Origin of the sequence: Labedella gwakjiensis (assembly GCF_003014675.1) — a bacterium.
In the GTDB taxonomy this organism is placed as follows: domain Bacteria; phylum Actinomycetota; class Actinomycetes; order Actinomycetales; family Microbacteriaceae; genus Labedella; species Labedella gwakjiensis.
This window is the reverse complement of the sequence record NZ_PYAU01000001.1, coordinates 963,335-1,190,071: the sequence shown is the minus strand read 5'-3', so window position 1 is coordinate 1,190,071 and position 226,737 is coordinate 963,335. Positions and strand designations below refer to the sequence as shown.

Genomic DNA, 226,737 nt, shown 5'->3' with positions numbered 1-226,737 from the left:
AGGCCGGCGTCGACAGCGTGACCCTCTTCGCGAAGTGCCACCACGGGCGGCTCTACTTCGGAACGGACGACGGCTCGGCGACCGACACCGGTCGGCCCGAGCGACACCCGGGACTCGCGGGCGACCTCGATCTGCTCGCCCGCCAGGTCGACGCCCTCCACGCGGTGGGCATCCGCGCGCCCATCTACCTGAGCGTGCAGTGCGACGAGTACGCCGCCGACCTGCACCCCGACTGGATCGTCGTGGACGAGAACGCCCGCCAGGTGAAGTGGGGCGGATCCGCCTTCGTCGCCGGCTGGCAGATCCTCGACATGTCGAGCCCGTACCAGGACTTCCTCGCCGAGCAGGTGCAGGCCGTGATAGACCGGTTCGCCCCGCTCGACGGCCTCTTCCTCGACATGTGCTGGGACCAGCCGAGCTCCTCCGTGTGGGCGAAGGCCGGCATGGCGGCCGCCGGTCTCGACCCCGCCTCGGCGGACGACCGCGACGCGTACGCGCGCCGCGTCGCCCACGGGTACATGGCGCGGTTCCGCGACCTCGTCGAACCGCACCTCGCCGACGACGTCGACTCCGGCGTGTGGTTCAACAGCCGGCCCAAGACGGCGCTCGCCGAGGAATCCGACTTCGTCCGTCACATCGAGATCGAGGCGCTGCCGTCCGGCGGGTGGGGCTACAGCTACTTCCCGTACGTGTCGCGGTTCGTCCGTCCGCTCGACAAGCCCACGCTGAGCCACACCGGCCGGTTCTACAAGAGCTGGGGCGACAACGGCGGGCTGAAGCCGCACGCGGCGCTCCTCTACGAGTGCTCGCAGATCCTCGCGCAGGGCATGACGAGCGGCGTCGGTGATCTGCTGCACCCGTCGGGAGCGCTCAACCCCGTGACCTACGACCTCATCGGTTCCGTCTACCGCCACATCGAGGCGTGCGAGCCCTTCGTGCGCGGCGCGAAGCCCCGGGCCGACGTGGCCGTCGTGGTCGATCCCGCCCTCGGCGATGCTCCCGGCGCGTCCGGCTTCGGGGTGGTGCGCGCGCTGCAGCAGCTGCGTCAGCAGTTCGTCCTCGTGCCGCCCACGGCGGACCTCTCGGGGCACGCACTCGTGGTGATCCCGGAGTCGACGCCGATCGACGCCGAGCTCGCCGGGGCGCTGCGGGAGCGGATCGCCGCGGGAGGCGCAGTGTTCGTGAGCCGCGGCGCGCGTTCCGGCTCCGCGGGGCTCGAGCACCTCGACCTGCCCGGGATGTCGATCGAGGGCGACTCGCCGTTCAGCCACGTCTTCCTGCGACCGGCCGACGGCGTCCCCGGCGTGCACGGATTCGATCACGTGCAGTACGAGCCCACCCTCCGTCTGCGTGTGAGCGGTCAGGCGGAGTCGCTCGTCGACGTGGTGGAGCCGCTGTTCGAGCGCGAGTGGAACCGCTTCAGCGGCCACGAGTACACGCCGCCGCGGATGGACGCGTCGGAGTGGTCGGCCCTCGCGGTGACCGGGAGCGTCGCCGTGTCGTCGACCGCGGCCTTCGAGTCGTTCGGCGCCCACGGCGCTCCGGCGTACCGCGACCTCGTGCGCGCCGTTCTCGAGCGGCTCGTGCCGCGTCCCCTCGTGCGCGCCGGTGGGCCCGTGCACCTCGAGACCACCGTCGTGCAGACCGACGAGGCCGTCGTGGTCCACCTGCTGAGCTTCGTGGCCGCTCGGGTCGCCACCGCCACTGCCGCCCACGGTCCGGGGCAGCTCGGTCTCGACGTGGTGGAGGACGCCTTCCCGCTCGTGGACGTGCCGGTGTCGGTCCGTCTCGACGCGGAACCCGTGTCTGTGACCCTCGAGCCCGAGGGGCGCGAGCTCCCCGTCGAGTGGGCCGACGGCTACGCGACCGTCCGGGTCTCGACGGTCGACGGGCACGCGATGGTGGTGGCGCGCACCCGCTGAGGGGCTCATCTACCCGCGGGTTCCGCCGTCGGCTCAAGCTCCTAGCGTGCAGAGCCGCACAGGCATAACATCAGCGGCAAGCGCTCGGCGGTGACGGCCCGAACCGTCTCCGCGGCCCCACCGCCAGGTGATCTCCGTCCTTACAGGGCTGGGCCGAGGTCCGACCCCGAGCTGGCCCCGCCCCGCTGGGGTGGGGCCAGCTCCGCTGTCGCATCGGGGGAAGGCCGAACGGGCGAGTGGTTCTGGCCATCGCGTCGGACCCACCCCGAGTCCATCGCAACTCCCGGAAGGGGAGGGGCGGCTACTGACCGGTGCCGAGTTTCGGGGCGACAGTTCCTCGAGTGCGCTGTTCGTACTCTGTGATCGTCGCAGCGCGGGGAAGGATCAGCCAGAGTGCGAGGTAGACGATACCGATCAGTCCCCCAGTGAGGAGCATGAGAAAGACGCCGATCGTGCGGACCCAGTCGAGGCGGAGGTGACCGCGCGTGGCTATGCCGACGCAGATGCCGCCGAACCACTTCCCCTCGTCGATCCGGGACCAGAACCGGCGGCCGGGCGCGCTCTCGATCTGAGCGGAGTGATCCGGGTCGGGCTCGACGCTGCCCAGAGTACGGATGACCTCGGTCATCTGATGACCGTCGATCGTCTTCTCGGGTGAGCCGAGCAACTCGTGCAGCCGATCACCGAGTGAGGCTTCCACGTCACGGATGGTCTCGTCGGCATCGGGAGTGGTGGCGAGTTGTTTGCGGGACGAGGCCAGGTAGTCGACGAGCAGGCTGTGGGCCTCCGCGGTGAGGGGGAAGGTTCCGGCGTGGCCGCTGAGCCGCATGTGCTGGGTGTCCGACATATCAGTCTCCTACGTTCGTGAGGGTGTGAGTGAGGCTGGTCCAGTACTCACGAAACCGCGCGAGCTGCGTGTGCCCCTCGGCCGTGAGAGCGAGGTACTTCCTCGGCGGCCCGGACGTCGACTCTTGCCATTCGTGTTCGATCAGACCGTCTCGACGGAGTCTGTTGAGGAGTGGGTAGAGCGTTCCTTCGAGGACGGGAAAGTCGCAGGCGCGCAGAGCGTCGACGATTTCGGCGGCGTACCGGCGATGCTGTTCGATACTCGCGAGTACGAGCGGTTCGAGCATCCCCCGCCGGAGGGCGGCAAGCTTGGCATCTTCGGTCACGAAGCTACTGTTGCACGTTACAGTACCTGTTCACAAGTCAGACTCCCGGGGCGGGCTGGTGCCCGCGAGGATTCCCGTCAGCGCACGATGGCGGCGGCGGCGGACTCCCTCATCGCGGGGAAGGCGAGCAGCACCATGTCGACGAGGCGGTCGAGCGGACGGGTGAGCGGGTCGGTCGCGGGAAGGCCGAATTCGAGCTCGTAGTCGTCGATGACCTCGCCCACCTCGGCGTCGCTCATCTGCTCGTGGTTGATCGTGATCCCGATCACCTGTGTGTCGGCGAACGCTTCGATGAGCGCGATCTCGCTCGCGACGGTGGGCATCGGGACCATCGGGAAGTCGCCGAGCACGCGGCGCTTCGGAGCGTGCTGCACGATGACGCCGGCCGGTCGGCTGCCGCGCAGGATGTGGGCCGACGTGATGTAGGCGGGGTGGCTGAGGGCGCCCTGGCCCTCGACGATGATGACGTCGGGGTCCTCGCCCTCGAAGGCGGCGACGACCTGGTTCTCGACCTCGCCAGAGCAGAACTGGGGCACGAGGGCGTCGAGCGCGACGCCGTACTTCCCGCCCTGGATGATCGTGGTCTGACCGGTGCCCACGAGGACGGCTCGGATCCCCTGCGCGTTCAGGGCGTCGACGAGCAGGGTCGCGGTCGTGCGCTTGCCGATGGCGCCGTCGGTGCCGAGGATCGCGATCCGCGGGCACGTCACGTCGAAGATCCGGCCGGAGAAGAGGTGCAGGTCCTTCTTGTCCTTCGGACGCCGCACGTCTGTGATCGTCACGCCGGAGCGGAGCGCTGCGGCCACGAACTCGGCGTCGTCGTTGAGGAACTCGTGGAGGCCGTTGATGACGTGCATGCCGCGGGCGATGCCGTCGAGCAGCACCACGCGCTGCACCTCGGAGAGGAGCCCGTCGGCCGGGGCGACGCCGCAGATGAGGTAGTCGGGAACGCGCCCGGCGCTCGCGACCGACTCGTCGAGGCTCGCGAGCACGGGGATGCCGTTGGCGGTCCCGTCGAGGAAGAGCCCGGCGTCGACACCCGCGTGACCGCTGTCGATGACGCTCAGGATCTCGTACTTCTCCGAGTGACGGACGAGACCGTTCGCGGTCTTGCCGTCCTGCTCGCCGAACTGGCCCTCGCAGTAGACGACGGCGGTGGTGCCGAGGGGTAGGCCGGGGAGTTCGGACGTGGAGAGGGGCAGGGACGGGACGGACGGGGGCACGGTGGCATTCCTCTGATAGGTCAGAGGAGGCGACGGGATCGTGGCTGGGCCGGGTGGCACAACAGCGGGCGAGACGTCTTCCCTGAAACCGGCGACTGCCGGCGCTCGAACCATAGCAGCCGCATCTGACCGGCGGCCGGTGCGTCGCCCGCAGTAGCGTAGGAGCACTCTCGCGAAAGGTGTACTCGTGCCGGCCACCCAGTTCGACGTCGCCCAGCGCGCTGGGGTGTCCCAGCGCACGGTGTCGAACGTCGTCAACGGGGTGGCCTCTGTCGGTCCCGCCGTCCGTGAGCGGGTGCTGGACGCGATCCGTGAACTCGACTACCGACCGAGTCTCGCGGCACGCGGGCTTCGTGTCGGCCGGTCGGGACTGCTCCAGCTGATCGTTCCGGAGCTCGACGTGCCCTACTTCGCCGAGCTGGCGCGACACGTGGTCGCCTCCGCGGAGGAACGCGGGTACGCACTCCTCGTGCGCCAGACGCTCGGAAGCCCTGATCGGGAGAGGCTCACCCTCGACGACTCGGCCGGCGAGTACGTGGAGGGAACCATCCTCAGTGCCGTCGGCCCGGTCGACGAACTCCTGGCCGGTCGCGCCGCGAGGACGCCCGTCGTCCTGATCGGCGAGAGCACGGGGAGGGGCCTCGTCGATCACATCGGTATCGACGACGAGGCGGCGGCCTTCGCTGCGACGCAGCATCTCCTCGCCACCGGCCGCCGACGCGTCGCGTTCGTCGGAGCGGACCCCGCCTCTTCGCTGCGCATGGCCGCCCTCCGACGCGCGGGATACGGCCGCGCGCTCGAGGCCGCTGGCCTCGTCGTCGACGAGCGCCTCGTCATCCGGACCGCGTCGTACCACCGGCGGGACGGAGCCGAGGCGATGGCGGGGCTCCTCGACCTCGACGATCCGCCGGACGCCGTCTTCGCCGCGACGGATCTGCTCGCCCTCGGGGTACTGCATGAAGCGAACCGCCGAGGTCTGGCGGTGCCCGACCGACTGGCCGTCATGGGGTTCGACGGCCTGGAGGAGGGGGCGTATTCGTCGCCGACCCTCTCCACCGTGGCGCCGGACAAGCCGGCGATCGCTCGAGCGAGCGTCGCCGCGCTGCTCGACCGGCTCGGTGCTCTCGAGGAGGGTGGCGTGCCGCGACCGCCCGTCGACGTCCCGGTGCCATTCACCCTGGCGCTGAGGGGATCGACCGCCCGCTGAGCGTGCCGCGGCGTCTGCCCGAGGAGCGAACAGGGGTCTGTACTACGTAGCATTTCGCGTGGTACCGTGCGGGCGACGCCTCTCGGACGGCCGTCTCGCATCGCAGTCGGTGTCGTTCGGACAGCTCACGCACGAGCGCCGGGCGCCTTCCACCTCGGAGAAGGGAACGCGAATCATCATGGACACGACCAGGCGGAGCAACGGTGCCCGCCTCGGCCTCCACGTCATCCTCGTGACGTTGCTGGCTGCACTCGCCCTCGTGGCCGGGCCATCGCCCGCCCAGGCCGTCACCCCGGCCACCTGCGACATCGCCGCCACCGGCGGCACCCCGTGCGTGGCCGCGTACAGTTCCGTGCGCGCCCTCTACGGCTCGTACAACGGGCCGCTCTACCAGGTCTCGCGACAGTCGGACGGGTCGACGTTCGACGTCTCGACGCTCACGACCGGCGGCTACGCCAACGCCGCGGGGCAGGACACGTTCTGCGCCGGGACCGTCTGTCTCGTGACGATCATCTACGACCAGTCGCCGAAGGACAACGACCTCACCATCGCACCCGTCGGGCTCGCGGGCTCAGGCAACTTCGGCGTGCGCGCCGACGCCCTGCCCGTCGTCGCCGAGGGGCACAACGTGTACGGACTGCTCTTCGACGCCGGCACCGGCTACCGCAAGCTCGTCGGCAACGACGTGCCGACCGGTGCGCAGCCGGAGTCGATCTACGCGGTGCTGAGCGGCACATACATCACGCAGGTCGACCGCTGCTGCTTCGGCTTCGGCAACGCCGAGACGGTCCCGGACAACACCGGCAGTGCGCACATGGACTCGCTGAACATCTCGACCGTCTGCACGGCCCCGCCCTGCAGCGGCGTCGGGCCGTGGTGGCAGGCCGATCTCGAGAACGGCACCTTCATGAGCGGGGGCGCGAGCAACCCGTCCAACATCGGCATGGGCTGGAACAAGCCCTTCGTGACCGGTGTGCTCCGCAACGACGGGACGACGAACTTCGCGCTCGACGGCGGTGATGCCAGGGCGCCGGCGCTCACCTCCCTCTACTCAGGCGCGCTCCCGCCCGGCTATGCGCCGATGAAGAAGGAGGGCGGCATCGTCCTCGGCATCGGAGGGGACAACAGCAATGCGGCCTCCGGAGCGTTCTTCGAGGGCGCGATGACCACGGGTACGATGTCGAACGCCACGGTCGCGAGCGTGCAGAGCAACATCGACGCCGTCAACTACACCGGAACGACCGGCGGTGGGACGGGAGTTCCCGTCGCCTACCCAGCGGGAGGCCAGTGCCTCGACGTCGCGGGGAGCGACACCGGTGGCAACGGCTCGGCCGTGACGATCGCCGCCTGCACGCACGACGCCGTCGATCAGCGATGGACGACGACCAACGGCCTCGTCACGGGGCCGCTGAAGTCGCTCAACCGCTGCATGGACGTCGCGGGCGGTGGAACGGCCTCCGGCACACTCGTGCAGTTGTACGACTGCAACGGCAATGCCGCTCAGGTCTGGACGCAGCAGACGAACGGAACGCTCCTCAACCCGTCGTCCGGCAAGTGCCTCACGAGCCCGGGTGGCAGCGTGGTGAGCGGAACCCAGCTGGTGATCGACACGTGCAGCGGGGCCGCCTCCCAGCGGTTCTGGGTGGCCTACCCGCACCGGCCGATCAACGCGCCCGGTGGGAAGTGCCTCGACGTGGCCGGTGCCAACAACGGCACGACCGGCACCGACGTCGTCATCGGTCAGTGCAAGCGCGAGGAGGCTGACCAGTACTGGCGGCAGAACGCCGACCAGACGATCACCTCCCTGGGTCTCTGCCTCGACATCGACGGCAACGCGACGGCGTCCGGTACGCAGGTCTCCCTGTGGACGTGCGGGTCCGTGGGCGGGCAGAAGTGGGTGCAGCAGGACAACGGCTCGCTGCTCAATCCGCAGTCCGGGCGGTGCCTGACCGCGCCGTCGACGGCGAACGGGACGGTGCTCGAGATCCGAGACTGCACGGGGGCGGCGAACCAGAGGTTCCCCGCGATCGGCGGCCAGGCGTACAACTCCGGCGGTCACCCCGTGAATGCGCCCGGTGGGAAGTGCGTCGACGTCGTCGGCGACGACCAGTACGGCAACTGGTTCGGTGTGAACGTGCAGCTGTGGGACTGCCTCCCGAGTGCGGCCGACCAGCACTGGATCTACAAGGCGGACGACCAGACGCTCCGCACGCTCACCCGGTGCCTCGACATCAAGGGCAACGTGACGACGGCCGGCGCCGACGTCCACCTGTTCAACTGCAACGGAGTGGGTGGACAGAAATGGGTCCAGCAGCCGGACGGCACGCTCAAGAACCCGCAGTCGGGGCTCTGCCTGACGGCCACGGGTGGGGCGACGGCGAACGGGACGATCCTCGAGATCCAACCGTGCACGGGAGCGGCGTCGCAGAAGTTCGCCGTGACGCCCTCCGTCGCGCTCAGCCCCGGCACGCGCGTGTCGCTCCAGGCGACGACGTCGTGCTGCACGTCGAGCTACGCCCGTCACGCCTTCGGCAACGGTCTGCTGTCGGGGGTCTCCGCGGGGAGCTCGAGCGGGGACAAGTCCGACGCGACGTGGATCGTGCGGCCCGGCCTGTCGAACCCGTCGTGCGTGTCGTTCGAGTCCTCGAACTTCGCCAACGGGTATCTCCGACAGTCCAGCTCGCAGATCCGGCAGCAGACGAACGACGGGACGGCCGGTTTCGCGACCGACGCCACGTTCTGTCCGATGCCGGGCAAGAGCGGACAGGGTGTCTCCCTGCAGTGGGTCGGCAACTCCGCACTGTTCCTCCGCCACTACAACGGGACCCTCTATCTCGCCAGTAACGGCGGGACGAACGCGTGGGACGCCGCGGCGACGTGGGCGACCGACGTGAGCTGGGCACCCGTCTCGCCCTGGGTGTCCTGAAGCGAGGAACGGCTGGGCCGGTCGAGGACCCTGAGGGGGCTCGACCGGCCCAGCCGTCGTCGTGTCCGGTGCACGAGCGGCAGCCGGAGGCGATGCCCTCGCCCTTTCGCGATCAGGTGGTCGCCGCGTCGCCCGTCACGATGCGGCGGATCTGCTCTATCGGCGCCTTCGGCGAGCGGTCTGCGCGCAGCAGCCCGTTGGTCTCCTGACCGGTGTCGGTGAGCTGGGTGTAGCAGAAGCCGGAAAGCAGGGGAGACGCCGACACCGCCCCCACGATTCCCGACACGCGTTCGGCGAAGTCGACGGCGTCGGTGGCCGAGCTGTAGCCCCACGCGCCGTCGACCTCCTCGTCGATGTAGCTGACCCCTCCGAACTCCGTCAGCATGACCGGTTCGCCCCGATCCTCCTGGCCGACGGAGATGCGGCGACCCGCGGGACCCATGTCGGCGAGCATCGCGTGGAACGCCTCGATCGAGCCATACCGGGAGGCGAGCACGACCGGGTCGGCTTCGTAGTCGTGGACCGTCCAGATGTCGGAGTCGGTGTGCTCCCATCCGTCGTTCGAGATGACCGGCCGGGTCGTGTCGAGGCTGCGGGTGAGTTCGACGATGCCCCGGCTGAACGCCTGCTGCCGCGGGTCGTGCGCGATGTGCTGGACCCCCCAGCTCTCGTTGAGCGGCACCCAGGCGACGATCGAGGGATGGGATCGGTCCCGCTCCACGATCTCGGTCCACTCGGACACCAGGGCGGCGACCGCGCGGGGCGAGAACTCGTAGGCGCCGGCCGTCTCCCCCCAGATCATGAGTCCCAGGCGGTCCGCCCAGTGGAGGAAACGGGGATCCTCGGCCTTCTGGTGCACACGTGCCGCGTTGAACCCCAGCTCGATGATGAGTTCGACCTCGCGGCGGAGGGCCGCAGCGTCGGGAGCGGCGAGGTGGGATTCCGGCCAGTAGTTCTGGGCGAGGACGGAGCGGAGGAAGACGGGGCGGTCGTTGAGAAGGAAGCGGCGGGAGGCCGTCCCGACCGATCGCAGGCCGAGGTAGCTCGAGACCGCGTCGAGCGGTTCCGTCCCGCCGTCGACCGTCACGGTCGCGTCGATGAGGCGCGGGTGCTCGGGGCTCCACAGGAGTTCCTCGTGCTGCTGTCCGTTGCGCTGACGGGCGAGGTGCAGGCTGATCGACGTAGTGGTGTCGAGCAGCCGCACACGCATGTCGGCCAGGTGGAGGTCGTCGAGGGCGAGCGAGACGGTCGCCCAGAGATCGCCGACCGGACGTCTGGCGAGGGCCAGGTCGAGGTCGACCCGGCCGGAGGGCAGGTCGTACTCCCAGGAGAGGGCCTCGACGCGGTCGGCGGGGACGCCCTCGAGCCAGACCGGCTGCCAGATGCCCGTCGTGCGGTGGTACCAGATGACGTGGGGATCCTCGCGCCAGTCCTGCTTGCCGCGGGGGACGGCCACGTCGTGCGGGTCGTCGACCGCGCGCACGACCACGACGTTGTCGCCCTCCGATGTCAGGACGTCCGTGACGTCGAACGAGAAGGGTGTCTGGCCGCCCACGTGCCGGCCCACGTGCGCGCCGTTGACCCACACATCGGCCGTGCGGTCGACCGCCGCGAAGTGGAGAAGCGCCCGACCCGAGCCGGAGTACCCGGCGGCCGAGAGGTCGGACTGGTCGAATCGGCGTCGGTACCAGGCGACCAGGTGGAACCCCTTGTCGTCGATCCCGGACGCCGGTGACTCCGGCGGATACGGCACGACGATCGTGCGGTCGAACTCCACGGAGTCGGGGAATGCCGCGGGGTCGTCGCCGAAGGCGAAGTCCCAGTCGCCGTCGAGGCTCTGCCAGGAGGATCGCAGGAGCTGGGGGCGCGGGTGGGTGCCGTCCTGCCGCGATGCAGGGGGAGGGGGCGTGGTCATGTGCTCGCTCGCTTCACGATCTCGAAGGGGATGGTCATCTCGATGTCTCGGTTCTCCGCGTCGGAGGCCTCGTTCAGGAGGAGGTCGAGCGCGCAGCGCGCGATCGCGTCCGTGTCGGGAGAGACGGTGCTGAGGGCCGGCGAGCTGAAGCGGGCCTCCTCGATGTCGTCGAATCCCATGACGGCAACGTCGTCGGGGATGCGCAGCCCGCGTTCCGTGAACTCGTGCATCGCGCCCAGGGCGAGGAGGTCGTTGAAGGCGAAGACCGCGTCGAACTCCGCGCCGGCGTCCAGGAGGGAGGACGCGGCTGCGGCGCCGTCGGCCCGCACGAACTGGTCGACCGTACAGACGAGGGACTCGTCGAGGGGGATGCCGGCGGCGTCGAGGGCGGCCTTGTACCCCTCGAGGCGCAGATCGGCGGTCTCGGTGGCCTGTCCCGTCTGCGCGCCGATCGCGGCGATCCGCCGACGCCCGGAGGCGATCAGATGCGCGGTCGCGGCCTGCGCGGCCGCGATGGAGTCCACCGCGACGTGGGGGAAGGGGCTGACCCCGATGTGCTCGCCGAGCAGCACGATGGGCGTCGTGTCGAGGCGGTCCGACAGGTCCTCGGCGGTGAGCGCGAGCGCGCTCAGGATGAGGCCGTCCATGACGGGGATGCCGACCCCGTTGCTGATGCGGCGTTCGGCCTCCGCCTGGCCGTTGGTCTGATTGACGAGCACCGTGATGGATCGAGCCTCCGCTGCGCGCACCAGTGCGGATGCGAGCTCCGCGAAGTACGGCTGCGCGAGGTCGGGCAGGGCCACAGCGATCATCCCGCTCCGCCCGCTTCGGAGCTGACGAGCCGCGGCGTTGGGCCGGTAACCGAGTTCCTTGATGGCGCTGCGGACACGGGCTTTGAGCTCCTCGGTCACCCAGCCGGTGTCGTTGACGACGTTGGAGACGGTCTTCGCGGAGACGCCGACGTGCTCGCCGACGTCCTTCAGGGTGATGCGGCTCATCAGCGACCTCTCTCCGCGGCGGATCCTGTTCTTCAACGATTACCATGCCAGACCCGTTCTCTCTTGTCCAACGATTACCGGCCGTGTATAACTGGTTCCTACGCACGTCTGTTCAACGTTGAATAGAACTATCGAAGGAGATGTCATGCGGAAGCACCACGGCAGCGCCCGGACCGGATCGTCCCGGCGCCGGCCGAGCCTCATCGCCGCGGCCGTCGTCGCCACGGCGGCGACTCTCGCCGTCAGCGGTTGCGCCGGCCAGGGCGCGCAGCAGAACACGGAGAACGACCCGAACGCCAAGGTGACGCTGTCGTTCTGGAACGGATTCACCGGCCCGGACGGCCCCGCGCTGCAGCAGGTCGTCGACGACTTCAACGCCTCGCAGGACCGCATCACGGTCGAGACGAACATCATGCCGTGGGACACCCTCTACTCGAAGGTGCTCACCGCCGCCGCGGGGAACGACGGCCCCGACATCGTCGCGATGTCCGCCGGCCGCATCCCGCAGTACGCCGACGAGGGACTCTTCCAGCCCCTCGACGACTACTACGAGAACGCCGACTTCGATTCGGACGCCCTCGCCCAGGCCGCCGTCGACGCCTCCGTCTTCGACGGCCAGAACTACGGCGTCCCCGTCAACATCGCGACGATGCTCATGTACTACAACAAGGACCTCTTCACGAAGGCCGGCCTCGACCCCGAGAAGCCGCCGACCACGTGGGACGAGTTCGCGGCGATGGTGCCGAAGCTCACCGTCGACGACAACGGCGACGGCAAGCCGGAGCAGTACGCCATCGCCCTCGCCGACCACGAGACGGTCCCCATGTTCCAGCCCTTCCTCTGGAACGCCGGCGGCGGACTCGTCTCCGAGGACGGCACGACGTCGGAGCTCGCCTCGGACGGATCGCTCGAGGCGCTCAACTTCTGGGTCGACCTCGTCAAGGATCAGAAGGCCTCGCCGATCGGGCTCGCGGGCGCCGACGCCGACAAGCTGTTCACCACCGGCAAGGCGGCGATCGAGATCGTCGGACCGTGGATGACGACGGGCTTCGAGGACGCCGGTCTCGACTTCGGTCTCGCACCCGCCTTCGCCGGACCGTCCGACGACGTGAGTCTGGCCGACGTCGTGTCCATGTCGGTGCCGGCATCGGCCGACGAGACCACCAAGCAGGCGGCATACGAGTTCTTCGCCTACTGGAACTCCGAGGAGGGCCAGAAGACGTGGGCGGAGGGGTCCGGCTTCCCGCCGACGCGTTCCGACGTCTCGTCGCAGGTCACCTCGAATCCCTACCCCGCGATCTTCGGCGACCCGTCGGTCATCGACAACTCGCGGACCCTCATGCCCGGGATCGCCGCGGGAACGACCATCAACGACACGATCTTCTACCCGACGCTGCAGAAGGCGCTCAACGGTGAGGGCACGGTCGACGAGCTCTTCACCGCCGCATCGGAGCAGGTCCAGGCGGAGCTCGACAAGTAACACGGTCGAAGAAGACCACGGGTGTGGGGTGGAGGCGCCGCGAGGTGCCGCCACCCCACACCCTGGAGGAGAAGGATTGATGACGATTCTGGACGAGGCGCCGCCGGCCACCGGGCGTGAACGCCCCGTACCGCCGACGCGGCGGAGCTTGAAGCCCTCCAAACGGCGGTCGGTCACGGCATGGCTGTTCCTGGCTCCGTCCCTCGCGGTCCTCGCCGCGTTCATGGTCTACCCCATGATCCAAGCGGCGTACCTGTCGATGACGGACTACAACCTCATCCGCGCCGCGGAATGGGTGGGTCTCGACAACTACGTCGAGCTCTTCCAGGACGCCTCGTTCTGGAACGCGTTCTGGAACACGGTGCTCTACGCCGTCGTCGTGACACCCATCACGGTGGTGCTCGCCCTCGCCCTCGCGATATTCCTCGACCGGCAGTTCGTGGGGCGGGCGTTCGTGCGCACCGCCATCTTCCTGCCGTTCATCGTGTCGCTCGGCATCATCGCGATCGCCTGGGCGTTCCTCATGGACCCGAACATCGGTCTCGTGACCTACTGGCTCTCCCAGGTGGGAGTGGTCTCCTCCCAGGGCATCCTGAGCGACCCGAACTGGGCCATGCCGGCCGTGATGTTCGTAGGCGTGTGGAAGAACGTGGGCTTCTACATGGTCATCTACCTCGCGGGACTGCAGTCCATCCCGCAAGAACTGCGCGAGGCGGCACGTCTCGACGGCGCCGGTGCCTGGCAGCGCTTCCGCCACGTCACCCTGCCGCTGCTGTCGAACCAGACGATGCTCGTGTCCGTCATGGCCCTCATCGCGACGCTGCAGGCCTTCGATCAGATCTACGTGATGACGCACGGCGGCCCGTACTTCAAGACGGAGACACTCGTCATGCTGATCTACCGCGAAGGCTTCCAGGAGCTGCGGTTCGGCTACGGCGCCGCGATCTCGTGGGTGCTCCTGCTCTTCGTCTTCCTGCTCTCCATGATCCAGTACGGCTTCTTCCAGCGTCGACAGGTGAGGTTCTGATGGCTACGACGATCGAGAAGATCCCCGTGACGATCCACCGGGACCGTCCGCCGCGACGTCGTGGCCCGTCCTACATGAGCACCAAGAGCATCTGGACGTGGGTGACCGCCATCGCCGGCATCGTCATCGCGCTCGGCATGCTCCTGCCGATCATCTGGATGGTCTTCACGGCCTTCAAGCCCGAATCGGACATCGTGAGCTTCCCGCCCACGCTCTGGCCGCGGGAGCTGACGATCGAGCACTTCGTCAACGTCTGGGACCGCATCCCCTTCGCGCGCCTCTACGTCAACACGATCGTCTTCGCGGGATCGGTCACGATCATCTCGCTCTTCCTCGACTCGATGGCGGCGTATGCGCTCGCGCGTATCGACTTCCGCGGTCGGGGGTTCGTGCTCGTGCTCATCCTGCTGCTGCTCATGCTGCCGTTCCAGGTGACGCTCATCCCGCTGTACGACTTCCTCAACAGCCTCGGGCTCACGAACACCCTGCCCGGCATGATCATCCCGCGCATGACCAACGCGTTCGGCATCTTCTTCCTCCGGCAGTTCTTCCTCTCACTGCCGAAGGACCTGGAGGAGGCGGCGCGTGTCGACGGGGCCAGCGAGTGGCGCATCTACTGGGGCGTCATCATGCCCCTCGCGCGGCCCGCCCTGCTCACACTCGGGTTGTTCCACTTCCAGTACAACTGGAACGACCTGCTGTGGCCGCTCATCATGTCGTCAGACGTCGCCTCCGCGACCCTCCCGGCCGGTTTGTCGCTCTTCATGGGACAGCACGTCGTGGAGTACGGCCTGCTGATGGCGGGATCGCTGCTCGCGCTCCTCCCCGTCATCGTCTTCTTCCTCCTGATCCAGCGCAGCTTCGTCGCGGGGATCGCCACCACCGGGCTCAAGTGACCCGCAACAGTAAGGACAGCAAGGACATCGTGTCGACGCACAACTGGATGACCGACGGCCGCCTCCACATCGGAGTGGGGATCGAGGACACCTTCGTCCCGCAGGAGCGGATGGGGGCGAGGGGCATCGACGAGTACGAGCTCACCCAGCACTACATGCACTGGCGAGAGGACCTCTCGCTCGCGGCGGAGGCCGGAGCCGAGTACCTGCGGTGGGGCATCCCGTGGTACCTCGTGGAGCCGAGGCCCGGAGAGTTCGACTGGCGGTGGATCGACGAGGTCGCGGAGCACACGCGCTCCCTCGGGCTGCGGGTGGTCGTGGACCTCATGCACTACGGCACGCCGCTGTGGCTCGACAACCAGTTCCTCAACACCGACTACCCCGAGAGGGTCGCGGCCTACGGTCGTGCGGTCGCCGAGCGGTACCGCGGCGTGTGGGACGACTTCACGCCGCTCAACGAGCCCGCGATCAATGCGGAGTACTGCGGCGAGCGCGGGATCTGGCCGCCCTACCTCTCCGGCCAGGACGGCTGGGTGAAGATCATGGTCGCACTCGCGCGGGGCATGGTGCGGACGCAGCAGGAGATCCTCGCGGTCAACCCGGACGCTCGCATCGTCTCGGTCGACGCGGGCTTCCGCTGGGAGGGCGACGGGACGCCGCTGCCACTCGACCTCATGGAGGAGCGACGGTTCCTCTCGCTCGATCTCACGATGGGCCGGGTGGGAGACGACCACGCACTGCACCCCTATCTCACCGGGCACGGCGTCACCGAGGAGCAGCTGGCCTGGTTCCGTGACAACCCCGTGTTCCCCGACGTCATCGGCGTGAACTACTACCCGGGTTTCACGACGGTGCGTTACGTCGACGGCAAGACCGAGCCCGTCGAGGCGGGGGTCGTGGGGCTGCGCGATCTGCTGCAACTGCACGTCGACCGATACGGGTTGCCGGTCGCGGTCACCGAGACCTCACGCGGAGGCGACGTGCCGTCGCGGGTGCAGTGGCTCGAGGAATCGATCGCCGAGATCGAGTCGCTGCGCGACGGAGGCATGGACATCGTCGGCTACACGTGGTTCCCCTTCATGACCCTCGTGGACTGGCTGTACCGTCACGACCTGAAGCCGGCGGACGAGTGGTTCATCCACATGGGTCTCGTCGACCTGGAGCGCGAACCCGACCGCAACCTCGCACGCCGGAAGACGCCGGCCTTCGCTCGCTTCCAGGAGGTGGTCGCCGCCCTCGGCGACGACACCGGCGACGGCGCCTGATCGGAGTCCACAGGGCCTGAGGTGATCGCCCGGGAAGGTCCCGGTCAGACTTCGGTACTGGCGCGGACGATGATCTCGTACGGCACCGTCACGGCTCGCGGCGGGGCCGTACGGGCAGACATGCGGTCCTCGAGCAGGCGCAGCGCCTCCTCGGCGAAGGCGCGGCGGTCGAGGCGCACGGTGGTGAGCGCCGGGGAGGCGTAGGCGGAGAGCTCCACGTCGTCGAAGCCCGTGACGAGCACGTCCTCGGGCACGCGCACGCCTCGCGCGTGGAGGGCGTGGAGCACCCCGATGGCCAGGGAGTCGGTGAAGGCGACGACGGCGTCGAAGCGCACTCCGCGTCCGATGAGCTCGTCCACGGCTGCCGCCCCGGCGGCCGTGGTCCACGGGAAGGGGTCGATCTCGAGGGCCTGGTCCCGGACGATGCCGGCCTCGGCGAGTCCGTCGAGGTGACCGGCGAGCCTCACACGGCTCGTCGCCGTCGCGACCTCGGCCCGCTCGGTGTCGCCGCCCACCACGGCGATTCGCCGTGCGCCCCGAGCGATCAGGTGACGAGCGATGTCGCGGGATGCTCGCCGGCTGTCGATGAGGACGCGGTCCGTGAGCTGCTGTTCGACCTCGCCGATGAGCACGACGGGAGGCAGGTGCTCGGTGTGCTCGACGACGCTGTCCTCGAGCCGGATCGGGTTGAGGATGAGCCCGTCGATGAGGTGGGCCCGCGCCCGGGAGAGCAGCTCCTCCTCGCGACCCGGTTCGGCGGCCGTCTCCTCCACCTGCACGGCGAAGCCGCGTTCGTGGGCGACCTCCACGATGTGGTGCAGGAGGTCGGCGGAGAACGGGGTGGCGAGGTCGGGCAGGGCGACGGCGATCGTGCCCGAGCGGCCGTTGCGCAGACCCCGGGCGCTGAGGTTGGGGACGAAGCGCAGCTCCGCCATCGCGGCCTGGACCCGCTCGACGGTCTCCGGTCGGACGAACACGGTGCCGGTGACGACGTTCGAGACGGTCTTCGGCGACACGCCCGCGAGGGCGGCGACGTCCTTCATCGTCGCCCGCGCCATTCCTGCCATGTGCTCAGGATAGGGGAGAGGGTGCCCGTACTTGCTCAGCGTCGAGCCGTGTGGAGTCAGAGCTTCGGAGCCGGAAAGTCCGCCCATTCGTCGGGCGCCTGCTCGTCGCCATCGGGCGCGAGATCGTCCGAAATGATCGTTCGAATGTACTGATCGAGATACGGGAGTGAGAACTCGACATATCCATGTCCGGCCTTCTGGACGTAGCCCGAGTCGATGAGCCTGTTCTTGTACACCTGAACGTATTGAGCAGAGACACCCATGTTCTGGACGATGTTCTCCATCTTCGCTCGGCCATTGTCCAGCGCCATCGTCATCGCCTTCACGAACTCCTTGTCGACATCGGACAGGTCGAGGTACACCTTGCTGATCACTCGACTGTTGATGGCTCGAATCGCTCGTTCGAATGCCACCTCGGCATCGCTCATCTCTATCGTTGGTTCGCTCGGGCGAGCACGCCATGCGTAGTCTCCGACGAGTTGGATGAGGTACGGGTATCCCTGTGAGATCTGGGCCAGCCGCCGCAGTGCATCGTCGGTGATCGAGCGTCCACCGATACGTATGGTTTCCTTGAGCACCCTCATGGTCTGCTCCGGGTCAAGCCGACGGAAGTCGACGTCACGAGAGCGTCGGAGGAACGTCGTGTGCTCCTGCTTGAGCAGTTCGTCGAGATTCACCTTGATCCCGGCGAACACGATCATGATGTTCGCCCCGTCTGAAAGGGCATGTGAGACCTGAAGCGCGAACTTCGACAGTTCGCGAAGTCGGACTTTTCCCGACGAGACCTCGTCGATGGTGATGAGAATCCCTCGCTGATCGACGGCGTTCGACAACGCCACCAGATCATGACGCAGCTGCGGCTTCACCTCGCGCTGGCGGCTCTCGTACTCCCAAGCCGCATTGAATTGCCAGATACCGAGGGACGTGAGATGCGCCTTGGCGCCGGAGTCGAGAGTGTTGATCAGCTGAGGGATTGTGGTCTCCATGACGCGTTCCATCAGGCCGCTGCTCGCATCATCGCTGATGACGAGCCAGCCCTTTTCCGCAGCGGCATCTTTGAGAAGCGTCAGCATGGAGGTCTTGCCCGCACCCCTCAGACCTGCCACCAGCACGGAGTGGTTCTCACCGAAATCCATCGTCGTGAAGACGTCAGTCAGCTCTTCGATGTCCTTCTCATGCCCGCCGAAGACGAGCGGCTGTTTGCCGTAGCCTGGATTGAACGGGCTGTTGTAGTGTTCCTGCGCTGTATTCGTCATGAGCACCTCGTCAAAATCGTATTTATTTTATTTACTTTAGCTCGATCACGAGTCATCCGCTCCGGTGTTAGCGTTGATGGTGCGGCCTCGAAGCCGACCGCACGGGCGGTCAGGTGAGTCTGTCGGGGTGCCGCAGCCGCCGAATCACAGGAGCTTCTTCGTGCCACTCAACGTCATCCATGTCGGCCTCGGTGGTTGGGGAGGCAACTGGGCGCAGATCGCCATCCCGAGGGTGCCGGACGTCGAGGTCGTCGGCGTCGTCGACATCGATGCGGACACGCGCACGAGTGTCCTGAAGGCGATCAAGCGTCCGGAGCTGCCGGGCTTCGCGTCACTCGGCGAGGCGCTCGCCGTCGTCGACGCCGACGCCGTCGTCATCACGGCGCCGGCGGTGACCCACGTTCCGCTCGCCCTCGAGGCGCTCGACGCCGGGAAGCATGTGCTCGTCGAGAAGCCCTTCGCCAACACCGCGGAGGAGGCCGCCGTCGCGGTCCGACGTGCGGCGGAGAAGAACCTCGTGATGCAGGTCAGCCAGAACTACCGCTTCTACCCGGCGCCGCGCGCGGTGCAGCGGCTGCTGGCGGCCGGCGAACTCGGCGAGCTCTCCGCGATCAACATCGACTTCCGCCAGTGGGACAACGACGCCGCCTACGCGGCGAATCGGCACTACAAGTTCCCGCACCCGCTCATCAACGACATGGCGATCCACCACTTCGACCTTCTCCGCAAGGTGACCGGTCAGGAGGCGGTGAGCGTCTACGCGAAGGTGGGCGACCCGTCCTTCAGCAAGTTCGACGAAGAGGCCTCCGCCGTCATCGTCATCGAGCTGGAATCGGGCCTCGTGGTGAGCTACCGCGGCAGCTGGGTGAGCCGTGGCACGCCCACGGCGTGGGCCGGCGAATGGGCCATCGACGGTGAGAAGGGCCAGATCGAGTTCACGAGCCGGCTCGGGGACAACCCCGCCGGCGACCGGGTGTCGCTCCGTCGTCCCGAGGGGAAGCCCGTCGCGGTCGACCTCGAGGACATGCCGCTCTGGGGGCGGTCCGCCGGCCTGCAGCACTTCGCGCAGGCGATCGCCGCGGGCACCGTGCCGGAGACCGCCGGAGCCGGCAACCTCGGGAGCCTCGCCCTCATGGAGGCGGCGGCGCGCTCGGCGGCGTCCGGTCGCACGGAGAGCGTCGTCATCCCGATGGTCTGATCGGCTGCCGACCGCTCCGGAAGGGGCTACGTCTTCAGTCGGCGGTGATGCGCGCGAGCACCGTGGTGGGGGAGACGGGGTCGCCGGGTGACGGGGCGTCGTCCGTGAGACGGACGGTCCCGGCGACGGGAGCGACGACGGTCGTCTCCATCTTCATCGCCTCGACGACGGCGATCGTGTCGCCCTGGTCCACGGCCGCGCCGTCCTCGACGGCCCAGCGCACGAGGGTGCCGGCCATCGGCGCGAGGACGTCTCCGTCCTGAGAGGCGGCGGCCCCCGTCGCCCCCGGAGCGAAGGCGGACGCCGTGCCGACGCCGCTCGCGAACGACCCGGCCAGGGCCGCGGGGAGTCGCAGCCCGAGCCGTCGCCCGTCTACTTCGATCCACGACGACACCACGTCGGGTTCGGCAGGTTCCTCCGCGAGAGACTGCGGGGGCGTGCGGTCGGCGAACGTCGTCTCGATCCACTGCGTGTGCACGGCGAAGCCGTCTTCCGCGGTGAAGTCGGCGTCGTCGAGCACGGCGCGGTGGAACGGCAGCACGCTCGCGACGCCTTCGATGCGGAACTCCGCGAGGGCGCGTCGCGCGCGAGCGAGGGCCGCGTCGCGATCCACTCCGATGACGATGAGCTTCGCCATCATCGAGTCGAAGCGTCCGGACACCTCGGAACCGGATTCCACTCCCGTGTCGAGGCGGACGCCGGGACCGGTGGGCGGCGCAAAGGTCGTGATGGTGCCGGGTGTGGGCAGGAATCCGCGCGCCGGGTCCTCGGCGTTGATGCGGAACTCGATCGAGTGCCCGCGCACGGACGGGGTCTCCGTGATGGACAGCGGGAGCCCCGCGGCGATCCGCAGCTGCTCGCCCACGATGTCGACGCCCGTGGTCTCCTCCGTCACGGGGTGCTCCACCTGCAGGCGCGTGTTCACCTCGAGGAACGAGAGGAGGCCGTCGGCGCCGAGGAGGAACTCGACGGTCGCGGCGCCGCGGTAGTCGGCGGCTGCGCAGATGTCGCGAGCGGACGAGAGCACGCGGTCGCGCTGCTCGTCCGTCAGGAACGGGGCCGGTGCCTCCTCCACGAGCTTCTGGCTGCGGCGCTGGAGCGAGCAGTCGCGCGTGCCGAGCGCGACGACGTTGCCGTGATCGTCCGCGAGCACCTGAGCCTCCACGTGGCGGGGGCGTTCGAGGTAGCGCTCGATGAAGCACTCGCCCCGGCCGAACGCCGCGACGGCCTCGCGGCCGGCGGCCTCGAAGAGCTCGGCCACCTCGTCGAGGCGCCGCGCCACGCGCATCCCGCGTCCGCCGCCGCCGAACGCGGCCTTGATCGCGATGGGGAGGCCGTGCTCCTCCGCGAAGGCGATGGCCTCGGCGGCGCTCGCGACGGGATCGGTCGTGCCGGCGATGAGCGGTGCGCCCACGGACTCCGCGAGCTTGCGGGCCGAGATCTTGTCGCCGAGAAGCTCGATGCTCTCGGGGCTCGGGCCCACCCACGTGAGTCCGGCATCGCGCACGGCTCGGGCGAAGTCGGCGCTCTCGCTGAGGAAGCCGTAGCCGGGGTGCACGAGGGTGGCGCCGGACGCGCGCGCCGCCTCGATGATCTTGTCCGCGTCGAGGTAGGTCTCCGCGCCGGTGACGCCGCCGAGCCCGTGGGCCTCGTCGGCGAGGCGCACATGCAGCGCGTCGGCGTCTCCGTCGGCGTAGACCGCGACGGACGTGTAGCCGTGGTCGGCGCAGGCGCGGGCGATGCGCACGGCGATCTCGCCCCGGTTCGCGATGAGGACCTTGCGGGGGGCGTGAGCGGTCATCGGGGGTCCCTTGGTTCGGTGTCGGGGAAGGTGGCGTCGCCGATCTCGGCGAACGGAGAGCGGACGCGGAAGCGCACACGAGAGCCCACGGGCAGCTGGCCGGCGAGCGCGACCTGCTCGGCCACGACGGCTCCGATCACGGGGTAGCCGCCGGTGAGCGGGTGGTCGGCGAGGAAGAGGACCGGCTGCCCGTTGGGTGGGATCTGCAGGGCGCCCGCGACGCAGCCTTCGCTCGGGAGCTCGTCCGTGCGTTTGCGCTCGACCGGGTCGCCGGCGAGGCGCACGCCGACGCGATTCGACTGGGGCGTGACATCCCACGTCTGACCCGTGAGGGCGTCGACGGCGTCGGCGCTCAGCCAGTCGGTGCGCGGACCGAGCACGATGTCGAGCACCGTCTCCTCGCCTGCGCGGGGCAGTGGTCGATCCGGCGCGGTCTCTGTCGTGACGATGGAGCCGGCGGACGCGGGCCGCACGCCGAGGACACGGCCGGCGGCGATCGGGTCAGGGCCGACACCCGAGAGCGCGTCGGTCGCGAGGCTGCCGAGCACGGGGTCCTCCGCGAAGCCGCCGCGCACAGCGAGGTAGGAGCGCACGCCCTCCGTCGCCATCCCGAGGCGGAGCTCGTCGCCGTCGTCGAGCGCGATCGGGGAGTGGAACGCGGCGGGACGGCGCTCGCCGCCCGAGCGGACGACGGTGAGAGGGACGGCTGCGCCCGCGACGGCGACGACCTGGGCGCCGTGCGCCCGCACCTGCAGTCCGCCGACCACGACCTCGAGTGCGGCCGCCGCGGCGTCGTTCCCGACGATCCGATTCGCCGCGCGGAGCGAGACGGGATCGAGCGCCCCCGACGCCGACACCCCCATGCTCGTGAACCCCGTGCGGCCGAGGTCCTGGAACACCGTCTGCAACCCGGAGTTCACCACCTCGAGTCCGCGTACCTCCCTCTCCGCGTCACGGTGAGCGCTGGGCGTCGCCTGTTCGCGACGCTCGGCGCTCGATGTGACGATCTCGGTGACGTCGCTCGCGCGCGACGCGTCCACGAGGTCGAAGCGGACGCGGTCGCCCGGTTCGAGGAACGCGGGGCGTTCGCGTCCGAGGTCCCACATGGGCAGGTCGGTCGTGCCGATGAGCTGCCAGCCGCCCGGGCTCTCCCGCGGATACACGCCGCTGTAGGTGCCGGCGAGAGCCACGGACCCGGCGGGGATGCGGGTGCGCGGCGACGATCGGCGGGGAACGTCGAGCAGCGGGTCGCCGCCCGTGAGGTAGGCGAACCCGGGCGCGAAGCCCACGAACGCCACGGTGTACTCCGACTCCGTGTGCCGACGGACGATTTCGGCGGGCGAGACGCCGAGCAGCTCGGCGACCTCCGCGAGATCCTCCCCGTCGTACCGCACGGGGACGCGTCGCAGCGGGGCGTCGCCCGCACGGACGGCGTCGAGCGGTCGCGTCCGCACCTCGTCGGCGATCCGCGCGGCCGACACGGCGCTCGGGCGGAAGATGATGAGGAGAGTGCGGGCGCCCGGCACCACGTCGACGATCCCGTCGATCGGCTCGGCCTCGAGCGACGCCGCGAGGGCGAGCGTCTCGTCGAGGTCGGCGAGTTCGACGAGGACCGCGTCGTCGCGGACCGGGAGCACGCGGACGGTCACGAGGGGACGACGCTCCCCGTCGCCGACGCCCGTCCGTCGCCGCTGAGCCCGCTCCCGCCGAGGGTGGGAGCGAACGACTCGATCCCGATCCCGGCCTCCGTGAGCGCCTCGCGCACGCGCGCCGCCATCTCGGTCGCACCGGGGCTGTCTCCGTGCACGCACAGCGAGTCGGCGCGCACGGAGACGACGCTGCCGTCGATCGCGGTGACGGTGCCCTCGGTCACGAGTGTCACCATGCGGCGGGCGATGTCGTCCGCGTCGTGCAGCACCGAGCCCGGCTCGCGCCGGGACACGAGCGTGCCCTCGGGCGTGTAGGCGCGATCGGCGAAGGCCTCGGTGGCCGTCGGCAGACCCCGCGCCTCCGCCTCGCGCAGCACGACGCTGCCCGGCAGGCCGAGGAGCACGAGCCGTGCGTCGACGGCGGCCACGGCCTCGACGACGTCCCGCGCCTGCCGCTCGTCGTGCGCGATCATGTTGTAGAGCGCACCATGCGGCTTCACGTACGTGACCTCGCCGCCCTCCGCTCGTGTGATCGCCTGCAGCGCCCCGATCTGGTAGATCACGTCGGCCACGAGGTCGGCGCTCGCCACATCCATGTTCCGCCGTCCGAAGCCCGCCAGATCGCGGTAACCCACGTGCGCGCCGATGGTCACGCCCGACGCGACCGCGCCGCGCACCGTCTCGCGGATGCCCACGGGGTCGCCCGCGTGGAAGCCGCAGGCGATGTTCGCGCTCGACACGATCTCGAGCATGCGGGCGTCGTCGCCGAGCGACCAGCGCCCGAAGCCTTCGCCGAGGTCGCTGTTGAGGTCGACGGTCATGGTGTCCTCCGTTGTCCTGTCGTGCTTCGGTGGTGCGGGTGGCGGGGATCAGCCCGTGATGAGGGCGAAGATCGGGCCGACCGCGTTCACGGCCATGTACCACGTGACCGCCGCGGCGAGCGTCCCGATGATCAGGAGCCACTTCGGGTAACGGTACCCACCGAGCACCTTCGGTCGGAACCAGCCGATGTACATGAAGAGGGTGAGGCCGATCGGCAGGATGAGGCCGTTGAGTCCGCCGACGAAGACGAGCAGCGTGGCCGGCGCCGTGCCGAGCGCCAGGTACACGGCGAGCGAGACGACGATGAAGCCGACGGTCCAGTAGTCGGCCACGCGGCCGACGATCTTCTTCGAGAACACGGGGAGGAACGACACCGAGGTGTACGCGGCGCCGATGACGCTCGTGATCGCGGCGATCCAGAAGATCGCGCCGAAGATGCGCAGCCCGGCCTCGCCGGCCGCGGACTCGAAGGCCTGAGCGCCGGGGTTTCCGGTGGTGTCGAGGACCACGCCGCTCGCCACGACGCCGAGGATCGCGAGGAAGAGGACGTAGCGCATCACGCCGGTCACGAGGATGCCGCTGAGGGCCGCGCGGTTGACCTCCTTGATGTTCTCGACGCCGGCCGTGCCGCTGTCGAGGAGCTTGTGAGCGCCGGCGTAGGTGATGTAGCCGCCGACCGTGCCGCCCACGATCGTGGTGATGGTGGCGAAGTTGATCTCGTCGGGCCACACGGTCTGGCGGATCGCGTCGCCCATGGGCGGCTGCGAGATCACGGCGACGATCACGGTGAGGACGATCATCACGATGCCGGCGATCACGACCACGCGATCGACGACGACACCCGCGCGCTTCACGAGGAAGATCGCGATGCCGATCGCCGCGCTGATGATGCCGCCGATCTTCGGGTCGATGCCGAAGAGCGTGTTGAGTCCGAGGCCGGCGCCGGCGATGTTCCCGATGTTGAAAACGAGCCCGCCGAGAACGATGAGGACGGCGAGCACGTAGCCGCTGCCGACGAGCGCCTCGTTAGCGAGCACGCTCGCGCGCTTGCCCGTCACCGTGACCATGCGCCAGATGTTGAGCTGCACGGCGAGGTCGATGAGCACCGACGCGAGGATTCCGAACGCGAACGCCGCACCGAGCTGGGCCGTGAAGGTGGCGGTCTGCGTGATGAAGCCGGGGCCGATGGCTGACGTGGCCATGAGGAAGAGGGCTCCGAGGAGGGAGCGGCGGCGCGACTTCGCGAAGGCCTTGAGGTCCTCGGGCGTCGCCGCGGCCGGTGTGGTCGATTCGGTCATTGTCCAGATCCTGTTCGAAGAGATGGTGCCGATGGTGGCCGAAGACGGAACGGGGCAATGCCGGCCGGGGGTGCGACCCAGACTAGAACTGTCGAACACGTGAAGGGAAGTTGTTGAACGATCTTTCGTGTAAAGAGTTCGTTACGTCGATGTTTCGTTCCTCGATCCCGTGGGGGTGGTGCCGGGTAGGCTCCGAGCATGACTCAGCGCCCCGCGGCATCCCGCGCCGTCGTGCCCCCCTCGTCCGACGACGAGGTCCTCGATCGCGCCGAGACGGTGGCGGCGGGCATCCGCGCGGCGATCATCTCGGGCGAGTACACGCCCGGTTCGCGCCTCTCCGAGGCGGCTCTCGTCGAGGACTTCGGTGTCTCGCGGAACACGCTGCGCGAGGCGCTCCGCATGCTGACGCAGGAGGGGCTGCTCGTGCGGAGGCCGCACGCCGGCGTGATCGTGGCGGTGCCGTCGCTCGCCTCGATCATCGACATCTATCGGGTGCGCCGCATGATCGAGGTGCAGGCGCTGCGGTCCGCGCCGTCTCGTCACCCGGCCGGACGCGCCCTCTCCGCCGCGGTCGATTCGGCGCTCGCCGCGCGCGAAGCGGGTGACTGGGCCACGGTGGGCACCGCGAACATGGAGTTTCACCGTGCGATCGTGTCCCTCGCCGACAGTGCGCGGCTCGACCGCGTCTACGCGAACGTCTCAGCGGAGCTGCGGCTCGCCTTCGGTCTCGTCGACGACCCCGAGTACCTGCACGCGCCGTACGTGGACCGCAACGTGAGCGTGCTGCGCTCCTACACGGATGGCCGTTCGGACGAGGCGGCCGACGATCTCGACGCGTACCTCGTCCAGTCGGAGCGCACCCTCCTCGCGGCCTACGCCCGCCGCGACCGCGACGCCCACTGACCGGGGCAGGTCAGGGTCCGTCGAGCGCTGGTCACCCGCACCGGCCGGGCGACGGTCCTTCGGGTCGTCGAGGGTGCTGCGACGGCCGTCCTTCATCAACCGGCGCACGTTTGGTCAACCGGCAGGTCGTGGTCGGGAACCGCGCTTAGGCTGGCGCGCGGAGGTGCACATGTCGGCACGGAAAAAGTACTCGCGCAGGAACCGATCGATCTCGAGCGGGTCGCGCACGCGACGCACGATCGGGCGGATCGTCCTCGGTTCGTTCCTCGCCTTCGCGGGGATCAGCCACCTGACCTTCGCTCGCGACGAGTTCACGGCCCAGGTCCCGGACTTCGTGCCGCTCAGCGAGGACACGACGGTGCTCGCATCCGGTGTCGTGGAGATCACACTCGGGAGCGCGCTCCTTCTCGCGAAGAAGAAGCGGACGCTCGTGGGCTGGGCCGTCGCGGCCTTCTTCGTGGCGATCTTCCCCGGCAACATCTCGCAGTTCGTCAACAAGGTCGACGCGTTCGGTCTCACGTCCGACACGGCCCGCGGCATCCGCCTGATCTTCCAGCCGGTCCTCGTGCTGTGGGCCCTCTGGTCCACGGGCGCCTGGCACGCCTTCCGCACCCGCCGCTGACCCCGCCCCACACCGCACCGCACCCCCCCCCGCGCCCGCAAGATGCAGCTTTTGAGCGCACATCCTGCGGTACACCGGGGGATATGCGCTCAAAAGCTGCACGTGGGTGGGGTGGGGGGCGTGAGGGACGGTGGGGTGTGGGGTGCGGGGGTGTGGGTCAAGCGGTGATCGGCGGGATGGCGGTCCAGGAGGCGCGTTCCTCAGCCGTGGGCGACGCGGGGATGCGGCCGGCGCCGTCCGGCTTCGGGATCGCCGCGAGCAGCGACCGCGTGTACGGGTGCTGCGGGGCCGCCCACATCGCCGCCGTGTCGCCCGACTCCATCACGCGACCCGCGTACATCACGAGGGTGCGGTCGGCGATGCGCTGCACCACGGCGAGGTCGTGGGAGATGAAGAGCATCCCGGCGCCGAGCTCCGCGACGAGGTCGCGCATGAGTCCTGCGACGCTCGACTGCGTGGACGCGTCGAGCGCCGAGATGGGCTCGTCCGCCACGAGCAGATGCGGCCGCGCGGCGAGCGCGCGCGCGATCGCGATGCGCTGCTTCTGGCCTCCCGAGAACTGGTGGGGGAAGCGCGACACCCACGAGGCGTCGAGGCCGACGCGCTCGAACCATTCCTCTGGTCGCGAGCCCTCGAGACCGCGGGCGCGCGCGGCGGCGATCCCGTCCGACACCTGGTCACCCACGCGACGCCGCGGGTTGAGCGACGTCGACGGGTCCTGGAACACCATCTGGATCGCCGTGAGGGAGCGCTCGCGGCGACGCATGCCGAGCGGGGAGACCGCCCCGCCGTCGAAGCGGATCTCGCCCTCGGCCGGCTTGTCGATCCCGGCGACGGCGCGCGCGACGCTCGACTTGCCGCTGCCGCTCTCGCCCACGAGGGCGACGGTCTCGCCCGCCGCGATGCGCAGCGAGACTCCGTCCACGGCGACGACGGGCGGCGAACCCGGGTAGCGGACGACGATGTCGCGCGCGTCCAACACGATCCGCTCACTCATGCGTCGTCCCCCTCGGTGCGCGTCTCCGCGTCGGTGCGGGCCTCCGGCTCGATCCGCGATCCCGGCAGTGCCGCGAGCAGCCCGCGCGTGTAGTCGTGCTGCGGGGACGCGAACAGCGTCGCACGGTCGGCGGCCTCCACGATGCGTCCGTCGCGCATCACGGCGACCTCGTCGGCGACGGCGCTCATGACGCCGAGATCGTGGGTCACGAGCAGCACGGCGAGCTCGCGCTCGGTCGCGAGCTCGCGCAGCAGCTGGAGGATGCCGGCCTGCACGGTCACGTCGAGTGCGGTGGTCGGCTCATCGGCGAGCAGCACGTCGGGGTCGCACGCGAGGGCGATCGCGATCGAGATGCGCTGGCGCTGACCGCCGGAGAACTGGTGGGGGTAGCGGCCCAGCGCATCGGAGGCGCCCGGGACGGCGACGCGTTCGAGCATCTCCACGGCACGCGCCCGGGCATCCGCGCGGTTCAGCCCGAGGTGCGTGCGCATGTGATCGGTGAGCTGGTGGCCGACGGTGAGCTGCGGGTGGAGGGCCGACGACGGGTCCTGGAACACCATCGCGATGCGGCGCCCACGGATGCGGTTGAGCTCGCGCCGGCGCTTCCCGAGGATCTCCGTGTCACCGAGCCGGATGGACCCGCCGGTACGCGCCTGGCGCGGAAGCAACCCGAGGACCGCGAGCGACGTGAGGGTCTTGCCCGAACCCGATTCGCCCGCGAGGCCCTGGATGCGGCCGGGGTGGAGCTCGAGCGAGACGCCCTTCACGAGGGGACGCCCGATGTCGACGGTGAGATCGTCGATCGAGAGGATGGCCGTCATGCCGCCGCTCCCGTCGCCGAGGCCGCGCGGTCTGCCTGGTTCTCGCGAGCGACCTCCGCCGTGGGGTCGAGCACGTCGCGCAAGGCGTCGCCGAGGAAGTTGAACGCCGCGACGACCGTGAGGATCGCGAGTCCCGGGAAGACGCCGAGCCACCACGCGTCGAAGTTCTGGATCGCCGAGGAGATCATCGAGCCCCACTCCGCGGTCGGCGGCTGGGCGCCGAGGCCGAGGAACGACAGGCCCGAGAGCAGGAGGATCGCGGCGCCGATGTCGAGCGTCGCGAGCACGAGCATCGGTCCGACGATGTTCGGGAGGATGTCGACGAGCAGGCTCTTGATCGGGGAGCGCCCGAGCAGCCGTCCCGCGATCACGTAGTTCTGGCCGCGCAGTCCGAGCACGAGGCTGCGGGTGACGCGCGCGTACTGCGGCCACGAGACGACGATCGCGGCGATGACCGCGTTGAAGAGCGACGGGCCGAGCGACGCGGCGATGACCATCGCGAGGATCACGGTGGGGAACGCCATGACGAGGTCGGTGAGGCGCATGAGCGTCTCGTCGACCCATTTCCCGACGTAGCCGGCGACCGCGCCCATGATCGTCCCGATCACCATGGCGGCGACCACGAGCATGAGCGCCAGCGGGATGGTGACCGTCGCTCCCGTCATGAGGCGCGAGAAGATGTCTCGTCCGTTGCCGTCGGTTCCGAGGAGAGTGTCGATCCCCGGCTCCTGGAGTCGGGGGAGGTTCTGCGCGAGTGGGTCGAACGGCACCCACCAGGAGGCCGTGAACGCCACGACGATCCACGCGAGCGCGATGACGGCGCCGATGATGCCGAGGGGCGAGCGCCACGCGCGCGGCCAGCGCAGCCGCGTGCGCCATCCGCCCGCGGCGAGAGCGTCGCCGGGACGCTGTGCAGGGAGCCGCGCGCTCATGCGAGCCTCACCCGCGGGTCGAGCACACCGTAGAGGAGGTCGACGACGAAGTTGATGACGAGGTAGATGACGCCCACCACGAGGCCGACGCCCATGATGCCGGGCAGGTCGAGGTTCCGCGCTGAGTTGTAGGCGTAGGTGCCGAGGCCCGGCCAGGAGAAGACGGATTCGACGAGGACCGTTCCGGAGAGGAGCGCACCGAACGCGACGCCGACGATCGTGAGGATCGGCAGCGAGGCGCCGCGGAGCACGTAGTCGAGCACGACGCGGAGTCCGCTGAGACCTTTCGCGCGGGCCGCGCGCACGTAGTCGCTCGCGAGCACCTCGAGCACCGAGGTGCGGATGAAGCGCGTGAGGAGACCGATCGTCACGAGCGAGAGCACCATGACGGGCAGGGCGAGGTGGGCCGCGGCATCCACGAATCCCACGCCGTCGCCGTTCAGGAGGTAGTCGATCGTGTACATGCCCGTGACGGGCGGCGGCGGTGTGATCGACGCCGAGATGCGGCCGGAGCCGGGGGCGATGCGCAGCTGCAGGAAGAAGAGGTAGAAGCTCACGAGGGCGAGCCAGAACGTCGGGACGCTGAGACCGACGAGGGTGACGACGCGCACCACCTGGTCGGCGACGAGTCCGCGGCGGTACGCGGCGAGGGTTCCGAGCACGATGCTCACCGCGAGGCTCACGATGATCGCCGCGAGTGCGATCTCGACGGTCGCGGGCACCGCGGACGAGAGGTCGGCGGTGACGGCGCGACCCGTGACGAGCGACGTGCCGAGGTCGCCGCGCAGGAGATTCCCCATGTAGACCACGTACTGCACGAAGAAGGGCTGGTCGAGACCCTGCGCCTTGATGAAGGCCTCGCGGGTCTCCGGGTTCTGCGCCGCGCCCTCACCGAGAGCAGCGGAGACCGGGTCGCCCGGCACGAGGTTCGTCAGCGTGAACGTGACGATCGTCACGCCGATGAGCAGCAGAACGGAGGTGCCCGCCCGTCGGAGGAGGTACCGGGCGAGGGGGGACCTCGCCCTCGCCCGGAGTCGTGGTGTCGTGGTGGTCACGCGATCAGCCGGCTGGCGTGATCTCGGCGATGTCGACGTCCCACACCGAGTTGTAGACCGCGCCGGTCACGGAGTCGGCGGTGGCGATGTTGCGGCCGGGGACGATGAGCGGCACGAAGGGGCCCTCCTCCTGCATCGCCTCGGCGAAGGCGGTGAAGTCGGCGGTGCGCTCGTCGACATCCGTCGCGCTCGCGGCGGAGGCGGCGAGGTCGGCGATCTCCGGGTTCGCGGCGGCGTCCCAGCCGGCGCGCAGGCCGACCTTCAGTCCGGGAGCGAACGGGAGGAAGTTCGCGGAGTCCGCGTAGTCCGGTCCCCAGAACCAGAGGCCGAAGCCCTCGGTGCCGTTCACGTAGGCGTCGAGTTCGGTGGCGAACGGTGCGGGCGCGAGTTCGACGTTCAGGCCGATCTCCGCGAGCTGCGACTGGATGCGCTCCGCGAGCGGGGTGAACTCGACGCCGCCGACGGGGTAGTCGTTCGGGAACTGCAGGCGGAGTGTCTGGCCGTCGTAGCCGGAGGCCTCGAGGGCCGCCTTCGCGCGGTCGAGGTCCTGCGTGACGCCCTCGCCGAGCGCGCCCTCGAAGCCCGTGGGGATGACGCCCGTCGCCTGGGTGGCGCCGGCGCCGGCGAGCTCGAGGAGTGCGTCGTAGTCGAGGCCGTAACGCACGGCCTCGGCGATGTCGACGTTCGCGAGGTCACCCGCGACGTCGGCCGACTGGTTGAGCAGGAGGAAGATCGTCTGACCGGAGGGAACGGAGTCGACGGTGAAGCCGTCGTCGAGGCCCTCGACCTGGTCGCCGTTGAGGTCCATCGCGACCATCGTGTCGCCGCCTTGGAGGTTGATGAGCTGCGTGGCGCTCTCGGTCACGTTGCGGATGACGACGCGGTCGTATGCGGGCTCCTCGTCGCCCGTGTACTCCGGGTTCTTCGTGAGGACGACCTGCGACGTGAGGTCGAGCGTGTCGAGCACGAAGGGGCCGGAGCCGGCGGACTCGCCGTCGAGGAAGGACTGCGCGGAGTCGGAGCCGTCGGTGGTGCCGCCGTTCTCTTCCACCACGTCGGCGTTCACGATGCCGAGGGCGGGGTTCGCGAGGATCGCGGGGAGCTGCAGGATCGGCGTCTCGCTCGTGATGGTGACGGTGCTGTCGTCCGTCTTCTCGATCGTGAGGCCGGCGAGCAGGAAGTTCGGCTTGGCGTCGACCATGCCCTGGATGCGCTGGAGCGAGAAGACCACGTCGTCGGCGGTGATCTCGCTGCCGTCGGAGAACGTGCGGCCGTCCTCGAGCGTGAAGGTGAACTCGGTCGCGTCGTCGTTCTGCTCCCACGAGGCAAGTCCGGGGACGGGCGTCGTGACGTCGGAGCCCTCGAAGTCGACGAGTGTCTCGTAGAGCGCCTTCGCGACCATGTTGCCCGTGGGGTCGTAGGTGTGGCCCGGGTCGGTCGTCTCGATCGAGAACGCCGTGTCGATGACGAGGGACCCGCCGCTCGAGGGGCCGTCGTCGGTGTTCGCGGAGTTGCCTCCGGAGCAGCCGGCGAGGGCGAAGAGGGCGGCGGTGCCGAGGGCGATGGGGGCGAGGCGGCGCGGAGCGATCATGGGGACTCCAGGGGGGGGCGAGAGAGGACGAATCGGGAATTTGCGTCTTGAGTGCTGTGGACGACCGTGATCAGATTGGCACGGACGGCGACGATCTGTCCAGCCATCCCAGACGCCCTCAGCACACAGCCGTGTCGATCCTCCGATCGGAGAACAGAATGTCCATCAAACCCTCGGATAGCGGAGCCTCGACTGGACGAAGTGCCGCTCTCGACGACGTGAGCTACAAGATTCTCACCGTGCTGCGTGATAACGGTCGCATCTCGATCGCTGCGCTCGCGGATCAGGTGGGCATCTCGCGGGCCAGCGCGTACAGCCGCGTCGAGGCGCTCGTGCGCGACGGCGTGATCACGGGGTTCTCCGCGCGGGTGGATCCGGCGAAGGCCGGCCTGTCGATCTGCGCGCTCGTCTTCGTGACGGTGCTGCCGCAGTCGTGGGTCTCGTTCCGCGAGAAGGTCGTGGAGATGCCCGACGTGGAGTACTGCGTCATCACGACGGGCGAGCACGACGCGATGGTGCTCATCCGCGCCACCGACGTGGGTGGCGTGCACGCGTTCGCGACCGGGGTGATCGCGATGCTGCCGGAGGTGCGCACGGTCGTGAGCGTCGTCGTGCTCGACGAGTTCGTGCGGAAGCCGTTCGTGCTGCCGACGGACATCCCCGAGCGCCCGGAGACGGCCCGGCTCGGCATGACGCGCTGGACACCGGCCGCCGAGGGCAGGGACGCGATGGCCGCCCGGCCCTGATCTGCGGTCGGTCGAGCCGACCCGCCCGCACTCAGGCCGCGGGCACCTCGACGCAGATGCTGAGCTGCGGGGCCCCGTGCATCTCGTAGTGCTCGACGAGGCGGAGCAGCCCGTCGTCGGTGAGTTCGATCTCGCTCTCCCCGTCGCCCGTCACGACGGTGCCGTCCGACGCGAGCACGTGCACGAAGGAGACCCAGATCGTGTCGTCCGTGCGGGTGCCGACGAAGCGGCCGATCGTCACCGTGTCGCCCGTGTAGTCGCCCCAGATCATGCCGTCGGCCTCGAAGTAGCGGAAGACGCTCGGGGCGTCAGGGTCGACGGCCGATGTGGTCGACGAGACCATGGCGAAGGTGCGGTCGTGGAGGGAGGGGAGCTGCGAAGTCACCCGCCGATCCTGCCAGACCGGACGTGATCCGTGTGGGGACGTCCCGCGGCAAGCGCCCCGAACCCTCGCACCACCCCACGACGTCGAGCGTTTGCGCCGATACGCGGCGGTGTACCGCACGGTATCGGCGCAAACGCTCGACGTGGGTGAGGGGCCGAGGTTACTTCTGGAGGAAGTCGAGGACGACGCGGTTGAACTCGTCCGCGTGGCTCACGTTGATGCCGTGGGGGCCTCCCGCGATCACGTGGAGCTCGGAACCGGCGATCGCGGCGTGCGTGCGCGCGCCCGATCCCTCGAACGGCACCGTTCCGTCGGCGTCGCCGTGGATGACGAGCGTCGGCACGGTGACCTTCGGCAGGTCCTCGCGGAAGTCGGTGGTCGCGAACGCCGTCATGCATGCGAGGGCCGCGACCTTCGACGACTGCAGCGCGAGCGCGAGCGCCTCCTGGCGCTGCTCCTCGGTGACGACGAGCTTCCCGTTGGCGGAGAAGAAGTCCGTCGTGAACCCGTCGTAGAACTTCTCCTGGTCGGCGGTGAGGCCGGCCGTCATCTGCGCCGCCTGGCCAGCCTCGAGGGGGCCGTCGGGGTTGTCGCCCGTCTTCATGAGGTACGGCGGCACCGCTGCAGCGAAGACGACGCTGTGGATGCGGTCCGTGCCGTATTTCGAGAAGTAGCGGGCCACCTCGCCGCCGCCCATCGAGAAGCCGACGAGCGTCACGTCGCGGAGGTCGAGCTCCTCGAGGAGGGTGTGGAGGTCCTCGGTGAGGGTGTCGTAGGTGTAGCCGGTGAGCGGCTTGTCGCTACGGCCGAAGCCGCGGCGGTCGTAAGTGACCACGCGGTAGCCGGCCGAGGAGAAGGCGGGCACCTGCTCCGACCAGGAGGCGCCCGAGAGGGGCCAGCCGTGGATGAGGACGACGGGGCGTCCGTTGCCGCCGGTGTCGTCGACGTGGAGGTTCGTGTCCTTGAAGAGGCCGTGGTGTGCGGTGATCTCGGTCATCGTTCGTTCCTTTCCGCGCCGACGGTCGCAGCGCGTCCTGAGGGGGTTCGCTCACCGTCTCGAGGCGGTTTGTGAGAACGGGCCCCCTTGACACCCCGCCCCGTGATCGACATGGAGTGGTGACGCATTGCGGCACATCTCCGGGTCTGGTGGACTGGTGAGACGACGGAGGGATCCGCACATGCGCAGTTCGTCGCCCGATCCGGGCAACCCGTGGCCTCACGACATGCAGATCGGCATCGACCAGCCGTTCGACCTCGTGGCTCTGTTGTACGCGCGGCACGTGCGCGGCCTCCACGTCGACGACCTCCCCCCGATCGATCCGGTGCCGGATGCCCCGGTCGACCCGGTCGACGACGGCGAGCGGAGCGACGTCGAACGACGGTGGCGACGGGACTGGGCGCGGGCGTGGGAGCGGTTCGCGCCGCCCTCGACCGTGGTCCGCGAGCCCGACGACGAGACGGCGCGCGCGCTCGCCGAGTTGACCGACGAGGAGCTGTGGGAGTGGGCGTCCGGCGCATCGGAGCCGTGGGTGCGCGACGGCGACTCCGCCGATTTCGGTGCATGGCGGTCGAGCCAGAGGAAGGATCACCGCCTGCCGCTCGCCGAGCACCCGGAGCGCGTGTGCCTCGACGCCCTCGTCCCCGCCTGGCGATCAGGCCTTCGCACCATCGTCGAGCTGCCGCTCCGTGGCTTCTTCGCCGACCGGGTCGGTTCGACACACCTGGTGGTCTCCCACGCAACGCGGCACGACCCGGCCCTCTATCGACGCGCCCTCCGCGCCGCGCCCTGACATCGGACGCGGCGCCCATCGGCTCAGGCGGTGGGGGAGGAGAAGCGCAGCGCGATCGTGCGGGTCTCCGGACGGAGGTACTCCGTCGGCCACACGTCGGGCCCGCACGCACGCGTGCCCAGGCCGTGCTGCGCCGCATCGATCGTGAGATACGTCGCCACCGGGGTCGGCAGCTCGTGCGGGTGCTCGGCCGCGTCCACCTCGTGCGGCGTGTGACGCCGCACGGTGAAGCCCGGTAGGCGACCGGCGGAGTCGGCCTGCGCATCGACCCGCAGCCACGGGCCGGTCGCGTCGCCGAGGTCGAGGGAGCGCAGCTCGGAGCGGTGGCCGCTCTCCTGAGGGCGGGCGTACGGAACAACGAGGTCGTCGACGGCCGCGGAGAAGCGCCCCACCCGGGCGGCGCGGAGGCTGTCCGGGTAGTTCTCGAACGGCCCGGTGCCGAACCAGCCGGCCTCGGTCACGTCGAGCGGCAGGGCGAAACGGATGCCGATGCGCGGCCACAGCCCCGTCCACCCCGTGGACGGGGTGATCCGCACGCGCAGGAGCGCGTCGGCCCCGTCGAGCGTCCACTCGGACTGCTGCCACACGCTCGCCACGCCCTCCGGCGCGGCCCACCGCTCGAGCACGCGCACGCCGCGAAGCGCGCCGTCGTCTCCGAGGCGGTGCTCGATGCTCTCGAGGCGCGGCCGCAGCAGGTCGAGTCGCGCCGCGCGCCACTGCTCCTCCGATGACGGAGCCCACGTGCCGAGACCCAGGTTCGTGCGCGGATCAGCGAGGTCGAGGGTTCCTCCCATCGGGCCGCGGTCGTTGTCCGTGACAGCGCGGAAGAGCTCGAGGCGCGGTCCGGTCACGTCGTGACCGAGCAGCGAGCGCAGGGACCCGGCAGCGGAGAAGACAGCGGCCGCGTCGGCGCCGTCGGCTTCGGAAGCGGCAGAGACCGGCACCGTTCCCTTGACCCAGCCGTCGGCATCCCGCGCCGTCAGTCGGCCGGTCGCACCACGCCGCTGCCGCACCTCGCGCGCCCGTACCCACTCGGCCGGGGTCGCCGGGTCGTCGAGCGGAGCGAACGGACGCGGGGGGTCCACCGGGACGATCTCCTCCACGAGGAACTGCCCGCGCGACACGACGTGCCCGGCTGAGGCCCACGCGGCGGCGTCGATGAGCACGGCCTCGATCGTGAGCCACACCTCGGCCTCTCCGATCGAGGCGACGAGGGAGGGGGCCGGCAGCACGACGCTCTCGCCGGCCGGCACGACGTCGCCGCCGCGCTCCGCCGGCTGCAGCACGCCTGTCGACAATTCGACGCCGTCGCGCTCGAGCCGCCACACGAAATCGACGTCGCGCGTGTCGGCGGCGAAGCGCAGGTTCGTGACCTCGATCGAGCCGTCGGCGAGTCGCGTGAAGCGGATCGGCTGCTCGACGGCCGCGAACTCGGCGAGGCCCGGCGACGGGGTGTCGTCGCTCAGCACGAGTCCGTCCATCACGAAGTTGCCGTCGTGCACCTCCTCGCCGAAGTCGCCGCCGTAGGCGAAGAACTCGGTGCCGTCGGCTGTGCGGGTACGCAGGCCGTGGTCGCGCCACTCCCACACGAAGCCGCCGTGGAGACGCGGGTGCAGCTCCGAGAGTGCGCGGTACCGGTCGATGAGGGCCGGCCCGTTGCCCATCGCGTGCACGTACTCGCACAGGAGGAACGGCTTCGAGCGCTGCCGCTGCGACTCCGACGTGGTGCAGCCGAGCAGGAGCGCGTTCGAGTCGTCGCGACCGATCGCCTCGGTCTCGGCGAGCGACGGGTACATCCGCGAGTACACGTCCGTGTACTGCCCGGTGTAGTCGCCCTCGTAGTGGACGGGGCGGGACGGGTCGCGATCGTGCACCCAGTCGGCCATCGCGGCGAGGTTCGCGCCGGTGCCCGACTCGTTGCCGAGCGACCAGATGATGACGCTCGGGTGGTTCTTGTCGCGCTCCACGGTGCGGCGGATGCGGTCGAGGTACGCGTCGCGCCAGCGCGGGTCGTCACTCGGGTTGTCCTCCCAGCCGCGGCCGTCGAAGCCGGGGGTGAGGTCCTGGCTGACGACACCACCGAGCTCGAGGCCGGGGATCACGCGGCCGCCGCGCTCGAAGCCGTGGGTCTCGAGGTCGCACTCGTCGATCACCCAGAAGCCCAGCTCGTCGGCGAGGTCGAGCACGCGCGGGTGCGGCGGGTAGTGACTCGTGCGGATGGCGTTCACATTGTGCTGCTTCATGAGCGCCATGTCGGCGCGCGCGTGCTCCTCGTCGAACACGCGGCCGCGGTCTGGATGGGTCTCGTGCCGGTTCACGCCGGAGAACCGCACCTGTCGCCCGTTCACGAGCAGGCGGTCGCCCACGATGCGCACGGTGCGGAATCCGACACGGAGACTGCGCGTCTCGGCGGCGGACGAGACCGTCGCCTCGTAGAGGTACGGCTGGTCGGGAGACCACGGCTGAACGGGACCGGCGTCGATAGGAAGCACGTCGGCCCGGGTCGCCCACGTCGTCTCGACGCCGAGTTCGGGGATCCGCACGGTCACGGGGAAGGCGGAGTCCGACGCAACGAGGTCGAGCGTGAGACAACCGGCGCCCGTGTGCTCGTCGAGGTCGGCGAGCACGCCGACGTCGTCGATGCCGCCGGCTGGGCGGGCGAGCAGGGTGACGTCGCGGAAGATCCCGGGGAGCCACCACTGGTCCTGGTCCTCGAGGTAGCTCGCGGCCGACCACTGGTGCACACGCACGGCGACGACGTTCTCGCCGGGGACGAGGGCCTCGGTCACGTCGAACTCCTGCACGAGTCGGCTCCCGGTCGCCGTCCCGACGTCGTGCCCGTTCATCCACACGCGGTAGGCGGACTCGACGCCGTCGAAGCGCAGCAGCACACGATCCGCCGTGCCGATGTCGGCGGGCAGCTCGAAGCGTCGCCTGTAGTCGCCCGTGGGGTTCGCGTCGGGGACGTGCGGCGGCTCGATCGGGAACGGGTACTGGACGTTCGTGTAAATGGGGGAGCCGTATGCTCCGTCGCCTTCGAGCACCCAGTGCGCGGGAACCGCGATCTCGTCCCAGGAGGAGTCGTCGAGGTCCACGGCGCCGAGGCCGTCCACCGTCTCGCCCGCGGGAAGCACGTCGGTGCCACCGAGGGTCCCCGGCGCGGCGGGGAGGAGGCGGAAGCGCCACCGTCCCGCGAGAGGGAACTCAGGGGCGTCCGACGCGAGGTGCGCGCGCGGCGCGGTGCGGGCTCCCGACCCCGGCGCGAACGAGGTGAGGTACCCCCGGTCGATCGTGTTGTTGGTCGAGTCGGGGGTGCGGTGAGGGGAGGTCACGCCTTGACGGATCCTTCTGTGAGGCCGCCGCGCCAGAACCGTTGCAGAACGACCATGGCGATGGCGAGCGGGATGATGGACAGCAGAACGCCGCCCGTCGTGAGCTCGTAGAACTCGGGGAGCCGGTCCACCTGACTGCGCCAGTTGTTGAGGCCCAGGGTGATGGGGAACAGATCCGAATCCGAGAGCATCACGAGCGGGAGGAAGTAGTTGTTCCAGATTCCCACGAGTTGGAAGAGGAACACCGTCACGAGCGCGGGTGTCATGATCCGCAGGCCGAGCGTGTGGAAGATTCGCAGCTCGCCTGCGCCGTCGATGCGTCCGGCCTCGATGAGCGACGTGTCGACCGTGGCGTTCGCGTAGATGCGGCAGAGGAACAGTCCGAACGGGGATACGAGGGACGGGAGCAGCACGCTCCAGTACGTGTTCGCGATGCCGAGCTGGCTGAACAGCAGGAACAGCGGGAGCGCCGTGGCCGTGCCGGGAACGAGCACGCCGCCGAGCACGAGCCCGAAGATCGTGTCGCGGCCCCGGAACGAGTATTTCGCGAGGGCGTAGCCACCCGCCGCCGCGAAGTACGTCGCGAGCAGCGCACCGACGCCGGCGTAGAGCACGGAGTTCGCGAACCAGCGCAGGAAGACGCCGCCGTCGTACGTGAGCACGGCCGAGAGGTTGTCCCACAGCGCGAAGGTGGGGGCGAACCAGAAGCCGTTCGTGGCGAACAGGTCCTCCGTGGTCTTCGTCGCCGCCACGATCACCCAGTACGCGGGCACGAGGAAGTAGACGGCGACCACGGCGAGGATCGCGGTCACGAGGATCGTCTTCGCGGGCGAGCGCCCGGCCGAGCGGTCGGGACCGCCGCGCTTCCCCGCGCGACGGGCCGCGCGGGCGGACTGGTCGGCGGTGGTGACGGAACGCGTGTCGGTGCCGGACGGTGTGCGCGTGGTCGCGGTCATGACGACCTCCGGTTCGTGAAGCGCAGGAAGAGGAACGAGAGGAGGAACGCCACGACGGCGATGAGCACCGATTGCGCGGCGGCCACGTTGTAGTCGTTGTAGGCGAAAGCGGTCGTGTACGCGCTGAGGTTCGGCGTGTACTGCGAGTCGATCGCGGGGGCCACGGTCTGCAGCACTTGCGGCTCGGCGAACAGCTGCAGCGTGCCGATGATCGAGAACACGGTCGTGAGCACGAGCGCCGGCCGGATGAGGGGGAGCTGGATGCTCCGTGCTACGCGCCACGAGCTCGCGCCGTCGACCTTCGCCGCCTCGTAGAGCTCGGTGGGGATCGACTTCAACTGGGCGATGATGATCATCATGTTGTAGCCCGTGTAGGTCCACGTCACGATGTTCGCGATCGACCACAGCACGGTCGACGGTCCGAGGAAGTCGAGCTGCAGGCCGACGGCTCCGGCCACGTCGACGATGGGGCTGAGTCCCGGGACGTAGAGGAACGACCAGAGGATCGTCGCGATCACGCCGGGGATCCCGTACGGCAGGAAGTACGCGGCGCGGAAGAAGCCGGGCCATCGCGCCGAGGCCGACTCGAGGAGGAGCGCGAGGATCGTGCACAGCACGATCATCACGGGCACCTGCACGATGCCGAAGAGCAGCATGCGGCCGATCGAGGCGACGAAGTTCCCATCGTCGAGCGCTTGCGCGTAGTTCTGGAACCACGCGAACTCGGTGGTCACGCCGCCCTCGCCGAAGAGGCCCGAGCGCGTCACGCGCGTGAAGCTCGAGCCGATCGCCACGATGATCGGCAGGATGAAGGTGAGGACGAACAGCGCGAGGAACGGGGTGATGAGGATCCACGGCGCCCGTCCGCCCGCTCGTGACCCGGCGCCCGTGCGGTGTCGCCGAGCGGACGCGGGTGCCCCGGCCGTCGTGATGTTCCTGGTGGCGGTCACGAGTCGGCCTTCCGGATGGTGAGGCCCTTGTCGCGGAAGGCCTGGATGATCTGCGACTCGGCCGTCGCGACCGAGTCGACGAGGCTGACGCCCGCCGCCTTGCGGCGGAACCCGTCCGAGAGGATGTTGAACGACTGCTGCGTGATGGGCCACCACGACCAGTCGGGGTTCTGCTCGAGCGTCGCCGGCTCGAAGACTTCCGTGTTGTACGCCTGGCCGCCGAAGAAGTCACTCCCGGCGCCTTCGCGGACCGAGCCGATCTCGCCCTTCGCCGGTGACCAGCCGATGCCGCTGTTCTTGATGAGGGCGTCGATGCCCTCGGGCGATGTGGTCATCCAGACGGCGAAATCGAGAGCCTCCTTCGGGTGCTTCGAGTTCGCGAGGATCGCAGCGGTCGACCCACCGAGGAAGCTCGAGCCGAAGCTGTCGGGCAGGTCTGCCCAGCGCTGCATCGGCGCGACGCGCCACTTCCCCTCGCCGCCGCTGATGCCCTCGATGAGGGCGTCGCCCCAGCTCGCGCTCGTGCACGCGCCGATCCCGCCCTTCGCCGCGGCCGCGAACCAGCCGGGGGAGTAGGGCGTCGACGCGGTGTCGACGAGGTCGTCGTCGATCGCGGCGTCGAAGAAGCGCGCGACCTCGAGGGTGGCGTCGTCGGTCATGTCGATGACCCAGCCGTCCTCCTCCGCCGTGAGCCAGGAGGCGCCCGCCTGCGTCGCGTAGGCGGTGAACACGGACGCGTCGGAGACCGGGAAGCTCTCGAGGTACACGCCGCCGGCGGAACGGAGCTCTCGGGCGATGTCCGCCCACTCGTCCCACGTCGCGGGCGGTTCGGCACCCACCGAGTCGAGGATCTCCGGCTGGTAGTAGAAGCCCATCGGGCCGGAGTCCTGGGGGATCGCGTAGACGCTGTCGGTGAAGGTCACCTGGTTCCAGAGCGTCTCGTCGTAGAGGTCCTTGTACTGGTCGGCCCCGTAGCGGGACAGGTCGACGAGGCCGTTGACGAGCAGGAACTCCGGGACGGTCCGCATCTCGACCTGCGCGATGTCGGGGCCGCTGCCCGCCGCGAGCGCCGAGTACATCTTCTGGTAGCCGCCGGAGTTGCCCCCGGGGATCCAGACCACGTCCACCTGGACGTTCGGGTTCTTCGCGTTCCAGATGTCCGCGACCTTCTGCAGGTCCTTGAGCCAGGCCCAGTAGGTGATGCGGATCTTCTCGCCGGCGGATGCCGCGCCGATGGTGGGCGCGGAGTTGACGGAGGTGGTGCCCGGAGTGGCGCAACCGGCGAGGACCGCGGCCGCTCCGGCGCCGAGCCCGAGGCTCAGCGCTTGGCGTCGAGTGAACTGTCTCATCTGCCTCTTCACTTCATCGTGGTGGCGTGACGGACGCTGGTCCGCCGGAGTACGCTCACGCTAACACGGAAATCGAGTGGTCACTCGAAATTCGTCTGCGCTACGCTGGCGGCCTGACCGGCGGGGACGACGAGGGGCGCCCAGGCCGGAACGACCGCCACGGAACCCGAACCGAGAGGCTGGTGACGCCCATGAGTGCACCCGATGACGGCGCCCTGCGCGTGGCGGAGCCGCCCGCCGAGGCGCCCGCGGACCCGCCCGCCGAGGTGCCCGCGGTTCGTCGTCGCCGCGGCCCGTATGCCAAGTCGGCGGAGCGCCGCCGCGCGATCGTCGCGGCGGCGTTCGACGTGTTCGCGACCCGCGGGTTCCGAGCCGCCTCTCTCCGCGAGGTCGCGGAACGGGTGGGGATGAGCCAGACGACCCTGCTCCATCACTTCCCGTCGAAGGAGGAGCTGTTCCTCGCCGTCATCGCGAGCCGGGATGCGGTCGAACCCGTGCTCGCCCCTGACGCACTCCGGGGGCTCGCGGCGGAGGATCCACGGATCCCGGCCGTGCGCTTCGCGGACCTCATCACGACGCAGGCATCGTTCAACGAGGGGGTCCCCGGCGTCATCCAGCTGTATGCGGTGCTCGTGGGGGAAGGGGTCACGGACGATCATCCGGGGCGCGACTACTTCGCGGAGCGATTCGCGCGCATGCGGGCGGGCTACGTCGTGGACCTCGAGCGCTTGCGCGACCTGGGTCTGCTCCGCGACGGCGTGGACCCGGCGATCGCCGCCGCGACGATCATCGCGTTGTGGGACGGCATCCAGTTGCAGTGGTTGTACGACGCGGACGCCGTCGACATGGCTGCGGCCCTCCGCGACTACCTCGCCCTCATCCTCCCCCTCCCCGCCTGACCCCCCTCCCCACACCCCCCAAGACCCCAAAAAGATCGCGATACAGCCCGAAATTTGGGGCTGTATCGCGATCTTTTTGGGGTGGGGGAGGGGTCAGGAGGGCTCTGGGCGCTTCTGCTTCGCGGGCCAGGCCGGTTCGTTCTCGCCGTTCCACACCGAGATGATGCCCCACGCCACCGCGGCGATCGGCACCGACAGCACCGCGCCGACGATGCCGCCGAGGATCGTTCCGGCGGTCAGCGCCACCAGGATGACGAGCGGGTGCAGCTTGAGCGAGCGGCCCATGAGGATCGGCTGCAGGAAGTTGCCCTCCAGCTGGTTCACCGCGATCACGGCCACGAGCACCCAGACGGCGGTGATCGGGTCGTTCGCCACGAGGGCCACGAGCACCGCGAGCGCTCCGGCGAGCGTCGCACCCACGAGGGGGATGAACGCGAGAACGAACACCATCACGGCGAGCGGGAGCGCGAGCGGCACACCCAGGAAGAAGAGCACGAGGCCGATGCCGATCGCGTCGACCGCCGCGACGGCCGCGGTGCCGCGCACGTACCCGCCGAGCGTCGTGACGGACTTGTCGCCGATGCGACGAGCGCGCTCGTACTGCTCGCCCGTGAACGGCCGCAGCAGGAACTCCCAGATCTTCGGTCCGTCCTTCAGGAAGAAGAACAGCAGCACGATCATGAGGAACAGGCCCACGAAGAAGTTGCTCGCGGCCCCCACGCCGGCGAGCGCTCCGCTGCCGAACTGGCTGCTCGTGAGGAAGTCGACCGCGCTGTCGCGGAAGCCCGTGATCTGCTCCTCGCTGATGGAGAACGGCAGCGTGAGGATGTAGTCGTGCAGCTTGTCGATGCCCTCGGCCGCGGAGTCGATGAGCTCGTCGAGCTGGTTCCGCACGGCCGTGACGATGAGCCAGCCCACGCCGCCCAGCACGATGACGATGCCGATGAGCGCGATCCACGTGGCGAGGATCGAGGGGATCTTCTTCCGCATCGCGTGCATCACCGGGTGGAACGCCGCCGCGAGGATGAGGGCGATCGCGACGGGGATGAACACGAGCGAGAGCTGTGTGATCGCGAAGACGATGCCGATCACGACGATGAGGATCGCGATGATCTGCACGCACCGCGTCGCGAGCTTGCCGAAGCCGTCGCTCCAGAGCGTCGCCGGAGGTTTCGTGACGCTCGGTGGCGCATCGTCCCTCGTCACCTGAGTGTCTTTACTGTTGAACAACCCCATGCGCGCGCTCCTCGATCGGTGTCCGTCCAGCAAACAGGACGATCGACCGGGACGCCACCACCCCCGCCGCGAGCGGCGGGCTGATACAGGGCAGGGCGTGTCAGCGTGAGTCGCTCTGGAACCTCCGGATCACCTCGCGCAGCGACGGAACGGTCTCGACGGGGTCACGCCCGGCGGCGATGTCGTCGAACACGGCCTGCAGTCCGGGCGCGGGGTCACCGGCTTGCGCGTCGGTCTCCTGGAAGCCCATCGTCCAGGCGGGGAACATGCGCTCATCGATCGTCTCCTCGAGGAGGACGGCGATGTCGGAGTGGCGCGGGTCGGCGGCGATCCGGGTCATCCGCTCGCGGAGTTCCGCCTCGGGGCCTTCGATGGCCTGGAGGAAGTAGCCGTCGCGGTAGATGAGCATGCCGGAGAGGGCGAGCCTGCGGTTGTTCCGGCGGCTGCGCAGGAGCACGTCGACGAGGTGCGCTTCCTCGAACGCCTCGGTGGCCTTGCTCGAGTAAACGATCGACAGCATCGATCTCCTCCGGTCGGGTCGGTGGCCCTCATCCTCGGACAGCTTCGCACCCGCGCGGGTACGGGCGAACCCCTTGCGTCGGGTCGCCGTGCGGGTCAGGCCGGCGTCTATTAAGGGCTTGTTACATTTCCCGCCGTGTTGAAGAATCGTCGATGGTTCATCATATGATGACAATCCGATCTACATAGTAATAATCAACTGACGGGGAGGGGCCGCCCATGGCTGTCGAATCGCACGACGGGCGCTTCAGGGACGCGGTGGTCGCCGCGACCCCGACGATCCACGAGATCGTCGACGCGATCACCGCGCACGCCGAGCTCGCCCACGAGGAGACCGAGAGCGCCGGCCATCTGACCGCCCGTCTCCGCGACGCGGGTTACACCGTCAGCGAGGGGATCGTCGGCATGCCCACGGCCTTCCGGGCCGAGCTCCAGCTCGGGTCGCCCGGCACGACGGTCGGCCTCATCGCGGTGTACGACGCGCCCGCCTCGAAGAACGATGCCGGTGCGGTCGAACCCGTCCACTCATGCGGACACGGTCCGCAGGCCGGTGGCGTGATCGGCGCGGCCCTCGCGCTCGCCGCCGTCCGCGAGCAGCTCACCGGCACCGTCGTGATCGTGGGCTGCCCGGCCGACGAGATCCACTCGCCCCGAACGCGCGAGCTCGGCAGCGGCAAGGCGCTCGCCGCCGATCGCGGCGTCTTCGACGACATCGACGTGGTCCTCTACCCGCACCCCGAGTTCATCGACACCGTGTGGCCCGCCTCCCTCTGGATGCGCCGGGAGACCGCGACGGTCGTCGGCATCCGCACCCTGCGCCGCGACGTCGTCTCGACCCCGCTCGCCGCCCTCGCCGCCGTCTCGGGGATCTCCGAGGCCATGGACCCGGCCACGCTCATCATCGAGTCCGTCTCGATGGACGGCGACGTGGAGGAGTCGGCCGGCATGACCTTCACGGCTGAGTTCCTCGTGTTCGCCTGGACCGAGGACGAGCTCGAGTCCCGTGTCGCGGAACTCCACGACCGCCTCGGACCCGCGACCTGGACGAGCTCGGCAGCCATCCTGCCGGTGCGCCCCGACGCCGCCGTAACCGCCGTCGTGGGCGACGCCTTCACGGCGGCCGGACGCACCTTCATCGCCGACCCGCCGCCACTCGGCTTCGCCACCGACTTCGGCAACGTCTCACAGGTCGCCCGCGCGGCGATCGTGGGGGTCGGCCGCGGCGACGGCTGGCGGTACCACACGCCGCAGGGAGCGGAGGAGTTCGCGGGCCCGGCCGGCAAGGACTGCGCCGTGACGACCGCGGAGGTCCTCGGGCTCTCGGTCATCCGACTCGGCGCGGGCGCCGCCGGCTAGGACCGGCGCCGGAACACACAGGACGACAGCACGCCATGCACAGAACAGATGGGATCACCACATGACCGACAGCCGACGACGTGCCGAGATCTCCGGCGGGGGTTTCGCCGGATTGACCGTGGCCACGGCCCTCGCCCAGATGGGCTGGAGCGTGCGGGTGCACGAGCGTGCGCGCGAGCTGCGCGCCGAGGGCGCCGGCATCGTGCTCTGGAACAACAGCCTCCAGGTGCTCGATCGCATCGGCGCCGGACCCGATCTCGCCTCGCGCTCGATGACCCCGCCGGCGTATGAGACGCGGATGAACAACGTCATCCAGTCGCAGGAGACGCTCGAGGGCGTGCGCTGGCGCACCATGACGCGGCCCCACCTCCACGCGAGCCTGCTCACGGCGGCGCGCGAGTCGGGCGTCGAGGTCATCGCCGGATCGGAGGTGGTCGGCGCCACCGCCGACGGCACGGTCACGTTCGCCTCGGGGGAGACGGCCGAGGCCGACCTCGTGGTCGGTGCGGACGGCGTCGGCTCGGCCGTGCGCGATTCGCTCGGGATCCCCCTCAAGCGCGAGCGGTCGGGCGACGGCATCACGCGCTTCCTCGTCCCTCGCCGCAAGGCCGAGCTGCAGGCGCTCGAACCGGACACCGAGTGGGACAACGTCATCGACTTCTGGAACCTCGACCCCCGCGTGCTCCGCATCCTCTACACGCCGGCGAACGACGAGGAGCTCTACATCGCGCTCATGTCGCCGTCCGCCGACGCCGATGGTTCGCGCGTGCCGATCGACCTCGAGCTGTGGACGTCCGTGTTCCCGCAGCTCGCCCCCGTCCTCGAGGACGCCGCCCGCATCCCCGGCCGCTACTACGGCTACCAGACCACGCGCCTCGACCGCTGGACGGAGGGCAAGGTCGCGCTCATCGGCGACTCCGCCCACGCGATGTGTCCCGCGCTCGCGCAGGGTGCCGGCACCGCGATGCAGAACGCGTGGACCCTCGCCGCCGCGGCCACAGCCGCGACCGACGACATGCCGGAAGCCCTCCGTGAGTGGGAGCGCCTCGAGCGCCCCATCACCGACCTCGCCCAGGACCGCTCGCAGTGGTACGCCGACACCCGCGAGATGGCGAAGGGCAACCAGTTCGTCGGCGACAGCATCCGCACGGCCCTCTACAACCCGACCGACCCCCAGCGACACGAGGTGACGACCCCATGACCATCGATTCGATCTACGCCGTCCGCGCCTGGCACTCCTTCGTCCAGGAGACCGTGCACGAGCTCGGTCCGGCCCCCGAGCAGCCCCTCGTGAAGGCGGCCGTCGCGGTCGTGTTCCGCAACCCGTTCGCCGGGCGCTGGGTGGAGGACCTCTCGCCCCTCACCGACGCGAGCGAGGGCCTCGGGCGCGAGCTCGGCGAACGCGCCGTCGCCCTGCTCGGCGGTCGTCCCGTGGAGAGCTACGGCAAGGGCGGCCTCGTCGGAGTCAACGGCGAGCAGGAGCACATCGTGGCCTGCGTCACGACCGTGTTCGGCAACGCCCTCCGTGCAGCCGTCGGCGGTGGAGAGGCCTGGATCTCCTCCGCCACGAAGGTCGCAGGCACGGGGACCTCGATCGATGTGCCGCTCGCGTACAAGGATGAGGTCTACGTGCGGTCGCACTACGACGCGATCACGATCACGCTCCCGGACGCCCCGCGCCCGGACGAGATCGTCGTCATCGCTGCCGTGGCCACCGGCGGCCGGGTGAACGCCCGCGTCGGCGGTATGACCGTGGCCGACGTGACCGGCGCCTGACCCGCCGACCGCTCGCACACCCGACAGATAAGAGGAGTCCCGTGACCTACTCGCACAACCCGTACTTCGAAGACCAGTCCATCGCCAGCATCCTCGCGGACGTCGCGCGGGCGCACCGGATCCTCGAGCTGGAGGGCCACGGCGACATGTCGATGGGCCACCTCTCGTTCCGGGACCCGTTCGGCCGCGGCCTCTGGCTGAAGCGCGGCAACCTCGCGCTCAGCGAGGTGGAGGGCGACGACTTCATCCTCATCGACTTCGACGGTGCCGTTCTCGAGGGCACCGGCCTGCGCCACCTCGAGTGGCCGCTGCACGCCGAGATCATGAAGGCGCGCCCCGACGTCAACTTCGTCGGTCACTCGCACGCCCACTACTCGACGGTGCTCGGCGCATCGGACGAGACCCTCAAGCCGTACAACAACCACGGCGTGTGGTTCGCGTACGAGGGTGTTCCGCGCTTCGCCGAGACGAGCCACATCATCACGACCGTGCCGCTCGGTGTCTCGGCCGCGCAGGCGCTCGGCGACGCGCAGGCGCTCCTCCTCGCCAACCACGGCGTCGCCTTCGTCGGCAGCACCGTGGCCGAGGTGACGCTCACGGGCATCTTCCTCGAGAAGGCCGCGCGCTTCCAGGTCGACCTCAAGGCATCGGGCTTCTCGCCCCTCGAGCCGGACGCCGAGGAGACGAAGGAGAAGTTCGACCGCATCTACCCGGCGAAGGCCCAGCACAACTTCTGGACCTTCTTCAACCGCCGCCTCGATCGGGTGGAGGCCGCGTTCGGCCTCGGCATCTCGCCGATCGCCCTCCCGCCGGGCATCTGACCCGTCCCGCCAGACCACTCCACCAGTCCCCACCCGCGAAAGAGAGCCACGTCATGAGCAGTCTCCCCACGATCGCCACCGTCATCGGTTCGGGCACCATGGGCCCGGGCATCGCCGCCACCCTCGCCCGCGCCGGCGCCACCGTGCGCCTGTACGACATCTCCGCCGACGCCATCACGCGCGCCGAGGCTGCGTACGACATGGTGCGCGGCGTCCTCGAGGCCGTCGACTCCCCGTCGGCCCCCGGCGGATCCGTCACGTTCGGCACCGACCTCGACGCGGCGCTCGCCGACACCGAGCTCATCATCGAGGCCGTCCCCGAGAAGCTCGAGCTCAAGCGCTCGGTTCTCGCCGACCTCGAGGCGCGCATCGGCGACGACGTCATCATCGCCACGAACACGTCCGGCATCCCCATCAGCACGATGGCGGAGTCGATGACGGTGCCCGCGCGCCTCATCGGCATGCACTGGTCGAACCCGCCGCACCTCATCCCCATGATCGAGGTGATCCCCGGCAACGCGACCGCTCCGGAGCACGTCGACCGGCTCATCGAGATCGTGAAGGCGTTCAACTACGTGCCCGTTCTCGAGAAGGAGATCCCCGGCTTCGTGGAGAACCGCGTGCTCTACGCGATCCTCCGCGAGTGCATGGCGCTCCTCGAAGAGGGCATCGTCACGCCAGAGGGCCTCGACGCGTGCGTGAAATGGGGCATCGGCTACAAGCTCTCCGTCGTCGGCCCTACGCGCCTGCTCGACATGGCCGGCCTCGACATCTACCAGGCGGTCTCGAGCTACCTCAACAAGGACCTCGACAACAGCACGGACACCCCGGAGTTCATCAAGGACAAGATCGCCGCCGGCCAGCTCGGCTTCAAGTCGAACGGCGGAATGTACGAGTACGGCGAGGGCGACGTGGACGCCAAGCGCAAGGAGATCATCACGGGCCTCATCGCCGCGCGGAAGACGCTGGCCTCGATCCCGAACGTCTGATGGCCCTGACGCCCTCCGTCGTCGACATCGGCGACGGCCTCTCCCGCACCCGGGGCGCCGGCATAGAGCTGGCGTTCCGGGTGCGGGGGGCCGGCCCGGCCGTCGTGCTCCTGCACGGCACGTCGGCGAACCACGCCGTGTGGGAGCCGGTCGGCGACCTGCTCGCCGACCGGGCGACCGTCATCGCGCTCGACCAGCGCGGTCACGGCCGCAGCGACAAGCCGGATCACGGCTACGCGGGTGACGACTTCGTGACCGACGTCGTCACCGTCCTCGACGCCCTCGGCATCGAGCACGCCCTCGTGGCCGGTCACTCGCTCGGCGGGCGGAACGCGTGGCTCGCGGCGGCGCTGCATCCCGACCGCGTCTCGGGAGCCGTCGTCGTGGACTACACGCCGTACGTCGAGGCGGACGTGCTCGACGAGCTCGCGGTGCGCGTGGCCGGCGGGTTCCGTGAGTTCGCGGATGTCGCCGAGATCGAGGCGTACCTCGCCGCCCGCTACCCGAAGATCCTGCCGGGGGCCGTCTCGCGCCGGGCCCGCTGGGGCTACCAGCCCACGGCCGACGGGGGCTGGGCACCCCTCGCCTCTCCGTCCGCGATGGCACAGCTCATCGACGGCTTCCGCACGCCGTTCGACGAGGAGTTTCGCTCCGTTCCCACCGCCATGACGCACCTCCGCGGCAGCGCGAGTGCGATCGTGAGCGAGGCCGCGTGGGAACGTGCAGCACAGGATCGCCCCGAGGACCGGTGGGTCGACGTGCCCGCGGCCGACCATTACATTCCCGAAGAGAACCCCGACATCGTTGCCGCCGAGATCGCTCGCGCTCTCGGCATCTGACCGAAAGGAACCACACCCATGCCCCTCTTCGCCGACCTCGCCATCTCGAGCGCCGACATCCAGAACCTCGAGCGCATCCCGGAGAACTTCAGCGCCGACGGAGGCAACGACACGCCCTCCGTCTCGTTCTCGGGCGCCCCCGAGGGCACCGTCGAGCTCGCGGTCATCGTGCACGACCCCGACGCCCCGCTGCCCAACGGCTTCACGCACTGGGTGGTCTACGGCGTCGCGCCCGACGCCACGACCCTCGACCTCGAGGCGGACGGCGTGCGCGTGGGGCCGAACACCCTCGGCGAGTCGAGCTGGTTCGGCCCGCAGCCGCCGGCCGGCCACGGCGAGCACCACTACTACTTCTGGGTCTACGCGCTGCAGACGAAGGTGGAGGGCGAGCCGTCCCGCGAGGGTTTCCTCACGACCTACGCCGGCAACATCGCCGAGCAGGCGCGTTTCATCGGCACCTTCAGCCGTCCCTGACGGTCCGCCCCACCCCCGCGACGTGCGGGCTATCGTCTCCTCGAACGGGGTTCGAGGGCGGAAGTCCGCACGTCGACGCGGTCCGGCGACCAATGGTCGCGGGCCGAACGACATCCCGTAGAGCGGAGTTTCAGTCGTCTGCGTTCACGAGCACGTCGGCGAGCGGATCGACCTTCGGTTCAACCTGGCGAATATCAGCGCACCTCAACTTCGTGAAGGTAGTGTCATCGCCATATCCAAGGAGGGTCGATGACGCAGCCCATCTACGCCATGAGTGCTCAGGACGTCGCTCGCGCCCAGCGCGTGCAAGCAAAGCGCGTGGCTGGTGCCGCCGATTGGGCGGAGAGCTGGGACATTCGGGTTACGAGCCTCTCCAGCGACGAGCCGATCGCTGAAGACGCTTTCTCCTCCCTCGAGTTCGTCGACCGGATCACGCTCGGCGCACACCTCGACGGTCTTCTCGCACGAGTCGGACTGCGTCTGGCAGGAACGACAGACGCCGAAGCTGCGCGGCCTCTGGACGACGATACCCACGTCTTCTTGGTTGAGCCGACCCCCTCCTAACGCCCCGCACTGGGGGCCTCAGGTGGCCGTACCTCGGGTTTAGGCTGCGAGCACCCGGCCTTCTTCGGCCTGGCCGAGAGGGGAAGCAATGAAGCACGGAATTCGCACCTGGGGCGCTGGGGTAGCCGTATTGGGAGCACTGATTGTCGGGAGCGCTGCCACGCCAGCTATCGCCGACGAAGTGCCTATCGGCGAGTACGTCAAGGTTGAACTGACCAGCATCCCTCTGACGAAAGCAAACGCGATCGCGAATGGCTACGAGGTTCGCAAAAACTCCGCCGGCACAGAATTCATCGTCGCACCGGGCACACCAGATGGCGACTTCTCTCACGCCGTCGCCCTTCCCAAGAAGGGGACCGTTGGGACGAACAACACGGCGCATGGCACCTGCGGCGACTCCTGGGTGTACTTCAACAGCACAACTCAGATCCGCACCGGCTACACGATCTTCTCGAACAAGGGCCAGCCAGTGAGCCAGACCTGGAACGTTGCCGTCACGTCACCGTGGGACGCGGAGAGCTACTCGTTCACGGGACTTGCCACCTGGGGAAGTCAGACGTGGAAGGCCACCCGCAATATCAGCGTCGAGGCCGCTTTGGGAGCGTTCAAAAACGCGGTGGCTGGTGGGAGCGTCCTGACAACCTCCACCCTGTGCTCATCGGGCAGCCCAACAGCCAGCATCCGAAACCAGTAGCCGCGCGAGGAATAAGGCGGAAAAGCGAAACGCTCTTCTCCCTTCGGGGGACATCGTCACGTGAACTCCGTCGGATACCCATTTCCTTCGCCGTCGCTCACGTCATTCTTCATCCTCGGCAATGCCAGGCGACTCGTCCGCATTTCGTCGATACGAACGGCAACTTGAGTTTAAGTATCAATTATGAGGCAATCTAGAATTATGTCTCACAATTGATACGCTTTACTTGTGCGCATCGAAGAAGTAGTCGGGGCCGTCCGCGAGGCGGCGCCGCTCAGCGTGTCATCGGTCGCCCAGCGCTCGGGCGTCAGCCGGCCCACGCTCTACCGTCTGCTCAACGGTGCCGTTCCGCGCACAGACGATCTCCGCGAACTGGCCATCGCCGCCGGGTTCGACATCGATGCGAGCCTCGTTCCCCTGAGTGACCCGCTTGCCGCCGCCGCGGCTCGCACGATCCTGGGTGATCGATCGGTCGACGAGTGGGCCGAGACCTCGGCCGAGTGGCGCGACCGCCTTGAGCGTTTCGCCGCCGGGACCGCTGGCGTCGACCGAGAGGTCGCGATCATCGATGAGGCGGGCCGCGCATCGTCGCCGACGCACCGACCGGACGCCGTCCACCTCCGTGGCGATCACCGGCGAGTGGATCGCCTTGTTTCGGCTGGCCGGTCATCGCAGGGGCGTTGGGCTTTATCAGGGTGGGCGGCGCTCGACGCGCTCGGCATCGAGGTCGACGCTCCGACGATCCTCTGGGTGGAGGACGCCCGGAAGATCGCCCAGCTCCTCGGTGACAGCTTCCGCCCGGGGCGCGTGGAGCGGTGCGACCTCATAGTCGTGCCGGCGCATCCGTCGGTTTTCGCCGGGGGAGGGGCCATCGAGGACGTGGAGCTCGTCTCGCCTCTTCAGGCTCACATCGACGCAGCCGGTCTCGGCGACGACGCACGAGACCAGGCGCTCGCTCACCTCGGGCGGACGCGATGACGGAGACGAATGGGTGGGGCGACGGCCTCAATGCATATGTGAGACGGCCCGGCCGCCCGGAGGGCAGCCGTCCGCTCGCGGACAAGACACCCGAGGTTCCGGCTCGGTCCACGGCGGGAGCCGAGTCGTTCGCCGCGACCGGCATCCGCTGGGACGCGTCGAGGATCGATTTCGAGCGCATAGCGATGTCGTCGACGTCCCGCGCGCGGTTCCGGTTCGAGAAGTCGCTCCCGGATCTCGTGTGGAACGCAGCTGCTCTCGAGGGGAACACGTTCACGCTGCCGGAGGTCCGCACGCTCCTCGATGGCGTCACCGTCGGTGGCCGCAGGATCGAGGAGGAGAAACAAGTCCTCGCGCTCGTGGACGGCTACTCCCGACTCGACGACCTCGTGGGAGCCGGCCGGTTCGCCCTCACGAAGGCGGTGTCGGACGACCTGCACGGACGGGTCGCCACGCACGAGGCGATCGAGTCCGGTGCGTTCCGGGGCGAGGGGCCGACGGGCGGCGGTGGAAACGTGCTCCTGGCAAGCGGCGGCATCGTCGCCGGGGTCCCGCAAGAGGAGCTGCAGGCCCGCTTCACCGACACCGTCGACTTCCTCGACACGCTCGACGACGCACGGGAACGGGCGCTCGCCTACTTCGCTGCGGCCACGCGCGCGCAGTTCTATTTCGACGGCAACAAGCGCACAGCGCGACTCATGATGTCCGGAATCCTCATGGCCGACGGGTACGAGGTGGTCAACATCCCGTTCGCCCGCCAGTTCGAGTTCAACAAGGCCCTCGACGTCCTGTTCACGGACGACGACGCGACGTCGCTCATGGGGTTCATCGCGGACTGCGCGATCGATGAAAGGCCATAGAGCGTCGGCCGTCCGGCACTAGGCCGGTGATGCACCGCTCAGCATGGCGCTTCGCGTAGCCCAGTCCCGACGTTCTCCGGGCCGCAACTCAGTCAATTAGTCGCAATTCGACATGGCGAATCAGCCTGGCGTATCTGTCTGATCTGGCGCGCTGGGCGTGTTCGTTCCCTGTTCTGGGTCAGCCGGAGTGCGAGAGACAGCGGCCGAGGGATCGGTCTCGGTTTCCTCCTGATACTGAAGGCGTTCCAGTTGGCCGAGGGCTCGAATCGCGTCCCGAAACTCTTCGAATCGCGGGACAGCAGGGTGACTTCGGTCGTCAAGCTCGTAGCGGCGCCGGATTGATGTCAGTGCGAGGCGGGTGTCGTCGGCGCGTGAGTCTTGTGGCGTGGCGAGCTCGAGTTGGCGAAGGAGTCGGCCCGCGTCGTACTTCCGCATACCGGAGGGGTGGTCGGTGAGGAACGAATGGATGTGCCGGGCGAGTTGGTCACTCGATCGCTCATTTGTTTCCCTGTCCGAAGCGTCCTCCAGTAGGCGAGCGAGATCACCCAGCAGGAGGGCGAATCGGCGGCGGATCTCATCTGCGGCTTCGACATTGGGGGTCAGCTCTAGCAACTTCACCACTTCTCTGGCGAACCCTGCCTTCTCCAAATGCTCGTCGGGGAACGTGTCATTCACGCAGGCCCCCAGGGCAGCCCACATGTTGTTGTGTTCCTGGGCGGAAGCAAGGATGGAGTCGGCGGAGAAGCTAGCGCCAGCTATCTCGGTGAGGTCGGTGAACCGAGCGATGTGATTTAGTGCCGCTCGGCGTGCAATGGGCACAGGGATGAGGTCTTCAATTTCAATCGGGGTGGTTCCCCAATCGGTTTGCAGGCTGTGCCCGTCGGCCCAGGTATCGATTCTGACGATGAAGTCGTCGTCGAGTATGCGTTGTCTCCGTGTGTCAGCACCTCGGCGAAGGACGCGTTCAGCGCGGTGGCCAGCGTCATCACCGTCTAATAGAGCGACGCATGCGGGTTTAACTGTGTCTCGGCCCCGAGCGAGATAGACCATGTAAGGGACCCCGTCCGCGCCACCGCTTCCGACAATTGTGACTTGGTTCAGGTCCATCACTGACGTGGTGGATTCTTCAACGTGAGCAATATGGGCGGAGAGCCCAGCGAGTATGACCTGGTCGCCAGCGCCTTCAACGAAGAGGTTCTGACCTCCGATGAAGGCGGTCTCGGAAATGTAGGCGCCCAGTGAGGAGCGGAGGGGCTCATACCGATTGTTTGCAGCATCCTTGACTACGCGGGTGCCGTCCTCGTCCACACCCTTATCAAGTACCCGTATCCGCTGGGGTGCGTTCTTGTCGATGAGGAAGGGTGAATGCGTGACGTACACGACCTGTCCCCCGAGGCTGCCATCTTCGGGGCGCGCGTAGTCGTGGAGGATGCGGAGAAGATCCTGCTGTCCGACGCTCGAGAGGTAGGCGTCGGGTTCATCCAACAAGAGAATTTCACGGCCGTTCCCGGCAAGGCGGTGTGCGATGAGCTGAACAAAATAGCTTAGGAAGAAACGTAGGCCCTGGCTTCGTTCCTTAAACGAATAGGTAGATGTGGTCCGATCTTGGATGGTCAGCGCGATTTCATGTTCACGAGCTTCTACGAGGAGATCGAACTGCTTATCCTGAGTCCACCAACGCTGGATGTTCAGATTCTCCTTTATTGCGGCGTTCATGCGACCGACTAGCCCTTCCACCCAGCCTTCCTTGCCCTCTGCGAGCCCACGATGTAGTTCCTGGAACGCGGAGGGGGCGATCCTCGCGGCGTCTAGAAGGAGTTTGCGAGCGAGGTTGAACTCGGCCTCCTCATCAGCGCTCGCACCCTTAACTGGCCTGGATTGGCTGAGTAACTTGACGAGGAGCGTGCCGAGCGAACTTTCGGATCGGTCGGACGTCTCGAGTTCCTCAAGAAGTTCGCTCCGCTGGGGCCGTCGAAGCGTAGGACGGGTCATTCCCGCAAGGCGGCGGATGGACACGCTGTCGGGAATTGCGAGATCTGTTTCCATGACGAATACGCCTGGAAGTCGCAACTGCAGCACTTTCAGTTCCTCGGCGGTGATCGGGACACGCTCGCCATCAACGACGAGGAACGGGGTTTCTGCACCTGGGCGAAACAGCGCGAATTGGCTCGCGTTCTTTAGAGCAGGAAGATTGACGCGTTCCTCCTCGGGCTCGAGTTCAAACCATGCGCCAAACTCTGGGTGCCGCAATTGCTCAAGCTGTACCGAGTATTGCGCGGAGTACCGGCAAAAATCGGCTCGATCGATTGGCGTGACGCCGAGCGCTGCCTTGATTGCACCGAGCAGATGACTCTTGCCTGACTCATTTGCACCAACCACTGCGGTGATGTCCCCGTCGATCGGAACTCGTACGAACGGGAACCAAGGGCCATCTTGATCCTCCCAAGCCTCGCGCTTGGCCTTCGGATGCGCTTTCAGTTCGAAGTCAAAGTTGAACGACTTATAGAACCGGATATCGACACGGGTTAGCTTCATTGACGGGACTCCCAGCACGAATCGGACGTGTTACGGAGGCTAGACCAGTCTGCCTGCGTCGCGCATAGATCCTCTGTTAACTGTTCCTCGAATGAGCGCTACTCTCCCCCCATGGACGTTGGTTGGAAGTGGAAAAGTACCCGGCATTGGGTAAAGCCAGCAAGCGCTCGGGACGTCATGAACTTCATAGGCTCGATCGGCGTTTATAGCACTGGTCAGCGCTTTGCTTGGCGGGGGATGAGTAGCGCCGATTACAGTGTCAGCTCTTCATTGCAGCGCATAGCTGGTCCAACTGAGGATGATGTTCGGCGGGCCGAGCTTGAGATACTTCGTGAAGCACGAGAATGGGGCCTCGGAGTGCATGCCACTGGACGTGTCGACGACCTACAGTTGTTGTCCGATCTGCAGCATTTCGGCGTCCCAACACGTCTCATCGACGTAACCAGTAACCCAATGACGGCACTTTGGTTTGCGTGTCAGCCGTCGGTCGAAGGTACGGCCAAGAGCGGGTTGCTTCTGGCCCTAAACGTCACGAATTGGGATCGGCTCTCAACTGTCACTTCAGTAGCGACCTGGGGGACCGTGTCGGATCCGCAGTCGGCGCGGCTCAAACAAACTCTCCTGCAAGGGACCCCATTCATCCTGGAGTCAGCTGCGCCAAACGCTCGACTTCGGGCTCAAGAGGGGTTCTTTGTTGCAGGTGCGGTTCCTCCAGTGCAGGACAAAGCCCTTGGCTCAGGCATTACCCTGATTTCCCCCACGCCGTTCGACTCAATACGTGTGACATGGAAGCGCATCGATCAAGAGCAGCTGGAGCGACGACTAGCTGAACCTCGCGGTGCCGGGGCGCCCGCAGCCCTGCCTTTCGTCGCGATTCTGATCAACGCGCAGCTAAAGGTCAAGCTCAGGAAGTACCTCGAGGGAACGTACAACCGCTCCGCGCGCGTCCTCTTTCCGGACTACGAGGGATACCGGCAGTACGGAGAGAACTTCCGGGGGTAAGGAAAACGGAGTCGGAACATGGCTAAGAAGTGGTCAGCGGTTGCTTCCCTGACCCCCGCGTGCAGGCTTTTTCAACGATCGGGAGCTGCAGTCGTGCGGCAGCGGGCGCTCAAGTCGGGTGAGATGCACTTAGGGCTCCTGGTAGGAGCGGGCTCATCAGTAGGACGCCGCCGCCGAGAACGACTCCGCGATCGCGAGCACCGAGGCGTGCACCGGGCCGGCCGTGATCGACGGGATCACGGACGCGTCAACGACGTGGAGCCCGTCGACGCCGCGGAAGCGCAGGTCGGGGGTCACTGGGGCGTCGTCCGTGTGGCCCATCCGCAGGGTGCCGACGGGGTGGTGGTGCGTGATCGCGGCTCGCGCGATGAAGGCGTCGGCCTCCTCCGGCGTCGAGACCGAGGGGCCGGGCAGGACCTCCGAGTCGCGCCAGCGGGCGAGCTCGTCCGATCGGCCGACCATGCGCGCGTGCTCGAGGGCGAGGCGGAACATCTCGCGGTCGTGCTCGGTGTCGAGGTAGTTGGGGTCGATGATCGGCTCGTCTCCGATGTCCGGCCCGGAGATGCGGAGTGAGCCGCGGCTCGTCGGGTTCGTGACGCCGAAGAGGAGCGTGTAGCCAGCGCCCGGCGCGACGTGCGCGGCCTCCGCCGTGAACGACTCGGACGCACTCGGGCCGACGACGCAGCCCACCACGATGTCCGCCGCTCCGCTCGTGCGCTCCCAGCCGTCCTTCGACAGGTACGTCATCGACTCCGACAGCTGCAGTCGGCTCGGCGGAACGGGGATGCGAGAGGAGTAGAGGTTGCCGGCGCCGAGCAGGTGGTCGTGGAGGTTGCGGCCCACCTCGGGCGACTCGAGCACCGTCTCGACTCCGGCGGCGCCGAGCACCTCCGGGTCGCCGATGCCCGAACGCATGAGAAGAAGGGGATCGCCGATCGACCCTCCGCAGAGGATCACGGTGTCGGCCTCGATGATCTCGTCGCGGCCGTCGCGCGTGACGGCCGCACCGGTGACCCGGCCGCGCGACACGATCAGCCGGTGCACGGTCACCCCGGTGAGCAGCGTGAGGTTCGGGCGGCCCAGCACCGGGTCGAGGTAGACGTCGGACACGGTCACGCGCTCACCGTCGCGGGTGGTCAGCGAGTTGGGGGTGGCGCCGAGCATCTCCCCGCCGTTGTGGTCGGGGATCCGTTGCACGCCGAGCGCCTCCCACGCCGCGAGGTAGTCGAGCACGAGCGGGCTCGACAGATCCGGGCCCGGAAGCAGCACGGGGAGGGGACCGGAATCGCCGTGCACGTCGCTCGCTCCGCCGGAGAACGACTCCGAACGGATGAAGGAGGGGAGGAGAGAATCCCACGACCAGCGCTCGTCACCCGTCGCCTCCACCCAGCGGGCGAAGTCGGCGCGGCAGCCACGCATGTGAGCCATCGCGTGCACGAGGCTCGAGCCGCCCGGACCGCGGCCGCGAGCCCAGTCGAGCGAGCGCCCGGCGAGTCCCTTCTGCGGCGTCGTCCGATACGCCCAGTCGTAGGAGCGTCCGTGGATGAACGGCCACAGCTCGGGCCGCCGCATCTCCGGATCCGTCACGCGCTCGCCGGATTCGAGCACGGTCACCGTGCGGGACGGGTCGGCGCTCAGGCGGTTCGCGACGACGCTCCCCGCCGACCCCGCCCCGATGATGAGGACGTCGGAGGCCATGGCCGGGCTCAGTTGCGGGTGTGGCCGGCGTCGACCACGAGGGTCTGGCCGGTGACCCAGCCAGCCTTCTCGGAGGCGAGGAACGCGACGGCGGGGGCGACGTCCTGGGGGAGACCACGGCGGTCGAAGGCCTGCATGGGCACGACGTAGTCGAAGCCGGACTCGTGCGGGCCGCCGAGAACGCCCTCGCTCGCGATGATGCCGGGGGCCACGGCGTTGATCGTGATGCCGAGGGGGCCGAGCTCGCCGGCGAGGCCGCGGACGAGACCGATCGACGCGCCCTTCGTGGCGACGTAGTGCGCGCAGTTCGGCGTTCCGGCCACGAAGGTGTTCGAGGCGATGTTGACGATGCGGCCGTAGCCGGCCTTCCCCATGATGGGTGTGACGGCGTGGGTCATGAGGTAGATGCCGTCGAGGTTCACGGACATGACGCGCCGCCACTCCTCGAACGAGATGTCCGCCCAGGGGGTGAGCGGCACGAGGGCCGCGTTGTTCACGAGCACGTCGATCCGCCCGAACTCCTCCACGACCTCGGCGACCACTGCGGCGACGCGCGCCGGGTCGCTCACGTCGAGCACCTTCGCGACGCCGCCGTTGCGCGCGGCCACTGCCTCGGCGCCCTCCTGGTTCACGTCGGCCACGACGACGAGCAGGCCGTCGGAGGCGAGCTCGTCGGCGATCGCGGCGCCGATGCCCTGGGCCGCGCCGGTGATGAGGGCGACGCGCTGGTCGGTGTGGGGCATGTCTTTCGGTCCTCTGTTCTCGGGTGACGTTCTCGGGTGGTGACGTGCTGGGGCGATGCGGTGTCGGGCGGAGCGCTGGGTGGGCGGAGGCTACTGCCCGCCGTAGAAGTCGGGCGCGAGCTTCCACTGCTCGAAGGACGCGAGCTCGTGCGACGGGTAGATGTCGGCGTTCTTCGTGCGGGCGAGGTAGTTGAGGCGGCGGATCGCCTGCACCGACTTCGCGGGGTCGAGGTGGAAGCCGGCGATCCACTCCTTCTCGAGGGTCGTGCGCGTATACGCGGCGTCGCCGCAGAACAGCATGTTCCGCTCGTTCTCGAGCTCCACGAGCAGCGAGTAGTGGCCGATCGTGTGGCCGGGGGTCTCGAAGAGCCACACACCCGGCACGATCTCGAAGTCGCCCGAGATGGGGCGGTAGGTGGTGTCCTTGTGGTCGAAGGACAGGTCCGAGTAGCCGAGCCGCTCGAACGGCTCCGGCACCTTCGCGTGCCGCAGCTCCTCCACGTGCACGAGCGTCTCCGCCTTCGTGAGGTGCTTGTTGCCGCCGACGTGGTCGAAGTGGAAGTGGGAGTTCACGACGATGTCGACGTCGTCGGGCGTGAAGCCGCACGCCGCGAGCTGCGCGGGGATCGTCTGCTCGGGCGTCTGCATCGGCAGCTCGAACGGGAGCACGGCGTTGACGTGGTCGAGGTCGAACCCGGTGTCGAAGAGGATGAGGGCGTCGGGGTGCTCGATGAGCACGCTGTAGACGGGGAAGCGCACGGGATTGCCCGCGTTGATGTGCCAGTGCACGTCCGACTCGTCGATCACGAGCGTGCCGCCGTCGAGGAGGTACACCTTCGGGTCTGTCATGTGCTTCCCGCTTCCCGCGAATTATCATCCGTCGTTAATTGGGGATCACGTTATGAGAAGACTCCGAAGGCTGTCAAGGAATCGCCCGCGAGTTAACGGCGCGGTAACAACACGGGGTCAGCGGTCGGCGGTGATGCCGGGGAAATCCTCGAAGTGAGGCATGCCCGTGTAGAACGCCCAGCGGTAGCAGTGGTCGATCATCGGCTCGGCGGCGAAGTCGCCGACGCACGTCGCGTCCTGGTACCGGTCGCCGCTGTCGTCGACGTAGTGGGCGCGGCAGAGCACGCGCCATGTCGTGTCGTTCACGGTCTCGTCGTCGATGAGATGCTCTGAGGGGAGCCAGCACTCGGTGCTCGTGATGGCGTCCGGATCCACGTTCGACGTGGGGCCGGCCACCTCGGCCAATCGCGACAGCGCCGCCGCGTCCTCGGCGGAGAGGCTCGCGGTGGGCGTCGCGGTGTCCGTCACGGGCGCGCCGGGTTCCGAGGCGCAGGACGAGAGCAGCGTCGCCACCGCGGCGACGAGCAGAAAGCGGGTGATGCGGGCCGGGCGGGTCATGGGCGCAACCTCCTGAGGACAGCGTCGACCGTGAGTGTTACCGACGTGTAACAACTGAATTTCATGCTTGGCAACCGGTACTTATTCTCATATCGTAGCGCTACCCCTGCACAATGTAAGACGATTTCTCGCTTGCAGCACTCGAGTCCCAGGGGCCCATCACCCTGAGAGGAAGATCTCGGCAATGAACAGATTCACCGGCGGCCCCCGCCGCGGTACAGCGTCACGCGTGCTCGTTCTCACCGTTGCGAGCGGCCTCGTCGTGGCTCTCAGCGCCTGCTCCTCGGGTCGCGGGGGCGGCTCCGACGACACCGACGCCTCGTCGTCCGGCACGGAGGTCACGCAGTTCGCCCTCGTCGCCCCCGAGAACGAATCGGACTACGGCTACAACCAGGCGGGCATCGAGGCCGCGAACGCCGCGGCTGAGGAGCTCGGCATCGACGTGACCGTCGTGCCCGACGCGGGCTACGACAACATCGAGACCGTCCTCAACCAGGTCGCCGACGGCGGAGCCCAGTTCATCGTGGCCCACGCGTCCGGCTACAACGTCGGCGCCGCTGCGGCTGCGGCCGCCAAGAACGTGCCCATCCTCATCCAGGACGCCGGTGAGGAGGAGAACGTGCCAGACCAGATCGCGGCCGTGAAGCCGGAAGGTCAGGAGGGCGGCTACCTCGCGGGCGTCGCCGCCGCCATGGCGACGACCTCCAAGAAGGTCGGCATCGTGGTCTCGGCCGACAACGCCAACTGGTTCGCGATGTCCTCCGGCTTCGCCGAGGGTGTCTACAGCGTCGACCCCACCATCCAGGTGCTCTACACCTCCGTGGGACCGGCCGCATACGCGGACGCCGCCGGCGGCAAGGTCGCGACGGAGCAGATCATCGCGTCGGGCGCCGACGTCGTGTTCGGCATGGGCGACGGCGCGACCCTCGGTTACCTGCAGGCCATCGAGGCCTCTGAGGGCGTCATGTACATCGCCGACATCGGCGACGTGACCCCGGGCCTCAGCGACCCGAGCAAGCTACTCACCTCCGTGCGCTGGAACTATGAGCCCGCCTACGTGCAGGCGATCAAGGACGTGGAGGCCGGCACCTTCGGCGACACCACGTACGCGGTCGACGTGGAGAACGGCGGAATGTACCTTCAGGAGACGGACCAGCTGACCTCCGAGATCACCGAAGCGGTCGACGCGGCAGCGGCGAGCATCTCCGACGGCTCCATCACGCCGACGATCGCGACATCGGCCGACGAGGTCGCCGCCGTCATCGCCGCCAAGGGTGAGTGACGGTCGAGTAGCGGGGGAGTAACCCCCATACCGGTCGGTGCCGGGGCCCGCCCGCCTCGGCACCGACCACCCCTCCATCCGCCCCTCCCCAGGCAAGGAGCACCCGTGACGGCAACGGCCACGACCGACGTCATCTCTCTGCGCGGCATCACGAAGGCGTTCCCCGGCGTCATCGCCAACGACGACATCTCCCTCGACATCGTGCCGGGGCAAGTGCACTGCCTCCTCGGCGAGAACGGGGCCGGCAAGTCCACGCTCATCAGCATCCTCGCCGGGATGCAGCAGCCCGACTCCGGCACCATCGCGATCGGCGGCTCGGTCGTCGACATCACGTCGCCAAAGATCGCCGTGGACCACGGCATCGGCGTCGTCCACCAGCACTCCACCCTCGTACCCGCGTTCACGGTGCTCGAGAACCTCATGCTCGGCGAGACCGGCGTGATGCTCGACACCAAGCGGGCCACGGAGCGTCTCGACGAGCTCGCCGACCTCCTCGGCGTACGCATCGACCCGCATGCCCTCACCGGCGACCTCGGGCTCGGCCAGCAGCAGCAGGTCGAGATCGCGAAGGCGATGTGGAAGGGCAGCCGGCTCCTCGTGCTCGACGAGCCCACCTCCATGCTCACGCCGCAAGCGATCGAGAACCTCGGCGAGAGCATCGAGCGCGTCACGGCGCAGGGCCTCGCCGTCGTGCTCATCACCCACAAGCTCCGCGAGGCGTATGCAATGGGCGACTGCGTCACCATCCTGCGCGGCGGTCGCAACGTGGGACACATCTCCACCGAGGAGCTCTCCACCTACAGCGAGCAGCAGGCGCAGGACGCGATCCTCGCCGCGATGTTCGGCGAGGACCTCGCCGCGGTCGGGGACGAAGCGGGCGAGATCGCCGGCGCCACCGAGGCCAGCAGGGAGACGGAGGCGATCGACTTCGCGAGCCGTCCCGTGCGCCTCGAGCTCCGCGGGGCGTCCAGCCGCGGCCTCGGCCGCGACGTCGAGGTCGAGGACGTCTCCCTCGTCCTCCGGGAGGGCGAGATCCTCGGGATCGCCGGCATCGACGGACACGGGCAGAGCGCCCTCTCGGAACTCGTCGCGGGCCAGCGCTCCGCCGTGTCCGGCTCCGTCGTCTTCGATGGCGACGACATCACGCGCTCGGGGGTGCGCGGCCGACAGCGACTCGGCATCCGGTACGTCACGGACGACCGCCTCCACGAGGGCACCGTCGGATCGATGTCCGTGGCCCTCAACCTCGTCATCAAGCGCATCGGCGAGCGGCCGTTCTGGAAGTCCGGACGCATCCAGCCGAAAGCGGTCGAGGCAGAGGCGGATCGCCTCATCGAGGAGTACGGCATCCGCACGCCCTCGCCCCAGACCCGTGCCGGAACGCTCTCCGGCGGCAACATCCAGAAGATCCTCCTCGCGCGCGAGCTCGAGAACGGAGCCCGACTCGTGGTGGTGAACAAGCCCACCTACGGACTCGACCTCAAGACCGTGCACCTCGTGCGCGAGATCCTCAAGGACTTCGCCGCCGCCGGCGGCTCCGTCCTCCTCCTCTCCACCGACCTCGACGAACTCATCGAGCTCTCGCACCGCATCCAGGTGATCTCCCGCGGACGCCTCGTGGGCGACATCGTCAACGACGGCGCCGGAACGGCGGAGAAGGTGGGCCAGTACATGACCGGCGCGATCGAAGGCACGGACCGATGACCACCGAGACCACCACGGCCGCGCGCCTCGCCCAGGGGTTCGTGCGCTCCGTCGTCCCCGTCCTCCTCGCCCTCGTCGTGGCGGGGCTCATCATGCTCGCGATGGGCGCGAGCCCTCTCGACTTCTTCGCCGGCGTCTGGAAGTACGGCATCACGGGGAGCAACTGGCAGCGCAGCCTCGCGCTCATGGCCCCGCTGCTCATCGTCGCGATCGGCATCATCGTGGCCTTCCGCGGCCAGCTGTGGAACCTGGGCTACAACGGCCAGTACCTGCTCGGCGCGGTCGTCGCGTCGGGCCTCGGTCCGATCCTCTTCGCGTCGATGCCCGCGGCGCTTGCGACCGTGATCATCTTCCTCGTCGCCATCCTGACCGGCGCGGTCTGGTCGCTCGTGCCCGCGATCCTCAAGGCGCGCTACGGCACGAACGAGATCATCACCTCCCTCGTCATGTCGTTCATCGCGGTCGGCGTCGTGAACCTCCTCATCAAGGGCGTCTTCAAGGACCCGAACGTGACGACGCCGCAGACCACCGTGATCGGCGACACCGAGTTGCTGCCCTACATCCCGGGCACGCAGATCCACATCGGCTTCCTCATCGCCATCGCCCTCGCGTTCCTCGGGCAGTACGTCCTCAGCCGAACGTCCTTCGGTCTCCGGATCGACATCTTCGGCGCGAGCCCGCAGGCCGCACGCCACGTGGGCCTCAACTCCACGTGGATGGTCGTGCTCCTCTTCGCCTTGTCGAGCGGACTCATCGCGCTCGCCGGCTCGATCGACATCCTGGGACAGTTCACGTACCAGCGCGCCGACTGGGACCCCCGGTACGGAGACGCGGTCATGCCTCTCGTGTTCCTCGCGCGGTTCCGCCCCGTCGCGGCCATCCCGTTCGTCGCGTTCTACGCCGTACTCGCCACGGGCGGCACGCTCGCCTCCCAGCAGGCGGGCCTCAACGTGGACTTCCTCCTCGTGATCGTCGGACTCATCCTGCTCTTCATGACCATCACCGAGTTCATCGGCGAGCGCCGGCGGCTCGGGCAGAGCTACCTGCCAGCGGGCCTCCGCCGCACCATCGTCCAACCGTTCGCCCGCACATCGGAGAGGACGTCGGCATGAGCGAGATGCTGTCAGCCACTTTCATCACGGTCTTCATCGCCACGGTGATCGCGCAGGCGATGCCGCTCATGCTCGCGGCCGTCGGCGAGACGATCGGCGAGCAGGCCGGCGTGCTCAACCTCGGCATCGAGGGCGTCATGCTCATCGGCGCGTACACGGGGTTCGTCGTCACCCTCGTGACGGGGAACTTCTGGATCGGGATGATCGCCGGCATGATCGGCGGCGTCGTGGCCAACGGGGCGATGCTCGTGCTCAACGTGTGGCTCGGACTGAACCAGATCGTCATCGGTCTCGCCGTCACGCTCATCGGCGAGGGCGTCACGACCGTGCTGTACCTGCAGAACTACACGTCGTCGCCCTCGAGCCTCGGCAGCCAGCCACGGCTCGTCATCCCCGGGCTCTCGGACATCCCGATCGTCGGGCAGTCGATCTTCCAGCAGTCGGGCATCTTCTGGGTGTGCGTCGTGCTCCTGCTCGCCCTGGCGTTCGCGCTCGCGCGCACAAACTGGGGCCTCTCCACGCGGTCCGCCGGGCAGAAGCCGTCGTCGCTCGACGCGGCGGGCGGCAGCGTGGTCCGCACGCGGTCGGCTGCCGTCGTGCTGAGCGGGGCGCTCGTCGGCCTCGGCGGCGCCTACCTCGCCCTCCTCACGACGGCGACGTTCAGTCCGCACGTCACGAACGGCCTCGGCTTCATCGCCATCGTGATCACGATGCTCTCGCGTGGTCGGATCCTCGTGGTCATGATCACGTCGCTCGTCTACGGTCTCGCCGTGGCCGTCGGGCCGGCGCTCCAAGTGATCGGGTACACCGTGCCGGCCGACCTCATCAAGATGCTGCCGTTCATCATCGTCATCATCATGCTCATCGTGTTCGCCCGCAGTTCCGTGGTCCCTCCGGCCCTCGGAACCCCCTACACGCGCGGAGCCCGGTGACGGTCCGGGGTTTGTGGTGCGCCGGTACAATCGAGCGGAGCCGATGATGAAAGCCAACGACGAGACCGCCGCGCAGGAGTCCGAGCCCCAGGCCACCGAGCCCGTGGCCGCAGAACCGCAGCGCACGAAGGGCGTCGACAGTGCGCGCCGGGCTCTCCAGATCCTCCTCGAGTTCAGCGAGAGCACACCGGAGCTCACGGTCGACAACGTTCTCGAGAAGCACGACATCTCCGTGCCGAGCGCGTACCGCTACATCTCACTCCTGCGTGAGCTCGACCTCATCGAGGAGCGCGAGAAGGGGCGGTTCGTCCTCTCCCCGCAGATCCTGCGGCTCGCCCGTGCGGCCGAGACGGCGATCGACTTCCGCTCCCAGGTGCAGCCGATCCTCAACCGGATGGCCGCGGAGACCGGCGAGACGGCCCTCTATCTGCGCCGTGTGAACGACTCGGCCGTGTGCCTCGCGATCGCCGAGTCGGATCACCCCATCTCCATCTCCTTCCAGCCGGGCAACCTCATGCCCCTGTACGGCGGCGCGGCGGCGAAGCTCCTCCTCAGCGAGCTGACCCCCGCCAAGCTCACGCAGTACTTCAACCGGCTCGGCCCGGCGCTCTCGAAGAAGGAGAAGGGCAAGCTCGAGTCCGACCTCGAGCCGCTGCGCGCCACGGGCTACGCGGAGAGTGCCGGAGAGGTCGACCGCGGCGTGTGGGCGAGCGCCGCCATCGTGCACAGCAACGGCATCTCGGCCGGTGCGCTCACGATCGTCGCTCCCGACTACCGGCTCACGCCCGAGCACAAGACGCAGATCGCCGACGCCGTGCGGGCCGGAGCGGAGACGTTCCAGTCGGTCATCGCCGATCGCGGCTGACCAGCGCGCCGCCGCTCGCCGAGCCGAAGCGAGGACGCGGCCCCTGCCGTTCGGGTCGGCGGGGGCCGCGTAGGGTTCCAAACACGTCGTCGGGTATGGGGCCTCTGGGCACCTCGCGTTCGGGTCGCGTCGCGTTCGGGTCGCTTGCGTGCCTCGTCGAGGCTAGCGGGGTCGGGACGACCCTTGTCCCCCCTTTACCCGACAAGGCTGACGTGATACGGCCGATCGAGGCCGTCCCCCGTCCGGTGAATAACGGATGAATCCGTCCGCTCCCGGATTGTAGATCCGGTCCGACAGGCGCAAGCTCGTCGCCGTGGACCCCATCATCCTGCTGGCGCTCGTCATCGTCACGGCGCTCGCCTTCGACTTCACCAACGGTTTTCACGACACGGCGAACGCGATGGCCACGTCCATCGCGACCGGTGCGCTGCCACCGAAGATCGCCGTCACCCTCTCCGCCGTGCTCAACCTCGTGGGCGCGTTCCTCAGCATCGAGGTGGCGCTCACCGTGACGAACGCGGTGGTGAAGATCCAGGACTCCTCGGGTGCTCCCGATCCGGCTCTCCTCGACGGCGGCGGCTCCGCGCTCCTCCTCATCGTGCTGGCCGGGCTTATCGGCGGCATCATCTGGAACCTCCTCACGTGGCTCCTCGGCCTCCCCTCCAGCTCGTCGCACGCGCTCTTCGGCGGCCTCATCGGCTCGGCGCTCGCAGGGCTCGGCCTCAACGGGGTCAACTGGGCCGGCGACGGCACGAAGCTCGACGGCGTCGTCGGCAAGGTCATCCTCCCCGCGCTCATGTCGCCGGTGCTGGCGGGTGTCGTGGCCGCGATCGGCACGTGGCTCGTCTTCCGCGTGATCGGCAACCTCACGGAGAAGCGGCTGCACCGCGGCTTCCGGATCGGCCAGATCGGCAGTGCGTCCCTCGTCTCCCTCGCGCACGGCACGAACGACGCGCAGAAGACGATGGGCGTCATCACCCTCGCGCTCATCGCCGCCGGCGGCTGGAACGACACCGAGTCGGTGCCGTTCTGGGTGAAGCTCGCGTGCGCCCTCGCGATCTCGCTCGGCACGTACATCGGCGGTTGGCGCATCATCCGTACGGTCGGCAAGGGCATCGTCGAACTGAACACGCCCCAGGGCATGGCGGCGGAGAGCTCGTCGGCCGCCGTGATCCTCGCATCGAGCCACCTCGGCTTCGCGCTCTCCACGACGCACGTCGCGACCGGGTCGATCCTCGGCTCCGGTGTCGGCCGCCCGGGAGCGCAGGTGCGCTGGCGTGTGGCGCTCCGCATGGTGGTCGCGTGGATCATCACGCTGCCGGCGGCGGCCATCGTGGGCGCCGCGATGTGGTGGCTCGGTCACCTCGTCGGCGGCGCGGCCGGCGGCCTCCTCATGGTCGTGATCCTCGTCGCCGTGGCCCTCGCGATCTACCTCCGCTCGCGTCGCAACAGCGTCGGATCCCACAACGTCAACGACGAGTGGCAGGACGCGTCCAGCCGCCCCAAGCAGACGACCGCAGCGTAAGGAGCACCGAGCCATGTTCGCCCTCTTCCTCGAAGCCGCCGCCCAGGTGGCCGTCATCGCGCTCGTCCTCGGCGCCGGTCTCCCCGCCCTCTTCGCCCTCGGAGTGCGCTCCTTCGCTCTCGCCGGCGGGGCCGCGACCACCGAGCAGGGCGGGCCGGGAACGCCGGTCGCGATGCCCGCGCCGCTGCTCCGCGTGATCGGTGTGATCTGCTTCGCGATCGTCGTGATCGCCGTTGTGGTCGGGCTCACGATCATCATCGCCACCGGCCTGGGCCAGGTCGTGAGCTTCGAGCACATCGTGCCCACCTTCGTCCCGAAGGGCTGACCGTGACGGACCTGGAGCAGGGCGCAACGTCGATCGGCGTCGTCTCCCGTGTGGTCAGGTGGCTGCGCGCCGGGTACCCGTCGGGTGTGCCGGAGCAGGACTACGTGCCGCTCCTCGGCATCCTGCGCCGCAGCCTCACGCCGGAGGAGCTCGACGAGGTGGTGAGCAGCCTCGTGTCCGATGCGGAGCGCGCCGACGCCGGCGGGGGATCGTTCGGGCCGGGCCGACTGCGAGAGCGCGTCGAGGAGCTGCTCCTCGGACCGGCGCTCCCGGAGGATCTCACGCGCGTCTCGGCGCGGCTCGCGAGCGCGGGCTGGCCGCTCGGCGGTCCCGAGGAGGTGCGCGCCGAGGCGGCAGCCGATGCCGCCGTCCGGGCGGAGCGCGGCGGGCTCATCACTCGCGTGGTGCGGTGGCTGCGCGCAGGCTACCCCGCTGGCTTCCCCGAGCAGGACTTCGTGCCCCTCGTGGCCTTGCTGCGGCGTCGGCTGAGCGATGAGGAGGTCGCCGAGGTCGGGGCTCGGCTCGCGGCCGAGGGTGACGCCTCGGTGAGTCGCGTCGACGTCGCGACGGCGATCGCGAGGGTCACCTCGGAGCTGCCCTCCGACGAGGACATCGACCGCGTGCGCCGCTCCCTCGCGGAACACGGCTGGCCGGAGGACTTCCCCGTCTGAGCGGGGCCGCTGGTCTCAGGCGGGCGACCACAGCTCGTCCGCCTGAGCCGCGCCGTCATCGCCGGGGCGCAGCCAGCGTGTACTCTCGGCGGTGCGACCGAGCTCGTCGGTGAGCCAGTAGGTGTGGTCGGGCGGCCAGTTCGCGATGACGCTCGCGCGGCCAGGAGAGACGGGGATGGCGGTCTCGGCGAGGGCGAGGTAGGCCGCGCCGGTGACGTGCACGGCGTCGAAGTCGTGGGCGACGAGCGACCAGTCGGGGATCACCCAGCGACCCTCCCACCCGGTGGACAGCCGCCAGTCCTCCTCTGTGTCGGCGAGGTCGTAGGGATAGCGACGGCACAACTCCGCCCACGACTCGGCGTCCATCACCTCGTGGACGCGCGCCGTCGGTGAGATCGACGCGGGCGCGACACTCGCCCCGCGCCATCCGAAGCTGTCGACCACGGCCCACAGCCCGATCGGTCCGAGTCCGGGGAGCGCACGCGTCGTCGTCGGGATCGGCCACGGCGGCGTGCACCACCAGTACCCGGAGCCGAGACCCTCGTTCCGCCACGTGCGGAGCGCATCGTGCGCCGACGGGAAGGGCCGCTCGGTGCGGAGATCGTCCCGCACCTCGAAGTCGACGAGCCACTGCTCGTCCGCGATCGGTTCGGTCAGCCAGCGCGCCGCGTCCGACCCGGCGATGCGCTCGGCGATACGGCGGAGATGCGCGGCCATCGGGGCCTCGGCGAGAAGAAGGTCCGTTTCGTCCGGATCCTGCCACGGGCGCGCACTGTCGACGGAGGCGGCGAGGGCGCGGATGAGAGAGAGTCCGTCCACCGCGATCGGGTCGACCGCGTCGAGAGCGGCGGCGACCTCCTCGGTGGACGGGTCGGGCCATTCGTCGTCGTCGCTCTCTCCGGCGTCGGTGCTGACGCGGGCGAAGCGGACGACCGTCTTCGATCGTGCCGCCTCGGCGTAGAAGAGGAGGGACCAGAGGGACTCCTGCGTCGGAAGCGGGTCTCCGTCCTGCTGGCCGGCCGCCAGCTCGAGGCACAACCGGCGCCCACGGGGACCGGCGAGGATGGCATCGGCGAGAGAGCTCACATCGTCACGGTAGCGGTCGACCCTCCAGCCGCGGTGAGTAGCGACGCGGGGGGAACGTGCGAGCCACAAGGGACCGGAGCGACTCCAGCGAGCCGTGCACTCGGCCGAGCGCTCGACCTTGGACCAGGATGTTCCCGATCGCCGTCGCTTCGACGGGGCCGGCGAGGACCGTCCTGCCCGTCGCGTCGGCGGTCAGCTGGCACAGGAGCTCGTTCTGGGACCCCCCGCCCACGATGTGGATCGTGTCGATCGTCGTCCCCGAGAGCGCGGCGGCCTGGTCGACCGCTCTGGCGTAGGCCGCGGCGAGCGATTCGAGGATCGAGCGGACGTACTCCGCGCGGTCTCTCGGGGCGGCGACACCGTGCTCGGCGCACCACGCGTCGATGCGCGCGGGCATGTCGCCCGGGGGAAGGAACCGCGCATCGGACGCGTCGAAGACGGGAACCGGTCCCGTCACGTCCGCAGCGCTCGCGAGGAGCTCGGCGAGACCGCTGCTGCGCTGCTCGGGCGTCGACCCGCCGGCTTCCCACGAGCGCATCGACTCGGACAGGAGCCACAGTCCCGAGACGTTGGTGAGGAAGCGGACGCGATCGTCGACACCGCCCTCGTTCGTGAAATTCGCCGCGAAGGCGGCCTCGGAGAGCACGGGGGCTGGCAGCTCGACACCGACGAGAGACCACGTCCCGCTCGAGATGTAGGCGGTGGTACTCGACTCGTCGGTGGCTGGGACGGCCACGACGGCGGATGCGGTGTCGTGCGAGCCGACAGCCGCCACCCCGAGGTGAGACGGGGCGCCGAGGCGCGCGGCCACCGTCGGCAGGAGCGGTCCGAGGTGTTCTCCCGGCTGGATGAGGCGGGGGAACAGTCCGGTCGGTATGCGGAGCCTTGCGAACAGATCGGTGTCCCACGTCCGCGTCCGCGGATCGAGCAACCCGGTCGTCGACGCGTTGGTGACCTCGGTGGCTGCGTGGCCGGTGAGCCAGTAGCCGATCAGATCGGGGATGAGGAGGGCGGTGTCCGCCAGACCGAGGCGCCCGGCGGATGCCTCGGCCTGGAGCTGGAAGACGGTGTTGAAGGGGAGGTGCTGCAGTCCCGTGCGCGCGAAGAGATCCTCCGGAGCGATCAGCGCGTGGACGTCCGTCACCGCCGCAGCGTTCCGCTCGTCCCGGTAATGGTAGGGGACACCGAGGAGTGCGCCGTCGCGGACGAGCCCGTAGTCGACCGCCCAGGAGTCCACGCCGATCGAGGCGACCTCCGGTTCGGAGCGCACGGCGTCGGCGAGGCCGGTGAGCACCGCACGGTAGAGGCCGAGGACGTCCCAGTGGAGCGCGGATCGCCTCTGCTCCGTCACAGCGACGGGATCGTTCGCGAATCGCGCGACGTGTCGCAGGCCCAGCTCGTTCTCGCCGACCGAACCGAGGATGACGCGCCCGCTCGTGGCGCCGAGGTCCACGGCGGCGACGACGGCAGTGCCTCCCGGCGTGTTGGTCGACATGGCGGTGCTCAGCGCAGGAACGCGGCCGCGACGCCCGCATCCACGGGGATGTGCAGGCCCGTGGTGTGGGAGAAATCGGACGTGCAGATGGCGAAGACGGCGTTGGCGACGTTCTCCGGCACCACCTCGCGCTTCAGGATGGTGCGCTGCGCGTAAAACGCGCCGAGGTCCTGCTCCTCGATGCCGTAGGTCTTGGCGCGGTTGGCGCCCCATCCCGAGGCGAAGATGCCGGAGCCGCGGACGACACCGTCGGGATTGATCCCGTTGACCTTCACGCCGTGCTCGCCGAGCTCGGCCGCGAGGAGCCTCACCTGGTGGGCCTGGTCAGCCTTCGTCGCGGAGTAGGCGATGTTGTTCGGGCCGGCGAACACCGAGTTCTTCGACGAGATGTAGACGATGTCGCCGCCGAGCTTCTGGTCGATGAGGACCTTCGCTGCCGCCTTCGAGACGAGGAAGGAGCCCTTCGCCATGACGTTGTGCTGCAGGTCCCAGTCGGCGACGGTCGTGTCGAGGAGCGACTTCGAGAGGGAGAGTCCCGCGTTGTTGACCACGAGGTCGAGGCCGCCGAAGGCGAGGACCGTCGCGTCGATCGCGGCCTGGACGGCGTGCTCGTCGGAGACGTCCGCCGCGATCCCCACGGCCACGTCGGTCGAGCCGATCTCGGCGGCGGCCTGTTGCGCCTTCTCGAGCGACAGATCGGCGATCACGACGCTCGCTCCCTCGGCGGCGAGCCGGGTCGCGATGGCCTTGCCGATACCGGACGCCGCGCCCGTGACGAGGGCCACTCGGGTCGCGAGGGGCTTCGGTTTCGGCATACGTCGGAGCTTGGCCTCCTCGAGCGCCCAGTACTCGATCGCGAACTTCTCGGCGTCCGAGATGGGCGAGTAGGTCGAGAGTCCCTCGGCTCCCTTTATGACGCCGATGGCGTTGAGGTAGAACTCTCCGGCGACGCGAGCGGTCTGCGCGTCGCGGCCGTAGCTGAACATGCCGACGCCGGGGACGAGCACGATGAGGGGATCGGCGCCGCGGATCGCCGGCGACTCGGCGGTCGCATGCGCGTCGTAGTAGGCCTGGTAGTCGGCGCGGTAGTCCGCGTGGAGCTCGTGCAGTCGCGTGATCGTCTCCTCGACGCTCGCTTCGGACGGCAGGTCGACCACGAGCGGCTTCACCTTGGTGCGCAGGAAGTGGTCTGGGCAGCTCGTGCCGAGCGCCGCGATACGGGGGTGCTCGGTGCTCGCGAGGAACTCGAGGACGCGCTCGTCGTCGGTGAAATGACCGACGACCGGAGCGTCGGTCGAGGCGATCCCGCGGATCGTCGCGGCGAGGGCTGCGGCCTTCGCCCGGCGCTCGGCCTCGGGGAGGGGGGCGTAGCCCTCGAGTGCCGGACCGAAGGGCTCGGGCGCCGAGTGCTCGGCGATGTAGTCGGCTGCGGTGCGGATGATCCACAGCGAGTTCCGCTCGGCCTCGTCCGACGTGTCCCCCCACGCGGTGATGCCATGGCCGCCGAGGATGCACCCGATCGCGTCGGGGTTCTCGGCCTTGATCGCCGCGATGTCGAGTCCCAGCTGGAAGCCGGGACGGCGCCACGGAACCCATGCGACCTTCCCGCCGAAGATGGTCGCCGTCAGCCGCTCGCCGTCGGCGGCCGTCGCGATCGCGATACCGGAGTCGGGGTGGAGGTGATCGACGTGGGCGGCGTCCACGAGGCCGTGCATGGCCGTGTCGATCGACGGTGCGGCTCCACCCTTCCCATGGAGGGTGAAGTCGAACGCTGCGACCATCTCGTCCTCGCGGTCGACACCGGCGTACACGCCCTGGAGCGCGCGGAGGCGATCGAGGCGGAGTACCGCGAGCCCCTTCTCCGTGAGCGTCCCGAGGTCGCCGCCGGACCCCTTCACCCAGAGCAGCTCGACGTCCTCACCGGTCACGGGGTCGGTCGCCGTGCCCTTCGCCGACGTGTTGCCGCCGGCGTAGTTCGTGTTCGTCGGGTCGCTCCCCAGCCGATTGCTCCGGGCGATGAGTTCCGCGGCGGTCGGATCGGGGGCGGACGGGAGGGCTGTGGTGGCGTCGTTGCTCATGGGGTCCTCGTGGCGCGGTGGAAAAATGAATCGTTTCATTGACTATAGCGACAGGAGTGGCCCCGCGCTATCGCGGATCACTCCGCAAGGCTGTCGAGTTGGTCCTCCAGGTGGAAGACCTCGGTGAGCTGGAGGAAGCCCTCGTCCGGCGGTACGTCGAGGTCGACGAAGAACTCGGCCATCGACTCCTGCCAGCGAGCGTTGACCTCGGTGTCGGCCATGCCGGCCCGCGCTGCGTCGATCGACTCCGTCTCGACGTAGCCGATGAGAAGACCGTCGGGCCGGAGGAAGAGGGAGTAGTTGTGCCAGCCGGTGGTCTTCAGGGCCCTCAGCATCTCCGGCCAGACGGCCGCGTGTCTCGCCGTGTACTCGGCGATGCGGTCGGGCTTCACCTGCAGCTGGAAGCACACGCGGTTCATGTCGATCTCCTCCGCGATGTGCGGGCTTTCGTCGTGTTCTCCGCGCGGAGGGGACGGATGTCCGCCCATCGCGGGGAGGGGGGAGAGAAGGACGGCCCCGGCGTGTGATCGCCGGGGCCGTCGAGGGGGTCGCCGACCTAGAAGTCGAACTCGCCGATGTTGTCGGCGTCGAACGTGAACGGCTCGCCGAGGAGGACGGTGCCGTCGGCGCCGACCTCGAACGTGCCGAGCTCGCCGGCCTCGAAGGAATCGCCCTCTTCGCCGGTGATGTCGCCGTCGATGAGTGCCTTGGCTGCGTACGCGGCGAGGTAACCGAGGTCTCCCGGGTTCCACAGCGCGAACGCGGTGACGGTGCCGTCCTCCACGTACTCGCGCATCTGGTTCGGGGTACCGAGGCCGGTCAGCGCGACCTTGCCCTTGAAGTCCGAGGTGGACAGGTAACGGGCCGCGGCGGCGATGCCGACCGTCGTCGGCGAGATGATGCCCTTGAGGTCGGGGTAGGTCTGGAGCAGCGCCGCCGTCTTGTCGAATGAGGTCTGGTCGTCGTCGTCGCCGTAGACGGTGTCCACGAGGGTGACGTTCGGGTGGTTGGCCTCGAGCTCCTCCGTCATGAGCTCGATCCACTCGTTCTGGTTCGTCGCGTTGGCGGAGGCCGACAGGATCGCGACCTCTCCCTCGTCGCCGATCTGCTCGGTGATGAGGTCGACCTGGGCCTTCGCGATGCCCTCGGCGGTCGCCTGGTTGATGTACAGGTCGCGGCAGTCGGGGTTCGTGTCGGAGTCGAAGGTGACGACCTTCGTGCCCGCGTCACGTGCCTCGTTGAGGGCGTCGCAGATGGCTTCGGGGTCGTTCGCCGAGACGACGATCGCTCCGGCGCTCTGCTGCGTGAGGGTGTTGATGTAGCTCACCTGGGCGTCGGGGCTCGCCTCGGCCGGACCGACCTCGGCGTACGTGCCGCCGAATTCCTCGATGGCCTTCTCGCCGCCGGCGTCCGAGGTGTCGAAGTAGGCGTTGCCGAGGTTCTTCGGGAGGAAGGTGATGGCGTAGTTGGCGTCGCCGCCCTCACCGCCGCCGCTTCCGGAGTCGCCGCCGCTCGCCGAGCAGCCGGTGGCGACGAGCGCGAGGCTCACCGCCACCGCCGTGAGTGCTGTGGCCCGGCGCGTGCGCGAGCCGATGGTGGGAAACGTCATCGTTCCTGCCTTTCGTTGGGTTCCCGAGGTGTCGGCCCCGGGGACGGTGGGGGTGCTGTGGCCGCCGAGGGGATCGGGACCGGTGGTGCGGGTGTGGTGCGGTGGGTCAGGATCCTCCGCGCGGGGGCGCGGCGGTCCGGGTCCCCCCTGGCCTCTGCCGCATGCGCTGCAGCCAGGCCAGGAAGCTCGTTGACACCACGGAGAGGACGAGGAGCGCTCCCGTGATGATGTTGATGACGTCGGAGGTGACGTTGGCGAGACGCAGGGCGCTCGCGATCACCCCGATGAGGATGACTCCGGCGAGGACACCGTGGAGCGCGCCCCGTCCGCCGAAGATCGAGACGCCGCCGAGCAGGACCGCCGCGATGACCTGGAGCTCGAGGCCGGTCGCGTTGTCGCCACGCGCGCTGCCGTAGCGGAGCGTGTAGTAGATCCCGGCGAGTGCGGCGACGGCTCCGGAGAGCACGAACAGGATGAACTTGGTCCGGTCCACATTGACGCCCGAGAAGACCGCGGCCTCGTCGTTCAGGCCGATCGCGAAGATCCCGCGCCCGAATCGCGTGAAATGGAGGAGCACCGCGAACACGACCGCGAGGAGGGCTATCGGGATGACGACCGCCGGGATCGCGGTGTCGCCGATCTTCGACTTCGCGAGGTCGGTCCAGAACTCGGGGAAGTCGGTGACCGCCGTCGTCCCGAGGAGGCCGACGGCGAGCCCGCGGTAGAGGGCGAGCGTTCCGATGGTCACGGCGAGGGACGGCAGTCCCACGACCGTGACGAGGAATCCGTTGAGTGCTCCGCCCACGGCACCCGCCACGATGGCGGCGAGCGCGGCGAACTCGAACGGGACGCCCGCCTGATGGAGGGTCCCTGTGAGGACACTCGCGAGTCCGACGGTCGACGCCACGGAGAGGTCGATCTCGCCCGTCACGATGATGAGTGTCATCGGGAGGGCGATGAGGAGCGCCGGCGCGATATCGAGGAAGAGGTACGTGATGGTGATCGGCTTGCCGAAGTTGGCGACGCCGGCTGAGGCGACGACGATGACGATCACGAGGAGCGCGATGACCGCCATCTCACGGGTGACGAGGATGCGCTGCCAGGCGGGACGGCCGTAAGTGCGGAATGCGCGGGTCTCCGCGGTCTGTGCTGTCGTGGCGGTCATGCGGAGTCGTCCCTGTCCTCGAGGAGCTTGCGGGATTGTCGGAGGGAGAGGACGCGGTCGAGAACGATCGCTCCGATGATGAGGAGACCGACGACGGCGCGCTGCCAGAAGTCGGGGACCCCGAGGATGGGGAGCGCCCGGTTGATGGTGAGCAGGAGGACCGCGCCGATCGCTGCGCCCCACACCGTTCCGCTGCCGCCGAAGATCGCGACCCCGCCGATGACCGCCGCTCCCACGGCGTCGAGCTCGTAGCCCGAGCCCGCTTGCGAGTTGATGGTCCCGTAGCGGGCGACGAAGAGGACGCCGGCGAGGCCCGTGAGCGCGCCGCTCACGACGAACGCCGAGAGGATCCGTCGCGTGACCGGGAGTCCGTAGAGGCGCGCGGCGTCCGGGTCGGATCCGATCGCGTACAACTCGCGCCCCGCGCGGATGTTCCGCATGTAGAGGCCGGCGATCACGAGGACGACGATCGCGATGATCGTGAGGTAGGGGATGGTGAGGAACTGGCCGGTGCCGAGGGCGAGGAACTCCTTCGGCATGTCCGAGGCGTTGATCCGGTCGCTGCCCGTCCACGCCACGTTGATTCCGCGGTACGCGTAGAGGGTTCCGAGTGTGATGACGAGCGCCGGGACCTTCGCGAAGGCGACGAGCGCGCCGTTCACGAGTCCGAGGAACGCGCCGAAGAGGACGGCCCCGACGACCACGAGGCCGATCGGGATCCCGGGGACATCGAGGAAGAGGCGCCCCGTCAGGTAGGCCGTGAGCCCGAGGATCGAGCCGACGGACAGGTCGACGTTCCGGGTGATGATCACGATCGACTGGCCGACCGCGAGCAGGATGAGGATCGACGGCGTGAGGAGCATGTCGCGCCAGCCGTCGGGGCTGAAGAGGAACGTGGGGTTCTTCGTCGTCGCGGCGGCGACGATGATCACGAGCGCGAGGAGGATGCCGGTCTCGCGCGCCTTCACGAGCGAGCCGAGGCCGTGCGCGAAGGCGCCGCTGCGCGGGGTCGCGCTGCGCGTCGGGGGAGTGATGGTCGAGGTCATGCCGCGTGCTCCGAGCTCTGGGTGGCGGCGAACATCACGGCTTCGCTCGTGGCGTCGGCCCTGTCGAGTTCCGCGGTGATCCGGCCCTCGCGCATCACGAGGACCCGATCGGCCATGCCGAGCACCTCCGGGAGCTCCGACGAGATCATGAGGATGCCCATGCCCTCACCGGCGAGGCGGGAGAGGAGACGGTGCACCTCGGACTTCGTCCCCACGTCGATGCCACGGGTCGGCTCGTCGATGATGAGGACGGTCGGGTTGGTGGCGAGCCACTTGCCGAGCACGACTTTCTGCTGATTGCCGCCCGAGAGGGTCCCGGCGATCGTGTCGAGGGCGCTCGTCTTCACCTCGAGGCGGCTCGACCAGACCCGCGCCGCGGCGTTCTCCGCGCCGCTCGTCAGGAGGCCGAGCTTCGAGAGCTGCTGCCGGATGGACATCGTGATGTTGTGGGCGACGGTGGAGTCGAGCACGAGTCCCTGCTTGCGGCGGTCCTCGGGAACGAGGGCGATTCCGGCGCGCATCGCGGCGACGGGGTTGTGGGCGGGGATGCGGGTGCCCTTGAGCGTCACCGACCCCGTGTCGTAGCGGTCGACCCCGAACACGGCCCGGGCAACCTCGCTGCGTCCGGCGCCGACGAGTCCGGCGAGCCCCACGATCTCGCCGGACCGGACCTGGAGGTCGATGTCGTGGAAGACGCCGGCTGAGCCGAGGCCTCTCACATCGAGGAGGACCTCGCCGATCTCGGCCTCCTGCTTGGGGTAGAGGTCGGCGACGTCGCGCCCGACCATCTCGCGCACGACGCGGTCGACTGTCGTCTCGGTCGTCGAGGTGGTGGAGATGTACTCGCCGTCGCGCATCACGGTGATGGTGTCGCAGAGGTCGAAGACCTCGTCGAAGCGATGCGAGATGAAGAGGAGCGCACGGCCCTCGTCGCGCAGGCTGCGCGCCACGGCGAAGAGCCGCTCGACCTCGACGCCCGAGAGCGCCGCCGTGGGCTCGTCCATCACGAGGACGGTGGCGTCGAGCGAGATGGCCTTGGCGATCTCGATGATCTGCTGATCGGCGATCGAGAGGCCCTCGGCCGGACGGTCGGCGTCGATGCGCACGCCGAGACGGGCGAAGAGGCCGGCGACCTCGGCCCGCATCGCCTTGCGGTCGATGCGGCCGAAGCGTCCGGTGGGCTGGCGGCCCATGAAGATGTTCTCGGTGACCGAGAGGTCGGGGAAGAGCGTCGGCTCCTGGTAGATCACGGCGATCCCCGCGGCCTTCGACTGGGCGGTGGACGAGAAGTCGACCGTCCGCCCGTCGAGGGTGAAGTCGCCGGCGTCACGCTGGTAGAGGCCGGCGATGATCTTGACGAGGGTGGACTTGCCCGCACCGTTCTCACCCACGAGGGCGTGGATCGAGTTGCGGTGAAGGGCGAGGCTGCCCGACGTCAGCGCGACGACGCTGCCGAACGCCTTCGTGACGTCGCGCAGTTCGAGTGCGGGGGCGACCGGTGTCCCGGGGGCTCTCGTCATTGTGAACCGTTCTTCCTTGCGTCTTTGCTCGGGTGGTGCTGCGTCTGTCCGGTGGGACCGTCGGATCGGATCCGGGGCGATATGAATCGTTTCAGATGATCGAGCGCCAATCTATTCCGGCACTCGGACCGTGTCAACTCACGTGCCCGAATCGTGATCCGTCGATGGGGTCGTCAGGCCCCCCAGCCGGACTGCGTGCCGCCGACGCGCTCGGCGGCGATCCTCTCCTGGGTGCCCGAGGCGAGGTACGCCCGCATCGGGTCGCCGGCGAGCCCGCGGCTCTCGCGCCACGCCGCGAGGTCGCCGCGGACGTCGGTGTAGAAGGCGTCCATGAGGACGTCGTTCGCCCCGAGCACGTCGCCGGCCGACTGGGCGGCGTCGAGCGCGTCGCGGTCCACCAGGAGTGCGCGGGCGGTCATCTCCTGCACGTTCAGGACCGAGCGGATCTGGCCGGGGATCTTGTCCTCGACGTTGTGGCACTGGTCGAGCATGAAGGCCACGGGGCTGTCGGCGCCGTAGCCGTCGCCCCGCACGACCTCGACGAGGATGCGGAACAACTGGAACGGGTCGGCCGCGCCCACGATGAGGTCGTCGTCGGCGTAGAAGCGCGAGTTGAAGTCGAACGAGCCGAGCTTTCCGAGCCGCAGGAGCTGCATGACGATGAACTCGATGTTCGTGCCTGGCGCGTGGTGACCCGTGTCGAGGCACACCATCGCCTTCTCGCCGAGCGCCGTCACCTGGGCGTAGGAGGTGCCCCAGTCCGGCACGTCCGTGTGGTAGAACGCCGGCTCGAAGAACTTGTACTCCAGCACGAGCCGCTGCTCGTCGCCGAGACGTGCGTAGATCTCCCCGAGCGACGCGGCCAGCCGGTCCTGACGGCCCCGCATGTCGCCCTGGCCGGGGTAGTTGGTGCCGTCTGCGAGCCAGATCTTGAGGTCGCGCGAGCCGGTCTCGTGCATGATGTCGATGCACTCGAGGTGATGGTCGATCGCCCGGCGCCTGACGGCGTCGTCCACGTGGGTGAGGCTGCCGAACTTGTAGACGTCGTCCTGGAATGTGTTGGAGTTGACCGTGCCGAGCCGGACGCCCTTCTCCGCCGCGAACTCCCGGAGGGCTGCGTAGTCGTCGACCTTGTCCCAGGGGATGTGGAGGGCGACGGCCGGTGCGAGCTGCGTGTAGTCGTTGACCGTCGCGGCGTCGGTGATCTTCTCCTGGATCGTGCGCGGGGTGCCGGGTGTGCCGAAGACCTTGAATCGGGTACCGGAGTTGCCGAACGCCCACGAGGGGAGTTCGATGGCCTGCTCGGCGAGGAGGGGCCGGATGTCACTGAACGACGTCATGAATGGTTCCATTCGTTGGTGCGGGAGCTGAGCGGGCCGAGGGGAGGCGGCGGGCTCTCGTGGACGCATCCGCCCCGGCGCTCACTCGGTGTCGGACGTCGATCCCTGTGGAGCCGGGAGGTGGAACCCTGGGGGGATGCGTGCCGTGAGGCGCGGGTCGACGTCGACATGGATGCGACTGTACACGGTTATGGAACGTTTCAATAGTGCCCGGCGGACGCGAGGTCGACGATCGCGATACGCTGTCGCCTATCCGGTAGCGGAGTCGCCGATCGGTCCGCATCTCCGGGCTCGGCGCCGCCACGGGTCGAGTTCCGCCCCTGGAGGGCCGGTCCGGTCGAGAGGACACAGATGGCGACGGTGAGCATCCGGGACGTCGCCGCGCTCGCCGGCGTCTCCGTCGGCACCGTCTCCAATGTGCTGAACCGACCGACGAAGGTGGCCGAGTCCACGGTCGTCAAGGTCCAGCGAGCGATCGACATCCTCGGCTTCGTCCGCAACGACGCCGCCCGGCAGCTCCGCGCGGGCCGCAGCCGGAGCATCGGGCTCGTCGTCCTCGACGTCGCGAACCCGTTCTTCACCTCCGTCGCCCGCGGAGCGGAAGAGGCCGCCGACGCCGCCGGTCTCAGCGTCCTCCTCGGCAACAGTGACGACGACGTCGCGCGCGAACACTCCTACCTCGACCTCTTCGAGGAGCAGCGCGTCCACGGCGTCCTCATCTCGCCGATCGGCGACGACGTCGAGCGTCTCGGGCGGCTGCACGCTCGCGGGATCCCGGCGGTGCTCGTCGACCGGCCCACCGAGGACTCGCGCTTCTCCTCCGTCGCCGTCGACGACATCGCCGGGGGCCGGGTCGCGGTCGAGCACCTCCTGGACGGCGGACGGCGCCGCATCCTCATGGTGGCGGGACCGGCGGGAATCCGTCAGGTGCGCGACCGGCTCGCCGGCGCGCGCGAGGCCGTCGCGAACACGGCGGGCGCCACACTCGAGGTGCTGTCGACGTCGTCCCTGACGGTGCTCGAGGGGCGGGCGGTCGGCGAGGCGATCGCGTCCCGACCGGCCGGCGAGCGGCCGGACGCGATCTTCGCGGCGAACGACCTCCTGGCCGTGGGAGTGCTGCAGGCTTTCGCCTTCGGAGGATCCGTACGCGTCCCCGAGGACATCGCCCTCGTCGGCTACGACGACATCGACTTCGCCGCCGCCGCGGTCGTGCCGCTCACGTCCGTCCGTCAGCCGAGCGCGCTCATCGGGCGGACGGCCGTCGAACTCCTGCTCCGCGAGGGGGAGGACCCCGATTCCGCACGCGAGCACGTGATGTTCGACCCGGAGCTCGTCGTCCGGGCGTCGACCGACGGCTGACCGTCTCGAGGTGAAACGGTCGTCGTCGTGGCCGTTCGCCGCGAGGTCTCCGCGGATGCCGACCGACCGTTCATCGAGTGGCGTGGCGAGTGGCCGATCGACGAGATCGACCCGCGCCGAGTGGCCGCCGAGCCGGGGTCATCGCGCGATGTGCAGAGCGTCCGCGATCCGGGCGACCTCGGCTCGCGTCGACGGGTCGAGTCCGCGCACGGGGCGGGGAAGGCTGTCCGGCGCGACGAGGCCGAGGTGCTCGGCGATCGCCGCGGTGACGCGGAGACTGCCGAACTCGCGGAAGAGTCGCCACAGGCGGTCGAGCCGGAGGGAAGCCGCACGCGCGGCCTCACGGTCGCCCGAGAGAGCCGGGCGACTGATGGCGAGCGCCTCGTCCGGCAGTGTTCCGCCGATCACGGAGTACCAGACGTCGCACCCCGCACCGAGTCCGACCGCCGCGAACGGATCGCCCGAGACGCCGATCGACACGGTGTCCGGGAGGTGTGCGCGGATCGACTGCACGCGCTCCGCTGCCGCGTCGGGCACGGGCGGGACGCCCGGGATCTTGATCGACGCGACGTGGGGGAGGGCGGCGATGCGCGCATACAGCTCATCGGTGAACGTGACGTGGGTGGTCCCCGGGTTGTCGTACACGACAAGCGGCACCGAGAGTCCGGCCGTGACATCCTCGAACAGGCCGAACACCTCGTCGTCGGTGAGCTTCTGGTAGCTCACGGGTGCGAGGAGCACGGCACTCGCGCCCGCCTCCTGGGCGTCGTCGGCGAGCCGCTGCACGAGCGAGGTGCGGAGGGCGCCGATGCCCACCATCACGGGGACATCCCCAGCGCTTCGCACCGCGAGCTCCGCGACCCGGCGCCGTTCCGCGCGGTCGAGGTACATGTAGGAGCCCGTCGATCCGAGCGCCGTGATCGAGTCGACGCCCGCCGCCACGAGCCGCTCGATGAGACCGACGTATGCGGCCTCGTCCACGGCGTCGTCGCGCAACGGGGTGAGGGGGAAGGCGCTCAAGCCGGTGAACATGGGGCTCCGTTCGAGGCGGATCGCGTTGGACGATCTCACTTCTCGATCTTGCCCGCTCGGCCGCGATCGTGCTCGACCAGGGTCGCATGAGGCTGTGACTTTGCAGTGAAGCGACTTCATAGTGAAGCTATCACGTAGTGTCGATTCGAGCCCGATCCGCTCCGACGAAAGGCCGGCCGATGCCCGACACCCCCCGTTCCGCACCACGCGTCCTCGTCACCGGCGCCAGCATCGCCGGCCCGGCCCTCGCGTGGGGACTCGCGAAGTCGGGATACGACGTGACTCTGCTCGAGCGCTCCGCCGAGCCGCGCGAGACCGGCCAGAACATCGATGTGCGCGGCCTCGGCCGCGAGGTCCTGACCCGCATGGGCGTCGAGGAGACGGTCCTCGCCAACCTCACGGGTGAGGAGGGCACGCGATTCGTCGACGAGTCCGGACGCGCGTACGCGGTGTTCCCGAAGGAGGAGGGGCAGGACGGCCCGACGGCCGAGGTCGAGATCCTGCGTGGTCGTCTCGCCAGCATCCTCGTCGATATCGTGCCCGACGGCGTCGACCGGTGGTTCGGGGATTTCGTCGCCGCCGTCCAGCAGGACGCCACCGGAGTCGACGTGACCCTCGACAGCGGCGCCCGGCATCGGTTCGACCTGCTCATCGTGGCCGAGGGGCGGAGTTCCCGCACACGGCGCCTCCTGTTCGCCGACGAGACCGAGCTGCGGGATTTCGGCGTCAGCATCACCTACGGCACCATCGACCGTCGACCCGATGACGTCGACACGTGGGACTGGTACACGGCCACGCGCGGCCGTGTCGCGTCCATGCGGCCGGACAACGAGGGCACGATCCGCGCGAGCATGTCGTTCGAGTCCGAGCCGATGGGGTTCGAGACCCTCCCGCGCGAGGTGCAGTTCCGCACCCTCCGCGAGCGGTACCGCGGGGCCGGCTGGCAGACGGACCGAATCCTCGACGGCTTCGCCGCGCGCCCCGAGGAGTTCTACACCCAGCGGATGGAGCAGGTCATCGTCTCGACCTGGAGCACGGGGCGCGTCGTCCTGGTCGGTGACGCCGCCTGGGGATCGGGCCCCACCGGCATGGGCACGACGCTGGCGCTGGTCGGCTCACACATCCTCACGGGCGAGCTCGCCGCCACCCCCGACGACCACGGGCGGGCCTTCGCGTCCTACGAGCGGCAGATGCGCCGCTACGCGGACAGCGCGCAGGGGCTGCCCCGGGGTGGCGCGAGACTGCTGCACCCGTCCACGGGCGTCGGTGTCGCGGGTATCCGTCTGGCCCACCGTGTGGCGGCGTCGCGGCCGGTGCGTCGCTTCTTCCAGGCGAACCTCTTGACGAGCGAGAAGCACGTCCCAGACCTAGCGGAGTACCCGCACCTGCGGGCCTGACCGCGGCGACGGGGATGTCGATGAGAGGATCGGTCATGACGACTCCGAGGAAGCACATGCTCGACGCGCTCCGGCACTACGCCGTCGGCTACCAGGACTCGGCCCATCGGCTCGCCCGCTGGATGGACCTGCCGATCGTCGACGGCACAGCCCTCGGGGAGATCATCTGGGCGGAGTACGAGGGCAGCCCGCTGACCCCCAGTCGCCTGTCCGCTCGTGTGGGCCTCACCTCCGGCGCGACCAATGCGCTCGTCAACCGGCTCGAGGACCGGGGGCTCGTCGCGCGGAGTCGCGAGAACCAGGATCGCCGGATCGTGACGCTCCGAGCCACCGATCTGGCCCGTGAGCGCGCGTCGGCGTTCCTCGACCCGTCGGCCACGGCGCTCGAGGCAGCGCTCGGTGACTACGACGACGAGACGCTCGAGGCGGTCGGATCGATCCTCAGACGGTTCGCCGCCATCCTTCCGGGGGCCGACGGGCGGGACGCGCCGACCGTGTGAGGCGTCGGTCAGTCGTTCGTCGTGCGCGAGTCGACGGCCGCGTCCGGGTCGCCCTCGCGGGAGCCGCCTCCGGCTCGCGGGGCGGATGCGAAGAGGTTGAGGCCGAGGACGCGGGAGAGGTAGGCGAGGGCACGCTGGCCGCGCACGCTGTTGCCCGCATCGTCGAGAGGGGGCGAATACACGCCGATGCCGGCCTTCCCGGGCACGACCGCGAGGATGCCGCCCGAGACGCCCGATTTCCCGGGGATCCCGATCTCGAACAGCCACTCGCCCGACCGCTCGTACAGTCCGCTCGTCGCCATCACGGCGAGCGTCGCGGTGCAGGCTTCGGGCGACACGACGTGTTGGTCGGTCACGGGGTTCACGCCGCCGTCGGCGAGGGTCGCGCCCATCACGGCCAGGTCGCGCGCGGTGACGCGCAGCGAGCACTGCTTCGTGTACACGTCCACGATCTCGAGCGGGTCCACGTCGAGTCGCCCGTAGCTCTCGAGGAGGCGGGCGATCGCCATGTTGCGCTGGTTGTGCTCGGTCTCCGAGCGGTACACGTCCTCGTCGAGCTCGAGCCGTCGGCCCGCGAAACGGGAGAGCGCGTCGTGCAGGATCTCCCAGCGCTCGTCCGCATTTCCTCCGGGGAGGAGTGCGGTCGTGGCGATCGCTCCCGCGTTCACCATCGGGTTCATCGTGTGGCCGCCGTTGAGCTCGATCGCCATGACGGAGTCGAACGACTGACCGGTGCTGTTCACGCCGATGCGCTCCGCGATGACGTCGTGCCCGACGGCGTCGCTTGCGAGGGCGTAGGTGAGGACCTTCGACACGGACTGGATGGAGAACTCGGCCTCGACGTCGCCCGCCGCGTGCACCTGGCCGTCCGTCTCGACGACGCACACCCCGAAGAGGCCGGGGTCCGCCTCCGCGAGAGCGGGGATGTAGTCGGCGACGGTGCCGCCGGTGGCCGAGGACTCGCGCCGGTGAGCGTCCTGCACCGCCTCCTCCACGCGATCCCAGGCGGGGAGGACGCCCGTGAAGACGCGCTGCTCGACCCCCTCGACGTCGATGTCCATCAGTGGCCGGCGTCGGGGTCGACTGCGCGGATGGTCGGCGTGCGGCCCGGTGTCGTCATCTCCTCAGTATGACCGCCGGTCTGTGGAGAGAGGCATATCGCATACGTCGGCGCCACGGCGCGTGCACGGCCGTCGTGACCTGGCAGGATCCCGGTATGACCACATACGACGAGCGCCTCAGTGCCGAGCTGCCGCGTCTTCAGTCCCTGTTCGGCGAGATCTACGGAAACGGGTCGCGCGCCACCGCCGAGTTCGACGGGCTCCTCCACGACCTCGAGCGTTCGTGGGGTGAGCGCTCCGCCGCCATGCGGCGCCTCGACGAGCGTCACGAGGCCGACCCGGACTGGTTCTCGTCCAATCAGATGCTCGGAGGGGTCTGCTACGTCGACCTCTACGCGGGAAGGCTCGATGGCGTGCGCTCGCGCATCCCCTACTTCCGCGAGCTCGGCCTCACCTATCTGCACCTCATGCCGTTGTTCCTCGCTCCGGAGGAGAACTCGGACGGCGGCTACGCGGTGTCGAGCTACCGCGACGTGAACCCGGCGCTCGGCACCATGGCCGACTTCGAGGCGCTCGCCGCGGAACTCCGCGAGAACGGCATCTCCCTCGTCGTCGACTTCGTGTTCAACCACACCTCGAACGAGCACGAATGGGCGCGGAAGGCTCTCGCGAAAGACCCCGTGTACGAGGACTTCTACCTGATCTTCCCCGATCGGACCATGCCCGACCGGTACGAGCTCACCACGAGGGAGATCTTCCCGGACGATCACCCGGGCTCTTTCGTCCCGCTGCCCGACGGGCGCTGGGTGTGGGCCACGTTCTACCACTTCCAGTGGGACCTCAACTACGCCAATCCCGCGGTCTTCCGCGCGATGGCGAACGAGCTCCTGCAGCTCGCGAACCGCGGCGTCAACATCCTGCGCATGGACGCGGTCGCCTTCATCTGGAAGCAGCTCGGCACCACGAGCGAGAACCTCCCGCAGGCGCACCTCCTCCTCCAGGCCTTCAACGCGGTGTGCCGGATCGCGGCTCCATCGCTGCTCTTCAAGTCCGAGGCGATCGTCCACCCCGACGACGTCGCCGTGTACATCCGCCCGGACGAGTGCCAGCTGAGCTACAACCCGCTGCAGATGGCGCTCATCTGGAACTCGCTCGCCACACGGGAGGTGAATCTGCTGTCGCAGGCGCTCGAGGAGAGGCACAACCTGCCGGAGCACACCGCGTGGGTCAACTACGTGCGCAGCCACGACGACATCGGGTGGACCTTCTCCGACGACGACGCCCGCGTGTTCGGCATCGACGGGTTCGAGCACCGACGTTTCCTCAACGCGTTCTACGTGAATCGCTTCGAGGGCAGCTTCGCGCGTGGAGTCCCGTTCCAGGACAACCCGCGCACGGGCGACTGCCGCATCTCGGGCACCACGGCGTCGCTCGCGGGTCTCGAGGCGGGAGATCCCCTCGCGATCGACCGGATCGTCCTCGCCCATTCGATCGTCCTCAGCACGGGCGGAGTGCCGTTGATCTACCTCGGTGACGAGGTGGGGCAGCTCAACGACTACGCGTCGCTCGACGTGCCCGGGCATCAGGGCGACAGCCGCTGGGTGGGTCGGCCGGACTATCCGGCCGAGCGCTACGCGGAACGCACGGATCCGTCCACCGACGCCGGCCGACTGTCGGAGCGGTTCCAGCACCTCATCGACGTGCGCAAGCGCACGGCGGAGTTCGCCGGCGGGCGGCTGGAGATCTTCCACACGCACGAGCCGCACGTTCTCGGCTATCAGCGAGCCGGAGTGCTCATTCTCGCGAACTTCTCCGAGGGCGAGCGGCGCCTCGACGCCGAACGCTTTGGCGCCTGGGGCTCGACGGCGACCGACCTCGTGTCGGGCCGCTCGTTCGACCTGTCGGAGGGCATCGTCCTCGCCCCCTACGAGTTCGTCTGGCTGCGAGCCACCGCGTCGGCCTGACGGCAAGACCCGGACGGTGCGGTCGGAGTCGCGATGATGGGGTCCGGCGTCGGACTGTGCCGTCGGCCGATCCCTACGGCTGCGTCTTCAGGTGCTCCACGAGCGAGGCGAGCACCGGCAGCTGGCCCGCGTGGATCTTGTCCGCCGCTGTGAGGAGGTCGAACCAGCGCGCCTCGTCGATCTCGGGGAACTCCACGAAGCGGCCGGATCCACGGGGGATCTCGATCTCCACGGTGTTGCTCCGGACGGCGAGGTCGCCGAGGTCGTGCTCCACCGCGAAGACCGTGACGGTCTTGGCGGACGACTGCCGGAACGCGCCGAGATCGACATAGTCGCCGTCAGGTGCAGGGATACCCGTCTCCTCCGCGAACTCGCGTCGGGCTGCGGCGAGAGGCTCCTCGTCGTCGCCGTACTCGCCCTTCACGACGCCCCACGCCCGCTCGTCCTTCTTCGCCCAGAACGGTCCGCCCGGGTGGGCGAGCCACACCTCGACGCTCTCGTCTGTGTGTCGATAGGGGAGGATTCCGGCGCTGCGCTTCACCCTGTCATTCTGCCTCGACTGCCGGAGCCCGGGTCCGGGGTCGGGCGGGGAGAAGGCGGGTGTGCCCGCCGCGAGGGGAACGCGGCGGGCACGTGCCGGCTGGGGTACCGGCAGTCTGCGGACCACGGAGGAGGACACGCGCCAGACGAGAGCGCACGAGGCCACGACGGCCACGACCACGGTGAACACCGTGTTCCCGTGAGAGGCGTCGAGGTTCATCCCATCCTGTCGGTCGAGGGCGAGTATCCGTGTGGATACCTCCGACGATACAAACCGCCAGGGAGAAAAGACAGTCGGCTAAACAGGGGACCAGGTGGATCGACTCGGTTGGGAGCGTCGCCGTGTATCCCCGAGTCGACGCGTATCGACGGTGCAAGCGCGTCGACACTGTCGACATGCGTCACCCCGATGGAGTGGATCGGGCACCCAAAAAGCCGGGTGGACGCATCCGGTGGGTCGCGGTGCGGCGATACCCACCGGATGCGTCCACCCGGGGATCATGGTCGCGCTCGGAGGCGCGGGGGCGTCCTACTTCGCGAGGAAGGTGAGGAGCGCCTCGTTGACCTCGTCGGCGTGCGTCCACAGCATGCCGTGGGGTGCGCCCTCGATCTCGACGTAGTCCGCGCTCGGAACCAGCTTCGAGAAGACGCGGCCGGTCGAGTCGATCGGGAGGATGTTGTCCGCCGTTCCGTGAACGATGAGCGCCGGCACGTCGATCTTCTTCACGTCCTCGCGGAAGTCCGTGAGCCACGTGGGCTGGGCGGCCGTGGCGGCGAAGGGGGCCGAGCCGATCGCGGTGATCCAGCTCGCGTGCGAGGCCTCCGTGCTGAGGCGCGACGGGATGTTCTCGTCCTCGTTGTAGAAGTTCTTGAAGAACTCGGTGAAGAACGCGTAGCGGTCCTTCGTCGCGCCCTCGAGCAGTCCGTCGAAGACCTCCTGCGGCACGCCCGTGGGGTTGTCGTCGGTCTGGAGGAGGAACGGCTCGAGGGATCCGAGGAACGCGGCCTTCGCGATGCGCTCGGAGCCGTAGGTTCCGAGGTAGCGGCCGAGCTCGCCCGTGCCCATCGAGAAGCCGACGAGCACGACGTCGTTCAGGTCGAGTGTCGTGAGGACCGTGTTCAGATCGGCGGCGAACGTGTCGTAGTCGTAGCCGGTCGTGACCTTGCTGGAGTTGCCGAAGCCGCGGCGGTCGTACGTGATCACGCGGTAGCCGGCGGCGAGGAGTGCGGCGGTCTGCTTCTCCCACGATGCGCCATCGAGGGGGTATCCGTGGATGAGGACGACGGCCTGGCCGGTGCCGTGGTCTTCGTAGTACAGCTCGATGTCGGTGCTGTTCTCGGTTCCGACGGTGATGTAACCCATGGTGTGGTTCCCTTCGAGTGATCTGGTGGATCGTTTCGGCTGAACTGATCCGTCATCGGAGAACGATCGTTCTCCGATGGCTCCCACTCTAGAGAACGTTCGTTCTCTCCGTCAAGTACACTGGGTGACATGACCGTGACCCTCTCGAGAACATCTCCGTCCGACGCCGGCGAGCGCATCGTCGCCGCCGCGGACGCGCTCTACTACGCGCGCGGGTTCCAGGCCGTCGGAATGGACGAGGTGCGCACGGCCGCCGGGGTCTCGCTCAAGCGGCTGTACCAGGAGTTCGCGTCGAAGGAAGCGCTCGTCCTCGCGGTGCTGCGGTCCCGGCACGCGCTCTGGGACGCGGGCGTCGAGGCCGCGGTCGAGGCGGCGGACTCGCCGCGCGACAAGGTGCTCGCGATCTACGACTACCTGTCGTCGTGGTTCGCGGACGACTCCTTCCGCGGCTGCGGATTCATCAACGCGTTCGGCGAATTGGGCACCGTGTTCCCCGCCGTGGCCGAATTCGCACGCGAGCACAAGGATTCGTTCCAGCGCTACGTCGCCGGCCTCGTCGCAGCGGCCGGCGCGCCCGCTGTCCTCGCGCCGCAGCTCGCCATCCTCGCGGAGGGGGCGCAGACGACGGCCGCGATCTCCGGGAACGCCGACGCGGCGCGCCACGCCCGTGCGGCGGCCGAGACCCTCATCGACGCCTCGCTCGCGCGCTGATCCACTCGCCGCCCGCTCCGTCGTCAGCGCGAGCCGTCAGCGCGAGTCGTCGGTGTGCGTCGTCAGTGCGAGCGCAGGGTGATGATCGTGTCGAGGAGGGCGTGAGCGACCGTGTCCTTGGAGCCGGACGCCTCCGCGACCACGTCGCCGTCGCGCCCGATCACGATCGTGGAGTTGGCGTCTGCGCCGAAGCCGGCCGTCCAGCCCACCGCATTGAGCACGAGCAGATCGGCGCCCTTGCGTGCCATCTTCGCGCGCCCGAGGTCGAGCAGGGCGTCACGATCGGGCGCCGTCTCCGCCGCGAATCCCACGACGGTCCGGCCGGGGACGGCCGCCGCGGCGAGGCCCGCGAGTACGTCGGGCGTGCGCTCGAGGACGAGCGTGAGCGCATCGCCCGTGTCGTCCTTCTTGATCTTCGACTCGGAGATCGACGCGGGCCGGTAGTCGGCCACCGCCGCCGCCATGACGACGACGTCGGCCGCGGCACTGTGCCGCTCCGTGGCGTCCGCCAGCTCGGCGGCGGTTCCTACCGGCACCACCTCCACCCCCGACAGGGCGCCGGCCGCAGCGGCCACATCGGTGTCGAGGTGCGCCGCGACGATCGTGACACGGGCCCCGCGCAGCGCCGCCGCTCGCGCGATCGCCACCCCCTGCTTCCCGCTCGACCTGTTGCCGAGGAAGCGCACGGGATCGAGGGGCTCGCGCGTGCCTCCCGCGGAGACGACCACGTGGAGGCCCTCGAGATCGAGATCCACGGGATCGGCCACCGCATCGAGCGCGAGCCGCACGATGTCGGCGGGTTCGCTCATGCGTCCCGGTCCGTCGTCCGGTCCGGTGAGGCGCCCGCTCTCCGGGCCCACCACGATCACTCCGCGCGAGCGCAGCGTCTCGACGTTGGCCACCGTCGCCGCGTTCTGCCACATGCCGGTGTGCATCGCGGGCGCGACGACGAGCGGGGCAGTGCTCGCGAGCACGGTGGTTCCGAGGAGATCATCGGACTGGCCCGTCGCGAGCTTCGCGAGAGTGTTCGCGGTGGCCGGTGCGATGACGATGAGGTCGGCCGACTGCCCGAGCGCCACGTGGCGCACGGTGTCCACGCCCTCGTAGAGGGACGTCGTGACGGGGTTGCCGCTGATGGCCTCGAGCGTGGGCAGCCCGACGAACCGGAGCGCGCTCTCGGTGGGGATCACGTGGACGTCGTGCCCCGCGGTCACGAGCAGCCGGATCGCGCCGACCGCCTTGTATGCGGCGATCCCTCCGGTGATGCCGAACACGATGGTCAAGCGCTCTGTCACGAGTGGCCTTCCTGGGGAGATGGGCGGCGGCCCCCTCTCGGAGATCGCTCGTCTAGTCTGACCTAGTTACGTCCATCACCGCCGTGGAGGCCCGCCGTGTGTACCGTCGTCGTCGGTTTCGAGCCGGGATCCGCGTGGCCGGTGACCCTGCTGGGTCTGCGTGATGAGCAGCCCGGTCGGCCGTGGGACCCGGTGGGCGCATGGTGGCCGGAGCTCGGCCCGTCCGTGCGCGGACTACACGACCGTGAGGCCGGTGGCGCATGGCTCGCGAGCGACGACGCCTCCGCTCGCGCCGCCGTCGTGCTCAATCGTCGGGAGCAGTTCGACGAACCGGCCGAGGGCTGGACGTCGCGCGGTGTGATTCCGCTCGCCGCGGTCACGAGCGGACTCGATGCGGAGGTCGTCGTGCGCACGCGCACGTTCAACCTCGTGGAACTCGCGGCCGACCGCGTCCGGTTCACGAGCTGGGACGGGGACGCGCTCCGCTCCGTCGACCTCCGGCCCGGCGTGCACATGATCACGCACGAAGGCCCGGACACCGTGGCGGTGCCGCGCGTCTCGCGGTGGGCTCCGCGCTTCGTGGCCGCGGGGCGGCCGACCGGAGAGCCGGGCGGAGCCGACTGGGATCCCTGGCTCGACGTGCTGCGCGAGAGCGCGACCCTCGCGCCCGATCACGACGACGCGATCGTGCGGGAGGACGAGCACGACGGCATCGTGCTCGCGTCCCTGTCCCTCACGGCCCTCGCGCTGCGCCCCGATCGGGCTGTCGCCCTCCGCACGGCCCGCCTGCCCGAGCCGGGCCACCTCCCCGCCACGCTCGACTGGCTCCCTTAACACTGCGACGTGCGGACATTCGTCGCCCCGAAACCGATTCGGGTGACGAACGTCCGCACGTCGCGGAGCGGGGGAAGCGGGGGAAGCGCTAGCGGGGGGAGCGGATGACGCGGGTCTCGCCGGCGGGTACGGTGACCGTGCCGCTGACGGGTGCGTCGGTCAGGAGCTCGTGGCCGTCGATCTCCACCGACGCCGCTTCCGCGCCGTGGTTGAGGAGGAAGACGAAGCGCTCGTCCTCGCTCTCGCGCACTCCCACCTCGAGGCCGGGCGTTCCGAGCCCGGGAACGGCGGTCGGCTGCGCGATCAGCTGGTCGACGAGCGCCGCGATCGCGTCGCCCTCGAGACCCGCCGACACGTAGACGGCACGGCCGCCGCTCGGGAACGTGCGCAGCGTGACGGCCGGTGAGCCGTCGAGGTGGCCGCCGCGGTAGCGCGCGATCGTCTCGGCCGACTCGGTGTGCACGTGTTCCGTCCACTCGGTCCCGCCCCAGCCGTTGTCGAGCTCGAACGTCTCGCCGTCCTGCAACGGGTAGAACTCCTCGCTCCACGCGCCGAGCACCTCGCGGAACGCGCCGGGGTACCCGCCGAGGCGAACCTGATCGTTCTCGTCGACGATGCCGGAGAAGGCGGTCACGATGAGCGTCCCGCCTGCTTCGACGAACTCAGCCGCGCGTCGGGCCGTGTCGTCGGAGACGAGGAACAACTGCGGTACCACGAGCGTGTCGTAGCCGGAGAAGTCCTGCCACGGCGACAGCACGTCGATGCCGTCACCGCGCTGCCAGAACGCCTTGTGCCATGCGCGCACCGCCTGCCCGTACGGAAGGAAGTTGTTCGGCTTCACACCGCGGCGCATGGCCCAGCCGGCCTCGTCGTCGAACAGGATTCCGACCGTGGAGGGGCGCACCCGTGAGCCCTGCACGGGCGCGAGCTTCTGCAGGTACGAACCCAGGGTCGTCACCTCGCGGAACACCTTCGTGTCCGCTCCGGCGTGGGGGACCATCGCGGAGTGGAACTGCTCAGCTCCCGCGCGGGAGGCCCGCCACTGGAAGAACATGACGCCGTCGGCGCCGTGCGCCACGTGGCTGAGCGCATTGCGGATGAGCTCTCCCGGGTTCTTCGCACGGTTGCGCGGCTGCCAGCTGACGGCGCTCGTGGAGTGCTCCATGAGCAGCCACGGCCGCCGGTCCGTCGTCATCGCCCGCATCCGGTCGCCGGAGAGCGCGACGTCCTGCTCGGGGAGCGGGTCGGACGACCGCGTGTAGTGGTCGTTCGCGAGGACGTCCATGTGCGGAGCCCATCGCGGGTAGTCCACCGCGTCGGACTCGGCGCCCACCATGAAGTTCGTGGTGATCGGGAGTTCCGGCGTGATCTCCTGCAGGAGTGCCCGCTCGGCGAGGTAGTGGTCGAGCAGCTCGTCCGACGAGAAGCGGTCGTAGTCGAGCATGAGCGACGGGTTCTTCGCATCGTTGCCGCGCGGCGGGAAGATCTCCTCGAACGACGTGAACCGGTGGCCCCAGAAGGCCGTGCCCCATGCGGCGTTGACGGCGTCGATCGTGCCGTACTTCCTCTGCGCCCAGCGGCGGAACGACACGGCTGAGGCGTCGCAGTAGCAGTGACCGTTGCCTCCGCCGAGCTCGTTGCTCACGTGCCACATCACGACGTGCTCCCGCGAGCCGTACCGTTCGGCGACGGCCCGTACGATGCGGAGCGCGTGCACGCGGAAGTCCGGGTTGCTCGGGCACCAGCCGAGGCGGGCGCCCGGCCAGTGCCGCGTCATGTCCTCGTCGATCGGCGGGAACTCGGGGTGCGCGGCGAGCAGCCAGCTCGGCGGCGCCGCCGTGGGCGTCGCGAGGTCGATGCTGATGCCGTTCTCGCCGAGGAGGTCGACGATCTCGTCGAACCACTCCCAGTCGTACACGCCCTCGGCCGTCTCGAGCAGACCCCAGGAGAAGATCCCGAGCGAGACCATGTTGACGCCGGCGCGGCGCATCAGCTCGACGTCTTCACGCCAGACGCTCCGGTCCCACTGCTCGGGGTTGTAGTCACCCCCGTAGCTCAGTCCATCGGTCGGCCATGCGAGGTCGGTGTGCGAACGGGTCATCCTTTGACTCCTCCGGAGATCAGGTCGAGACGCCAGAAGCGCTGCAGGAACAGCACCAGGGCGATGAGGGGAATGATCGCGACGGCGGCGCCGGTGATCGCGAGTGAGTAGAGGGCCGGGGATCCTGAGCCTTTCTCCAGGAGCGAGTTGAGGCCGACGGTGAGCGGGAACGTCGCCGAGTCGGCGAGCATGATGTACGGCAGCAGGAAGTTGTTCCAGATGCCGACGAACTGCAGCAGGAACACGGTGACCATGCCGGGCACCATGAGCGGCAGGACGATGCTGCGGAAGATGCGCCATTCGCTCGCCCCGTCGATCCGCGCGGCCTCGAGGGCCTCCTGCGCGATCGTCCCCTCGGCGAACACCTTGCAGAGGTAGATGCCGAACGGGCTGATGATGCTCGGGAGCAGCACGGACCACTGCGTTCCGGCGAGCCCCATGTCGGACATGAGGAGGTACTGCGGAACCGCGAGCGTGATGCCCGGGATGAGCAGCCCGGCGAGCAGGGCGCCGAAGAAGATGCGCCCGCCGGGGAAGTCGAACTTCGCGAGGGCGTATCCCGCCGCGGCGGAGACGAGGGTGGACAGCAGCCCGCCGACGCCGGCGTAGAGCAGGGAGTTGAGCGCCCACAGCCCGTACGCGCCGTTCTCGTGCGCGAAGAGCGCGACGAGGTTGTCGACGAGTCCGGTGCCCGGGGCGAACGTGAACGAGTTGAAGAGCTCGCCCGTGCCCTTCGTCGCGGCCACGAAGACCCACGCGACGGGGATGAGGCAGTAGATCGCGCCGATGAGCAGCAGGATCGTGGGGAGGAGCCGCTTCCGCTCGGCGGGCAGGCGGCGTCTCCGGATGGAAGAGCTGAGCGCGGTCATGCCATTCCCCTTCTGCTGATGCGACGGACGACGGCGAGGACGGCGAGCGACACGAGCGCCGTGCCGATCGCGAGGATCATCGACGACGCCGCGGCCGACGGCAAGTTGTCGAGGAGGAACGCGTCGCGATAGATGGACATGAGCGGCGCCCACGTGGTGGAGATGTTGTTCGTGAGCGGCTTCAGCATGGCGGGCTCGCCGTACAGCTGGAGCGCCCCGAGCAGCGCGAAGATCGCGGTGAGGATGAGAGCGGGCCCGACGAGCGGGACCTTGATCCGGAGGGCGATCTGCGTCTCGCTCGCCCCGTCGATGCGCGCGGCCTCGACGAGTTCGTTCGGGATGCTGCGGAGGGCCGTGTAGATGACGAGCATGTTGAACCCGATGCCGCCCCAGATCGTGATGTTCGCGATCGAGCCGTAGAGGTTCTGGGCGTCGAAGAACGGAATGGTCCCGAGTCCGAGCGAGCGGGTCACATACGAGAACGGGCTCGTGCTGGGCAGGTACATGAAGCCCCACATGAGAGCCGCGACCACGCCCGGCACGGCGTACGGGATGAAGATCGCCGTGCGTCCGAAGCGTGTGAAGCGGGTGGCCTGCGAGTCGAGCAGGAGGGCGAAGAGGAGGGCGAGGCCCAGAGTCAGAGGAACAGCGATGATGCCGTAGATCGACAGGCGTCCGAGACCCGCGAGGAGGCTCGCGTCGGCGAGCACCTCCGCGTAGTTCTCGAACCCCACGAAGATCGTCTGCTTCGTCGAGAGGATCCCGCCGCCGACCTGGCGCTGGGCGAAGAAGCTCATCCCCAGTGCGTAGCCGAGCGGGATCACCGTGAACAGCACGTACAGGATCATCGCCGGGGCGCTGAAGAGGTACGGGGCGACCCGCGACCGGAGCGCTGAGCGGCGCCCCGGTCGCTTCGGGCGGTGCTTGTCGATCGGAGCGGGGACCGCTGGGGCCCCGACCGAGTCGGTCGTGACGAGTGTGGCGTCTGTCATGGTGTTCCTCCGGTCAGGGCCTCGCCCCCGGAATCAGTTGCCTTCCTTCACGTTGAAGCCCTGCTTCTTCATGTCCTCGACCACGGCCTTCTGCGTCGCCGTGAGGGCGTCAGCCCACGAGGTGCCGTTCGCGACGGCGGCGTTCATGGCGTCCGTGAAGGCGGCGGCGGCCACGTCGGTGTTCGGGCCCCACGTGACGGGCTTCGTGTTCTTCGAGATCTCGGCGACGACCTCGTAGTAGTCGGTCTGCTGCGGCATGAGCGTGGGCGGCTCCTGCTCGGTGGCGATCTCCTGGGCGGAGAGTGCGGCCGGGTAGGCGTTCTGAACGTTGAGGACCATCTCGGATCCCTCTTCGCTCGCGTTCAGCCACTTGGCGAACTCGGCGGCCTCCTCGGGGTGCTCGCTCGTGGACGTGACGATGACGGACGACCCGCCCTGGAAGGAGACGGTGGGGTCGTCGGCCTCCCAGCGGGGGAGCGGCGCGAGGGCCCACTTGCCGGCGGTGTCGGGGGCGACGCCCTCGATCACGCCCGGTGCCCACACGGCGGACGGCCAGGAGAGCATCGTGCCGTCGTTGAGTTCCTTGTTGTACTCGGGCGTGAGGATCGGGTCGGCCGCGATGAGGCCGTCGTCGTACATGCCCTGGAAGAAGTCCATGACCTCGCGCGACTTCTCGCCGTCGATGTTGACGGTCCAGGTGTCGCCGCTCACGGACCACCAGTCCTCGCCGGCCTGCGCGGCGACGGGGGCGTACCAGCCCCAACCGTCGGTGCTGAGCGATGCGAGCGTGAGGTCGGGGTTCTGAGCCTTGATCGTCTCGGCCGCCGTGCGGAAGTCGTCCCACGTGAGCGGGGCCTCGACGCCGTACTCGGCGAAGACGTCCTCGCGGTAGACGAGGGCCATGGGGCCGATGTCCTGCGGCACGCCGTAGGTGTGGCCGTCGAACGTGGTCTGGGCCCACGTTCCCTCGGCGAACTTGTCCTCGACGTCGGAGACGTACTCGGTGATGTCGAGGGGCACGCCCGCGACGACGAGGCGGGGGAGTGCGGTGTACTCGACGGCGGCGACGTCGGGGGCGTTGCCGGCGCGGACCGAGGTGACGAGCTTCGCGGAGGAGGTCTCTCCGCCGCCCGCGTCGGTGTACTTGACCTGGATGTCGGGGTGCGCCGCGTTGAACGCGTCGACCTCCTCCTGGGACCCGGGGGCCCACGACCAGAATTCGAGGGTGACCGGTTCGCCGGAGTCGGCGCCTCCGGTCGACGCGCAACCGCTCACGGCGATTGTCGAGAGGCCTACCGCGAGGGCGATCGCGGTAAAACGTGAAGTGCGCAAGACGTCTCCTTTGACTGAGTGCTGGGTGCAGGCTGGGCCGCATCCGTGCGGCCGCCCTCAGCATCTCCGACGTCCGCGGAGTTTGTCAAGTGACGGAACAAATCCCGTTTCGGGTCGGGATCAGAAGAACTCGGAGCTGAGCACGCGGTAGAGCGCGAGGGCGGCGGCGGCGCGAGCCCACTCGACGAAGTCGTAATCCGGCATCGCCACCTCGACCTCCTCGTCGCTCAGGTGCACGCGTCGGAGCGCCGTTGTGAACGCCTCGATCCGGCCCCCGAGCACCGTGTGGCTCTCGCCCGTGAGCACGAGTTTGTGTGGATCGAGGAGGTTCGCCACGTGTCCGGCGGCCGTGCCGAGACCGGTCGCGGCGCGCTCCAGAACGGCCGTCGCGAGCGGGTCTCCCTCTGCCGCGAGGGCCGCGATCTCGGCGAGGCTCGAGGCCTCCGGAACGGCCTGCTGGATGGCTCGTGTCGACGTGACGCTCCACAGGCACCCGCGGTGTCCGAGCGGGCATTCCGGTCCGTCGTCGAGCACGGGCACGTGGTCGAAGCGCCCGGCGGCCCGGCGCGCTCCGCGGAGGATCTGCAGGTGTGTGACGACACCGAAGCCGATCTCCTCGCCGATCGAGATGAGCACGAGGCTGTCCTGGCCTTCGCCGAGCTGCGGCCACTGCTCGAACGCCGTGAGGGCCACGACGTCGTCGTCCACCCACAACGGGATGCCCCACTCGGCCTCGAAGCGGTCGAGAAGGGCGTCGTCCACCGCCCGGATGCGTGCGGCGGCCGAATCGAGTCCCACGCGCGCGAGCGGGCCGCACACCGCCACGCCGGCCACGCGGAACGACTCCGTCGCCGACCTCAGGAAGCGCGAGGCCACGTCGACGAGCTCGTCGGGGGTCTCCGTCGAGAGCGTCGCGCTGTCCTCCCACACGACGCGCCCGTCGAGGTCTACGAGCGCCGCGATCACCTCCATGCCGTGGAGGTGCAGCCCGAGGAACTGGTATGCCGTGGTGACGGCGTGGAGCATCTCGGCTGGCCTGCCCGTGCTGGAGCGCTGCTCGCGCTTCCCCTCCACGATCAGGCCGGCCTCCTCGAGGTCGCGCGTGATCGCCGTGAGGCGTGTGCGGGACACGCCGAGGCGGCGCGCGATCTCGGTGCGCGGCAGACCGCGACGCCAGAGGACCTGGTTGAAGGCGGCCTGTGTCGTGGGGTGGAGCTCCGGCCAGCGGTGGACTCCGCTCGACCCGTCGGTGGGCGCGCCCTCGTTCATCGCGGCAACATTAGCAGAGCGCGCACGGCCCGTCGGGGCGGTCGCGCGCCGCCTCGCCGGGCCGGGCGGCCGGCCGGAGATCACCCCGCCTCGATCGCCGCGATCGCGGCGACGACGGGGGTGCCCCTGCTCTCCTCGATGGTCACCACGAGGCGGTCGGTCTCGATCGGCCGATCGAGGCGGATGACGCGCCTGTAACCGACGGAGAGGGCCTCGCCGACGAGCTGTGCGCGACCGTCGACGGAGGCGTGGACGGTGACCCGTTCGATGCGCTGCCCGAGCCGGATGTCCTCGCTCAGGACAACGGCTTCGACCGCTCGTGGCGCGTCGAACGCGACCGTGACGGCAGGCAGGGGGTCGATCGTCTCGGGCTGCCAGCTCGCGTCCGGCGACGGCCCGAAACCTGTCGGCGGAGCGGATGCATCGGGGGCCGTGGACGACGGGGTGAGGGTCGAGGGGATCACCCGGGCGCGGAAGCCCGCGATCAGCCGGCCGAGACGCTCGAGCTCGCGCACGTCGGGCTCGGCGACGAGGCCGTGCGCGTTCGGCGGCACGTTGAGGAGGAAGGTCGCGTTGCCGCCGACCGAGCCGCACCAGATGTCGAAGAGCTCCTCGGCGGTTCGGACGGCGTCGTCCTCGGCCGGGTGGTGGAACCAGCCGGGCCGGTTCGACGTGTTCACCTCGGCCGGGTACCAGACGAGATCGTCGAGGTGCCCGGCGAGGGCCTCGCGGCTGCCGAGGTCGTCGTCGTTGCTGCGGACGAGGCGGGAGAACTCGCCGTCGTCGACCTGCTGCGACTTGTCGGCGATGCGCTCGATGTCGCGCAGCGATCCCGGCACGACGCTCCACTCGTTCGTACGTGTGTGGCCGGCCTCGTTGCCGCACCAGCGCACGTCGGGTCCGCAGACGCTGATGACCGCGTCGGGCTGCAGGCGGCGGATCGCCTCGTAGTAGCGGTCCCAGTCGTAGGTCTGCACGCGGCCGTCCGGTCCCTCGCCGTTCGCGCCGTCGAACCACACCGAGAAGACGCGGCCGTAGCGCGTGAGCAGCTCGGTGAGCTGGGCGACGAAGACGTCGTCGTAGGCGGTGCCGGAGCCGTACGTCGGGTCCGTCCGGTCCCACGGCGAGAGGTACACGCCGAACTCGAGCCCGTGACGGCGGGCGGACTCGGCCACGTCGGCGACGAGGTCGCCCTGCCCTCCGCGCCACGGCGAGGCCGCGACGGAGTGCTCGGTCGTCTCGGTCGGCCAGAGACAGAACCCGTCGTGGTGCTTCGCGGTGAGGATGACGCCACGCATGCCCGCACTCGCGATCGCGCGCATCCACTGGTCGACGTCGAGCGCGTCCGGGTCGAAGAGCGCGGGATCCTCGTGGCCGAGCCCCCACTCCCTGTCGGTCATCGTGTTCATGCCGAAGTGGATGAAGGAGTAGAACTCGAGGGATTGCCACGCGAGCTGTCGCTCGTGCGGCCTCACCGCCGTGAGGATCTCGATGTCGCTCGTCGACGCGGGGACCGGTGCGGTCATGGGCACTCCTTCGTGTTTGTGTCGTCGGTTGACAAACCTTGACGAGCCTAGTGAATCCCGCACGCCGTGTCACGGAGTTTCGACGGATTTCGATCCCGTCGCCGGCGCGACGACCGGCCGGACCGCGTCGGGTAGCGTCGGAGCGTGAGCTACACCGTCCGCACCGCCTCCGTCGCCGACATCGATCCCGTCACGCTCTACCGGATCCTGCAGGTGCGCATCGACGTCTTCATCGTCGAGCAGTCCGCCGCCTACGCCGACATCGACGGCCGCGATGTGGAGCCCGGGGCCGAGCTCATGTGGGCGGAGGAGGACGGCCGCGTGCTCGCGACCCTGCGCATCCTCGATGAGCCGCAGGCCGGAGCGAGCCGCATCGGTCGCGTCGCCACGGCCGCGTCGGCACGAGGTCGGGGCATCGCGGGCGATCTCATGCGCCGGGCCGTGGAGCGCTGCCTCGAACGCCGGCCGTCGTCACCGATCCTGCTCGATGCGCAGTCCCACCTCGCGGACTGGTACGGCCGCTTCGGCTTCGTCGTGGAGGGCGAGGCGTTCACCGAGGACGCGATCCCGCACCGCCGGATGCGACGACCCGCCGCCTGAGCGGGCTGAGCGATCCTCAGGAAGACCTTGTCCTGTGGCGGGTGGCGCCGTTAGCGTTCGGCCATGGCGGAGCGGATCGACAACCCATGGTGGAGCGAGGGCTGGCGGCTCGTGCGCGAGCGGTTACCCGAGGTCGTCACGCCGCGGCGGCGACGTGTGCTCGCCGTCATCGTGGTCGCGAGCGTGCTGCTCGGAACCGGCGGCGTCCTCCTCCTGCTCCGTGACATCGACGGTGTGAGTGGTCCACAGGGATGGGGGATCCGCGTCCTGTTCGCGCTCCTCGTCGTGGACCTCTCGCTCGGTGTCTGCTTCCTGGTGTGGGGCCATCTCGACAGGGAGCCCGATTATCGGGCCGGGCGGGTGTCTGTCGGCCTCGAGGAGGCGTTCGACCTTCGGAAGCCCGTTCCCGCGTTGTCCCCCGAGCTCCGGGAGGAGGCGACGATTCACATCCGCCGAACGCAGCGCGCTCTCCCCGTCACCATCGTCGGGCACGGGCTCGTCAACCTCTACCTTCCGATCGCACTGGCGATCATGGTGGTGAGCGGCTTGTGGGTCTCGAGCGCCTGGATCTTCTTGGGAGTGTTCCTCCTGAACATTCCGCAGCCGATCTGGTTCCTCAAATGGCTCGGCAGCACGCCCGCGCAGCTCCGCCGGATCGAGTCGGCGCCCGAGCCGCCTCTGTACCGCGGCCCGAAGGCGTGGGGCATCGAGGCGCCTCGCAAGGCCACCGAGGGGGACGCGAGCGCGGGTTAGTGTCGGGACATGAGCGCATGGACCGAACACGTCATCTGGTGGCACGTCTATCCGCTGGGATTCGTCGGAGCGGACACGACGGGAGCTGATCGCACGCCCACGCACGAGCTGCGGCGCATCGAATCGTGGCTCGACTACGTGGTCGAGACGGGGGCGAACGGGCTCGCGCTCGGACCGGTGTTCGCGTCGTCGACGCACGGCTACGACACGATCGACTACTTCCGCGTCGACGAGCGGCTGGGCGACGAAGGCGACCTCGTGTCGCTGTTCGACGCGGCGCACGCGAAGGGCGTCCGGGTGATCCTCGACGGCGTCTTCAACCACGTGGGGCGGGAGTTCGAGGACCCCTCGCTCGTGCGGGCGGACGGGGTATTCGAGGGGCACGACGCTCTCGTGGAGCTCGACCACGACGACCCGGCGGTCGCCGACCTCGTGGCGCGCGTCATGATCCACTGGCTCGATCGCGGCGCGGACGGCTGGCGCCTCGACGCCGCCTACGCGGTGCCGCCGGCGTTCTGGGCGAGTGTGCTGCCGCGGGTCCGTGAGGCGCACCCCGACGCGTACATCGTGGGTGAGGTGCTGCACGGCGACTACGCCGCGATCGTGTCCGAGTCCGGCATCGACGCGGTGACGCAGTACGAGCTGTGGCAGGCGAGCTGGCACTCCATCGCGGACGCCAACTTCTTCGAGCTCGACTGGACGCTCACCCGCCACAACGAGTTCCTCGACACGTTCGTGCCGTACACGTTCGCCGGCAATCACGACGTGTCGCGGCTCGCGACGCGCATCCCCGACGAACGGCATCGCGCGCACGCGCTCGTGCTGCTGTTCCTCCTCGGCGGGACGCCGTCCGTCTACGCGGGGGACGAGCGCGGCTTCGAGGCCGTGAAGGAGGAGCGGGTCGGCGGCGACGACGCGATCCGTCCCGAGTTCCCGTCGGATCCTTCGGAGCTGCGAGGCGGCGAGGATGTCCTCGCGCTGCACCAGCAACTCATCGGCGTGCGGCGCCGACATGCGTGGCTGCACCGGGCCCGGAGTCGTACCCTCGCGCTCACGAACACGACGCTCGTGCTGGAGGTTTCTGCAGGGGACGAGCGCCTCACCGTGGCCCTCAACATCTCGGACGAGCCGCTCCACCTCGACGCGGTCGACGGCGCATCCGCCTCGCAGCTCGTGGCCGGCTCGCTCGACGGACGCGCCGTTCCGCCGCACGCCTGGGCCGTCCTGGCCTGAGGCGGATCAGTGGCCTGAGACGGATCAGCGGGCGGCTGCCGCCTTCGCGGCGCGGCGACGGTCGCGTTCCGCGTCGGCGGCCGCAGCTTCCTCTGGGGTCGGCGCGGTACCACCGAGGTGGCGCGGCTGCCACCACTGACCCGTACCGTCCTGGCCGTAGTCGGCCTGCAGTTCGTCCGTGAGCGCCTGGAGTCGCGCCTTGAGCTCTGCCGTCTTCTCCGCCACCGAGTCGTCCGGCGAGACCGGGATCGGGGTGTCGAACGCGTAGTCGACCTCCACGCCGATGCGGTCCCGCAGCCGGATCTTGCGGTTCTTGGTGAGCAATCGCTGCCCGCCCCAGACGGCGACGGGGATCACCGGGACGCCCGCCTCCGCCGCGAGGCGCACCGCACCCGACTTGAGGTCACGTACCGTGAACGACGCGCTCACGCCGGCCTCCGGGAAGACGCCGATGATCTCGCCGCGACGCAGCGCCGCGACGGCCGCAGCGTAGGCGGAGGCCCCGGCGGACATGTCCACCTCGATGTGCTTCATCCCGCGCAGAAGCCAACCCACGACGGGCTTGTCGAACGCCCGCTTCGTGGCCATGAAGCGCACCCGGCGGCGCGTGTGCAGCCAGGTCTGCCACTCGACGAGCGCGAACTCCAGGTACCCGAAGTGGGTCATCGCGAACACGGCTCCGCCCTCGCGCGGGATGTGCTCGAGACCGGTGGCGCGACGCTTCAGACGCCAGGCGCCGAAGAGGGCGCGGCCGAGTGCGACGGCGGTGGAGTAGATGGGCTCGGACGGGCGACGGGGCATGGCATAAGCGTAGGCCGCGTCTCCGCGTAACGCCTGGGGAATCCACGGGCTTGCACCCCGTCCCCGCGTCCGGTATCCCGTTCGCCCCGTCTCGTCTCGTTCCACCCCACCCGGCGCAGACGCACTACCTCGCGGGGTGGGGAGCGTGGGGTGGGGGGAGAGCGCGGGGTGGGGAGGGGCGGCGGGGTCAGGCCAGGGTGCGGGCCGCGTAGGCGGCGAGGTCGGGCCAGCGGGACTCCGCGCCGCCCTCGTGGTCGTTGAACTCGTACACGTCGATGTCCTTCGAGCCGCCGTAGCGGTTGAAGGCCGCGAACACCGTGGACGGCGGGCACGTGGCGTCCTGCAGGCCCGTGGAGAACAGGGCCGGGGCCGTCGCGCGGCTCGCGAAGTTGACGCCGTCCACGTAGCTCAGCGTGCGGAACACCGTCTCACGCTGTCCGCGGTGGATGCGGAGGTAGGCGTTGACCTCCCCGTACGGGTCGCGGTCGGACATGCCGACGGCGCGCTCGAAGTGGCAGAGGAAGGGCACGTCGATCATCGCGGCCGCGAGGTCGTCGCGAAGGCCCGAGACGGCGAGGGTGATGCCGCCGCCCTGGCTGATGCCGGTGATCGCGATGCGTGACGTGTCGATTCCGGGAAGCTCGCGGACCGCGTCGACGCACAGCACAGCGTCCGTGATGAGACGGCGGTAGTAGTACGTCTCCGGCGCCTCGATGCCGCGCGTCATGACGCCGGGGAAGCTCGGTCCGGCGCCGTGCGGGTCGGCCGTGACACCGCCGCCGCCCCACGTGGCGCCCTGTCCGCGGGTGTCCATGACGACGTACGCGTACCCGGCGGTGGGCCACGCGAGGCGCTCGTGGGGCAGGCCGCGTCCGCCGCCATAGCCCACGTACTCGACGATGACGGGGAGGTCAGCCGTCTCTCCGGCTGGACGGATGTACCAGCCGCTGATGGGGTCGCCGGCGAAACCGGGGAAGGTGAGGTCGTAGATGTCGACGCCGCGGAGGGCCGACTCGATCTTCGTGATCGTGGGGCCGTCGCCGCGCATGGCGCGCGACTCCGCGAGGGTGCGCGTCCAGAACTCGTCGAAGTCGTCCTCGACGCGGACGTCGGGGCTGAACGTCCTCAGCTCGGACTCGGGCAGATCGAATCGCGCCATCGATGGGGTCCTCTCACCTCACGGAATTCCGACCCTACCGCTCGTGAGGTGTCGCACCGTGTCGCCCGGAGTCGCGCGGCGGCGACGGATCGCGACACCTCAGGGGAGGCGGGGTCCGGAGCGGACGGCGATGTCGGCGAGGACGGCGTCGATGAGACGCAGAGCGCGCTCCGTCGCCATGCGGTCAGACCGTTCGGCGGCCCGGGCCACCGCGATCCCGTCGGTGACCGCGAGCACGAGCGCGGCGTCGTCGGCCGTGACCGACGACTCAGGGAACGCGTCGGTGAGGAGGCGCAGGAGCACGTCCTCTGTGCGGGCCCAGTCGGTCGCGTGGAGCGCGCGGATGCCGGCGTCGGTCGTGGCCCTTGCGGCGAAGGCGGTCCAGACGATCGCCTCCTCCGTCCCCTCGTCCGTGACGCAGGAGATCTCCGAGCAGAACACCCGCAATCGCGCCTCGGCCGTCTGCTCCTGCTCCAGCAGGGCGCGGACGCGTGCGCGGAACCGGTCGTTCACGGCCGTCATGGCTCCGACGATGAGGTCGTCCCGCGTGGGGAAGTTGTGCTGGACGGAGCCCACCGAGACCCCGGCCTGAGCGGCGACGTTGCGGATGCTGAGGGCATCGCTGCCCCGAGTCGCGAGCACCGTGACGACGGCGTCGAGGATGATCTCCCTGCTCCCGCGTCGACCGGCCACCGTCGTCCTCTCGATTTCGTCGTCCCTCGTAGGCTACGGTGAGATCGTGACCAATACGAACGTATTGCCGGCCGCTTCCCATCGCACGGCGCGCATCGCAGCCATCGACGTCGTCCGCGGCGTCGCCATCATCGGTACCCTCGGGACGAACATCTGGGTGTTCTCGCACCCATGGGGACTGCTCGGGATGCTCTCGGCGCCGGTCACACCCGAGACGCCGGACGCGGCGGCGGTGACGCAGCTCGTGTTCATGACGCTGACGCAGGGCAAGTTCCTCGCGTTGCTCTCCCTCGTCTTCGGGATGGGGGTCGCCATCCAGCACGGTGCCGCGGTGCGCCGCGGGGCGCGCTGGCCCGGCCGCTACCTCTGGCGTGCGACGCTCCTGTTCCTCGACGGCGCGATCAACTACGTCCTCATCGCGGAGTTCGACGTGCTCATGGGCTACGCGGTGACGGGGGCCGTCGTCGCGTACCTGCTGCTCACGAGCCCGCGCGCCCAGCGAAGGATGATCGCCGTGTTCGGAGCGCTGCATGTCCTCGTCATCACCGTCATCGTCGCGGCGATCGTCCTGACCGGGGCGAACGGCGACGCCGCGCTCCCGAACGGCCGGAACCCCTACGCGGACGGGACGTTCCTCGACCTCGTGCTCTTCCGCCTCGACAACCTCGTCGTCTTCCGCGCCGAGGCGGTGCTCATCGGGTTCCTCTCGCTCGCGCTCTTCCTCCTCGGTGCGCGCCTCTTGGGGGTGGGCGTGTTCGCACCGGAGGGCGCGCGCGTCCGCCGGCGGCTGCTCGTCGCGGGCGCGATCGCGCTCCCCGTGGACGTCGTTCTCGGGGTCGCCGGTGGCACCGCCGGGCTCTTCGCGGAGCGCTACCTCCTGGCCCCCATCGTCGCACTGGGGCTCCTCACCCTCCTCGCGGAGCTCAGTCTCCGTCTCGGCACCGACGGGTGGATCGCCCGCCGAGCGCGTGAGGTGGGCCGCGTCGCCCTGAGCGCGTACATGCTCCAGAACCTGCTGGCCGGAGCGCTCTTCTACGGCTGGGGTCTCGGCCTCGCGGAGAGCGCGGCGGGTGCACGCGTTCCCGTCACGATTGCGGCCTTCATCGTGCTGACCGCCGCCATCGTGGTGCTCGCGCACCTCTGGTTGCGTCGCTTCGAGCTCGGCCCCGTCGAGTGGCTCTGGAAACGCGCGGCGCAGCTCGGCACGCGCGCCTAGCGGAGGTCAGAGGGCGGCGACGCGCGTGACGCGGATCACCGCGATCCCCTGCTCCTCCGAAGCGGCGAGGTCGACGTCGGCGAAGATGCGCCAGTCGTGGTCTCCGTCCGGATCGTCGAGGATCTGCTGCACGTGCCACACGCCCTCAGACGGCTTCTCCTCGATGTCGAGCATGCGCGCGCTGCGGGCGTCCGGGCCCGTGCCGATCGACTCGTGCTGCGCGTAGTACCCGTCGAGCGCGTCGCCCCACTCGTCGAGTCCGAAGCCGTCGGCGCCGTCGAGTTCGGCGAGGCCCGCGTCGTCCTCGAGCGCGGCGAGCTGCACGCGTCGCCACAGCTCGTTGCGCACGAGCACCGTGAACGCGCGCCGGTTGCGCAGCACGCTCGGCGGGGGCGGCGGCGCGACGGGAGCCGTGGGGTCGATCGACGGGTTGATGAGCTGCTCCCACTCGTCGAGCAGGCTCGAGTCCACCTGGCGGACGAGCTCACCGAGCCATTCGACGATGTCGAGCAGCTCCTCGCTCTTGAGCTCCTCCGGTACCGAATGGCGGAGCGCGCGGTAGGCGTCGCCGAGGTAGCGGAGCACGAGGCCCTCGCTGCGGCCCAACTGGTACAGCGACGTGAACTCGCCGAACGTCATGGCCCGTTCGGCCATGTCGCGCACGACGGACTTCGGCTTCAGCTCGTAGTCGCGCACCCACGGCTGGCTCTGCGCGAAGGTCTCGAAGGCGCCGTTGAGGAGCTCCTCGAGCGGCTTCGGGTACGACACCTCTTCGAGCAGCTCCATGCGCTCCTCGTACTCGATGCCCTCGGCCTTCATCGCGCCGATCGCCTCACCGCGGGCCTTGAACTCCTGCTGCGAGAGCACGGGGCGCGGGTTGTCGAGCGTGGCCTCGATGACGCTCACGACGTCGAGCGCGTACTCGGGCGACGACGTGTCGAGCAGGTCGAGGGCGGCGAGGGCGAACGGCGAGAGCGGCTGATTGAGGGCGAAGTCGTGCTGCAGCGGCGCGGTCAGACGGATGATCGGACGCAGGGGAGTGCCGTCCTCCGCGGTCTCGCCGCGCACCACCTCCACGACCTCGGCGGTCACCAGGGTGCGGAAGATCTCGATCGCGCGTCGGGCGAGGGCGTACTTCCGGGCCTTCGGCTCGTGGCTTCCGAAGATCAGCTCGCGCACGTCGTCGAGAGCGTCGGAGCCGCGCGAGATGATGCTCATGAGCATCGATGCCGTGATCTGCATGCGGCTCGTGAGGGCTTCGGGCTCGGCCGCGAGGAGCTTCTCGATGCTCGGCTCGCCCCACGAGACGAAGCCCTCCGGCGCCTTCTTGCGGATGATCTTCCGCTTCTTCTTCGGGTCGTCGCCCGCCTTCTCGATCTGCTTCGCGTTCTCGATCTCGTGCTCGGGCGCCTGCACCACCACGTAGCCGGCGGTGTCGTACCCGGCGCGACCCGCGCGGCCCGCGAGCTGATGGAACTCGCGCGCGGTCAGCTGCCGCATCCTGGTGCCGTCGAACTTCGTGAGACCCGTGAGGAGCACGGTGCGGATCGGCACGTTGATGCCCACGCCGAGCGTGTCCGTTCCGCAGATCACGCGCAGCAGACCGCGGCCCGCGAGCTGTTCGACGAGGCGGCGGTACTTGGGCAGCATGCCCGCGTGGTGCACGCCGATCCCCGAACGCACGAGGCGGCTGAGCGACGAGCCGAACGTGGTCGTGAAGCGGAAGCCGCCGATCGCGTCGGCGATCTCGTCGCGCGCCTCGCGGGAGATCACCTTGATGCTCATGAGCGCCTGCGCCCGCTCCATCGCCGCGGCCTGCGAGAAGTGCACGATGTAGACGGGCGCCTTGTCGGTGTGGAGCAGCTCCTCGACCGTCTCGTGCACGGGCATGCGCTCGTACTTGTGGTGGAGCGGGACGGGGCGGTCGACGCCCGTGACCTGCGCGACGGGCCGGCCGGTGCGGCGCTCGAGGTCCTCCGCGATGTCGGTCACGTCGCCGAGGGTCGCCGACATGAGCACGAAGCGGGCGCGCGGAAGTGTGAGGAGCGGCACCTGCCACGCCCAGCCGCGGTCGGCGTCGGCGTAGTAGTGGAACTCGTCCATGATCACGAGGTCGACGAGCGCCTGCTCGCCCTCGCGGAGGGCCAGGTTCGCGAGGATCTCCGCGGTGCAGCAGATGATGGGGGCGTCCGCGTTCACGGACGTGTCGCCCGTGACCATGCCCACGTTCTCGGCGCCGAACACGTCGACGAGCTGGAAGAACTTCTCGCTCACGAGCGCCTTGATGGGGGCGGTGTAGTAGCTGCGCTCGCCGTGGGCCGTCGCGACGGCGTGGGCGGCGATCGCGACGAGCGACTTGCCGCTTCCCGTGGGGGTGGAGAGGACGAGGTTCGAGCCGGTGACGATCTCGAGGACCGCCTCCTCCTGCGCCGGGTAGAGCGTGGTGCCGCGCTCCTCCGCCCACTCCGCGAACGCGGTGTATGCGGCGTCCGGATCGTCGTCCGTCGGCATGCGTTCCAGGAGAGAGGTCACGATACGACGGTAGTCGCTCCTGCCGCAGCCCCGGCCCGCGGCTCCGCCGGGGATCAGAGGCGGCGGGGTGCGGAGAAGACGGTGTCGACGCCCGGGGAGTAGAGGACGGAGTCCGGGGCTCGGGCGGCGAGGTGCGGGAAGCCCGCGACGGCCAGCAGATCGTCCCGGAGGTGGACGAGTTCCGCCCGCCGTAGCGGCCAGGCCTCGTGCGAGTTGCGGCTGTACCAGGTGCGGCCGAGGTGCCGCTCGTGGAAGGCCCAGCGTGCGGTGAGGAAGTCGGCGAGCGGGTCGTCCTGCACGGGGGCGTCGAGCACGCGCGCGACGAGATGCGTCCGCGGGAGACCGGGGCCGAAGCGCCGGGAACGGTAGGCGACGAGGTCGCCGCGGCGGCCGAGCGACATGCGCGCCCACTGATAGTTGAGACCGAAGGCGGTCCGCGCGGCGAGGACCGGCAGGAGGTGCGACGCCTCGAGGGAGCCGAAGACGACGCCGCGCCGCCCGGCGTCGTCCACCGAATAGTGGCGCACGTTGATCTCGGGGAAGGTGCCGAGCCAGGGGATCGACGGGCCGCCGAGGATCTGCGTCCGCGCCATCTGGAAGGCGATGATCCCGACCCAGGCGCTGCCGTCGAAGACGTCCGGTCGCGTCCCTCGCGGGAGGTGCGGGGCGACCTCGGCCGGATCCACGCGCCAGTGCACGAACGTCGCGTCGCTCCACCGTTGCGAGAGGATGCGTCGGCCGGGGAGCGGGGGCGCGGTGGACGTGATCGCCTCGACCGCTGGAGCGTCGTCCATGCGTCGAGCCTGGCAGAGGTCGTCGGATTCGAGAGGAGCCTTGCGCACGCCTCCCGTGAGGTGTCGGAATCCGACGCTCACCCGAGAGGTCGAGCGTCGGATCGCGTCACCTCAGGGCAGCTGGGCGGTGGCGAAGACGACGCGATTGTCGTCGTAGTGGCCGGAGTTCGCGTCGAAGAAGCCGCCGCACGTGATGAGGCGGAGTTCGTCCGTCAGCGTCGCGCCGAAGACGCGCGCGGTGGGGAAGTCGTCCTTCGGGAAGTCGGCGACCTCGGTGACCGTGTACGTCACGACGCGGCCGTCGACGTCCGTCACGTCGACCTCGTCACCCGGCGCGAGCTCGTGCAGACGGAAGAACACGGCGGGTGCGGTGACCGAGTCGACGTGGCCGGCGATCACCGTAGGGCCGTGCCCTCCGGGCTTCCCGCCGCCGGTGAACCAGCCCACGTCGTCGAAGTCGCTCGGCACCTCCATCTTCCCGTCGGCGCCGATGCCGAGGTCGATGAGCGGCTCGTCGAGCCCGATCGCCGGCGCGGAGACGGACGCGGGTGGGCGTCCCTCCGCGAGCGGCGTCGGATCAGGGGACGGGGTGGCCGTCGGCGTCGGCGCCGCGGTGACAGCCGCTGTCGGCGTCGAGGCGGGCGGCGTCGGGGCCGACTCCGGAGCCGCCGCGCAGCCCGTGACGATCGTCACGGTCAGCGCGACGGCGGCGAGCCCCGAGAGGGTGCGCCGGTGAAGCGGCGCACCCTCTCGAGTCCTGGGGGCGTGGATCACGCCTGCGAGCGGCGCCGACGGATCACGACGGCGGCGGCAGCGAGGGCCCCGAGCGCGGCGACGGCGCCGGCAGCGGCAACACCGGTCGTGTCGGTCGTGGCCTGGGCGGCGGTTCCGCCGGCCCCCGTGTCCACGCCCTCGACGGGGATCTGCGTCAGCTGGCCGCGCACGACGCCCGCGGCGAAGTCCGCGGTGTGCGAGTCGCCCGTGAAGCCGGCCGGGTTCGCCTCGATCTGCGCGAGCGTGAAGCCCTCACCCGTGTCGGTGCCGGCGTCGCTCTCGATGCCCGTGGTGAACGGGCCCTGGAGGCATCCGCTGCTCGTGCGCTCGCCGCTTCCGTCGTCGACAGGGTTCGGGAACGCGATGCGCGGCGGACCGGCCTCACCGAGGGCGGCCTCGTGGATGTGGGTCGCCGTCTTGGCGGGGCTCTCGTACTCGCCTGTCACGCCCGTGAGCGTGATGTCGTAGCAGATGATGTCCTGGTCGGAGTTGATGCGGAACGTGAACGTGCCGCTCGCGCCCTCCTCACCGGGGGTCGCGACGCCGTCGTTGTTGATGACCTGGTCGGGGGTCGCCATCACGGTGAAGGCGCTCGTGAAGGTGTCGGGCTCGGCCACCTCGGTCTCGGCGTGCGCGGGCGACGCCGCCACCAGGGCGAGTGCCACGGCGGCACCGCCGGCCACGGTCAGGTTGCGGGTGAATCGCTTCGTCGTCATGATTCCTCGTTCTCTGGGCTCGCGGCGTCCGGACGGACACGGCTTCTGCAGGGGCATACGTCGGCGAGCGGCACGGCGTTCACCCGGGTGCGGATTTTTTTCGCGGGCGTGAACGAGAGGGTCGCCGCTGACGTATCCCCGGGTGGGCGCACGATGCGCTCGCCTAGGCTGGAGGGACGCAGATGACCGTCACGATGACGCGTCCGACACCGGAGTGGAGTGCGATGGGCACGGCGGACGCGGACTTCGATGTGGCGGCGGCCTTCGCCGAGCACGGGTCGTCCCTGCTCGGCTTCGCCGTGAACGCGCTGCGAGACCGCCCGCTCGCCGAGGACTGCGTGCAGGAGACCTTCCTGCGCGCCTGGCGGGGGCGGTCGGGTTTCGACGCGGCGAGGGGCAGCGCGCGCACGTGGTTGTTCGCGATCGAGCGGCGCGTCATCCTCGACGTGTTCCGCGCCCGCCAGCGCACGCCCGTGCTCGTGCCGACGGAGCACGCGGGCGAGCTCGTCGCCGACGCGGGCGATCCGCTGGAGCGTCTGCGCATCGTCGAGGCGCTCGCCCGGGTGAGCCCCGAGCAGCGGGAGGCCGTCGTGGCCGTGCACCTCACCGGGCTCAGCTACCAGGAGTTCTCCGAGGCGTCGGGCGTACCCGTCGCCACCCTCCGCACCCGCGTCTTCTACGCACTCCGCGCCATGCGCGGCCATCTCGAGGAAGTGGAACGATGACCGACGACGTCTACGCCCGCCGCGCTGAGCTGATCGCCGCCGCGCTCGCGTCCGAACTCACCCCCGACGAGGCGGCCGAGCTGGATGCACTCCGTGTGGAGGACCCGACGATCGACGAGGACCTCGCCGCGTTCGGCGTCGTGCTCGGCCGCGTCCGCTCCATCGGTGCGTGGGACGAGTCCGCGCCGTCGCCCGAGCTCGCCGGGCGCGTCGAGGGCGCCGTCGAGCGGGAGCGGACGACGGGCCATGCGCATACGCCCGACCCTGAAACGGTGGACCAGGATCCCGTCGGCGTCGAGCGGATCGGACCCGACGGCCGCGTTCCGTCGCGCAGGACCGCGCGGCGGCGCGCCCTGCTGACCGCGGGCGCCGCGGCGTGCGTGGCCATCGGCATCGGCGGCGGCGTCCTCCTCGCCACACCCGCGGCCCCGCCCTCCGGTCCGGCCGGCGCGCTCGGTGCCGTCGAGGCCGTCTCCTTCGACGGTGAACCCTCGGGCGTCGACGTGGACGGCGACGTCATCGCGCACACGTGGGGCACGGAGGCGGTCCTCACGATCGAGGGGCTTCCGGCCGGGGACGTGTACGACGTGATCGTGCTCGACGGGACGGGACGGGAATGGAGCGCCGGCACCTTCCTGGGCTCCGACGTGCCGATCGACTGCCGCATGAACGCGTCGGTCCTGCGGACGGACGCCGTCGAGGTGCAGATCCGCGCGGACGACGGCACGGAGATCGCGAGCGCAGCTCTGCCGGCCGTCGCGGGCTGAGCGGCGGGATTCCGCACACCGGCTGGTGTGCCAGACCATCGACCCGGCCACCGACACGGCGGTAGCGTTCCGTCATGGTGGACCACGACGCGATGGCGCGGGCGCACGAGATCTTCGATCCGATCGCCCAGGAGCACCTCGAGCGACCCGACGTCGACATCGGGCCGATGTTCGGAACCGAGGGACTCCGCATCCGCGGGAAGGTCTACGCGTTCGTCGAGCACCAGGGCGGGTTGATCGTGAAGGTGCCGGAGCCGCGAGCGGACGAGCTCGCCGCCTCGGGTGGTGCGGAGCGCATGCGGATGCGGGGACGCGACATGCGCGAGTGGGTCACGGTGCGCCCGGATGCCGGTGCCGACCGCTGGCGCGCCCTCATCGACGAGGCGCAGCGCTTCGTCGACTCCATCACCCCCTGAGGGCTGCCGGTCAGCCGCCGGTCACGCGGGCGATGAGGTCCTGGATGAAGGGGATGACCTCGGTGGTCTGATCCACGCCGGCGAGGGCGACCGCGAGGAGAGGCCACAGCGAGACGAGAAGCGCCGAGATCACCGCGGCCACCGACATCACCCAGGAGAACGCTCCGTTCCGCGACCGCACGCTCACGACGAGGAACAGCAGCGCGAGGACGTAGCCGACGAGGAGAGCCACGACGATGCTGCCGACGGGGACGTCGAGCGCGCCCGCCGTGGCACCGTCCGCCGCCCCGATGAGACCGAGGATCGGCAACAGCAGGCCGACCAGGATCAGGAGGACGAGGACGGCTCCGGTGACGGCCGCCGCCCAGACGGCTCGGGGCCGCGGGCGACCGCCGGATGATGTGGATCGGCTGAGGAACGGCACGTCGATACTCCTTCGGTTCGTCGGTTCCCGCCCCGTCAGCGCTGGTCGGCGCCGGGGCGGTCGTCCGTCGCGGGACGGGCGGTGGAGTCGGCGGCATCGGCGAGGGCGTCGGCCGCCTCGGCGAGCCGCTCCGCGGCGTTCGCGAGGTCGTCGGACGTCCCGTCCGTCGGTGCGGACGCGGCGGCCTCATCGGCGGAGGCGGCGTCCCCTCTGGCCTCGTCTGCCCGAGCCTCGTCGATGTCGTCGGCGATGTCGTCGATCGCATCGGCGGTGTCGTTCCGGACGTCGTCCGTCGCGTCCGCCGCATCGTCGGCGGCCGCGGCCGCATCGGCCTTCGCGTCGTCGATGGCGCGGTCGGCCACGGTCCTCGCGTTCTGAATGGCGTCAGCGGTCGCGTCCGCGGCGCTCGCGGCGTCGGCCTTCGCATCGTCGATCGCCTGTCCGGCGCGCACCTTCGCGCCGTCGAGAGCCTCGCCGGCGCGCTCCTTCGCGTCGTCGATCGCCGCTCCCGCGCGTGCCTTCGCGTCACCGACGGAAGCGGCGGCCCTGTCCTTCGTCTCGCCGGCTCGGGCCTTGATGGCGTCGATCGCCTGGCCGGGGTCCGGCTCCTCGGAGTCGAACGGCCCGTGCACGTCGGTGACGGTGACGTCGATGTCGAGAGGGCCGTCGTGTCGGCCGGCGAGGCGGGTCGTGAGATCGGCGCGGACGGCGTCGGCGACGGCGGAGACGTTGGCGGGGTACTCGGCGACGAGCGACACCTCGACGTTCAGGACGTCGCGATCGACGAGGACGTTCACGCCCGGGACGCTCGTGCGCCCGAGGAGGCTGAGTCGAGCGCTGTCGACGGCACGTGCCGAGCGGGAACCGAGCGCGTACACGCCGGCCACAGCGGATGCGGCGTCGCCGATGAGCTGCGCGAGCTCGTCCGACTCGGACCGCCGCGTCGGCGACGTCTCGAGATCGACCGCCGGGGCGTTGGCGACCGGTGGGTGCGTGACGGAGGACTCGGCGACCGGCGCCGAATCGGACGATCCCGCGGACGACGGTGTCCCCTCGTCGTGCGACTCGATTCGACGGACGGTGTCCTCGTCGGGTGGGACGGGGACGAGCACCGTGGGGTGGTCGTGGTGGACCTCTGCGGGCGTGGGGATGTGCGCCCCGTCGTCCGTCTTCGCGTCGTCGGTCATGTCTTCCTCCTCGCGCCGCGGGGCGGCGCATCGGTCTTGCAGTCTGTGGGAGTGGACGCGGCCCCTCCGTCTTCGTCGGATAGGGGCCGCGTCGGGGGTGGTGCTGTGGTGCTGGACTACTTGTTGAAGGCGTCCTTGACGTCCGCGGCGGCGTCGCGCGACTGGCCCTTGACCTGGTCGGCCTTGCCCTCGGCGACGAGCTTGTCGTTGTCGGTCACGTTGCCGACGGCTTCCTTCGCCTTGCCCGTGATGTTCTCGGCGGCGGCCTTGATCTTGTCTGAAGCGCTCATGGTGCGATTCCTTTCGTTCTGCGTGACCGTGGTCACGGGGAGGGGAGTGACGGGATGACTCGGGTCAGGCGACCCGGTTGGTGCCGGCGAGCTTCGTGCGCAGCCCGCTGACGATCTGGACCACGATCGGCGTCGATGTTCCGAGCGCCGAGTCCCACTCGGCGATGGTCGCGTCGATCGAGCGGCGGAGTTCGACGGGGGAGGCGCCGCGACGGGAGTAGGCGGTGAGCCGGAGGGTGTTCTCCTTCTTCACCCGGAATCCCGTGACGTCGACGGAGACCACATCGGGGTTGCGCGACAGCGCCTCCTCGAGGACCTGGGCCGCGACCTTCACGTCGAGGGTGACGCTCCCGCCGGTCGGGGTCTGACCCGACGATGCCTCGTCGACACGGAGCAGGGTGCCCGTGTGACCGCGCCCCTGTCGGAAGACGAACCAGAGGAGCGCCACGATGAAGAGCACGGTGAGCACGGCCACGACCCAGAGGATCCACGGCTGCGCGTCGATCGTGTCGGTCGTCGGGCCGATGCCGTTCTGTGCGTTGTCCGCGATGTTCTTCTGCACGTCGGGGAGGAGCGCTCCCACGGACACGGCCGCGCCGGCCGCGAAGACGACGAGTCCCACGACGAAGACGAAGAGACGGTTGAGGAATCGGTTGGTGGAGTTCATCAGGCCACCGCTCCCTTCTCGGACAGACGCACCTTGGCGCGCAGGGCCGGACGATAGTCGTATGTCGCGATCTCGGCGTCGACGGCTTCCTGGATCTCTCTCGTGTCGAGCGTGCGACCGCTCGTCCGGGTGATCTCCACGCGCGCGCTGCGTGCGCCGACGCTGACGTTCACCTGTGCAGGGTCGACGTCACCGGCGTAGGCCGCCGTGCTGGCGAGCGATTGCGCGATGACGCGATCGTCGACGACCACTGCGGTCCGGTCGATGCTTCCGCCGCGACGACCGCGACGTGCGGGTGAGAGCGAGAGCACGATGAGGATGAGACCGACGATCGCCACGACGGCGCCGATGGCGACGAGGAGCGGTGCGGGTGCGGTCGGAGCGGACAGGACCGCCGTCACCGCATCCTTCGGTGCGACGAGGAGGGCTGGCTGCCCGATCGCGGCGAGCACGGATTCGACTCCGAGCCACGCCAGGACGAGGACGAGCAGCACGGCGATCGTGATCGCGAGGCCGGATCGAGGTGAGTGCGTCTCGCGACGCACCACGCGACGGTAGAGCGACGGGGTGCTCATGACACTCTCCTTCGTTCATCGAGCTTCGCGCCGGTGATGTGGAGGTCGACACGAGTGATCGTGGATCCGGTCAGGTGCAGGCACCGTTCGCGGATGGTGGTCTGGGCGCGGGAGATGCGTTCGAGGACGCTTCCGCCGCGTCGGGCCTCGACGCCCAAGGGGGAGACGTGGATGGGTGCACTCGCTGTGACGCCGAGGTCCCCGCGGGCATCGGAGAGGTCCACGGACACCTCCGATGCCCGCACACCGAGCTCCTCCGCGGTGACGGCTGACACGACGCGACGCACGGCCCTGGAGCTGATCGTGTTGCGACCACGCACGGCCTGCTGGGCCGTCACCGCCGCGGTCACGACGACCGCCGCCCGCGGAGGGCGTCGGCGACGCTGCGCAGGTCGAGCTTGCCCTCGAGCACACGTCCGACACCGAAGCCGACGAGCACGAACACGGCCACGAGGACCATGCTCCAGAACCCGAACGCGACGGCCGACAGAGCGAGGACGGCGCCGATCAGCATGCCCCGATCGGTGACGCTCACTGGACGCGGCTCTCGTCAGCGTCGTCGTTGTCGTCGGACGGGATGTGGACGTCCGAGACGGTGACGTTGACCTCGGTCACGTCCATTCCGACGACGTTCGAGATGGCGTCGGTGACGCTGCGGCGCACGTCGTCCGCAACGCGCTGGAGGTCGACGGGGTACTCGGCGACGATGATGATGTCGGCTGCGACCTGCTTCTCGCCCACCTCGACGGAGACGCCCTGGCCGCGGTCCTGAGCGTTGATCGCGTTGCGGATGGCGCCGATGGCGCGAGCGGCTCCGCCACCGAGGTCGTGCACGCCGGGGACCTCGCGTGCGGCGATGCCGGCGACCTTCTGGACGACGCCGTCGGCGATCGTGTTCTTGCCGGTGGACGGCGTGGCGACGTGGGCCTTGGTGTCGGTGACGTTCGACATGATGTTCTCCTTCTGGATGATTCGGTGGCGCAGGTCGGGTGCCCGGCTGCGGTTGCGCCGCAGCGTGTGCCGGGCGACATCAATAAGACGATGCGAGTGCATGGAACATCATGCGCACTCAGGGAAATACCAGGTTCAGGTTCGGAGCGCTCATATTCCGGATATTCGAGGGGGTTGCGTCAGCGGCGCAGCGTGTCACGGGGGTGCTCGCCGAAGCGTGCTCGATACACCGCCGAGAAGCGCCCCAGGTGCGCGAAGCCCCACGCGCGTGCGACGGCGGCGACCGTCGTGTCGTCCGGAGACTGCTCCGCGAGCTCCGCGCGCACACGGTCGAGCCGGATGTCGCGCAGGTAGATGGTCGGCGAGGTGTCGAGGTGACGGGCGAGGTGGAGCTGGAACGTGCGGGGGTGCAACCCCGTAGCGCGCGCGGCGTCCGCCGGGGTGATCGGTTCGTGCGCGCGGTGATGAAGATACTCGAGAGCGAGGCGAGTGCGCGCGCGGGAGGATTCCCTCATCTCGGCAGGCAGATCGACCTGGACCCACGGGTACAGATCGAGCAGCGCGAGCGCGAGCGCCCGCTGTGCGTCGAGTCGTCGGACCGGGGACGCATCGACATCCACGAGGACGTCCGTCACCCGGGCGACGGCGCCGCGCCAGGCGGCGATGCCGGCCGGAGTCGGTGTCGTCCCCGTGTCGAACGAGAGAGGCAAGCGCTCTTGTGACCGCTGTTCCGCCGCGATGCCCTCCAGGAATGCGGGGGAGAAGTGGACGGAGTTCTGCGTGTGAGCCGTGAGAGCGAACGCGTATCGCCGCTCGAAGGGGAGGAGGAACGGCGCGTTCGGCAGATGCTCCGGCTCCGTGTCCCGTCCGGTGATGCGTCCGCTTCCGGAGCGCAACCAGGTGACGACGTACTCGTCGAGCCGCGGGACCTCGCCGCTCACGTGGCCGGCCACGGTGGCCGTTCGGAGAGTGAGCCGCTCGTCGCCGATGGATGCGAAGCGGAACGAGAAGGGTTCGTCGCCGCGTGTGACGGCGAACCGGGTTCCGGCATACGCTTCCGCGAGGGCGCGACGGGCCTGTTCCGGCTGGTCGCCGGCGACCGAGACCCTCTGCACGGGGGTGAACGGTACGTGTGGCGCCGCCGATCCCATCGGCGGGGCGGTGATCTGTTCTCGGTCCGATTCGGGCTCCGGAGCGAGGAAGTAGTGCTGCATGACCTTCCTTGGTGCGACTGGGGAATCTCGGTGCCACGGGGCGGGTCCCAGGGGCCCCGCCGTTTCCGTGTCACAGAGGAGACGATCCGAGACGGCGAAACGTCACGCATCGGGGGGATGTTCGTGGCCCGAATCCGAACGGTTGTGCCCCAGAACGCGGGGCAGGGCCGTTGTGACAAAACCGGGGCGGAACCTTAGATTCGGTGTAGACAGAGGGAATGACGAGCGAAAACGCCCAGACCCCGCACCTCGCCATCGACCTGAAGAACGCGATGAACGCCGAGGATTGGCCCCGCGTCGCGGGCCTCCTCACCACGGAGTGGGTGGAGCTCATGTCCTCCCACCGTGACCTCCTCACAGAGGTGATGCGATCCCTACCGAACGACGTCGTCGAACGCAGTCCGACGCTCGCGGCCACGAGGGCGTACGCGGAGTTCATCCCGGACGCCGGTCCGGTCCGCCCGACGAGGTTCCAGGCACCCGTCGCCGCGCCGCAGGCCCTGCTCGAGATCCTGTCGTTCCTCACGGCCCGGTCCGCTGGCGCGCGCATGGCCGGGAATCACGTCGATGCCGTCGCCGCTGCGACGGAGGCCCGCCGTGCCCTCACGGACGCGACGCCGGTCGCACGGCTCGCTGTCACGCACGTGCTGCCGGACATCTGCGTGCAGTGGGCGATCAGTCACTTCCTGGCTGGAGACCTCAGCATCGCGTACGAGATCTTCACCGAGGTGTACGACGGCGCCGTCACGACGGGGAACACGCGGATGGCGGCCGAGTCCGCGGGCAATTGCGCCCTCATCCTCGCCTTGACGGGTACGGAGAAGCAGGTCAGGGAATGGCTCTGCCGGCTGCCTCCGGTCGAGGACCTGACCGACACCGTCGAAGACGCCGGACGCATCGCGGAAGCGTTCATCGCCATCGATGGTCTCGACCGGTCGCGGGCGGAGGCGCTGGCGCTCGACCTGTCCCGTTCGCACGAGGTCGAGCATTGGGCCCTGCGCCTTCTCGTGCAGGCGCGGATCGCGCTGCTCTGGCAGCCGGACACCACGGTCGCCCTGTCCACCCTCCTCGGCACCGTGTCCGCGTATCCGACGGCGATCTCGGAGACCGGTCTGAACGGCGGCGTCATCGCGCTCGCCGAGGCGGAGCTGCGCCTCCGCGCCGGCGACTACGTGCGGGCGAGAGCGGCGATCACTCGGGCGCGAGGCGCCGCGGTGCACGACGACTGCCCGTACCTCGATGTGGTGGACGCCCGTATCTCTGCTCTCACAGGGCGACGACCGCGCGCGCGGTCGGTCCTCACCGACGTGCTCGCCCGCGACCCGCTACCGCGCATCGCCGTGTCAGCCCGACTGGTCCGCGGGGCTCTCTCCGACAACGATGCGGAGGTCGACAGGGAGGCCGTTCGACACCTCGTCGCGCACTCCGGTTTCGAAGCGGTGAGGGTCCTCGTGGATCGAGCGAGTTGGGAGGGGACGAGCGACGCTCTCCGGGAGCGCAACGACGAGGTGATGTTCTCACCGGTCTTCTCCGACGAGTCGACCGACCTCACGCGACGCGAACGTGCCGTGCTGCGTCAGATCGTCGACGGCTCGACCGTCGCGGAGATCGCGGAGGCGGAGCATCTCTCCCCGCACACCGTCAAGAAGCAGCTCCTCGCCGCGTATCGCAAGATCGGCGTCGGCGACCGGGCCGCGGCCGTCGACGCCGTGCACGCGGCTCCGTGGGTCCTCGCGGAGTGAGGCCGCCGCCGTTCATCGGCCAGTGAGACTGTCGAGCGAGCGCCGCCCGGCGCAACCCAGGCGTTTTCCGAGCGGGACTCTCTACTCTGGAGACATGACACGATCCGTCGATTCCTCGTCCGACTGCCATAGGTCCGGCGCCCGGGTGACCCCGGGCGCGCACCACGTCTCGAAGGAGGTCGGCCGATGAACGGCGACCTCCTTCTCAACATCGCCCTCGTGGTCGTGTTCGTCCTCATCGGTGGTGTGTTCGCCGCCACCGAGATGGCGCTCGTCACGCTGCGCGAGAGCCAGGTCAACGGGATCGCCGCGCGCGGTAAGCGCGGCGAGAAGGTCGCCGGCCTCGCCCGCAACCCCAACACGTTCCTCTCCGCGGTCCAGATCGGTGTGACCGTGGCCGGTTTCGCGTCGGCCGCGTTCGGCGCATCGTCGATCGCGCCATACGTCTCGCCGCTCTTCGTCTCGCTCGGTCTGTCCGAGCAGGCCTCCTCCACCGTCGCGACCCTCGTGCTCACGCTCGCGATCGCGTACCTCTCTCTCGTGCTCGGCGAGCTCGCGCCCAAGCGGCTCGCGATCCAGAGGAACGCCCAGTTCGCCTACGCGGTCGCGCCCGTCCTCAGCCGATTCGCGACACTCATGCGCCCGGTCATCTGGCTGCTCTCCATCTCGACCAATGCGGTCGTGCGCCTGCTGGGCGGCGACCCCAATAAGTCGAGCGACGAACTCTCCGACGAGGAGCTGCGCGACATCGTCACGAGCCACGAGGGCCTCCCGGAGGACGAGCGCCGCATCCTCGACGACGTGCTCTCGCTGCGCGACCGTCAGATCAGCGAGGTCATGCGACCGCGTCCCGAGGTCGTCGCGCTCGACGGCGCCGGCACGATCGCCGAGGCGATGGAGCGGGTGCAGGACCAGCCGTTCTCCCGCTACCCCGTGGTCGACCAGTCGATCGACGACATCGTCGGCTTCGTGCACGTGCGCGACCTGTTCGACGCCGCGTCGGTGGACGCGACCCGTTCCCTCTCGACTGTCGCCCGTGAGATCGAGTACCTGCCGTCGACGGCGCGCGTCCTCCCCACGCTCACGGGCATGCGCGCCAAGAATCAGCAGATCGCGGTGGTCGTCGATGAATACGGTGGCACCGACGGCATCGTCACCCTCGAGGACCTCGTGGAGGAGGTCGTCGGTGAGATCTTCGACGAGTACGACACCGACCTGGCACCGAGCGCGCTCGCCGAGGAGGGCGGCCTCGTCGACGGGCGCCTCAACCTGCAGGACTTCGAGGAGGCCACTGGTCTCGACGTGCCGCGCGGCACGTGGGACACGGTCGCGGGCTTCGTGGTGGAGCGGTTGGGCCGCCTCGCGACGGTCGGTGACACGGTCGAGCTCGAGGGCGCGACGATCCAGGTCACCGCGATGGACCGCCGCCGCATCTCGGAGCTCCTCGTCACGAAGCACCCGTCTGAGGACACCGACGCCCAGGAGCCCTCCGAATGACGCGTGCGGCGCGCTCGTTCTCTCTGGATGCGGAGCTGCATGCGCGTCTACCCGCGTTCGTCGCCTGAGTTCGTCGAAGGGTGTCATCTCCGTTCCCGCTGACGGGGCACGGCCCGATTCATCCCTCGGCGGACATCGCTCTGCTGAGCCGGATTCGCCAGACGCCGCCGTGCTCGGTGGCGTCGAAGGTCGCGGAATCGACCAGGAGGTGGACGAGAGCGAGCCCCCGGCCCTCCTCGGCAAGATCCGGGGGCATGGATCGTCGCACAGACGGTGTGAAGCCCTCCGACGGGTTCGAATCGACGATCTCGGCGGTCAGGCTGGTCTCCGAGCTCGCGATCCGCACGGTCCACGCGACACCGTTGCCGCGATCCGCATGCTGGACGACGTTCGTCGCCAGTTCGATCAGGGCGGTCTCGAAGCGCATGCGGACCCCGGCCGAGACCAGTGGCTCCGCCTCCCACATGCACTCCAGCAGACTATGCACCTCGTCCACGGTGTCCGGAGGCGAGGTCAGATCGCTGACGAACTCAGTCACTGAACGCATCTCCAGGGTCCGTATAGCTGCGCAGCACCCGGTCGACGTTCGACAGACTCAGCACCATGCGCACCTGATCGTTGGGCGCAGCGATCCGCAGGTCGCCGTCGGCCTGACGCGCCGCCTTCAGCGAGCCGACGAGCGCACCGAGGCCGGACGAGTCGATGAACGACGTAGCGGCCAGATCCACCACGATCCGGTTTCGCCCCGCATTGATAGCGCGCGTCACCTGCTCGCGAAGGTGAGGTGCCGACACCATGTTGAGCCGGCCGTCCCCGCGGATCACCGCGATGTCGGTCCCGACATTCTCGGTCCTGAAGTCCATCGTCACTCCTTCGTGGTTCGGGTGGCGTCAGTCTCGACGCCGGGTTCGGGCTGGAAGCCGCGATACCGGACGGCGCTCACGAGCACGCTGAGACAGACGAAATCGTAGGCGACCCACACGATGTTCACCACCGTGCCGATCACCTCGTCTCCCAGGATGACGACCCGGATGATCCCGATGATCACCGAGATCAGGAGCACGACGGCCGCGGCGAGCTGCCAACGGATTTTCGCCCACGGGCGTTTCGCCTGGGACTGTCGCGTCTTCGGTGTCACGGCGAAGTCGAGGGGCAGCTTGAGGACGACGTTGTTGAACGCGGTGACGCATGCTCGGATCCAAATGGGGAAGAGCGCAAGGCTGTACTGCTGGCCGCGCCACGTGGGCAGCCCTCTGGCGGCCACGAGGAACAGGATCTGATTGACGACGAAGAACGGGATGAAATGCCAGAAGAACTCCGGCGCCCAACTCTTCACGGGAAGCACGCCGAAGACGAGGAAGACGACGGGGGCCGCGAGGTACACGATCGTCGCGAAACCGACGAGGTAGCTCCACATCGTCGATAAGTACATGAGTCGCTGTGCGATGCTCATCCCCGAGCTGAAGAGCGGATTCTCACGGAGGAAGACCTGCATCGTTCCCTGCGCCCAACGCAGTCGCTGGGTGAGAGCCGTCCCGAGGTCCTCGGGGGCGAGTCCGTCGGCGAGGAGCTCCTTGTGGAACACGCTCTTCCACCCGAGAGCGTGGAGCCTCATGGATGTCGCCATGTCCTCGGTGACCGAGATGGTCGCGAGGGGCATGACGGCCTGGGCCTCGTCGCCGCGGTCGACGTCGACGCTGCGCACGGCGAGCTGAACGGCCTCGAGAGCGTTGAGCGGGGAGAGCTCGCGGGTGGAGAGCGCCTCGACCAGTCCGTTCACATCGCCGTGGTCGGGTGATGCGTCGTCGCCGGCGAGTCGGTCGATCTCCGCCAGGTCGGCCTGGATGGCGCGCAGGTCGTCCGTCACGATTCCGGCCGAGGCCTCCCGCACCCGGCGCTGCAACGTGTAGGTGATCTCCCCGAGCGGCTCTCCGTTGCCGAGCTGACGTCGCGCTTCCGTGAGCGCTGCGGCCGTCGTCGCCAGAGCGGCGCCCGCCGGACTCTCCGGCTCCGCGCGGCGACGCGCCCGTCGGACGATGCGCGACGCGTCGCGCAGCGTCGCCACGACCGCCCGATCCGCCGCCCGCACGTACCCGACGATGCCGAGCTGCATGAGGGCTTCGCGTCGGAGGACGGCATTGGAACCGCAGAAGAAAGCGGCGTTCCACCCGTCCTTCCCCTCCTGGATGGGGCCGTAGAACAGCGGGGCCTGGCTGCCGAGCGGGTCGCCAGTGGCGACGTTGCTGAAAACCTGCGGTGTCTGCACGAGTGCGACCTCGTCGTCGGTGAAGTACCCGAGCGTGCGGTCCAGGATCTCGGGCCTCGGGATCATGTCCGCATCGAGGATCAGCAGGAACTCGCCCGTCGTCTGCATGAGTGCGTTGTTGATATTGCCGGCTTTGGCATGACGGGGCCGCCCCGACCATTCGGTGCCACGCGTTATGTAGCCGACGCCGAGTTCGGCTGCGGCCGCACGCATGGCCGGTCTGTCGCCGTCGTCGAGAATGTACGTGTTGTGCGGGTAGCGGATGTCGCGAGCGGCTCGGGCGGTCGTTGCCACGAGCTCCACCGGTTCGTTGTACGTCGCGATGAAGACGTCGGCGGTCAGCCCGGTGGGTGCGGGCGGGGGTGCTGGTCGCTCTCGGGCTCGCCACATCGTGAGGGCGAACAGGGCCACGTCGATGAGGCTGTAGGTCTCGGCGACGACGAGCGGCACCGCGATCCACCACGCGTCCCAGTTGACCGAGTCGAGCCACCGCCAGGCCACATAGTTCACGCCGAGTGCCACGGTGGCGAGCGCCACGATGCGGAGGATGAGCATGTGCAGGTCTTCGCGGCGCCGCCCGCGGCGCTCGGCGCGTCCGCCGTCGATCGACATCTTCCCCGCCCCTCGCCGGTCATCGCCGCCGTGGCGACCCATCGACTCGCGACAGTAACACGACCATCCGACGCGGATGAACCCCCCGATCGCGTCGGAATCGCGGTGCTAGGTTCGACCTGGGACGGCCGACACGACACGAGCGGGGTGGCTGATGAGGGAACAAATCGATGATGCCGTCGAGAAGAAGCGAGCCCAGGCTGTGGCTTCGACCGGGCTCGCCGGCATGGACGCGTCGGAACGGTACGACCGGATCACACGCGCGGCGCAGGAGACGTTCGGCGTGATGATCGCCGTCGTCAATCTCGTCGACGACGAGGCGATCGAGACGATCTCCCCCCAGCCGGACGGACACAAATGGATCAGTCCGTTCGGCACCGCCTTCTGCGAGTACACGGTGCGCCAGGACCACATCCTGATGGTCCCCGACACTGCTGAGGACGACCGTTTCCGTGACCGGTCGGCCGTCGTGGAGAACGGGATCCGGTTCTACGCCGGCATACCCCTTTCACTCGAGGACGACACCGCTGTCGGAACTCTCTGTCTGCTCGACACGGCTCCGCGTACGCTCGACGGATCGGAGGAGGACCGTTTGCGTGCCTTCGGCGGCTGGGCGCAGCAGGCGCTGCGCGACAGCACGGATCGCACGGCGCACACGATCGATGTGTCGCGTGCGACTCTCGATGCCTTCCGCGTCCGCGACCTGCAGATCCATTCGCTCGACCTTCCGTGGGGCGATACGAGTGGCGACTTCCACACGCACGCGACAGGCGAGACGCTTGTGAACGCGAGCCTCGGAGATGTCATGGGCAAGGGTGCACACGCCGGTCGTCTCGGGTCGCTCCTCGCTGCCGGATTGGCCGACGTCGATGCGTCCCCCCGCATGAGCCTCACGAGGGCGCAGTCGGCGGTGCACGACACCCTCGACTCGGAGGACGCGTTCGTCACGGTCTTCCACGCCGTGATCGACGCGGATGCGGATACGGTGCGATTCGTCGACGCCGGCCATGGGCTGAGCGTGCTCGTCAGGCGTGATGGTCAAGTCCTCCGTCTCCATTCCTCGGATCTGCCGATCGGCCTGCAGGACGTCGGCGCGGGGTGGGACGAGCTCGCGGTGGGCCTCGCCGTCGGCGACACTCTCGTGTCCGTGTCGGACGGCGTCCTCGATCTGTATGACGGCACCCTCGCCGGACTGGACGCTCTCGCGGCGGACCTCCGCGAGAGCGTCGACGTGCCGCGGTTCCTCGACCGCATCGTGTCGCGGTCGACCGAGGAGCCGCCCAGCGATGACGTCACGGTGCTGGTCGTCTCCCGCGTCGCCGAGTGAAACACGCTTTCGACTCGACGACGGGCTCGACGGCGCCGGGGTTCAGCGACAGCTGACGAGCCGCACCGGCGCTACTTGATGGAGCCCCGCATGACGCCGGAGATCACCCAGCGCTGGGCGAAGACGTACACGAGCAGGAGCGGCGCCATCGCCATGAGGTACGACGCGAACGCCGTCGTGTAGTCGGTGTTGAACTGCCCCTGGAACACGTACTGCGCGAGCGGCAGCGTGCGCGCGTTCGGGTCGGACAGGATCACGAGCGGCAGGAGGAAGTCGTTCCACGCCCACACGCACGTGAGGATTCCGACCGTGGCGTTCATCGGCCCGAGCAGCGGGAAGATCACCTGCCAGAACACGCGCCACGTGGAGGCGCCGTCCGTGCGGGCGGCCTCCTCCAGCTCGATCGGGATCGAGCGGATGAACGCCGTGTAGATGAACACGTTGAGCGACAGCCCGTAGACCGTGTAGAGCAGGATGAGCCCCACCTGGTTGTCGATCCCGAGGAACGCCGTCTCCTGCACCACGGGGAGCATGATGATCGGGAACGGCACGAAGAGCGCCGTGAGCACGTAGAAGTACACGCCCTTGAAGAACTTCTTGTGCATGTTCCGCGCGATCGCGTACGACACCATCGAGTTCGTGAGGAGCGTGAGCACCACGGCCCCGACTGCGATGACGGCCGTGTTCATGAGGGTGCGGGGGAACTCGGTGAGGTTCCACGCGTTCACGAAGTTCTCGAACGTCACGGCCGTCGGCAGCTCGAAGCCCGTGCCCGCGAGCTGGTCCGGCGTCTTCAGCGCGGTCACCACGGCGAAGTACAGCGGGATGAGCACGGTGAGCGAGAGCACGGCCACGACGGCCGTGAGCCACCAGTTGACCTTCCGGGTATCGTCGCCCGTCGCTCGGCGGCGGCGCCGGGTGCGGGTCGCGGGAACGGTGAGGGAGCGGGTCGCGGTCATCAGAAGTCCACCTCTCGGCGCTGGAGGATGCGGAACTGCACGAGCGAGACGAGGATGATCACGACGAGGTACACGACGGCGTTGGTCGTCTGGTACGCGTACTCGCCGCCCTGGAACCCGCCGCGGAAGATCAGCAGTGTGATCGACTCCGTCGAGGTTCCCGGGCCGCCGTTGGTGAGCGGGATGATCTGGTCGAACACCTGCAGGTAGTTCTTCATGCTCAGCACCATGTTGATCGTGAAGAAGGCGCCGATGAGCGGGAACGTGATCGCCCAGAACTGGCGGACGGTCGAGGCGCCGTCGATCGACGAGGCCTCGTAGAGCTCCTGCGGGATGGTCTGCAGTCCGGCGATGTAGAGGATCGTCGAGAACGCGACGCCCTGCCACACCGTGAGGGTCACGATCGCGAGCCACGCCCAGTCGGGGTTCGCGAGGATGTTGTCGCGGAAGAGCGGGATTCCGCTGAAGATCTGCGGCAGCGAGTTCGCGAAGATGTACTGGAACACGTACCCGACCACGAGGATCGACAGGACGTACGGGATGAAGAAGATCCCGCGGAACGCCGACTGGAACTTGATCTTCGCGTTGAGGAACAACGCGAGGAGCAGCGAGAACACGTTCACGAGGATCGTCGCGACGATCGCGACGCCGAACGTGAACCCGTAGGCGCGGAGCACGCGGTCGTCCTGGAAGAGGGCGACGTAGTTACCGATCCCGATGATGTCCCAGGTTCCGTAGCCGGCGTAGTTCGTGAAGCTGTAGAAGATGCCGATGAGGGCCGGGACGGTGTGGAGCGCCGCGAAGAGCACGAGCGCCGGGACGACCATCCAGTAGAAGGCGCGAGGCGTGCGGCCGATGACGCGGCGGCGGGAGGTCCCGCCCCCGGAACCGCCTGGCGGCGTGTCGGCGTCCGGCAGCGGCCGGACGCGGCTGGGAGGTGCGGTGGTGGTCATGGTCTATTCCTCTGTCCTCGTCGAGCGCAGCGCGACCTTGCGCCACTCGTTGTCGAGATTCGCGAGAGCCGCGTCCATGTTCCCGTCCAGCAGGTACTGCTGCACGATCGGCTGGAGCGGGATGCTCGCGGGGATCTGGTGGTCGATGAAGCCGATGATCCGGCCGTCGTCGAAGTAGGGTACGAGCTCGGCGAGCACCGGGTTGGGGTTGGGGCCGGCGTCGGCGAGCGTCGAGAACATCACTTGCGACTCGACGAAGCCGTCTACGACCTCCGGAGACAGCAGGTACTCCACGAACCTTTGCGCCTCGGCGAGGTGCGGGGTGTCGCGTCCGATGGTGACGGCCACGTCGACGCCCGAGGTGAGGCGCACGTCGTCCGGGTCCTCTCCCGCGGGGTACGGGAACACGCCGAGCTCGATGTCGGGGTTGGCCGCGAGGATCGGGTTGATCGTCCAGATCCCCTGCAGGTACATCGCGCTCTCGCCGTTGGCGAAGGCGGCGTTCCCGTCTTCGTAGCCGCGGCTGCGGTAGCCGTCCTGCGCGTACGAGTAGAGGGTCTGGAGCTTCTCCATGGCCTCGGTGTAGTCCGCCGAGAACGACACGGCGCTGTCTGGACCGACGTCGCCGCCCTCCGCGCGGAGGTCGTCGTAGAAGTCGTCGGGCTGCAGCTGTCCGCCGAGCGCGTTCCATGCGGGGATCGCCGTCCACGCATCGGCGAGGGTGCCGTAGAACGCCGGGATGCCGGCGTCCTCGAGCGCGTCGCACACCGCGATCAGCTCGTCCCACGTGGTCGGGACCTCGAGGCCCTGCTCCTCGAAGATCTGCTTGTTGTAGACGATGCCGTCGGCGTTGTTCGCCATGCCGAGGGCGTTGATCTCATCGCCCTCGAACGAGCCGAGAGCGTCGAGGATGTCGAGCACCGCGGGGTTCTGCTGCTCCACGAGCGGATCCCCGGTGAAGTCGTGGAAGACTCCGGCGCGGGCGAGCTGGCCGTAGTTGCCCGACCCGTTCACGGTGAGGACGTCGGGGGTCTTGCCCTTCACGAGCAGTGTGCGCAGCGCGGTGTCCGGATCGGGCACGGTGTTGAGCTGCACGTCGATGTCGGGGTTCTCGGCCTCGAAGTCGGCGACGATCCGCTGGAAGTCCGCGGTGGCCTCTCCTTTGAACTGGAAGAAGTCGAGCGTCGTGACGCCCGCGTCGCCGGACGGGGCGCAGCCGGAGAGTGTCGCCGAGGCGACGGCGGTGACGACGATGGCTGTGAGCAGTCGTCGCCTCCGACGGGGGCCCGCGTGGGGCCGGGGGATCGAGTGGTGCATCGTGCGCCTCCTTGCGCTGGATGGGAGAGACGGGCCCGGGGTCCCCTCCGAGGAGGGAGACGCGGGCACGCCGAGGAGCGCGACGTGAGACGTCGCGTCGAGGGCCGGTACGACGCGTGGAGCGCCGTACCGTTGCGCGGCCCCGAGAGGCCGGCGGGGTCAGTCCGTGGTGAGTTCGATGAGGATGGAGTGCTGCGGGAAGAGGATTGGGCGTTGCAGCCCGACCGTCATGAGGGCGCGACCCGAGAGGGTCACCCCCGTCTCCGCCCAGGCGAGCGGTGACTGCCCCGGTCCGAGGACGCGGGGGAGCGGGTGGGGAGCGCGCACCGTGTAGCGGCGCTCCGGGTCGAGGCCGGCGAACGTGAAGCGGCCGGGAGGATGGGCGATGCCCGTGGTCACCTGGGTGAGCGCGAAGAGCCCCCACGACCCGTCGGGGCTCACGGCCCCACGGACATCGAGGGCCGCGTCGGTCACGTCGACGTGGACGGTACGGGCCGTGTGCAGTCGGTCGCGCCACTGCTTGTGCGCCGTGATCCAGTCGGCGAGGTGGGCCCGTTCGTCCGCCGTCGCCTCGCGGACGTCCCACTCCACACCGAAGTGCCCGAAGATCGCACCGATCGCGCGGACGTCGAGGCCGAGCGTGCGGCCGGTGGAGTGCGACGTCGGGCCGCTCACGTGCTCGCCCATGAGCTCGGGCGGGAGGAGCAGGCCCGTGTAGCGCTGGATGTCGAGGCGTTCGATCGGGTCGATGCAGTCGCTCGTCCACACGCGGTCGGTGTGCTCGAGGATGCCGAGGTCGACGCGTGCGCCGCCCGACGCGCACGACTCGATCTCGAGGCCGGGGTGCCGGCGGCGCAGCTCGGCGAGCAGGCCGTACAGTGCGGTCGTCGCGCGGTGGACGCCCGGTCCGCGGCTCGTGGAGGACGCCCCGTCGACGACGTCGCGGTTGTGGTCCCACTTGATGTACGCGATGCCGAGCTCGCCGATGAGCGCGTCCATCCGCTCGAGGAGGTAGGCGGAGACGGCGGGGTTCGCGACGTCGAGCACGTACTGCTGGCGACCGGGGAGCGGCGTCCGTCCGGCGACGGCGAGGAGCCAGTCGGGGTGCTCGCGCGCCAGGTCGCTGTCGAGGTTCGTCATCTCGGGCTCGAACCAGAGCCCGAACTCGAGGCCGCGCGAGCGCACGTGATCCGCGAGGGGTCGGAGTCCCTCGGGCCACACCGTCTCGTCGACGAACCAGTCGCCGAGGGACGTGGTGTCGTCGCGGCGGCCGCGGAACCAGCCGTCGTCGAGCACGAAGCGCTCGGCGCCGATCTCCGCGGCCACGTCGGCGAGCTCCGCGAGGCTGTCGAAGCCCTGGTCGAAGTACACGGCCTCCCACGTGTTGAGGGTGACGGGCCGCGGGCGCGACGGGTGGCTCGGACGAGCGCGCACGTGCTCGTGCAGGCGGGCGGAGAGGGTGTTGAGCCCGTCGCCCCAGCTGCCGTAGACGGTGGGCGTCGCGTAGGACTCGCCCGGCGCGAGCACGACCTCGCCCGACTGCAGCAGCTCGCCGCCCGCGAGGAGGGACTCCCCTGTCGGGCGCTTCTCGGCCCGGATCACGTGGTTGCCGCTCCAGCCCACGTGCAGCGCGTGCACGAGGCCGCGCTCGAAGCCGAAGCCGGGCTCGCCGGCGGCGAGCAGGAGCGTCGCGTCGGCGCCGGGCCGGCCGCGGTGGCTCGAGCGCTCGTGCGTCCCGATCGTGAAGGCGTGGCGCTGTGGGGAGCGCTCGTGGAGGTGGCGGCCGGTCGTGTCGAGGATCTCGCGGGCCGACGGGGGGACGGGGAGGGTGACGACGAGTTCGTCGAGCGTGTAGTCGTCGGTTCCGGTGTTGCGGAGCTCGATCGTGCTCGTCACGACGCCGCTCGCACCGATGGCGATCCGGATGACCGCGGCGAGGCCGGCCGCGGCGTCCTCGGCGTGGAAGACGGCGCTCGCCGTGTCCTCGTCGACCTCGACGTCTGTGGTGCGGAGGGCGGGAGCGAAGCCGAGTCCTCCGGCGCGGTGGCCGCGGAGTCCCGGCCCGCCGAACCAGCCGTCGGCGTTCTGCGGGAGGAGCGTGAGGGGCGCCGGGTCGTCGAGCCCACCGGAGGCCCGCTGGGGGATCGACGCCGTCGCGAGGTCGCGGAGTTCCGCGTCGCTCGGCGAACCGAGGTCCTCGCCCCACCAGAGGACGGTGGGAAGGGCGGGGGCCAGGTCGATGACCAGGCTCGTGCCGCCGCGGTGGAGGTGGAGCGGTTCGCGTCGTTGCATGAGTTATTTCTACGACAGAAATAAAGCACCGTCAAGTGCGCGTCACGAGTCGCCGCCACGATCCGCGTGGGGCATCATGGGCTGAGCGGCGCGCGCTGCGGGAAGGTCGGCCACGATGGCGCAGGTCACGACGGAGGGGCTCATCCCCTCGGCGCGCGAACTCGCCCGCGAGATCCTCATCCACGGTCCCGTGTCCCGGGCCGAACTCGGTCGCCGCCTCGACCTGTCGCCCGCGAGCCTCACGCGGCTCACCAAGACGCTCACCGACGTCGGGTTCGTGGTGGAGGGCGAGGAGGTCGGCGACCGCTCGCTCGGCCGGCCCGTCCGTCCGCTCGACGTCCGTCTCGACCTCGGCGTCGTCGTGGGTGTGAAGCTGACGGGCGACGCGGCGACCGTCGTGGCCACCGACCTGCGCGCCCGCGTCCTCCGGCAGGTCGAGCGACCGCTCGGCGACCATGCGCCCGACGCGGTCGTGGCGCTCCTCCGAGACCTCGTGGAGGAGGTGGCCGAAGGAGAGCGGATCCTGGCGGTGGGAGTGGCGCTCGGCGGGCTCGTCGACGACCGCGGCGTGGTGCGCCACGCGCCCTACCTCGAGTGGGTCGACGTTCCGCTGCGCGATCTGCTCGCGCAGCCCGACGGTCCGCGGCTCGTGATCGAGAACGACCTCCTCGCCCTCACGCGCGCCGAGCACTGGTTCGGGGCCGGGCGCGGTCTGCGCGACTTCGCCGTCGTCACCGTGGGGGCCGGTGTCGGTTACGGCCTCGTGATCGACGATCGCGTCGTCGCGCGACGCGACTCGGGCGTCGGGCTCGCCGGCCACATCCCGCTCGACCCGGAGGGGCCTGTGTGCGCCGAGGGGCACGTCGGGTGTTCGACGGCGATGCTCACGATCTCTGGCATCACGGAGGAGGTCGCCCGGCGTCTCGGCGGCCCGGTGACGTATGCGGAGGTTCTCTCGCTCGCCGGCGACGGCGATCCCGAGGCCCGCGCGGTCGTCGGTGCCTCGGGCGTGGCCCTCGGGCGGCTCCTCGCCCTCGTGGCCAATCTCACCTCGGTGAACGACATCGTCGTCTCGGGGGAGGGCATCGGCCTCCTCGACGTGGTGGGGGACGTGGTGCGCTCGGCCCTCGACCGTGACCGCGACCCGCTCGCGGCTCCCGTGGACCTGATCGCGGACGTGTCGGGCTTCGACGAATGGGCCCGTGGGGCCGCGGCCTCGGCGATCCAGTCGATCGTCCTCGACGGCTAAGGGAACGACGCAGGGAGCCGACGACCCGAACGCCGACCCCCTGCCCTCGCATCGGCGACCGATGCGAGACCTCCTCGGGGAAAACCTATGACGTCAGATTTTTGTCCACCAGAGGGTAGACACACGACGCGCCGTGCCTCTATTTTCGAGAGGTTGTCTATCGGTTGTTGTGCTTATGCCGCGCGGCGGCGACCGCGGATGTGCTTCACGAGCAGCTGCGTGATGACGCCGATCATGAGGACCGAGAAGCCGACGTTCGACCAGAACGGCGAGATCGACGTCGCGGTGAGAAGTCCGAGCGGCGAGGCGACGCACGCGGACAGCCCGATGATCGCAGCGACCCGGAGGTCGACGTTCTTGCGGCGGCCGTTGCCGATCGTCGCGGAGATCGACCCGGGCACCATCATGAGCAGCGACGTGCCCTTCGCGATGAGGTCGCTCGCCCCGAACAGGACGATGAGCACGGGTACGACGATGATGCCTCCGCCCACTCCCATGAGGCCGGAGAGGATCCCGGTGATGACGCCGGTGAGCACCAGGGCGGCGCCGAGCCACACGTTCATCGGGATGGACGCGCCGCGCTCCGGCACCACGAGCCACAGGCTCACGACGACCGCCGCGAGGAACGCCACGAAGATCCAGAAGAGGACGTCCCTCGGGATGCGCGCCAGCAGGAACGTGCCGAGCTGCGCGCCGATCACGATGCCCGCCGCCAGGAGGAGTCCCGCGATCCAGTCGATGTGGCCGGAGAGGCCGTAGCCGACGGCGCCGACGATCGACGTGGGGAGGATCGCGGCGACGGAGCTGCCCGCGGCGAGCCGCTGATCCATCCCGAGGAGGAGGAGGGCTGGCACGACGATGACGCCGCCGCCCACCCCGAAGAGTCCGGACAGGAATCCCGCGACGAGACCGAGCAGGATGAGCGCGCCCGTGGTCGTGCGGACACGGTTCGCCGTGCCGGTCAGCTGGTCGTCGGTCGTCATGGTCGTCCATCCGTTCCGTCGACGATCTCCGCCGAACCGTCCGATCGAGGGTCGCTCGCAGCCGCGTAACCGCCGCCCGGTAGCGTGGCCACGACGTTCGAGTGGCCGATCGTCTCCGTGCGGGGAGCGACCCTCTTCGGGTCGAGTCCGCTCGCGCTGAGGGCCGCGCGCACCGCGGCGGGCACGTCGGACTCGATCGTCACCGTCCGTTCGCCGTCGCCGTCGTCCTGTGCGCCGACGACCCACCGCGGCGCACTCGTCGCCTCGATCGGGGATGCCCCGCCGAGCAGGCGAAGCAATAGATGCGTGTGGATCTGGGCCTGGGCCTGTCCACCCATCGTCGCGAGGGCGAAGGCCAGCTCCCCGTCGCGCTCGACGAGCACCGGCATGAGGGTGTGCGGCGGGCGCCGTCCGCCGCCGAACGCAGACGTGCGGGACGGATCGAGGGAGAACGAGGTGCCGCGGTTCTGGAACAGCACACCTGTGGTCGGTTCGAGGAGGGCCGCGCCGAACGCCCAGTAGACGGACTGCACGAGGGAGACGGCCCAGCCGTCGTCGCTCACCGCGACGAGTCCGACGGTGTCGCCGTGAGCGGCCGGCTCCGGCCCCTCGCCGAGCACCGGAGCGGGACCGTCGAGGAGATCGTCGACGGACACCGGAGCGACGTCCGGGTCGGCGAGGAGCGCCGAACGGACCCGGTTGGCATCGAGGAAGAGATGGGCGAGCCTCCCGGAGTCGCGGCCGAGTGGGTCCGCGACCGCTTCCGCCTCGAGTGCGCGCAGTGTGCGCAGGAGGGCGAAGCCCTGGGTGTTCGGTGGGCTCGTGATGACATCGACCCCGGCGATGTGCGCGGAGAGGGGTTCGGACACCGTGGGACAGTACCCGGCGACCTCGTCGAGCTCGATGCGGCTGCCGCGGTCGCGCAGGCCGCCGACCCATGAGGCGGCGAGTTCTCCCGTGTAGAACGCGTCGGGACCGCCCGCGACGAGGGCGTCGAAGGTCCGGGCGAGCGCCGGCTGGACGAATGCGTCGCCCTCGTCGAGTGCGCGTCCGCCGGGGAGGAAGAGGTCCCGGCATCCCGGGTCCGCCGCGAGGGCGTCGCGGTCGATCCGGATGGCCCGCGCGACGGAGCGGGCGAGCGGGTGGCCGTGGCGGGCGAGGTCGCGGGCGGTGCCGAGCAGGCCGTCCCAGCCGAGCCGCGCGCCGAGCGAGGCGAGAGTCGTCCATCCGCGGACGCCGCCGGGCACCGTGATCGTGTCGACCCCGCGTTCCGGCAGGCGGTCGCCGTGTCGCTCGCGCAGCGCCTCGAGGCTCTCGCCGCGGGCGGCACGCCCGGTGGCGTTCACGAACGAGACGGTGCCGTGCGGATCGCGCACGACGGCCACGAGGTCACCGCCGAGGGCGACGTTGTTCGGGTAGACGACGCAGAGGGCCGCGGCCGCGGCGATCGCCGCGTCGATCGCGTTGCCTCCGTCGCGCAGTGCGCGTGCGCCGGCCTCCGTGGCGAGGTGGTGCGACGTGGAGACGGCCCCGCCGGTCACGGGGCCGTCTCCGTCTCGACCGAGGATGCGCGGAGCGCCTCGTGGAGCACGCCCTCCACGTGGAGCCGCGCCTCGCGCTCAGCCGCGGCCTGATCGTGGGCGGCGATCGCCTCGAAGATCCGGCGGTGGGCGGCGCTCGACGTCGCCCGGCGGGCGGGTGTCTGCAGGGACTTCCGACGGCTCGGTGCGATCTGCTCGGCGATGAGCTCGGTGAGCTGGGCGAGCAGCGGGTTGTGGGTGTAGACGGAGATCGCGTGGTGGAACGAACGGTCGAGCTCCGCGTACCGGCTGAGGTTCGTCTCCTGCTCCATCTCCTCCACGAGGGCGCGCAGCTGCTCGGTGTCCCGCGCGGTCACGCGCGCGGCGGCGAGTCCGGCGATCGGGGGCTCGATCACGGCGCGGAGCTCCATGATGCGGGCGATCTCGGAGGTGCCGCTCGACGCGGCGATCATCAGGGCCGAGAGGGCGTCTCCGGCCTCTCCCGACCGGTCGGCGGGGGCGAGCACGATCGTGCCGCGACCGGGGCGGCGATCGATGAGTCCGCGGGCCTCGAGCTCGTGCAGAGCCTGGCGGACGGACACACGGGAGACGCCGAGGAGGTCTCCGAGCTCGCGTTCCGTCGGCAGGCGGTCACCCGGCTTGAGCTGGCCGTCGAGGATGAGCCGTTCGATGTCCACGGACAGGCGATCGGGTACCGAGAGCGACGGCGAGCGGCGGAGCGACGACCATTCCATGCGGGACCTTCCTTCTGGGGGAATCCAATCAGCGACCGGCGGTCCTCGGCGGTTCTTTTACGCGATCGAAACAATGGACACATTGACAGTTGGTCCTACCAACTGTCAATGTTGCGGCACGCCAGGCCACTTCCCCCCGCAAGGAGCCCCATGTCCCGACACCGCATCGCCCTCGCCCTTCCAGCCGTCGCCCTCGCCGTCGCCCTCGCCGGCTGTTCTCAGTCGGGCACCACCGGTTCATCCGGATCCGGCTCCGGTTCCGGCGACGACCTCGGCCTCGTCACCGACGGCACCCTCACGGTGTGCGCCAATCTCGAGTCGCCGCCGAACATCTACACCGAGGCCGACGGCACCCCCGTCGGTGTCGAGGTCGAGATCGCCGACGCCATGGTCGAGAAGATGGGCCTCGAGATCGAATTCAAGGAGATCGCGTTCTCCGGCCTCATCGCCGCGCTGCAGGCGAAGCAGTGCGACACCATCATCTCGTCGCTCTACATCAAGCCCGAGCGCGAGGAGGTCGCGGACTTCGTCCCCTACCTGCTCTCCGGCTCCGGCGTGGCCGTGTCCGAGGAGAACCCCGCCGGCATCACGGGCTTCGACGACTCGCTGTGCGGCGTCTCCGCGATCGGCATCACGGGTGCCACGGGCGCGACTCTCCTCGAGCAGAAGTCCGTCGAGTGCGAGACGAAGGGCGAGGATCCCATCGACATCACCCTCACGGACAAGGCGGCAGACGCCCTGCAGCAGGTCATCGCCGGCCAGGCCGACGCCTTCATGGACACCGCCGAGCTCGTCGGGTACTACGAGACCCAGTCGGACGGTCAGTTCGTCGTGGTCGGTGAACCCGTCGACTCCATCCAGATCGGTGCGGCGTCGCTCAAGGGGAACGACGCCCTGCACGCCGCCCTCGAGGAGGCGTTCGCGGGCGTGGTCGACGACGGCACCTACGCCGACATCCTCGCGAAGTGGGGCTTCGAGAGCGCCGACATCGCCAACGCGTGACACCACCGGGCCGGAGGTGATGAGCCTTCGGCCCCCGACAGGGAGATCGATGTGAACTTCGACTGGACCTACTTCTGGGAGAGCCTGCTGCTCCCCAGCCCGCGATTCCTCAGCGGCCTCGCGCTCACGGTCATCATCTCGGTGGTCTCGATGGCGCTCGCCCTCGTGCTCGGTCTCCTCGTGGCCCTCATGGGACGCAGCCGGTTCCTTCCGCTGCGGCTGCTCTCGGCCTTCTACGTGTGGATCATCCGCGGGACCCCGCTCCTCGTGCAGCTCGTCATCATCTATACGGGTCTCGCGGCGGCCGGGCTCTTCCGCTTCGAGGACGTCGACCTCGTGGGTGCGCTCATCCGCGGTGCCGTCCAGGCGGCGATCGTCGGGCTCATGCTCAACGAGAGCGCCTACATCAGTGAGATCGTGCGTTCAGGTCTCGAGTCCGTCGATCGCGGGCAGAACGAGGCGGCGCTGTCGCTCGGGATGACGCCGACGGCCTCGATGCGGAAGATCATCGTGCCGCAGGCGATCCGCATCATGGTGCCGCCGCTCGGGAACTCCTTCAACGGGCTGATGAAGAGCACGTCGATCCTGTCGGTCATCGGCGTCGCCGAGATGTTCCAGGTGGGTAGCACGATGAGCTCGGCGACCTTCAAGGTCTTCGAGGTCTACCTCGTGGTCGCCATCTACTACCTGGCTCTCACGACCGTGTGGACCTTCATCCAGACCGGGATCGAGAACGCCCTCAACACGCGCGCGGGACTTCCGCGCGCCGAGTCGGTGTGGAAGCGCCTCTTCGGCCTCCGTTCCCGCCGGCAGCGGGCCGTGACGGCCCCAGCCCCCGTCCTCCAGACCACCGACGCCGCGTGAGGTCCTCATGAGCCTGTTCACTTCCCCCGTCTCCACCGGTACCGGACCGATCGTCGAGATCCGCGGGGTCTCGAAGTCCTTCGGCGACCGCCTGATCCTCTCGGACGTCGACGTCGAGGTGGCGCGCGGCGAGGTCGTCGTCCTCGTCGGTCCGTCCGGTGCGGGCAAGACCACCCTCCTGCGCACCATCAATCGGCTCGAGGCGATCGACGAGGGCGAGATCCGCGTCAACGGCGAGCTCATCGGTCAGCGGACCAACGCGCGGGGCAAGCGCGTCGAACTCTCGGCGAGGGAACTCGCGCGGCAGCGCTCTAACATCGGCTTCGTCTTCCAGCACTTCAACCTCTTCCCCCACATGAGCGTGCTCGAGAACATCTGGCACGCTGTCGTGGAGGTGAAGAAGGAGAAGAAGGTCGACGCGATCGCGCGAGCGCGCGAACTCCTCGACCGAGTCGGGCTCGCCGACAAGGCCGATGCCCGCACCCGGTCGCTGTCCGGCGGTCAGCAGCAGCGGGTGGCGATCGCCCGCGCGCTCGCGACGCGCCCGGACCTCATGCTCTTCGACGAGCCGACGAGCGCCCTGGACCCGGAGATGGTGGGTGAGGTGCTCGCCGTCATGCGTGACCTCGCCGACGCCGGGATGACGATGATCATCGTGAGCCACGAGATGGGCTTCACGCGAGAGGTCGCCGATCGCGTGATCGTGATGGACGGCGGTCGGATCATCGAGAGCGGCGAACCGACCCAGGTCTTCGAGCGGCCGGCGCACGAGCGCACCCGCCAGTTCCTCTCGAAGGTGCTCTGACCCGAAGGCGCTGACCCCTCCGTGCTCTGCCGAGCACGTCGGTCACACGGCTCCCGCGATCGGGCTAGGTCGTGGGCGTCGCGTGTGCATTCCGGCGGTCGTCGTGGCCGTCGTCATCGGCGTGCTCCTCGAGGAGCATGCCGACCGAGGTCGCGCACGCGTCTTCCCGCCACGCCTCGAGTCCCTCTCGGATGGCGAAGGCCGCGATGACCAGGCCGGCGACGGCGTCCGCCCACCACCAGCCGAGGAGGCTGTTCGCGACGAGGCCCACGAGGACCGCGGCCGAGAGGTATGTGCAGATGAGCGTCTGATTCGAATCCGCGACCGCTGCCGCCGAGCCGAGTTCGCGGCCGGCACGGCGTTCGGCGAACGACAGGAACGGCATCACGGCGACGCTGACGGCGGCGAGGGCGATGCCGACCGCCGAGTGCTCGGGGTGGACGAGGCCGAGGAGTGCCGCGGCGGACGTGACGCTGACGTAGAGCGCGAGGGCGAAGAACGCGATCGCGATGACACGCAGGGTGCCCCTCTCCCATCGCTCCGGGTCGCGCCGCGAGAACTGCCACGCGACGGCGGCGGCCGAGAGGACCTCGATCGTGGAGTCGAGGCCGAAGCCGATCAGCGCGGCGGACGATGCGACCGTGCCGGCGGCGATCGCGATCACGGCCTCGACGAGGTTGTAGGCGATGGTGATTCCGACGATCCACCGGATGCGGCGGGTCAGGACGCGGCGGCGTTCGATGGTGGTGGCGCTGGCCGTACTCACGAGCAGGTGCACCCGTCGCCGTCGCAGCAATCGGGTTCGACGTACAGCACGACGCGCAGGAGCTCGTCGAGCGCCGGGGCGAGGTGCGGGTCGGCCAGGCGATACCAGGCGCGGCGTCCATCGGGCATCGATTCGACGAGCCCGCACCCGCGCAGGCACGCGAGCTGGTTCGACATCACCTGGCGCGAGACGCCGAGCGCATCGGCGAGGTCCGACGGGTAGGCCGGGGCCTCGCGGAGCGCGAGCAGCACGCCCGCGCGCGTGGCGTCCGACAGAGCGTGGCCGAGCCGCGCGAGTGCGGCCGTGTGGGTGAGGGAGGCTGAGGCTGAGAGGCTGGACACGTCCCCGATGGTACAGGTTTCCCTGTATTGAACGCGCTGGTCGGACCGTGTGCCGGGCCTCTCGTGCGGCGGGCTCGAGGCGCGTGACGCGATGACCGGGCCGCTGCGCTCCCTGCCGCCCTGCCGTCGTCAGGACGTGGGCGGCTGTCCCGTCGCCGTCCTGTTGATGGCGAGGACGGTGAAGAAGCCGACGACGGCGAGACCCCCGAGCCAGAACCAGATCGACGTGTCGATGCCGACGATCGAGCGTTGGAAGGTACCGCACACCGACGCGTCGGGGTCCGTGGCGTCGGCGCACCAGCCGCCCGAGACGAACGGGAACAGGAGCACCGTGACGACGACGGCGGCGAGCGCGCCGAACACCGCGGCCCGTGCCGCCGGTCGTGGTCTGCGCGTCATGGCACCATGACAGCACTCGCGCCGCGGTCGCGGAAGAGGCGGGGCTGAATGGATGCCGAGTCGTGACCGCTCCCCGGCTGGAGAGGAAGGTGCCGGACGGAGCGGCGACCGTCGTCAGCGCGCCAGGGTGGCGACGGCGTGCTCGAGTGCGTGAGGGACGGCGCGGAAGTACGCCCAGCGACCGCGCTGCTCGCGGGTGGCGAGTCCGGCCTCGACGAGCTGCTTCATGTGGTGGGAGACGGTGGGCTGCGAGAGGCCGACAGGGTCGGTGAGGTCGCAGATGCACGCCTCGCCTCCGCCGGCCGCGGCAATGAGGGAGAGGAGTCGCACTCTCGTCGGGTCGCCGAGCGCCTTGAACACGCGGGCCACTCGCTCGGCACCATCGCGGTCGATCGCGCCGTCGGCCGGCGTTGCGCAGCAGGCGGCGGACGGGGCGAGGAGGAGCTCGGAGGTCATCGCCCCAGTCTGGCACGTCGTATTGACAGATGTCGATATGACGACCACAGTCGGAGCATGGACATCTCTCGTGCGGACTCCGCAGGCTCGACCCTCCCCGTCGTCGTGATCGGAGCAGGCCCGCAGGGGCTCGCCGCGGCCGCGCACCTCGTGGAGCGGGGCGTTCCCGTGCTCGCGCTCGAGGCCGGCGACGGGCCGGCCTCGGCGGTGGCCGAGTGGGGACATGTCCGGCTGTTCTCGGGGTGGCCGGAGCTCATCGACGCCGCTGCGGCCCGACTGCTCGAACCCACCGGTTGGGAGCGTCCGACGGCGGGCTACCCCACCGGCGCGCAGTGGATCGCGTCATACCTCGCCCCGCTCGCCGATGCGCTTGGTGACCGGGTCCGCTACGGCACACGCGTCACGGGGGTGTCGCGCCGCGGGCGGGACCGCCTCGTCGACGCCGATCGCGGCGCGCAGCCGTTCACGGTGCACGTCACCGGACCGGACGGCGCCGAGGAGCGCCTCGACGCGCGCGCCGTGATCGACGCATCCGGCACGTGGAGCACCCCGAATCCTGCGGGCGCCGACGGGCTTCCGGCACTCGGCGAGCGCGCCGCGGCCGACGCGCTCGAGTACCGCATCCCCGATCTCCGCCGCCGCGACGGCTTCGCCGGCTCCCACACGGTCGTCGTCGGCTCAGGGCACTCGGCGGTCACGGCCGTGATCGCGCTCGCACGCATCGCCCGCCGGACCCCGGGAACGACCGTCACGTGGGCGGTGCGACGCGGGTCGGCCGGCACCGCGTTCGGAGGGGGAGCCGCGGACGAGCTGCCCGAGCGCGGCCAGCTCGGCATCACGGCGAAGGAGATGGTCGACGCCGGGCTCGTCACGCTCGTCACCGGCTTCCGGGTCGAGCGGATCGCCCGGTCCGGCGACGCCACGGTGCTCGTCGCGGAGGACGGCCGGGAGCTGCCGCCCTCGGATCGTGTGCTCGTGCTCACCGGATTCCGACCGGACCTGTCGTTCCTCTCCGAGCTGCGGCTCGAGCTCGACGCGACCCTGCAGGCGCCCGTGCGCCTCGCGACGGAGGTCGACCCGAACGTGCATTCGTGCGGATCCGTGCGGGCGACGGGCGCCGCGGACCTCGCGCACCCCGAGTCGGACTTCTACCTCGTGGGGGCGAAGTCGTACGGTCGGGCGCCGACGTTCCTCGCGATGACCGGCTACGAGCAGGTGCGCTCGGTCGTCGCTGAGCTCGCCGGGGACCACGAGGCCGCCCGGCGGATCGACCTGCAGCTGCCGGACACGGGAGTGTGCGGCGGGGCCGGGCTGTTCGACTCGACGGGGGCCGGGATCGGCGCCTCGTGCTGCGCTGTCCCCACCGTGCAGAGTGTGGAGATCGGACGGGCGCCCGCCACCGTCTCGTGATCGGCTGACGCTCACCAAGAAGCCGCCGCCCCATCGTGAGTCGATGGGGCGGCGGCTTCTCAGGGATCCTCGACGGCTCAGCGCGCGAGCAGCGTCCCCTCGATCTTCGTCGCGACCGCCTCGCGGAGCGGGCGAACGGCGTCCGCGTCCCACGCCTCGGGGTTGGGGAACGACCACTCGAGCACCTCACCCGTGGGGGTCGCGGGCAGCGCGAGTCCCGGCTTCATGAGCACGACGATGTCTGCCTGTTCGAGGTCCTCCGTCGTGACGGCGCGCGGCACGTTGCCCGAGATGTCGACGCCGAGCTCGGCGACGGTCGTGGCCACGGCAGGGTTCACGACGTCGGCGGGCGAGAGGCCGGCCGACGTCGCGGTGTACCGATCGCCGCCGAGATACTCGAGCAGGGCGGCGCCCAGCTGGGAGCGGCCGGCGTTGTGCTGGCAGATGAACAGGACGGTGGGCTTGTCGCTCATGGATCGCTTTCGTTCGGTGGTGCGGCTGGTCAGGCGGAGGTGCGCGTGAAATGGGGTGTGACGCTCAGCTCGCCGAGGAGGGCGAGCACGCGGCGCTCGATCTCGTCGCGGATGGGGCGGATGTCGGTGGCCGTGAGGCCGTGCGGGTCGTCGAGCACCCACTCCTCGTAGCGCTTCCCTGGGAAGATCGGGCAGGCGTCTCCGCAGCCCATCGTGATCACGACGTCGGCGGCACGCACGACCTCGTCGGTCCAGGGCTTCGGGTACTCGTGCGAGATGTCGATGCCTCGCTCCGCCATCGCGGCGATCGCCTCGCCGTTCACGCGCTCGCCTGGCTCGGACCCACCGGACCAGGCGACGGCGTCGTCCCCGGCATAGTGCTCGAAGAAGCCGAGGGCCATCTGCGAACGTCCGGCGTTCTGCACGCAGAGGAACAGCACGGTGGGCTTGCCGTCGTCGTGCTTGCCCTCCACCCGTGCAAGGGCGCTCAGTCGCTGGCGGGCGAACCGCTCAGCGATGAGCGGCAGGAAGTTCGTGATGCGCGCCCCTCCCGCGAACTGGTCGTAGGAGGAGAGGAGGAAGCGCTCGATGGTCTCCCTGTTGAAGACGCCGGCGAAGTCGCGCTCGAGGCGGGTCGCGGCCGTCTTGAGAGCGTGCTGCTGGTCGAGGGTCAGGATGGGGTTCACGGTGGATCCTTTCAGGACGCGGCGAGCCGCTGTGCCAGATCCGAGATGCGTCGTTGCAGCTCGGCGTAGGTGGTGTCGAACGCGGCGACGGTGCCGAGTCGAACCGGGTCCGGGATCGACCAGTGGAGGTCGCCGGTGGCGCCCAATTCCTCGTGGGCGTTGTCGCAGACGGTGATGACGAAGTCGGTGGGTGAGCGCACGTCGCTGAGGGCGTGAGGCGACTCGTCTGCGAGTGCGAGGTCGTGGCGACCGGCGGTGGCGATGGCGCCCGGGTCGATGCGGTCGGCGGGGTGCGTGCCGCCGGAAGCGCTCGGGATGTCGGAGTGCTGCTGCCAGAGAGCGGCTGCGAGTTGCGATCGGGCGGAGTTCGCCGTGCAGACGAAGACCACGCGATCCGCTCGAGCGGAGGCCCCGGGCACGAGGCCCCCGAGGGCATCGCTCGTGAGGTGCACGTAGCTGCGCCGCTTGTCCGCCTCGGAGCGCGAGCGGGAGACGAGCCCCACCGACTCGAGCACGTTGAGGTGGTGCGTCACGAGATTCGCCGGCATACCGAGCGCGATCCGGATCTCGGTGGGGGAGAGGTCCCCGAGCGTCAGGAGGTCGACGATGTGGAGGCGGGCGGCATCGCCGAGGGCGGCGTGCGTCGCCGCGCGCCGTTCCGTGTCGTCAGTTCGCTCAGTGTTCATTGTCTCAATATTGACTGAAGTAAATCCGTCGGTCAAGATGAGTCCGACATGAACGCACCCCACACCCCGGCCTCCGCCCGCCCGCACCTCGCCCGCCGCCTCGGGGCCGAGTTCCTCGGCACCGCCCTCCTGCTCACGATCGTCGTCGGGTCGGGGATCGCGGCGTCGACCCTGTCGCCCGACGACGTCGGGCTGCAACTGCTCGAGAACAGCACCGCGACCGCCCTCGGTCTCGCTGTGCTCATCCTGATGTTCGGGCCGGTGTCCGGCGCGCATTTCAACCCCATCGTCACGCTCGTGGACGGGGTCCTCGGCGCGCGGCGGGGCACGGGGCTGCCGCTCCGCGACGTGCTCCCGTACCTCGTGACGCAGGTGACCGGCGCGTTCGCGGGCACGGTGCTCGCGAACGTCATGTTCGACGTCCCCACGCAGATCGCGACGACCGATCGCGCCACCGGGGGTCGACTGATCGGTGAGATCGTCGCGACCGCCGGGCTCGTTTTCCTCATCGTCGCCCTCGCCCGATCGGGCCGCGGAGTGGTGACGGCGGCCGCCGTCGGCGCCTACATCGGCGCGGCCTACTGGTTCACGAGCTCCACCTCGTTCGCGAATCCCGCCGTGACGATCGGTCGCATGTTCAGCGACACCTTCGCGGGCATCGCTCCCGGCTCCGCACCGCTGTTCATCCTCATGCAGCTCATCGGCGGCGCGATCGGGCTCACCGCCGTGGTCCTCCTCTACCCCGATGCCTCCCGCCGTGCGGGAGACGTCGTCGTCCCGACCTCCGTCAACCCCGCCCTCTGAAAGGCGCCCCATGCATCTCCTCGTCATCGGCGGAAGCGACGCCGGAATCTCCACAGCTCTGCGCGCCCGCGAACTCGACCCGTCCGTCGACGTGACCGTCGTGGTCGCCGACGCGTATCCGAACTTCTCCATCTGCGGCATCCCCTACTACTTCTCGCGGGAGGTGCAGCCGTGGCAGTCGCTCGCTCACCGGACGCACGCCGACCTGGAGGCCACGGGAATGCAGTTGCGGCTCGACACGCTCGCGACCGGCATCGACGTGGGCGGCCGACGACTGACCGTGCGTGACGCCGCCGGTGACGAGTCGACGATTGCGTACGACGAGCTCATGGTCGGCGCCGGGGCGTCCCCCTCGACCGCCGGAATCGCGGGGCTCGACGAGCTCGGTCCGGACGACGGCGTGCACCTCCTGCATTCGATGGGCGACACCTTCGCCCTCGAGCGCTATCTCGACGAGCACGCCCCGGAGTCGGCGATCATCGTCGGGGCTGGCTACGTCGGCCTCGAGATGGCGGAGGCTCTCACCGTCCGCGGGCTTCGCGTGACCCAACTCCAGCGGGGGCCCGAAGTGCTCTCGACGCTCGATCCCGAGCTCGGAGCGCTCGTGCACGACGAACTCGACCGCCACGGTGTCGACGTGGTGACGGATACCCGCGTGGACGGGGTGGAGTCGACGGATGGCACGCTCACGGTGACGGGCTCGCGGCACGGCGAGTCGTTCGCGCGATCGGCCGACCTCGTGCTCGTCGTGGTGGGTGTGCGGCCGAACACGCGCCTGCTCGCCGACGCGGGGGCGAGCCTCGGGGCCGGTGGCGCCGTGGTCGTCGACGACCACATGCGCACGGGGCTCCCGCACGTCTGGGCGGCGGGCGATGGCATCGTGACACACCACCGTCTCCTCGGCGTCACATACCTGCCGCTCGGCACGACGTCGCACAAGCAGGGGCGCGTGGCCGGGGAGAACGCGATCGGCGGAGACGCCCGGTTCGCGGGCAGCCTCGGCACGCAGGTCGTCAAGGTGTTCGACGTGGTCGCCGCCCGAACGGGGCTTCGCGATCACGAGGCGCTCGCGGCCGGCCTGCAGCCGCACAGCGGAACCGCGATCGCGGACGACCACAAGCGCTACTACCCGGGCGCGACGCCGATCAGCATCCGCATCACGGGCGACACCGCTGACGGTCGGCTCCTCGGTGCGCAGCTCGTCGGGACGCGTGGCGCGGAGATCGCGAAGCGGGTCGACACCTACGCCACGGCGCTCCACCACGGCATGACGGTGGAGGGGATGAGCGACCTCGACCTGTCGTACACGCCGCCGCTCGGCTCGCCGTGGGATGCGGTACAGGTCGCCACGCAGGCCTGGACCCGCGACGTCACGACCGCCTCCGCCCCTCCTGCTGTCGCGAAGTAGTCCGTTTGCGCGCTGTGATATCGGTATAGGGGTATAAGCGCGCGCAAAGGGACTACCTGAGTGGCCGCGGGGTGGGGCGCGGCGCGGGGTCAGCGGCCGAAGAGGTCACCGAGTCCCGGGATCTCGAAGCCCTGAGCGGCTTCGCCGAGCTGGTCGCCGAGACCGCCGACGTACTCCTCGCCGCTCTGGGCGAGACCGTCGACGCCCTCGGTGAGGCCGCCGACTCCCTCGGTCAGGCCAGCGATGCCCTCGAAGCCGAAGCCGTCGGCGAGGCCGCCGAAGTCGACACCCGACGCGAGGGCGTTAGAGAGCAGCGGGCCGGCCACGCTGCTGACGGCCGCGGCGCCCGCGACGGTGAGCGCGATGCCACCGATCGCGGCGACTCCCGCCCCGGCCGCGGCGCCCGTGGCGAAGGAGCCCATGCCGGAGCGGCCGCGACCGCTCGACGAGCGTCGGGCGTCGAAGACCCGCTTCATGAGTCCGGGGTGGGCCGTCTCGCCGCGCGTCGCGGCGCGGGCCAGGTCGCCCGTCGACCCGCTGAGCGGGCGCTCGTGGGCCGGGAGCTCCTCGGTCAACCTGTCCTGCAGCTGCTGCCGCTGGGCCGGGGTGAGTCGTTCGAAGGCCTCGTGATGGACCTGCTCGAGCTGCCCGGGAGGGGCGGTCTGGAGGAGGTAGTCGTACTTGCCGAGGGCGATCCGGTCGGCCTCGGTGGGCTGGGAACCGGACGTGCGGCCGGCGGGGGCGCCACCGCTCCACCGATCGTTCGTCGGGCGGTAGGCGGACGGGCTGTCGGCGCCGCCACGCGGGGTATTCCGCGAGTTCTGCTCGTCGCCCGTCAGCTTGTCGGCGGCCGTGCGGACGATGTTCTTCCAGTCCGTCGAAGAGCCGTTCCGCTGATTCGTGGGTGAAGACGAGGAGGACGAGTCGCCGAGCGCTTTCGCGGCGGCACCGAGGAGTCGCTTGAAGTCGGGCATGCCCCGATCCTGTCGGAGTTCTTTGACAGATACCCGGGAAACCCCCGGGGAAGTGCCCGGACCCGGTGTCGGAATCCCACCCCCTTCCCGGTGTCGGAGGTCCGGAGTAGCGTGCCGGGCATGACGATCGATCCGCGCGTTCTCGACTGGCTGCTCGACTCCGATCCGGCTGCGCGCTGGCAGGTCGAACGCGATCTCGTGGGCGCGCCCCCGCGGGCGTGGGAGGCCACGAGGGCGCGCGTCGCCACGGAGGGCTTCGGGGCCGAGCTGCTCTCGAAGCAGGATCCGGACGGGCAGTGGGCCGGCGGCTCGTACGTGCCGGCGGGCTTCTTCGAGAGCGAGGAGGCGAAGCAGCCCGGTCAGCCGTGGACCGCCACCACATGGGCGCTCAAAGACCTGCGCGAGTGGGGAGTCGACGCCGCCGTGCTCGGCGACACCGCCGAGAGGATCGAGGCGAACAGCCGGTGGGACTACGACGACCTGCCGTACTGGGGTGGCGAGGTCGACGTGTGCATCAACGCGTTCACCATCGCGACGGGAGCCTGGCTCGGCGTGGACGTGTCGTCTCTGGCCGCGTGGTTCCGCGAGCACCGGCTGGCCGACGGAGGCTGGAACTGTGCGGCGGAGGACCCGGGCCAGAGCTCCGACGGCACGCTGTCGACGCGCTCGTCGTTCCACTCCACCCTCAACGCCGTGCGCGGACTCCTGGCGTACGAGCGGTTCACTCTCGACGACAGCGTGGCGGAGGCGCGACACGGTGGTGAGGAGTACCTGCTGGAGCGCCGCCTGATGTTCCGCGCGTCCACGGGCGAGGTCGTTTCGCCGTTCGTGACGCAGTTCGTCTACCCCGATCGCTTCCGGTACAGCGCTCTCGCGGCACTCGATCACTTCCGCAGCGCGTCCCTCTGGGACGGCACCCCGCCCGATCCCCGGTTGGCCGAGGCGATCGAGGTGGTCAGGCAGGCGCGGCAGCCGGACGGCACCTGGCTGCAGGGGGTGCCCCTCGCGGGCCGCACCTGGTTCGACGTCGACGTCCCCCAGGGCCAGCCGTCGCGCTGGCTCACGCTCATCGGCACCCGGGTGCTCGACTGGTGGGACGACGCCTCGTGACCGGGCGCATCAGTATCGACCTCTTCAGCACGCTCGACGGGGTGCAGCAGGCCCCTGGTACACCTGACGAGGACCGCGAAGGCGGCTTCGTGTTCGGCGGCTGGCAGGCGCCCTTGCTCGACGACATCGCGGGGGCGCAGGTGTGGGAGGGCATCGAGGCGATGGACGCGCTCCTGCTCGGCCGCAAGACGTACGACATCTTCGCCGCGTACTGGCCGCAGCAACTCGACGGCTCCGATTCGCCGATCGCCCGGAAGTTCGCCGAGATCCCGAAGTACGTGGCCTCGAGGAGCGCCATCGACCTGCCGTGGCGGGGCTCCGAGCTGCTGGGCGACGACCTTCCTGCAGCGATCGCCGACCTGCGCGAGCGACACGCGAACGTGCACGTCATCGGGAGCATCGACTTCTCCCGCACCCTCGTGCGCGAGGGCCTGTTCGACGTGCTCAACCTGTGGATCCACCCGATCGTGATCGGCGCGGGGAAGCGACTCTTCCCCGACGACGGCCCGCCCGTCGGGCTCACTCTCCTCGAACCGCCCGTTTCGTCCGAGAAGGGAACGGTGCTGCTCCGGTACGGACCGGGGGGCGACGTGCGCACCGGCGACATGACCGCCCCCGACCGCGGCGTCTGACCGGGATCACGGCTGCCGTTCCGCTCAGGCGGTCGCCGATTCCGCCGACGGATACTCGCGCAGGCGGCGTCGGGTGTTGCGTTCCACGAGTTCCGGGATGTAGCTGCGGAGGGCCGCGCCGCTCGTCCGCTCCAGTTCCTCGGCCACCATCCGCACGATGTCGTCCTCGGGGACCGATGGGTGACGCCGTGCCAAGAGGTCGATCACGTAGACGAGCGCCTCGTACTCGTCCTGCGGCTTGAACCTCGACATGCTTCAACTATCCGCGATGGGATGCCGCGGCAATACCCCCTGGTCAGCACCCCTGGTCGGTGCCCCCTGGTCAGTGCCCTCATCAGTGCCGATGCCGGTGGTGGCTGTCCGGGTAGTGCTCGTGCGTGTGGGTGATCGGTTCGTGGGTGTGCTCGTGGGTGTGCCACGCTCCCGCGGCGACCTCCTGGCCCGGCGCGTGGTCGTGCTGGTGGTGCTCGTCGTGGGTGTGTCGATGGGAGTGCGTGATCGCCTCGTGCGTGTGCTCGTGCTCGTGGCGTTCCGTGAGATGCAGCCAGACGCCGAGCGCCATGAGTGCGCCCGCGACGACGACCGGCCACGTGAGCGGGTCGCCGAGGACGATCGCGAGGGCCGTTCCGAAGAACGGGGCGATCGAGAAGTACGCACCGGCGCGGGACGTGCCCACGTGGCGCATCGCGACGATGAAGAGCACGAGGCTCACCCCGTAGGCGAAGAACCCGGCGACCATGGCGGCCGCGATGTTCGCGGCCCCGGGGATCTGCGCGCCGAGCGCGAACGCGAGCGCGAGATTGACGGGCCCGGCCACGCCACCCTTGATCGCCGCGAGCCAGGTCGCGTCCGTCAGTGCGACCTTGCGCGTGAGGTTGTTGTCGAGTCCCCAGCAGAGGCAGGCGCCGAGGATCGCGAGGGCCGGCCACGGGCTCGAGATCACCGCCCCGGAGGGCGCGCTGAGCACGACGGCTCCCGCCACGATCGCGACCATGCCGAGGGCGATGCGCCGGTCGACGTTCTCACGGAAGACGACCCAGGCGAGAACGGCCGTGAAGACGCCCTCGGCGTTGAGAAGCAGGGAGGCGCCGGAGGCCGGCATCGACGAGAGCCCGAGCAGCAGGAGGACCGGGCCCAGGATGCCGCCGAAGAGGATTGCGCCCGCGAGAGGCGGGACGTCGGTGCGCGCGAGTCGCACGCGCGGCGATCGGCGGACGATCCTCAGCACGCCGAGCCCGATCCCTGAGCCGCAGTAGAGGAGTCCGGCGAGGAGCCACGGGCTCACGTCGGCGTCGAGGAGGGACTTGGCCACGGGTGTCCCGGCGCCGAAGAGCACGGCCGCGAGGAGTGCCGCCTGCACGCCGCGGTGTCGCAGGGAGGCGATCACCGCGGCGCGGGCGCGGGCGTGCCCGTGGCGTGGTGTCCCGGGGCGTTGGTGAGCGCGTGTTCAGCCTGGAAGATGGCTTCGCTCACGAGTCGGCTCGCGTGCTCGTCGGTGAGCCGATAGAACACGCGAGTCCCGTCCTGCCGCGTCGACACGATGCGCGCGAGCCGCAGCTTCGCGAGGTGCTGGGAGACCGCGGCCGACGACTTGTCGACGATGTCGGCCAGGTGGTTGACGGACAGCTCGCCGTCGCGGAGCGCGAGGATGATGCGCACCCGGGTGGCGTCGGCGAGCATCGCGAAGACCTCGACGGCGAGCTCGACGTACGGGCTCTCGGGGCTTCTGCCGCATTGCTGCGTATCTGCGTTCATACGCAGATACTAACCCACGGGATCGTTCCGTGACGTGCGACCGCGCGCGATGCCGACGCCGACGAGGGCGGCGGCGATGAGCGTGAGGACCGTGGAGCCGAGCGCGACAGCGGTGCGGAACTGGTCGGCCTGCGCCGCCGTCCACCCCGGGGTCGCGATGCTGCCGCTGAACATCGCCGCGATGATCGTCCCGGCGATCGCGATCGCGGCGGCCGTCGTCACCTCGCTCGACGTGTCCACGAGTGCAGCCCCGATGGTGGTGCGGTTCGCGGGGAGTCCGCGCATGACGTTCGTGCCGGCGACGACGCCGACCACGCGCATCCCGGCGGCCACGAAAACGAGGGCGAGCGCGACCCACCCGTAGCCGGAGCGGCCGAGCAGAGCGAAGACACCGAGCCCGGCGACCACCACGACGGCGCCCATCCAGGACGCGCCGTCCATGCCGACCCGTCTCATGAGCGGGCCGACGAGCGCCCCGCCCGCGATGAGCACGATCACCTGGGGGAGCATCCCGATCGCGGCCTGCGCGGCCGTCCACCCCCAGTCGAGCTGGAGCTGCAGTGTCACGAGGTAGCCGAGCCCTGCCGTCGCCAGCCCGGCGGCGGACTTGAGGAGCAGGCCGCTCGATACGAGCGGGCGAGCGATGAGCTCGAGGTCGAGGAGGGGATGTGTCGCCGTCCGCTCGCGGGCGACGAACGCGGCGGCCGCGACGACAGCGGCGACGAGTGCCGCCCACGGCATCCACGACCCCGATCCGGATTCGACGAAGAGCGTCGGGGCGACGAGTGCGAGGACGATCGTGAGTGTGCCGAGGGCTGCCCCGGCCACGTCGATCGGGTCGCGGTGCAGGTCGGCCGGGTCGTCTGCGCGGATTCCGGTGCCGATGCACACGAGGGCGACGACGGCGATCGGTGCGTCGGCGATCAACAGTGCCTGCCACGGCGCGACCGTGAGAGCGAGCCCGCCGACGGTGGGGCCGACGGCGAGGCCCACGAGGCCGACCGTCGAGATGACGGTCATCGCCCGGACCCGGAGGGTGTCGTCGTCGAAGAGACGGAACGCGAGGGCGAGCGAACCGGGTGTCGTCATCGCGGCGGCGACGCCCATGGCGGCGCGGACGGCGATGAGTTGCTCCGGTGTCGTGACGGCGGCGGTCGAGAGGCTGGCCGCGGCGAGGAGCACGAGTCCTGCGAGCATGATCCGTCGCCGACCCACGCGGTCGGCGAGGGCGCTCAGGGCGAGCATGAGTCCACCGAAGACGATGGAGTACGCGCTCGTCACGAGCTGCAGGTCCGTCGTCGAGGCGTCCAGGTCGCGCCCGATCGTGGGGAGGGCCACGGTGAGGATCGAGTTGTCGAGCATCTCGACGAGGAAGACGGCCGCGAGCCCGGCGAGGGCGATCCACGCCTCGCGCAGTCGGCGCGGCGCGACCGCGGTTGCGGTCGTGGTGGTGTGGGGTGATTCGGTGGTCATTGAGAGCACACTCCTTCAGATGAAGAAGTGGCGGTCCTCTCGGATCCGCGTGTGCGCGCCTGGGGGAACAGGCGTTTTTACCTCAGATGCTCACATCCTACGACGGTTTCGTCGGGGGACAGCACGGTCCTGTGTCTGTCGACGGGAGGCGAGGTGTCGAGAAGGTGACACTCACACGCTGTCGCGCGGGGCGTGGCGCTCCAGGAACTCGTAGACGTCGGTGTGGTCCACCCCCGTGAACGTGCCGACGGGCGGGGCCGCGAGCAGCGACGCCTCGATGCGTGCGCTCGGCCACGACGCGCCCGACCAACGGTCGGTCAGCTCTTCCGGCGGGAGTCGGCAGCACGACGGGTCGGGGCAGCGGGACGTCTGACGGTTCGTCGTGTCGCGCCCGCGGAACCACTTCGCGGTCGCGAACGGCGTGCCGACGCTCACCGAGAAGTCGCCGCGGCTGCTCGACTGGATGCTCGACGTGCACCAGTACGTGCCGCCCGGCTTGTCCGTGTACTGGTGGTACGGACTGAAGCGGTCCTCGACGGCGAAGACCTGACGGGCGCTCCACCACCGGCATACGAGCTGGCCTTCGACGGCGCCGAGCGCGTCGGTGGGGAAGGCGGCGCTGTCGTTCTCGTACGCCTTCGAGATGGCGCCGCTCGCGTGCACCTTGAGGAAGTGCACGGGGATGTCGAGGTGCACGGTTGCGAGGTTCGTGAAGCGGTGCGCCGCCGTCTCGTACGTCACGGCGAAGGCGTCGCGGAGGTCCTCGACCGACAGCTCCCGCTGCGCCTTTGCGGCCGTGAGGAAGTCGACGGCACTCGCTTCGGGGATCATGAGCGCGCCCGCGAGGTAGTTCGTCTCCACACGCTGCCGGAGGAAGTCCTCGTAGTCGGTCGGTTCCCCGGCCTCGAGCACCACGGCTGCGAGCGCCTGGAGGAGAGCCGATCGGGGGTCCGCGCCCGCCCGCTGCCGCACCGGCAGGTAGAGGCGCCCGTTCTCGAGGTCCGTCACGCTGCGCGTGGACGCCGGCAGGTCGGAGACGTAGTGGAGCGAGAAGCCGAGGTGCGTGGCGAGGCTCGACGCGACCCGTTGCGAGAGGGGGCCTCCCGCGTGGCCGACGGCCTGCAGGAGCCGGGCGGCCGTGGCCTCGAGCTCGGGGAAGTGGTTGGCGTGGCGGCGCTGCTCCTTCCGGAGCTCCGTGTTCGCGCGTCGCGCTTCCTCGGGTGTCGCAGCGCGCTCCCGGTGGAGCCGTTCCAGTTCGCTGTGGAGACCGAGTACCGCGGTGATCGCGTCGTCGCTCAGCGACTTCCGGGGTGGGAGCGGCGGTAGCCCGAGCGACGTGTAGAGCGGGGACCGCTGCGCGCGTTCGAGGGCGATCTCGAGCGCCGCGCGCGGAGTCGGCGCCTCGGGGGAGAGGAGGTCGTCGAGGGGCACGCCGATCGCACGCGCCACGGCCTGCAGCTCGGAGAGTCGCGGCGACCGGCGGCCGTTCTCGAGCACGCTGATCTGGCTCGCCGCCCGGCCGACGGCCGCGCCGAGCGCCTCCAGGGTCATCCCGCGGTCGGTGCGGGCCTGGCGGATGCGGCGTCCGATGGTCAGGGAATCGAGCATGTCGTCATCCTGCGTCGGGAACCGGGCGTCGGTGGCCATGGTCCAGCATCGCCCGACCGCGTTCTTCTGGCAAGCAGAAAAACAGCCGAATTTCTGTCACCGGAGTCGAAGAAGAGCACTCCGATCGGTCGCACAGTGGGGGAACGCCCCACCGATGAGGCGGATCAGAGGAGGACACGATGAACGAGACCCACCGCCCCGGCGACGTCACGGAGACCGCTTCGGAGCTCGAGTCGCGCTGGAAGACCGACGCCCGCTGGATGGGCGTCGAGCGCGACTACACCGCCGCCGACGTCGTCTCGCTGCGCGGCACCGTCCGCGAGGAGCGCACCCTCGCCCGCCGCGGGGCCGAGAACCTGTGGCGGCTCATCCACTCCGAGGAGTGGGTGCCGGCCCTCGGCGCCCTCACCGGAAACCAGGCCGTCCAGCAGGTGCGCGCCGGCCTCAAGGCCATCTACCTCTCGGGCTGGCAGGTCGCCGCCGACGCGAACCTCTCCGGCCAGACGTACCCGGATCAGAGTCTCTACCCCGCGAACTCCGTCCCGGCCGTCGTCCGCCGCATCAACAACGCCCTGCTGCGCGCCGACCAGATCGAGTCGGCCGACGGGTCGACCAGCGGCGGTTCGGGAATCGATTGGCTCGCCCCGATCGTCGCCGACGCGGAGGCAGGCTTCGGCGGACCGCTCAACGCCTTCGAGCTGATGTCGTCGATGATCGAGGCGGGAGCGGCCGGCGTGCACTGGGAGGACCAGCTCGCGAGTGAGAAGAAGTGCGGCCACATGGGCGGGAAGGTCCTCGTGCCCACGGCGCAGCACATCCGCACCCTCAACGCCGCGCGGCTCGCCGCCGACGTGGCCGGGGTGCCCACCGTGATCGTGGCCCGCACCGACTCGCTCGCCGCGAACCTCGTCACGAGCGACGTCGACGAGCGCGACCGCCCCTTCCTCACCGGGGAGCGCACCGCTGAGGGTTTCTACGAGACGCGTCCCGGCATCGAGACCGTCCTGGCCCGCGGCCATGCGTACGCTCCCTACGCCGACCTGCTGTGGGTCGAGAGCGCCGAGCCCGACATCGAGCTCGCGCGGACCTTCGCCGAGAGCATCCACGCGGAGTTCCCGGGCAAGAAGCTCGCGTACAACTGCTCGCCGTCGTTCAACTGGAAGCGCCACCTCGACGACGACCAGATCGCCCGCTTCCAGCGGGAGCTCGCCGCCATGGGGTACGCGTTCCAGTTCATCACCCTCGCGGGCTTCCACGCCCTCAACCACTCCATGTACACGCTCGCCCGCGATTACTCGCGTCGCCACATGAGCGCCTACGTGGAGCTGCAGGAGGCGGAGTTCGCCTCGGAGGCCGACGGCTACACCGCCACGCGGCACCAGCGCGAGGTGGGCACCGGGTACTTCGACCGGGTCTCCACCGCCCTCAACCCCACGAGCGCGACCCTCGCTCTCGTGGGCAGCACCGAATCCGAACAGTTCCACTGACACGCTGAGAAGGACAGGACGACATCATGACCATCGACATCACCGGCCCGAGCGGCCGCCGCTTCGACGAGATCCTCACGCCCGAGGCCCTCTCCTTCCTCGACGAGCTGCACCTGCGGTTCGCCGGAGCCCGCCACGACAGGCTCGCCGCCCGCATGCAGCGCCGCTTCGACCTCGGCAACGGTCGCGACCTGCGCTTCCTGGCGGAAACGCAGGCGATCCGCGACGACGCGAGCTGGCGCGTCGCAGGCCCCGGGCCGGGCCTCGACCGGCGCCACGTGGAGATCACCGGGCCGACGGACCGCAAGATGGCGATCAACGCCCTCAACAGCGGGGCAGACGTGTGGCTCGCCGACCAGGAGGACGCCACCTCGCCCATGTGGGCCAACGTCGTCGGCGGTCAGCTGACGCTCTTCGACGCGGTGCGCGGACAGCTCACCCACGAGAGCCCCGACGGCCGGCGGTACACGGTCGGCGAGACGACCCCCACGATCGTCATGCGGCCCCGCGGCTGGCACCTCGTCGAGAAGCACCTGCGGTTCACGGACCGGTCGGGCATCGCGATGGCGGCGTCCGGTTCGCTCGTCGACTTCGGACTGTTCTTCTTCCACAACGCGCAGCGGCTCATCGAGAACGGCGCAGGACCGTACCTGTACCTGCCGAAGATCGAGTCGCACCTCGAGGCGCGCTTGTGGAACGACATCTTCACGTTCTCCGAGGAGGCGCTCGGGATCGAGCACGGCACGATCCGGGCGACCGTCCTCATCGAGACGTTCCCCGCTGCGTTCGAGATGGAGGAGATCCTCTACGAGCTGCGGGAGCACTGCGCGGGCCTCAACGCGGGGCGCTGGGACTACATCTTCTCGATCATCAAGAACTACCGCGGTCGCGGGAAGTGGTACGTGATGCCCGACCGCATCGAGGTCACCATGACGGTCCCGTTCATGCGCGCGTACACCGAGCTGCTCGTGCAGACATGCCACAAGCGGGGCGCGCACGCGATCGGCGGGATGAGCGCGTTCATCCCCAACCGCCGGGACCCGGAGGCCACGGCGCGGGCGCTCGAGAAGGTCGCGGAGGACAAGCGGCGCGAGGCGGCCGACGGCTTCGACGGCTCGTGGGTGGCGCACCCCGACCTCATCCCCACGGCGCGCGCCGAGTTCGACGCGGTGCTCGGCGACCGGGCGAACCAGGTGGACCGCCTCCGCGACGACGTGCACGTGACGGCGGCGCAACTGCTCGACGTCCGCTCCCTGCAGGGCGCTGTCACGGAGTCGGGGGTGCGCGACAACGTGTCCATCGCCGTCCGCTACATCGAGAGCTGGCTGCGCGGTGTCGGAGCCGCGGCGATCGACGGTCTCATGGAGGACGCGGCGACGGCGGAGATCAGCCGCAGCCAGATCTGGCAGTGGATCCACCAGGACACGATCACGGCCGAGGGGTCGCAGATCACGGCGGAGCTCGTCGAGGGGTTCATCGCGGACGTCCTCGCGTCGTTGGAGCGCAGCGGCACCGATCGCTTCGACGACGCGGTCGACGTCTTCCGGGAGGTCGCGCTGGGCGAGCAGTACCCCACCTTCCTCACGGTCACGGCGTACTCCCGCTACCTCGTGGAGTCGCCCACTCCGGTCGCGGCCGCGGCTTGACCGCACAACGGTCCCTGAGGAACGCCTGCGCTGAGCCTGTCGAAGGGTGTCGGCTTCTCGAGAACGAGAGCCGCTTCGACAGGCTCAGCGACCGTGTGGCGGGGGTGGTCCGCAGGATCGTGCGGTGCGCCGGGGTCAGCCGATCGCGGACCGGCGACGGCGCGCCGCCAGCGCTCCCGCGAGGAGGAGGACGAGCCCGGCGATGAGCGCGCCGAGCGGGGACGACCCCGTGGAGGCGAGACCGTCGCCGGAACCGGGAGCGGCGTTCCCGTTCCCGTCCGGGTCGCCGGCACCCGCACCGTTGCCGCCGTCACCGCCTCCGCCGCCCGGCGTGCCCGGCTCCGGGTCGGTCGGCGTCACGACGACGGGCGTCTCCGCCGCGGCCGACAGCTCCGACACGGTGATGCGGTCGAGGATCGGAGCCTCGGCCGAGCGCAGCGGGATCCCGGGGAAGTTGTCCTGGGCGTACGTCACCCCGTCGAAGTTCGGCTGCTCCTCCGCTCCGAAGCGGATGGTGTTCTCGCCCTCTTCCAGATCGAGCACGATCGTGCGCTCCCAGAAGTTGTTCTCGTGGAACGTGGGGACGAAGAGCACCCGCTCGGATGCCCCTCCGTTGACGCTGATGTCGGCGTGACGCGCCATCGGGTTGGGGTTGTAGTGCGTCGCCGGCACCTGCTCGGGGTTCGAGAACCGGACGACCATGGCGTAGCGACCGGCGGAGTCCGCCTGCACCGTGAAGGTCACGGCATTGTCGTTGCCCGGCTCCCCGCCGAGCCCATCGACGGCGAGTCCGCCCTCGGCGAGCCCGAGCTCCGACGTGGTCGCGTCGCCCGAGAGCTCCGCGTCCTCCGCCTGGTATTCGGTGGAGGAGAGCTGATCCTGCGATGCGGCGATCCGGATCCGGTCGATCGTCGCCTCACCCGTCACCACGATCTTGTTGATGCCGCCCTGCAGCTGAACCGCCGAGGCGGGGGTTCCGCTCTGGCGCTGCTCGGCCGCGGCCTCACCCGAGGAGAGATCGAGCACGGCGTCACCGTTGAGGCTCACCGAACCGCTGCCGGAGCCGAGCACCTCGAGGGTGGCCTCGGCGTCCTCCTCTCCGTAGACCCAGAACGTCGCGGACTCGTCGGACGCGAGCTGCACGCCCGTCGCGGTCGGTGTGCCTGTGTGATCGGCGTACTCGGCCTCGTAGTCGGTGACCGCGTCAGCGGACGCCGAGCGCTCGAGGGTGATGCGGTCGATGAGCGCGTCGCCCTTCGTGCTCTCGGTGCCGGCGAGATCGGTCGTGGCGAGCGAGATCGTGTGCGTCCCGGCCGTCAACTGCACGGTGGTGTCGGCGTGGTCCCACACGACCCACTTGTAGCCGAGCGGGAGGAACACCTCCTGCTCCGCTGCGCCGTCGACCGTGAGGAAGACGTTCGTCGGCCCGTTCTCCGCGATCAGGTCGTACGTGTTGAGGCTGTTCGCGAACACGCTGAGGTCGTACGCGCCCGTCTCGGGGACGTCGACCGTGAAGGAGAGCCTCCCGTTCGAGCCCTCGCGCAGCCCGCCGACGTTGTATCCGCCGGACGTGTAGTACTTGCTCACGTCGTTGGGCGAACCCTCCGGGCCGTTCTTCGAGTAGCCCGAGCCCGTGAACGCGGCGTCCTCGGCCTCGTACGAGGCGTTCCAGGCGGGGGATGCCGCCGTGGCCTCGGCGCCCTCGCCCGGGGTGATGAGGATCTCGTACGCGGACGACTCCGTCAGCTGCGGCAGATCGCCGGCGCCGAAGTCGAGCGTGAGCGTGCCGTCCGCCACCTCGGCGATCCGGTCGGACAGCACGATCGGCTGCTCCGAGTCACCGATCTGACCGGTCCACGGGATCTCCCGCACCTGCACGCGAGCCGTCGATCCGAACACGTCGGCCGGCACGTCGACGAAGTCGACGGGAGCGGCGCCGTCGGCGCCTCCGATGATGGTGCGCGAGATCTTCTTCTCCTCGTCGAGCGACGACACGCCCTGCAGCGTGTAGCTCTCGCCGGGCGACGGAGGAGTGAGTTCCACCGTGTGGCCGGACATCTGCGCGTAGGAGTTGTACAGCCACCACTGACCGTTGGCGCGGTTCTGCTGCACGGCCGAGTCGGAGAGGTTGCCGTTGATATTCCAGAAGGCGATCATCGCGTCGACCTTCTTCTCCTCGATCGCGGAGATCCACTGGATCATCTGACCGGGGACGGAGGTGTGGTAGTTGAACGCGTACTCGTTGATGTTGATGGGCAGCTCCGTGCCCTCGTACGACGATCCCTCGAAGGCCGTGGCCTCCCAGTCGCGGAAGCGGTCGACCGATGTGCGGATGGTCGCCGGGTCGCTCAGCTCGTGCCACGTGATGATGTCCGGAACGGTCCCGGCCTCCACCGTGTGGGAGAGGAAGCCCTGCGTCTGCGAGAACAGCACGCTCAGTCCGGGGCCGGCGACGCGCATGTCGGGGAAGGCCTCCTTGATGCGCGCATAGGTGCTGTCCCATGCGGCGAAGTAGTCCGTGGGGTCGTCGAGCCAGGAGGTGCCGTCGAGGCTCCACTCGCCGGTGCCGAACATGTTGCCCTCCGGCTCGTTGAAGGGTTCGATCACGAGGTGCTCGCGCTGCTCCGCCGGGATCGTCGCGATCATCGCGAGCTGCTCGTCGAGCACCGTCCGATAGTCGGCGAGCTTCTCCTCGGGAGTGTCGCCCGGCCACTGGTAGGGGAAACCGCGGTAGTAGTCGGTGACGCGGAGGTACACGTCGCCGCCGGACGCCGTGAGCGTCGGGAGGATCTCGAGCGCGTCGGAGCCGGGGTGCTGGCCGCCGTCCTGCGCCTTCGTCGCGACGGTGCGCACGTCCATGCCCTCGACGAGGTTGGAGGTGGGCATGTCGTCGCCGTAGAGCCCGTAGAGCACGCCGGAGGCTCCGCCGTAGACGTCGCCCGTGTTCTCGGCCATGTCGATGCGGACCTCGCCGCGCGTCACCGTGACCTCGACGGTCACGTCGATGTCGGCCGCGACTCCCGCGACGGTGAACACGCCCGACTGGGCGTAGGACGACGCGGGCACGTCCTCCCACGTGATCGGCACGTCGCGCTCGACGTCGTCGGAGTACACGCCGCGGACGACGGCCGGAAGCACCGGAGCCTCGTCGACGCGCGTGCGCACCTCGAAACTCGTCGTGGTGAGGGACTCGAGGGTCGGCGCCTCGGCGCCCGACAGCTCGGCGACCTGCTCGGCGGTGAGCGCCGAACGGAAGACCTGGAAGTCGTCGATCGCGCCGTCGAAGGCGGGGTCCGGGTAGAACGACTTGCCGATGAATCCGCCGCTCGTCGCCGAGTCGGTGAGGAGTTCTCCAGCTGTCACATCGGTGGCGACGCTCGAGACGGCGGCGCCGTCGATGTAGGTCACGAGCCGGTCGGCCGTGGTGTCGAGGGTGACGGTGAGGTCTACCCACTCGCCCGTCTTGAGCGGGCCGCTGCCGGTCACCGTCTGCTCGTTCGAGCCGCCGCCGGCGCGGGTGATGGCGGTGCGGAGCTTCCCCTCTCCGCTCGACGGCGATGTGAAGAGGTAGTGGGAGTTGTCGGAACCGAGGCCGAAGAGCCACTGCCAGGCGGCCCCGCCGTCCCAGCGGACGCGTGTGGCGACGGTGAGGTCGGTCGCGCCGTCGAGGATCTCGGTGGGGAGCACGACGTGTCCGCCCGTGAGGTCGAGGGCCGAGCCGTCGTCCGACGCGATCACGGCAGTGCTGCCACTGATCGTGCCGTTGCGGTCGTTCCCCGAGGAGTCGGGCACGGTCGTGCCGGTGACGTCGTCCATGGAGTAGTGCAGGTCGGGGGTGGGGACAGCCGCCGATGCCGGACTGGCTGCTCCGGCGGCGACGACGCCCACTCCAACCGCGAGGGCGGTGGAGAAGGCGGCGACGCGTCGACGGACATGTGTATGCGATGGTGCATCGCGCATCATGTGGTGAAACCTCTCTGTTTCTGATGCCGGTGGGGACCGGCGCGGTGCAGCGGCTACCGCCCGTCGGTGGCCGCTGTGGAGTCCGTCCCGTCCGCCGTCGGGATGAACACACGCATGGTCGACGGGCCGCGTTCGGCCCATCGGTGGTAGGGGACGAGCGCGAGCTCGGTGGCGCCCGCCCGGAGGGGTGTCGCCGGCGCCGAGGTGAAGGGCAGGGCGCCGGGTGTCCGCTCGTCGGGGTCGGCGACGATCGCGGTGACGGACGCGCCGTCGCCGCTCGCGATGGGGGCCGACGTGGTGTCGACGCTCACGTCGTCGATCGTGGCGTCGCCGGGGAGGTCTGTCGATTCGAGGCACAGCACGAGGGGGCCGCGTTCGACGGCCACCGTGCCGCGCACCGCGTCGATGCGGGGATCGGGGAACGTGAAGCGGGGGGCGAGGCGCAGGTCGAGCGTGACGACGTCTCCGGACACGAAGGCGCGGCGCACGTCCGCCCAGCCGGGTGCGACCGGGTGCGACTCCGCTCCCGGCTCGGTCAGCACGGCGTCGCTCGCCCAAGCGGGCACGCGCAGACGCAGGGTGCTCTCGGCGTCCGGCGCCTCGAGCACCGTGATGCGGATGAGGCCGTCGTCCGGGTAGCGCGTCTGCACGTCGAGCACGACGTCGCCGATCACGGCGCGTCCGTCCGCGTACTGCATGAGCACGGCGACGTCTCCGTCGGTCGAACCGTCGCCCGAGCTGTCGACAGCGGCCACGTACGCGGGGAGCGACGCGAACGTCCTCGCGACGTTCGTGGGGCAGCACGACACCTCGAACCACGGGGCGCGCGTGCCGCCCTCGGCCCGCGCGTTCACGCCGTCCGTCGGAACGGCCCCGGCCTCGCGCTGGTGGAGCGGGTTCGCGTAGAAGAAGGACCGGCCGTCGGCGGCCGGCGACGTCGCGATCACGTTGAAGAGCGTGCGCTCGATGAGGTCGGCGTAGCGCACCTCGCCCGTGGCCAGGTAGAGCCGCCACGAGAACATGACGGAGGCGACGCCGGCGCACGTCTCGCAGTAGGCGCGGTCGGTGGGGAGCTCGAAGTCGTCGCCGAAGCCTTCGTCCTGGTGGCGGGATCCCATGCCACCCGTGAGGTAGGTGCGGCGCTCCACCGTGTGGTCCCACTGGCCGCGGAGCGCGTCGAGGAGCGCGACGTCGCCGTCGTGCACGGCCACGTCGACGGCTCCGGCCGACAGGTAGAGGGCGCGGACGGCGTGACCGCGGAGAGCCTCGGCGTCGATCACGGGGGTGTCGTCCTGGAAGTACTCGGCCGACTGCAGCGGCGGGACGGGGAGGCTCCCGTGGCCGCGGCGATCGACGAACAAGCGGGCCTGCGCGAGGTAGCGCGGCTCGCCCACGGCTCGGCCGAACTCGGCGAGGCCCACCTCGATCTCCGGGTGACCGCAGATGCCGTCCCGCCCGTCCCCGCCGAACTCGCGGCAGATGTGGTCGGCAGCCCGGCGGGCCACCTCCACCAGGAGGTCGTCGCCCGCCGTGCGCACGCGCGCGACGGCGGCCTGGAGCAGGTGGCCCATGTTGTAGAGCTCGTGCCCCATCGCGAGGTCGCTGTAGCGGGGAGGGAGTCCCGGGTGGCCGAAGGCGGTGCCGAGGTAGCCGTCGTCGTCCTGCGCGGCCGCCACGCGGGCCACGACGGACGCGAACGTCGCCTCGAGCTCCGCGTCGTCGCGACGCCCGAGCTCCCACGCCATCGCCTCGAGCAGCTTGTAGATCTCGGAGTCGGAGAACTGCCATCCGGCGCGCTCCACCGTGACCTCGCCGCGGGCCACGCGATCGATGTTCTCGAGCCAGCCGAGCCGCTCGATCCAGTCGAGGCAGTGCGCGAGCGTGGCCGCACCGTTCACCTCCTGGCGGCGACCCCAGAAGCCGTTCGGCGAGAGCCGCACGTCGGCGACGGCGGTCCCTCGTCTGGCGGAGTTCTCGGGGGCCACCGGGACGGCGGCCGATGACGGCGTCGCCGTCGAGGAGGAGGCGATGGAGGAGGTCGAGGTCACGGGTCAGTCCTTCACGGCGCCGGCGGTCACGCCGGCGGCGACGTATCGCTGGGCCACCACGAGGAGGATGGCCGCGGGGATGGAGGCGACGACGGCAGTGGCCATGATCGCGTTCCACTGGGTGGTGTTGTTGCCGATGTAGGCGTAGATGCCGAGGGTCACGGGCCGCAGCTCGCTGTTGCGCGCGAGCGTCGACGCGAAGATGAAGTCCGACCAGGCCCAGAGGAACGCGAAGAGCGAGACCGTGAGCACCGAGTTGCGGCTCATCGGCAGCACGATCGAGACGAACGTGCGCCAGGCGTTCGCGCCGTCGACCTTCGCGGCCTGCAGCAGCTCGCGCGGGAGTCCGCTCATGAACGCGGTGAACAGCAGCACCCCGAACGGGACGGCGATCGTCGAGTCCGCGAGGATCAGCCCCCACACGCTGTTGAGGAGACCTGCGCGCACGTAGATGGCGTAGAAGCCCATCGCCATGACGACGCCGGGGATCATCTGCGCCACGAGCAGGATGAAGTTGAGGGTGCGCCCGCCGCGGAGGTTGAGCAGGGCGATCGCGTACGCCGCCGGGGCGGCGATGACGACGGTGAGGACGACGCAGCCGAGACCGATGAGGAGGCTCGTCCCGAGGTTGGGGAGCTGCTGGCGGATGACGGCCTCGAAGCCCTCGAGCGTCGGGTTCACCGGGAAGATGTGCGGTGGGCTCAGCCGGAGGTCCTGCGTGCGCGTGAGCGACACGTTGACCATCCAGTAGACGGGGAAGAGCATGAGGGCTGTGAAGATCACGCCGAGCGCGAGCTTCCACCACGAACGACGAGCGGTCATGAGTTCGCCTCCCGGCGCTGGATGCGGAGGTAGAAGAATCCGAAGATCAGGGCGATCACGATGAGCAGGTTGCCGACGGCCGCCGCGGGGGAGAGGTCGGGCTGTCCCGTTCCGAAGGCCTCGCGGTAGGACCAGATGGCGAGCGTGGTCGACGAGTTCGCCGGGCCTCCAGCGGTCATGATCCAGATGATGTCGACGACCTTGAGCGTGTAGACGAGTCCCAGGAGGAGTGTGATCGCGGACACGGGCTTGAGGAGCGGGAACGTGATGCTCCAGAACTGCCGCCAGGCACCCGCTCCGTCGAGAGAGGCCGCCTCGTACACGTCGAGCGAGATGTTCTGCAGTCCCGCGTAGAGGATCACGAGGTTGAAGGGGATGCCGAGCCAGATGTTCGCGATGATCACCGAGGTGAGCGCCGTCTCCGGCGACGTGAGCCAGTTGATCTGCTCGCCGCCGAACGCCACGATCACCGAGTTCACGATGCCGCTGTCACTGTTGAGCATCCACGACCACACGGACGCCGACACGATGAGCGGCAGCAGCCACGGTACGAGGAAGAGTCCGCGGAGCAGTCCGGAGAGAGGGAAGTTGCTGCGGAAGAACACCGCGAGGGCGAGGCCGATCGCGTACTGGAAGAGCAGGGACACCACCACGAAGAGGGTGGTGTTGACGAGCGCCTGGCCGAAGAGCGGGCTGCTCAGGATGGCCGCGTAGTTGTCGAAACCCACGAATTCCGCGTTGCCCTGCACGAAGGCGCGGATCGTGTAGTCGTGGATGCTGAGGTCCACGCTGCGGATGAGGGGGAACGCGTAGAAGACGAGCAGGTACGCGATGAGAGGGGCCGCGAAGCCGAAGGCGACCCACCGCGAGCCGAGGAGGCGCGAGGGCCGTCGCTTGCGCGGGTCGGGCACGGTCACCGAGACGGTGTCGGTGCCCGGCGCCGGACGGCGGGTGAGGGAGGTGGTCATGATGCCTTCGGTTCTGTGTCGCGAGGTGGGGCGCGTGTGGGCCGGTGCGGGCCCACACGGGCCGGTTGGGCCCGGGGCGGGAGCGGCGGCTCCCGCCCCGGGGTATCGGCGGCGGCTAGTTGCCGTCGGTCTCTGTGGCAGCGGCGTCCTGGGCGGCGTCGAGCGCGGCCTGGGGGTCCTCCGCTCCGGACAGTGCGCTCTGGACGGCGGTCCACAGCTGCTCGGAGATCTTCGGGTAGTCGGTTCCGAGGTTGTCGCTCGTGCGTCCCTTCGCGGCCTGCACGGCGGAGACCCAGGTGTCGAGCTCCGGGTGCTCCTCGAGCAGGGCGTCCTGGCCGTCAGCTGTCGGGGGGATGTAGTACGCGAACGTGTTCGCCGTCTCCACGAAGCCCTCTGGGGTCGTCATGCACTCGATGATCTTCCGCGTCACGTCGTAGCGTGCGGTGTCCGACTGGACGGGGGCGATCACGAACTCGCCGCCGGTCGGAGCAGGGGCGGCGCCGCCGTCCTTCGCGGGGAGCGTGATGACGCCCGTCTCGAAGCCGGCGTCCGCCGCGCTGTTGACCTGCCACGTGCCGTTCTCGGCGAACGCGAACTCACCGGTGAGGAACTCCTCCCAGACGGTGTTCTGCGAGTTGGTGATGACCGAGTTGGGCGCGTAACCCTTGTCGAGCCAGCCCTTCCACAGGTTCAGGGCCTCGACGGCCTCCGACGAGTTGAGCTCGGTGAGGTCGGCTCCTGCGCCCCAGAACCACGGGAGGAACTGGAACGTGCCCTCCTCGGTGTTGAGGGCCGAGAACGTGATGCCGCGCTTGCCGGTGTCGTTGACCTTCGCGAGGGCCGCGTCGAGGCTGTCCCAGTCGGTGATCGACGCGGGGTCCACGCCGGCCGCGGAGAGGATGTCGGCGTTGTAGTAGAGGGCGAGGGTGTTCGCGCCGATCGGGATGCCGTAGGTCTCGCCGTCGAGCTCGCCGGCGGCGAGGAGGTTCTCGTCAATGTCGGAGACGTCGAGCCCGAGCTCCTCGACCGTGGAGACCATGCCGGTCTCCGCGAGCGTCGAGACGGCGGGGTTGTCGAGCAGGATCACGTCGGGGGAGTTGTTCTCCTGCGCCGCGAGGAGCGCCTGGTTGGTGAGGGCCGTGGTGTCGTACGCGGTGCGCTCGATGGTCACGCCGGCCTCGTCGCCGCACGCCTGCACACGATTGGCCCAGTCGGAGCCCTCCTCGTGCTGGGGGTACGGGTCCCACCAGGTGTAGGTGCCGGACGCGGCGTCGTCTCCGCCGCCGGAGCCGCCGGTCGAGCAGCCGGCCAGGGCGACGGCCGCGAGCGCGGTCGTCGCGAGGGCCAACGGAACATGCAGCTTCTTTGCAATCATGCGGGTTTCTCCTTCGTGGTGCGTCCGACGGGTCGACGGACGACGGTCCCCTCGAGGGCGTCGAGGGACCGGGGTGGTGGGGTGGGGGTGGTGTCGGTGGTGTCGGTGGGGTCAGGGGCGGGGAGCGGCGATGCTTCCCCGGTCGTCGAGCACAGGGGCGATCAGCTCGAGATGGGCGGGAGTGGCGGCGTGGCCGCCCTCGATGCGATGCACGAGCTGCTCGACGGCGCGCCGGCCGAGCTCCTCCGCCGCGCTGTCGACGGCCGAGAACGGCAGCGAGAAGGTGCGGGCGAAGTCGTCGGAGTATCGGCCGATGACCGAGAGGTCCTCGGGGGAGGTCATCCCCCGGGCGACCAGCACGGAGGGGAGCGCGGCGGCTGCGGCCTCGTTGTTGAGCAGCAGACCCGTCGCGTCGGGGTGGGCGTCGAGGAAGCGGTGCAGGTCGGCGCCGATCTGCGGCTGGCTCGACGAGCCGAAGAACGTGTGGATGCGCACGCCGAGCTCGTCGGCGCGGCGCTTGGCGCCGTCCCGGAGGCGCCACACGTACGCGCCGCCTCTCTCGACCACGTGCTCCGGCTGCGAGACGAGGATGAGCTCGCGGTGGCCGAGGTCGTGGAGCGTGTCGACCATGAAGGACCCGGTCGCGTCGAAGTCGAGGTCGAAGACGTCAAGGCCGTCCGGTGACCCCGGGAGCCCGACGAGGGCGCCGGGCTGCGGGGCCGAGCGGAGCAGGGGGAGGCGCGTGTCGTGTTCCGCGACGTTCAGGAGCACGAAGCCGTCGACCATGCGTGAGTCGGAGATGCGCTTGAGGGCGGCCGCGCCGTCGTCCTCCGAGACGAGGAGGGTGTCGTAGCCGAGCTCCCGGGCACGGTTCGTGACGCCGAGGATGTACTGCAGCATGGCTGGTGCGAACTCGTCGGGGAGGAACTGGCCGAGGAGGGCGAGGACGCGCGTCTGCGACGTGGCGAGGGCGCGGGCTCCGGCGTTGGGCGTGTAACCGAGGCTCTCGACGGCGAGCAGGACCTTCGCGCGCACCTCGGGGGAGATGGTCCGCTTGCCGGACAGTGCGTAGGACGCCGTGCTGCGGGAGACCCCCGCTGCACTGGCGACGTCGCCGATGGTGACCATTTAGCCTCATTGCTCGAAGTGGTGCGCGTTCGACCGAGTGTAGTCGAACCGGTTCGAGTCGAACCGGTTCGATGCTACGTCGACTCCATCCGATCGCGCAAGATCGAATCGGCACTTTTTCGCGGAGGGGGCGTTCTCTGCAGCCGCCCCCTCGGTCGGATGGCCGCCGAGGGGGCGATGCGCCGGCGTCACACGGCGAAGCGCGCGCCCACGAGATCGACCGACACATCCCACAGGCGACGGGCGGCGTCCATGTCGCGCAGCGGCTTCCACAGTCCGCTGCGTGCGGGCGCACCGCCGATCTGGCGCTTCGGGCCGAAGAGCTCGTCGGCGCGCGCCGAGGGGTCCGTCGCCGCGAGGAGGGCGGGGAGGGCCGCCGTCTCGGGCGTGCCGACGACGCCGAGGCGGGAGAGCAGCCGGATCACGCGCACCTCGGTCGTGTCGCGCGGCCGGCCGAGTCCCGGCTGGGCGGACAGCAGGTTCGTGGGGGAGACGCCCGGGTGTGACACCGTGCTCGAGATGCCCCAGCCCTCCGCCCGGCTGCGGGCGTCCAGCTCGCGGGCGAAGAGGCCAACGGCGAGTTTCGACTGGCTGTACGCCTTCATCACGTCGTACGACCGCTCCCACTGCAGGTCGTCCCAGTTGATGCCGGCGCTGCGTGCCGCGATGCTCGTCTGGTGCGTCACGCGCGCCTTGCCCTCTCGGAGGAGCGGCAGGAGCCCGAGCGTGAGGGCGACGTGCCCGAGGTGGTTCGTGCCGAACTGCAGCTCGAAACCGTCGGCCGTGGTCTGTCGGCTCGGAGGGTTCATCACTCCGGCGTTGTTGACGAGGATGTCGACGGGCCGGCCTTCCGTGCGCAGGGTGTCGGTGAATGCGGCGACGGAGTCGAGCGACGAGAGGTCGAATGATCGGACGTCGACCCGGGAGGCGGGGGCCAGGTCGCGGATGCGCGCGGCCGCCGTCTCCCCCTTCGCCGCCGAGCGGACGGGCATGACGAGGTCGGCCCCCGCCTGCGCGAGGCGCGTGGCGATGACGCGGCCGATGCCGTCGCTCGCCCCCGTGACGACGGCGAGCGTGCCGGTGAGATCGGGAACGGTGATGTCGGTCGTACGAGGCATGGGGTCTCCCGTCGGTGGGCGGCTCGGGGCCGCCGGTGTTCGTGTGAGTCCCATGCTCGGCGTTCCCGTCCGTCGTATTCAGGGCCTGACGATCCACCCCTCGCGAACGACTCCGTCGACGAGCTGTCGTCAGGCGATCTCGCCGGGAGCGGTCGACCCGCCGGCATCCGCCACGAGATCGAGCTGCGACCAGGCGACGTCGTGCCAGCGGTCGTCCTTCCAGCCGATGTCCCGGAAAACGCCGACAGGTGCGAAGCCGAACCGCTCGTGCAGTCGCTCGCTCGCGGGGTTCGGCAGGGTGATGCACGCTGTCGCCTGCCGATAACCACGTCGGCGCAGGACGGCGAGCAGTTCCTCGTAGAGCGCGCGACCGATCCCGGATCCGCGCCGATCGCGGTCGAGGTAGACGCTCACCTCGCAGCTCCAGCGGTAGGCGGCACGCGGATGGAACGCGCCGGCGTAGGCGTAGCCGAAGACGCCGTGCTCGTCTTCGATCACGAGCCAGGCGTGCTTCCGAGTCGCGGTCTCGATGCGCTCCGCCATCGTGTCGCCGGACGGGGGCTCCAGCTCGAACGTGATCGCCGAGTCGGTGACGTAGGGCGCGTAGATGCGGGCGCAGGCGGCTCCGTCTTCGGCGGTGGCGGGACGGATGTGTCGAAGGTCGGTCATGCTCGCATAGTAGGCCAGCGGGCTACTATGGTGTCAATACGGATCTCGAGGAAGTGGCGACGAATGGGCGAGCTCAACGATGACATCGCACGAGCGGTGCGAACGGCCCGCGTCGAGCGTTCGCTGACGCCGGCGCAGCTCGCCGACCTGTCCGGTGTGTCCCGCGCGATGATCTCGAAGATCGAGCGGAACGAGGTGCAGCCGACGGCTGCCCTGCTCGCGCGGCTCGCGACGGCTCTCGGTCTCACCCTGTCGGGGCTGATCGCTCGAGCGGAGGGGACCGGTTCCCGGCTCGCCCGCCGGGCCGACCAGACGCTGTGGACCGACCCGGGCACGGGGTTCACGCGCACGGCCGTCTCGCCCGGAGCCGCGACGGCGATCGAACTCGTGGAGGTAGACCTCCCGGCGGGTGCCGAGGTCGCCTACCCGGCCGATTCGTACCGCTTCATCGATCAGCAGATCTGGGTGTTGTCGGGCACCCTGTCCTTCCAAGAGGGCGACGAGCTCCACACGCTGACGGAGGGGGACTGCCTTCAGCTCGCGGAACCACGCGATTGCGTGTTCCGCGCGCCCGCCGACGGTGGCTGCCGGTATCTCGTGGCCATCGGGACGACGCCCGCCGCCCGGCGCTAGCCCGTTCTGCTGGCGGTCAGGAGGAGAGCGACTGGGCTCCGATCACCCCGAGCAGTTGCAGCTTCTCGGCGCTCTCACTCCCCGGGATCGCGGTGTAGACGAGCAATCGGTGGGACTGGTCCGGGTCGAGGAGGGTCTGGCATGCGAGCTCGAGCGCTCCCACCTCCGGGTGGAGGAACCGCTTGATCTCCGGCGGGCGGAGCCCTGCCTCGTGGTCGTCCCACAGGGTGCGGAAGTGCTCGTCGCGCTCGGCGAGCAGGGCGGCGAGTCGGGCGGCGCGCGAGTCCGGTCCGCGCATCGTGACGATCTCGCGGAGACCGGACGCGTAGAGCCGGGAGAGGACGAGCTCCTCCTCCGGTGGGTACGCCTCTCGGAGGGCGCGCTCCGTGAACCAGCGGTAGCCGAGGCTCCGCGACGGACCGGTGCGCTCGGAGGCGTCTCCGAGGAGGGCGACACCCATGCGGGTCTGACGCAGGGTCTCGCCGAGCTCCGTAACGATCTCCGCCGGGGTGTCGTCGAGGCGGTCGAGGATGCGGAGGAGGCCGGGGCTCACGTGGTCGCTCGCGGCCCCGCGCGGGGGCGGGTTGTGCCCGGCGAGGCGGAAGACATGGTCGCGCTCTCCGAGCGTGAGGTGCAGCCCCTGGGCGATCGACGCGATCATCTGCTCCGACGGGTGCGGGCCGGTTCCACGCTCGAGGCGCGCGTAGTAGTCCGTCGACATGTGGCAGAGCGCCGCGACCTCCTCGCGGCGCAGCCCGCTCGTCCGCCGCCGCTGTCCGCGCGAGAGGCCGACGTCCTCGGGTTGCAGCGACTCCCGTCGCCGTCGCAGGAACGTCGCCAGTCCGTCGCGGTCGATCATGTGCGCCCCCTCGTCCGTCCGCGCGGTGCGGTCCCCCCCACCTTCCTACCCGCGCCGGCCACGCGGAACCAGGACCCGCCGATCCACCCCTCCGGGCCAGCTGCAGCCCTACGGGATGAGGCGCTCCGCGCGGTAGCGGTCGAAGAGAGCCGTGAACGAGTCGACCGTGCGGTGGAACGACGTGAACCCGGCGAGCCGCGACTTGCCGATGTCCGTCACGACCTCGATCTCACGGCCCAGGTCCGCGTCGGTGTGCCACCACGACGCGAGTCGCTCGAGGTCCGCCTCGACGAGCCCGTGCTCCGTCACGATGCGCTGCCAGACCTCGTCCGCTCCGGCCATCTGCTCCTCGAGCGGCTGCGGCACCTCGCCGGGACCGACCGGTTCCACGCCGAAGTACTCGGCGATCCGCGACCACATCCAGCGCCAGCGGAACACGTCGCCGTTGACGACGTTGAAGGCCTCGTTGCGCCCCGCGTCGCTCGTGCCCGCCCACACCATCTGCTCGGCGAGGATCGTGGCGTCCGTCATGTCGGTGAGGCCGTTCCACTGCGTGAGCGAACCGGGGAAGACGAACGGTGTGCCCTGCTCGCGCGCGATCGACGCCGCGACGGCGAGCGTCAGTCCCATGTTCATGGCGTTGCCCACGGCGTGGCCGATCACGGTGTGGGAGCGGTGCACCGACCACGTGAAGCCCTGACGCTCGGCGGCCGCGAAGAGTTCGTCCTCCTGCGCGTAGTAGAAGTTGGGGGCGTCGAGTCGGGCCTCCTCCTCGTGGAAGGGGGTGTCGGGCATGTTCCCCTGCCCGTACGCCTCGAACGGGCCGAGGTAGTGCTTGAGGCCGGTGACGAGGGCGACGTGCTCGAGCGGCGCGTGCGCGAGGGCGGCGAGCAGGTCGCGCACCATGCCGCCGTTGACGGCGATGTTCTGCTCCTCCGTCTCCTGCCGCGACCACGCGGTGAAGAACACGTGCGTCGGCCGCTCGTCCGCGAGCGTGTTCGCGAGGCTGTCGGCGGAGCGGAGGTCGGCGGAGAGCGCGCGCACCCCCGGGCGTTCGGCGATGGGGCGGCGGGAGAGGGCGGCGACGGACCAGCCGTCCGCCGACAGCAGGTCGACGAGGGCCGAGCCGCCGATGCCCGTCGCGCCGACGACGAGCGCGCGGCGTCCGTTCGCGGAGTCGGTGGTGGGGGTGGGCGCGGGGGAGCGATCGGTCGAAGAGGTCATCCTCGGGTCAACGCGTCCGACCCGGTCGAATTCCCCTCGAGCGGGATCCGCGCGTGGCCGCGCCCCGATCAGGCGGTGACGAGCGAGACGACGAGACCGACGATCGACGCCAGGAGCGCGATCGCACTCACCCTGTAGGCGATGACCCGCCGTCGACCACGGAAGACGAGCGGGAGGACGACGGCGGCGAGCAGGCCCGCCGGTATCGCGAGGGCCGTGCCGACGATGAGCCCGTAGCCGTGCATGTCCCGCTCGGGCGGCCCGAGGCGGCTTCCGAGCACGAGCCACACCGCGGCGACGAAGACGACGAGGGCCGCTGCGCCGATGAGGCCGGCGATCACGCGGAGGACGACGGAGACGGCCCGGGGGCTCGGCTGCTGCTCGCTCGACGTCATCCGCTCACTCTAGGACGGGGCGGTCGTCGCAGTAGCGTGAGGGGATGACGGTGACATGGGTGCGGGCTGCGGCGGCTGCGCTTCTGGTGGCGGCGACCGTGACCGGGTGCGCGTCCGAGTCGCCCTCGCCGACGGCCGACACGGGGGAGCCCGAGTCGAGCGCGACACCCACGGATGAGCTCCTCTGGGCCGACGAGTTCGACGGCCCAGAGGGTCGGCGCCCCGACGATGCGGTGTGGGTCACGCAGACGGGCAACCTCGACGACGAGGGCTGGGGCAACAACGAGCTCCAGTTCTACACCGACGCCCCCGAGAACTCCTCGCTCGACGGCGACGGCCACCTCGTGATCGCGGCGTTGCCCGCCGAGCCGGATGCGGATCTGCCGTGCGTCACCGTGCCGTCCTGCCCGTACACGTCCGCCCGGCTCACGACCGAGGGGACCGTCGCACTCGAGACCGGGCGGGTCGAGGTGAGGGCGCGCATCCCGAACGGCACGGGGCTGCTCCCGGCGATCTGGATGCTCGGGAACAACGGCGAGACCTGGCCGGCGCAGGGCGAGATCGATGTCGCCGAGGTCGTCGGAGGGGAGCCGGACACGGTGTACGGCACCGCCCACGGGCCCAGCTATTTCAACGAGGACGGGATCGGCGCGGCGTTCGACCTCGGGGAGCCGTCGGGTGACGAGTTCCACGTATACGCCGTCGACAAGCGGCCGGAGGCGATCACGTGGTCCGTCGACGGCGAGGACTACCTCACCCTGACCCCCGACGACCTCCCCGACCCGGGCGACTGGGTGTTCGAGCAGGACATGCACGTCCTGTTGAACGTCGCCGCGGGCGGCGACTGGCCAGGCTCGCCCGACGCGTCCACCACCTTCCCGGCCGAGATGGTGGTGGACTACGTGCGCATCTTCGGCTCCTGAATCGGGCACGATGGGTCATGCGCTGGTCCCGCCACCCATCGAGCGCCCACACATCGAAACGACGGACGAACGAATGACGACACCCCTCTCCGATCTGACGCAGATGCCCGACCCGCAGGTCGTGATGTCGGCCGACGGCTTCCGGATCGCGACCTATTCGTGGGGTCACGACTCCGATCCGACGGTCGTGCTGGTCCACGGCTTCGCATCGAGCACCCGCGACAACTGGGTCAACACCGGATGGGTGCGTGATCTGCAGCGCGCCGGATTCCGCGTCCTGGCGCTCGACCAGCGGGGGCACGGCCAGTCGGACAAGCCGCTCGAGCCCCGCGACTACGAGCTGTCCGTCCTCGCTCGTGACATCGAGAACGTCCTCGACACCTACCTCGTCGACTCGGCGTCCTACGTCGGCTACTCGCTCGGTGCGCGCGTCGGGTGGGAGGTCGCGCAGGATCTCCAGGACCGGCTCACGAAGGTCGTCCTCGGCGGAGTGCCCGACGGCGTACCCCTCGCGCGGCTCGACCTCGATCAGGTCAGAGCGCTCGTCGACCACGGCACGCCGGTGACCGACAAGGTCACGATGAACTACCTCCAGCTCATGGAACGCGTCGCCGGCAACGACGTGCGCGCGCTCCTCGCGATCGCGGGAGGGATGCGGGCATCGGGGGCGGCCGACCCCGACCCCGCACACGCTCCGGCTCAGGAGATCCTGTTCGCCACCGGTTCCCTCGACGCGATCATCGAGGGTTCACGCGCGCTCGCCGCCGCCGCACCGCGCGGCCGGTTCGTCGAGATCCCCGGTCGGCACCACTTCAACGCGCCCGGCTCGCGCGACTTCCGCCGGCTCGCGCTGGAGTTCCTCACGGAGGAGTGACCTCTCCGGGGACGGACGAGGCGCCGCGGCGTCAGCCCTGCGCCGCGTCGACGCTCACGGCCCACGTCACGCCGAAGCGGTCGGTGAGCATCCCGAAGCCGGCCGACCACGCCGAGGCGGCGAGCGGCTCCACGATGGTCGCGCCCTCGGCGAGAGCGTCCCAGTGGCCGGAGACCTCGTCGAGCGTCTCGCCGCGGAGGGCGATGAAGAACGGCTCGTCCGTGATCGTCGTGCCGTTCTCCCGGCGGGTCGTTCCGACCGCGCGCGGGGAGTCCGTTCCGGGCACGTCGTAGGCCATGACGGAGAACCCGTTGGGGGCGAAGACGAGTCCGAAGACGACCTTGTCCGTGTCCGGGAGGCCGGCCGGCATGCCGAAGTCGCCGTAGGTGCTGATCGTGGCCTGGCCGCCGAAGGCCGACGCATAGAAGTCGAGGGCCTCGCGGGCGTCGCCGTGGAAGTTGAGGTGGGTGGTGGCGCTGACGGACATGGTGTCTCCTCATGGTGGGAGCCGAGCGGCTCTCGTGATCCCCGCGATTCCGGGGCTGAATGAAGCCTCTCAGCGGTACCGGTCAGGGATCGTCCGGTATGTGCGGCATGATCGGATCATGCCCGTGTCCGATTCGCCGTCGACGTCGCGTCGCCTGCTCGCGCTGCTCTCCCTGCTGCAGGCGCGCCGCGACTGGCCGGCGCCCGTGCTCGCGCACCGCCTCGACGTGAGCGAGCGCACCATCCGCCGCGACATCGACCGACTCCGCGAACTCGACTACTCGATCGAGGCCACGCGCGGACCGGACGGCGGCTACCGCCTGCAGGCCGGGTCGCAGCTCCCGCCGCTCGTGTTCGACGAGGAGCAGGCGGTCGCCATCGCCCTCACGCTCCGCGCCGCCGGGTCCCTCGGCATCGACATCGAAGAGGCCGCGGCACGAGCCCTCGGAACGGTGACCCGGCTCCTGCCGTCGAGGCTCGTGCACCGCGTCGGGAACCTCGAGGCCGCGGATGCCGCCGGCCGCCGGACGGCGCAGGTCGACCCCGACGTGCTGCTCCGGATCGGCGAGGCGATCACCGCGGGGGAGGAGCTGCGCTTCGACTACGCCTCGCCGTCGTCCTCCGGCGCCGAGGAGCCGGTCCGCCGGACGGAGCCGCACCACCTCCTCCTGCATTCGGGGCGTTGGTATCTCATCGGCTACACGACGGAGAGGGAGGACTGGCGCGTCTACCGCGCCGACCGGATCCGCCCGCGCAGCCACAACGGTCGGCGGTTCACGCCGCGCACGGTGCCGGGCGGCGACCCCGCCCGGTTCCTGTCGGCCCGCTTCATGGGATCGACGGGGGCGGATACCTGGGCCTGCTGGGGGGAGGCGACGCTCGACCTGCCCCTGGCGGCGGTGGTCCCGTACCTGGGCGACGGCAGTGCGGAGGCAGTCGGACCGGATCGCAGCCGTGTACGGCTCGGCGCCTGGTCGTGGGGCGCCCTCGCAGCCGAGTTCCTGCGATTCGAGGCGGAGCTGAGTGCGGTCGAGCCGGCGGACCTCCGCGCCGCTTTCGCAGCCGTCGCTGAGCGCTCCGCGCGTGCGGCGCGCGGCGCCCGTCCCCTCGGTCCCTGAGCCTGTCGACGGGTGCCCCGGCTCTCGCGGCCACGGGCGGCATCGACTCGTCCCGTACCCCGTCGAGGGGTGTACCGCGAGGGCCTCCCTCCGTTCAGGACGCGGACGTAGCCTTCAGACATGGACAATCGAGCAGAGGTGCGTGAGTTCCTCATGTCGCGTCGCGCGAAGACGACGCCGGAGGCCGCGGGGCTGCCCGCCGGGCCGAACCGCCGCGTCCCGGGACTCCGCCGCTCCGAGGTCGCGATGCTCGCCGGCGTGAGCGTCGAATACTACTCGCGGCTCGAACGCGGCACGATCGCCGGCGCATCCTCCTCCGTCCTCGACGCCATCGCGCGCGCTCTGCAGCTCGACGACGCCGAGACCGCGCACCTCTACGACCTCGCCCGCGCAGCAGACGGCACCCCCGCCTCGGGCCGGCCCCGCCGCCGTGCGTCGAGCCCGCCCACGGCGCGGCCCAGCCTCCAGTGGGCGCTCGAGGCGATCACCGACGGCGTGGCGTTCGTGCGCAACTCCCGCCAGGACCTCCTCGCGACGAACGCCTTGGGCCGCGCCTTCTACTCGCCGGTGATCGGCGAGGGAGGCCGCACCCCGAACCTCGCCCGATTCCAGTTCCTCGACCCCGCGTCGCGCGACTTCTACCCCGACTGGGAACTGTTCGCCGAGATGTGCGTCGGCATGATGCGCGCAGAGGCCGGACGCGATCCGCACGACAAGGCGCTGCAGGATCTCGTCGGAGAGCTGTCGACGCAGAGCGACACCTTCCGCCGCATCTGGGGAGCGCACGACGTCCGTCGGCACGGCGCGGGCACGAAGCGCTTCCGGCACCCGCTCGTCGGCGACCTCACGCTCGCCTACGAGGAGCTCGCGATCACCGCGGAGCCCGGTCTCGTCATGCTCGTCTACACCGCGGAGCCCGGATCCCCGTCGGCGGAGCGACTGCGCCTCCTCGCGAGCTGGGCGGCGACGCAGCACGTCGACGCCGAGTCGCCGCGCCAGGACTCCGCCATCTGACCATCGGCCCCGATCGTGCTCATGGCGCACGTTCCGGAGGCGCCGCCATCACCATCGACACGCCACGACCATCGACACGAAGGACGCTGACACATGACCACCATCGCCATCATCGGAGCGGGCAAAGGACTCGGACTCTCGGTCGCCCGCCGCTTCGGACGCGAGGGCTTCTCCGTCGCCCTCATCTCCCGCAACCAGGAGCGCGTCGACGCGCTCGCCGCGACCCTCGGTGAGGAGGGCATCACGGCTGCGGGCTTCACCGCCAACGTCCGCGAGCCCGAGTCGCTGACCGACGCCCTCGAGGCCGCGACCGCCGCCCTCGGTCCCATCGAGGTGCTCCAGTACAGCCCGCTGCCGGCCAAGGAGTACATGCGGACCGTGCTCGAGACGTCGGTCGCCGACCTCGTCGGCCCCGTCGAGTTCTCGATCTACGGACCCGTCACCGCCGCCCGCCACGTGATCCCCGGCATGCGTGTGATCGGGCAGGGCACGATCCTCTTCGTCAACGGCGCGAGCGCCGTGCGACCCGGCGCCAAGGTGACCGGCACGTCCGTCGCCTTCGCCGGCGAGAGCGCCTACGCACAGCTCCTCCACGACGCGCTCGAGGAGGAGAACATCCACGTCGGGCAGCTCATCATCCCGCTCGGCATCGGCGGGGGAGACCCCGACCACGAGCCCGAGGCGCTCGCCGAGAAGCTCTGGACGATCCACTCCGAGCGCGGCGAGTTCCGCACGTACGTCAAGCCGCTCGACTGACCCCCATCCTGGACTGACCCGCACGTCTTCCGACCCACACGACGACACCCCCGATCCCACAAGGAGACACATGCTCACCGTCAACGCCTACGCCGCACCGTCCGCCACCGAGCCCCTCGTCCCCACGACCATCGAGCGCCGCGACGTCGGCCCGAAGGACGTCCTCATCGCCATCCGCTACGCCGGCATCTGCCACTCCGATATCCACACCGTGCGCGGTGACTGGGGCGCCATCGAGTACCCGCAGGTCGTCGGTCACGAGATCGTCGGCGAGGTCGTCGAGGTCGGTTCCGACGTGTCGAAGCACGCCGTGGGCGACCGCGTCGGCGTCGGCTGCATGGTCAACTCGTGCCGCGAGTGCGAGAACTGCCTCGCCGGCATGGAGAACTACTGCCTCAAGGGCAACACCGGAACGTACGCGAGCACCGACCGCGACGGCACCATCACGCAGGGCGGCTACTCGACGCACGTCGTGGTGGACGAGGACTTCGTCCTCCGCGTGCCCGAGGCGATCCCGTACGAGGCCGCCGCTCCGCTGCTGTGCGCCGGCATCACGACCTACTCGCCCCTCGCCCACTGGAACGCGGGCCCGGGCAAGCGCGTCGCCGTCGTCGGCATGGGCGGCCTCGGTCACCTGGGCGTGAAGATCGCACACGCCATGGGTGCAGAGGTCACCGTGCTCTCGCAGACCCTCTCCAAGGAGGAGGACGGCAAGCGGTTCGGTGCCGACCACTACTACGCGACGAGCGACGAGAAGACCTTCGAGACCCTCGCGAACCAGTTCGACCTCATCCTCAACACGGTGAGCGCGACCCTCGACCTCTCGAAGTACCTCGGCCTGCTGCGCCTCGATGGTGCGCTCGTGAACGTCGGTGCGCCGGGCGAGCCGCTCCCGCTCCAGGTGTTCTCGCTGTTCCGGAACCGTCTCTCGTTCGCCGGCTCGGGCATCGGGTCCATCGGGGAGACGCAGGAGATGCTCGACTTCTGCGCCGAGAACGGCATCGCACCGGAGATCGAGATGATCGCCGCCGACGAGATCAACGACGCGTACGAGCGCGTGCTGAAGAGCGACGTGCGCTACCGCTTCGTCATCGACACGAAGACGCTGGAGACGGAGGAGGCCCCCGCCGCCTGACCCGCGTCGGGATTGCTGTCGGCCTGCCCTGACCGCGTCGGCCGGGCCTGACCGCCGCCGAGCGCTACAGTTTGCGCCCAGCGCCACACCTGTTCGTGTGGCGCTGGGCGCTTCCTGTAGCGCTCGACGTTTCCGGGGTGGAGGCCGGAACGGAGGCGGGGCGGCTCAGCGGGGCGGGAGAGCGGGGCGGCTCAGGCGGGGAGCGCCACACCGGTGTGCGCCGCGAGCGCCTCGAGGAGTTCGTCCTGGAACCGTTCGTCGCGCGTCGACGGGTGGGGTGTGCGCTGCGTCCGGTGGTACCAGTACGCGGAACCGTCGGTCTCCGGCTCCTCTCCGGCCGCGAGCCACGCCTGCGTCTGGTGGCCGGCCTCGAGATCGTCCGGTGCCCCCGGGCCGCCCATCGCGGTCGGCACCCAGCCGGGGTCGACGGCGTGGCTCGACTGCACGTCGAGCCGGCGCCACGCGGCGAACGCCAGCGTCGTCACGAGGAGCTTGCTGTCGGAATACGACGCCGAGGTCTTCCCACCGCTCCAGTCGAGCCCTGCGACCGTGGCCCGACCCCCGTTGTGCATGCCGCTGCTCAGGAAGACGAGACGACGGGCGGGGACGAGGGCCGTGAGGAGGTAGGGGGCCACGACGTTGACGGGGAGGATCCGCCGGCCGTCGAGCACTCCGGCGTTGTGGATGATCGCGTCGACGCCCCCGAGACGCTCCACCTGGGTTGCGAGATCGCGCGTGGCCTCGAGGTCGCTCAGGTCTGCCGTCACGAGCCGGCCCCCGCGCTCGAGCACATCCCGGATCGACTCCGCCCGTTCCTCCGTGCGCGCGTGCACGACCACATCGTGGCCGGCGGCGAGGAGCTCTCGGGCCGCACCGGCTCCGAGTCCGGACGCGGCTCCCGTGACGAGGATGCGTGACATGTCGTTCCTTTCGGCTGCTGACGGCGATGCTGACGAGTCTGACACCGGTGAGTCGCCCGAGGGGTCCCCTCCCGGTGCATCCCTCGTGCGGGACTCCCGCCCTCCGCGGCTCGGGAACAGACTCGTCGAGACGTCGCCGACCTCCCGGTGGCGCGACGAGAGCAGGAGACCACCGTGACCGCACAGGACACCGCATCGTTGCCGGCGTCGACACCGGCGAACCCCCAGCGCATGCCGTGGGCTGCGCTCGGCCTCCTCGCCGCCATGGGCTTCATCCTCATCGCCGGCGAGACCATGCCGGCGGGGCTGTTGACGGTGATCGCAGGCGACCTCGGCACGTCGGAGGGGATCGTCGGGCAGTTCATCAGCGTCTGGGCGCTCGGGACCGTGATCGTGACGATTCCGGCGATCAGCCTCACGAGAGGGATGAGACGCAAGCCGCTCCTCCTCGGCGCGATCACGGGGCTCCTCCTGACGAACGGCGTCACCGCCCTATCCGACGACGTCGTGCTCTCCCTCGTGTCGCGGTTCTTCGCCGGCGCCTTCACCGGGGTGATCTGGGGAATGCTCGCGGCCTACGGCCGGAGGATCAGCCCGGACGCGCGCGGGGGCCTCGCCCTGTCCATCGTCTCGGTCGGGGCCCCAGCGGGCCTCGCCCTCGGGACCCCGCTCGGCGCATGGGTCGGGAGCATCGTCGACTGGCGGTGGTCGTTCGCCGGGCTGTCTCTCGCCGCCCTCGTCGTCCTCGGGCTCGTCGCGCTCATCGTGCCCGACGCGCCCGGTCAACCGCCGGCTGACCGGCTGCCGTTGCGCGGGGTACTCGGGCTGCCGGGCGTCTCGATCGTCCTCGCGGTCATCGTCGCGTGGATGCTCGCGCACACCACCGTCTACACCTACGTCGCCCCCTACCTCCGGGACTCGGGTGCGGGCGTCGCGCCCGAGCTCCTGCTCCTCGTCTACGGGCTGGCATCGGTCCTCGGGATCGTCGTGACGGCGATCGTCATCGACCGTCACCCGAGAGCTCTCCTCCACGTGAGCATCGGGGTGTTCATCGTCGCCGGGGGCGTGCTCCTCGTCGCGCATGCCCTCGCGCCCGCCGTCCTCGTCGCGACGGTGCTGTGGGGCACCGCGTTCGGCGGAGCGGCAGCGCAACTGCAGTCGGTCCTGACGATCGCCGGCGGCGCGAACTCGGACGTCGCCAACTCGTTCCTCCCGGTGGCCTTCAACCTCGCCATCTTCGCGGGCGGCGTCCTCGGGGCTGCCGTGATCGGATCCCTCGACGGCCTCGTCCTTCCCGTCGTCATGATCGTGCTGGGATGCGTCGCCCTCCTCCTCGTGGTGGCGGGACGACGGACCGCCTTCGCTGCCCGGTGAGCCCGCGGGTCCCACAGGATGAGCGGATGGCACCGGTAGCGTTGACCGTATGGCCCTTCTCGATGTCCTCGACCGCGCCGCGACCTCGCCGGCCCACGCCCGTGAGATGTTCCGCAACGGATTGGTCGAACCCACGGCGGGCTGGTCCCGCGGTTTCGCGCAAGCGAACATCCTGGCCATCCCACGCGAGCACGCGTTCGACTTCCTGCTGTTCGCGCAGCGCAATCCGAAGCCGTGTCCGATCCTCGGCGTGCTCGAGGCGGGGGAGACGACGGGGCCGCTGCTGGGCGGAGGCGACATCCGCACCGACGTCCCGAAGTACACGGTCTACCGCGACGGTGTGAAGGTGGACGAGCCGACCGATCTCTCGGAGCATTGGCGTGACGACCTCGTGACGTTCATCATCGGCTGCTCGTTCACGTTCGAGTCGGCGCTGCAGGACGGCGGCATCAGCATCGCGCACATCGATCAGGGCGTGAACGTGCCGATGTACCGCACCAACCGGGAGTGCGCGCCGGCCGGTGCGATGTCGGGTCCGCTCGTGGTGTCGATGCGTCCGATCCCCGCGTCGCAGGTGGCGGACGCCGTGCGCATCACGTCGCGCTACCCCGCCGTCCACGGCGCTCCCGTGCACGTCGGCAATCCGGAGGAGCTCGGCATCGCGGACCTCGGCGCCCCCGACTTCGGTGACGCCGTGAGCATCCCCGACGGCCACATCCCCGTGTTCTGGGCGTGCGGCGTCACTCCGCAGGCGGCCGTCATGCGGTCGCGCCCGCCGCTCGCCATCGGGCACGCGCCGGGGCACATGCTCATCACCGACGCACGCGACAGCGACTACCTCATCCCCTGACACCGTGTCCGGGGCGAGCGAACAGGGCGGCCTCCAGCTGCCCCGCCCCGAGCGCGCCCCGTCGGGGTGAGCGCGCGGCTCAGGCCCCGCGCTGGTAGTCGGCGACGAGCTCGTCGTAGCCGGCGCGGTAGTCCGGGTAGTCGAGGTGGCCGAGGAGCGCGTGCAGGGCGGCGCCGTCGAAGACGTTGCCGTGCAGTCGTCCGCCGTCGCCGTCGCCGGACGGAGCCGTGACGCCGAGGAGGGACGCGATGTGGTCGACGACCTCCCGGAGCGCCACGGGCTCCTCGTCCACGGCGTGCAGCACGCGAGGCGGCTCCGCCATCGTGAGGAGGGTCTCGAGCGCTCGGGCGAGGTCGCTTTCGTGGATGCGGTTCGTGATGCGCCCGGCGTCGATGGTGGGCGCCGAGAGGGTCTGCCGGATGAGGAAGTCGCGTCCCGGCCCGTAGATGCCGACCGGTCGGAGGATGATCGCGTCGAACTGCTCGACGGCGGCGGTCTCCGCGTCGAGCAGCATCTGCGAACGTTCCGTCTCGCCCGTCGGGATGTCGTCCTCCGTGATCGGCTGGCGCCCGCTCCAGCCGTCGAAGACCCCCGTGGTCGACACGAAGACCGTCCGGCCGGGGGGAGTCGGTAGCGCTGCGGCGAGCCCCGCGAGGGCTGAGCTGTAGTCGCCGTCCACGGCGCTCGGGGTGAGGGTGATGACGAGCGCGTCCGCGGCGGTAAGAGGCTCGTCGATCGGGGCGGTGAGGTCGACCGAGATCGACGTGAAGGCATTCGGCAGCGAGCTCACGTCGCGCCGGAGGGCCACCACGCGGCCGCCCGCGGCGACGAGGCGCTCGCCGAGCGCCGTGCCGAGCTTCCCGCACCCCGCGATGATCGTCGTACCGGGCGCGTCTGCAGGAGGAGTGATCACAGAGCGACTGTGCCACACGCGGATCGACGCGGGCCGAGCCTTGCGCTCGGCCTCCAGGCTCATCCGACGTCAGCGCCCCGAGCGAGTTCGCGGGAGAACGCCCCGACGATCGTCGCCTCGTCCGGAAGTGCGGCCTGCGCCTCCTCGGCGAGTTCGTACCGGCTGACGGCCACCGGCTGCGCCGTCGACGCGAGAGCGTAGCGGACGACGGCGTCGTTCTTCCCGGCGACCAGGAGGATGCCGACGGTCGGCTGATGGGTGCCGGGGATGCGCAACTTGTCGTCGACGAGGGCCACGTAGAAGCCGAGCTGTCCGGTGTCGCGTGGATCGAAGACGGTCGTCTTGAGCTCGACGACCACGTAGCGGAGCTGCTGGACGTGGAAGAAGAGGAGGTCTACGTAGAAGTCGTCACCCTCCACGTCGAAGTGGACCTGCCGCCCGACGAAGGCGAATCCGGGCCCGAGCTCGCGGAGCGTGTCGACGATGCGGTCGACGAGCCGCTCTTCCAGCTGGCGCTCGGGCGCATCCCCGTCGACGGCGAGGAAGTCGAGAGCGTACGGGTCACGGGTGATCTGTTGGGCGAGCTCCGAGTCGGGCTGCGAGAGCGCGCCGACGAAGTTGGTGGGCGCCGCTGCTTCGCGCGTGTGGAGTCGGGTGGTGATCTGGTGGGCGAGGACCGCGCGGGACCAGCCGTGTGCGACGTCCTTCGCGGCGTACCAGTCCCGGAGACCCTGGTCGTCGAGCTTGTCGAGGAGCTCTGTGACATGACCCCACGGCAATTGTGCAACAGGCTGTTGCACAATTGCGTCCGCGCTCGGCCAAGCCCGTGCGAAGGCCTGCATGTAGAGGAGATTGCGTCGGGAGAACCCCCTCATCGACGGAAACTCGGAACGAAGATCATCAGCAAGGCGGGCGAGCACACCACTGCCCCATGCCTCGTGCTGCTGCCGTTCCAGGATCGTGTTGCCGATATGCCACCAGAGGAGAAGCAACTCGGTGTTGACCCTTCTCTGGGCAGCAAAACGGGCAGTATGCACCTGCCGCTTCAGGTCGTCGAGGGTGGCCGCGTAATCGTCGGGAACAAGTGCGCTCATGCATCGAGGATCCCCGCCACCACCGACATCCTGACGATCTTCTCCACAGGACGGACGGGGTCCGCGTGGCGGCTCATCAGGCCGCCGCGATCACGCCCCCGAGCATCGCGACGAGGCGCGGGATCGCCGTGGGATCCGCGCGAGCGTGGGCCGGATCGAGCTGCCCGATCGACAGCGCGCGACAGTCCGGATCGCTCCACAGCGCGGCGAGAGCGGGTCCCAGCTGCGCGATCGTCGGCCCGCTGTTGCGGCCGTTCACGTTCTCCGCGATCGGGGCGTCGAGGAAGTCCAGCACGTCGACGTCGAGGTGCACCGCGAAGGGCCCGGCGGACAGTGCCGTCCGAGCCGAACGCGCCGCCTCGGTCGGGTGTCCGACGAGTTCGTCCTGCGTGACGATCCGCAGCCCCAGCTCGGTGACCGCTGAACGCTCACCCCCGGTCGACTGCATCGGCTCGTGCCCGAGGTACACGAGGTCGGTCGGGCGCAAGAGGGGCGCCTGCCCGGTGGCGTTCGCGAGCGACCCCTCCGTACCGTCGAGCGCGAGCGCGTGCGCCATGCCCATCCAGCTGAGGGACCCCTCGCGCGTCGTGTGCGGCGTGTTGAGATCGAGGTGGCGGTCGACGTAGACGAGTCGCGCGCGGTCCTCCTTCTCTGCGAGAGCCGCGCAGACCCCGAGAGCCACGCCGCAGCTGCCGCCGAGGACGAGGATCCGACCGTTCTCGAGGCCTGAGGCCGCCGCGGCCGCGAGTTCGCGGACCGCCTCGATCTCGGTGTCGAGGTTCTGGACGAAGGGACGCTCGCGGTCAGGCGACCAGGTCCTCTCCGTCAGATCGCCGGCATCGACCACCTCGTGACCGCTCTCGCGCAGCGCCTCCAGGAGCCCTGCTTCGCGCAGCGCCGTCGGCGCCCGCTCGACACCCACCCCGTACGCGCCCGCGCTGTCCGGGACGCCGATCACGGTCACCTGCATCTGATCTCCCGCCGACCGATTCAGTCAAACAGGGCGACCGCCCGCCCGGAAGGGTTCTTCCTGCCGTCCCGCCGGCATATCCCGCCGCGACACGGGGTTCGTGGCGCGGGGACGGGTCGACCCTCAGAGTACGCGGACCGCCGCCCCCATCGCGGTGATCGCCTGCACCAGGAGGGGACGCGGCATCGCGAAGACCAGGCGCACGAAGCCCTCGGCGCCCGCGCCGCAGAGCGCGCCGTCGGTGAGCGTCACTCCCGCGTGCTCGCGGAAGAACGCGGCGGGCGATCCGTCGATCCCGAGTCCGCGGCAGTCGATCCAGGCGAGGTACGTCGCGTCCGGAGCCCTGTAGACAGCGCCGGGGAGATGCTCGGCGACGAGCTCGGCGAGCAGGCGCCTGTTGCCGTCGAGGTAGTCGACCACGTCGGCGAGCCACTCGCGCCCCTCTCGGTACGCGGCCGTCGCGGCGATCACGCCGGGGGTCGCGGCGCCGTGCTGCACGGCGAAACCGAAGCGGCCGTAGTGCTCCTGATCGGCGTCGTTCGACACGATGAGCTGAGCCGCCTTGAGCCCGGGGACGTTCCACGCCTTCGACGCGCTCGTGCCGGTGACGGTGTGGCCGGCGGCGGCCTCCGAGATCGACGCGTACGGGATGTGGCGCCGTCCGTCGAAGCGCAACGGCGCGTGGATCTCGTCCGCGAAGACCCGGCCGCCGTGCCGTTCCACGACCTCGGCGATCGCTTCGAGCTCTTCCCGCTCGAACACGGTACCCGTGGGGTTCTGCGGATTGCAGAGCACGAGCGTGCCGGCGCCGTCCGCGAAGGCGCGGTCGATCGCGTCGAGGTCGTGCCGCCACCGACCGTCCTCCACGATGCCCGGAACCTCGACGACCGGCCGCCCGAGCGTGGGCGGGTAGGTCAGGAACGGCATGTAGGCGGGCGTCGGCACGATGACGGGGGAGCCCGCCGGCGAGTACTCCGTGATGGCGACGCCGAGCGCAGCCATCACGTCCGAGACATGGTGCACGCGCTCCGGGTCGACCGACCAGTCGTACTCCTCACCCATCCACTCGGCGGTCGCGTCCGCCATGTCGCGCGCCGTCGCGGGGGAGAGGTAGCCGAACACCCCGCCCTCGATCGAGCGTTGCAGCGCGGCGGTGACGGCGGGGGCCGTGCCGAAGTCCATCTCGGCCACCCACGCGCCGATCGTGCCGGGATGGAGGCTCCACTTGCGGCTCGACGACACGTCGAGATCGGTGGTGGTGAGCGCGTCGAACGCGTGCCCGTCGGACGGATCGTCGCGCCAGCTCGTCACCATCGCCCCATCCTCCCGCCCCGCCGCCGTTCGGGCCCGCCCTGTTACCTCGTGCGACGCCGTGCGGACGGGATGTGATCGATGTGTTGAGCGCTCACAATCGACGAAAACCGATCACACGCCCGGAATAACGCGGGTCACGAGCTGGTAACGGCCTCTTGTGCTCCGGTAATTGTGATCGCTAACATCCACACAACGACATCATCGACGATGTCCCCGGCACGAGTGTCAGACCCCCTCGCGGAGCGGTCACACAGCACGGCCGGACCCGAACAAGGAGGTTCACTGACATGAAGAAGCGTTCCATCGGGCTGGCCGCGGCCGGTGCCCTGCTCCTCGCCCTCACCGGTTGTGCGGGCGGAAACGCCGGCGGCACGAGCGACGGACCCAAGGCCCTCGACGAACTCGTCGTCGGGTTCTCGCAGGTCGGCGCCGAGAGCGGCTGGCGCACCGCCAACACCACCGACATCCAGGCGGCCTTCAAGGACGCCGGGATCGAACTCAAGTTCTCCGACGCGCAGCAGAAGCAGGAGAACCAGATCAAGGCGATCCGCTCCTACATCCAGCAGCAGGTCGACATCATCGCGTTCTCCCCGGTCGTCGAGTCCGGTTGGGACGCCGTTCTCAACGAGGCCAAGGCCGCCGGCATCCCCGTGGTCCTCACGGACCGCGCCGTCGACTCCGCCGACGACTCGCTGTACGTCTCGTTCCTCGGATCCGACTTCGTCGAAGAGGGCAAGAAGGCCGGCGACTGGGTCGTCGAGGAGTACTCGGGAAGCGACGACGACGTGAAGATCGCGCAGCTCGAGGGCACGACGGGCGCCGCTCCGGCGATCGACCGCGCCGAGGGCTTCGCCGACGTGATCGGCGCCGACGACAAGTTCGAGATCGTCGCGAGCCAGACCGGTGACTTCACCCGCGCCGGCGGCAAGCAGGTCACCGAGGCGCTCCTGAAGTCCAACCCGGACATCGACCTCATCTACGCGCACAACGACGACATGGGTCTCGGCGCGATCGAGGCGATCGAGGCCGCCGGCCTCACCCCGGGCGAGGACATCAAGATCGTCACGGTCGACGCGGTGAAGGACGGCATGCAGGCGCTCGCCGATGGCAAGATCAACTTCATCGTCGAATGCTCGCCGCTCCTGGGTGCGCAGCTCGTCGACATCGTGAAGCAGATCAACGATGGTGAGACGCCCGAGAAGCGCATCATCACCGAGGAGACGACCTTCACGCAGGAGCAGGCCGTCGAGGCCCTGCCCGACCGCCAGTACTGATCCACCCGGCGGGTGGTCGGCTCCGGCCGACCACCCGCCGCTCTCTCGACTTTTCACCACCCGAACCGCACAGCACCTCGATGGAGAGACCATGCTCGACACGGCCCAGGCGAGACCACCGGCCCCCGCAGCCCACCCGGAACCGATCGTCGAGATGACGGACGTCTCCATCTCGTTCCCCGGAGTGAAGGCGCTCGACCGCGTCAGCTTCCGCATGTTCCCCGGCGAGGTCCACTCGCTCATGGGCGAGAACGGAGCAGGCAAGTCCACGATCATCAAGGCGCTCACCGGCGTCTACGGGATCGACGAGGGCACGATCGCCCTGAACGGCTCGCCCGTGTCGTTCGCCGGTCCGGCGCATGCGCAGGACGCCGGGATCGCGACGGTGTACCAGGAGGTGAACCTGCTCCCCAACCTCTCGGTCGCCGAGAACATCATGCTCGGCCGCGAGCCGCGCCGGTTCGGCTCCATCCACTGGAAGGCCATGCGTGCCAGGGCCGCCGAACTGCTCACGCAGCTCCGCCTCGACATCGACCCCGGTTCGCTGCTCGGCTCCCACTCGCTCGCGGTGCAGCAGCTCATCGCCATCGCCCGGGCGATCGACGTGGACGCGCGTGTGCTCGTGCTCGACGAGCCCACGTCGAGCCTCGACGCCGACGAGGTCGCCGAGCTCTTCCGCGTGATCCGCACTCTCAAGGAGGACGGGGTGGCGATCCTCTTCGTCTCCCACTTCCTCGACCAGATCTACGAGATCACCGACCGCCTCACCGTGCTGCGCAACGGCCAGCTCGTGGGGGAGTACCTCACGGAGGAGCTCCTGCGCATCGACCTCGTGCAGAAGATGATCGGCAAGGAGCTCGCGACCCTCGACGACCTCGAGAAGCGCGTCAAGCAGACGGCGAACGAGGAGGACGACGCCGCGGTCCCCGCGTTCGTCGTCGCGACGGGCCTCGGCAAGCGCGGCACGATCGATCCCGTCGACGTCACGATCGGGGAGGGCGAGGTCGTCGGCCTCGCTGGCCTCCTCGGCTCGGGGCGCACCGAGCTCGCCCGGCTCCTCGGGGGCATCGACCGCGCTGATTCCGGGGCGGACGTGCGGATCGGCGGCAAGCCGGTCCGACTCCGCACCCCGCGCCAGGCCATCTCGAAGCGCATCGCGTACTCGTCGGAGAACCGGCGAGAGGAGGGCATCATCGGCGACCTCACCGTGCGCGACAACATCATCCTCGCGCTGCAGGCCGACCGCGGCTGGTTCCGTCCGATCCCGAAGAAGCGGCAGGAGGAGCTCACCCGCAGCTACATCGAGACCCTCAACGTGCGACCGGCGAACCCCGACGCGCTCGTGCGCAACCTGTCGGGAGGCAACCAGCAGAAGGTGCTCCTCGCCCGCTGGCTCGCGATCGCACCCCGTCTCCTCATCCTCGACGAGCCCACGCGCGGCATCGACATCGGCGCGAAGGCCGAGATCCAGAAGCTCGTGTACTCGCTCGCCGAGAACGGGATGAGCGTCGTCTTCATCTCCGCCGAGATCGAGGAGGTGCTGCGCCTCTCGCACCGCATCGCCGTGATGCGCGACCGCCACCTCGTGGCCGACATCGAGAACGACGGCCTCACCGTCGACGAACTCCTCGCCCTGATCGCGGACGGCTCGGCCGTCGACGAACCCGACATCCCCACCGTCCGGACCGACGACGATGCCGTCGCGGTCACCGCATCACACGCTTCCCCATCACAGAGAGGAGACGGAGCGTGAACGCCTTCGTCGCCCGCGCCTTCTCGAGCCGCCTGTTCTGGCCCATCGCCATGCTCGTCGTGCTCGTCATCGTCAACGTCATCGCCTTCCCCGGCTTCCTCTCCATCACGGTGAAGGACGGCCACCTCTTCGGCTCCGTCATCGACATCCTGCGCAACGGTGCGCCGACGCTCATCATCGCGATCGGCATGACGCTCGTCATCGCGACCCGTGGCATCGACCTCTCCGTCGGCGCCGTGTGCGCCATCTCCGGTGCCGTCGCGTGCTCGATCATCCTCGGCTCGTCCACTCCGGGCAGCATCGCGACCGTCGCGACGGCCGTCGCCGTCGCCGTGGTGATCGCCCTCGTCCTCGGGGTGTGGAACGGCTTCCTCGTGTCGGTGATCGGGATCCAGCCGATCATCGCGACCCTCGTCCTCATGACCGCCGGCCGCGGCATCGCGATGCTCATCACGGAGGGTCAGATCCTCACCGTGAACTCGCCGCCGTTCAAGGCGCTCGGGTCGGGCTTCGCGCTCGGCGTGCCCGTCGCGGTGCTCATCGCCGCCGTGATCTTCGCGATCGCAGCCCTCCTCACCCGACGCACGGCGCTCGGCATGCTCATCGAAGCCGTCGGCATCAACCCGGAGGCGAGCCGGCAGGCCGGCGTCCGTGCCCGCGGCCTGCTCTTCGCCGTCTATACGTTCTGCGCCCTGTGCGCAGCGATCGCGGGCCTCATCCTCACGGCCAACCAGACGGCCGCCGATGCCAACAACACGGGCCTCTTCATCGAGCTCGACGCGATCCTCGCCGTCGTGATCGGCGGCACGTCGCTCGCGGGCGGCCGCTACTCGCTCGTCGGCACGCTCGTCGGCGCCCTCGTAATCCAGACCCTCGTGACCACCGTCTACACGGTGGGCATCTCGCCCATCGTCACGATGGTGTTCAAGGCCGCCGTCGTCACGATCGTGTGCCTCCTGCAGTCGCCCGCCACGACGGCGGCGTTCGGGAGATGGCGCAGACGGCTCACGCCGCGAGTCGGAGCGGGGGTGGCCACATCATGAGCACCATCGCCCCCGAGCGCGCCCCGCGCCCCGACGCCCCGTTCGTGCCCCGCCCCGCCGCCCGCCGTTCCGTCCTCGACCGCGTCCGCGACGCCTTCACGAGCCCGAAGTCCGGACCCGTGCTCGTCACGGCCATCCTCTTCGTCGCGGTCTTCGCGATCGGAGGAGCCCGGTACCCGGCTTTCCTCTCCGGACAGGTGTTCCTCAACCTCTTCGTCGACAACGCGTACCTCATCGTGCTCGCCGTGGGCATGACGTTCGTGATCCTCACGGGCGGCATCGACCTCTCGGTCGGCGCCGTCGTCGCCCTGTCCGGCATGATCGCCGCGAGCCTGCTGCAGAGCGGATGGTCGCCGGGTGTCGTCATCCCCTTGATCCTCGTGATCACGAGCGTGCTCGGCCTCCTCGTGGGGCTCATGATCCACATCTTCGAGGTGCAGCCGTTCATCGCGACGCTCGCCGCGATGTTCCTCGCCCGCGGCCTCTGCTACGTGATCTCGCAGAACTCGATCTCCATCACCGAGCCCACCTTCGTGGCGTTCGCCGTGACGCGGATCCCGCTCGGCGGCGGCCTCAGCATCACGCCGAGCGTCGTGATCGTGCTCGTCGTGATCGCGATCGCCGTGTGGGTGCTGCACTACACGCGCTTCGGCCGCACGGTGTACGCGATCGGCGGCGGCGAGCACTCCGGCATGCTCATGGGCCTCCCCGTCGCGCGCACCAAGGTCATCGTCTACGTGATCAGCGGGTTCTGCTCGGGTCTCGCCGGCGTGCTCTTCACCTTCTACACGCTCTCCGGCTACCCGCTGAGCGCCATCGGCACCGAGCTCGACGCGATCGCCGCCGTCGTCATCGGCGGCACGCTCCTCACGGGCGGCTTCGGCTTCGTTCTCGGCTCCGTGCTGGGTGTGCTCGTGCTGGGGATCATCCAGACGATCATCACGTTCGAGGGCACCCTCTCGAGCTGGTGGACGCGCATCTTCATCGGCGGTCTCCTGCTCGTGTTCATCATCCTGCAGAAGGTGCTGACATCCCGGCGGCGCTGACCGCTGCGACCCTGACCCTAACCCTGTCCGCCGTGACACAGGAACGAGGCGCTACCCTGACGAGAGGCGCGCGCTGGCGCCGACGAGGAGCCGACGGTGAGTGAACCCGAGAAAGCGCGGGCCGCGACGATCTTCGATGTCGCGCGGCTCGCCGGGGTGTCGCACCAGACGGTGTCGCGGGTCCTCAACGACCTGCCGAACGTGCGTCCGGTCACGCGTGAACGTGTCGAGAAGGCGATAGCGCAGCTCCGGTACGTGCCGTCGCCCGCGGCCCGCGCGCTCGTCACGCGCCGCTCGCGCACGATCGGCCTCGTGGTCACCGGGGCCGCCGAGCGTGGGCCGTCCTCGACGGCGCTGCACTTCAACGCGGCCGCGCGCGACGCGAGGTATGCCGTGATCACGGCGAGCATGATGCGCACCGACGTCTCCGAGCTGCGCGCCGCCGCCGAGCTCCTGGTGCGTCAGAACGTGGAGGCGATCGTGCTCATCGCCACCGACCGCGCGGGCGTCGATGCGCTCGAGGGTGTCGAGCTCGGCGTGCCGCTCGTCACCGTGGCCTCGGAGCAGCGCGGCGTGCGTCACCGCGTGACGCTCGACCAGTTCGCCGGGGCACGGGCTGCCGTCGACTACCTCGTGGAGCTCGGGCATCGCGAGATCCGGCACGTGCGCGGGCCCGAGGGGTCGATGGACGCGTCGGAGCGTGCGCGAGCGTGGTTCACGGGCCTTTCCGACCGCGGGCTCGTGGCGCGGGAGCCGCTCGAGGGCGATTGGTCTCCGGAGAGCGGTTTCGAGATCGGGAGGGTGCTCGCCGAACAGCGCGACTTCACCGCGGTGTTCGTGTCCAACGACCAGATGGCGATCGGCGTCATGCGCGCGTTCGCCGTGGCCGGACTCGACGTCCCGGGTGACGTGAGCGTCATCGGATTCGACGATCAGCCGGAGGCCGAGTTCCTCTCGCCGCCGCTCTCGACGGTGCGGCAGGACTTCCGCGGACTCGGTCGCGACGCCATGACCCTCGTCCTCTCGGTGCTCGGCGACGAGGAGACCCCGGACCCGCCGCTGCGCCCCACCGAACTCATCGTGCGCGGCAGCGTCGCGCCCCCGCGCGTGGTCGACGCGGACGCGCCCGTGGCGCCGGCTCGGTCGCGGGCCTCCCGCGCCTGACGTCAGGGTGATGGTCGCCGACGGGCGTCCATCGTCAGGACGCGAGGCGCTTGCGTGCGACCGGGCGCGCCGACCCGTCGATCTCGGACCAGACGGCGTCGAGCGAGAGGCCGAGCACGTCGGCGATCGCCGCGATCGTGGGGAAGGACGGCGTCGCGACGCGCCCCGACTCGATCTTCCTCAGCGTCTCGGGTGACACGCCCGCATCGAGGGCGACGTCGAGCATCGAGCGCTCGCCGCGGGCTCTACGCAGGAGGGCGCCGAGGCGCTGGCCGCGCTCGACCTCGGAGGGGGACAGGGGCAGACGGACCATGCTCCTATTGTAATACCGGGATGATCATCCCGGTATAGTTATTGGTGCTATGAATACGAGGACACCATGATCGAGATCGTCAGCCCCATCGAGCTGAGCCGCGCCCGGGCGACGGGTGCGCTCGTCGGCCGTATCCTGCAGGCGCTGAGGGGCCGCGTCCGGGTGGGGACGAACCTGCTCGACATCGACCGCTGGGCGCGGGAGATGATCCTCGAGGCCGGAGCCGTCTCGTGCTACGTCGACTACGCGCCGTCGTTCGGCGACGGTCCGTTCGCCCACTACATCTGCACGTCGGTCAACGACGCCGTCCTGCACGGCCGACCGCGCGACTATGCTCTTGCGGACGGCGACCTGCTCACCCTCGACCTCGCGGTGTCGCTCGACGGCATCGTCGCGGACTCCGCCGTGTCCTTCCTCGTCGGTGCAGCACGGCCCGCGGCGAGCCTCGCGATGATCGACGCGACCGAGCGCGCCCTCGCCGCCGCCATCGAGGTCGCGCGTCCGGGTGCTCGCATCGGCGACCTCTCGCACGCGATCGGCGCGGTCCTCTCCGACGCCGGATATCCGATCAACCTCGAGTTCGGGGGCCACGGAGTCGGGTCGACGATGCATCAGGACCCGCACATCGCGAACGCGGGCCGCCCCGGCCGGGGGTATCGCCTGCGTCCCGGCCTCCTCCTCGCCATCGAGCCCTGGGTCATGGCCGACACCGATGTGCTCGTCACCGACGCCGACGGCTGGACGCTGCGGAGTGCCACGGGCTGCCGCACGGCGCACAGCGAGCACACGATCGCGATCACCGAGGACGGTGCCGAGATCCTCACCCTCCGCCCCTGACCTCCCCTGTTGTGTCGCGTTCTGTTGCCGATGCGGCGCTGAGCACGACAGATTGCGACACCTCGCGAGATGTGCTGGCGGGGTTCGGTACGGTCGGAGGATGACCACGCAGCCGGACAAGGACGACGTCAGCTCGATCGGCGACCACACCGCGGCCGTGCACGCCGGCAACATGATCGACGCCGGCTCCGGCGCCATCCGCACGCCGATCGTCATGGCGAACTCCTATCTGCTGCCGGATGACCCGGCCGCGATGAACTGGTCCGGCACGGACGTCCTCATGTACACGCGGAACGGGGGAGTCAACCAGCTCGCGCTCGAGGCGAAGCTCGCCGCGCTGGAGGGGGGAGAGGAGGCGGCGGCCTTCGCCACCGGGGTCGCCGCACTGCACGCCGTGTTCTTCACGCTCCTGAGATCGGGCGACCACGTCGTCGTCTCGAACGTGACGTACGAGGCGGTCTGGCGGCTGTTCTCCGAACTCCTGCCCGAGCGCTACGGCGTCGAGGCGACGTTCGTCGACGTCTCCGACCTGGACGCGGTCCGGTCGGCGATCCGGCCGAACACCCGCATCCTGCACGCGGAGACGATCGCGAACCCCACGACAACGGTGGCGGACGTCGGGGCGCTCGCCGCCATCGCTCACGACGCGGGTGCGCTCCTCACCGTGGACGCCACCTTCACTCCGCCGCCGTTCTACCGCGCGCTCGCGGACGGCGCGGATCTCGTCGTCCACTCGCTCACGAAATACATCAACGGCCACGGAGATGCGATGGGCGGAGCGGTGATCGGCTCGTCCGCCCTCGTCGACCGGATCCGACACGACGCCCTCGTGGACGTGGGCGGCGTCATCTCCCCGTTCAACGCCTGGCTCATCATGCGCGGCTCCGTCACGCTGCCGCTCCGTCTCGCGCAGCATCTCGCGTCCGCCCAGCGGGTCGCCCGCGTACTCGCCGACGACCCGCGGATCGCGTTCGTCGAGTTCCCGGGTCTCGAGGGGCACGCCCAGCACGCGCTCGCGACCCGGCAGTTCGGCGGGCGCGGATACGGCGCGATGCTCGCGTTCGCCCTCGACGGCGATCCCGCGACGCAGAACCGCTTCGTGTCGAACCTGCGCGTGATCACGTCCGCGGTCTCGCTCGGGCACGACGAGTCGCTCATCGTGCACGTGGGGCCGGGTGCGCGCGGCGGGAGCGACGGCTATCCGGAGGGCTTCCGCACCTACGGTCATCTGCGCCTGTCCGTCGGCCTCGAGGACGCCGACGACCTCGTCGCCGACATTCGCTCGGCGCTCGCCCGCACGGAGATCACCGGCGCGCGTCGTCGCTGAAGACGGGGTATCCTCTCCGCATCTGCACACGTAGGATCGTCTTCGTGACGCAGATACGGATCAAGGACGCTTCGCGGTTCCTCGGGGTGAGCGATGACACGGTGCGGCGCTGGGTCGACACCGGCGTCCTCGCGAGCGAGAAGGACGGCAGCGGACGCACCGTCGTGGACGCCCTCGCGGTCGCGCGGCTCGCGCGCGAGAACGCTGTGCTGCCCGCGGACCCGTCGGAGATCGGTCGCTCGGCGCGGAACCGGCTCGTCGGCGTCGTCACCGAGATCATCGCCGACACGGTCATGGCGCAGGTGGAGCTGCAGTGCGGGCCGCACCGCATCGTCTCCCTCATGAGCAGCGAGGCGGTGCGCGAGCTCGGGCTCGAACCCGGGTCCGTCGCGATCGCCGTCATGAAGGCCACGAACGTCATCGTCGAGACTCCCGGCGGAAAGGCCTGACCGTGATCCGATCCTCGAGAGCCGCCGTGGCGCTGCTCGCGTCCCTCGCCGTCGTCGCTCTCGCCGGCTGCTCCGGCTCGACCGCCCCGGCGTCCGACCCCGACGCGAGCGCCCAGGCCGACGCCCTCGACGGAACCATCACGGTGTTCGCTGCGGCCTCACTGCAAGCCACCTTCACGGACCTGAAGGAGCAGTTCGAGTCGGCGCATCCGGACGTCACGGTGTCGCTGACGTTCGCCGGGTCCTCCGACCTCGTCACGCAGATCGTCGAAGGCGCACCGGCCGACGTCTTCGCGTCGGCGGACGAGAAGAACATGGCGAAGCTGACAGAGGAAGGGCTCGTCGATGCGGCCGACGCCGTGGACTTCGCCACCAACACCCTGGAGATCGTGACGCCGCCGGACAACCCCGCCGAGGTGGAGACGTTCGCCGACCTCGCGAAGCCGGGTGTGAAGACGGTGATCTGCGCCCCCCAGGTGCCGTGCGGTGCGGCGACGGCCACCCTCGAGAAGACGACGGGCGTGGACATCGCGCCGGTGAGCGAGGAGTCGTCCGTCACGGACGTGCTCGGCAAGGTGACGAGCGGGGAGGCCGACGCCGGTCTCGTCTACGTCACCGACGTGATCGCCGCGGGAGACGCGGTGGAGGGGATCGACTTCCCGGAGTCCGACGAGGCCGTCAACGTGTACCCGATCGCCCCCCTCGCGGCGTCGGCCGATGCCGACCTGGCCGAGGCGTTCGTCGAGTTCGTGACGGGGGAGGTCGGTCGTGACGTCCTCGAAGCCGCCGGTTTCGGCCAGCCCTAGGCGCCCGGCGGGCCCCGCTCGCGTCGGCGCGGCTCGCTCCGCCGCCTTGGGCGTGCCCGGATGGGTGGTCGCCGTCGCAGGGGTCGGAGCCGCGTTCGTCCTCGTGCCGCTCCTCGCGATGGTGCTGCGCGTGAATTGGGCCGAATTCGTGCCGCTCGTCACGTCGCCCTCGTCGCTCGATGCGCTCGCGCTGAGCCTACGCACCTCGCTCGCCGCGACGGCGTTGTGCGTCGTGTTCGGGGTGCCGATGGCGATCGTGCTCGCTCGCACGGAGTTCCGGGGGCAGCGGATCCTGCGCTCGCTCGTTCTGCTCCCGCTCGTGCTGCCGCCCGTTGTGGGCGGCATCGCGCTGCTGTACACGTTCGGGCGCCGCGGGCTGCTCGGGCAGGGCTTCGAGGCGTTCGGGGTGACGATCGCGTTCTCGACCACCGCCGTCGTGCTCGCGCAGACGTTCGTGGCGCTCCCGTTCCTCGTGCTCAGTCTCGAGGGCGCGCTGCGCTCCGTCGGTACACGCTTCGAGGCGGTCAGCGCGACCCTGGGAGCCCGACCGACCACCGTGCTGCGCCGCGTCACGCTGCCGCTCGTGCTGCCGGCGCTCGTCTCGGGTGCGGTGCTGTCGTTCGCCCGTGCGCTCGGCGAGTTCGGTGCCACACTCACGTTCGCCGGCTCGCTCCAGGGTGTCACGCGCACCCTCCCGCTCGAGATCTACTTGCAGCGGGAGACCGACCCGGACGCGGCCGTCGCGCTCTCTCTCGTGCTCGTGGTGGTGGCCGTGATCGTCGTCGCCGTGGCGCATCGGGTGGGCGAGGCGAACGGTCGACGGTTCGACGGGGGAGTCTCATGACCTTCGGGCTCAAGGCAGCTGTGGGCGCTCGCGGATTCGAGGCCGAGATCACCGTCGCGGACGGCGAGACCGTCGCGATCCTCGGACCGAACGGTGCGGGCAAGTCGACACTCCTGAACCTCACCGCCGGCCTCCTCTCGCCGGACCGCGGGCGCGCGACGCTCGGCGGCCGCGTCTTGTTCGACACAGAGCCCGGTCGCCGCCGCGTCGCCCTGCCCGCGTGGAAGCGCGGCGTCTCGATGCTCGCGCAGGATGCGCTCCTCTTCCCCCATCTGTCGGTGCGCGAGAACGTGGCGTTCGGACCGCGGAGCACCGGGTCGTCCCGAGCCGATGCGCGGAACCGGGCCGTTGCCTGGCTCGAGCGGGTGGACGCCTCCGAGCTCGCGGAGCGACGCCCCGCCGAATTGTCCGGGGGCCAGGCGCAGCGCGTCGCGGTGGCGCGCGCCCTCGCGACCGAACCGGAGCTGTTGCTGCTCGACGAGCCGATGGCCGCGCTCGATGTGTCGGTCGCGCCCGCGATCCGGCGCATGCTGCGCGAGGTGCTGCGCGACCGGACCGCGATCATCGTGACCCACGACGTGCTCGACGCGTACACACTCGCCGACCGGGTCGTCGTGCTCGAGGCGGGACGTGTCGTCGACGCGGGACCCACGCGCGCCGTGCTCGACCGCCCCGCGACGCCGTTCGCCGCCGGCCTCGCGGGTCTCAATCTGCTCATGGGGACGGCCGTCTCCGGAGGCACGATCGAGCTCGACGACGGACAGCGGCTCGTCGCCCGATCCGCGCAGGGGCTCGAACCGGGGGCCGCGGCCGCGCTCGCGGTGCGCCCGTCCGCGGTGCGCGTGCTCGCACCGACTATCCCTGGGCGCCACGACAACACGATCACGGCAACCGTGTCGGACGTCGAGCCACGGGGAGACGTCGTCCGCATCCGGGCGGGCCGGATCGCCGCCGACGTGACGCCGGCGGAGGCCGCCGACCTCGACCTGCAGCCGGGAGCCGTCGCCCGCTTCGCCTTCTCCGCCGAGGACGCGGTCGCCTATCCCGTGTGACCGTCGGCTCCGTTCGTCGGCCCCGACCACGTCGATCCTCGGCGTGACGACTCGGGAGGCCTCCGCAGCCGAACGATTGCGGACGGCGCGGACCGCGCCGTACGATCGATGCGTGCAGTTCTTGTTGTTCCTTTGACGGCCGAGTAAGGCCCACCGCGCTCGTTGAGTAATCCGAGCCTGCGGCGGCCGCTCGTTCCCGACCCCTCAGGGTCGCCGTCATCTGCGCGCCCTTCCCCGCTCTCGCGGGGTCGTCGGTGCGTCGTCTCGAAGGATTCGAATGCACACCCCCACCACCCCTCTTCCGGCGCGCCAGCGCGCCCAGCTCATCGCCGCCGACGTTTCCGTGATGCGCGGAGCCACCCCCGTCCTGAACCACGTCGATCTCGCCGTGACGCCCGCATCGCGCGTGGCGATCGTCGGCGAGAACGGGCGCGGCAAGTCCACGCTGCTCCACGTGCTCGGTGGCGCGCTGATTCCCGATACCGGCACCGTCCAGCGCACCGGAACGCTCGGTGTCGCGGAACAGGAGATGTCCGCGAGCGACGACCGGACCGTCGGTCAGGCCGTCGCGGAAGCGATCGCCGAACCACTCGCAGCCCTCGCCTCCCTCGACGCGGCGGCCGAGGCTCTCTCGGCCGGAACGTCCGGCGCCGACGAGAGCTACGCGGCCGCATTGGAGCGCGCGGAGCTTCTCGACGCGTGGGACGCCGAGCGGCGGGTGCAGATCGCGCTCGAAGCCCTCGACGCGGAGACCGACCCGGGCCGGCCGCTCGGCGACCTCTCGGTGGGTCAGCGGTATCGCGTGCGCCTGGCGTGCCTGCTCGGCGCCGACGACGACTTCCTGCTGCTCGACGAACCGACGAACCACCTCGACCGCTCCGGTCTCGAGTTCCTCAGCACACAGCTCCGCTCCCGCGTCGGCGGGGTCGTCGTCGTCACGCACGATCGAGCGCTTCTCACGGACGTGGCGGAGACGATCGTCGACCTCGACCCCACGCCGGACGATCGCGTGCGGGTCTACGGCAACGGATACGCGGGTTATCGCGAGGGCCGCCGGGCCGAACGCGAGCGGTGGGAGCAGGAGTACGAACGCCAGCGGGCAGAGCACGCCCGCCTGCAGGACAGTCTCAGCTCGGCGCAGAACCGCCTCGTGTCCGGTTGGCGGCCCGAGAAAGGATCCAACAAGCACGGCCGCGCGACCCGCGCGGGCGGGCTCGTGCAGAGTGTCCATCGCCGGCAGGAACACCTCGAAGCGCACGCCGTGACCGTGCCGGAGCCGCCCCTGCAGTTCCGGTTCCCCGATCTGCCGACGCGAACCGGCGCTGCGCTGCTGAGCGCTGAGCGCGTGAGTGTGGCCGGCCGACTGACGGGGGCCGTGTCGTTCTCGCTCTCGCACCGCGGTCGACTCGTCGTGACAGGTCCGAACGGCGCCGGCAAATCGACGCTGCTCGGTGTGATCGCGGGCGAGCTGCACCCCGACAGCGGCTCGGTTCGACTGATGCAGAGTGCGCGCCTCGGGTTCCTGCGTCAGGAGACCGAGCTTCCGCTGCACCGCCGGGCCAGTGAGGTGTACGCCGCCCACATCGATGCGCTCGTCACGGCTGGAACGCTTCCCGCGTCGGACGCGATCGGGCTCTCACAGCTCGGTCTCTTACGCGCCCGCGAGGCGAGCAAGCGCATCGGTGAGCTGTCGATGGGGCAGCAACGCCGCCTCGACCTGGCGCTGGTCCTCGCGACAAGACCGCACGTCTTGCTCCTGGACGAACCGACCAACCACCTCTCGATCGCGCTCGTCGACGAACTCACCGACGCCCTCGGCGCGACGCAAGCGGCCGTGGTGCTCTCCACCCATGACCGCCAGCTCCTTCGCGACGTCGGCGACTGGCCGGCGATGCGCCTCGGCGTGCAGACCGAGGGCGACGCGCGGGCGTGAGCGGGAGCCCCTCTTTGCAGATCTGGCAACGATGTTTGCTCATCCGGAGGGATCGCGCGACGATCGAGCCACGACGACGACATCACCGAACGAAAGGCCCTCGATGCGCCATCAGCACGCCGACTCGGGCGTCACCACGCGGGGCGATCTCGACGCGCGGATCGAGCAGTACCGCGACCTCATCCTGCGCAGCCTCGACGGCCTCTCCGATGACCGGGCCCGTGCCACCGTCGTCGACGGTCGGCCGTCGTTGCTCGGCATCGTGCGCCACACCGCCTACGTCGAGGGAGTCTGGTTCGGCGAGGCGATCACCGGCCGTCCGCTCTCGGATCTCGGCCTGCCCCGGGCGACGGCGAACTCCTGGAAGACACGCAAGACCGACACCATCGCTTCCGTCACGGAGCACTGTCGCCAGATCCACGCCCACTCGCGCCAGAACCTGGCCGGTCTCGATCTCGACGACGTCGTCTCGGGACGCGGCAGGCGCACGATCATGAGCATCTACACGCACGTCCTCAGCGAGCTCGCGTGGAACACGGGTCAACTCGACATCGTGCGAGCCCTCCACCACGGGGAAGGCCGGCCGGGTGCATAGAGCCCCGGCCACGTCGCTCCTAGACTTCGTCGATGGAGACCTCCCCTGACTCAGCGAGCGCACCGACCGGCGACGCCGGCTGTGTCGTGCTGATGCTGGGTTATCCCGGCATGGGCAAACGCACCGTCGGCGCGGAGGTGGCGCGCCAGCTCGGCGGTGTGCTGGTCGACAACGCCCTCATCAATCGGCCCGTCCTGGAGCTGTTCCAGTGGGACGGGATCGAACCGCTGCCGGCGGGGGTCTGGGACTACGTTGCCCCCATCAGGGCCACGGTCATGCGAGCGATCGAGGACCTCGCGCCCGCGACCGAGAGCTTCGTCTTCACGAACGTCCTGGATGACGGCCCCCAGGGTGCCGCGCGGTATGAGGCCATCCGCGCGCTCGCGACGCGACGGGGGTCGCCGTTCCTGGCCGTCATGCTGACGTGCGACATCGACATCCAGGTGAGCCGGATCGACACCCCGATCGCGTGGCGCTGCGGAAGGGAGCCGACCCGGAGGGATATCGCGGGTACACGCTGAACACGACCCTGTACCGACCGCCCGTGACCGAGGTCGTCTCCGTCGACACGACGCAGGAGTCTCCGTCCGCCAACGCCACTCGTATCGTCGACGAGCTGCGGGCACGGGGTTGGGCGGGCCGACACGGGTCGAACGGGTCTGCTCGCTGACGTTCGACGGCTCACCGACCGGCCCGCTAGCTCTGGCGGATCGCGATGCCCGGATACTCGACGACGAGTCCCGCACGGTCGTATCGCAGCTCGCAGGAGAAGGCGAACGTCGACGACTCGTAGTGGAAGAGCAGTGAGTCCGGTGAGTTGTCGAGCAGGGTGTAGCGCTGCTCGAGGCGTTCCACGCGGAGGTCGTCGGCCCGGACGAAGGCCGCGGGCACGTCGATGCCCACCCCCTCGACGAACTCCAGTCGGTGGAGCGGGAGGGTGTTCGTGACGGCAGACGACTCGAAGTCGACGTCGAGACATCCGTCGAGATCGGGTCGTGGCTCGCCGTCCGCGTCCCACCGGCCCTCGGGGCTCCGCGTCAGCGTCAGCTCCCGTCGGCCCTGTGCGGTCAAGGTCGATGCGTGCGCCGAGACCGTCGTCCACGAATGGTCAACGGTCACGTCGTACCCGACCGACCACCGCGCGAGCGACTCGTTCGCGGTCGTGTGGCCGGTCAGTCGATGGCCGTCGCGAACATCATCGAAGAAGGCGACCTCGAAACCTGCTCGGGCTCCGACGTGGGTCCAGCTCGCGCCATCCGGTGGCGGTGTCAGTCTCATAGACGGCACCTCACTCCCTCGGTCGCTCCGACGTGATGGACGGCCGGTCGCGGCGCCACCTCGTGGCCCATGCCACAAAGACAAGCAGCGCGAGGCCGCACACATACCCCAGGACGATCCACCCCCACCCCGGCAGGGAAATACCCCGGCCGGTGGACCAGCTCTCGAGGTCGGCCGCATCGCTCGTGGCCCACCGGTACGAGCTGTACGCGATGAAGGCGACTCCGAGAGCGACGAAGAACACGATGGCCCAGAGTCTGGACCTGCGGGAAGGCGTGGCCATGACCCCACCGTAAAGCCTCCGGCGATGGCTAGCGTTCCCGCGTGGTGGCTGAGAACCGCCACCCCCGACTACAGGGTCTGCGCGAGCTCCAGGGTGCTGACGGCGACGGTCGACGTGGTGCCGGCCAGGAGGAGGGTGCCGGCGGTGACCGTCAGCACGCTGTAGGCGGGGTCCGTGGTGCGCGAGCGGACGGTAGACGAGGTGTTCCGCGAGGTTTCTCTCATGCATCCAGCCTCGTCGAGCCGGTGACGGAGGGCATCGCCCTGTGGGAGGAACCGGCCTCATCCTTTCGCAGTAGTCGCCCGTCGTACGGCGGGGTCATGGGGGCGCACCCGCGTCAGATCCAGCCGGCCTCCTCCGCCATGATGACCGCCTGCTGGCGCGTCGACACGGCGAGCTTGGCGAGGATCGCGGACACGTGGTTCCGCACCGTCCCCGGAGCGAGCGACAGGCTGCGCGCGATCTGTCCCGTGGTCTCGCCGCGGCGGCCGGCGCGCAGGATGTCGAGCTCCCGGTCGGTGAGGGGAGAGCGCTCGTCGCGCAGTGCATCGGCGGCGACCTCCGAGTCGATGTAGCGCTCGCCGGCGTGGATGCGCCGGATCACGGCGGCCACCTCGTCGGCTCCGCGCGACTTCGGCAGGAACCCCGAGACGCCCGACGCGAGGGCGCGCCGCAGCACGCCGGGACGCGCGTGCCGGGTGATGACGATGCAGCGGGTGGCGACGGCGCGCGTCACCCGCTCGGCCACCTCCACGCCGTCGAGGCCGGGCATCTCGAGGTCGAGCAGGCATACGTCGGGTTCGAGCCGGAGGGCCGCGGCCACCGCCTGCTCGCCGTCGGCGCACTCGGCCACCACATCGATGTCGGACTCAAGACGCAGGAGCGCGGCGAGGGCCGAGCGGATCATCCCCTCGTCGTCGGCGATCAGGACACGGATCATCGCACTGCCTCCGTTGCGGAGGGCGTTGCGGAGGGCGTCGTTGCGGGCACCGTGACGATCACCGTGAACGACTGCCGCTCGGGCCGCACCTCGAGCGCGCCGCCCGCGTCCGCCGCGCGTCGCGCGATCCCGTCGAGCCCCGAGCCGCCACCCGCGTCGTCGCCCGCCTCGCCATCGACCGAGCGCTCGGCGGCCACGTCGTTCGCGATCTCGAAGCGCCACGACCCGCCCGTGCGGGTGAGCGAGAGCCGCGCCCACGCACCCCCGCCGTGGCGGAGGGCGTTCGTCGTGGTCTCCCGGATCACCGGACCGAACACGTCGCCGGGCGCACTGTCGACGTCGGGGTCGGCGGTCCGCTCGGTGAGGGTTCCGGCCGCGCGCAGGAGGTCGACGGCGTTCGCGAGCTCCACGCTCAGCGATGCCGACCGGAAGCGGGTCGCGAGGTCGCGCGTGCCCTGTCGCGCCTCGTCCACACTCACCCGCGCGGCCCGCAGCTGCTCGAGGGCGGCGGCCGGGTCGGCGTCGAGCAGTCGCTCGGCGAGCTCGAGCTGCAGCGCGATCACCTGAAGGTGGTGGCCCTGCAGGTCGTGCACGTCCGTCGCGACGCGGAGCCGCTCCTGCGTGGCGGCGAGCCGTCCCTCGGATGCCCGCGCGCGGTTCATCGTGTCGAGCACGTCCCACCACCACACGGAGACGACCGACATCAGTGGCAGCATGATCGAGAAGAAGCCGATGAGCCACAGACTCGACACGCTGTCCGCCTGCAGGGTAGAGCGGGTGTCGACGAACCAGAGGGCCGCGACCACGACGACGACGCCGATCGTGACGCGACGACGCACGCCGGTCGGCCAGGTCAGCAGCACGATCGCAGCCAGGAGCGGGACGACACCGAACGTCCACACCCCGCTGACCACGAAGGCGACGACACCGTAGACCACGGACACCGCGAGGGGCGCGATGGCGCGTCGCCTCCGTGCCGCGGCCGTCAGCTCGGCTGTGTTGCGGTAGTCGAGGAGGAGCGGAACCGTGGCACCCGCCCACACGAGTCCTCCGAGGAAGACGGTGAGCGCCGGCCCGAAGCCGTCGCCACGGTCGAGGAGCGCAGTCGCCCAGACGAACACGAGCATGACCTCGAAGAAGACGATCCCGCTGAGCGTGTACCACCAGGTCGCCGTGACGCCCCGCGAGAGCCGGACGGCGGCACGGGCGTTCGCGTCGGCATCCGCGTCGGCGTCGGCCGTTGCGTCGTGCGAGGGCGCGGGGGAAGGTGTCACCCGCTCATCCTATGGACGTGACAAAAGTCACGGATCGGTCGTGCGATGCGCTCGGGAACCGGTGACGCGGCGGCACTTCTGCGCCGCGGTCGTCCGCGATGGACTGGTGTCATCACCGAGGGATCGCTCAGGTCCCGCCCGGATCACCGCCTCGACAGGAGCTCATCATGAACCTCATCGACACCTTCCAGGATCTCGTCGCGCAGGTCCCGGAGTTCCTCCAGCCGCTCATCGTGGCGCTCGCCGGAGCCGTCCCCTTTATCGAGGGCGAGGGTGCGGCCTCGATCGGCATCATCGGCGGGATCCACCCCGTCGTGGCGGCGATCGCCGGCATCGTGGGCAACTTCGTGTGTGTCGCGCTCCTCGTGCTGCTCGGAGCGGGGGCGCGTGATGCCGTCGTCTCGCGCCGCCGTGCGCAGCTCAAGGCGCGGGAGTCCGTGGTCGTCGGAGGCGGCGACGGTGCGGGCAGCCCCGTGGACCCGACCGACGCGGTCATGCCCGTCGAGGAGACGACGCCCCGCAAGGCGAAGTTCCAGCGCGCGTTCGAACGCTACGGAGTTCCCGGCGTGAGCCTGCTCGGTCCGCTGCTGCTCCCGACCCACTTCACCGCGACGATGCTCGCCGCCGCCGGCGTCGACAAGGCGCGCATCCTCCTCTGGCAGGGCGTCGCGATCGTCGCCTGGACCACGCTCCTGACCGTCCTCATCTCGAGCGTCGTCAACGCCGTCCACTGACCCGGACGTGTCCTCCGTCCCGGCCCATGTCGCCGACCGCTCCTCGAATTCGAGGAGCGGTCGGCTGATCTGCAGCGCTCGGTGGATCAGCGCGCGACGGAACGGGCGGGTGGTCGCGCCGCCCGCGCCGCTCGCCGGATCAGATGCCGTCGGCCAGGCGGTGGTACACCGCGTTCCAGCGGACCTCCTGCTCGAACGCACGGAGCGTCGTGTCCTCGTCGATGATGAGGAGCTCCACCCCGGCGATTCGTGCGAAGTCCTCGAACGCCTCGATGCCGACGGCCGTCGACATCACGGTGTGGTGGGCGGCACCGGCCGTGAGCCACGCGGCCGCCGACGTCGCGAAGTCGGGACGCGGGGTCCACACGGCGCGGCCGACGGGCAGGTTCGGCAGGGGGGCGCGCGGCTCGACCACGTCGACGACGTTCGCCGTGAGGCGGAAGCGGTCACGCACGTCGGACAGGGCCACGACCACGGCGGTGCCGGGGTCGGCCGTGAAGACCAGGCGGACCGGGTCCTCCTTGCCGCCGATGCCGAGCGGGTGCAACTCGAGGGTCGGCTTCGCGGTCGTGAGCGACGGGCTCACCTCGAGCATGTGCGCGCCGAGGATCGTCTCCGCACCGTCGACGAGGTCGTACGTGTAGTCCTCCATGAGGCTCGCGCCACCGGGGAGGCCGGCGCCCATGACGTTCGCGACACGCACGAGCACGGCCGTCTTCCAGTCGCCCTCCGCGCCGAAGCCGTATCCCTCGGCCATGAGGCGCTGCACCGCGAGACCCGGCAGCTGCTTGAGCGTGCCGAGGTCCTCGAAGCTCGTCGTGAAGGCCGAGAATCCGCCCTCCTCGAGGAAGCTCCGCAGGCCGATCTCGATCGCCGCGCCGTCGCGCAGCGACTGGTGGCGCTCGCCGCCGCGACGCAGCTCGGGCACGACGTCGTAGAGTTCCTCGTACTCGGCGACGAGGGTGTCGATCGCCTCGTCGGTGGCCGAGTCGACGGCCTCCGCGAGCTCGTTGACGGACCACGTGTTCACCTGCACGCCGAAGCGGTGCTCCGCCTCGGTCTTGTCGCCCTCGGTCACGGCGACGTAGCGCATGTTGTCGCCGAAGCGCGCGAGCTTGAGGTTCTGCGACGCGTGCCAGCCGGCGGCCGCGCGGCTCCAGATCGCGATGGAGGCGGTCACGCGCGGGTTGGTGGCGTGCCCCACGACGGTCTTCCGGGCAACGCCGAGACGCGTCTGGATGTAGCCGAACTCGCGATCGCCGTGCGCTGCCTGGTTGAGGTTCATGAAGTCGAAGTCGATGTCCGCGTACGGCAGCTCGACGTTCGCCTGCGTGTGCAGGTGGAGGAGCGGCTTGCGCAGCGCGTCGAGGCCGGCGATCCACATCTTCGCGGGGCTGAACGTGTGCATCCACGCGATGAGGCCGATGACCTTGTCATCGCTGTTCGCGTCGAGCATGGCGCGTCGGATCGACGCGGAATCCGTGAGGACGGGCTTCCACACGATGCGCACGGGGATGTCGCTGTCGCTGAGCGTCGTCGCGATCTGCTGCGACTGCTCGGCCACCTGGCGGAGAGTGTCCTCGCCGTAGAGTCCCTGGCTTCCGGTGAGGAACCAGATCTCCAGGCCGTCGAACGAGGTCGTGAGAGGGGTGGGCATGCGATGGATCCTGTCTGTGGGGAGGGTCAGATGGCGGAGACGGCGGCGCGCTCGATCGCGAGCCCCGCCTCGTAGCGGGTGAGGTAGGAGGCGAAGCCGGCGACGTCGGCGGCGTCGGGTTCGGCGACGTCGGACTCTCCGCCGGCGAACACCGCGTCGCGGAGGTGGTCGCCGAGCGAGACGCCGTCGGTCGCGGCACGCAGGTACGACGCGAGGACGGCCATGCCCCACGGTCCGCCCTCGGACGCCGTTCGTGTGACGGCGACGGGGGCGTCGATCGCGGCGGCGAGGAAGCGCTGCGCGACACCGGCCGTGCGGAAGAGGCCGCCGTGGGCGAACATCGTGTCGATGGCCACGCCCTCGTTCGCGAGTACCCGCATGCCGAGGGCGAGGGTCCCGAAGACTCCGTAGACCTGCGTGCGCATGAAGTTCGCGAGCGTGAACCGGCTGTCCGGCGTACGGACGACGGCCGGTCGTCCCTCGTCGAGCCCCGCGATCGGCTCGCCGGAGAGCTGGTTGTAGGCGAGCAGTCCACCGCCGTCGGCGTCGCCGTCGAGGGCCTCCCGGAAGAGGGTCTCGAAGGCGGTGTCGGCGTCGACGGGCGTGCCGGCGGCTTCGGCGAAGCGGCGGAACAGCCCCACCCATGCGCCGAGCTCGCTCGCGCCGTTGTTGCAGTGCACCATCGCGACGGGGTCGCCGGCGGGCGTCGTCACGATGTCGAGCTCGTCGTGGGCCTGCGCGAGCGGACGCTCGAGCACGACCATCGCGAAGATGCTCGTGCCGGCGCTCACGTTGCCGGTGCGGGGGGAGACGGCGTTCGTCGCGACCATGCCCGTCCCCGCGTCGCCCTCGGGCGGGCAGAGGGGAATGCCGGGACGGAGTCCACCGGTGGGGTCGAGGAGGGCCGCGCCGTCCTCGGAGAGACGACCGGCCTCCTCGCCGGCGGGCAGCACGCGCGGAAGCACCTCGCGGAGGTGGAGGCCGGGAGCCTCGCTCGCCTCGATCCGGTCGTAACGGGCCACGAGCTCCTCGTCGTAGTCGCGCGTCGCCGGGTCGATCGGGAACATGCCGGACGCGTCGCCCACCCCGAGCACCTTCTCGCCCGTGAGGCGCCAGTGGACGTAGCCCGCGAGCGTCGTGACGAAGCGGATGTCGGGCACGTGCGGCTCGTGGTCGAGCACGGCCTGGTGCAGGTGCGCGATCGACCACCGCAGGGGGATGTTGACGCCGAAGAGAACGGAGAGCTCGTCGGAGGCGCGGCCCGTCGTGGTGTTGCGCCATGTGCGGAAGGGCACGAGCAGCTCGTCCTTCTCGTCGAACGCGAGGTAGCCGTGCATCATCGCCGAGACGCCGAGTGCCCCGACCGTCTCGAGCCGCACGCCGTGGCGCGACTCGACGTCGGAGACGAGGTCGGCGAACGCGGCCTGCAGCCCCGCCCACACGTCCTCGAGGGAGTACGTCCACATCCGGTCGACGAAGGCGTTCTCCCAGTCGTGGCTCCCCGTCGCGATCACCGTCGAGGGGTCGTCGTCGGCGATGAGGCACGCCTTGATGCGCGTGGAGCCGAGCTCGATCCCGAGGGAGGTGCTGCCCTGCCCGATCGCCTCTCGGAGCGCTGCCGCCTCTCGGAGCGCTGCCGCCTCTCGGAGCGCTGCTGCTTCTCGGAGTGCTGCCGTGTCGGGGGTCGTGGCGCTCATCGGCGGTCGTCCGATGACTGGCCGTACACGTTCTGGTAGCGGTTGAAGAGGCTGTCGATCTTGTCCTGCGGGATGGGCACGAGCTCGCCGGCCTGGCGAGCGATGTGCACGGTGCGGGCGGCGTCCTCGCACATGACGGCGGCCTTCACGGCGTCGGCGGCGTTGACGCCGATCGTGAACGGGCCGTGGTTCTGCATGAGCACGGCGCGCGAACGGTGGCCCGTGAGAGTGTCAACGATGCCGCGGCCGATCGAGTCGTCGCCGATGATCGCGAACGGGCCGACGGGGATCGGTCCGCCGAACTCGTCGGCGATCTGGGTGATCACGCAGGGGATCTCCTCCGCGCGGGCCGCCCACGCGACGGCGTAGGTGGAGTGGGTGTGCACGACGCCGCCGACGTCCGGCATGTTCCGGTACACGTACGCGTGCGCCGCCGTGTCGCTCGAGGGGCTGCGGTCGCTGCCGGGCGTTCCCGGCACGACCTCGCCGTCGAGAGTGCAGACGATCATGTTCTCGGGAGCCAGGTCGTCGTACGAGACGCCGGACGGCTTGATGACGAAGAGGTCGGTGCCGGGCACGCGGCCCGAGACGTTCCCGCCCGTCCAGACGACGAGTCCGTAGCGCACGAGTTCCCCGTGGAGGGAGGCGACGTCGGCGCGGACGCGGTCGACGGCTGCGGCGGTCTCGGGATCGAACGGGAGCGAGGTCCCCGTTCCGTCGCGGTCGGTCGGGGGTGTCGTCTCCGGCGGCTCTGCCGGGAGGGGGCTGCTCATCGCGTCTCCATCGAGGTCGGGGGCCGACTCCGTCGACCCACCGTCATGTTACCGGTAACATCCCCCCGACGCCAGATCCCCTCCATCCCACCCGCCTGACCGCCCCCCAGAGTGCTACTCCCGAGCGAAGGCTACAGCTGGGAGTGGCGCCCTCGACTCCGAACAGGCGCCCTCGACGAGCGCGATCGGCCTCACGTGGACGGTTCGGCCTCGCGTGGAGGGACTGGCCTCGCGTGGAACCACAGCCCTCGCCCGGAGGGACTGGCCTCGCGTGGAGTGACTGGCCTCGCCTGGAGGGACTGGCCTCGCGTGGAGGGACTGGCCTCGCCTGGAGGGACTGGCCTCGCGTGGAGTGACTGGCCTCGCCTGGAACGTCTGGCCTCGCGTGGAACGACCGCTCTCCCGTGCGAGGTTCGGCCTCGCGTGGAACGACCGCTCTCCCGTGCGAGGTTCGGCCTCGCGTGGAACGACCGCCCTCGCCTGGAGGGACCGGCCCCGGCTCCTACAGAGTGGCGGCGAACGTGTGCGGCGGGGCGGTGGAGTCGCGCACCACGAGGAGGGGCGGAGACGGGGGAGGCGCCGACTCGCCGAGCACCTCGGCGACGGCGCGGCGGGCCTCACCGGCGAGATCGACGCGCACCGTCGTGAGGGCCGGCGTGTAGAAGGGGGCATCGGGGTTGTCGTCGAAACCGGTGATCGACACGGCGCCAGGCACGGCCACACCCCGGGCCGTCAGGCCGGCGATGAGGCCGAGGGCCATCTGGTCGTTCGCCACCACGATGCCCGTCGGTCCGTCATCGCGGCCGATCCGGACGGCGACCTCGTCGGCGAGGGCGTACCCCGAGGATGCGGTCCAGTCGCCGCTCCACTCGTCCGTCACGGCGGCACCGGAGCCCGCGACCGCAGCGGCGATGCCCGCTGAACGCGCCGTGGCCTCGAACCAGTCGGACGGCCCGGCGACCTCCGCGAGCCGGCGATGCCCGAGCTCCACGAGGTGGTTCACCGCGAGGGCTGCGCCGTCGGCCTGACGTTCGCCGGTCTCCTCGTGGAACGACACGACGGGGACGCCGAGCCCCGCCTCGTCGAGCGTCGCACGCGTGCCGACGTGAGGCGCGACGAGGACGATGCCGTCGACCCCCTGGGCGAGCAGGTGCCGGACTGCGGCGGCGAAGGAGGACTCGTCCTCGGCGTTCGCGTAGGCGGTCGCGATCCAGCGTCCCCGGTCGCGCGCCGCGGCTTCGAGCGCGGCGATCCCGGCCGACGGGCCGTAGAGCGCGGTGTCGGACGCGACGACGCCGACGGTTCGCGAGCGGCTCGTCCCCAGCGCGCGTGCCGCGTTGTTGATGCGGTAGTCGAGGTCGGCGACGGCGGCGAGGACGCGCTCGCGGGTGTCGTCGCGGATGCCGGGGTAGTCGTTGAGCACGCGGGAGACGGTCTGCGTGGACACGCCGGCATGCCGCGCGACGTCGCGCACGCCGACCCGCCGCTTGCCTCCACCGTCGCTCATCCCGCTCAGCGTAGTGCGTCCCGTCGGGTCCTTCGTCGGGTCCTTCGTCGGGTGCGGACGCTCGAGCCCGAACCGGTGCGAGAGGCGTCTCTCGGGCATCGAGCCCGTCGAAGGTCGCGGACGGCGGGCCGCCGCGTCACCCTTCGACGGGCCCGGCGACCGGGACTCGGCTGACGCAACTCCTACGGTCCGTCGGTCTGCCCAGGGGTGCCCCTTCGGGTACTCGGATGACGCGGCTCCTTCGGTCCCGGAGTCTACCCAGAGGTGCCTCTTCGACACCCCGACCTGTCGTCCACAGGCCGCATCTCTCAGAGAAACTGACTCCTTTTCCGGATACCGTCCGAATGTCGGTGGTGTCGTGTTCACTGGTCGTATGAACCCCGCAGCCGACGCCGCCGATGAGGCGATCGAGGGTGCGATCGCGCTCCTCGAGGCTGTCACGCGTGAGGCGTCGCCTGCCCGTCTCTCCGGTGCGCGATTCCTGGCTCGCGTGCCCCGGCTCGAGCAGCTCGGGAGGTTGATCGACGGGCTCCGCGCCGTGCATGCTGCGGATGCGTCGGAGCGCATGATGGGCCCCGTCGACACTCTCGGCGCGGCCGGATACGCGTCCGCGCGAGACGCCGTCGCGCAGCTCGCCGGCGTGTCCGAGGCCGAGGCGGCCCGCCGTATCCGGCTCGGCGAACGGATCAGCTCCGGTCTGTCCCTCTCGGGTGCCCCGGTCGCCCCGCGCTTCCCTGCGGTCGCCGACGCCGTGCTCGACGGTGAGCTCGGGGTCGAGGCGGCGGAGATCATCACGCGAGAGCTCGGTGGCGTTGCGCTGCGGGTGGACTCCGGCGTCATCCACGAGGCCGAGGCTGGTCTGGTCGAGCTCGCGAGGGGCAGTCACAGCCGACCGCCGTTGCGGGCCGAACTCGTGAGGGAGCAGGTCGCGCTCTACCTCCTCGCGATCGACCCCGATGGAGCGGAACCCACGGAGCGCACGGCGCGCATGCGGCGCCGACTCACGTTCGGCCGAGAGACGCCCGAAGGCATGATCCCCGTCACGGGAATGCTCGTCGCGGAGGTCGGGGCGCAGTTCAAGCGCCTCGTCGAGGCACACCGGCGAAAGGTCGCCTTCGGCGCCGATGCCACAGGCCCTGGCGACGACGGCGAGGCGGCGGGAGCCCAGGCGGAAGGAGCCGAGGCGGCCGGGTACATCGTCGCTGACGACCGCACCCCCGCCCAGCGACGCCACGACACGCTCGCGGACATCCTCGGCGCGGCGGCACGCGTGAAAGACGCTCCGGAGATCGCCGGCTCGGCTCCGGCCGTGATCGTCACGGTCACCAAGAAGGCCCTCGATGACGGCGGCGTCGGATTCCTCGACGACCACACCACCCCGATCTCCGCCGGCGCCGTCGAACGACTCGTCGATTCGCGCGGGATGCAGATCGTGACGATGAACGAGTCCGGCCGGGTCCTGTCACTCGGATCGGTCCAGCGGTGCTTCACCTCGTCTCAGCGTCGCGCGATCATCGCGCGTGACGGAGGATGCGTCATCCCCGGCTGCACGACCGCCGCGGGGTGGTGCGAGGTCCATCACGTCGTGCCCTGGCGAGAGGGAGGTGAGACGCACGTCGACAACGGGGTCCTGCTGTGCTGGGGGCACCACCAACGCATCGATTCCGGACCGTGGCGCCTCTCCATGCCGGACGGAGTCCCGCACGTGCGGGGCCCGGGAATCAACGAGTGGACGCCAGCCGGAATGTCCCGAGTGCGAATACCGCTCCCGCGCACAGGATGAGTGTCGACGCAGCGAACGAGTCCTCGTCGCTACGCGGCGACGCGCGCCAGGTGCGCCTCGCAGCGCGCGAGCAGGTCGGCGCGACGTGCGCCGATGGCGCGAGCGCCGTCGATGACGCTGCTGCCGGTACGGCTCTGGCTCGTGACGTCGAGCTCCGGACGGGCGAAGAGCACGTCGTAGAAGGGTGCGAGCATCGCATCCGAGAAGGTGAAGTTGCGGGTGAGCGCCTGGATCGGGGTGCCCGTGCGCTGCCCGGCGCACAGGTTCACGTCGGCGCCGCCGTCGAGCAGTCGCTGCAGGAGCGCGGGCTCGCGCTCGAAGTCGTGGGTCATCGACCCGAGCATGACGTGCAGGGCGTTCACGTGATCGCTCGTCTCGACGGCGGTGTCCGCGCCGTCGTCGATGAGGCGGCCGGCGATCGCGATGCGCGCCGACATGTCCGGGTTCCGCAGCGCATACATGAGGAGCGTCGTACCCGTGCTGTCCGACCAGCCCGCCTGCTCCGGTCGATAATCTGCGAGGAATGCGCGCTCGCTCTTCCGGGTGTTGCGGAACACGGTGGGATAGGTCATCTCGTCAGTCTCCCAGGTCTTGACCCCCGCCGTGCGGCCCATCGGCGGACCGGCACCCTCCGTGGACGCCCGTTCGACCGGTCGCGGAGGCTCTCTCGCGGCAGGACTCCGCGGATCGCCGGGTCATCCGAGACCTCGCCGTCGAGTCGAGACGGGCGGCGCTGCACCTGATGGAATCGCGCCGTCACCGGCGCGTCATCACCTTCGCACCACCGCCGAGCGGTCCCCGGGTCGCGTCACCACACATTCACCCGGGTACCCCGGATATGGGTCTCGTCCTCGAAGCGGCGGAGGAGTACCCTGGCCCCGTGAGCATGTGAGGGCATGGCTCGCACGACCTCTGCATCGGCGCTGAGACTCGCATCCTTCGTTCCGCGTCCGACCGGTACTGGAGTTCACGTGTCACTGACCGTCACGCCCTATGGCGTCCGCAAGTTCCGTTCCGAGCGCGCCACGCCCCGCATCCGCGAGGTCTACGACTCCACGTCGGGCTGGCGCGACAACCCCGAATCCGGGATGCGTCTCTCCGAGGAGTCGGCCAGGCAGCTGCAGCGCCGAGGCTTCACCTCGGTGCGCGTGAGGTGGCGCCTGCGCACGGTCGAGATCCAGCTGCGGCGCTACCTCGGGGAGTGATCGGCTGTTGTGCTCTGACCGGCTCCGCCATCGTCGCCGATGGCTGCAGTGGCCGTGTCGACGTGAGTGGCGATGAACCGGCCGATGGTGCGGTATTGATGCGCCATGTGCGGAATGAGCGCAGCCCCGACGGCGACCAGGACAACCGAGACGGCCCCGTAGAGCACATCGAGATCGCTGTCCTCGCCGAGTAGTCGTCCGAGGTTCTGTGCGAGCAGCCCCACGTGCAACAGCGTGAACTGGGCGATGTTCCACCCCAGGAGGGAACGGCCGAGCGGTGCGTAGCGCACGGCGAGAGCGTGTTCCTCGTCGGAGACCTCGGCGTCGTGTCCACGAATGTGACGACCGATCCGCTTCCCCCGTGCCGCGTCCGTCCCGATCAACTCACGAGCGGCCGTGTTCAACCTCATGACCGCGTTGAGGCTGACGAATGCCGCACCAAGAGCGGCGAAGAGGACCGAGAGTCCGAGCAGGGGCGGAACATCACTCGCGTCGCCCCACGCCGTCGACACGACGATCGTCGTCAGAACACCCACGGCGAGGAGGACGACGAATATCGTCGAGGCCGTGCGCATGCGTCGTCGCGTCGTGGGCTCGTCGAATGGTGCCACCGTGGGCCGGGTCGGCCGGAGTCGGTCATCACGTCGCCTGAGGTATTCGCCGCCGATCACGTTGAGTGCGACGTAGAGGAGGCCCGATGCGAGGAAGACCGCCACCGTCGCAGGCGAGACAGGGCCGACGACGGCCGCCGAGACGAGGGCCACGACCGCCCCGGTGACGAGGACACCGAGGATGATCGCACCGCGTCGGAAGAACCGTCGCCCATCCTCCGTTCGTGGGTCTCGACCCGACGTTACGAGAAGGAATCCGGCCATCAATCCCGCGATGATGAAAGCCGTGATCGCCGTCACCGTCGCGATGAGAGCACCGGTCGAGAGCTCGTCGTCCGATGCGACGATCCCGAACACGAAGCCGAAGAGCAGGGCCATCGAGAGGAGCGTCGTGAGCGCGAACGCGGCGATCTTCACGATCGCCCACTCGACAGTGCATCCGCCGGTGAGGCCGCCCCGGGGGCGTCGTTCCGGTGCGCGAGCGCGTACGTCTCCGCACGGTGCGCTGCACGCAGGCCGAGAGCGGTCACGATCACGGCGAGGATGGGGAACGCGATCCAGATCGCGAGCTGGAGGGGCCTGTCGGGGACGGGCTCGTTGATCGCGAGGAGCGCGACGAGCAGGGTGAGCGTCTGCGCGAGCGTCCAGCGCTGCGATTGCGCGGCGAAGGGTGCGTAGCGGGCGGCGATGTCGAGCTCGTCGTCGGAGAGAGGCGTGCGCTTGCCGCGGAGGACGACGCCGCGGATGCGTCGCAGCCGTGCGGCGTCCGTCCCGGACAGGTCGCGGACACGGCCGGACAGGGTGACGACGGGAACGGCGCACATGACGGATGCGACGATCGCCGTCAGTGAGACGGCCATCGCGATCGTCGTCGGGGTGCTCGGCGCCGACTCGACCGCGGGACGGCCGGCGGCGAGGGCGTAGAAGACCCCGATGATGAGGACGGTCGCGGAGATCACGACGACCGAACGCGCCCGCCGACGGGAGTAGTCCGGATCGAGCGGCGGGATGGCGAACGGTTCGAGCCGTCGCCCCTCGGCCCGTCGTCGCAGGTACCGCCCCAGGGCCCCGTTGGCCGCGACGTAGAGAGCGCCGCCCGCCACCGTGGCGGACCCGACGGCGAGGGGGACGTCACCCGCGACCGTCGGCACCGCGACGAGCAGAGCGGCCGCGAGGGCGACAGCGGCGGACGCGCCGGCGAAGATCCGCGACGCCCGTCGACCGTCCGCCGACGACGGATCGCGGAGGGACACGGCGGGGATCGCGCTCGCGAGGAAGCCGACGCCCCAGAACGCGACGAGCGCCGAGACGAACGGCACGATCGCGCCACCACTGACGCCGATGGTCGGCATTCCGACGGTCGTCGTGGTGATCACGACGAGTCCGATCACGGTGGACAGGGCGACGGCGACGATCCGCACGGGCGACCTCCTGGCGCTTCGGGTGAGCGGGGGGTCCCAGTCTGCCGATCCCTCGACATCGGGTCGAGAGGGTGGTGTCGCCGCCGCTCGACCGATAGTGGGCCTCCAGATGCTACCGGACGCCGTGCGGCTGTCGACGCCGGCACTCGTCCGGCCGGCACTCGTCCGGCCAGCCCGCGACCGTCAGTGCCCGTGCGGGTCGAGCCGATTGAGCGTCGCGACGACGTAGGGATAGTCGCCGCGCGCCTCTCCGTATCGCAGGAACTTCACGTTCTCCACCTGGATCTCCGTCGCGTCGGGCGACGACGCGATGATCCCCATGACCTCGGTCACGAAGTCGTCGAGCGGCATCGCGAACTCGCTCTCCTCCTGACCGGGCATGAGCGCCGTCCGCACGGACGGCGGTTCGAGCTCGACGATCCGCACGGACGTGTCCGCGAGCTGGAGGCGGATCGACTCGCTCAGCATGTGGATCGCCGCCTTGCTCGCGTTGTAGGTGGGTGTCACGGCGAGGGGCGCGAACGCGAGGCCGGAGGAGACGGTCATGATGGTCGCATCCGGGCGGCTCTGGAGGTGCTCGACGAAGGCCGCGATGAGGCGGATCGGGCCGAGGACGTTCGTCGTCACGATCTCCTCGGCGGTGTCGAGGAAGCCGTCGGCGGAATGCCAGTCCTCGGCCCGCATGATGCCGGCCATGGTGATGAGGGTGTCGAGCTCGGGGTGTTCGGCGATGACGGTCGCGGCGGCCTCCGCGATGCTCGCGGGGTCGGCGGTGTCGATGCGCGCGGCGTGCATTCCGGGGTTCTCGGCGACGATTCGCTCGAGCAGCTCGGTGCGGCGCCCGCCGACGATGACGACGTTGCCCGCGGCGTGGAAGGCGCGGGCGAGGGCCAGCCCGATGCCGCTCGTGGCGCCGGGGATGAAAATGGTGTGTCCGGTGATCTGCATGGTTCGACTCTCCACCCGTTCGCACGCCACCGGCAGGGCGCATCCATCGGGGGATCAGCGATCCCTGGTTCGCGGGCTGCGACCGCGCGCACAATGGGGACATGGATGGACGCATGGACCGCGCAGCTCTCGCCGACTTCCTCAGACGCCACCGGGAGGTCCTCCAGCCCTCCGACGCCGGGCTGCCGGACGGCGCGCGTCGGCGCACCGCGGGGCTGCGCCGCGAGGAGGTCGCGCTCCTCGCCTCGATGTCCGTCGACTACTACACGCGACTCGAGCAGCAGAGGGGGCCGCAGCCGAGCGCGCCGATGCTCACGTCGATCGCCCGCGCGCTCCGGCTGACGGACGACGAGCGCGACTACCTCTTCCGGCTCGCGGGCCAGAACCCGCCGGATCGCACCGACCCCGGCTCCCACGTGGCCGCCGCGCTCCTGCGCGTCTTCGACCGTCTGCAGGACACCCCGGCGCTCATCATCTCGAACCTCGGCGAGACGCTCGTGCAGAACCGCCTGGCCGTCGCCCTGCTCGGCGACGCCTCGGTGTACACGGGGCTCGAGCGCAGCGAGGTCTACCGCTGGTTCCTCCACCCCGAGCGGGAACGACTGCGTTACCCGGAGGCGGATCGCGACCGTCACAGTCGTGCGCAGGTGGCTGCCCTTCGCGCCGCCCACGGGACGATGGGAGCAGACTCGCGCGCCGGGGCACTCGTGTCCGCGCTGCTCGAGCACTCGCCGGAGTTCGCCGAGCTGTGGGAGCGGCACGAGGTGGCCCGCCGCTTCGAGGACCACAAGACGCTCGTGCACCCCGAGATCGGCGCGATCGACGTGGACTGCCAGTCGCTCTTCACGGAGGACCGCTCGCAAGCGCTCCTCGTGCTCACGGCGGCGCCGCACACGGAGGCTGCGGAGAAGCTCGCGCTCCTCGGCGTCGTCGGCACGCAGACGTTCGCGAGCCCGGCGTCCTGACCGGGACGTGGCCCCTCAGCCGCCACCGGGTTCGAGGAGGCCGCTCTCGTAGGCCAGGATCACGAGCTGCGCGCGGTCGTGCGCGTGCACCTTCGTCATGATCCGGTTCACGTGGGTCTTCGCGGTGTGGGGCGAGATCACGAGATCGTCCGCGATCTCCTGGTTCGACCGCCCGCGGGCCACGAGCAGAAGTACCTCGCTCTCGCGATCGGTGAGCTCGCGGAGTTCCGGCGGCAGGGGGCGCGGCGCCGAGTCGGCCCGCGGGAGCACGTAGCGGGTGATGAGGCTGCGCGTCGCCGCGGGGGAGAGGAGCGCGTCCCCCGCGTGCACGGAGCGCACGGCGCGCACGATCGCGTCGGGCTCGGCCCCCTTCCCGATGAATCCGCTCGCGCCCGCCCGCAGGGCCTGCACGAGGTACTCGTCCTCCTCGAACGTCGTGAGGATGAGCACGCGCGTCTCGGCGAGCTCGGGATCCGCGCAGATCGCGGCCGTGGCGGCGATGCCGTCCAGACCGGGCATGCGGATGTCCATGAGCACGACGTCGGGGTGGAGCGTTCGCGCGAGCGAGACGGCCCCGTGGCCGTCCGGCGCCTCGCCGACCACGTCGACGCCGTCGACCCCGTCGAGGATGGCGGACACCGCCTGGCGGATGAGCGACTGGTCGTCGACGACGAGGACGCGCGTCATGTGGTCTCCTCCGGATCGGGCCGGCCAGTGGGGTCGGGGCGAACGATGGGGTCGGGGCGAACGATGGGGTCGGGGCGAACGGCGGGGTCGGGGCGAACGGCGGCGTCGGGGCGTTCGGCGTCGTCGACCGTGGTCGGGAGCGTCGCGGCGAGGCGGAATCCCCCCGCGGCGGGCCGAGCATCGATCGTGCCCCGGACGGCGGCGACTCGCTCCCGGAGGCCGAGCAGACCGTACCCGCCGGCTGAGGCAGCGGTCGGATCGCCGTCGGGCACCGCCGGCATCGTCGGGTTGGTGACGACGATCTCCACGGCGGCCGGCCCCGCCGAGACCAGCACGTGGGCACGCCGCTCGGCTCCGTGCTTGAGAGCGTTCGTGAGCGCCTCCTGCAGGACGCGGTAGGCGACCACGTCGACGGTCGCCGGCAGCTCGTCGATCGTTCCCTCCACGCGCACGCGCACGTCGAGTCCCGCCGTCGCGAACTCGGACACGAGACCGTCGAGGCCGTCGAGCCCCTGAGGGGGTGCCGCACGGTCGACGGCGTCGTCGCCGTCGGCGCGGAGCATCGCGAGGAGGTCCCCGATCTCGCCGAGCACGGTGCGAGCAGCGCTGCGGATGGTGCCGAGCGACTCCTCCGCGCGATCGGGCCGGGAGCGCAGGGACGAGGAGGCGACGCCGGCGTTGAGGCTGATCACGGAGATCTGATGCGCGACCACGTCGTGGAGATCGCGCGCGATCCGCAGTCGCTCCTCGGAGACGCGCCGTCGGGCCTCGGCCTCCCGGGTCTGCTCCGCGCGCTCGGCGCGCTCCGTGATCGCCACGATGTATTCGCGACGGGATCGCGTCGCATCGCCGGCCGCCGCGGAGAACGCGATCGTCACGGCGAACTGGACGACGCGCGGGTCGGCAGCGCTGCTGATCGCGGCGAGCAGGCTCAACCCCACGATGCCGGCGATCGCGACGCCCGCGACGAGCATCGTCCGACGGCGGTCCGAACGGTTCGCGACCCCGAACATCGCGATCGCGGAGGCGAGCACGACGCCGTGGGCGAGGACCCCCGTCATCGCCGCTGCGCCGTAGGCGACGAGGCACAGCGCGAGCACGGGGACCGGCCAGCGGCGGCGGAGGGGGAGGAGGAACGCCGGCGCGATGACGATGGCCCGCTCGACCACGGTCTCCGGCCGGTCGGCCATGAACGGGGAGAAGGCCGCGGCGATGATGAGAAGCGCGGCGAAGAGATCCCCGGCCCACGCGGCGAGGAGCCGACGCCCGGGCGAGAGCCGGCTGGTCACCGGTTGAGACGTGCCCAGCCAGCCGGGGAGGCGCGACGGCGCTGGAGCGGATGCGCTCATCGGTCCCGTCCCACGTCCATCGCTTCAGTCTGGTGCCACGAGATGGAAGCCGCATCCCTCCAGCGGAGCAGCCGGCGTACCGCGACCGCGGTAGTCGCAGTGTCCGCGGTGGGGCGACGCGCGGATCGGCGCGCCGCGGGAGGCTCGAGAGGTGGCCAGGAGAGACCGGCCCGACACCCGAGGAGTCAGCATGCCCAGCCCGATCATCTCGGTCTCCGACGTACGGAAGTCGTACGGCCGAGGCCAGAACCGCTTCGATGCGCTCAGGGGGGTGAGTTTCGACATCGCGGAGGGCGAGAGCGTCGCGATCATCGGCAAGTCCGGTTCCGGCAAGTCCACGCTCATGCACACGCTCGCGCTCCTCGATGCCCCCACCTCCGGCACGATCGCGCTCGAAGGCGTCGACACCCGTACGCTCACCGGGGGCCGGCTCAATCGCACGCGCAACCGCACATTCGGCTTCGTGTTCCAGCAGTTCTTCCTCACGGCGAACGCGAGCGTCCTCGAGAACGTCATCCTGCCGATGAAGATCGCCGGCGTCGGCCGGGCCGAGCGGAAGCGTCGAGGGATGGCCGCGCTCGAGCAGCTCGACCTCGCGGACAAGGCGAAGAACAAGGCCGTGAACCTCTCGGGAGGTCAGAAGCAGCGCGCCGTCATCGCTCGGGCGCTCGTGAACAACCCGCGCATCATCTTCGCCGACGAGCCGACGGGGAACCTCGACTCGAACACGGGAGCGATCGTCGAGGACATCCTCTTCGGACTCAACCGCGAGAACGGCATCACACTCATCATCGTCACGCACGACGAGGATCTCGCCGCGCGCTGCGACCGTCGCCTCGTCATCCGCGACGGGGTGCTCGTGGAGGATTCACGACCGAACGATCCGGACGCCTCGACCACGTCGGCGCCTCACGGCCGCCACGGTTCGCCGGAGGTGGCCGCATGAACGCCGTGGACCTCGTCGGCTCGGCCGTCTCGAACACGTTCAGGGCCAAGACGCGCACGATCCTCACGATCCTGGCGATCTTCGTCGGCGCCTTCACCCTCACCCTCACGCAGGGCCTCGGCACCGGCATCAACGCGTACATCGACGACACGGTGACGGCCGTCGGCGCGTCCGACGTCATGACGGTCACGAAGCCGTCGGAGACGGCCACCACCATCGGCGACTCCGACGACGGGCCGGCCGAGTACGACCCGGACGCCGTGGCGAGCGGCGGGGCCGGCGGGGCCCCGGGTTCGACGGTCGTGGCCCTCACTCCCGACGACCTCGACACGCTCGAGGGGATCGACGGTGTCCTCGAGGTGGAGGCGACGAAGTCGATCTCCGCGGACTACGTCGAGGGGGCCGACGACACGAAGTACGTCGCGAGTGTCGGCAGTCTCGTGGCCGGGCAGTCGATCCAGCTGACGGCGGGCGAGCAGCCGGACGGCTCGACGGACGACTTCCAGGTGGTCCTCCCCGTGTCCTACGTCGACGCGCTCGGCTACGACGACGACGCCGACGCTGTCGGGAAGACCGTCACGCTGGCCGTGACGGACGCCGTGGGAACGCAGCACACGGTGGAGGCGACCGTGGTCGGTGTCGCGGAATCGTCCATCGCCTCCGCGACGGGCGCGAGCATCGTGCCCAACACGGCCCTCACGGACGAGCTGTACACCCTGCAGAACACCGGTCTGCCCACCGAGCAGACCGAGCGTTACGCGCAAGCGAGCGTCTGGTTCGCGGAGGATGCGACGGACGCCGACATCACGGCGCTCAAGGACCGGCTCGCCGACGACGGGTACTCCGGCGTGACGGTCGCCGACCAGCTCGGCACGATCAAGACCGTCATCGACGGCATCGTGCTCGTGCTCAACGCGTTCGCCATCATCGCCCTGCTCGCCGCGAGCTTCGGCATCGTCAACACCCTGCTCATGTCGGTGCAGGAACGGACGCGTGAGATCGGGCTCATGAAGGCGATGGGCATGGGCAGCGGCAAGGTGTTCGGGCTCTTCAGCCTCGAGGCCACGTTCATCGGGTTCCTCGGGAGCGCCATCGGAGTGGTGATCGCGATGCTCGCCGGCAGCGTGATCAGCTCGGCACTCTCGACGACGCTGCTCGCCGATCTGCCGGGACTCACGCTCATCGCGTTCGATCCGATCTCGATCGCCGTCGTGATCGTCGTGATCATGGTGATCGCGTTCCTCGCCGGCACCCTCCCCGCCGCTCGCGCGGCGAAGGCCGACCCCGTGGAGTCCCTCCGCTACGAGTGACCCCGTGAATGGACGGAAGCCCCGCGACCGGAAGGTCGCGGGGCTTCCGTCGTCTCGCGGGTCGGGCTACTCGGCGGCGCCGTGGCTGCGGCGGCGGGCGACGACCACCGCGGCTCCGGCGAGGAGCAGCACGAGCGCGGCGGCCAGGGCGCCGATCGGCTCGGCGGCACCAGTGACGGCGAGGCCGTCGCCCGCGCCGGCGTCTGTGCCTGTGCCCGGGGCATCGGGCCCGGCGCCCGTGTCGGGGTCGCTCGGGTCGGTGCCGGGGTCGGTGGGACCGGGGGTCGGTTCCGTCGGCTCGTCGAGCGTGCACAGGATCGTGCCCTCGCGGAGCGAGAAGCCGTCCGTGCCGTTGTCGTCCGACCAGACGACGGGCTTCACGCCGTCGCTGCACTGGTCGTTCGGCGCGATCGCGAAGCCCTCGTTGTTGACGTTGGGCATGCCGGCCGGTCGCTCGACGACCGTCTCGACCGCGAAGGCGCCGGGAGCGGCCGCCGCCACGGCGTCAGCGGTGTCGGCGTCAGCGGCGGAATCGGTGCCGACCACGTCGAGGACGGCCGAGCGGCCGTCGCACGTGTCGTCGCACACCGCCCACAGCTCGTCCGTCGCCGGGTCGTACTCGAGGTCCATGATGCTCAGGAAGCCGCTCGCGACGGTCGCGATCCGCGTGATGTCGCCCGTCTCCTGACCGAGCGCGTAGACGTAGAGGGAACCGTTCGCCTCGAGTCCGACGACGAAGAGCCCGCCGCCGTGACCGGGGTAGTCGGCCGGGTCGTAGAGCGCGCCCGTGCTCTCGTCCACGAAGCCCTTCGCCACGAGGTCGGCGTCGGGGATCCACGCGATGCCCTCGAGGCCCGCGTTCGCCCCGATCGTGGGAACGTCCGTCGCGAGGTCGGCCGCGAGGTTCCACTCGCGCGTCGCCGAGATCTCGGTGCCCGTGCCGCCCACGTCGTAGCGGATCACGGACGGACGGCTCGTGCCCGACACGGCGTTGTTCCGCTCGGTGGAGACGAAGATGCCGCCGTCCGCTCCGGCGTCGGTGAGGGCGACGCCCTCCGCGTCCACGTCACCCGTGCCGTCGGCGTAGTGCAGCGTCTTGCCGTCGGCCCAGCCGGCGTCTGTCACCGGCGCCCACGTTCCGTCGGTGTTCTCGAGGCGGTAGAGCGTGCCCGGTCCGTTCTTCACCGCCCAGAGCGTGTCGGTTCCGGAACCCTCGTCGGTGTCCTCGAACGCGAGACCGCTCATGTTGGTGCCGAAGTAGCCGGCCTCGTCCACGGTGGAGACGGTCTCGCCGCCGGGCCAGGCTTCCGTCACGAGGTCGCCGTCGCACGCGTTCGTCGCGCCCTTCGTCGGAGCGGTCGTGAGGGCGAACTCGCCGGTGCCGTCGGGGCAGCGCCCGTAGCTCGTCGCGGCGTGCTCGGTCCAGGAGTACCCGTCGATGAGTGTCGTGCCGTCGGTGTCGAAGAGGCGGGCGGAATCGGCGCCGCCGAGGCCGAAGCCGCCGTCCACGTCGACGTCCACCGCGAGGTAGCCGCCCGCCGCGATCGTCGTGCCGGACGCGATCGCGAGGGTGCGCGCGTCATTGTCGTCCTTGAGGATCATCCCCGAGACGTCGACGGGCTCTGCGCCGTTGTTGACGAGTTCGATCCAGTCGACGGGGTCGCCGCCGCTCGACTCGACCTCGTTGATGCGGATGGGCGAGCCGCAGTCGTTCGCCGCGGCCTTCGTGGTGCTCGTCTGGAGGGCGAACTCGCCGGTGGCGTCGGGGCAGCGCCCGTAGGACGTGGCGGCGTGGGCCGTCCACGCGTACTGGTCGACGATCGTCACGCCGTCGGGCGCGAAGAGGCGCACGGCGTCGGACGCGCCGAGCCCGTAGCCGAGCTGCGCCTCCTCCACGACGTAGTAGCCGCCGGCCGGAACGCTCGCGCCGGTGGGGAGCGTGCTCACGTGGGTGTCGTCGCTGTCCTTGACGATCCAGCCGGACACGTCGATCGCGGCGCTCGTCGGGTTGACGAGCTCCACCCAGTCGCCCGGGGTCCCGCCGTTCGACTCGATCTCGTTGATGCGCACGTCGAGGCCCTCGGGCGTCGGAATGGTGTTGGCCGCACCCTTCGTGGGTTCGAGCGTCTCGGTGAACTCGCCGGTGCCGTTCGGGAAGCGGCCGTAGGTGGTGGCCGCGTGCTGCGTCCAGGCGTACTCGTCCACGAGGGTCGTTCCGTCGGTGTCGAAGAGGCGCACGCTGTCGGCGCCGCCGAGGCCGAACGTCATCTCCGGCTCGCCGACCACGAGGTATCCACCCGGCTCGATGGTCGAATCGGCGGGGACCACGAACGTGTGGGTGTCGTCGGAGTCGCGGATCACGAGGCCGGCCGCGTCGACGGCGACGAGTCCCGTGTTCGTGAGCTCGATCCAGTCGCCGGGCGTGCCGCCGCTCGACTCGATCTCGTTGATGACGACCACGTCGGCCGGGTCGGCGCCGCACGCGTTCGCCGCTCCCGGCGTGGAGGCCGCGGTCACCGTGAACTCGCCGGTGCCGTCGGCGCAGCGGCCATAGCTCGTGGGGGAGTGGTCGGTCCACGCGAACGCGTCGATCTCGGTGGTGCCGTCCGGCAGGAAGAGGCGGGCCTGGTCGGCGCGGCCGAGTCCGAAGGTGAGGCCGGGCTCGCCGAACACGAGGTAGCCCCCCGGAGCGATGACCGAACCGGCGGGCAGCGCGTCGGTGCGCGTGTCGTTGTCGTCCTTGACGATCCAGCCCGAGACGTCGACGGCCTCGGAGCCGGTGTTGGTGAACTCGATCCAGTCGCCGGCGGTGCCGCCGTTCTGGACGACCTCGTTGATGCGGATGTCGGTGGGCTCGGCCGCCGCGGCGGAGTCGACGACGAGCGTCGGGGCGATCGCGATGGTTGCGAGCAGGGGGACGGCGGCGGCGAGGGCGGAGAGCGCTCGGGATCGGTGGGGGGAACGGGGGCGGGAGCGCATGCGTGACGACCTTCGGGACGAAAGGGGGCAGGGGTCTCGTCGAGTGTGTCGATCGCAGGAGAACCGCCGGTGAACGCCAGGCGAACGCACGCCTGCGGATACACGGGTAGGGGAAACCGGGAGGTGCGGACGTCTGCCGGCGGTTCGGGTCCATCGGGCCGGACGTCCGCACCTCGCGGTGGTCTCACGAAAACGGGAGAACCGGCCGCGGAGCTGAGGGGGTGCTCCGCGGCCGGTGGGAACCGGATCCTGCATCCGGGGCCTCCGGGCTAGAACCGGGGCCGGCGTCCCCATCTCGCCTTCCGCCTTCATCTCACACCGTGGAAACTCCCCGCGAAGGGCGACGGGAGGGTGATCTCGGGGTGACTCCGGTGCGATTTTCGTCTCAGACGGTGAGGCCCATCCAACGGGCGATGCGCACGGCCTCCTGGGCGCTCGACGCCCCGAGCTTGCTGTACACGCGGCGCAAGTGGGTCTTGATGGTGTTGCGCGAGAGCACGAGCTCGTCGGCGATCTGATCGCTCGACGCCCCGGCGCAGAGGAGCGACAGGACGTCGCGTTCCCGCGCGGTGAGCGCGACGAAGGTCTTGACGAGTCGGCTCCGGTCGTCGAGGGCGGCCACACGATCGAGCAGCGGGATGGCGGTCCCGCGCGCTCGTGCTCGAGCGACGAGCGAGCGGATGTCGTCGAGGGGCGGGAAGTACATCGGACCCGTCGTATCGTTCCGCGTCATCGTGATGAGCGCGACGTCCGCATGGATGTCGGACTCGGCGATGCGCCCGCGCCGCAGTTCGATGGCCGCGCGCAGCCATTGGATCGCCATCCGCGATCGGGGGACGTGCCGGTCGCCGACGAGCTCGCACTCGGCGATGGCCGCCTCGGCGCCGGGGAGGTCGTTCAGACGGAGGCGGAGCGCGGCGATCTCCCGGAAGGGGCACAGGGCGTGCCGATCGTCGGGGCGCACCCGCTCGAGGTACTCCCAGCCGGACTCCACCCCGCCGAGCCGCATGTGGACGAACGCGCGGATCATGTCGGCCCAGTCGGACCAGTAGCCGTCGAGGCCGGCGGCGACGCGCTGCATCTGTTCGAGCGCTTCGGCGAAGAGCGACTCGCGCGCCATGAAGTACCCGTGGGCGGCGAGGGTGAGAGGCACCCAGGCGGCGGGGGCGTTCGGGGCGTCGACGGCCCGCGCGAGCGCGTAGAACTCGGCTGTCGGACCGCGCTCGGGCGACAGCAGCAGCGCGGCGATGTCGCGGAGCGCCGCGGCGTCCGCTCCCAGGGGAGACGCGTCGGCCTCGACGCGGCGAAGGCACATGTCGGCGTCGACGGGGTCGCCGTACACGTAAGTCGTCACGGCGAGACCCGCCCAGGCGGACTGCGCGGTGGGGTGGGAGAGGACCCCGAGGTCGGTGGCGGCCAGCAGCGA

General features: G+C 69.8%; 212 protein-coding genes (2 of these 212 only partly in view). 89 read left to right on the top strand and 123 right to left on the bottom strand.

The genetic code is table 11. From position 1 onward, the window contains the following. A protein-coding gene (locus CLV49_RS05575) for an alpha-L-fucosidase (RefSeq protein WP_106562643.1) crosses the window boundary here: on the top strand, window positions 1-1,922 show its 3' portion. 169 nt of this gene lie to the left of the window's left edge; the window shows 1,922 of its 2,091 coding nt (coding positions 170-2,091); its start codon lies off the left edge, out of view; it ends in the stop codon at window positions 1,920-1,922. A gap of 301 nt (window positions 1,923-2,223) precedes the next feature. Here CLV49_RS05575 and CLV49_RS05570 read toward each other — a convergent pair whose 3' ends face one another. The 3 genes from CLV49_RS05570 to CLV49_RS05560 form a co-directional block, all read right to left on the bottom strand. Beyond that, entirely contained in the window at window positions 2,224-2,769 is a 546-nt protein-coding gene (locus CLV49_RS05570; RefSeq protein WP_106562642.1) for a PspC domain-containing protein, read from the bottom strand. Window position 2,770: 1 nt separating this feature from the next. Then, the gene (locus tag CLV49_RS05565; protein ID WP_208019873.1) at window positions 2,771-3,094 is read right to left on the bottom strand and encodes a PadR family transcriptional regulator; all 324 of its coding nucleotides are present in this window, start codon (window positions 3,092-3,094) and stop codon (window positions 2,771-2,773) included. Between the two features lie 77 nt (window positions 3,095-3,171). After that, a complete protein-coding gene (locus CLV49_RS05560) occupies window positions 3,172-4,317 on the bottom strand; it encodes an N-acetyltransferase DgcN family protein (RefSeq protein ID WP_243696741.1) in 1,146 nt (381 codons plus the stop codon). A gap of 187 nt (window positions 4,318-4,504) precedes the next feature. Here CLV49_RS05560 and CLV49_RS05555 point away from each other — a divergent pair, with 187 nt between their 5' ends. Next, the gene (locus CLV49_RS05555; protein ID WP_106562640.1) at window positions 4,505-5,524 is read left to right on the top strand and encodes a LacI family DNA-binding transcriptional regulator; all 1,020 of its coding nucleotides are present in this window, start codon (window positions 4,505-4,507) and stop codon (window positions 5,522-5,524) included. A 178-nt stretch (window positions 5,525-5,702) separates the two neighbouring features. After that, window positions 5,703-8,450 carry an arabinofuranosidase catalytic domain-containing protein gene (locus CLV49_RS05550; protein WP_127054476.1) on the top strand — a complete coding sequence of 916 codons (2,748 nt, stop codon included), beginning with the start codon at window positions 5,703-5,705 and terminating at the stop codon, window positions 8,448-8,450. Window positions 8,451-8,562: 112 nt separating this feature from the next. On the opposite strand, the gene CLV49_RS05545 is transcribed toward CLV49_RS05550, so the two are convergent. Further along, window positions 8,563-10,365, bottom strand: a complete 1,803-nt coding sequence (locus tag CLV49_RS05545) for a glycoside hydrolase family 2 protein (protein WP_106562638.1) — start codon at window positions 10,363-10,365, stop codon at window positions 8,563-8,565. Then, on the bottom strand, window positions 10,362-11,363 hold the full coding sequence (locus CLV49_RS05540; RefSeq protein WP_106562637.1) for a LacI family DNA-binding transcriptional regulator: 1,002 nt from the start codon (window positions 11,361-11,363) through the stop codon (window positions 10,362-10,364). Before CLV49_RS05540 ends, CLV49_RS05545 begins: the two co-directional genes overlap by 4 nt. A 145-nt stretch (window positions 11,364-11,508) precedes the next feature. Between CLV49_RS05540 and CLV49_RS05535 the strand changes: the two genes are divergently transcribed. The 4 genes from CLV49_RS05535 to CLV49_RS05520 all read left to right on the top strand — a co-directional run bounded on the left by CLV49_RS05535 (window position 11,509) and on the right by CLV49_RS05520 (window position 16,031). Further along, complete coding sequence (locus CLV49_RS05535; protein ID WP_106562636.1) at window positions 11,509-12,843, top strand: ABC transporter substrate-binding protein; 1,335 nt, start codon at window positions 11,509-11,511, stop codon at window positions 12,841-12,843. Window positions 12,844-12,922: 79 nt separating this feature from the next. After that, entirely contained in the window at window positions 12,923-13,870 is a 948-nt protein-coding gene (locus CLV49_RS05530) for a carbohydrate ABC transporter permease (RefSeq protein WP_106562635.1), read from the top strand. Further along, window positions 13,870-14,766: a carbohydrate ABC transporter permease gene (locus CLV49_RS05525; protein WP_243696740.1), complete on the top strand. Its 897-nt coding sequence runs from the start codon at window positions 13,870-13,872 to the stop codon at window positions 14,764-14,766. The genes CLV49_RS05530 and CLV49_RS05525 overlap by 1 nt, the downstream gene beginning before the upstream one ends. Beyond that, window positions 14,763-16,031: a family 1 glycosylhydrolase gene (locus CLV49_RS05520; protein WP_127054474.1), complete on the top strand. Its 1,269-nt coding sequence runs from the start codon at window positions 14,763-14,765 to the stop codon at window positions 16,029-16,031. The genes CLV49_RS05525 and CLV49_RS05520 overlap by 4 nt, the downstream gene beginning before the upstream one ends. Window positions 16,032-16,075: 44 nt before the next feature. On the opposite strand, the gene CLV49_RS05515 is transcribed toward CLV49_RS05520, so the two are convergent. Next, the gene (locus CLV49_RS05515) at window positions 16,076-17,098 is read right to left on the bottom strand and encodes a LacI family DNA-binding transcriptional regulator (RefSeq protein WP_106562633.1); all 1,023 of its coding nucleotides are present in this window, start codon (window positions 17,096-17,098) and stop codon (window positions 16,076-16,078) included. Window positions 17,099-17,154: 56 nt separating this feature from the next. Further along, window positions 17,155-18,354 carry an AAA family ATPase gene (locus CLV49_RS05510; RefSeq protein ID WP_106562632.1) on the bottom strand — a complete coding sequence of 400 codons (1,200 nt, stop codon included), beginning with the start codon at window positions 18,352-18,354 and terminating at the stop codon, window positions 17,155-17,157. A 160-nt stretch (window positions 18,355-18,514) separates the two neighbouring features. Here CLV49_RS05510 and CLV49_RS05505 point away from each other — a divergent pair, with 160 nt between their 5' ends. Further along, entirely contained in the window at window positions 18,515-19,552 is a 1,038-nt protein-coding gene (locus CLV49_RS05505; RefSeq protein ID WP_243696739.1) for a Gfo/Idh/MocA family protein, read from the top strand. Window positions 19,553-19,586: 34 nt separating this feature from the next. On the opposite strand, the gene CLV49_RS05500 is transcribed toward CLV49_RS05505, so the two are convergent. From CLV49_RS05500 to CLV49_RS05485, 4 genes are read right to left on the bottom strand one after another with little or no spacing between them, the layout of a single operon-like run. After that, window positions 19,587-21,353, bottom strand: a complete 1,767-nt coding sequence (locus CLV49_RS05500) for an acetyl/propionyl/methylcrotonyl-CoA carboxylase subunit alpha (protein WP_106562630.1) — start codon at window positions 21,351-21,353, stop codon at window positions 19,587-19,589. Continuing rightward, the gene (locus CLV49_RS05495) at window positions 21,350-23,002 is read right to left on the bottom strand and encodes a 5-oxoprolinase subunit B/C family protein (RefSeq protein WP_106562629.1); all 1,653 of its coding nucleotides are present in this window, start codon (window positions 23,000-23,002) and stop codon (window positions 21,350-21,352) included. The genes CLV49_RS05500 and CLV49_RS05495 overlap by 4 nt, the downstream gene beginning before the upstream one ends. Continuing rightward, on the bottom strand, window positions 22,999-23,823 hold the full coding sequence (locus CLV49_RS05490) for a LamB/YcsF family protein (RefSeq protein WP_106562628.1): 825 nt from the start codon (window positions 23,821-23,823) through the stop codon (window positions 22,999-23,001). Before CLV49_RS05490 ends, CLV49_RS05495 begins: the two co-directional genes overlap by 4 nt. 48 nt (window positions 23,824-23,871) lie before the next feature. Further along, window positions 23,872-25,122: an NRAMP family divalent metal transporter gene (locus tag CLV49_RS05485; protein WP_106562627.1), complete on the bottom strand. Its 1,251-nt coding sequence runs from the start codon at window positions 25,120-25,122 to the stop codon at window positions 23,872-23,874. Between the two features lie 198 nt (window positions 25,123-25,320). Between CLV49_RS05485 and CLV49_RS05480 the strand changes: the two genes are divergently transcribed. Together CLV49_RS05480 and CLV49_RS05475 are read left to right on the top strand one after the other, a co-directional pair. Then, window positions 25,321-26,025, top strand: coding sequence for a GntR family transcriptional regulator (locus CLV49_RS05480; RefSeq protein WP_106562626.1), 705 nt, complete (start codon window positions 25,321-25,323; stop codon window positions 26,023-26,025). A 169-nt stretch (window positions 26,026-26,194) separates the two neighbouring features. Further along, window positions 26,195-26,647 carry a DoxX family protein gene (locus CLV49_RS05475; RefSeq protein WP_243696738.1) on the top strand — a complete coding sequence of 151 codons (453 nt, stop codon included), beginning with the start codon at window positions 26,195-26,197 and terminating at the stop codon, window positions 26,645-26,647. Window positions 26,648-26,804: 157 nt separating this feature from the next. On the opposite strand, the gene CLV49_RS05470 is transcribed toward CLV49_RS05475, so the two are convergent. Genes CLV49_RS05470 through CLV49_RS05450 form a run of 5 tightly spaced genes read right to left on the bottom strand, consistent with a single transcriptional unit; the run spans window position 26,805 to window position 32,043 of the window. Continuing rightward, the gene (locus CLV49_RS05470; RefSeq protein ID WP_106562625.1) at window positions 26,805-27,644 is read right to left on the bottom strand and encodes an ABC transporter ATP-binding protein; all 840 of its coding nucleotides are present in this window, start codon (window positions 27,642-27,644) and stop codon (window positions 26,805-26,807) included. Beyond that, window positions 27,641-28,465 carry an ABC transporter ATP-binding protein gene (locus CLV49_RS05465; protein WP_106562624.1) on the bottom strand — a complete coding sequence of 275 codons (825 nt, stop codon included), beginning with the start codon at window positions 28,463-28,465 and terminating at the stop codon, window positions 27,641-27,643. The genes CLV49_RS05470 and CLV49_RS05465 overlap by 4 nt, the downstream gene beginning before the upstream one ends. Beyond that, window positions 28,462-29,397 carry an ABC transporter permease gene (locus CLV49_RS05460; RefSeq protein ID WP_106562623.1) on the bottom strand — a complete coding sequence of 312 codons (936 nt, stop codon included), beginning with the start codon at window positions 29,395-29,397 and terminating at the stop codon, window positions 28,462-28,464. Before CLV49_RS05460 ends, CLV49_RS05465 begins: the two co-directional genes overlap by 4 nt. Further along, a complete protein-coding gene (locus CLV49_RS05455) occupies window positions 29,394-30,452 on the bottom strand; it encodes an ABC transporter permease (protein ID WP_106562622.1) in 1,059 nt (352 codons plus the stop codon). Before CLV49_RS05455 ends, CLV49_RS05460 begins: the two co-directional genes overlap by 4 nt. Window positions 30,453-30,456: 4 nt before the next feature. Beyond that, window positions 30,457-32,043: an ABC transporter substrate-binding protein gene (locus CLV49_RS05450; RefSeq protein WP_106562621.1), complete on the bottom strand. Its 1,587-nt coding sequence runs from the start codon at window positions 32,041-32,043 to the stop codon at window positions 30,457-30,459. Window positions 32,044-32,261: 218 nt separating this feature from the next. On the opposite strand from CLV49_RS05450, the gene CLV49_RS05445 reads away from it, so the two are divergent. Then, complete coding sequence (locus CLV49_RS05445) at window positions 32,262-32,789, top strand: Lrp/AsnC family transcriptional regulator (RefSeq protein ID WP_243696737.1); 528 nt, start codon at window positions 32,262-32,264, stop codon at window positions 32,787-32,789. A gap of 31 nt (window positions 32,790-32,820) precedes the next feature. Here CLV49_RS05445 and CLV49_RS05440 read toward each other — a convergent pair whose 3' ends face one another. After that, complete coding sequence (locus CLV49_RS05440; RefSeq protein ID WP_243696736.1) at window positions 32,821-33,174, bottom strand: avidin-fold protein; 354 nt, start codon at window positions 33,172-33,174, stop codon at window positions 32,821-32,823. Window positions 33,175-33,334: 160 nt separating this feature from the next. After that, entirely contained in the window at window positions 33,335-34,171 is an 837-nt protein-coding gene (locus tag CLV49_RS05435; protein WP_106562619.1) for an alpha/beta fold hydrolase, read from the bottom strand. Window positions 34,172-34,352: 181 nt separating this feature from the next. On the opposite strand from CLV49_RS05435, the gene CLV49_RS05430 reads away from it, so the two are divergent. Beyond that, complete coding sequence (locus CLV49_RS05430; RefSeq protein WP_106562618.1) at window positions 34,353-34,964, top strand: hypothetical protein; 612 nt, start codon at window positions 34,353-34,355, stop codon at window positions 34,962-34,964. A gap of 23 nt (window positions 34,965-34,987) precedes the next feature. Here CLV49_RS05430 and CLV49_RS05425 read toward each other — a convergent pair whose 3' ends face one another. Genes CLV49_RS05425 through CLV49_RS05410 form a run of 4 tightly spaced genes read right to left on the bottom strand, consistent with a single transcriptional unit; the run spans window position 34,988 to window position 41,551 of the window. After that, the gene (locus CLV49_RS05425; protein WP_424978860.1) at window positions 34,988-38,296 is read right to left on the bottom strand and encodes a glycoside hydrolase family 2 TIM barrel-domain containing protein; all 3,309 of its coding nucleotides are present in this window, start codon (window positions 38,294-38,296) and stop codon (window positions 34,988-34,990) included. After that, window positions 38,293-39,252, bottom strand: a complete 960-nt coding sequence (locus CLV49_RS05420) for a carbohydrate ABC transporter permease (RefSeq protein ID WP_106562617.1) — start codon at window positions 39,250-39,252, stop codon at window positions 38,293-38,295. The genes CLV49_RS05425 and CLV49_RS05420 overlap by 4 nt, the downstream gene beginning before the upstream one ends. Further along, the gene (locus CLV49_RS05415; RefSeq protein ID WP_208019872.1) at window positions 39,249-40,202 is read right to left on the bottom strand and encodes a carbohydrate ABC transporter permease; all 954 of its coding nucleotides are present in this window, start codon (window positions 40,200-40,202) and stop codon (window positions 39,249-39,251) included. The genes CLV49_RS05420 and CLV49_RS05415 overlap by 4 nt, the downstream gene beginning before the upstream one ends. After that, window positions 40,199-41,551: an ABC transporter substrate-binding protein gene (locus tag CLV49_RS05410; protein ID WP_106562616.1), complete on the bottom strand. Its 1,353-nt coding sequence runs from the start codon at window positions 41,549-41,551 to the stop codon at window positions 40,199-40,201. The genes CLV49_RS05415 and CLV49_RS05410 overlap by 4 nt, the downstream gene beginning before the upstream one ends. 191 nt (window positions 41,552-41,742) lie before the next feature. Between CLV49_RS05410 and CLV49_RS05405 the strand changes: the two genes are divergently transcribed. After that, window positions 41,743-42,450, top strand: a complete 708-nt coding sequence (locus tag CLV49_RS05405) for a TetR/AcrR family transcriptional regulator (RefSeq protein WP_106564907.1) — start codon at window positions 41,743-41,745, stop codon at window positions 42,448-42,450. A gap of 93 nt (window positions 42,451-42,543) precedes the next feature. Here the strand turns inward: CLV49_RS05405 and CLV49_RS05400 are convergent, their stop codons facing one another. Continuing rightward, a complete protein-coding gene (locus CLV49_RS05400; protein WP_106562615.1) occupies window positions 42,544-43,686 on the bottom strand; it encodes an AI-2E family transporter in 1,143 nt (380 codons plus the stop codon). A gap of 100 nt (window positions 43,687-43,786) precedes the next feature. Continuing rightward, window positions 43,787-44,206 (bottom strand): BLUF domain-containing protein, encoded by a 420-nt coding sequence (locus tag CLV49_RS05395; RefSeq protein WP_106562614.1) that lies wholly within the window; start codon window positions 44,204-44,206, stop codon window positions 43,787-43,789. A 218-nt stretch (window positions 44,207-44,424) separates the two neighbouring features. Here CLV49_RS05395 and CLV49_RS05390 point away from each other — a divergent pair, with 218 nt between their 5' ends. The 11 genes from CLV49_RS05390 (at window position 44,425) to CLV49_RS05340 (ending at window position 53,556) form a co-directional block, all read left to right on the top strand. Further along, a complete protein-coding gene (locus CLV49_RS05390) occupies window positions 44,425-45,561 on the top strand; it encodes a M20/M25/M40 family metallo-hydrolase (protein WP_106562613.1) in 1,137 nt (378 codons plus the stop codon). Window positions 45,562-45,622: 61 nt separating this feature from the next. Next, on the top strand, window positions 45,623-46,762 hold the full coding sequence (locus CLV49_RS05385) for an FAD-dependent oxidoreductase (protein WP_208019871.1): 1,140 nt from the start codon (window positions 45,623-45,625) through the stop codon (window positions 46,760-46,762). Continuing rightward, window positions 46,759-47,337, top strand: a complete 579-nt coding sequence (locus CLV49_RS05380; RefSeq protein ID WP_106562612.1) for an amino acid synthesis family protein — start codon at window positions 46,759-46,761, stop codon at window positions 47,335-47,337. Before CLV49_RS05385 ends, CLV49_RS05380 begins: the two co-directional genes overlap by 4 nt. A 41-nt stretch (window positions 47,338-47,378) precedes the next feature. Next, complete coding sequence (locus CLV49_RS05375; RefSeq protein ID WP_106562611.1) at window positions 47,379-48,158, top strand: class II aldolase/adducin family protein; 780 nt, start codon at window positions 47,379-47,381, stop codon at window positions 48,156-48,158. A gap of 53 nt (window positions 48,159-48,211) precedes the next feature. Beyond that, entirely contained in the window at window positions 48,212-49,147 is a 936-nt protein-coding gene (locus CLV49_RS05370) for a 3-hydroxyacyl-CoA dehydrogenase NAD-binding domain-containing protein (RefSeq protein ID WP_106562610.1), read from the top strand. Further along, a complete protein-coding gene (locus CLV49_RS05365) occupies window positions 49,147-49,986 on the top strand; it encodes an alpha/beta fold hydrolase (protein WP_106562609.1) in 840 nt (279 codons plus the stop codon). The genes CLV49_RS05370 and CLV49_RS05365 overlap by 1 nt, the downstream gene beginning before the upstream one ends. 18 nt (window positions 49,987-50,004) lie before the next feature. Continuing rightward, window positions 50,005-50,460, top strand: a complete 456-nt coding sequence (locus tag CLV49_RS05360; RefSeq protein ID WP_106562608.1) for a YbhB/YbcL family Raf kinase inhibitor-like protein — start codon at window positions 50,005-50,007, stop codon at window positions 50,458-50,460. A 249-nt stretch (window positions 50,461-50,709) separates the two neighbouring features. Further along, window positions 50,710-51,024: a hypothetical protein gene (locus CLV49_RS05355; RefSeq protein ID WP_106562607.1), complete on the top strand. Its 315-nt coding sequence runs from the start codon at window positions 50,710-50,712 to the stop codon at window positions 51,022-51,024. Window positions 51,025-51,112: 88 nt separating this feature from the next. Then, window positions 51,113-51,718 carry a hypothetical protein gene (locus CLV49_RS05350; RefSeq protein WP_127054472.1) on the top strand — a complete coding sequence of 202 codons (606 nt, stop codon included), beginning with the start codon at window positions 51,113-51,115 and terminating at the stop codon, window positions 51,716-51,718. Between the two features lie 228 nt (window positions 51,719-51,946). Then, entirely contained in the window at window positions 51,947-52,696 is a 750-nt protein-coding gene (locus CLV49_RS05345; RefSeq protein WP_106562605.1) for a helix-turn-helix domain-containing protein, read from the top strand. Next, window positions 52,693-53,556: a Fic family protein gene (locus tag CLV49_RS05340; protein ID WP_208019870.1), complete on the top strand. Its 864-nt coding sequence runs from the start codon at window positions 52,693-52,695 to the stop codon at window positions 53,554-53,556. The genes CLV49_RS05345 and CLV49_RS05340 overlap by 4 nt, the downstream gene beginning before the upstream one ends. Before the next feature lie 120 nt (window positions 53,557-53,676). On the opposite strand, the gene CLV49_RS05335 is transcribed toward CLV49_RS05340, so the two are convergent. After that, entirely contained in the window at window positions 53,677-56,091 is a 2,415-nt protein-coding gene (locus CLV49_RS05335) for an AAA family ATPase (protein ID WP_106562604.1), read from the bottom strand. A 111-nt stretch (window positions 56,092-56,202) separates the two neighbouring features. Here CLV49_RS05335 and CLV49_RS05330 point away from each other — a divergent pair, with 111 nt between their 5' ends. After that, entirely contained in the window at window positions 56,203-57,093 is an 891-nt protein-coding gene (locus tag CLV49_RS05330; protein WP_127054470.1) for an FRG domain-containing protein, read from the top strand. Between the two features lie 156 nt (window positions 57,094-57,249). On the opposite strand, the gene CLV49_RS05325 is transcribed toward CLV49_RS05330, so the two are convergent. The 4 genes from CLV49_RS05325 to CLV49_RS05310 all read right to left on the bottom strand — a co-directional run bounded on the left by CLV49_RS05325 (window position 57,250) and on the right by CLV49_RS05310 (window position 60,941). Beyond that, on the bottom strand, window positions 57,250-58,791 hold the full coding sequence (locus tag CLV49_RS05325) for a GMC family oxidoreductase (protein ID WP_106562602.1): 1,542 nt from the start codon (window positions 58,789-58,791) through the stop codon (window positions 57,250-57,252). An 8-nt stretch (window positions 58,792-58,799) separates the two neighbouring features. Continuing rightward, window positions 58,800-59,534 carry a pyridoxal 4-dehydrogenase, SDR-type gene (gene pldH, locus CLV49_RS05320; protein ID WP_106562601.1) on the bottom strand — a complete coding sequence of 245 codons (735 nt, stop codon included), beginning with the start codon at window positions 59,532-59,534 and terminating at the stop codon, window positions 58,800-58,802. A gap of 90 nt (window positions 59,535-59,624) precedes the next feature. Next, window positions 59,625-60,383: a 4-pyridoxolactonase gene (pldA, locus tag CLV49_RS05315; protein ID WP_106562600.1), complete on the bottom strand. Its 759-nt coding sequence runs from the start codon at window positions 60,381-60,383 to the stop codon at window positions 59,625-59,627. Between the two features lie 117 nt (window positions 60,384-60,500). Then, window positions 60,501-60,941 (bottom strand): hypothetical protein, encoded by a 441-nt coding sequence (locus CLV49_RS05310; protein ID WP_106562599.1) that lies wholly within the window; start codon window positions 60,939-60,941, stop codon window positions 60,501-60,503. A gap of 184 nt (window positions 60,942-61,125) precedes the next feature. Between CLV49_RS05310 and CLV49_RS05305 the strand changes: the two genes are divergently transcribed. From CLV49_RS05305 to CLV49_RS05270, 8 genes are all read left to right on the top strand, one after another. Then, complete coding sequence (locus CLV49_RS05305; RefSeq protein WP_106562598.1) at window positions 61,126-62,223, top strand: putative B6 ABC transporter substrate-binding protein; 1,098 nt, start codon at window positions 61,126-61,128, stop codon at window positions 62,221-62,223. Window positions 62,224-62,328: 105 nt separating this feature from the next. After that, window positions 62,329-63,927: a putative B6 ABC transporter ATP-binding protein gene (locus CLV49_RS05300; RefSeq protein WP_106562597.1), complete on the top strand. Its 1,599-nt coding sequence runs from the start codon at window positions 62,329-62,331 to the stop codon at window positions 63,925-63,927. After that, window positions 63,924-65,039: a putative B6 ABC transporter permease subunit 2 gene (locus CLV49_RS05295; RefSeq protein WP_106562596.1), complete on the top strand. Its 1,116-nt coding sequence runs from the start codon at window positions 63,924-63,926 to the stop codon at window positions 65,037-65,039. Before CLV49_RS05300 ends, CLV49_RS05295 begins: the two co-directional genes overlap by 4 nt. Continuing rightward, entirely contained in the window at window positions 65,036-65,971 is a 936-nt protein-coding gene (locus CLV49_RS05290) for an ABC transporter permease (RefSeq protein WP_106562595.1), read from the top strand. Before CLV49_RS05295 ends, CLV49_RS05290 begins: the two co-directional genes overlap by 4 nt. A 43-nt stretch (window positions 65,972-66,014) precedes the next feature. Further along, a complete protein-coding gene (locus CLV49_RS05285) occupies window positions 66,015-66,836 on the top strand; it encodes an IclR family transcriptional regulator (protein WP_106562594.1) in 822 nt (273 codons plus the stop codon). 313 nt (window positions 66,837-67,149) lie between these two features. Beyond that, a complete protein-coding gene (locus CLV49_RS05280) occupies window positions 67,150-68,361 on the top strand; it encodes an inorganic phosphate transporter (RefSeq protein WP_106562593.1) in 1,212 nt (403 codons plus the stop codon). 13 nt (window positions 68,362-68,374) lie between these two features. Then, entirely contained in the window at window positions 68,375-68,686 is a 312-nt protein-coding gene (locus CLV49_RS05275) for a hypothetical protein (RefSeq protein WP_106562592.1), read from the top strand. Window positions 68,687-68,688: 2 nt separating this feature from the next. Continuing rightward, the gene (locus CLV49_RS05270; protein WP_243696735.1) at window positions 68,689-69,357 is read left to right on the top strand and encodes a DUF3349 domain-containing protein; all 669 of its coding nucleotides are present in this window, start codon (window positions 68,689-68,691) and stop codon (window positions 69,355-69,357) included. A 15-nt stretch (window positions 69,358-69,372) separates the two neighbouring features. On the opposite strand, the gene CLV49_RS05265 is transcribed toward CLV49_RS05270, so the two are convergent. The 9 genes from CLV49_RS05265 to rhaI form a co-directional block, all read right to left on the bottom strand. Beyond that, window positions 69,373-70,443 carry a hypothetical protein gene (locus CLV49_RS05265; protein ID WP_106562591.1) on the bottom strand — a complete coding sequence of 357 codons (1,071 nt, stop codon included), beginning with the start codon at window positions 70,441-70,443 and terminating at the stop codon, window positions 69,373-69,375. A gap of 4 nt (window positions 70,444-70,447) precedes the next feature. Then, complete coding sequence (locus tag CLV49_RS05260) at window positions 70,448-71,938, bottom strand: rhamnulokinase (RefSeq protein WP_106562590.1); 1,491 nt, start codon at window positions 71,936-71,938, stop codon at window positions 70,448-70,450. An 8-nt stretch (window positions 71,939-71,946) separates the two neighbouring features. Next, on the bottom strand, window positions 71,947-74,016 hold the full coding sequence (locus tag CLV49_RS05255; protein ID WP_106562589.1) for a bifunctional aldolase/short-chain dehydrogenase: 2,070 nt from the start codon (window positions 74,014-74,016) through the stop codon (window positions 71,947-71,949). A 77-nt stretch (window positions 74,017-74,093) separates the two neighbouring features. Then, window positions 74,094-74,435: an L-rhamnose mutarotase gene (locus CLV49_RS05250; RefSeq protein WP_106562588.1), complete on the bottom strand. Its 342-nt coding sequence runs from the start codon at window positions 74,433-74,435 to the stop codon at window positions 74,094-74,096. A gap of 137 nt (window positions 74,436-74,572) precedes the next feature. Further along, window positions 74,573-75,625, bottom strand: a complete 1,053-nt coding sequence (rhaS, locus tag CLV49_RS05245) for a rhamnose ABC transporter substrate-binding protein (RefSeq protein WP_106562587.1) — start codon at window positions 75,623-75,625, stop codon at window positions 74,573-74,575. A 106-nt stretch (window positions 75,626-75,731) separates the two neighbouring features. Continuing rightward, window positions 75,732-76,790, bottom strand: a complete 1,059-nt coding sequence (locus tag CLV49_RS05240; RefSeq protein WP_106562586.1) for an ABC transporter permease — start codon at window positions 76,788-76,790, stop codon at window positions 75,732-75,734. Next, complete coding sequence (locus CLV49_RS05235; RefSeq protein ID WP_106562585.1) at window positions 76,787-77,836, bottom strand: ABC transporter permease; 1,050 nt, start codon at window positions 77,834-77,836, stop codon at window positions 76,787-76,789. The genes CLV49_RS05240 and CLV49_RS05235 overlap by 4 nt, the downstream gene beginning before the upstream one ends. Further along, on the bottom strand, window positions 77,833-79,356 hold the full coding sequence (locus tag CLV49_RS05230; RefSeq protein WP_106562584.1) for a sugar ABC transporter ATP-binding protein: 1,524 nt from the start codon (window positions 79,354-79,356) through the stop codon (window positions 77,833-77,835). Before CLV49_RS05230 ends, CLV49_RS05235 begins: the two co-directional genes overlap by 4 nt. A 173-nt stretch (window positions 79,357-79,529) precedes the next feature. Beyond that, entirely contained in the window at window positions 79,530-80,696 is a 1,167-nt protein-coding gene (gene rhaI / locus CLV49_RS05225; RefSeq protein ID WP_106562583.1) for an L-rhamnose isomerase, read from the bottom strand. 351 nt (window positions 80,697-81,047) lie between these two features. Here rhaI and CLV49_RS05220 point away from each other — a divergent pair, with 351 nt between their 5' ends. Continuing rightward, window positions 81,048-82,055: a LacI family DNA-binding transcriptional regulator gene (locus CLV49_RS05220; RefSeq protein WP_106562582.1), complete on the top strand. Its 1,008-nt coding sequence runs from the start codon at window positions 81,048-81,050 to the stop codon at window positions 82,053-82,055. Window positions 82,056-82,193: 138 nt separating this feature from the next. On the opposite strand, the gene CLV49_RS05215 is transcribed toward CLV49_RS05220, so the two are convergent. Next, complete coding sequence (locus tag CLV49_RS05215) at window positions 82,194-83,087, bottom strand: dihydrodipicolinate synthase family protein (protein ID WP_106564903.1); 894 nt, start codon at window positions 83,085-83,087, stop codon at window positions 82,194-82,196. A 179-nt stretch (window positions 83,088-83,266) separates the two neighbouring features. Here CLV49_RS05215 and CLV49_RS05210 point away from each other — a divergent pair, with 179 nt between their 5' ends. After that, on the top strand, window positions 83,267-84,484 hold the full coding sequence (locus CLV49_RS05210; RefSeq protein WP_106562581.1) for an FAD-dependent monooxygenase: 1,218 nt from the start codon (window positions 83,267-83,269) through the stop codon (window positions 84,482-84,484). A 35-nt stretch (window positions 84,485-84,519) separates the two neighbouring features. Further along, window positions 84,520-84,984, top strand: a complete 465-nt coding sequence (locus CLV49_RS05205) for a MarR family winged helix-turn-helix transcriptional regulator (RefSeq protein ID WP_208019869.1) — start codon at window positions 84,520-84,522, stop codon at window positions 84,982-84,984. An 8-nt stretch (window positions 84,985-84,992) separates the two neighbouring features. Here CLV49_RS05205 and glsA read toward each other — a convergent pair whose 3' ends face one another. Next, complete coding sequence (glsA, locus tag CLV49_RS05200) at window positions 84,993-86,045, bottom strand: glutaminase A (RefSeq protein ID WP_208019868.1); 1,053 nt, start codon at window positions 86,043-86,045, stop codon at window positions 84,993-84,995. Window positions 86,046-86,113: 68 nt separating this feature from the next. Here glsA and CLV49_RS05195 point away from each other — a divergent pair, with 68 nt between their 5' ends. Further along, window positions 86,114-88,009 carry an alpha-amylase family glycosyl hydrolase gene (locus CLV49_RS05195; protein ID WP_208019867.1) on the top strand — a complete coding sequence of 632 codons (1,896 nt, stop codon included), beginning with the start codon at window positions 86,114-86,116 and terminating at the stop codon, window positions 88,007-88,009. Window positions 88,010-88,082: 73 nt separating this feature from the next. Here CLV49_RS05195 and CLV49_RS05190 read toward each other — a convergent pair whose 3' ends face one another. Both CLV49_RS05190 and CLV49_RS05185 read right to left on the bottom strand, forming a co-directional pair. Further along, entirely contained in the window at window positions 88,083-88,769 is a 687-nt protein-coding gene (locus tag CLV49_RS05190; protein WP_106562578.1) for an NUDIX hydrolase, read from the bottom strand. Window positions 88,770-89,078: 309 nt separating this feature from the next. Beyond that, on the bottom strand, window positions 89,079-89,912 hold the full coding sequence (locus CLV49_RS05185; RefSeq protein WP_106562577.1) for an alpha/beta fold hydrolase: 834 nt from the start codon (window positions 89,910-89,912) through the stop codon (window positions 89,079-89,081). 129 nt (window positions 89,913-90,041) lie between these two features. Between CLV49_RS05185 and CLV49_RS05180 the strand changes: the two genes are divergently transcribed. Continuing rightward, window positions 90,042-90,623: a TetR/AcrR family transcriptional regulator gene (locus tag CLV49_RS05180; RefSeq protein WP_106562576.1), complete on the top strand. Its 582-nt coding sequence runs from the start codon at window positions 90,042-90,044 to the stop codon at window positions 90,621-90,623. Window positions 90,624-90,685: 62 nt separating this feature from the next. Here CLV49_RS05180 and coaBC read toward each other — a convergent pair whose 3' ends face one another. Then, complete coding sequence (coaBC, locus tag CLV49_RS05175; protein ID WP_106564901.1) at window positions 90,686-91,906, bottom strand: bifunctional phosphopantothenoylcysteine decarboxylase/phosphopantothenate--cysteine ligase CoaBC; 1,221 nt, start codon at window positions 91,904-91,906, stop codon at window positions 90,686-90,688. A 108-nt stretch (window positions 91,907-92,014) separates the two neighbouring features. Between coaBC and CLV49_RS05170 the strand changes: the two genes are divergently transcribed. After that, complete coding sequence (locus CLV49_RS05170) at window positions 92,015-92,752, top strand: NRDE family protein (protein WP_106562575.1); 738 nt, start codon at window positions 92,015-92,017, stop codon at window positions 92,750-92,752. An 88-nt stretch (window positions 92,753-92,840) separates the two neighbouring features. On the opposite strand, the gene CLV49_RS05165 is transcribed toward CLV49_RS05170, so the two are convergent. From CLV49_RS05165 to CLV49_RS05140, 6 genes are all read right to left on the bottom strand, one after another. Further along, entirely contained in the window at window positions 92,841-94,853 is a 2,013-nt protein-coding gene (locus CLV49_RS05165; RefSeq protein ID WP_106562574.1) for a beta-galactosidase, read from the bottom strand. Continuing rightward, the gene (locus CLV49_RS05160) at window positions 94,850-95,722 is read right to left on the bottom strand and encodes a carbohydrate ABC transporter permease (RefSeq protein WP_106562573.1); all 873 of its coding nucleotides are present in this window, start codon (window positions 95,720-95,722) and stop codon (window positions 94,850-94,852) included. The genes CLV49_RS05165 and CLV49_RS05160 overlap by 4 nt, the downstream gene beginning before the upstream one ends. Beyond that, window positions 95,719-96,714 (bottom strand): carbohydrate ABC transporter permease, encoded by a 996-nt coding sequence (locus CLV49_RS05155; RefSeq protein ID WP_106562572.1) that lies wholly within the window; start codon window positions 96,712-96,714, stop codon window positions 95,719-95,721. Before CLV49_RS05155 ends, CLV49_RS05160 begins: the two co-directional genes overlap by 4 nt. 33 nt (window positions 96,715-96,747) lie before the next feature. Beyond that, the gene (locus tag CLV49_RS05150; protein ID WP_243696734.1) at window positions 96,748-98,046 is read right to left on the bottom strand and encodes an ABC transporter substrate-binding protein; all 1,299 of its coding nucleotides are present in this window, start codon (window positions 98,044-98,046) and stop codon (window positions 96,748-96,750) included. A 120-nt stretch (window positions 98,047-98,166) separates the two neighbouring features. Continuing rightward, window positions 98,167-99,315, bottom strand: a complete 1,149-nt coding sequence (locus CLV49_RS05145; RefSeq protein ID WP_106562571.1) for an ROK family transcriptional regulator — start codon at window positions 99,313-99,315, stop codon at window positions 98,167-98,169. A gap of 80 nt (window positions 99,316-99,395) precedes the next feature. Then, the gene (locus CLV49_RS05140; RefSeq protein WP_106562570.1) at window positions 99,396-100,841 is read right to left on the bottom strand and encodes an alpha-L-fucosidase; all 1,446 of its coding nucleotides are present in this window, start codon (window positions 100,839-100,841) and stop codon (window positions 99,396-99,398) included. 144 nt (window positions 100,842-100,985) lie between these two features. Here CLV49_RS05140 and CLV49_RS05135 point away from each other — a divergent pair, with 144 nt between their 5' ends. The 3 genes from CLV49_RS05135 to CLV49_RS05125 all read left to right on the top strand — a co-directional run bounded on the left by CLV49_RS05135 (window position 100,986) and on the right by CLV49_RS05125 (window position 103,427). Next, entirely contained in the window at window positions 100,986-101,441 is a 456-nt protein-coding gene (locus tag CLV49_RS05135) for a GNAT family N-acetyltransferase (RefSeq protein WP_106562569.1), read from the top strand. Window positions 101,442-101,504: 63 nt separating this feature from the next. Next, window positions 101,505-102,194, top strand: coding sequence for a hypothetical protein (locus CLV49_RS05130; RefSeq protein WP_106562568.1), 690 nt, complete (start codon window positions 101,505-101,507; stop codon window positions 102,192-102,194). 9 nt (window positions 102,195-102,203) lie between these two features. Further along, on the top strand, window positions 102,204-103,427 hold the full coding sequence (locus CLV49_RS05125; protein ID WP_106562567.1) for an alpha-amylase family glycosyl hydrolase: 1,224 nt from the start codon (window positions 102,204-102,206) through the stop codon (window positions 103,425-103,427). 24 nt (window positions 103,428-103,451) lie between these two features. On the opposite strand, the gene CLV49_RS05120 is transcribed toward CLV49_RS05125, so the two are convergent. From CLV49_RS05120 to CLV49_RS05110, 3 genes are all read right to left on the bottom strand, one after another. Then, window positions 103,452-104,228, bottom strand: a complete 777-nt coding sequence (locus CLV49_RS05120) for a lysophospholipid acyltransferase family protein (protein WP_106562566.1) — start codon at window positions 104,226-104,228, stop codon at window positions 103,452-103,454. 187 nt (window positions 104,229-104,415) lie between these two features. Further along, window positions 104,416-105,387 carry an acetylxylan esterase gene (locus CLV49_RS05115; RefSeq protein WP_106562565.1) on the bottom strand — a complete coding sequence of 324 codons (972 nt, stop codon included), beginning with the start codon at window positions 105,385-105,387 and terminating at the stop codon, window positions 104,416-104,418. A 99-nt stretch (window positions 105,388-105,486) separates the two neighbouring features. Continuing rightward, complete coding sequence (locus tag CLV49_RS05110) at window positions 105,487-106,080, bottom strand: TetR/AcrR family transcriptional regulator (RefSeq protein ID WP_127054468.1); 594 nt, start codon at window positions 106,078-106,080, stop codon at window positions 105,487-105,489. 46 nt (window positions 106,081-106,126) lie between these two features. On the opposite strand from CLV49_RS05110, the gene CLV49_RS05100 reads away from it, so the two are divergent. Beyond that, window positions 106,127-107,296, top strand: a complete 1,170-nt coding sequence (locus tag CLV49_RS05100) for a DUF418 domain-containing protein (protein WP_243696733.1) — start codon at window positions 106,127-106,129, stop codon at window positions 107,294-107,296. Window positions 107,297-107,302: 6 nt separating this feature from the next. Here the strand turns inward: CLV49_RS05100 and CLV49_RS05095 are convergent, their stop codons facing one another. From CLV49_RS05095 to CLV49_RS05080, 4 genes are all read right to left on the bottom strand, one after another. After that, a complete protein-coding gene (locus CLV49_RS05095) occupies window positions 107,303-109,807 on the bottom strand; it encodes a DEAD/DEAH box helicase (RefSeq protein ID WP_106562563.1) in 2,505 nt (834 codons plus the stop codon). A gap of 74 nt (window positions 109,808-109,881) precedes the next feature. After that, window positions 109,882-110,622, bottom strand: coding sequence for a YqjF family protein (locus CLV49_RS05090; RefSeq protein ID WP_208019885.1), 741 nt, complete (start codon window positions 110,620-110,622; stop codon window positions 109,882-109,884). Between the two features lie 111 nt (window positions 110,623-110,733). Next, window positions 110,734-111,396, bottom strand: a complete 663-nt coding sequence (locus CLV49_RS05085; protein WP_243696732.1) for a class F sortase — start codon at window positions 111,394-111,396, stop codon at window positions 110,734-110,736. Then, window positions 111,393-112,112: a CHRD domain-containing protein gene (locus tag CLV49_RS05080; protein ID WP_106562562.1), complete on the bottom strand. Its 720-nt coding sequence runs from the start codon at window positions 112,110-112,112 to the stop codon at window positions 111,393-111,395. Before CLV49_RS05080 ends, CLV49_RS05085 begins: the two co-directional genes overlap by 4 nt. Before the next feature lie 182 nt (window positions 112,113-112,294). Here CLV49_RS05080 and CLV49_RS05075 point away from each other — a divergent pair, with 182 nt between their 5' ends. The 3 genes from CLV49_RS05075 (at window position 112,295) to CLV49_RS05065 (ending at window position 114,020) form a co-directional block, all read left to right on the top strand. Then, on the top strand, window positions 112,295-112,837 hold the full coding sequence (locus tag CLV49_RS05075; protein WP_106562561.1) for an RNA polymerase sigma factor: 543 nt from the start codon (window positions 112,295-112,297) through the stop codon (window positions 112,835-112,837). After that, window positions 112,834-113,604, top strand: coding sequence for a vWA domain-containing protein (locus tag CLV49_RS05070; RefSeq protein ID WP_106562560.1), 771 nt, complete (start codon window positions 112,834-112,836; stop codon window positions 113,602-113,604). Before CLV49_RS05075 ends, CLV49_RS05070 begins: the two co-directional genes overlap by 4 nt. A gap of 74 nt (window positions 113,605-113,678) precedes the next feature. Then, window positions 113,679-114,020 (top strand): TfoX/Sxy family protein, encoded by a 342-nt coding sequence (locus tag CLV49_RS05065; protein WP_106562559.1) that lies wholly within the window; start codon window positions 113,679-113,681, stop codon window positions 114,018-114,020. A 10-nt stretch (window positions 114,021-114,030) separates the two neighbouring features. Here the strand turns inward: CLV49_RS05065 and CLV49_RS05060 are convergent, their stop codons facing one another. The 9 genes from CLV49_RS05060 to CLV49_RS05020 form a co-directional block, all read right to left on the bottom strand. Beyond that, window positions 114,031-114,444 (bottom strand): hypothetical protein, encoded by a 414-nt coding sequence (locus CLV49_RS05060; protein WP_106562558.1) that lies wholly within the window; start codon window positions 114,442-114,444, stop codon window positions 114,031-114,033. Window positions 114,445-114,479: 35 nt separating this feature from the next. Continuing rightward, window positions 114,480-115,631 carry an Asp23/Gls24 family envelope stress response protein gene (locus CLV49_RS05055; RefSeq protein WP_106562557.1) on the bottom strand — a complete coding sequence of 384 codons (1,152 nt, stop codon included), beginning with the start codon at window positions 115,629-115,631 and terminating at the stop codon, window positions 114,480-114,482. A gap of 116 nt (window positions 115,632-115,747) precedes the next feature. After that, on the bottom strand, window positions 115,748-115,921 hold the full coding sequence (locus CLV49_RS05050) for a CsbD family protein (protein WP_106562556.1): 174 nt from the start codon (window positions 115,919-115,921) through the stop codon (window positions 115,748-115,750). A gap of 64 nt (window positions 115,922-115,985) precedes the next feature. Beyond that, window positions 115,986-116,588 carry an Asp23/Gls24 family envelope stress response protein gene (locus CLV49_RS05045; protein ID WP_106562555.1) on the bottom strand — a complete coding sequence of 201 codons (603 nt, stop codon included), beginning with the start codon at window positions 116,586-116,588 and terminating at the stop codon, window positions 115,986-115,988. Continuing rightward, window positions 116,588-117,163, bottom strand: coding sequence for a hypothetical protein (locus CLV49_RS05040; RefSeq protein WP_106562554.1), 576 nt, complete (start codon window positions 117,161-117,163; stop codon window positions 116,588-116,590). Before CLV49_RS05040 ends, CLV49_RS05045 begins: the two co-directional genes overlap by 1 nt. Further along, a complete protein-coding gene (locus CLV49_RS05035; RefSeq protein WP_106562553.1) occupies window positions 117,160-117,513 on the bottom strand; it encodes a hypothetical protein in 354 nt (117 codons plus the stop codon). Before CLV49_RS05035 ends, CLV49_RS05040 begins: the two co-directional genes overlap by 4 nt. Next, on the bottom strand, window positions 117,510-117,698 hold the full coding sequence (locus CLV49_RS05030) for a DUF2273 domain-containing protein (RefSeq protein WP_106562552.1): 189 nt from the start codon (window positions 117,696-117,698) through the stop codon (window positions 117,510-117,512). Before CLV49_RS05030 ends, CLV49_RS05035 begins: the two co-directional genes overlap by 4 nt. Further along, a complete protein-coding gene (locus tag CLV49_RS05025) occupies window positions 117,695-118,114 on the bottom strand; it encodes an Asp23/Gls24 family envelope stress response protein (protein WP_106562551.1) in 420 nt (139 codons plus the stop codon). The genes CLV49_RS05030 and CLV49_RS05025 overlap by 4 nt, the downstream gene beginning before the upstream one ends. Before the next feature lie 179 nt (window positions 118,115-118,293). Beyond that, the gene (locus CLV49_RS05020; protein WP_106562550.1) at window positions 118,294-119,328 is read right to left on the bottom strand and encodes an AraC family transcriptional regulator; all 1,035 of its coding nucleotides are present in this window, start codon (window positions 119,326-119,328) and stop codon (window positions 118,294-118,296) included. Window positions 119,329-119,546: 218 nt separating this feature from the next. Here CLV49_RS05020 and CLV49_RS18520 point away from each other — a divergent pair, with 218 nt between their 5' ends. Both CLV49_RS18520 and CLV49_RS05010 read left to right on the top strand, forming a co-directional pair. Then, entirely contained in the window at window positions 119,547-121,070 is a 1,524-nt protein-coding gene (locus CLV49_RS18520) for a helix-turn-helix transcriptional regulator (RefSeq protein ID WP_106562549.1), read from the top strand. Between the two features lie 186 nt (window positions 121,071-121,256). Beyond that, window positions 121,257-122,567: a hemolysin family protein gene (locus CLV49_RS05010; protein ID WP_106562548.1), complete on the top strand. Its 1,311-nt coding sequence runs from the start codon at window positions 121,257-121,259 to the stop codon at window positions 122,565-122,567. Between the two features lie 118 nt (window positions 122,568-122,685). Here CLV49_RS05010 and CLV49_RS05005 read toward each other — a convergent pair whose 3' ends face one another. Genes CLV49_RS05005 through CLV49_RS04995 form a run of 3 tightly spaced genes read right to left on the bottom strand, consistent with a single transcriptional unit; the run spans window position 122,686 to window position 125,388 of the window. Then, window positions 122,686-123,105, bottom strand: a complete 420-nt coding sequence (locus tag CLV49_RS05005) for an ATP-binding protein (RefSeq protein ID WP_158261906.1) — start codon at window positions 123,103-123,105, stop codon at window positions 122,686-122,688. Beyond that, on the bottom strand, window positions 123,098-123,430 hold the full coding sequence (locus CLV49_RS05000) for an STAS domain-containing protein (protein ID WP_106562546.1): 333 nt from the start codon (window positions 123,428-123,430) through the stop codon (window positions 123,098-123,100). The genes CLV49_RS05005 and CLV49_RS05000 overlap by 8 nt, the downstream gene beginning before the upstream one ends. Window positions 123,431-123,432: 2 nt before the next feature. Then, window positions 123,433-125,388 (bottom strand): glycosyltransferase, encoded by a 1,956-nt coding sequence (locus CLV49_RS04995; RefSeq protein WP_106564896.1) that lies wholly within the window; start codon window positions 125,386-125,388, stop codon window positions 123,433-123,435. Between the two features lie 211 nt (window positions 125,389-125,599). Here CLV49_RS04995 and CLV49_RS04990 point away from each other — a divergent pair, with 211 nt between their 5' ends. After that, on the top strand, window positions 125,600-126,772 hold the full coding sequence (locus tag CLV49_RS04990) for a GAF domain-containing SpoIIE family protein phosphatase (protein WP_106562545.1): 1,173 nt from the start codon (window positions 125,600-125,602) through the stop codon (window positions 126,770-126,772). Between the two features lie 71 nt (window positions 126,773-126,843). On the opposite strand, the gene CLV49_RS04985 is transcribed toward CLV49_RS04990, so the two are convergent. From CLV49_RS04985 to CLV49_RS04970, 4 genes are all read right to left on the bottom strand, one after another. Beyond that, a complete protein-coding gene (locus CLV49_RS04985; RefSeq protein ID WP_106562544.1) occupies window positions 126,844-127,731 on the bottom strand; it encodes a carbohydrate ABC transporter permease in 888 nt (295 codons plus the stop codon). Then, complete coding sequence (locus tag CLV49_RS04980; RefSeq protein WP_106562543.1) at window positions 127,731-128,684, bottom strand: carbohydrate ABC transporter permease; 954 nt, start codon at window positions 128,682-128,684, stop codon at window positions 127,731-127,733. Before CLV49_RS04980 ends, CLV49_RS04985 begins: the two co-directional genes overlap by 1 nt. Window positions 128,685-128,687: 3 nt before the next feature. Beyond that, complete coding sequence (locus CLV49_RS04975) at window positions 128,688-130,001, bottom strand: ABC transporter substrate-binding protein (protein WP_106562542.1); 1,314 nt, start codon at window positions 129,999-130,001, stop codon at window positions 128,688-128,690. Window positions 130,002-130,160: 159 nt separating this feature from the next. After that, entirely contained in the window at window positions 130,161-132,293 is a 2,133-nt protein-coding gene (locus tag CLV49_RS04970; RefSeq protein WP_106562541.1) for an alpha-galactosidase, read from the bottom strand. Window positions 132,294-132,408: 115 nt separating this feature from the next. On the opposite strand from CLV49_RS04970, the gene CLV49_RS04965 reads away from it, so the two are divergent. Further along, entirely contained in the window at window positions 132,409-133,542 is a 1,134-nt protein-coding gene (locus CLV49_RS04965; RefSeq protein WP_106562540.1) for an ROK family transcriptional regulator, read from the top strand. Window positions 133,543-133,715: 173 nt separating this feature from the next. Here the strand turns inward: CLV49_RS04965 and CLV49_RS04960 are convergent, their stop codons facing one another. The 3 genes from CLV49_RS04960 to CLV49_RS04950 are packed head-to-tail and all read right to left on the bottom strand — an operon-like array spanning window position 133,716 to window position 136,800. Next, the gene (locus tag CLV49_RS04960) at window positions 133,716-134,525 is read right to left on the bottom strand and encodes a sulfite exporter TauE/SafE family protein (RefSeq protein ID WP_106562539.1); all 810 of its coding nucleotides are present in this window, start codon (window positions 134,523-134,525) and stop codon (window positions 133,716-133,718) included. Next, window positions 134,522-136,066 carry a gamma-glutamyltransferase family protein gene (locus CLV49_RS04955; RefSeq protein WP_106562538.1) on the bottom strand — a complete coding sequence of 515 codons (1,545 nt, stop codon included), beginning with the start codon at window positions 136,064-136,066 and terminating at the stop codon, window positions 134,522-134,524. Before CLV49_RS04955 ends, CLV49_RS04960 begins: the two co-directional genes overlap by 4 nt. Beyond that, entirely contained in the window at window positions 136,063-136,800 is a 738-nt protein-coding gene (locus tag CLV49_RS04950; RefSeq protein WP_106562537.1) for a FadR/GntR family transcriptional regulator, read from the bottom strand. The genes CLV49_RS04955 and CLV49_RS04950 overlap by 4 nt, the downstream gene beginning before the upstream one ends. A gap of 150 nt (window positions 136,801-136,950) precedes the next feature. On the opposite strand from CLV49_RS04950, the gene CLV49_RS04945 reads away from it, so the two are divergent. The 3 genes from CLV49_RS04945 to CLV49_RS04935 are packed head-to-tail and all read left to right on the top strand — an operon-like array spanning window position 136,951 to window position 139,471. Next, on the top strand, window positions 136,951-137,802 hold the full coding sequence (locus tag CLV49_RS04945) for an ABC transporter substrate-binding protein (RefSeq protein ID WP_158261905.1): 852 nt from the start codon (window positions 136,951-136,953) through the stop codon (window positions 137,800-137,802). Window positions 137,803-137,853: 51 nt separating this feature from the next. Next, window positions 137,854-138,666, top strand: a complete 813-nt coding sequence (locus CLV49_RS04940) for an amino acid ABC transporter permease (protein ID WP_106562535.1) — start codon at window positions 137,854-137,856, stop codon at window positions 138,664-138,666. A gap of 7 nt (window positions 138,667-138,673) precedes the next feature. After that, window positions 138,674-139,471, top strand: coding sequence for an amino acid ABC transporter ATP-binding protein (locus tag CLV49_RS04935; RefSeq protein ID WP_106562534.1), 798 nt, complete (start codon window positions 138,674-138,676; stop codon window positions 139,469-139,471). A 64-nt stretch (window positions 139,472-139,535) separates the two neighbouring features. On the opposite strand, the gene CLV49_RS04930 is transcribed toward CLV49_RS04935, so the two are convergent. From CLV49_RS04930 to CLV49_RS04915, 4 genes are all read right to left on the bottom strand, one after another. Next, the gene (locus CLV49_RS04930) at window positions 139,536-140,237 is read right to left on the bottom strand and encodes a cation diffusion facilitator family transporter (protein WP_106564895.1); all 702 of its coding nucleotides are present in this window, start codon (window positions 140,235-140,237) and stop codon (window positions 139,536-139,538) included. Beyond that, window positions 140,234-140,578: an ArsR/SmtB family transcription factor gene (locus tag CLV49_RS04925; RefSeq protein WP_106562533.1), complete on the bottom strand. Its 345-nt coding sequence runs from the start codon at window positions 140,576-140,578 to the stop codon at window positions 140,234-140,236. The genes CLV49_RS04930 and CLV49_RS04925 overlap by 4 nt, the downstream gene beginning before the upstream one ends. Window positions 140,579-140,707: 129 nt before the next feature. Next, window positions 140,708-140,977: a hypothetical protein gene (locus tag CLV49_RS04920; protein ID WP_127054466.1), complete on the bottom strand. Its 270-nt coding sequence runs from the start codon at window positions 140,975-140,977 to the stop codon at window positions 140,708-140,710. 114 nt (window positions 140,978-141,091) lie between these two features. Continuing rightward, window positions 141,092-141,433, bottom strand: coding sequence for an ArsR/SmtB family transcription factor (locus CLV49_RS04915; protein ID WP_106562531.1), 342 nt, complete (start codon window positions 141,431-141,433; stop codon window positions 141,092-141,094). 57 nt (window positions 141,434-141,490) lie between these two features. Here CLV49_RS04915 and CLV49_RS04910 point away from each other — a divergent pair, with 57 nt between their 5' ends. Continuing rightward, window positions 141,491-142,843, top strand: coding sequence for an FAD-dependent oxidoreductase (locus CLV49_RS04910; protein ID WP_106562530.1), 1,353 nt, complete (start codon window positions 141,491-141,493; stop codon window positions 142,841-142,843). Between the two features lie 77 nt (window positions 142,844-142,920). Here CLV49_RS04910 and CLV49_RS04905 read toward each other — a convergent pair whose 3' ends face one another. Genes CLV49_RS04905 through CLV49_RS04895 form a run of 3 tightly spaced genes read right to left on the bottom strand, consistent with a single transcriptional unit; the run spans window position 142,921 to window position 144,688 of the window. After that, complete coding sequence (locus CLV49_RS04905; protein ID WP_106562529.1) at window positions 142,921-143,316, bottom strand: arsenate-mycothiol transferase ArsC; 396 nt, start codon at window positions 143,314-143,316, stop codon at window positions 142,921-142,923. Between the two features lie 29 nt (window positions 143,317-143,345). Further along, entirely contained in the window at window positions 143,346-144,002 is a 657-nt protein-coding gene (locus CLV49_RS04900) for an arsenate reductase ArsC (RefSeq protein WP_243696731.1), read from the bottom strand. A gap of 11 nt (window positions 144,003-144,013) precedes the next feature. After that, window positions 144,014-144,688, bottom strand: coding sequence for an arsenate reductase/protein-tyrosine-phosphatase family protein (locus tag CLV49_RS04895; protein ID WP_106562527.1), 675 nt, complete (start codon window positions 144,686-144,688; stop codon window positions 144,014-144,016). Window positions 144,689-144,736: 48 nt separating this feature from the next. Between CLV49_RS04895 and CLV49_RS04890 the strand changes: the two genes are divergently transcribed. Further along, window positions 144,737-145,492: an aquaporin gene (locus tag CLV49_RS04890; RefSeq protein ID WP_106562526.1), complete on the top strand. Its 756-nt coding sequence runs from the start codon at window positions 144,737-144,739 to the stop codon at window positions 145,490-145,492. A 10-nt stretch (window positions 145,493-145,502) separates the two neighbouring features. Next, the gene (locus CLV49_RS04885; protein WP_106562525.1) at window positions 145,503-146,900 is read left to right on the top strand and encodes an FAD-dependent oxidoreductase; all 1,398 of its coding nucleotides are present in this window, start codon (window positions 145,503-145,505) and stop codon (window positions 146,898-146,900) included. A gap of 89 nt (window positions 146,901-146,989) precedes the next feature. On the opposite strand, the gene CLV49_RS04880 is transcribed toward CLV49_RS04885, so the two are convergent. Beyond that, entirely contained in the window at window positions 146,990-147,874 is an 885-nt protein-coding gene (locus tag CLV49_RS04880; protein WP_106562524.1) for a cation-transporting ATPase, read from the bottom strand. A 120-nt stretch (window positions 147,875-147,994) separates the two neighbouring features. Here CLV49_RS04880 and CLV49_RS04875 point away from each other — a divergent pair, with 120 nt between their 5' ends. Beyond that, on the top strand, window positions 147,995-148,984 hold the full coding sequence (locus CLV49_RS04875; protein WP_106562523.1) for a squalene cyclase: 990 nt from the start codon (window positions 147,995-147,997) through the stop codon (window positions 148,982-148,984). Further along, window positions 148,981-149,616, top strand: coding sequence for a dihydrofolate reductase family protein (locus CLV49_RS04870; protein WP_106564894.1), 636 nt, complete (start codon window positions 148,981-148,983; stop codon window positions 149,614-149,616). The genes CLV49_RS04875 and CLV49_RS04870 overlap by 4 nt, the downstream gene beginning before the upstream one ends. Before the next feature lie 24 nt (window positions 149,617-149,640). On the opposite strand, the gene CLV49_RS04865 is transcribed toward CLV49_RS04870, so the two are convergent. The 5 genes from CLV49_RS04865 to CLV49_RS04845 form a co-directional block, all read right to left on the bottom strand. Continuing rightward, window positions 149,641-149,868: a three-helix bundle dimerization domain-containing protein gene (locus tag CLV49_RS04865; RefSeq protein WP_106562522.1), complete on the bottom strand. Its 228-nt coding sequence runs from the start codon at window positions 149,866-149,868 to the stop codon at window positions 149,641-149,643. Between the two features lie 82 nt (window positions 149,869-149,950). Further along, complete coding sequence (locus CLV49_RS04860) at window positions 149,951-150,976, bottom strand: DMT family transporter (protein ID WP_106564893.1); 1,026 nt, start codon at window positions 150,974-150,976, stop codon at window positions 149,951-149,953. Between the two features lie 23 nt (window positions 150,977-150,999). Further along, window positions 151,000-151,371, bottom strand: a complete 372-nt coding sequence (locus CLV49_RS04855; RefSeq protein ID WP_106562521.1) for an ArsR/SmtB family transcription factor — start codon at window positions 151,369-151,371, stop codon at window positions 151,000-151,002. A 9-nt stretch (window positions 151,372-151,380) separates the two neighbouring features. Continuing rightward, complete coding sequence (locus tag CLV49_RS04850; protein WP_106562520.1) at window positions 151,381-152,844, bottom strand: MFS transporter; 1,464 nt, start codon at window positions 152,842-152,844, stop codon at window positions 151,381-151,383. Window positions 152,845-153,015: 171 nt separating this feature from the next. Beyond that, complete coding sequence (locus CLV49_RS04845; RefSeq protein WP_243696730.1) at window positions 153,016-154,452, bottom strand: helix-turn-helix domain-containing protein; 1,437 nt, start codon at window positions 154,450-154,452, stop codon at window positions 153,016-153,018. Between the two features lie 179 nt (window positions 154,453-154,631). Here CLV49_RS04845 and aceA point away from each other — a divergent pair, with 179 nt between their 5' ends. Together aceA and aceB are read left to right on the top strand one after the other, a co-directional pair. After that, complete coding sequence (gene aceA, locus CLV49_RS04840; protein WP_106562518.1) at window positions 154,632-155,939, top strand: isocitrate lyase; 1,308 nt, start codon at window positions 154,632-154,634, stop codon at window positions 155,937-155,939. 26 nt (window positions 155,940-155,965) lie between these two features. After that, window positions 155,966-157,585, top strand: a complete 1,620-nt coding sequence (gene aceB, locus CLV49_RS04835; protein WP_106562517.1) for a malate synthase A — start codon at window positions 155,966-155,968, stop codon at window positions 157,583-157,585. Window positions 157,586-157,720: 135 nt separating this feature from the next. Here aceB and CLV49_RS04830 read toward each other — a convergent pair whose 3' ends face one another. From CLV49_RS04830 to CLV49_RS04795, 8 genes are all read right to left on the bottom strand, one after another. Beyond that, entirely contained in the window at window positions 157,721-161,548 is a 3,828-nt protein-coding gene (locus tag CLV49_RS04830; protein WP_243696729.1) for a LamG-like jellyroll fold domain-containing protein, read from the bottom strand. A gap of 53 nt (window positions 161,549-161,601) precedes the next feature. Beyond that, entirely contained in the window at window positions 161,602-163,596 is a 1,995-nt protein-coding gene (locus CLV49_RS04825) for a glycoside hydrolase family 127 protein (RefSeq protein ID WP_243696728.1), read from the bottom strand. Between the two features lie 3 nt (window positions 163,597-163,599). Continuing rightward, window positions 163,600-164,418 carry a carbohydrate ABC transporter permease gene (locus CLV49_RS04820; RefSeq protein WP_106562516.1) on the bottom strand — a complete coding sequence of 273 codons (819 nt, stop codon included), beginning with the start codon at window positions 164,416-164,418 and terminating at the stop codon, window positions 163,600-163,602. After that, a complete protein-coding gene (locus tag CLV49_RS04815) occupies window positions 164,415-165,386 on the bottom strand; it encodes a carbohydrate ABC transporter permease (RefSeq protein WP_106562515.1) in 972 nt (323 codons plus the stop codon). Before CLV49_RS04815 ends, CLV49_RS04820 begins: the two co-directional genes overlap by 4 nt. Window positions 165,387-165,501: 115 nt before the next feature. Next, window positions 165,502-166,761 carry a sugar ABC transporter substrate-binding protein gene (locus tag CLV49_RS04810; RefSeq protein WP_106562514.1) on the bottom strand — a complete coding sequence of 420 codons (1,260 nt, stop codon included), beginning with the start codon at window positions 166,759-166,761 and terminating at the stop codon, window positions 165,502-165,504. 111 nt (window positions 166,762-166,872) lie between these two features. Then, window positions 166,873-167,889, bottom strand: a complete 1,017-nt coding sequence (locus tag CLV49_RS04805) for a LacI family DNA-binding transcriptional regulator (RefSeq protein ID WP_106562513.1) — start codon at window positions 167,887-167,889, stop codon at window positions 166,873-166,875. 188 nt (window positions 167,890-168,077) lie between these two features. Then, window positions 168,078-169,007 (bottom strand): SDR family oxidoreductase, encoded by a 930-nt coding sequence (locus CLV49_RS04800; RefSeq protein WP_106562512.1) that lies wholly within the window; start codon window positions 169,005-169,007, stop codon window positions 168,078-168,080. Between the two features lie 129 nt (window positions 169,008-169,136). Next, entirely contained in the window at window positions 169,137-169,676 is a 540-nt protein-coding gene (locus CLV49_RS04795) for a GNAT family N-acetyltransferase (protein ID WP_106562511.1), read from the bottom strand. Window positions 169,677-169,739: 63 nt separating this feature from the next. Between CLV49_RS04795 and CLV49_RS04790 the strand changes: the two genes are divergently transcribed. Further along, window positions 169,740-170,309 (top strand): helix-turn-helix domain-containing protein, encoded by a 570-nt coding sequence (locus CLV49_RS04790; protein WP_106562510.1) that lies wholly within the window; start codon window positions 169,740-169,742, stop codon window positions 170,307-170,309. Window positions 170,310-170,325: 16 nt separating this feature from the next. Here CLV49_RS04790 and CLV49_RS04785 read toward each other — a convergent pair whose 3' ends face one another. The 3 genes from CLV49_RS04785 to CLV49_RS04775 form a co-directional block, all read right to left on the bottom strand. After that, a complete protein-coding gene (locus CLV49_RS04785) occupies window positions 170,326-171,168 on the bottom strand; it encodes a helix-turn-helix transcriptional regulator (protein ID WP_106562509.1) in 843 nt (280 codons plus the stop codon). Between the two features lie 108 nt (window positions 171,169-171,276). Then, a complete protein-coding gene (locus CLV49_RS04780; protein WP_106562508.1) occupies window positions 171,277-172,392 on the bottom strand; it encodes an SDR family oxidoreductase in 1,116 nt (371 codons plus the stop codon). A 68-nt stretch (window positions 172,393-172,460) separates the two neighbouring features. Beyond that, window positions 172,461-172,787, bottom strand: a complete 327-nt coding sequence (locus CLV49_RS04775) for a hypothetical protein (RefSeq protein ID WP_106562507.1) — start codon at window positions 172,785-172,787, stop codon at window positions 172,461-172,463. Between the two features lie 44 nt (window positions 172,788-172,831). Here CLV49_RS04775 and CLV49_RS04770 point away from each other — a divergent pair, with 44 nt between their 5' ends. Further along, the gene (locus CLV49_RS04770; protein WP_106562506.1) at window positions 172,832-173,710 is read left to right on the top strand and encodes a glycoside hydrolase family 16 protein; all 879 of its coding nucleotides are present in this window, start codon (window positions 172,832-172,834) and stop codon (window positions 173,708-173,710) included. A 73-nt stretch (window positions 173,711-173,783) separates the two neighbouring features. Then, window positions 173,784-174,584 carry an alpha/beta fold hydrolase gene (locus tag CLV49_RS04765; protein WP_106562505.1) on the top strand — a complete coding sequence of 267 codons (801 nt, stop codon included), beginning with the start codon at window positions 173,784-173,786 and terminating at the stop codon, window positions 174,582-174,584. A gap of 31 nt (window positions 174,585-174,615) precedes the next feature. Here the strand turns inward: CLV49_RS04765 and CLV49_RS04760 are convergent, their stop codons facing one another. After that, window positions 174,616-175,071, bottom strand: a complete 456-nt coding sequence (locus CLV49_RS04760; protein WP_106562504.1) for a VOC family protein — start codon at window positions 175,069-175,071, stop codon at window positions 174,616-174,618. Between the two features lie 118 nt (window positions 175,072-175,189). Here CLV49_RS04760 and CLV49_RS04755 point away from each other — a divergent pair, with 118 nt between their 5' ends. The 4 genes from CLV49_RS04755 (at window position 175,190) to CLV49_RS04740 (ending at window position 179,093) form a co-directional block, all read left to right on the top strand. Then, window positions 175,190-176,188 carry a helix-turn-helix transcriptional regulator gene (locus CLV49_RS04755; protein WP_106562503.1) on the top strand — a complete coding sequence of 333 codons (999 nt, stop codon included), beginning with the start codon at window positions 175,190-175,192 and terminating at the stop codon, window positions 176,186-176,188. Window positions 176,189-176,308: 120 nt separating this feature from the next. Further along, window positions 176,309-177,202, top strand: a complete 894-nt coding sequence (locus CLV49_RS04750; protein ID WP_106562502.1) for a helix-turn-helix domain-containing protein — start codon at window positions 176,309-176,311, stop codon at window positions 177,200-177,202. Window positions 177,203-177,295: 93 nt separating this feature from the next. After that, window positions 177,296-177,958, top strand: coding sequence for an SDR family NAD(P)-dependent oxidoreductase (locus tag CLV49_RS04745; RefSeq protein ID WP_106562501.1), 663 nt, complete (start codon window positions 177,296-177,298; stop codon window positions 177,956-177,958). Between the two features lie 70 nt (window positions 177,959-178,028). Beyond that, a complete protein-coding gene (locus CLV49_RS04740) occupies window positions 178,029-179,093 on the top strand; it encodes an NAD(P)-dependent alcohol dehydrogenase (protein WP_106562500.1) in 1,065 nt (354 codons plus the stop codon). A 191-nt stretch (window positions 179,094-179,284) separates the two neighbouring features. On the opposite strand, the gene CLV49_RS04735 is transcribed toward CLV49_RS04740, so the two are convergent. Beyond that, the gene (locus CLV49_RS04735; RefSeq protein ID WP_106562499.1) at window positions 179,285-180,013 is read right to left on the bottom strand and encodes an SDR family NAD(P)-dependent oxidoreductase; all 729 of its coding nucleotides are present in this window, start codon (window positions 180,011-180,013) and stop codon (window positions 179,285-179,287) included. 174 nt (window positions 180,014-180,187) lie between these two features. Here CLV49_RS04735 and CLV49_RS04730 point away from each other — a divergent pair, with 174 nt between their 5' ends. Continuing rightward, window positions 180,188-181,387, top strand: a complete 1,200-nt coding sequence (locus tag CLV49_RS04730) for an MFS transporter (RefSeq protein ID WP_243696727.1) — start codon at window positions 180,188-180,190, stop codon at window positions 181,385-181,387. 49 nt (window positions 181,388-181,436) lie between these two features. Then, complete coding sequence (locus tag CLV49_RS04725; protein WP_106562498.1) at window positions 181,437-182,237, top strand: putative hydro-lyase; 801 nt, start codon at window positions 181,437-181,439, stop codon at window positions 182,235-182,237. Window positions 182,238-182,316: 79 nt separating this feature from the next. Here CLV49_RS04725 and CLV49_RS04720 read toward each other — a convergent pair whose 3' ends face one another. The 4 genes from CLV49_RS04720 to CLV49_RS04705 all read right to left on the bottom strand — a co-directional run bounded on the left by CLV49_RS04720 (window position 182,317) and on the right by CLV49_RS04705 (window position 186,528). Continuing rightward, a complete protein-coding gene (locus tag CLV49_RS04720; protein WP_243696726.1) occupies window positions 182,317-183,150 on the bottom strand; it encodes an NAD(P)-binding domain-containing protein in 834 nt (277 codons plus the stop codon). Window positions 183,151-183,209: 59 nt separating this feature from the next. After that, complete coding sequence (locus CLV49_RS04715) at window positions 183,210-184,244, bottom strand: PDDEXK nuclease domain-containing protein (protein ID WP_106562496.1); 1,035 nt, start codon at window positions 184,242-184,244, stop codon at window positions 183,210-183,212. Window positions 184,245-184,320: 76 nt separating this feature from the next. Then, complete coding sequence (locus CLV49_RS04710) at window positions 184,321-185,214, bottom strand: arginase family protein (RefSeq protein ID WP_106562495.1); 894 nt, start codon at window positions 185,212-185,214, stop codon at window positions 184,321-184,323. A gap of 123 nt (window positions 185,215-185,337) precedes the next feature. Further along, on the bottom strand, window positions 185,338-186,528 hold the full coding sequence (locus CLV49_RS04705) for a MalY/PatB family protein (RefSeq protein ID WP_106562494.1): 1,191 nt from the start codon (window positions 186,526-186,528) through the stop codon (window positions 185,338-185,340). Window positions 186,529-186,815: 287 nt separating this feature from the next. On the opposite strand from CLV49_RS04705, the gene CLV49_RS04700 reads away from it, so the two are divergent. The 5 genes from CLV49_RS04700 to CLV49_RS04680 all read left to right on the top strand — a co-directional run bounded on the left by CLV49_RS04700 (window position 186,816) and on the right by CLV49_RS04680 (window position 192,808). Further along, a complete protein-coding gene (locus CLV49_RS04700) occupies window positions 186,816-187,802 on the top strand; it encodes an ABC transporter substrate-binding protein (protein ID WP_106562493.1) in 987 nt (328 codons plus the stop codon). A 91-nt stretch (window positions 187,803-187,893) separates the two neighbouring features. Then, window positions 187,894-189,555, top strand: coding sequence for a sugar ABC transporter ATP-binding protein (locus CLV49_RS04695; protein ID WP_106562492.1), 1,662 nt, complete (start codon window positions 187,894-187,896; stop codon window positions 189,553-189,555). Continuing rightward, window positions 189,552-190,598 (top strand): ABC transporter permease, encoded by a 1,047-nt coding sequence (locus CLV49_RS04690; protein ID WP_243696725.1) that lies wholly within the window; start codon window positions 189,552-189,554, stop codon window positions 190,596-190,598. The genes CLV49_RS04695 and CLV49_RS04690 overlap by 4 nt, the downstream gene beginning before the upstream one ends. Next, window positions 190,595-191,644: a galactofuranose ABC transporter, permease protein YjfF gene (gene yjfF / locus CLV49_RS04685; RefSeq protein ID WP_106564888.1), complete on the top strand. Its 1,050-nt coding sequence runs from the start codon at window positions 190,595-190,597 to the stop codon at window positions 191,642-191,644. The genes CLV49_RS04690 and yjfF overlap by 4 nt, the downstream gene beginning before the upstream one ends. A gap of 96 nt (window positions 191,645-191,740) precedes the next feature. Next, window positions 191,741-192,808 carry a LacI family DNA-binding transcriptional regulator gene (locus CLV49_RS04680; RefSeq protein WP_106562491.1) on the top strand — a complete coding sequence of 356 codons (1,068 nt, stop codon included), beginning with the start codon at window positions 191,741-191,743 and terminating at the stop codon, window positions 192,806-192,808. A 34-nt stretch (window positions 192,809-192,842) separates the two neighbouring features. On the opposite strand, the gene CLV49_RS04675 is transcribed toward CLV49_RS04680, so the two are convergent. Beyond that, window positions 192,843-193,121 (bottom strand): helix-turn-helix domain-containing protein, encoded by a 279-nt coding sequence (locus tag CLV49_RS04675; RefSeq protein ID WP_106562490.1) that lies wholly within the window; start codon window positions 193,119-193,121, stop codon window positions 192,843-192,845. A gap of 66 nt (window positions 193,122-193,187) precedes the next feature. Between CLV49_RS04675 and map the strand changes: the two genes are divergently transcribed. From map to CLV49_RS04630, 9 genes are all read left to right on the top strand, one after another. After that, window positions 193,188-193,958 carry a type I methionyl aminopeptidase gene (gene map, locus CLV49_RS04670; protein ID WP_106562489.1) on the top strand — a complete coding sequence of 257 codons (771 nt, stop codon included), beginning with the start codon at window positions 193,188-193,190 and terminating at the stop codon, window positions 193,956-193,958. Between the two features lie 100 nt (window positions 193,959-194,058). Next, a complete protein-coding gene (locus CLV49_RS04665) occupies window positions 194,059-195,285 on the top strand; it encodes a trans-sulfuration enzyme family protein (protein WP_106562488.1) in 1,227 nt (408 codons plus the stop codon). A 44-nt stretch (window positions 195,286-195,329) separates the two neighbouring features. Next, a complete protein-coding gene (locus CLV49_RS04660) occupies window positions 195,330-195,734 on the top strand; it encodes a TOBE domain-containing protein (protein WP_106562487.1) in 405 nt (134 codons plus the stop codon). Next, on the top strand, window positions 195,731-196,540 hold the full coding sequence (gene modA, locus CLV49_RS04655) for a molybdate ABC transporter substrate-binding protein (protein WP_208019879.1): 810 nt from the start codon (window positions 195,731-195,733) through the stop codon (window positions 196,538-196,540). The genes CLV49_RS04660 and modA overlap by 4 nt, the downstream gene beginning before the upstream one ends. Before the next feature lie 46 nt (window positions 196,541-196,586). Further along, a complete protein-coding gene (locus tag CLV49_RS04650; protein ID WP_106562485.1) occupies window positions 196,587-197,384 on the top strand; it encodes an ABC transporter permease in 798 nt (265 codons plus the stop codon). Continuing rightward, a complete protein-coding gene (locus tag CLV49_RS04645) occupies window positions 197,381-198,436 on the top strand; it encodes a sulfate/molybdate ABC transporter ATP-binding protein (protein WP_106562484.1) in 1,056 nt (351 codons plus the stop codon). The genes CLV49_RS04650 and CLV49_RS04645 overlap by 4 nt, the downstream gene beginning before the upstream one ends. Before the next feature lie 277 nt (window positions 198,437-198,713). Then, entirely contained in the window at window positions 198,714-200,369 is a 1,656-nt protein-coding gene (locus CLV49_RS04640; RefSeq protein WP_106562483.1) for an ABC-F family ATP-binding cassette domain-containing protein, read from the top strand. Between the two features lie 103 nt (window positions 200,370-200,472). Beyond that, window positions 200,473-200,964, top strand: coding sequence for a mycothiol transferase (locus tag CLV49_RS04635; protein ID WP_158261904.1), 492 nt, complete (start codon window positions 200,473-200,475; stop codon window positions 200,962-200,964). A 32-nt stretch (window positions 200,965-200,996) separates the two neighbouring features. Further along, window positions 200,997-201,485 carry an ATP-binding protein gene (locus tag CLV49_RS04630; protein ID WP_106562481.1) on the top strand — a complete coding sequence of 163 codons (489 nt, stop codon included), beginning with the start codon at window positions 200,997-200,999 and terminating at the stop codon, window positions 201,483-201,485. Window positions 201,486-201,660: 175 nt separating this feature from the next. Here CLV49_RS04630 and CLV49_RS04620 read toward each other — a convergent pair whose 3' ends face one another. The 5 genes from CLV49_RS04620 to CLV49_RS04605 all read right to left on the bottom strand — a co-directional run bounded on the left by CLV49_RS04620 (window position 201,661) and on the right by CLV49_RS04605 (window position 204,739). Then, window positions 201,661-202,242: a putative glycolipid-binding domain-containing protein gene (locus CLV49_RS04620; protein WP_106562479.1), complete on the bottom strand. Its 582-nt coding sequence runs from the start codon at window positions 202,240-202,242 to the stop codon at window positions 201,661-201,663. A 10-nt stretch (window positions 202,243-202,252) separates the two neighbouring features. Then, window positions 202,253-202,525 carry a hypothetical protein gene (locus tag CLV49_RS04615; RefSeq protein ID WP_106562478.1) on the bottom strand — a complete coding sequence of 91 codons (273 nt, stop codon included), beginning with the start codon at window positions 202,523-202,525 and terminating at the stop codon, window positions 202,253-202,255. Window positions 202,526-202,593: 68 nt separating this feature from the next. Beyond that, window positions 202,594-202,749: a hypothetical protein gene (locus CLV49_RS18280; protein ID WP_158261903.1), complete on the bottom strand. Its 156-nt coding sequence runs from the start codon at window positions 202,747-202,749 to the stop codon at window positions 202,594-202,596. 113 nt (window positions 202,750-202,862) lie between these two features. Beyond that, window positions 202,863-203,465 (bottom strand): response regulator transcription factor, encoded by a 603-nt coding sequence (locus tag CLV49_RS04610; protein WP_106562477.1) that lies wholly within the window; start codon window positions 203,463-203,465, stop codon window positions 202,863-202,865. Further along, window positions 203,462-204,739, bottom strand: coding sequence for a sensor histidine kinase (locus CLV49_RS04605; RefSeq protein WP_243696724.1), 1,278 nt, complete (start codon window positions 204,737-204,739; stop codon window positions 203,462-203,464). Before CLV49_RS04605 ends, CLV49_RS04610 begins: the two co-directional genes overlap by 4 nt. A 167-nt stretch (window positions 204,740-204,906) precedes the next feature. On the opposite strand from CLV49_RS04605, the gene CLV49_RS04600 reads away from it, so the two are divergent. Then, window positions 204,907-205,473, top strand: a complete 567-nt coding sequence (locus CLV49_RS04600) for a small multidrug efflux protein (RefSeq protein ID WP_106562476.1) — start codon at window positions 204,907-204,909, stop codon at window positions 205,471-205,473. Between the two features lie 139 nt (window positions 205,474-205,612). On the opposite strand, the gene araA is transcribed toward CLV49_RS04600, so the two are convergent. The 4 genes from araA to CLV49_RS04580 form a co-directional block, all read right to left on the bottom strand. Then, window positions 205,613-207,130, bottom strand: coding sequence for an L-arabinose isomerase (gene araA, locus CLV49_RS04595; RefSeq protein WP_106562475.1), 1,518 nt, complete (start codon window positions 207,128-207,130; stop codon window positions 205,613-205,615). 26 nt (window positions 207,131-207,156) lie between these two features. Continuing rightward, window positions 207,157-208,827, bottom strand: a complete 1,671-nt coding sequence (locus CLV49_RS04590) for a xylulokinase (RefSeq protein ID WP_106562474.1) — start codon at window positions 208,825-208,827, stop codon at window positions 207,157-207,159. Continuing rightward, window positions 208,824-209,600 carry an L-ribulose-5-phosphate 4-epimerase gene (locus CLV49_RS04585; RefSeq protein WP_106562473.1) on the bottom strand — a complete coding sequence of 259 codons (777 nt, stop codon included), beginning with the start codon at window positions 209,598-209,600 and terminating at the stop codon, window positions 208,824-208,826. Before CLV49_RS04585 ends, CLV49_RS04590 begins: the two co-directional genes overlap by 4 nt. A 502-nt stretch (window positions 209,601-210,102) precedes the next feature. After that, window positions 210,103-211,107: a LacI family DNA-binding transcriptional regulator gene (locus tag CLV49_RS04580; RefSeq protein ID WP_106564886.1), complete on the bottom strand. Its 1,005-nt coding sequence runs from the start codon at window positions 211,105-211,107 to the stop codon at window positions 210,103-210,105. Between the two features lie 373 nt (window positions 211,108-211,480). On the opposite strand from CLV49_RS04580, the gene CLV49_RS04575 reads away from it, so the two are divergent. Further along, window positions 211,481-212,890 (top strand): HNH endonuclease signature motif containing protein, encoded by a 1,410-nt coding sequence (locus tag CLV49_RS04575; protein WP_106562472.1) that lies wholly within the window; start codon window positions 211,481-211,483, stop codon window positions 212,888-212,890. 29 nt (window positions 212,891-212,919) lie between these two features. On the opposite strand, the gene CLV49_RS04570 is transcribed toward CLV49_RS04575, so the two are convergent. Next, window positions 212,920-213,462 carry an ankyrin repeat domain-containing protein gene (locus CLV49_RS04570; protein ID WP_127054464.1) on the bottom strand — a complete coding sequence of 181 codons (543 nt, stop codon included), beginning with the start codon at window positions 213,460-213,462 and terminating at the stop codon, window positions 212,920-212,922. 399 nt (window positions 213,463-213,861) lie between these two features. Between CLV49_RS04570 and CLV49_RS04565 the strand changes: the two genes are divergently transcribed. Next, entirely contained in the window at window positions 213,862-214,095 is a 234-nt protein-coding gene (locus tag CLV49_RS04565; RefSeq protein ID WP_106562470.1) for a hypothetical protein, read from the top strand. Here CLV49_RS04565 and CLV49_RS04560 read toward each other — a convergent pair. The 3 genes from CLV49_RS04560 to CLV49_RS04550 all read right to left on the bottom strand — a co-directional run bounded on the left by CLV49_RS04560 (window position 214,080) and on the right by CLV49_RS04550 (window position 217,075). Further along, a complete protein-coding gene (locus CLV49_RS04560; protein WP_106562469.1) occupies window positions 214,080-215,123 on the bottom strand; it encodes a hypothetical protein in 1,044 nt (347 codons plus the stop codon). The genes CLV49_RS04565 and CLV49_RS04560 overlap by 16 nt on opposite strands. Then, window positions 215,120-216,127 carry a hypothetical protein gene (locus CLV49_RS04555; RefSeq protein ID WP_106562468.1) on the bottom strand — a complete coding sequence of 336 codons (1,008 nt, stop codon included), beginning with the start codon at window positions 216,125-216,127 and terminating at the stop codon, window positions 215,120-215,122. Before CLV49_RS04555 ends, CLV49_RS04560 begins: the two co-directional genes overlap by 4 nt. 183 nt (window positions 216,128-216,310) lie before the next feature. Further along, complete coding sequence (locus tag CLV49_RS04550; RefSeq protein WP_106562467.1) at window positions 216,311-217,075, bottom strand: SDR family oxidoreductase; 765 nt, start codon at window positions 217,073-217,075, stop codon at window positions 216,311-216,313. Window positions 217,076-217,188: 113 nt separating this feature from the next. Here CLV49_RS04550 and CLV49_RS04545 point away from each other — a divergent pair, with 113 nt between their 5' ends. Then, entirely contained in the window at window positions 217,189-218,040 is an 852-nt protein-coding gene (locus CLV49_RS04545; RefSeq protein ID WP_106562466.1) for a helix-turn-helix transcriptional regulator, read from the top strand. A gap of 15 nt (window positions 218,041-218,055) precedes the next feature. On the opposite strand, the gene CLV49_RS04540 is transcribed toward CLV49_RS04545, so the two are convergent. Next, window positions 218,056-218,727, bottom strand: coding sequence for a response regulator (locus tag CLV49_RS04540; RefSeq protein WP_106562465.1), 672 nt, complete (start codon window positions 218,725-218,727; stop codon window positions 218,056-218,058). Beyond that, window positions 218,724-220,076, bottom strand: coding sequence for a sensor histidine kinase (locus tag CLV49_RS04535; RefSeq protein WP_106562464.1), 1,353 nt, complete (start codon window positions 220,074-220,076; stop codon window positions 218,724-218,726). The genes CLV49_RS04540 and CLV49_RS04535 overlap by 4 nt, the downstream gene beginning before the upstream one ends. Window positions 220,077-220,266: 190 nt before the next feature. On the opposite strand from CLV49_RS04535, the gene CLV49_RS04530 reads away from it, so the two are divergent. Together CLV49_RS04530 and CLV49_RS04525 are read left to right on the top strand one after the other, a co-directional pair. Beyond that, complete coding sequence (locus CLV49_RS04530) at window positions 220,267-221,022, top strand: ABC transporter ATP-binding protein (RefSeq protein WP_106562463.1); 756 nt, start codon at window positions 220,267-220,269, stop codon at window positions 221,020-221,022. Next, complete coding sequence (locus CLV49_RS04525) at window positions 221,019-222,332, top strand: ABC transporter permease (RefSeq protein WP_106562462.1); 1,314 nt, start codon at window positions 221,019-221,021, stop codon at window positions 222,330-222,332. The genes CLV49_RS04530 and CLV49_RS04525 overlap by 4 nt, the downstream gene beginning before the upstream one ends. A gap of 66 nt (window positions 222,333-222,398) precedes the next feature. Here CLV49_RS04525 and CLV49_RS18455 read toward each other — a convergent pair whose 3' ends face one another. Continuing rightward, entirely contained in the window at window positions 222,399-225,311 is a 2,913-nt protein-coding gene (locus CLV49_RS18455) for a lamin tail domain-containing protein (RefSeq protein WP_208019866.1), read from the bottom strand. A 385-nt stretch (window positions 225,312-225,696) separates the two neighbouring features. Continuing rightward, window positions 225,697-226,737, bottom strand: partial view of a helix-turn-helix transcriptional regulator gene (locus CLV49_RS18450; protein ID WP_208019865.1) — the 3' portion only. The gene runs 465 nt beyond the window's last position; 1,041 of the gene's 1,506 nt are visible here — the last part of the coding sequence; its start codon lies beyond the right edge, outside the window; the stop codon is at window positions 225,697-225,699.

Coding starts and splice junctions, on each gene's coding strand:
- CLV49_RS05570 (WP_106562642.1), bottom strand. CDS start 2,769: ATGTCGGACACCCAGCACATGCGGCTCAGCGGCCACGCCGGAACCTTC.
- CLV49_RS05550 (WP_127054476.1), top strand. CDS start 5,703: ATGGACACGACCAGGCGGAGCAACGGTGCCCGCCTCGGCCTCCACGTC.
- CLV49_RS05545 (WP_106562638.1), bottom strand. CDS start 10,365: ATGACCACGCCCCCTCCCCCTGCATCGCGGCAGGACGGCACCCACCCG.
- CLV49_RS05540 (WP_106562637.1), bottom strand. CDS start 11,363: ATGAGCCGCATCACCCTGAAGGACGTCGGCGAGCACGTCGGCGTCTCC.
- CLV49_RS05535 (WP_106562636.1), top strand. CDS start 11,509: ATGCGGAAGCACCACGGCAGCGCCCGGACCGGATCGTCCCGGCGCCGG.
- CLV49_RS05530 (WP_106562635.1), top strand. CDS start 12,923: ATGACGATTCTGGACGAGGCGCCGCCGGCCACCGGGCGTGAACGCCCC.
- CLV49_RS05525 (WP_243696740.1), top strand. CDS start 13,870: ATGGCTACGACGATCGAGAAGATCCCCGTGACGATCCACCGGGACCGT.
- CLV49_RS05515 (WP_106562633.1), bottom strand. CDS start 17,098: ATGGCAGGAATGGCGCGGGCGACGATGAAGGACGTCGCCGCCCTCGCG.
- CLV49_RS05510 (WP_106562632.1), bottom strand. CDS start 18,354: ATGACGAATACAGCGCAGGAACACTACAACAGCCCGTTCAATCCAGGC.
- CLV49_RS05500 (WP_106562630.1), bottom strand. CDS start 21,353: ATGACCGCTCACGCCCCCCGCAAGGTCCTCATCGCGAACCGGGGCGAG.
- CLV49_RS05490 (WP_106562628.1), bottom strand. CDS start 23,823: ATGACCGTCGACCTCAACAGCGACCTCGGCGAAGGCTTCGGGCGCTGG.
- CLV49_RS05485 (WP_106562627.1), bottom strand. CDS start 25,122: ATGACCGAATCGACCACACCGGCCGCGGCGACGCCCGAGGACCTCAAG.
- CLV49_RS05480 (WP_106562626.1), top strand. CDS start 25,321: ATGACTCAGCGCCCCGCGGCATCCCGCGCCGTCGTGCCCCCCTCGTCC.
- CLV49_RS05475 (WP_243696738.1), top strand. CDS start 26,195: ATGTCGGCACGGAAAAAGTACTCGCGCAGGAACCGATCGATCTCGAGC.
- CLV49_RS05470 (WP_106562625.1), bottom strand. CDS start 27,644: ATGAGTGAGCGGATCGTGTTGGACGCGCGCGACATCGTCGTCCGCTAC.
- CLV49_RS05465 (WP_106562624.1), bottom strand. CDS start 28,465: ATGACGGCCATCCTCTCGATCGACGATCTCACCGTCGACATCGGGCGT.
- CLV49_RS05460 (WP_106562623.1), bottom strand. CDS start 29,397: ATGAGCGCGCGGCTCCCTGCACAGCGTCCCGGCGACGCTCTCGCCGCG.
- CLV49_RS05450 (WP_106562621.1), bottom strand. CDS start 32,043: ATGATCGCTCCGCGCCGCCTCGCCCCCATCGCCCTCGGCACCGCCGCC.
- CLV49_RS05435 (WP_106562619.1), bottom strand. CDS start 34,171: ATGACCGAGATCACCGCACACCACGGCCTCTTCAAGGACACGAACCTC.
- CLV49_RS05430 (WP_106562618.1), top strand. CDS start 34,353: ATGCGCAGTTCGTCGCCCGATCCGGGCAACCCGTGGCCTCACGACATG.
- CLV49_RS05420 (WP_106562617.1), bottom strand. CDS start 39,252: ATGACCGCGACCACGCGCACACCGTCCGGCACCGACACGCGTTCCGTC.
- CLV49_RS05410 (WP_106562616.1), bottom strand. CDS start 41,551: ATGAGACAGTTCACTCGACGCCAAGCGCTGAGCCTCGGGCTCGGCGCC.
- CLV49_RS05405 (WP_106564907.1), top strand. CDS start 41,743: ATGAGTGCACCCGATGACGGCGCCCTGCGCGTGGCGGAGCCGCCCGCC.
- CLV49_RS05400 (WP_106562615.1), bottom strand. CDS start 43,686: ATGGGGTTGTTCAACAGTAAAGACACTCAGGTGACGAGGGACGATGCG.
- CLV49_RS05395 (WP_106562614.1), bottom strand. CDS start 44,206: ATGCTGTCGATCGTTTACTCGAGCAAGGCCACCGAGGCGTTCGAGGAA.
- CLV49_RS05390 (WP_106562613.1), top strand. CDS start 44,425: ATGGCTGTCGAATCGCACGACGGGCGCTTCAGGGACGCGGTGGTCGCC.
- CLV49_RS05385 (WP_208019871.1), top strand. CDS start 45,623: ATGACCGACAGCCGACGACGTGCCGAGATCTCCGGCGGGGGTTTCGCC.
- CLV49_RS05380 (WP_106562612.1), top strand. CDS start 46,759: ATGACCATCGATTCGATCTACGCCGTCCGCGCCTGGCACTCCTTCGTC.
- CLV49_RS05370 (WP_106562610.1), top strand. CDS start 48,212: ATGAGCAGTCTCCCCACGATCGCCACCGTCATCGGTTCGGGCACCATG.
- CLV49_RS05365 (WP_106562609.1), top strand. CDS start 49,147: ATGGCCCTGACGCCCTCCGTCGTCGACATCGGCGACGGCCTCTCCCGC.
- CLV49_RS05360 (WP_106562608.1), top strand. CDS start 50,005: ATGCCCCTCTTCGCCGACCTCGCCATCTCGAGCGCCGACATCCAGAAC.
- CLV49_RS05355 (WP_106562607.1), top strand. CDS start 50,710: ATGACGCAGCCCATCTACGCCATGAGTGCTCAGGACGTCGCTCGCGCC.
- CLV49_RS05350 (WP_127054472.1), top strand. CDS start 51,113: ATGAAGCACGGAATTCGCACCTGGGGCGCTGGGGTAGCCGTATTGGGA.
- CLV49_RS05340 (WP_208019870.1), top strand. CDS start 52,693: ATGACGGAGACGAATGGGTGGGGCGACGGCCTCAATGCATATGTGAGA.
- CLV49_RS05335 (WP_106562604.1), bottom strand. CDS start 56,091: ATGAAGCTAACCCGTGTCGATATCCGGTTCTATAAGTCGTTCAACTTT.
- CLV49_RS05330 (WP_127054470.1), top strand. CDS start 56,203: ATGGACGTTGGTTGGAAGTGGAAAAGTACCCGGCATTGGGTAAAGCCA.
- CLV49_RS05325 (WP_106562602.1), bottom strand. CDS start 58,791: ATGGCCTCCGACGTCCTCATCATCGGGGCGGGGTCGGCGGGGAGCGTC.
- pldH (WP_106562601.1), bottom strand. CDS start 59,534: ATGCCCCACACCGACCAGCGCGTCGCCCTCATCACCGGCGCGGCCCAG.
- pldA (WP_106562600.1), bottom strand. CDS start 60,383: ATGACAGACCCGAAGGTGTACCTCCTCGACGGCGGCACGCTCGTGATC.
- CLV49_RS05310 (WP_106562599.1), bottom strand. CDS start 60,941: ATGACCCGCCCGGCCCGCATCACCCGCTTTCTGCTCGTCGCCGCGGTG.
- CLV49_RS05305 (WP_106562598.1), top strand. CDS start 61,126: ATGAACAGATTCACCGGCGGCCCCCGCCGCGGTACAGCGTCACGCGTG.
- CLV49_RS05295 (WP_106562596.1), top strand. CDS start 63,924: ATGACCACCGAGACCACCACGGCCGCGCGCCTCGCCCAGGGGTTCGTG.
- CLV49_RS05290 (WP_106562595.1), top strand. CDS start 65,036: ATGAGCGAGATGCTGTCAGCCACTTTCATCACGGTCTTCATCGCCACG.
- CLV49_RS05285 (WP_106562594.1), top strand. CDS start 66,015: ATGATGAAAGCCAACGACGAGACCGCCGCGCAGGAGTCCGAGCCCCAG.
- CLV49_RS05275 (WP_106562592.1), top strand. CDS start 68,375: ATGTTCGCCCTCTTCCTCGAAGCCGCCGCCCAGGTGGCCGTCATCGCG.
- CLV49_RS05260 (WP_106562590.1), bottom strand. CDS start 71,938: ATGTCGACCAACACGCCGGGAGGCACTGCCGTCGTCGCCGCCGTGGAC.
- CLV49_RS05255 (WP_106562589.1), bottom strand. CDS start 74,016: ATGAGCAACGACGCCACCACAGCCCTCCCGTCCGCCCCCGATCCGACC.
- CLV49_RS05250 (WP_106562588.1), bottom strand. CDS start 74,435: ATGAACCGCGTGTGCTTCCAGCTGCAGGTGAAGCCCGACCGCATCGCC.
- rhaS (WP_106562587.1), bottom strand. CDS start 75,625: ATGACGTTTCCCACCATCGGCTCGCGCACGCGCCGGGCCACAGCACTC.
- CLV49_RS05240 (WP_106562586.1), bottom strand. CDS start 76,790: ATGACCGCCACGACAGCACAGACCGCGGAGACCCGCGCATTCCGCACT.
- CLV49_RS05235 (WP_106562585.1), bottom strand. CDS start 77,836: ATGACCTCGACCATCACTCCCCCGACGCGCAGCGCGACCCCGCGCAGC.
- CLV49_RS05230 (WP_106562584.1), bottom strand. CDS start 79,356: ATGACGAGAGCCCCCGGGACACCGGTCGCCCCCGCACTCGAACTGCGC.
- rhaI (WP_106562583.1), bottom strand. CDS start 80,696: ATGACGTCGTTCAGTGACATCCGGCCCCTCCTCGCCGAGCAGGCCATC.
- CLV49_RS05220 (WP_106562582.1), top strand. CDS start 81,048: ATGGCGACGGTGAGCATCCGGGACGTCGCCGCGCTCGCCGGCGTCTCC.
- CLV49_RS05215 (WP_106564903.1), bottom strand. CDS start 83,087: ATGTTCACCGGCTTGAGCGCCTTCCCCCTCACCCCGTTGCGCGACGAC.
- CLV49_RS05210 (WP_106562581.1), top strand. CDS start 83,267: ATGCCCGACACCCCCCGTTCCGCACCACGCGTCCTCGTCACCGGCGCC.
- CLV49_RS05205 (WP_208019869.1), top strand. CDS start 84,520: ATGACGACTCCGAGGAAGCACATGCTCGACGCGCTCCGGCACTACGCC.
- glsA (WP_208019868.1), bottom strand. CDS start 86,045: ATGGACATCGACGTCGAGGGGGTCGAGCAGCGCGTCTTCACGGGCGTC.
- CLV49_RS05195 (WP_208019867.1), top strand. CDS start 86,114: ATGACCGCCGGTCTGTGGAGAGAGGCATATCGCATACGTCGGCGCCAC.
- CLV49_RS05190 (WP_106562578.1), bottom strand. CDS start 88,769: ATGAACCTCGACGCCTCTCACGGGAACACGGTGTTCACCGTGGTCGTG.
- CLV49_RS05185 (WP_106562577.1), bottom strand. CDS start 89,912: ATGGGTTACATCACCGTCGGAACCGAGAACAGCACCGACATCGAGCTG.
- CLV49_RS05180 (WP_106562576.1), top strand. CDS start 90,042: ATGACCGTGACCCTCTCGAGAACATCTCCGTCCGACGCCGGCGAGCGC.
- CLV49_RS05165 (WP_106562574.1), bottom strand. CDS start 94,853: ATGACCCGTTCGCACACCGACCTCGCATGGCCGACCGATGGACTGAGC.
- CLV49_RS05160 (WP_106562573.1), bottom strand. CDS start 95,722: ATGACCGCGCTCAGCTCTTCCATCCGGAGACGCCGCCTGCCCGCCGAG.
- CLV49_RS05155 (WP_106562572.1), bottom strand. CDS start 96,714: ATGACAGACGCCACACTCGTCACGACCGACTCGGTCGGGGCCCCAGCG.
- CLV49_RS05145 (WP_106562571.1), bottom strand. CDS start 99,315: ATGAACGAGGGCGCGCCCACCGACGGGTCGAGCGGAGTCCACCGCTGG.
- CLV49_RS05140 (WP_106562570.1), bottom strand. CDS start 100,841: ATGACCGCACCGGTCCCCGCGTCGACGAGCGACATCGAGATCCTCACG.
- CLV49_RS05130 (WP_106562568.1), top strand. CDS start 101,505: ATGGCGGAGCGGATCGACAACCCATGGTGGAGCGAGGGCTGGCGGCTC.
- CLV49_RS05125 (WP_106562567.1), top strand. CDS start 102,204: ATGAGCGCATGGACCGAACACGTCATCTGGTGGCACGTCTATCCGCTG.
- CLV49_RS05120 (WP_106562566.1), bottom strand. CDS start 104,228: ATGCCCCGTCGCCCGTCCGAGCCCATCTACTCCACCGCCGTCGCACTC.
- CLV49_RS05115 (WP_106562565.1), bottom strand. CDS start 105,387: ATGGCGCGATTCGATCTGCCCGAGTCCGAGCTGAGGACGTTCAGCCCC.
- CLV49_RS05095 (WP_106562563.1), bottom strand. CDS start 109,807: ATGCCGACGGACGACGATCCGGACGCCGCATACACCGCGTTCGCGGAG.
- CLV49_RS05090 (WP_208019885.1), bottom strand. CDS start 110,622: ATGGACGACGCTCCAGCGGTCGAGGCGATCACGTCCACCGCGCCCCCG.
- CLV49_RS05080 (WP_106562562.1), bottom strand. CDS start 112,112: ATGACGACGAAGCGATTCACCCGCAACCTGACCGTGGCCGGCGGTGCC.
- CLV49_RS05075 (WP_106562561.1), top strand. CDS start 112,295: ATGACCGTCACGATGACGCGTCCGACACCGGAGTGGAGTGCGATGGGC.
- CLV49_RS05070 (WP_106562560.1), top strand. CDS start 112,834: ATGACCGACGACGTCTACGCCCGCCGCGCTGAGCTGATCGCCGCCGCG.
- CLV49_RS05065 (WP_106562559.1), top strand. CDS start 113,679: ATGGTGGACCACGACGCGATGGCGCGGGCGCACGAGATCTTCGATCCG.
- CLV49_RS05055 (WP_106562557.1), bottom strand. CDS start 115,631: ATGACCGACGACGCGAAGACGGACGACGGGGCGCACATCCCCACGCCC.
- CLV49_RS05050 (WP_106562556.1), bottom strand. CDS start 115,921: ATGAGCGCTTCAGACAAGATCAAGGCCGCCGCCGAGAACATCACGGGC.
- CLV49_RS05045 (WP_106562555.1), bottom strand. CDS start 116,588: ATGAACTCCACCAACCGATTCCTCAACCGTCTCTTCGTCTTCGTCGTG.
- CLV49_RS05040 (WP_106562554.1), bottom strand. CDS start 117,163: ATGAGCACCCCGTCGCTCTACCGTCGCGTGGTGCGTCGCGAGACGCAC.
- CLV49_RS05025 (WP_106562551.1), bottom strand. CDS start 118,114: ATGTCGAACGTCACCGACACCAAGGCCCACGTCGCCACGCCGTCCACC.
- CLV49_RS05020 (WP_106562550.1), bottom strand. CDS start 119,328: ATGCAGCACTACTTCCTCGCTCCGGAGCCCGAATCGGACCGAGAACAG.
- CLV49_RS18520 (WP_106562549.1), top strand. CDS start 119,547: ATGACGAGCGAAAACGCCCAGACCCCGCACCTCGCCATCGACCTGAAG.
- CLV49_RS05010 (WP_106562548.1), top strand. CDS start 121,257: ATGAACGGCGACCTCCTTCTCAACATCGCCCTCGTGGTCGTGTTCGTC.
- CLV49_RS05000 (WP_106562546.1), bottom strand. CDS start 123,430: ATGGACTTCAGGACCGAGAATGTCGGGACCGACATCGCGGTGATCCGC.
- CLV49_RS04995 (WP_106564896.1), bottom strand. CDS start 125,388: ATGCTCATCCTCCGCATCGTGGCGCTCGCCACCGTGGCACTCGGCGTG.
- CLV49_RS04990 (WP_106562545.1), top strand. CDS start 125,600: ATGAGGGAACAAATCGATGATGCCGTCGAGAAGAAGCGAGCCCAGGCT.
- CLV49_RS04985 (WP_106562544.1), bottom strand. CDS start 127,731: ATGACCGCGACCCGCTCCCTCACCGTTCCCGCGACCCGCACCCGGCGC.
- CLV49_RS04980 (WP_106562543.1), bottom strand. CDS start 128,684: ATGACCACCACCGCACCTCCCAGCCGCGTCCGGCCGCTGCCGGACGCC.
- CLV49_RS04975 (WP_106562542.1), bottom strand. CDS start 130,001: ATGCACCACTCGATCCCCCGGCCCCACGCGGGCCCCCGTCGGAGGCGA.
- CLV49_RS04970 (WP_106562541.1), bottom strand. CDS start 132,293: ATGCAACGACGCGAACCGCTCCACCTCCACCGCGGCGGCACGAGCCTG.
- CLV49_RS04965 (WP_106562540.1), top strand. CDS start 132,409: ATGGCGCAGGTCACGACGGAGGGGCTCATCCCCTCGGCGCGCGAACTC.
- CLV49_RS04960 (WP_106562539.1), bottom strand. CDS start 134,525: ATGACGACCGACGACCAGCTGACCGGCACGGCGAACCGTGTCCGCACG.
- CLV49_RS04950 (WP_106562537.1), bottom strand. CDS start 136,800: ATGGAATGGTCGTCGCTCCGCCGCTCGCCGTCGCTCTCGGTACCCGAT.
- CLV49_RS04945 (WP_158261905.1), top strand. CDS start 136,951: ATGTCCCGACACCGCATCGCCCTCGCCCTTCCAGCCGTCGCCCTCGCC.
- CLV49_RS04935 (WP_106562534.1), top strand. CDS start 138,674: ATGAGCCTGTTCACTTCCCCCGTCTCCACCGGTACCGGACCGATCGTC.
- CLV49_RS04920 (WP_127054466.1), bottom strand. CDS start 140,977: ATGACGCGCAGACCACGACCGGCGGCACGGGCCGCGGTGTTCGGCGCG.
- CLV49_RS04915 (WP_106562531.1), bottom strand. CDS start 141,433: ATGACCTCCGAGCTCCTCCTCGCCCCGTCCGCCGCCTGCTGCGCAACG.
- CLV49_RS04910 (WP_106562530.1), top strand. CDS start 141,491: ATGGACATCTCTCGTGCGGACTCCGCAGGCTCGACCCTCCCCGTCGTC.
- CLV49_RS04905 (WP_106562529.1), bottom strand. CDS start 143,316: ATGAGCGACAAGCCCACCGTCCTGTTCATCTGCCAGCACAACGCCGGC.
- CLV49_RS04895 (WP_106562527.1), bottom strand. CDS start 144,688: ATGAACACTGAGCGAACTGACGACACGGAACGGCGCGCGGCGACGCAC.
- CLV49_RS04890 (WP_106562526.1), top strand. CDS start 144,737: ATGAACGCACCCCACACCCCGGCCTCCGCCCGCCCGCACCTCGCCCGC.
- CLV49_RS04885 (WP_106562525.1), top strand. CDS start 145,503: ATGCATCTCCTCGTCATCGGCGGAAGCGACGCCGGAATCTCCACAGCT.
- CLV49_RS04880 (WP_106562524.1), bottom strand. CDS start 147,874: ATGCCCGACTTCAAGCGACTCCTCGGTGCCGCCGCGAAAGCGCTCGGC.
- CLV49_RS04875 (WP_106562523.1), top strand. CDS start 147,995: ATGACGATCGATCCGCGCGTTCTCGACTGGCTGCTCGACTCCGATCCG.
- CLV49_RS04865 (WP_106562522.1), bottom strand. CDS start 149,868: ATGTCGAGGTTCAAGCCGCAGGACGAGTACGAGGCGCTCGTCTACGTG.
- CLV49_RS04855 (WP_106562521.1), bottom strand. CDS start 151,371: ATGAACGCAGATACGCAGCAATGCGGCAGAAGCCCCGAGAGCCCGTAC.
- CLV49_RS04850 (WP_106562520.1), bottom strand. CDS start 152,844: ATGACCACCGAATCACCCCACACCACCACGACCGCAACCGCGGTCGCG.
- CLV49_RS04845 (WP_243696730.1), bottom strand. CDS start 154,452: ATGCTCGATTCCCTGACCATCGGACGCCGCATCCGCCAGGCCCGCACC.
- aceA (WP_106562518.1), top strand. CDS start 154,632: ATGAACGAGACCCACCGCCCCGGCGACGTCACGGAGACCGCTTCGGAG.
- aceB (WP_106562517.1), top strand. CDS start 155,966: ATGACCATCGACATCACCGGCCCGAGCGGCCGCCGCTTCGACGAGATC.
- CLV49_RS04830 (WP_243696729.1), bottom strand. CDS start 161,548: ATGATGCGCGATGCACCATCGCATACACATGTCCGTCGACGCGTCGCC.
- CLV49_RS04820 (WP_106562516.1), bottom strand. CDS start 164,418: ATGACCGCTCGTCGTTCGTGGTGGAAGCTCGCGCTCGGCGTGATCTTC.
- CLV49_RS04815 (WP_106562515.1), bottom strand. CDS start 165,386: ATGACCACCTCCCTCACCCGCCGTCCGGCGCCGGGCACCGACACCGTC.
- CLV49_RS04810 (WP_106562514.1), bottom strand. CDS start 166,761: ATGATTGCAAAGAAGCTGCATGTTCCGTTGGCCCTCGCGACGACCGCG.
- CLV49_RS04805 (WP_106562513.1), bottom strand. CDS start 167,889: ATGGTCACCATCGGCGACGTCGCCAGTGCAGCGGGGGTCTCCCGCAGC.
- CLV49_RS04800 (WP_106562512.1), bottom strand. CDS start 169,007: ATGCCTCGTACGACCGACATCACCGTTCCCGATCTCACCGGCACGCTC.
- CLV49_RS04795 (WP_106562511.1), bottom strand. CDS start 169,676: ATGACCGACCTTCGACACATCCGTCCCGCCACCGCCGAAGACGGAGCC.
- CLV49_RS04790 (WP_106562510.1), top strand. CDS start 169,740: ATGGGCGAGCTCAACGATGACATCGCACGAGCGGTGCGAACGGCCCGC.
- CLV49_RS04785 (WP_106562509.1), bottom strand. CDS start 171,168: ATGATCGACCGCGACGGACTGGCGACGTTCCTGCGACGGCGACGGGAG.
- CLV49_RS04780 (WP_106562508.1), bottom strand. CDS start 172,392: ATGACCTCTTCGACCGATCGCTCCCCCGCGCCCACCCCCACCACCGAC.
- CLV49_RS04775 (WP_106562507.1), bottom strand. CDS start 172,787: ATGACGTCGAGCGAGCAGCAGCCGAGCCCCCGGGCCGTCTCCGTCGTC.
- CLV49_RS04770 (WP_106562506.1), top strand. CDS start 172,832: ATGACGGTGACATGGGTGCGGGCTGCGGCGGCTGCGCTTCTGGTGGCG.
- CLV49_RS04765 (WP_106562505.1), top strand. CDS start 173,784: ATGACGACACCCCTCTCCGATCTGACGCAGATGCCCGACCCGCAGGTC.
- CLV49_RS04760 (WP_106562504.1), bottom strand. CDS start 175,071: ATGTCCGTCAGCGCCACCACCCACCTCAACTTCCACGGCGACGCCCGC.
- CLV49_RS04755 (WP_106562503.1), top strand. CDS start 175,190: ATGCCCGTGTCCGATTCGCCGTCGACGTCGCGTCGCCTGCTCGCGCTG.
- CLV49_RS04750 (WP_106562502.1), top strand. CDS start 176,309: ATGGACAATCGAGCAGAGGTGCGTGAGTTCCTCATGTCGCGTCGCGCG.
- CLV49_RS04745 (WP_106562501.1), top strand. CDS start 177,296: ATGACCACCATCGCCATCATCGGAGCGGGCAAAGGACTCGGACTCTCG.
- CLV49_RS04740 (WP_106562500.1), top strand. CDS start 178,029: ATGCTCACCGTCAACGCCTACGCCGCACCGTCCGCCACCGAGCCCCTC.
- CLV49_RS04735 (WP_106562499.1), bottom strand. CDS start 180,013: ATGTCACGCATCCTCGTCACGGGAGCCGCGTCCGGACTCGGAGCCGGT.
- CLV49_RS04725 (WP_106562498.1), top strand. CDS start 181,437: ATGGCCCTTCTCGATGTCCTCGACCGCGCCGCGACCTCGCCGGCCCAC.
- CLV49_RS04715 (WP_106562496.1), bottom strand. CDS start 184,244: ATGAGCGCACTTGTTCCCGACGATTACGCGGCCACCCTCGACGACCTG.
- CLV49_RS04710 (WP_106562495.1), bottom strand. CDS start 185,214: ATGCAGGTGACCGTGATCGGCGTCCCGGACAGCGCGGGCGCGTACGGG.
- CLV49_RS04705 (WP_106562494.1), bottom strand. CDS start 186,528: ATGGTGACGAGCTGGCGCGACGATCCGTCCGACGGGCACGCGTTCGAC.
- CLV49_RS04700 (WP_106562493.1), top strand. CDS start 186,816: ATGAAGAAGCGTTCCATCGGGCTGGCCGCGGCCGGTGCCCTGCTCCTC.
- CLV49_RS04695 (WP_106562492.1), top strand. CDS start 187,894: ATGCTCGACACGGCCCAGGCGAGACCACCGGCCCCCGCAGCCCACCCG.
- yjfF (WP_106564888.1), top strand. CDS start 190,595: ATGAGCACCATCGCCCCCGAGCGCGCCCCGCGCCCCGACGCCCCGTTC.
- CLV49_RS04675 (WP_106562490.1), bottom strand. CDS start 193,121: ATGGTCCGTCTGCCCCTGTCCCCCTCCGAGGTCGAGCGCGGCCAGCGC.
- map (WP_106562489.1), top strand. CDS start 193,188: ATGATCGAGATCGTCAGCCCCATCGAGCTGAGCCGCGCCCGGGCGACG.
- CLV49_RS04665 (WP_106562488.1), top strand. CDS start 194,059: ATGACCACGCAGCCGGACAAGGACGACGTCAGCTCGATCGGCGACCAC.
- CLV49_RS04645 (WP_106562484.1), top strand. CDS start 197,381: ATGACCTTCGGGCTCAAGGCAGCTGTGGGCGCTCGCGGATTCGAGGCC.
- CLV49_RS04640 (WP_106562483.1), top strand. CDS start 198,714: ATGCACACCCCCACCACCCCTCTTCCGGCGCGCCAGCGCGCCCAGCTC.
- CLV49_RS04635 (WP_158261904.1), top strand. CDS start 200,473: ATGCGCCATCAGCACGCCGACTCGGGCGTCACCACGCGGGGCGATCTC.
- CLV49_RS04630 (WP_106562481.1), top strand. CDS start 200,997: ATGGAGACCTCCCCTGACTCAGCGAGCGCACCGACCGGCGACGCCGGC.
- CLV49_RS04620 (WP_106562479.1), bottom strand. CDS start 202,242: ATGAGACTGACACCGCCACCGGATGGCGCGAGCTGGACCCACGTCGGA.
- CLV49_RS04615 (WP_106562478.1), bottom strand. CDS start 202,525: ATGGCCACGCCTTCCCGCAGGTCCAGACTCTGGGCCATCGTGTTCTTC.
- CLV49_RS18280 (WP_158261903.1), bottom strand. CDS start 202,749: ATGAGAGAAACCTCGCGGAACACCTCGTCTACCGTCCGCTCGCGCACC.
- CLV49_RS04610 (WP_106562477.1), bottom strand. CDS start 203,465: ATGATCCGTGTCCTGATCGCCGACGACGAGGGGATGATCCGCTCGGCC.
- CLV49_RS04600 (WP_106562476.1), top strand. CDS start 204,907: ATGAACCTCATCGACACCTTCCAGGATCTCGTCGCGCAGGTCCCGGAG.
- araA (WP_106562475.1), bottom strand. CDS start 207,130: ATGCCCACCCCTCTCACGACCTCGTTCGACGGCCTGGAGATCTGGTTC.
- CLV49_RS04590 (WP_106562474.1), bottom strand. CDS start 208,827: ATGAGCGCCACGACCCCCGACACGGCAGCACTCCGAGAAGCAGCAGCG.
- CLV49_RS04585 (WP_106562473.1), bottom strand. CDS start 209,600: ATGAGCAGCCCCCTCCCGGCAGAGCCGCCGGAGACGACACCCCCGACC.
- CLV49_RS04580 (WP_106564886.1), bottom strand. CDS start 211,107: ATGAGCGACGGTGGAGGCAAGCGGCGGGTCGGCGTGCGCGACGTCGCG.
- CLV49_RS04575 (WP_106562472.1), top strand. CDS start 211,481: ATGAACCCCGCAGCCGACGCCGCCGATGAGGCGATCGAGGGTGCGATC.
- CLV49_RS04570 (WP_127054464.1), bottom strand. CDS start 213,462: ATGACCTATCCCACCGTGTTCCGCAACACCCGGAAGAGCGAGCGCGCA.
- CLV49_RS04550 (WP_106562467.1), bottom strand. CDS start 217,075: ATGCAGATCACCGGACACACCATTTTCATCCCCGGCGCCACGAGCGGC.
- CLV49_RS04545 (WP_106562466.1), top strand. CDS start 217,189: ATGGACCGCGCAGCTCTCGCCGACTTCCTCAGACGCCACCGGGAGGTC.
- CLV49_RS04540 (WP_106562465.1), bottom strand. CDS start 218,727: ATGACGCGCGTCCTCGTCGTCGACGACCAGTCGCTCATCCGCCAGGCG.
- CLV49_RS04535 (WP_106562464.1), bottom strand. CDS start 220,076: ATGAGCGCATCCGCTCCAGCGCCGTCGCGCCTCCCCGGCTGGCTGGGC.
- CLV49_RS04530 (WP_106562463.1), top strand. CDS start 220,267: ATGCCCAGCCCGATCATCTCGGTCTCCGACGTACGGAAGTCGTACGGC.
- CLV49_RS04525 (WP_106562462.1), top strand. CDS start 221,019: ATGAACGCCGTGGACCTCGTCGGCTCGGCCGTCTCGAACACGTTCAGG.
- CLV49_RS18455 (WP_208019866.1), bottom strand. CDS start 225,311: ATGCGCTCCCGCCCCCGTTCCCCCCACCGATCCCGAGCGCTCTCCGCC.